This window comes from Mycobacterium sp. IDUB_28 (genome assembly GCF_055419285.1).
In genome coordinates this window covers 57,115-284,223 of record NZ_JBVAXK010000008.1, presented here as the reverse complement: position 1 = coordinate 284,223, position 227,109 = coordinate 57,115, and the positions used below count along the sequence as shown (strand labels likewise).

Here is a 227,109-nt window from a genome sequence, read left to right as displayed (position 1 = left end):
CACCGCCTCCATGGTCAATTCCCGTCCCGCAATGCCGGTGCGACGCCCGATTCGGGAAATACCGATGCCGGACAGGATCGCGTCTTTTTCGAAGTACTCCATCGGCACCGTCCGTCGCGCGCATCTGAGAAGGGATCCGGTAGAGCGTACTGTATTGCCCGTGACAACCGAGCCAACCACCTCCCCGCTGCTCGTCGAACACTGCGACGACTGCGCGCGCTGGGTGCATCCCGCGACCGGTAGCTGCCGGGATTGCGGAGCCGAGCTGACGGCGAAACCGGTCTCCGGACGAGGGACGGTGTTCACCTACACGGTCAACCATCACCCGTACAACCCGGAGATCCCGACGCCGTACGTCATCGCCCTGATCGAGCTCAGTGAGCAGCCCGGACTGCGTGTCGCCGCCAATATTGTCGACTGCGAACCAGATTCGGTGATCTGCGGAATGGCCGTGCAGGTCCAGCCGGCGAAGAGTTCCGGCGGCGCACCGCTGTTCGCCCCGGCCTGACCGGTATCCGCGCGGTGCGCCTCAGTTGATCAGCGGGTCACGGGGCATACCGAGGATTCGCTCGGCGATCTGGTTGCGGGTCACCTCTGAGGTGCCGCCGGCAATCGCCATGCCGCGGGCCCCCATCACCATCCGGCCCGCTAGCGCGCCGGCGCCGTCCAGCAGCACCGTCTCGGGTCCGGCCAGCGCCGTCGAGATGGCCGCGCCCTCGATCATGTGATCGGCCAGCTTGAGCTTGGTGACATTGCCTTCCGGCCCCGGGCCCGCGCCTTCCACGCTGCGCGCCGCGCGGCGCAGGTTCAGCAACCGCAGCGCATTCTCCTCGGCGAGGTAGCGGCCTACCCGAATAACGATGCCCGCCAACTCATTTGAGCGTTGTTGAGCCAGTTTGACCAGCTCGGGTGCCAGCGCCTCGTAGAACGAACCGCTGCCGCCGATGCTGACCCGTTCGTTGCCCAGCGTGGCCCGCGCGACCGTCCAACCCGAATTGGGTGCCCCCACCACGTCCTCGTCCGGCACGAACAGGTCATTGAAGAACACCTCGTTGAAGTCCGAACCCCCGGTGATCTGCCGCAGCGGGCGCACTTCCACCTCGGGGGCGTTCATGTCGACGATCACCGCGGTGATTCCGGCGTGCTTGGGCGCCTCCGGGTCGGTGCGCACGGTGGCCAGGCCGCGCGCGCAATAGTGCGCCCCACTCGTCCACACCTTCTGGCCGTTGATCTTCCAGCCACCGTCAACGCGGGTGGCCCGGGTCTTGACGGCCGCCGCGTCCGAACCGGCGTCGGGTTCGGAGAACAACTGGCACCAGATCTCGTCCTTGCGCAGCGCCTTCTCCACGAATCTTTCGATCTGCCAGTCGGTTCCATGCTGAATCAACGTCAGGATGACCCAGCCGGTGATGCCGTAGTCGGGACGCTTGATCCCCGCCTCGCGGAATTCCTCTTCGATGACCAACTGCGCCACCGCATCCGCGGCCCGGCCCCATGGCTTGGGCCAGTGCGGCATCACGTAACCCGTCGCGATCAGTTTGTCGCGCTGCGCTTTCTTGTCCAGCGCGGCGAGTTCGGCTGCGTCGGCGCGGATCTGGGTGCGCAGCTCCTCAGCCTCCGGCGGCAGATCGAGGCTGTTGTCCCGGGCGACACCGGCGGCCGTCAGATCGAAGACATCCTGCGCCGGCGCGTCCCCACCCAGGACCGCCGAGGACACCAGTGCGCGGCGTAGGTGCAGATGCGCGTCGTGCTCCCAGGTGAAGCCGATCCCACCGTGCACCTGGATGTTGAGTTCGGAGTTACGGGCGTAGGCGGGGAAGGCCAGCGCAGCAGCGACCGCGGCGACGAGCCGGAACTGCTGTTCGTCCTCACCCGCCGCCCGCGCGGCGTCCCACACCGCGGCCAGCGCCGACTCGGCAGCCACCAGCATGTTCGCGCAGTGGTGCTTCACGGCTTGGAAAGTCGCGATGGTACGGCCGAACTGCTTGCGCACCTTGGCGTATTCGACCGCGGACTCCACGCAGTCGGTCGCTCCGCCGACGGCCTCCGCGGCCAGCAACGTCCGGGCGCGGGCCAGAGCCGCCGCGCTGGCGCCCGGCAGGATGTCGTCGGCACTCACCTTGACGTTGTCCAGCCGAACCCGCCCGGAGCGCCGGGTCGGATCCAGGTTCTCGGGTACCTGCACCGACACCCCGTCGCGGTCGCGTTCCAGCACCAGCACGTCGTCACCGGCCGTGATCAGCAGCAGTTCGGCCAGCCCGGCACCCAGCACCACACCCGCCGCGCCGTCGGCAACGCCGTCGGAGACCTGCACGGCGCCACCGAACCCGATACCGGCGGTGACGGTGCCGTCGAGCAGTCCGGGTAACAGTCGTGACTGCTGCTCGTCGCTGCCGTCGTGGGCGATCACCGCCGAGGCGATCACGGTCGGCACAAACGGTCCGGGCGCCACCGCACGGCCGAGTTCCTCGACCACGACCACCAACTCGGGCAGGCCGTAGCCGGAGCCGCCCTGCTCCTCGTCGATGTGCAGACCGAGCCAACCCAGTTCGACGATGCCCTGCCAGAACCCGGGCCGTGCCTCCTCCGGCGAGTCCAGCAATGACCGCGCGGCGGCCCGCGCCTTCTGCGACGTCAGGAACGCGCGGGCTACCTCGGCGAGTTCGCGATGGTCGTCGGTCAGTGCGATACCCATGCGGGCCCTCCTCGCGGCACTGCAGGACCCGCACCGTCGCGGGCTCCTGGATCAGTTACAGAGACTACTCACCGCCGGTGACGCGACCGGTGGGTCACTACTTGGGCGCGAACCGCTGTCCGGCGTCCAGGCGCAGGCATTGCCCGTTGAGCATCGGGTTGTCCACGATGGCCGCAACCAGTTTCGCGTACTCCTCGGGCCGGCCTAGGCGCTTGGGGAAGGCCGCGTCCTTGGTCAGGGCAGTGGCGAACTCGTCCGGAATGCCCTTGGTGAGGCCGGTGGCGAACAGGCTCGGGGCGATGGCCAGCACCCGGATGCCGAGCGACCCCAGGTCACGCGCCATGGTCAGGCACATGCCCGCGATGCCCGCCTTGGCGGCGGTGTAGGCGACCTGCCCGATCTGACCCTCGAAGGCCGCGATGGACGCGGTGTTGATGATGACGCCGCGCTCGTCGTCCTCGGGCTCGTTCTTGCTCATGTGCGCGGCAGCCAACCGGCTGATGTTGAAGGTGCCGATCAGGTTGAGATCGATGACGGACTGGAAAGACTCGAGGTCGTGCGGGCCGGTCTTGGTCATGGTGCGCTTGGCGATACCGCCGCCGGCGGTGGTGACGGTGACGTGCAGCCCACCGAGGTCGTCGACGGCGGCCTGCAAGGTCTGCTCGGTGCCGGCGAAGTCGGTGACGTCGACGGGGTAGAACTTGCCGCCGATCGCCTCGGCGACCTCCTTGCCGTCCGAGTTCTCCCGGTCGAACACGGCCACCTGCGCGCCGCGTTCATGAAGCAGTTCGGCGCTGGCACGTCCCATCCCCGAAGCACCGCCGATGACGACGACCTTCTTCCCGCTGATCTCCATCCGGACCTCCGTTTGTTGGGTTGTCATATTCCCGTGAATTTGTAACGTTACCGAGGCACGCTAGCCGGTCTGTCCGGCGGGGTTGTCGGTGAGTCGTGTCAAGCTCAGCACTGTGCTCCTTCTCGAGTTGGCCAGCACGTCGATTGACGTCGGCGGCACATCCTCGCGGCTGACCAAGGTCGCCCACATCGCCGACCTGTTGCGGCGTGCCGCTCCGGACGCCGAGCTGGTCGCAACCGTCGTGTCGTGGCTTTCCGGGGTGCTGCGGCAACGGCAGATCGGCGTGGGCTGGGCCGCGCTCCGGTCGCCGCCGCCGGCGGCGTCGGACCCGGTGCTGACGGTCGGTCAGGTCGACACCGTCTTCACCGAGATCGGTGGCATTTCCGGTAAGGGCTCCCAGGCGCGCCGCGCGGCACTGCTGAACGGCCTGTTCACCGCGGCGACCGACACCGAGCAGACTTTTCTGCTGCGGCTGCTCGGCGGCGAGCTTCGCCAGGGCGCACTGGCCGGCATCATGGCCGACGCGGTGGCCAAAGCGGCCGGCCTGCCCCCTGCCGCGGTCCAGCGTGCGGCGATGCTGGGCGGGGATCTGCCGGCGGTCGCCGCCGCGGCGCTCAGTGGCGGGTCGTTGGACGCGTTCACGCTGCGGGTGGGCCGCCCGGTCGGCCCGATGCTGGCCCAAACCGCGGCGAGCATCCCCGAAGCACTCGAAAAGCACGGCGGCACAACAATATTCGAGGCCAAGCTGGACGGCGCCCGGGTTCAGATCCATCGCGCCGGCGAGCAGGTCACCGTCTATACCCGCAGCCTGGACGACGTCACCGCCCGGCTACCGGAGGTGGTGGAGGCCACCCTGGCGTTACCGGTGCACGATTTGATCGCCGACGGCGAGGCGATCGCACTGCGGCCGGACAACCGTCCGCACCGGTTCCAGGTCACCGCATCGCGGTTCGGCCGCTCGGTGGACGTCGCCGCCGCCCGCGCCAAGCAGCCGCTGTCGGTGTTCTTCTTCGACATCCTGCACCGAGACGGCACTGATCTGCTGGACGCGCCGACCAGCGAAAGGCTGGCGTCGCTGGACGGGTTGGTGCCGGCGTCCCAGCGCGTCGACCGCCTGCACACCTCCGACCCTGCGGCGGCGGCGGCGTTCCTGGAGGCGACGCTGGCCGCCGGTCACGAGGGGGTGATGGCCAAGGCCCCGGACGCGCGGTATCAGGCGGGCCGACGGGGCGCGGGTTGGGTGAAGGTCAAACCGGTGCACACCCTCGACCTGGTGGTGCTGGCCGTGGAATGGGGTTCGGGGCGGCGCCGCGGCAAGCTGTCCAACATCCACCTCGGTGCCCGCGATCCCGACACCGGCGGATTCGTCATGGTCGGCAAGACGTTCAAGGGCATGACCGACGTCATGCTGGACTGGCAGACCGCGCGGTTCAGCGAACTCGCCACCGGCGGCACCGACGGATACGTCGTGCACGTGCGGCCCGAGCAGGTCGTCGAGATCGCGCTGGACGGCGTACAGGGCTCGTCGCGGTATCCGGGCGGAGTCGCACTGCGGTTCGCGCGGGTGGTGCGCTACCGCGACGACAAGCGTCCAGCGGAAGCCGACACTATCGACGCCGTGCGCGCGATGTACTGACCCGCCAAGAGCGGGTTCGCCCTTGTAGGGTTCTGGCCGTGGCCGACCAGCAGATCAGCTACATCAACACCGAGCCCGACCTGCCGCCCGTCGCGATCCTCGACCAGTCTCCGATCACGCTGCGCCACAAGGTGTTCTTCGGCCTCATCGCCGTCGTCGGCGCCATCGCCTGGACCGTCATCGCGATCGTCCGGGCCGAGCGGGTGAACGCGGTGTGGGTGGTGGTCGCGGCGGTCTGCACCTACCTCATCGCCTACCGGTTCTATGCGCGGTTGATCGAAAGCAAGATCGTCCGTCCCCGCGATGATCACGCCACCCCGGCCGAGGTCTTCGACGACGGCAGCGACTATGTGCCGACCGACCGGCGCGTGGTATTCGGTCACCACTTCGCGGCGATCGCCGGCGCCGGCCCGCTCGTCGGCCCGGTGCTGGCCGCCCAGATGGGCTATCTGCCCAGCACCATCTGGATCGTCGTCGGTGCGGTGCTGGCCGGGTGCGTCCAGGACTACCTGGTGCTGTGGATCTCCACCCGACGCCGGGGCCGCTCGCTGGGCCAGATGGTCCGCGATGAATTGGGGGCGACCGCAGGTGCCGCCGCGTTGATCGGCATCCCGATCATCATCACGATCCTGATCGCGGTGCTGGCCCTGGTGGTGGTGCGGGCACTGGCCAAGAGCCCGTGGGGCGTCTTCTCCATCGCCATGACCATCCCCATCGCCCTGTTCATGGGCTGCTACCTGCGCTTCCTGCGGCCCGGGCGGGTCGCGGAGGTATCCGGGGTCGGCGCGGGGCTGCTGCTGTTCGCGGTGGTCTCCGGCAACTGGGTCGCCAACACCGCGTGGGGTGTCAGGTGGTGCACCCTGTCGCCGGTCACGTTGTGCTGGTTGCTCATCGGCTACGGCTTCGCAGCGTCGGTGCTGCCGGTGTGGTTGCTGCTGGCTCCGCGCGACTACTTGTCGACGTTCATGAAGATCGGCACCATCACGCTGCTCGCGGCCGGCATCTGCATCGCCCACCCGACGATCGCGGCACCAGCGGTCTCCCGCTTCGCCACCCAGACCAACGGTCCGGCGTTCGCCGGCTCCCTGTTCCCGTTCCTGTTCGTCACCGTCGCCTGTGGCGCGCTGTCCGGATTCCACGCCCTCATCTCCTCAGGCACCACGCCCAAGATGTTGGAGAAGGAAGGCCAGATGCGGTTGATCGGCTATGGCGGCATGATGACCGAGTCGTTTGTGGCAGTGATGGCGCTGCTCACCGCCGCGATCTTGGACCAGCACCTGTACTTCACCCTCAACGCGCCGTCGGCCCAGACCCATGACACCGCCGCCGGCGCCGCGCACTACGTCAACGGTCTCGGTCTGCCGGGCGGCCCGGCGACCGCCGCCCAGCTCGACCAGGCCGCCCGTAGCGTCGGGGAACAGACCATCGTGTCGCGCACCGGCGGTGCGCCGACGCTGGCCTTCGGCATGTCCGAGATGCTGCAGCGGGTCTTCGGCGGCACCGGTCTCAAAGCGTTCTGGTACCACTTCGCGATCATGTTCGAGGCGCTGTTCATCTTGACCACGGTGGATGCCGGCACCCGCGTCGCCCGGTTCATGATCTTTGATGCGCTCGGCAACATCGGCGGTCCGCTACGCGCGCTGCGCAACCCGAGCTGGCGGCCCGGCGGGTGGGTGTGCAGTGCGGTGGTGGTCGCCGCGTGGGGTGGCATCCTGCTGCTGGGCGTGACCGATCCGCTGGGCGGGATCAACACCCTCTTTCCGTTGTTCGGCATCGCCAACCAGCTGCTCGCAGCGATTGCGCTCACGCTCATCACCGTCATCGTCATCAAGGCGGGCAGAGTCAAGTGGGCGTGGATACCGGGCATACCGTTGCTGTGGGACCTGGCCGTGACCTTGAGCGCGTCATGGCAGAAGATCTTCTCCGGGGACCCCGCCGTCGGGTACTGGACGCAGCACGCCCAGTACACAGCCGCCAAGAAGGCCGGGAAGACCGCGTTCGGGTCGGCGACCGACGTCCATCAACTCGACGCCGTCGTCCGCAACACCTTGATCCAATGCACCCTGTCGGCCATCTTCGCGATGGTCGTCGTGGTGGTATTCGCTGCCGGAATCATCATGGCAGTCAAGGTGATTCGCGGTTCCGGGCGGCCTTCGAGCGAGGACGATCCGGTGTCGTCGAAGCGATTCGCGCCGGCGGGTCTGATTCCCACCGCCGCCGAGCGGGAGGTGCAAAGTCAGTGGGATGCCCTGCCCCGCAACGGCTAGGCGTGCCAGCTGGTCAGGTCTCGCATCGGAATCCCGTTACCGACGCAGTAATTCGTATAACGCTCGATGGAAGTCAGATGGTTTTCCTGCCAGAGGATCTTGTCGCCATCGAGGAAGAGCAGTTCGCCGATCATGTAGAAGAACACCTCGGTGTCCTCGAAGCTTTCGGGCGTGTGCGACGAGCCCGCGACTTCATAGAGGGTGTCACCCGCGCGAGATACCCAGTCGCTTTCCCGATAGCGCCACGCTCCGCTAACGGTGTGCGCTACAACAATTCCGGTGTGGTAGTGGGTTCCCCATTCCACGCCGGGCGGGAACTTCATCGAGACGATGACCTCGGCACACACCGCGGGCAGTCGGATCCTGCAGTGGCCGCCACTGGGGCTCCATGTCGGCAGAATGTAGCCCTGATGTGTTGCAGGCACAATCGCCCCTAGAATCGGGTCCGATGAGAGTCGGTATCGACTTCGGCACCACCCACACCGTCGCTGCGATCGTCGACCGTGGCAATTACCCGGTCGTCGCCTTCGACGGCGTCGATGCATGGCCGTCTCTGATCGCCGCCAACGCGGCCGGGGACCTGCGGTTCGGCCCGGACGCCGCCGCGGTCCGCCACGAACCCGGGTGGCAAATACTGCGCTCGGTGAAAAGACTGCTCAACGACGCCGGACCGCGTACCCAGGTCACCCTGGCCGGCCGCAGCTATGCGCTGGCCGATCTGCTCACCGGCTTCCTCGCACAGCTCAGGCACGACCTTTGTCACCGGTCCAATGCCGGCTTCGGCCCTGACGACCCCGTCGAGACCGCGATCAGCGTGCCGGCCAACGCCACCAGCGCACAGCGCTTCCTCACCCTGGATGCGTTCGCGGCGGCGGGATTTGACGTCGTCGCGTTGCTGAACGAACCGTCGGCCGCCGGCCTGGAGTACGCCCACCGATACCGCTCGACGATCACGGCCAAGCGTGAGTACGTCCTCATCTACGACCTCGGCGGCGGCACCTTCGACGCGTCGCTGCTGAAGATGGCGGGCCACGTCAACGAGGTCGTGGTCAGCGAAGGCATCCAACGGCTCGGCGGTGACGACTTCGACGAGGCGATCGCGCAACTGGTGTTGGCCGGCTGCGAGCTGCCGCCGCTGGACAGCGCCGGCTATGCGCTGCTGTTGGAGGAATGCGCCGCCCGCAAAGAGGCCGTCGGGCCGCAGACCCGGCGTTTCCTGGCGGATTTGACTTTCGACGGGATCGAGCGAGCCCCGTTCTCCTGCGGTATCGACGACGTCTATGCGGCGTGCGCGCCGCTGGTCGCCGAGACTGCCGACCTGCTGTCCCGCGTGCTGCGCGACCCGGCCGGCGACGGCCGGGACGTGCCATGGTCGGAAGTGGCCGGCATCTACGTGGTGGGCGGGGCAGGCAGCTTCCCACTCGTCGCGCGCATGCTGCGCAGCAATTTCGGCGACAAGCGCGTCAAACGGTCGCCGCACCCGTTCGCCGCAACCGCCATCGGTCTTGCGGTCTTCCTGGACATCAACTCCGGTTTTGTTCTCTCCGAACGCTTCTCGCGACATTTCGGGGTCTTCCGGGAGGCCAGGGCAGGCGCCGACGTCGTCTTCGATCCGATCGTGCCCAAGGATGTACCGTTGCCCGTCGACGGTCATACACCGCTGGTGGTCAGCCGGACCTACCGTGCGGCCCACAACATCGGACATTTCCGGTTCGTGGAGTGCAGCCGGCTGGTCGACGGCCGGCCCGACGGCGACGTCACACCCTACGACCCGGTGTTCTTCCCGTTCGACCCCGCACTGCACGACCGGGACAATCTCGGTCACCAGCCGATCGACCGGTGGAGCGAGGGACCCGACGTGGAGGAACGCTACGTTGTCGCGCCAGGTGGTGCGGTGGAAGTCACCGTGACGACGCAGCCGGCCGGCTTCCAACGCACCTTCCGGCTCACGCGGGCCGCTGCACGGTTGTGATAGTCGCGATCGCAACCGGGTAATTCGGGATCATGCCCGACATCGATCTGGACGACCTGTCCACTCCCGAGCACGGCTACACCGTCGACGACAGCGATGACGACGACCCGGTGCTGCTCGACCGCGACGGCAACCCGGTCGCCACCTGGCGGGAGCGATACCCCTACGACGAGCGCATGCCCCGCGACGAGTACGACCGGCTCAAGCGGCGATTGCAGATCGAGTTGCTCAAGCTGCAGAACCACAGCCGCCAGACCGGTGCCCGGCATCTGATTTTGTTCGAGGGCCGCGACGCCGCCGGCAAGGGTGGGACCATCCAGCGTTTCACCGAGCATCTCAACCCGCGCACCGCCCGAGTGGTCGCACTGGAGAAGCCGAGCGATCGGGAGAAGACCCAGTGGTATTTCCAGCGCTATGTGTCCCATCTCCCGGCCGCCGGCGACATCGTCTTATTCGACCGCTCCTGGTACAACCGCGCCGGCGTGGAGAAGGTGATGGGTTTTTGCACCGCCGAACAACATGCCCAATTCCTGGAACAGACACCGTCTTTCGAACGCCTGCTGGTCGACGACGGCATCAACCTGACCAAACTCTGGTTCTCGGTGTCGCCGGCTGAGCAACGCACCCGGTTCGCCATCCGGCTCGTGGACCCGGTCAAGCAGTGGAAGTTCTCCCCAATGGACGTGGAGGCCATTCACCGGTGGGAGGCCTACACCGCGGCCAAGGAGGAGATGTTCGCTGCCACTGACACCGACTTCGCCCCGTGGATCGTGGTCAAGAGCAACGACAAGAAGCGTGCCCGCATCAACGCGATGCGCCATCTGCTCGCCAAGTTCGACTACGCGGACAAAGACCACGAATTGGTCGGCGAGCCCGACCCGCTCATCGTCGGACGCGCGTTGGCGGACTAGCTCACAGAATATAGTTATCCATTTTGGGTAATATGATTCTCATGACGAAGCCAGCGATTGTCGACGTCGATTCCGACCTACCGGGGCATGTGCACGGCGCCGCGGACCCCCGTTTTTCCTGCGCGGTCCGCACCTTCGCCAAGCTGTTCAACGGCGATCCGCGATTCGGCGGCGGTTCCCTGTCGGTCTACGTCCACGGCGAACCGGTCGTCGACATCTGGACAGGCTGGTCAGACCGGGACGGCGAGATCCCGTGGACGGCCGATACCGGCGCCATGGTCTTCTCGGCCAGCAAGGGGGTCGCCGCGACGATCCTGCACCGCCTGGTCGACCGCGGCCAATTGGCCTACGACGAACCGGTCGCGCGGTACTGGCCCGAGTTCGGCGCCAACGGCAAGTCCGCGATCACCGTGCGCGACATGCTCGGGCACAAGACCGGGCTGTCCCACCTCAAGGGCGTGACCAAGGAGCAACTGCTCGACCACCGGTTGATGGAGGAACGACTCGCCGCCGCGCCCGTCGACCGCCACGCCGGCCGGGCGGCCTACCACGCGTTCACCTACGGTTGGCTCACCTCCGGACTGGCCCGCGCCATCACCGGCAAGGGCATGCGCGAGTTGTTCCGCACCGAGGTCGCCCAACCACTCGACACCGATGGCCTGCACTTGGGCCGTCCGCCGGCGGACGCGCCCACCACGGCCGCGCAAATCATGTTCCCGCAGACGACCCGGGCGAACCCGCTGTTCGACCGGCTCGCACCCTGGCTGTCGGAACTCCCGGTCGCCGGCGGTCTGGGCGCGATCTACGTCCCCGGCATCACCTCGTTGATCCAGGGCGACACTCCCCTGCTCGACGGTGAGATCCCGTCCGTCAACGCCGTGGTGACGGCGCGCGGTCTGGCGCGCATGTACGGAGCGCTGGCCAACGACGGCCATACCGGCCAAACACAGTTACTGTCAACGGAATTGGCGCGCGATCTGCTCGGCAAAACCAGTCTGCGACCAGACCTCAATCTGGTGGTGCCGATGTCGTTCCACCTCGGCTACCACGGCTCGCCGGTGCCCGGCTTGCTCCGCGGATTCGGGCACGCCGGCCTGGGCGGGACGATTGGCTGGGCCGACCCGGTGACCAAGAGTTCGTTCGCCTTCGTGCACAACCGGCTCATCACGCCGATCATGCTGGACCAGATCCTGTTCGTGCCGCTGATCCTGCCGATCCGACGCGCGGCCGCCGCCGCCCATGCCGACGGCTTCGAGGCGGTGCCGAACTTCGGAGCTTCGTACTCCTGACTCAGACCGCCTTGGTGGACCCGACGTAGGACAACACCACGTCAGACTCGTCGGTGATGCGGGTCAGGGTCGAGTACGAGCGGACAAAGGACTGCCCGACGCAGCCGTCGATCTTCATGTGGAACTCGTTGATCATGATCCACGGGTTCGGGCCTTTGAACTCTTTGCGGACCACCGGGACCACCACCACGAATCCGGGTTTGAGCCCGACACTGACCACGCTGTTGTACTGCGCGCCGAGGATCGGTAGCAGCTGGAACGGCTCCCCGGGCCCGAACGGCACCACCGCGCCGAGCGAAGGCGAGACACCGGCGCCGTTGGCCATGGTGACGCCGTTGGCCGTGCTCATGTCGATGCCGCAACCGATCTCGTACCCCACTTCGAGCACGCCGTGCGGAGGTTCGGGCCCGGTCAGCGAAGCCACGAACACTCCGCTGGACAGGTATTCGCGCGACGAGACCGCAGTCGTCAGCGGCGCCACCGGAACGTGCCGCTCGTCTTTGGCGCCGAGCGCCAGGATCCAGCCGTCGGGCGTCGTGATCCGGACAGGAACGCCCGGGGGTACGGCTCCGCCAGCGACCGCTCCTGCCGGTTCGGCGTCCGGCTGGGCAGCCGCCGAGGGTGTGGTCATGGACGTGACCAGACACACAGCGACGGCCGCGGCACGACGAACCACGGCGGACATCGGCATCACGCGCTTCACGGTATGCACGGCCTGGTTTGCCAAACGCTTTGCTGGCCGCCGCAATCAGAGTTGTTGTGAGTTTGTGGCCGGTTTGCGACGAAGACTCGGCAGGCTCGGATCGCACATCAGTTCGCGGGTACGCTTGATGCCGGCCCGTGATTCGCGTCACAAGCAGAGAGGGCGACCGATGAGCCTTCCTAAGTTCGCTTCGGCACTTGCCGCCGGTCTGATGACCGTTGCGGCCCTGGTCGGCGGAACCGGCGTAGCCGCAGCGGACCCCGAAGACACATCCCCACCGTTGATCGAGGATTTCCTGACCGTCATTCAACCGGGCATGGCGCAGGATTTCCGCTCGACGGACACGCCCAACAACTTCGGTGTGCCCGGCGCCAAAGACTGGACCGGCAGCGGGATGTTTTGCCAGAATCGGACCGCCAAGTGCCGAAAGATGGGCTTCTAGCATTGGCGTCGGCGAAATCGTCTGCTTGTCAAGATAATTGGTAGTTCCGGTCGGCTCGCTGGCGATCGTGACCGAAAGGAACCACTGGGTTGTCCACCTGGCTCATCACCGGCTGTTCGACCGGCCTCGGCCGCGCCCTGGCCGAGGCTGTCATCGCAGCCGGTCATAACGCAGTCGTCACCGCCCGCGATGTGTCCAGCGTGGAAAAGCTGGCCGAGGCCACGGCCGAACGGGTGCTCGCAGTCGCCCTGGACGTCACCGACCCCGAGCAGATCGCGTCGGCCTTCGAGCAGGCACAGGACCGTTTCGGCGGCGTGGACGTGCTGGTCAACAATGCCGGCTACGGTTACCGCGCGGCGATCGAGGAGGGTGAGGACGCGGACGTGCGCGCGTTGTTCGAGACGCACTTCTTCGGCACCGTCGCCATGATCAAGGCCGTGCTGCCCAGCATGCGGGAGCGCGGCTCCGGCGCCATCGTCAACATCTCCTCGATCGGCGTGCAACTGACCCCGGTCGGCTCCGGCTACTATTCGGCGGCCAAGGCTGCGGTGGAGGCGATGAGCGGGGCATTGCACGGCGAGCTTGCGCCCCTGGGCATTTCGGTCACCGTCGTCGAACCCGGCGCGTTCCGCACCGACTTCGCCGGCCGGTCCCTGAAGCAGACGTCCACCGTCATCGACGACTACGCCGACACCGCCGGTCGGCGCCGCAAAGAGAACGACACCATGCACGGCGCCCAGGTCGGTGACCCCGCGAAAGCCGGTGCGGCGATCATGGCCGCCGTCGAGGCCGACGAACCTCCGGCGTTTCTGCTGCTCGGCCAAGACGCGCTGTTTTCGTACCGCTTCATCGCCGAGCGCCGCGCCAAGGAGATTTCGGCCTGGGAGAAGACCACCACGAGCACCGACCTCGACGCCTGATTATCCTTGCGGGCGTTGAGCTTTCGCAGTTCGAATCGTGTCGACGGCATACCTGCCCGGACCCAGGAACACCAGCAGGAAGAAACCGAAGCAGAACAGTATCGCCGGGGTTCCGCCGTTGCCACCCGGTGCCTCACCGATCGGCCAGAGCGCATTCGGTTGGTGCATCCAGAAGTACGCGACGGCCATCGTGCCAGAAGCCAGGAATGCGGCGGCACGGGTGAACAGCCCCGCCGCGACCAACACCCCTGTCACCAGCTCGATCAGTCCGGCATACCAACCCGGCCAGTCGCCGACCCCGACGTGGTGCCCGGTGGCGACGGGCCAGCCGAACAGAATCATCGAACCGTGACCGGCGAAAAGCATGCCATAAACCAAGCGGAACAGGCTCAACACTGCCGGCGAATAGCCGACGAGGCGGTGCGTCAGATTCTCGGTCATGCCCCTACGTTACGGAGGTCGGACTTCGTGTAGGTCTGTAGATGTACAGCTGCCCGAGGAGACCAATGCTGGCCTATCTGTTCCTGTTCGTCGCGATCTTCGCCGAGGTCGGAGCGACGAGCCTGCTCAAGAGCACCGACGGGTTCACCCGATTGTGGCCCACCGCGGTGTGCCTGCTCGGTTATGCCGCGTCGTTTGCGTTGCTGTCGTTGTCGATCGCGCGGGGCATGCAGACCGACGTCGCCTACGCGCTGTGGTCGGCGGTCGGCACCGCCGCGATAGTGCTGATCGCGGTCATGTTTCTCGGTTCTCCGGTGTCGGCAGGCAAGGTGGTCGGCGTCGGCCTGATCATTGCCGGGGTGATCACCTTGAATTTCGCCGGTGCCCATTGACCCGCGCGACCGACGAACTGCGCTCAGAACAGGCCTATGTCGACGGCCTGTACGCACGGCTGGACGATGACCGCGCCCGCGCCCAGGCCAGGTACCGCGCGGCGTTGCGCGCAGAGACTGAAACACCGATGGACCGCGACGTGGAGGTGCGTGCGCTCGCCAAGCGGATCAAGCGCCTCGACGTCGCCGACGACGGCCTGTGCTTCGGCCGGTTGGACAGCGTCGCAGGCCACCTGACCTACATCGGCCGCATCGGGCTGCTCGACGAGTCCGACGAGTACGAACCGCTGCTGCTCGATTGGCGGGCGCCGGCGGCCAGGGCGTTCTACACAGCCACCGCGGCCCACCCCGAGGGCATGCGTCGGCGCCGCCAGTTTCACACCCGCGGCCGTCGGATCGTCGCCTTCACCGACGAAGTGCTCGGCCGCCCGGACCCGGCCGAATCCGGTGACGGACACCAAAGCTCAAGCGACACCGCGCTGCTGGCGGCGATCAATGCGCCGCGTGGCGACGGAATGCGCGACATCGTGGCGACCATCCAGGCCGAGCAGGACGAGATCATCCGCCTGGACCACGCCGGCGTCCTGGTCGTCGAAGGCGGTCCAGGCACCGGCAAGACGGTGGTCGCGCTGCACCGCGTCGCCTACCTGCTCTACACCCAGCGGGCGCGGATGGAACGCCACGGGGTGCTGGTGATTGGACCCAGCCCGGCCTTCCTCAACCACATCAGCCAGGTGCTGCCGTCGCTGGGCGAGTCGACGGTGGTGTTCATGACCACCGGCGATCTGGTGCCGGGGCTGTCCGTCACCGCTGAGGACGAACCGGAGGCGGCAGCCCTGAAGGGATCGCTGCAGATCCTGGACGTACTCACCGCGGCCATCGCCGACCGCCAACAGCTGCCGCAGGATCCGTTGTTGATCAAGTTGTCCGACGTGACGATGCGCATCGACGCCGAAACCGCGCAGTGGGCGCGAGAGGAGGCGCGCGCCACCAAGCTGCCACACAACGCTGCCCGCGCCGCATTCACCGACATCGTCACCTATGTGCTGACCGAGCGGGCGATCACCAAGATCGGGCGGGGCTGGCTGACCCGTTCGGACCGGGACGCGTGGGAGAAGCTGCGGGACGAACTGATCGAGGAGCTCGCCGACAACGACGCCTTCGCCGCTGCGCTCGACGAGCTCTGGCCGATCCTGACGCCGCAGGCACTGCTGTCCGCGCTCTTGGAGTCCCCCGAGAGACTGAGCGCGGCGGGTGCCGATCCGGCGCTGCTGCGCGCCGTCGGCGACGCGTGGACGGTGTCGGACGTGCCGCTGCTGGACGAACTCGTCGACCTGCTGGGCACCAACAAGGAAGCCGAAGAACTGGCCAGGCAGCAGGCCGAACGCGAGCAACGTGAGGAGGCCGCGTACGCCGCGGGCGTGCTGGATCTGATGGTCAGCCGCGAGGACCTGATGGACGACGAGGATCAGCTGCTGGCCCAGGATCTGCTCTACGGCGAGGACCTGGCCGAGCGGTTCGTCGAAGGCGACGCTCGTGAGCTGGCCGAGCGCGCCGCCGCCGACCGTACCTGGACCTACCGGCATGTGGTGGTCGACGAGGCCCAGGAGCTTTCTGAGATGGACTGGCGGGTGTTGATGCGGCGCTGCCCGGCACGGTCTTTCACCGTGGTCGGTGATCTGGCCCAGCGCCGGTCGGCGGCCGGTGCGAGGTCCTGGGAATCGGTGCTGGCGCCCTACGTTCCCGGCCGGTGGGTTTACCGGTCGCTGTCGGTGAACTACCGGACCCCGGCAGAGATCATGGCGGTGGCCGCCGGGTTGCTGGCCGAGTTCGCGCCCGATACCGCGCCACCGGAGTCGGTCCGGGCCAGCGGCGTACCGCCCTGGTCCAAGCAGCTCGATGCCCACGAATTGCCCGCTGCGATAGCGGAATTCGTTCGGGACGAGGCCGGCCGCGAGGGTACCAGTGTGGTGATCGGGCCGTCGGATGTGCCGGGCACGGTGCCGCCGTCGCAGACCAAGGGCCTGGAGTTCGACGCGGTCCTGGTCGTGGAGCCGCAACGGATCCTGGCCGAGAATCCACGCGGGGCGGCCGAGCTCTACGTCGCCCTGACCCGCGCCACGCAGCGCCTGGGCGTGCTGCACCAGGGTCCGTTGCCGCGGGCGTTGCGCGGCCTGGCCGTCGACGGCGCGTCGTAAGGACGTGGCGTGCCGTTCACGTTTTTGACGGCGATCGGGAAGGCAAAAGCGAGCCGGGTGTGCAAGCATCGCTGCCAGACCCACTTTCTGCTGCCGCCGGGTAAGTCGGTGCGACTGTCGAAGAATCTCGAGAGAGTAGGACTCACCATGACCGACCTCGACCGCACCACCAACGACGCCGGCGCGCGCTCGGAGCTGAACGAGCACTCGCGCACCGGAATGGGTGCGGCCGCCCTGCAACGGGCGATCACTGACCATCTGCGGTATTCGATCGGACGTCCGGCCGCCGCCCTGCGGCCCGAGCACTATTACCGCGCGCTCGCCCTGGCTGTGCGTGACCGCATGCAGGACCGCCGGGTGGCCTCCACGCAGGTCTCCCTGGATCTCGGTCGCAAGGTGACCTGCTATCTGTCCGCCGAGTTCCTGATGGGCCCGCAACTGGGCAACAATCTGTTGAACCTCGGTCTGGAGCGGGCGGCCAAGACCGCGCTGGCCGCGATGGGCCAGCGCCTCGACGAGGTTCTGGCGTGCGAGGAGGAACCGGGTCTGGGCAACGGCGGCCTGGGCCGGCTCGCCGCGTGCTACCTGGACTCGCTGGCCACCCTGGAACGCCCCGCCATCGGATACGGCATCCGCTACGAGTTCGGCATCTTCGACCAGGAGATCCACGACGGCTGGCAGGTCGAGCAGACCGACAATTGGCTGGACAGCGGAAACCCTTGGGAGATAGCCAAACCCGACGTCAACTATCTGGTCAAGTGGGGCGGTCACGTCGAGCACTACACCGACGACAACGACCGCGACCGCGCCCGGTGGGTGCCGGGCCTGATGCTCAAGGGCACCGCCTACGACACCCCCATCCAGGGCTACGGCGTCAACACCTGCAACGTACTGACCCTGTGGAGCGCGCGTGCGGTCAAGTCCTTTGCGTTGGAAGCGTTCAATACCGGCGACTACTACAAGGCCGTCGAGGACGAGGTCACCTCCGAGACGGTCACCAAGGTGCTCTACCCCAACGACGAGCCGGAGGCCGGCAAGCGGCTGCGCCTGCTGCAACAGCACTTCTTCGTCTCCTGTTCGCTGCAGCACGTGCTGCACATCATGGACGACCTGGCCGATGCGGGAGTCCGGGAGCTCCCCCAGCGGTTTGCCTTACAGCTCAACGACACTCATCCGTCCATCGGTGTCGCCGAATTGATGCGCCTGCTGATCGACGAACGTCAGCTGGACTGGGACGAGGCGTGGGACATCACCGTGGCGACCTTCGCCTACACCAACCACACGCTGCTGCCCGAGGCGCTGGAGACCTGGCCGCTGGAGATGTTCGGCCAATCACTGCCGCGGCACCTCGAGATCATCTACGAGATCAACAGCCGGTTCCTCGACGAGGTGCGTATCAAGTTCCTCGGCGACGCCGAGCGGGTACGGCGGATGTCGCTGATCGGTGAGGATGGCGCCAAGTTCGTCCGAATGGCGCATCTGGCCACCGTCGGCAGCCACGCCATCAACGGTGTCGCCGCGCTGCACTCGGAACTGCTGAAAGACAGTGTGCTCAAAGACTTCTACGAAATGTGGCCGGAAAGGTTCAGCAACAAGACCAACGGGGTGACGCCCCGACGCTTCCTGGCGCTGGCCAACCCCGGGTTGCGGGAGCTGTTGGACCGCACCATCGGCGAGGGCTGGCTCAAGGATCTCGACCAGCTGCGCGGGTTGGAGGAGTTCGTCGACAAGAGCGCGTTCCGCGAGCAGTGGCGGGACATCAAGCGCACCAACAAAGCTCGCTTGGCCTCGTTCATCCGCTCGGCGACCGGTGTCGAACTGAACCCGGAATGGATATTCGACATTCAGGTCAAGCGCATCCATGAATACAAGCGCCAGCATCTCAACGTCCTGCACATCATCGCGCTGTACTACCGGCTCAAGCAGAACCCCGGTCTCTCGATTCCGCCGCGGGCCTTCATCTTCGGCGGCAAGGCGGCGCCCGGTTATTTCATCGCCAAGCGGATCATCAAGTTGATCAACGCAGTGGCCGAGACCATCAACGCCGACCCGGAGGTCAACAAGTTCCTGAAGGTGGCGTTCATCCCGAACTTCAACGTGCAGAACGCGCACCTGATCTACCCGGCGGCCAATGTGTCCGAACAGATCTCGACTGCGGGCAAGGAGGCATCGGGTACCGGAAACATGAAGTTCATGATCAACGGCGCCCTGACCGTCGGCACCCTCGACGGCGCCAACGTCGAGATCCGCGAGGAGGCGGGCGCGGAGAACTTCTTCCTGTTCGGGATGACCGTGCAGGAGGTCGAGGCCCTCCAGGCCGCCGGGTATCGGCCGGCGGACTACATCGACAGCAACGAGGAGCTCGCGGCGGTCCTGAATCTGATTGACAGCGGGCTGTTTTCACACGGCGACCCGGAGGTGTTCCGGCCGTTGGTGGACAATCTGCGCTACCACGACCCGTTTCTGGTGTGTGCGGACTTCGCGTCCTATGTGGAATGCCAGCAACGGGTCAGCGAAGCGTGGGTGGACCGGGACGCGTGGACCAAGATGTCGATCCTGAACACCGCACGCAGCGGCAAGTTTTCGTCAGATCGCGCGATCGCAGAATACTGCGATGACATCTGGAAGGTCTGGCCGCTGACGGTGAAGATCTGACACCGGGCCGCAATTCGGGTGTCGGCTAACCAATCTCGCGTGTGACGAAGACGGACACATAACCGATCGGGATACCGGTCCGGCTCGCGATGCAGCGGCGGGCCGCCAATTCCACCGCCGCCCGATCCGCGGCACGGGCGACCCCGTCTACCTCGGGTATCCGGATCGACCAACCGTCCGCATCGCGGGCGATATCGATGTCGAAGCACTGGCCAACGGTTACGCATTTCACGCGAGGACTACGAACCCTGCGCACCGAATGTGCGCGCCGCAGAGTGGGCTGAAGAGGCATGGTGTGTTCCTGGGACGACGATGGGCCGCGCGCAAGAATAATGCCGATTGGCGGCAATACCTAATTGAACCGTATCGAGCCGGCCTATCGGGTCTGCGACTGCAGTTCGGCGATGCGGTCGGCCAGCGCCAGGATCCGCTCGGCGTTCCGCACGTGCAGGCTTTCGATCATGCGGCCATCGACGGTGATGACGCTCTCGCCGGCGGCCTGCGCCTGTTCGTAGGCCTGCACGATCTTCGTGGCGTCGGCGAGCTCGTCCTGCGACGGTCCGAATACGGCGTTGGCCGGATCCACCTGCGAGGGATGGATCAGGGTCTTGCCGTCGAATCCCATCTCGCGGCCCTGGCGCGCTTCGGCGCGGAATCCGGCCTCGTCCTTGATGGCGTTGAACACTCCGTCCAGCACGACCTTGCCGGCGGCGCGTGCCCCGAGCACGGCCAGCGCCAAAGCGGGCACGACGGGGGCGCGTCCGGGCACGTGCAGTCCGTGCAGCTCGTTCACCAGGTCGTTGGTGCCGACCACCAGCGCGGCCAGCCGGTCGCTGGCCGAGGCGACCTCGTCCATCCGCAGGAACGCCCGCGGCGTCTCGACCATCACCCACAACTGCAGCGACTCCGCGGCACCCAGCTCCTCCAACCGCGCCGTCAGCGCTTGAACCTGTTGGCCTGTCTCGACTTTCGGCACCAGCACGCCGTCGGCGGCCGAACCGGCTACGGCGGCCAGATCGTCGTCGTGCCAGTCGGTATCCAGGCCGTTGATACGCACCACGATCTCGCGGGGCGCATACTCCCCGCTTGCGACAGCTGCACACACCCTGCTGCGTGAGTCGGCCTTCGCATCGGGACCGACCGCGTCCTCGAGGTCGAAGATCAACACATCAGCCGCGAGCGATTTGCCCTTCTCCAGGGCACGGGCGTTGTTGCCCGGGAGGTAGAGGGCCGATCGGCGGGGGCGCAGCGTGGGCGCCATGAGTGTGTTCGCTTTCTGTCCGACAACAGTTCCGGGGGCATCAGTAGCCTAAAGCAGGCTGTCAGAGCAGATCCCGCGCACACGAGGAGCAGAGCATGCCGGTCGTCTTGGTCCATGGCAATCCGGAGACAACGGCGATCTGGGGGCCGCTGGTCGACGTCCTCGGGCGCAACGATGTGGTGTTGCTGTCCCCGCCCGGATTCGGTGCACCGCTGCCCGACGATTTCCCGGCGACGTACCTGACTTACCGCGACTGGCTGGCGGGTGAGCTGGAGAACATCGACGGGCCGATCGATCTGGTCGGTCACGACTGGGGTGGCGGCCACGTCGTGAACCTGGTGATGCACCGACCCGAGCTGGTACGCAGCTGGGCCAGCGACATCCTCGGCGTGTTCGACGCCGACTACGTCTGGCACGACATGGCCCAGGTGTGGCAGACACCCGGGCAGGGCGAGGAACTGGTCGACACCATGATGAGCGGAACCGTCAAGGAACGTGCCGCCCTGCTGGCCGGTCTCGGCATCACCCCTGACATCGCGACCGCGCTGGCCCAGGCGCAGGGGCCGGAGATGGGTCGGGCCATCCTGTTGCTCTACCGTTCGGCGGCGCAGCCGGCGACGGCCGAGGCGGGGCGGGCGCTGGAGCACGCGGCGGCGCGCCCGGGACTGTCGATACTGGCGACCGAAGACACCTACGTCGGCTCCCCCGACATCCGCCGGCGTGCCGCCGACCGGGCCGGTGCCCGCACGGAAGTTCTTGACGGCCTTGGTCATTGGTGGATGCTGCAGGATCCGGCGCGCGGGGCCGCCGTCCTCGAGAAGTTCTGGGACTCGCTGCAGTGAGCGGTGCGGCGCCGCAGTCACGCCGTGCCGGGCGACACCGCCCGCGCTGAGGCGACACCACCGGCGCGCGCCATCACGCCGTATTGCGGTAGCGGTCCGTCGGGCGCCCCGCCGTCGTCCATCGACGTGCCCCGGGTGCGGCCGAGGACTCGCCAGGTGCCGTCGTCGGCACGGCGGGCGACCTGGTATTCCACGTCGGCCGCGCTGTCCGCGGGCACCCACGAAACCCGCACGCTGCCGTCAGCGCCACGCTGTGCGTGTACCTGCCGCGGTGCGGGCAACGGGCCTGCCGTCGGCATCGGCGGCGGGACGGGCGAACGCGGCGGCACCAGGGAACGTCCAGTCCGGTCCCGACCGGCGGGCGGCGGATTGGTTCCGGCATCGGAGCGGACCGCCGCCGAGGCCCGCCCGGTGTGCAGCGCGACGACGGCGTAGACCGGGGTCCCCAGCCCCGCGGGAGCCCCGCCGTCGGTTATCGAGACGGCGCCCGTCCGGCCCACCGTGCGCCACGCGCCGTCGGGATCGAGCCGGGTGACTTTGTAGGTGACACCGGCATCGGGCGACCGGTCCCAGCTGATCGTCACGTCGCCGCCGGCCGCCCGGGTCGCCGCGACCCGGGCCGGTCCGGCCAACGGCAACGCGGCCAGGGCCGCTAACGCGCGCGGGTGCCCGGGACAGGCATCAAGCGCAGCCATCAACTGCGCCGCGCGGGAGGTCTGCGGGCCGGCGGCTGCGGCCTGGACGATCCGGTCCGCTTCGGCGACCGCGGCGCGTGCGGCGGCTAACGCCGGCTGGGCGTCGACCGCGCCGTTCGGGTCGGCCAGGTCGGCGGCGACGCGGGTCAGGTGCTCCAACTGGTCGGCCGCGTCGGCGTACCTGCGCGCCTGCAGCGCCGCCGAGGCCGCCCGCCAACGCTGCCGCGCATCGGCGAGCACCGATTCGATCTCGTCGGCCACCGCGGCGATCGACGGTTGTCGTTCCGGCAGCGCGTGCCGGCGGGCATCCTCGGCGAGCCGCTGCGCCGCCACCGGCCGGCCTTCCCGAAGCGCCTTGCGCGCCGCCCGCAACGGTGCCGACCAGTCCGGCTTGGCGGGCGGCGGCGGTACCGGCTCGTGGCGTGGGGGCGGCTGCGACGCAGGTACCGCGGTGTCGACGGGCGCACCGAATTCAGCTGCGAGAGCGACCAATACGCGTGACGCCCGGGCGGCATCCAGCCCCAGATCGACGGCTTCGGCTACCAGATGGGCGTGGTCGTCGACGGTCAGCCGATCCTCCACCAGCACGGCCGCCCGGACCCGGGGCCGCAGCTTGTCCGTCAAGTCGGTCGCCAGGCCGTCCAGGTATGCCTCGCGTAGCGCGGGGCCGGCCTCCAGCAGGTCGCCGACGTGTACGAGCAGCTCGTCGATGACGGTGCGCAGCCGGTCGGACGGCAGCTCACGGGCCCGGGCACGCCACGCAGCGGCCCGCGCCGCGACCTCGGCCTCGTCCGCGTCCGGATCGCAGCCCAGCAACGAAAACAGCGTCGCCGGCGGCGGGGACTCCCAGATCCGGCCGAGTTCTTCTAACAGTGCGCGGATCTGGCGACGGCGATGCTCCGGCACGAGCTCGCCGGCCGGCATCGCGGGCGCGCCGATCACCCGGTGCATCTGCAACCGGGCCGCGACCTCCGCCTCGGTCAGGCCGGAGTCGCGACCGACCTGCTCGAGCTGGGCCAGCTTCTCGTGCGGTATGCCACCGTGTCTGGCCGCGAGCGCGGCCAGCGCAGCGTCGAACAGTTCGTAGCGGGCGGCGTCGTGTCCGGCACGTTGTCGGCGGGCCTGTGCGACCAGTTCGGCGCGGGCGCGCGGATCGAGCAGCGCGGCGCTGTTGGCGTCGTGCGCGGCCAGCAGGGCGGCGACCAGCACCCGGTACTTCGGGTGGTCCCGCTGCCGCTGCCAGAACGCCCAGACCTCGGTAACCCGCTCGGAAACATCTGTCTCACTGAGGCTTTCGACGTCCTCGAGCGGAATGTCGTACAACTCGAAGGGATCAGAGTTCTGCGGGCCACCCCGGGCCTCGACTGCGGCGAGTACCCGCTTGCGGTACGCGTTCGGTTCGAACGGGTGCAGCCCGGCCGACATTCAGGACCCCGCCGTCATAGCGATCACCGGCCGGCGTCGCGCCGTCGGGAACGCTGGACCTGTTGCCGTTCGCGCTCCACCTCCGCGGCCGACATGGTCGCCCCGGTTTCTGCGGTCAGCACCAGCGGCATGTTGGCCTCGACGTGCCGGGCCGTCACTTGCAACACTCCGTCGAAGCCCATCGCAAAGGTGATGCGGACCTCGCTGCCTTCGCCGAATCCCGGTGGGATGCCCTCGATCATGCCTGCGATCAGCACTTTCGCGTCCTCCGGTCGGGACGACGCCACCTGGCCCTGCTGCTCGACGACGACGAGCCTGATGGCGTCCTGATCGTCGCGGACCGTGCCGAAGCTGCGGTGCACGCAGATGGGCAGTGGGTCGTTGCGGCGTACCAGCCAGGTCGCCTGCAACGACAGCGTCTGCTCCCCGAGCGAGAGGATGCCGAATCCGCGGGAGACCACGGTGTCGACCCGGATCAGCACCGCGCGGCGCACCTGGGCCAGCGGCAGGTCATACGCGTCGGCGACCCTGCTGCAGGCGTCGTTGAGATCGCTGGGGCGTGCGTCCTCCGGCAGTGCGCCCGGCGCCAGCCGGCCACGGGTGATCAGATCGTTGGCGACCATGCGTTCCATTTCGAGCTTCTCGCCGTAGAGCGCGGCTCCGCGGACGACGGAGAGTTCCGGATCGTTGAGCTCGGGGCGCATCCCGAAGTCGGTGTGCAGTGCGGTCGCGACGGCAGGCATGCGCGAGGAACCACCGACCAACAGGATGCGGTCAACGCTGTCTGCGCCGCGGCGACGGGCGGCGGCCAGACAGTCGCGGGTCAGGTCTAAGGTCCGGCGCAGCAGCGTCGAGGTCATCTCCTCCAGCTCGGTGCGGGTGATGTCGATGACCGCGCGGGCACCGTCGTGGGTGACGATCACCTGGGTGACGTCACGGTCGGAGAGTTCATGCTTGGCCCGCTCGGCCGCGATCACCAATTCCTGGGCGCCGGCGGAGTCGTCCAGCGGATCTTCGGCCTGCGGGTTGGCCGCGCAGAACCGCCGGGACAGATGCAGGGCCAGCCGCTCGTCCCAGTCGGCACCGCCGAGCTGGTGATCGCCCTCCACCGCCAGGACGGCGATCCGGCGGTCGGCGAGCTCGATGACCGTCGCGTCGAAGGTGCCCCCGCCCAGGTCGTACACCAGGACCGTTTCCCGGTGACCCTCCTTGACCATGCTGTGCTGGCCATCCAAGCGCCCGAAGCCGTAGGACAGCGCCGCGGCAATGGGCTCGGAGAGCACGCCGGCCACGTCGAGTCCGGCGTGGGTGCCGGCGAGCACGGTCGCGCGGCGTTCCTCGTCGCCGAAGTAGGCGGGCACGGTGATGACAGCCTTACGCACGGGCTCGCCGGTGGCGTATTCGGCGTCGGCGGTGAGGCTGCGCAGGATCAAGGCCGACACGGCCGGGGCCGACCACGCGTTGCCGTTCGCGACGAACCGCCACTCGGCATCGCCCATTCGGCGCTTGACCAGCGTGCACACCCGTTCCGGGTCGAGCCGCGCCTGCCGTCGCGCACCCTCGCCGACCAGGTATTCGTCGCGATTGGTGAACAGGACCACGGAGGGCGTGGTCAGATCGCCGGTGAAACCGCTGAGGACTTCCGGGGATCCGTCGCGACCCGTCCTGGCGATCGCCGAGTTCGTTGTCCCGAGGTCAATCCCATGGATGGTCACTCTGGTGAGCGTAGCGACGACCGTCGGGCGACTGAACGCCTTCCGTACTATCGATGCCCGTGGCCGAGGATGACCTACAGACCGCGATCGTCGAGCGCCTCGACGATCTGGCGCGCGCGCTGCGACGGCAATCCGCCGGCATCGACCGCCTCGCCGAGGATGCGCGCGCCCGCCAGGCCAAAGACGTTGCGGGGGCGGACATTTCGTTGTTGGTGGACTTATACGCGGTGCACTCCGATGCCACCGCCTGCGCCGCGACGTCGCGCAGCAACCGGGAGCGAGCCGGATTCGAGGCTCTGGCGGCGGCGTTGGAGCGCCTCATCGCGGGCCGCGGCGGCGAAATCGTGGTGCCGGCGCCGGGGACCGATTTCGACCCCGCGACCATGGACGCGGCGGAGGTCCGGCCCGCCCATTCGGCATCTGAGGACCGGCTGGTCGCCGCGCTCCTCACGCCGGGGCTGCGGGTGACGACGACCGGGCGCACCGTCCGGGCCGCCCGGGTCGCGGTGTACCGGCACCGGGCCTAGGTCGTTACTTCCGGCCCGGTGTCCAGTCCATGCCCCAGCCGTAGGTGCGGTCCAGCAACGACTGGCCGCCGCGGATGTAGCGCACTTCGCGGTTGATCGTGATCTCGCCGTTGGTGTTCGTCAGCATCGCGATGGCGCACATCCGGGAGCCTGGATCGTGCTCGTCGAGCCGGACCTCGATCTGCGGGCCGGTCTGCGGGAAGACGGTCACCACCGCATTGGCGGCGGCCCAGTTCGGGGTGCCTTCGTAGATGTAGGCGAAGATGAGGACCCGGCGGATGTGGTTCGCCCGCGAGAGGTCGATGAACAGGTCTTCCCCGCCCTGACTCGCCCCCGACCGATCGTCGCCGGAGAGCCAGATGATCTTTGGTCCACCGGACAGTGGGCTGACCTGAAACTGGTTGCCGAGCGCCTGCACGACGCCCTTGTCGCCATCGACGAACTCGAACAGGCAGCCCAGGTCGAGGTCGATGTCTCCGCCGGATGCGGCGAGCCGCTTGAAGAATCCGCCGCCGGTTTGCCGTTGGGTCCAGTTCAGGTTTGCCCGGATGACGCCCGAACCGCCACTCCCCTTGCTCAACGAGACTGTCGGCGCCTGTTTGGTGAGCGTCACCTTCGACAGACTGACCGGCGGGCCCTGCGGCGGCGCCGGCGGCTGCTGCTGGTACGGCTGCTGCTGGTAGGGCTGCGGCGGATACGGCGGCGCCGGCGGGTACGGCTGCTGCTGGTAGGGCGGCGGGGGCGGCTGATAGGGCGGTTGCTGCTGATATGGCGGAGGCGGCGGTGGTGGCGGGTACGCCGGAGGCGGGGGTGGTGGCTGATAGGGCGGCGCGGGAGGGGGCGGGGGCGGCTGAGCTGGCGGCGGTTGCGACTGCGCCGGTTGCTTGGGCGGCTTGTTGTAATTGATGGGCATGCCGATGACCCTCCTCTTCGACCTCACAGGACGCCGTGGGGGTGCCGGTGGCCGTCCCCCTCAACCGAGGCTACTTCGTAGCCGCCAGGTATTCGCCGGTCGGTTCCGTCCCAGCGCCCGGCATCACCGACGACGGGTGTCGGGCTGGCCCTGCTGTAGCCAATCGCATTGAACACCAGGCACTTTGAATGGCCCCAGAGATCACCGCACGAATTTTGGCCGGGGTCCGCTCGGCGGCCACCCGGTCCCCGATACCGTGACGACGTGGAAATCAATGGAGCGAGCGCGATCGTCACCGGTGGCGCGTCAGGAATCGGAGCGGCGACTGCGCGTCAGTTGGCCGCCAAGGGTGCCCGGGTCGTGGTTGCCGACCTGCAGGCGGACAAGGGCGAGGCTCTCGCCCACGAAATCGGTGGTGTCTTCGTCACCGTCGACGTCACAAACACTGACCAGATCATCGACGCGGTCAAGACCGCCGCGGACCTCGGTCCGCTGCGCGCTCTGGTCAACTCGGCGGGTATCGGATGGGCCCAGCGCACCATCGGCAAGGACGGCGAATTCTCCTCGGCGCACAACCTGGATGCGTACCGGAAGGTGATCGCCATCAACCTGGTCGGCACCTTCGACTGCATCCGGATCGCCGCGACCCAAATGAGCAAGAACGAACCGACCGAGACCAGGGAACGCGGTGCCATCGTCAACATGACCAGTGTCGCGGCGTTCGACGGTCAGATCGGTCAGGCCGCTTACAGCTCGTCCAAGGGCGGCGTGGTGGGTCTGACCCTGCCGGTCGCGCGCGACTTGTCGGCGGTCGGCGTCCGCGTCAATACCGTCGCCCCCGGCCTGATCGACACCCCGATCTACGGCGAGGGTGAAGCCTCGGAGGCATTCAAAGCCAAACTCGGCGAGTCGGTGCTGTTTCCGCACCGTCTCGGCAAACCCGACGAGTTGGCCTCGATGGTCGTCGAGTTAATCACCAATTCGTACATGAACGCCGAAGTCGTGCGGGTGGACGGCGGCATCCGGATGCCACCGAAGTAGCCGTTTGGCCGGTGCCCGCACAGTCTTGGCCTGCGGGCACCGGTACACGGTCGACGACGGCAGTCAGAGCGACGAATTCTTCTGCGTCAGAACGACATTCGGCGAAGCACCGAGCGCGAACGTCGCCACGGGGCGGTCGACTGGGCTGGATTCATATCTGACCCGGCGATTCCGTTGCCCGGGAGAGCCATAGCTGCGAGAAGCCGAACCGTCAACACGCGGCGCGGCCGTAGCCCGAACGTCCATCCGCGTTCGCGACCAAGAGCTGCGTGTGTTCCGGCCGGTCCGGGCGCACCTGCGGGTCAACGTCAGCAGCCGTTCGCGTACGGGAAGTTGGAAGTGAACGGGCACCCGTTCCACGCTTCCGGTGACTTTCGGCGCGCTCCAATGACGGCAAGACATGGTGCGCGCGAAGCAGTTTCGGCTCAATTCCGATCCGACGCGCCAGCGACGTTTCCCACGGAAGCCCACAGCTGTTTCTGCAACCCCACCGCTGCCCGGCCGTCAGAGAGTGCCGACGCGAGTCGAGCCCGGCCATCGCCGGGGACATCTACCCGGCGACTCGCCAAATTTTCACGCATGGTGATTTTAACGGTTAACGTCGGGTAAACTGCCCGTGAACTCCTGGCGCACCGCAGCGGCCGACGGGCAACCACAGGTCCCACCCCACAATCTGCCGGGGGCGTAGCAGAAACGGAGCCTCGTCATGTTCACCCGCCTCGCCGTCTCTGCCGGAACCGTGTTGACTTCGATGCTGGCGCTGAGCGGAGCGGCAATTCTGGGTGGCGGTGCAGCATCTGCCGACTCGAGCCAAGACGACCAGTTCCTGGCCCTGCTGAATCAAAAAGGTGTTTCCGCCCTGTCGGGCGTGCCGAGCCTGATCGCCACGGCGCACGAAATCTGCGGCAATCTTGACGCTGGGGTGTCGGCAAATGCCCTGGTGGACGCACTGGTAGACAACGCGAACAACGTCACTCCGGGTGCCGAGCGAGGCCGACTCGTGCGTACCGAAGGCCGGTTCCTTGCTGCGGCAGTAGAGGCCTACTGTCCCAACAATCTCGGCAGGATAGGTTCTGTCACTGCCGGCTGGAACAACGCGACGCACCGGGTGGTACTTGCTTCGCGGATCAAAGAGACCAACCCGGACAACCCGTCACCGCCGGTACCAGGTGGACCCGACATCCAGATCCTGACGCCGCCACAGGCGGCGGCTCCCCCTCCAGCACGCAAGGTGGCGCCCCCCGTCGTCGGTCCTCCGCCAGGGGGCGGCGGCGGAGGCGGCGGCACTGGTGGCGGTACCGGCGGAGCGGCCCCGCTACCGCCCGTCGAACCCGGCATCATCGCGCTCGCGCCGTAACAAAACTGCTCGCTCACCCGCAGCCGCGCCTGTGAGCTGCTATTTTGCCGGCGTGGATTAGCGACGCACACGACACGGCCTCGATTCGGTATCAGCTGGCAAACGCTACTTCTTTTCGCAGCAGTCAGATTGTTAACGTCGCGCGATGCAGGACACGTCGGTGAATTCATGCCTCCGACAATCACGTTCATTTTCCCGACGTGAAGTGATGCGCTATGCCGTTGCCATGTCTGTGTTGCCGGGGATCTGCACGGTCTCGGCGTATGGCGGCGTCCCTGAGGCCGCGGCGGCCGCCCCCAAATTAATCGACTTCGCCATGCACCAGATTCCGGCGGAGCACATTCGGGCAGCGGGCTATTCGGGCGTCATCAACTACGTCTCGCTGTCGCGCCCCGGGTCGTCCTTCGGCGCCAAGCCGATCACCCGGCCCTACGCCGAACAGCTGAAAGCTGCGGGGCTGATGATCGTCAGCAATTACCAGTACGGCAAGCCCGGCGGGACAGCGCCGTCGGATTTCAAGCGTGGGTTCGACGGTGGTGTCGCCGACGCTCGCACCGCCTGGAAGCTGCACACCGAGGCCGGCGGCGGCCAAAGTGCGCCCATCTTCTTCACTATCGACGAGGACATCAACCGCGACACCTGGAACACCGTGGCGCTGAAGTGGTTTCGCGGTATCAATTCGGTGCTGGGCGTGCAGCGCACCGGCGTCTACGGCGGCATTGACGTGTGCCAGTGGGCCGCTGCCGACGGGGTCATCGGCAACTCGCGCACGCCGGGCCACCGGTGGGCCTGGCAGACCAAGGCGTGGTCGGGCAGTCGAGTCGATCCTGCCGCGGTCCTCTACCAACGAGTGGTCAGCACGGCGTCGAATCCCGGCCCGACCGTCGGGGGGCAGGAAGTCGACGTCAACGACGTCCTCGCCCAGGATTGCGGGCAGTGGAGTCTGCATCCGTGAGCGCGGGGCAACGTCGTTCATCCCCACGGGTTGGAGTTGCGTCCGGCAGGATCTGAAATCCAGCACCGGGTGCCGGCGAGCACTGCCGCGTGCACCGCTCGCGCGATCCGGGCGCCGACCACAGAGCGGGGCCCACCGTATGCCTCCGCAGTTCCGTCCGTCGGGCAGTGCACGACGATCGCGTCCGAGGCGGTTCCGCTGGCCTGTACTTCAGCCTCGTACAACGCCTGCACTTTCGCCTCCGTCGCAGTAGTTACCGCGTTGACCAGAGCTGCCTCGGACAGCCGCTGCGGCACCTCGACCACAACGTTGATGGTGCCCACCCGGTACTCGTCGCCGGCGAGCAACGGTCGGTAATCGACGGTCTCGAACACGCCACCTTCGGCTGTTCTTACGCCGCAAGGCAATTCGCGGCGAAGGTGCCGGTCAGGTGCTGCTGCCCAGGTCGGGTGCGAGAGCCCGACTGTCGCGGTCGCAACCACGCCGGTGTCTTCGGCCAGCCGGTACCGGGAGACGTCGACGGCGGTGAGCAGCCCGCAACCGGTGCCGGCGAGCTGGAGCGCGGCACCGATCTCCGTCAGGTGACGATCCGGGTCGGTCCGGTCGTAATCGAACGGGACCGTCGCGTTGAGCACCCAGTTCCGGGCGGCGATGCCGCCGCCGAGCGGACCCGACGAAACGCACAGCCGAGGCTCGGCGAATTGCCACAGAAGTACCGGCAGCGAACGCGCCTGTTCCACGCGTGCGGTCAACCTGGGATGCATAGCTTCATCCTGGCCTAATATCCAGGCGTCGAAGCCAGGGTGCCCGCGAACCTCGTGCTACGCGCATGAGTACGAATCGATTAGGGATCCAGTCGCGCCGGTCGGCTTGAATCGCCCTGGTTCTGCCAACGCCGCCGCGGAAACCCTACGCCGTACCACCACCGGCAACCCGCCAACAACGACACTGACCGCTGCTCACAGGCGAGGAATTTCGGCGAGCACACCCGGGGACTTTCGATGAGCGCCGTCAGGTGCCCAACTCGGCACGCAAAACACGCACCATCCGCACCGCGGCGGCGTTCTCTTCCGGGTTATCCGACGCGACGTCGGCTTTCCAGGCACCTGTTCCTTTGACATGACTGCATCCTCGTTTCCAAGGTCTGGAGCCTCCGGGATTTCCAGGGCGATTCAATCCGAGCAGTTCGACTGTGCAGCGCCGTCAGAAGAACTAGATGGCAGCTATACCGCGACTGAACTTTGGGCGCCCGGTGGAAAAGAAGCCTGCACACTCTGCGCGGGCTGAGCAGCCCTCGCACTCCTCAACGTAGGCATTCTTCCAGTCCGAGATGGACTGCACCGCAAAAGGTCGGACACAAGGATCAAGAACACAGAGCGGCAGGTTATAGATTGAGACGTTCACTCCAGCTGTCTTCAACACATTGACGCCGGCCTTTAAGTGCTCCTGGTAATCGAGCGGGTCGATCCATAATTTGTCGTCGTTGGCGATCGCAAGGCCGGTTTGCTCCATACCCATCAAAGCGACGTGATCAACGAACGGCAGGTTCCGGGCGATCCAGGTGCACGTCTCGCGTAGGCGTGGCGTGGTGACAGCGTGGAGCACGATACGGATTTCGACTCTTTGGCCGCGGTCCTTGAGGCGCATCACACCAAGGACTGTCTCATCGAACGCGCCTTTCGCCTGAACCACATAATCGTGGATACTGTCGACGGCCGCATATATCGGTATACCTGCCGAAAGCTGCGGATGGTCAACTGCTGCCCAAGCATTCGTGACTTCGGGAGCAGCGAAGGCACGCCCATTGGTAAGTACGTGAACCGCCGTGTCCGGGAGCAGATCACGTGTCAGCGCGAGTAGGTCGATGAACCGGCGCCATTCCGTGAGCGGTTCGCCGCCGGTGAACGTGAATGCAGGCGTCGCCGGATCGACTAATGGAAGTGTCTCTGCGATCAGGTCGATCAACCAACCATCGTCGACTTTCTTCGGCGGTTGCGAGCACATTAAACAGTAGTTGTTGCAGCGTTCCGTCACGAGGAAGAAATTGTGTTTGGAGGACCGGCGGTAGAGCACCCAAACCCGACCAGACTGAGGCTGGATTGCCAGGACGTCGCCATCGCCCAGCTCGGCGAAGCCTGCCGGCAATCGGACATAGCTCAGCGACATGTTATCCGGACGCGCATCGCGGCCGACGGCGAGCTTGAAACCACGCGCCTGCGCCATATCCCAATCGCTGTTGCGGCCAATCAACGCGGCATCCTGCAAATCCGACGGAGAGTCGGCGGGGGATCGGAGTCGCCAAGACCGTCGCCTTCCATCCAAATCGGCGAGTTCGGCCGCCAGCGGACGTCCGGCGAGGACAAGCGGTCTCACGATGCCCACCTCCGGAGAATGGCGGCGTCCTCGGGGGAATGTTCCAACAGCTCGAATAGGTGCGTGATGACACCCTTCTGTCGCTCGCAGAACTCAGACAACGGCTTAATGCCCAATAAGTCGTTCTGGGTTGCGTGGTGATACACGGGATCTGCGCCGCAGTTGGGCTCAAAGACGCACGTCGAGCACTGCGGTGCCGTTTGCGTCAACGAATCCGCGACCGCCGAAACCAGTGTGTCGGACAGCACTAGGTCTCGGTAGCTGTGCTCGCGCACATTGCCGAGTTCGAAACTGCGGTCACCCATTTCCGCAAGCATTCTTGCCTCGTCGGATGCGAACACGGCACCGTCGTAGTTGTAGACGAGCGCCCCAAGTCCAAGCCCCGCCGGGCTTCTAAGATCGACATAACCGATTGGCTCATCACTTAGCATCCGGCGAAGTATCAGAGCTGAATAAAACTCGGGGAAGCGGCGGTCTGACTTGTTGATCTCGAGGATGTAGCGGAGACCACGTTTCCAGAACCGCAGCCACTCCTGGGCGCCGTAGCTGTGAAATTGCTTGGTCTTGATGGCGAACCCATAGGGAGAGAGTGGTCGAAGGAAAATGCCGTCAAGGCCCTGCCTGACGTACTCGTCTACGATCTCCTCGACACGATGCAGGCTCGCCTCCGTGGTGGTCATCAATGCACTGACTCTGTCCGGCCCGAGACGTTCCTTGATGCGAGTGATACCCGCTGCCGCGAGCTCATAGCTGTTTTGGCCGCGGCGCGGTCTGTTCTTGTTGTGCAGGTCGCGCGGGCCGTCTAACGATGTACTGAACAGAACATCGTGCTCCGCGCAGAAGTCGAGCACCTCGTCATCGAGCAAGGCCAGGTTCGTTGCGATCACGAACTGAAGCTGCTTCCCGAGGGGAGCCGCCCTCTCCTTCGCGTTCACGACAATCCATCGGATGAGTTCGAAGTTGAGTAACGGCTCGCCTCCTTGAAACTCAATCTTGATCTGCGGAGCCGGCGCGGAAAGGGCTACATCCAGCGCCCTAGAGGCGGTGGCTTGGTCCATGTCATAGCGGACGCGGTCCTTACTTTGGCGGGAGACTTGGCAATACGGACATGAGTGTTCGCACCGTAATGTAACGACAAACAGGTGGAGCGGGGTGGCCGCTCGCAAGAAACTCAGGCGACTACGCAAACGGAGGGCCAGGAGCTGCTGCTGTGCGCGTTGGTCGGTCGACCCGACGAAAAGCTTCTCGAATGCCCGCTCATAGAGGCCATCGCCGGGCAAGAGATCGAGCGAGCAAAGACGCTCCAGTTCGACTGCTGTCATCTCCGCCATGTCGCCGACCATGTTGCCGACTAAGAATTGATCCGCGCCAAGCCGTTCGAAGCGGATGGGCAGTAGTTGAAGCGCAGACGGGTCGGGAGAGAAGGTGTCTGCTGAAGCAAACCGGGCTATTGGGTCACGACTCCTCGGCCAGCGACCCAAATGCCAAGGCGACAATGACATCTCGGAGTCGGTCAGTCTGTCTGCGCACTTTCTCGCGAAGGTTTTCATCTGTGACGAGATCAAGGAATCGGGAGCGCAACTCGTCGCTTTGAAGTTGCGGCCGCGACGGTGAAAGTCGGCAAACGTATCGCCCGTCGGCCTCATCGATCTGGCAAGCCGCTTGTCCGATCAAGCGGTATGCGGCCTCCTGCAGCGGGCCAAGGGCCTGCAGCGAGACGCTGAACTCAATGACGATGTCGGACATCGATATGTAACTGATCGGTGGCACCGTCCCGCCCAGTATGGTGCAGAGAAGCGCCGGTAATCGCCGCAAATGCTAGAGATGTTGATGGAAGTAACTTCATTGGTCCTTCAATGTAGGTAGCCGTCGCAATAGTGTCCACCTCCATGCACAGCGGTCAAAGCTTGATTAGCAATGCTGACCGCCTCTGTCTCTGATAGGCCGTAGAGCCGTTCCAGTTCGCTTGCGATTTGATTCACGCCGAAGCCGGTGCTCGCCCGCGTGCATGCGAGGCGGGCTATGTCGGAGGGATTCGCGGGCGCCGACGAGGTTCTAGTCGTAGAGGGCGGCGTGTTGGTTGGCCCAGTAGGCGGGTCCGGTACACCTGGCACATATGGGGCACCGGGCACATATGGCGAACCAGGCACATACGGCGAACCTGGCACAGAAGGCGCGCCAGGCGCGCCGCCTGACACGTGCGACACATGCGACGAATGCGAAGAATGGGATACGTGAGACCCGTGCTGCGGGAATAGCATGCCATCGCTGGCCTGGTGCACGGTGAAGCTCATGAGCTCGGCGGCTGCAAGCAGCCCCTTATCTCGGACCGCTCGAATCCCGTCGTCCGACTTTTCCCTACGCATCTTGATATCGTCCGAGCCTGCCGCGTCCTTAATTGGCGGTGTGGCCCCCGCCGCGGCGAGCGCAGCAAGCGCCGAGGCCAGGCTCACGATCTTTGGACTGTCACGCATTTTCATCCACTGGGAAAAATCCTCGAATCATTCTTGCCTCAATGGGTCGCGTCGATCTATACCCCTACCGGAGCAAAGGTAATCCAACCAGTGGTTCTTGCGGTAAAAATTGGAGAGCGACGTCGGAAGACTCCCTCCGCTGGTACCCGCTCTATGCGGGCAGCAGCAAACGCCGCAAAGTCAGTCAAGATCATCAAAGTCGTTGTTAAGGCGATTGTTTGCGATGCGGAGTTCCGGAACCAGAAGAGGTCCGCGACAGGGCCCGTACCTACCAGATTGGCGGTCGATTCGATTCTGCGCGTCTCCCCAAGTCGACACCCCGGTCGAATGTTTAAGCGGTGCAGTATTCGCCATTAGAAGGGTCACCCCGGGCAGCGAAGAGTAGGTGCGTCGCCTTATGGCAAGGAAAACGGGGTGTCCGAAGGCGGAAACTCGAGCGTGCGACATAGCGGTCCCGGTTTCATCTTCCGGGCTGCAGTTCCGTCGATCAGTTTCAGCCCAGCGTCCAACAGCAGTCATCCGTCGATAGAATCGGCGCCCGGCGCTACGCACGTTTGGCCATGCAATTTGGAACAGATTCGGGAAACAAACCCCGCGAAACCACCCCGGATCAGCCGAACGCAGGGCAACTACCTAGGAATAAACCCGCTTGACCTGCACAAATCAGACTGCGCGAACACCCGAAAATCCCTGACCCGTAGCCCACAGCTCAGAGGTCGCGGGTTTGGCGCCCCCACTGTTTCAAGCGGTAAGCAATCAAAGCCGCTCGTAAAGCGCTGGGATCCTTTCAGCCTCAATACGGTTCGACTCGTACGCCAACTTGTTCAATTCTGGCGGGGATGCGACGCCTGCAGCGATGCTCCCCGTGGTGGTGATCGGTTTGGCTCGTCGATACACCTGTCGCCTTCGGGCTGACTCTAAGAGTGGCCTGTCGGCCGATCATCACCACAGCGTGGAGTGGCTGAAGAGAGGCTTGTTGAACCCAAAGTTGGTGTGCCCTCCTCGCAACCGAAATCCATTCGAGCGCAGGAACACATGCCATCAATCAAGAACACGTCCATGCCGTCGGTGATGATCGCGGTGGATCCGCACAAGCGTTCGTGGACCGCCGCAGCCGTTGACGCGAGGCTGCAGCCGCTGGCAACGGTCCGCGTCCCGGTCAGCCGCGACGGCTACCGAACACTGCGGCGCTTCGCCCGGCGCTGGCCGACACCGCGTGGGCGATCGAAGGCGCCAGCGGTCTTGGGGCGCCCCTGACCGTTCGACTGCGTCTAGACGGTATCGCCGTCATCGACGTCCCCGCCAAACTCGCGGCCAGAGTCAGACTTCTCTCCACAGGGCACGGTCGAAAAAGTGACGAGGCCGACGCCGTTTCGGTGGGCGTCGCCGCTCATACGTCGCACTCGCTCAATACCGCTGAAATCGACTCTTCAACAACGGCTTTACGCGCACTGGTCGAACATCGCGACGACCTGGTCAAGACCAGGACGCAAACCATCAACAGACTCCACATCGTTCTCACCCACCTGGTTCCCGGTGGCGCCAGCCGCGACTTGAACGCCGAGCTGGCCGCTGCGCTCCTGCGGACCGTGCGCCCCCGAGACACCGCCGGCAAGACACTTCGCGCACTGGCCGCCGATCTGATCTCAGAACTGCGGGGGCTCGACCGCAGAATCGACAAGGCCGCTCACGATATCAAGATCGCCATCGAGGCCTCTGGCACCACCCTGACTCAGCTCCACGGCATTGGCGCGCTCACCGCCGCCAAGATCGTGTCCCGAGTGGAATCAATTCGCCGCTTCAACTCGCCGGCGGCATTCGCCAGCTATACCGGCACCGCACCCACCGAAGTGTCTTCCGGAGACGTCGTCCGGCGCCGGCTTTCCCGCGCCGGCGATCGTCAAGTCAACTACTGCCTACACGAAATGGCCATCATATAAATTCGACGAGACACCGTGGGAAGGGCTTACTACCTGCGCAAAAGCGGCAGCGGCAAGAGTCACAGCGAAGCGATGCGCTGCCTCAAGAGACGGCTGTCCGACACCGTCTACCGACTATTGCTTAACGACGCCGAGACCGCCACTTGACACAGAGAGGCGCCACTCTGGTGGACGCAACCCCAGAGGGATGCCCCCCAGACTTGGCTCAATATCCAACCGGAGATACCTGTCGTAGGTGTCGAGTGTGTATTGCTCAATTCCAGTGAGGTGGGAGTTGTGGTGGCGGCACCATTCGGCAACGGTCATTGACGGTGTGCCGGAATCATCCGACCGTGCCATCTCGTACCGTGCATGAATGAGGCGCAGTGGATGCCGTGTGCCTTAATGGCTGTCTCGAAGGCTTCGAACTGGCGCTCATCGCGCAATGTGAGCGTCCGCTGACCGCCGTCGAGGCGGTAGAGCACCGCCGAGGAATTGCCGCCGTTGGGCCGTTTTCGGGAGCAGATCGAGGCCCAGAAGTCCTGCGGAGAACCTCCTCCGTTTGTCAAACCGATTGTCATACGGCTGATCAAACTATAATTGCAGGTCAGAGGGTGGAGCTAAGGGGACTCGAACCCCTGACCCCCACACTGCCAGTGTGGTGCGCTACCAGCTGCGCCATAGCCCCAAATGTCGTGCCAGTCGAAGCTACACCACCGGCAACCGTGGTTCAAAGTTGCTGGTCAGGCTGACCCACCACCCGACACCGCCTGCGCCAGCCCGGTCGAGGTATCCGCGGCCGGCCGCGTCTCCGGCCCCAGCAACCACCCGACAGCGGCGATCAGCAGCACGATTCCGCTGATCGCGAAGCTCCATGCGTAGCTCACGTGCCCGGCGACCCATCCCACGGTCGTGGCGCCGACGATGGCACCCAGATCCGACACCATCTGCACCATCGCCACCGGCGCGCCGGCACGTGCCTCACTTCCGAGGATGTCCGCGACCGCGGCCTGCATCGGTGACATGTAGATGCCCGTCGTCACTCCGCCTACGAACGCCGCGACCAGAAACCACAGCAACGACGTCGCAAAGCCCAGCCAGGCGGTCGCCACGCCGGTCGCCGCCAGCCCGATGATCAGCAACGTACGACGCCCTATCCGATCAGAGAGGTCGCCGACGGGCACGACGGGTAACGCATTGCCGACGGCAAATGTCGCCAGCGCCAGACCGATGACCCCGACGCTGCGGCCCATCACGTCGGTGACGAACAACGGGACGAGCGCGACCCGAAGCCCGAACGCCGACCAACCTGTCGCGAAGTTGGCGAGTAGCGACGTCCAGTACGCGCGGACGCGCAGCGCTTGGCGCATCGTCACGGTTGATCGCGTCGGGAGCCCGGGAGCCGTCAACTCCGAGTTCCGCAAGCTGTAGAACAACACCACGACGACAACCAGGAGTGCGGCTCCGTAGGCGAGGAACGGCGCGGCTAGTCCCCCACCGGCGGCCAGACCGCCCACCGCCGGGCCGCCGACCGCACCCACCATGAAGGATGTGGTGAACAACCCGGCGACGCGCCCGCGCGCATCGGGAGGACTGATGTGAATCAGCAAGCCGAGCGCCGAGACGAAGAACATCGTCGAGCCGACACCACTGAGGGCACGCAAAACCGTTAACTGCCAATAAGTTTGAGAAAACGGGCATGCCGCGGTGGTCACCGCCACGATCAGCACACCGGTGATATAGATGCGCCGCTCCCCCAACCGCTGGACCAGCGCACCGCTCATCGGGGCAAACAACATGCGGCTCAACGCGAAAACGGTGACCAGAAAGGTCACCGCATCGATGCTGACGCCGAATGTGCGCGCAAAGGAAGGCATCACCGGCGAGATGACCCCGTAGCCCAGCGCGACCACCACGTTCGCCCCGCTGAGAAGCCAGACTTCGCGCGGCAGCGGGGTAGTCCCGCGACCCCTCGGGCGCGCAAGTCGCAGGGTATTGGTCACCCAATGACTTTATTGACCACCTCGCGAGCCGTTTCCTGCACCTCCGCCAAATGCTCGGGCCCCAGGAACGACTCGGCATAGATTTTGTAGACGTCCTCGGTGCCCGAGGGCCGCGCAGCAAACCAGGCGTTCGCGGTGACCACCTTCAGCCCACCCAGCGGTGCACCGTTGCCCGGCGCGGCGGTCAGCTTGGCTTCGATCGGCTCCCCCGCCAGTTCGGTCGCCGACACCTCCTCGGAAGACAATCGCGACAGCCGGGCCTTCTGCTCCCGGTCGGCCGGCGCATCAACTCGCGCATAAAACGGCTCGCCGTACGAACCCACCAGCTCTCGGTACCGCTGCGACGGGGTCCGACCGGTTACCGCCAAGATCTCCGAGGCCAGCAACGCCAGAATGATGCCGTCCTTGTCGGTGGTCCACACCGTTCCGTCGCGCCGCAGGAACGACGCCCCCGCCGACTCCTCTCCACCGAAGCCGATGGTGCCGCCGATCAGCCCGTCGACGAACCACTTGAATCCGACCGGCACCTCCACCAGCGAACGCCCGATGCCCGCCACCACCCGGTCGATGATCGACGAACTCACCGCGGTCTTGCCGACCCCCACCTCGCCCGGCCACCCGGGCCGGTGCGTGAACAGGTAGTCGATCGCGACCGCCAGGTAATGGTTCGGATTCAGCAGCCCCTCGTCCGGGGTGACGATGCCGTGCCGGTCGGAGTCGGCATCGTTGCCGGTGGCGATCTGATAGTGGTCCCGATTGGCGATCAGCCCGGCCATCGCATCCGGTGAACTGCAGTCCATCCGGATCTTCCCGTCGTGATCCAGCGTCATGAACCGCCAGGTTGCGTCGACCAGCGGGTTGACCACGGTCAGGTCCAAATCGAAGCGCGATGCGATCTCGCCCCAGTAGTCCACGCTGGCCCCGCCGAGCGGGTCGGCGCCGATGCGCACCCCCGCTGCGCGCACCGCCTCGATGTCCACCACGTTCGGCAGATCTTCGACGTAGGCAGCCAGATAGTCGTGTCGCTGTGCCGAACCCAATGCACGCGCCAACGGCACCCGCCGCACCGCCGACAGCCCGTCACGCAGAATCTCGTTGGCGCGCTTGGCAATCACGCCAGTCGCGTCGCTATCGGCCGGGCCGCCATTGGGCGGGTTGTACTTGAAGCCACCGTCCGAGGGCGGGTTGTGCGACGGCGTCACCACGATCCCGTCAGCCAACCCGTCCTTGCGTCCGCGGTTGTAGGTCAAGATGGCGTGACTGATCGCCGGAGTCGGGGTGTAGCGGTCGCGGCTGTCTACGGCAGCCAGGACGTCGTTGCCGGCCAGCACCTCCAGCGCCGTGACCCAGGCGGGCTCCGAAAGGCCATGTGTGTCACGGCCGATGAACAACGGACCGGTCGTGCCCTGCCCGGCCCGATACTCCACGATGGCCTGGGTAGTCGCCAGGATGTGCGCCTCGTTGAACGCACCGTTCAATGCCGAGCCCCGATGGCCCGAGGTACCGAACACCACCTGTTGCGCCACATCGTCGGGATCGGGCTGCACCGAGTAATACGCCGTCACCAGATGCGGCAGATCGACGAGGTCATCGGGTTGCGCCGGTCGACCGGCTCGCGGGTGGGCCATGGTCACAATTCTGCCCATAGGCCACGGCACCGCCCTAAGCTGCTAGGCGCACAGTTGGCACACGAGAGGGAAACAACCGGTGGCACGCCACGACTATCGGGAGTTGGCAGCGATTTTCGCCGGCGGCGCGCTGGGCTCGCTGGCCCGCGCCGCCCTCGCCACCCTTGCCGTCCCCGACCCGGCGCGCTGGCCATGGCCGACGTTCGCGGTCAACATCGTCGGCGCTTTCCTGGTCGGTTACTTCACCACCCGACTGCTGGAACGGTTGCCGCTGTCCAGTTATCGCCGCCCGCTGCTCGGCACCGGATTGTGCGGCGGACTGACCACGTTCTCCACGATGCAGGTCGAGACGGTCCGGATGATCGAGCACGGACACTGGGCGCTGGCCGGCGCGTACACCGTCGTCAGCATCACGCTGGGACTGCTGGCGGTCTACCTGGCTACCGCCCTGGTGCGCCGGGTCCGGCTCCGATGACGACGGTCCTGCTCTGGCTCGCCGTCATGCTCATCGGCGGTGTCGGATCGGTCGCCCGCTTCCTGGTGGACCGTTCGGTCGCGCGCCGAACGCCCGGCCCGTTCCCCTACGGCACTTTGACGGTGAACCTGACCGGCGCGGCGTTGCTCGGCTTCCTGGGCGGTCTGGCGCTGTCCAAGGACGCCGCGCTGCTGGCCGGAACCGCCTTCGTCGGCGCCTACACCACGTTTTCCACCTGGATGCTCGAGACTCAGCGGCTCAGCGAGGAACGGCAGTTGCTCGCGTCGTTCGCCAACATCGCCGTCAGCGTGCTCCTCGGACTGGCCGCAGTCGTGCTCGGCCAGCAGATCGCGGGCCTGATATGAGCGAGCAGAGCCTGAAACTCACCGCGTATTTCGGCGAACGGCAGCGCGCTGTCGGCGCACCGCGCCGGTTCCTGGCCGACGCCATGTTGGATGTGTTCGGCTCTCGCGGCGTCGCCACCAGCGTGATGATGCGCGGCATCTCCGGCTTCGGCTCGAAAGGTGAACTGCGCAGCGATCGTTCGCTCAGCTTGTCCGAAGACCCGCCGGTAACGATCGCCGCCGTTGACGTTTCGTCCAAGATCGGTCCCCTGGTCGACGAGGTCGCTGCGATCACCGGCCGCGGGCTGGTGACGCTGGAACGTGCCCGCCTGGTCACCAAGGACAGCGGGCCCGACGCAGCCACCGACTTCGACAGCCGAACCGGGGATGCCGCGAAGCTGACCGTATACGTCGGCCGCCAGGTGCGGGTGGCCGGCCGACCGGCGCACCTCGCCGTTTGCGAACTCCTGCATCGGCAAGGATTCGCCGGTGCCACAGTGTTTCTCGGCGTCGACGGCACCGTGCACGGTGAGCGCGAGCGAGCCCGGTTCTTCGGGCGCAACGTCAACGTGCCGCAGATGATCATCGCGGTGGGGTTGCCGGCCCAGGTGTCCGCGGCGATGGCCGAACTGGCGCAACTGTTACCCAACCCGCTGCTGACCGTGGAACGGGTCCGGCTGTGCAAACGCGACGGCGAGATGTTCGCCCGCCCCCAGGAGTTGCCGCCGACCGACAACCAGGGGCGCACCCTGTGGCAGAAACTCATGGTCCACACCGGCGAGGCAACTCTGCACGACGGCCAACCGCTCCACCGCGCCATCGTGCACCGATTGTTGCAGTCCAAGTCCGCGCGTGGCGCCACGGTCCTGCGTGGCATCTGGGGCTTTCAGGGAAACCATAAGCCTCACGGAGACAAGATTTTTCAGCTTGTCCGCAGCGTGCCAGTGACCACTGTCATCGTGGACACACCCGAGGCGATCGCGCGCAGCTTCGACGTCGTCGACACGGTGACCACCCGGCACGGATTGGTCACGAGCGAGATGGTTCCCGCGGCAATGGCTCTGGACGGAACGCAGAACTGGACCGGAACACCATTGGCGGAGTACGACTACTGACCGATGCCGTTCAGCAGCGCATCCAGCAGTGCGTCCAACCGGGCCGGACTGGCTCCGTGGTTCAGTGCGTGCAGCAGCAACGTGCCGATCAGTGCGTCGGCGACGGCATCCAGATCCGCGTCGTCACGAATTTGCTTGTCGCGCATGCCTTGACGAAGCCGCGTCATCAGTCCTTCGTGTTGCGGCGCGCTCAACTGCTGATACAGCGCGACCCCGTCGGACGAGTTCGCGGCCGCGGCCGCGACCAGAGCTCGGATTAGCGCACCGTTGGGCGCCTCGGCCAGAAAGTTCGCGTGGTCGTTGAGCCAGGCACGCAGATCGGCTCGGATGTCACCGGTGTCGGGGACCGGAAACGAGCCTGACCCGCCATACGCCTCCAGGACCGCTTCGGCCACCAGCGGCGCTTTGGAGGGCCAGCGCCGGTAGACGGTCTTCTTCCCCACCCCGGCATGGGCGGCAACGCTTTCCATGGACAGTTCGGCGTAGCTGCCCGCCGCCAGCAGGTCACGTGCGGCGGTCAGGATCGCGCGGTCGAGTTGCCTGTCGCGTGGGCGGCCTGGTTGCGTTACCGTCATAAGGAAACGATACGTGTCGTATCTTCGCCAAGGCAACGGAAGGATCCGCTGTGACCGCATCGCTCTCGGTGCCCAAGACGTGGGACGACATCACTTCAGGGTGGATGTCGGCGGCGCTGGTCAGCCGGTTCCCCGGCGTCGTCGTGGAGTCGGTCACCGTTGCGGACCGCGACGACGGGACCAACCGGCGCGCGCGTCTGGCGCTGACCTACGCCGCCGGCGCCGGCCCGGCCACTGTGTTCGCCAAAGCCGCCGACCCCGCGCACAAAGAGATGATCCGCATGACCAGCGGCATGTTCCACGAGCCGCGGCTTTTCATCTGCGGCGTCGAATTACCACTCGAGCACCCCGAGGTCTATACCGCCTTGATCGACAAGGACGACTACGACTTCGTGATGATCATGGAGGATCTGAGTGCGCGCGGCGCCGATCCGCGGCACGCGACCCGGCCCATGTCGGTCGAGCAGGTCGCCTCCGGCGTACAAGGGTTGGCCCGGATGCACGGCAGATATTGGGGCCACCGGCTGGCCGCGTACCCCGCACTGGACTGGCTCGAGCCCTTTTTGCCCTGGGACGGAATGCAATACGCGCCGCTGCACGAAGCTCAGGCGCGCCTGGGCGACGACGCGCCCGCCGAGGTGCTGTCGCTCAACGCCGACCAGCTGATCGAATCCATCTGGAAGCCGTACATCCGCACCCTCACCACCACGCCGCAGACCTTGCTGCACGGCGACCCGCACATCGGCAACACTTATCTGCTGGCCGACGGGGAGGTGGGCTTCCTGGATTGGCAGGTCGCCCGCCACGGCAACTGGTCGCTGGACCTGGGCTATTTCCTGCAGGGTGCCCTGACCGTCGCGGATCGCCGCAACAGCGAACGTGAATTGCTGGAGATCTATCGCGGCGCACTCGGACTGCCCGCCGCCGAGTTGCCCAGCAGCGACGAGGTCTGGCTGCGCTACCGCGCTTCAGTGGCCCACGGGCTGGCCATCTGGTTGTGCACCGCCTCCGCCGGTGACCTGTGGCAACGACCGGACATCGCTATCGCACTGGCACAACGGTATTCAGCGGCCTATGCGGATCTGGACACCGCCGCCGCACTGCGTGAGATCAGTGGGTGATCAAGCCGTCACGGCGCGCCGAGGCCCAACTCGGCAACGGTCAGTAGTGGTAGGTGTCCGACGGTGCCGGTGAATGCCCCTGCTCGTCCTCGAACGTCGACGCCTCGATGCCATACGACCGGGCCAGGTCGAGAATCTTGGTCGCCCGCGCGATGCGGGGCAGATCCGACCCGTTGCGGATCTCTCCCCCGTCGCGTTCGAACTCAGCGAAAAACTCCTTCGCCCAACCGATTTCGTCCTGAGATGGCGACAATCCCTCGTTCACCACAGCACACTGATCCGGCGAGAGACAGATCTTGCCGGTCATGCCGAACTCGACCGACACGGCGCTGGCCTCGATCAGCTTGAGCGGGTTGGACCCGATGGTCGGGCCGTCGATGGCGCTGGGCAGGCCGGCCGCCTTGGCCGCAATGGTGAACCGGGACCGCGCATAAGCCAGCGTGGACGCGTCTTCGCCGAACCCGGTGTCGCGACGAAAGTCGCCGATGCCGAAGGCGAGCCGGAAAGTGCCCTTGGCCGCGGCGATCTCGGTGATGCGCTCCAGCCCTCGGGCTGTTTCTACCAGCGCCACGATCGGCACGTTGGGCAGCCGTTTCGCGGTCTCGGTGACGTGGTCCACCGATTCGACCATCGCCAGCATCACCCCGCCCACCGGGGTACCGGCCAACTGGGCCAAATCATCTGCCCACCAAGGGGTCCCGAAGCCGTTGATCCGAACCCAGTCATTGTTGTCGGCGGACAACCACCGCACCACGTTGTCGCGGGCGCTGACCTTGTCCTTGGGCGCGACCGCGTCCTCGATGTCGAAGACCACGATGTCGGCACGGGAGCGCGCCGCGGCTTCGAACCGATCAGCGTGTGTGCCGTTGACCAGCAACCAACTGCGTGCCAGCACCGGATCGATGCGTGAGCCGATGTCGGTGGGGTCCGTCGTGGTGTCGGTGTTGCCCTGTTCGTACACGTCCCCAACCGTAGCGACACCGCAATCCGGTCAGAGCTGGGCCCACACCGACTTCGTCTTCATGTACATGTCGATGCCCTCGCGGCCGAACTCGTGACCCCAGCCGGACTGCTTGTGACCACCGAAGGGCACATCGTGGTCGAACACCAGCTGGCAGTTCACCTGCACGCTGCCCGCCTGCAGCCGCTTGACGATCCGGTGTGCGCGCCCCAGGTTCTCCGTCCAGGCGGTGGCGGCCAGGCCGTAGGTGGTGTCGTTGGCCATGGCCACGGCCTCGTCTTCGTCGTCGAACGGCAGGATGCTGACCACCGGTCCGAAGATCTCTTGCTGGTACAGCCGCATCCCGGGGTCGACGTTGGTCAGCACCGTGGGATGCACGAAGTAGCCTTTGCGGTCCAGACGGTAACCCCCGGCCACCACGTCGACCCCGTCGTTCTTGCCTTCGTCGATGAAGCCCATCACCCGGGTCAGCTGCTTCTGGCTGATCAGCGGGCCGCTGACGCAGCCCTCCTCACTGGGGGCGCCGAGCTTGAACGTGTTGGCCATCATCGAGATGCCTTCCACGACCTGGTCGTACACGCCGCGTTGCGCGAAGATCCGTGACCCGCACACGCAACCCTGCCCGGAGTGCACGAAGATGCCCAGCGACGCCATCAGAATGGTCTTGCTCATGTCGGCGTCGTCGAAAATCAGCACGGGCGACTTTCCGCCGAGTTCGAGGGTCACCTTCTTGAGGTTGCCCGCCGACGCGCGGACGATCTCCTTGCCCACTTCGGTCGAACCGGTGAACGCCACCTTCTCGACGCCGGGGTGCGCGGTGATCGCCGCACCCGCGGTGTGCCCATATCCGGTCAGTAGGTTGACCACACCGTCGGGCACGCCGGCCTCGTGGATCAGCCGATCAAGTAGCAGCGCCGAGAGCGGGGTCTCCTCGGCGGGCTTGACCAGCATGCTGCAGCCGGCGGCCAGCGCGGGCGCCAGCTTCGCACACGCGTTGAAGATCGGACCGTTCCACGGGAAGATCAGCCCGACCACGCCGTAGGGCTCCTTGAGCGTGTAGGCGTGCATGTTGACGAAGGCGTCCGTCGCGATGCCATCGGTTTTGACGTCGTAGGCGACGCCGTTGATCTTGGAACACCAACCGGCGTAGTAGCGGAAGAATTCTGAACAGGTGGACATCTGTAGCTGCGCCTGCATCAGTGGCATGCCGGTGTTGAGCGAGTCGAGTTGCGCGAATTCCTCGGCATGCTCGTCGATCAGATCGGCGATGCGCCACATGACTTTTGCCCGTGCGCGTCCCGGCAACTGGGACCAGACCCCGGAGTCGAAAGCTGCCCGGGCCCGCTCGACGGCGTTGTTGACGGCTTCCTCGCCGCAGTCGGTGAATTCGGTGATCTGTTCTTCGGTCGCCGGATTGATGACCGGGATGACATCTCCGGTGCCGGGGCGTTCACGGATTTCGTCCAGTACCGCATGCAGGGTCATCGTCGATCCTCTTTCGTCATCGAATGCTGAGCACTTGCTTAGCACCGTCAGTGGCGTGGGGTCAAGGCGCCGCCCCGCGCGCCCCCGTTTCGACGGATTCAGTCGTCGAACAGTGCTTGGATAACGAGGTGCCCACCTCCGGCAAGCCGAGGCGCTGCCCGCCGGATCGGCTCGACGATCGGAGAACCCGCATGTCTGACCGCCCCGACATCGTCATCCTGATGACCGACGAGGAGCGCGCGGCGCCGCCCTACGAACCGGCCGAACTGCAGGAGTGGCGCGAGCGGATGCTGCCCGGTCGGCGCTGGTTCGACGACAACGGGGTCAGCTTCACCCGGCATTACACCGGTTCGCTGGCCTGCGTGCCGAGCCGCCCGACGATCTTTACCGGCCAGTATCCCGACCTACACGGCGTCACCCAGACCGACGGAATCGGCAAGCGCTTCGACGATTCGCGGCTGCGCTGGCTGCGCGTGGGCGAGGTGCCGACGCTGGGTAACTGGTTCCGCGCCGCCGGTTACGACACCCATTACGACGGCAAATGGCACATTTCGCATGCCGACCTCACCGATCCGGAGACGGGCGGATCGCTGGCGACCAACGATGACGACGGCGTCGTCGATCCGGTGGCGGTGCAGCGCTACCTGGACGCCGACCCGCTGGCCCCGTACGGCTTCTCGGGCTGGGTGGGTCCCGAACCGCACGGGGCGGGCAACGCCAACAGCGGCTACCGGCGCGACCCGTTGATCGCCGACCGCGTGGTGGCTTGGCTCGAAGATCGCTACGCGCGCCGCCGCGCCGGTGACATCGCCGCCCTGCGCCCGTTCCTGCTGGTGGCCAGCTTCGTCAACCCGCACGACATCGTGCTCTTCCCGGCCTGGGCGCGGCGCAGTCCAGTGCAGCCTGCTCCCTTGGATCCCCCGCATGTGCCGCCGGCACCCACCGCGCAGGAGGACCTGTCCACCAAACCGGCCGCACAGATCGCGTTCCGGGAGGCCTACTACTCCGGGTACGGGCCGGCGCCAGTGATCAGCCGCACCTACAAACGCAACTCGCAGCGCTACCGCGACCTCTACTACCGCCTGCACGCCGAGGTCGATGCGCCGCTCGACCGGGTGCGCCGGGCGGTCACCGACGGTGGCTCCGACAATGCTGTCCTGCTACGCACCTCCGATCACGGCGAACTGCTCGGTGCGCACGGCGGACTGCACCAGAAATGGTTCAACCTGTACGACGAGGCCACCCGGGTGCCGTTGGTGATCGCCCGAATCGGTCACCGCGGCACCGACGCGCGCACCATCGACACGCCGACCTCGCATGTCGACCTGGTCCCGACTCTGCTGGGCGCGGCGGGCATCGACATCGACACCGTCGCCGCAGCACTGGCCGAGTCCTTCTCCGAGGTGCACCCGCTGCCCGGTCGCGACCTGATGCCGATCGTCGACGGAGCCGCCGCCGACGAGACGCGGGCGGTGTATCTGATGACGCGCGACAACGTGCTCGAGGGTGATACCGGCGCTTCAGCATTGTCCCGCCAGTTGGGAAGAAACACGAATCCCCCTGCGCCCCTTCGGATCAGGATTCCAGCCCACGTTGCGTCCAATTTCGAAGGCCTGGTGGTACGCGTCGCTGCTGCCGACGGTGGCGCAGGACATCTCTGGAAGCTGGTGCGCACCTTCGACGATCCGGCCACCTGGACCGAGCCCGGGGTGCGACACCTGGCCGCCAACGGAGTGGGTGGGGAAACCTACCGTACGGACCCGATCGATGATCAGTGGGAGCTGTACGACCTGACTGCCGACCCGGTCGAGACGCAAAACCGTTGGGCTGACCCCGAACTGCTCGAACTACGTCGGCACCTGCGAATGCGACTCAAGCAGATCCGCGCGGAGTCGGTCCCCGAACGCAATCGGCCGTGGCCGTACGCCGACCGGCAACCGCCTGCGGACGGAACGCACGGAGTGCTACGCCGAACGCTCGGGCGGTTGCGCAAACCCGGGTGATCCTGGCACTCCCGTTCAGCAGGGGCGGCGGGTATCCTGTTGACGCGCAGCGTAAATGATCGAGCCTGCGGTATGGAACGGCGTGGAGTCACGGTGGGCGGGTCCGATAGGCAGGTCGGCGGCGCGCCGCAACATCATCTGCGCCAGGGTGCCGTTGGTGCAGTACGGGACGATCAGGACGTTGGCGAGCTGTTCCGCGCCATTCACGCTGATCACGTGCTGCTGCTTATGTTGCCAGCCTTGCCAATTCAAGTCGGGCGGTCGCTGCAGTGGCGGCCAGTTGACGGCGATGCCGGTGACTTCGCCAAGCCGCGCGCTCAGCGCTCCGACCAGCTCCGGCAACTCCGCGCCGATCCGATCGGTACGCGGCCACCACGCCCCGTCGATGTTCTGCCCGAGCTCCAGTGCCAGCGTCAGCCGGATCGGGGTGGCCTGGCGCCGCCCGAGCAACGACGACATCACTGAATCCACGGGGTCGGCGGACCAAACCCCGACCCGGGGCGATGCAGGAGATTTCGTAAGAGCGGTACCGGATTACACACCAGGGGTGTTCCTTCATTCAGCGTCGACGCCCGCGGGTGCGGAACGACGGAGGAATCACATTGCCGGTGTGCGTAGCCTGAGCTGACTACCGCTGACAACGAAACGGCTCGGTCCTGAGGCTACGCCACCGAGGCCGCTGCCGAACAGCTGGATTCAGTTCCGATCAGTGCCGATGCGGCGAATAAGGCAGATGTAGGCGAGTATGGAAAGCATGGCCATAGAAAACTGGTGGGATGCCCCCGAAATCCATCCTTCGGAGATCCGGGTGGGTGATGCCATCGGTACGGTGGACGCCGATCATCTCCGCTACATCGTCAAAATGATCAGCGGCCCGCAATCCGGGCGTCAGCGGTGGACGTTCTTCGGCCGCGACGCGCAGGGCCGGGATCACGCGAGCACGTTCAAAGAAGACGACATGGTTCGCAGGTTCGCCAAAGCGTCCTGAGTTGGCCGGACGCTAATGTAGGCCTACCGCCAAGGACCCACGGGTCCACCAATCGAGCTGGTGACGGCTCCCCGGTGCCGACAGGGGTTGTATGTCTAGGTTTTCGTTGCCCGAGGAAGCGCCGGGGGGTTTGTCGTCGCCGGTGACAGCGAAGGTCATGAAGTATGCGGCCAAGGCGCACGTCGCGATCTTCAAGCTCACCAACGGCCGCATCGGCAAGACCTGGCGGGTGGGCGCCGGCTTTCACAAACCGGTGCCGACCCTGCTGCTTGAGCACCGCGGTCGCAAGTCCGGGAAACTGTTCACCACGCCGCTGGTCTATCTGCAGGATGGCGATGATTTCGTCATCGTCGGCTCGCAGGGGGGCATGCCCAAGCACCCGCAGTGGTACCACAATTTGGTCGCCCACCCCGACACCCAGGTGCACGTGACGGGTCAGCGCAATGTCAAGGTGACGGCCCACGTCGCCACTCCGGAGCAGCGCGCGGAGTTGTGGCCCAAGCTGCTCGAGCTCTATGCCGACTTCGCGAAATATCAGACATGGACGGATCGGGAGATCCCGGTCGTCATCCTTTCGCCGCGTTAGCCGTCAGTCGGAACAGCGCGCGATCCAGCGTCGGCAGTATTTCGGTGATGGGGATCTCGCCGGCGGCGAAGCGCGCCACCAGGCCGTAGGCGAGGTTGGAGATGATCGGCGGCAGGTCGTCGATCAAGTCTGGATCAGCGCCGTCCAACGCGGCGGCAGTGGCGGGGATGACTGCGTCCAGACCCCGGCTCACCAACCGCTGGCCGCCCGGGGCGGAGCGGGCCCGGAAGTACGCCCGCAGCATGTCGGGGTGGCGTTCCCATGGCTCGAAAATCGTTCGAAATATTCGCATCAGGCGCTCGTAGACAGAGGCGTGCGGATCGGGAGCCTGACCGGCCAGGCCCGCGTACCGGTTCTCGTTCATCCAGTACTCAAGGGCGGCCAGGATCAGCGCGTCGCGGTTGGGAAACCGCTTGTAGATGGTCGCCAGTGACGTGCGTGCTCGTCTGGCGACCTCGCGCAGTTGCACCGCGTCGTAGCCGTCGGTCTCCAGGATGTCCACCACGATGTCGATGATGCGGTCCCGCCCGCGTTCCGGCCTGGGTTCGGCTTCGCCGGCCGTTCGTTCAACGCTGACCACATGCACCCTTGCTCTCGTGGAGTAACACGGTTACCGTACCAGGGTGTAACGCCGTTACTCAACGAGGAGATGCAGATGCCAGGTCGGGTTGCAGGCAAAGTCGCGTTCATCACGGGCGCGGCGCGGGGGCAGGGCCGAAGCCATGCCGCGCGGCTGGCTCAGGAGGGTGCGGACATCATCGCGGTCGACGTGTGCCAGCCCTTCGACAACTCTCCGGCGCCGGCGTCCACGGCGGACGACCTTGCCGAGACAGCCGACCTGGTCAAAGGCTTCAATCGCCGGATCGTTGCCGCCGAGGTCGATGTCCGTGATTACGACGCACTCAAGGCCGCCCTCGACAGCGGTGTCGAGCAACTAGGCCGGCTCGACATCGTCGTCGCCAATGCCGGCATCGGCACCATCGCCCCCAAGCTGCACCGTATGGACGAGAGCCTCTGGCAGCAGATGATCGACGTCAACCTCAGCGGCGTCTGGAAGTCAGTCAAAGCCGCGGTGCCACATCTGCTTTCATCTGGCGGCGGCTCGATCGTGCTTACCAGTTCAGTCGCCGGATTGAAGGCCTACACCCACACCGGGCACTACAACGCCGCCAAACACGGAGTGGTCGGGTTGATGCGGTCCTTTGCCGTCGAACTCGGCCCGCAGAACATCCGGGTGAACACGGTCCATCCCACCCATGTGAACACGCCACTGTTGATCAACGAGCAGACATTTCACTTGTTCCGGCCCGACTTGGATAATCCTGGCCCGGACGATCTGGCGCCGATCTGCCAGACCTTCCACACCCTGCCAATCCCCTGGGTCAACGCCGAGGACATCAGCAACGCCGTGCTGTTCCTGGCCTCCGACGAGGCGCGCTACATCACCGGCGTCACCCTTCCCATCGACGCGGGCAGCTGCCTCAAGTGACCATCACCGGCGAAACCGCTGTCTATTACGACCCGTACGACGTCAACATCACCGCCAACCCATACCCGATCTTCAGTCGCCTGCGTGACGAAGCACCGTTGTACTACAACGAGCGCTACAACTTCTGGGCCATCTCGCGGCACGCCGATGTCGAAGCGGCGCTGTCGGATTGGGAGACGTTCTCCAACAGCCGAAGTGACATCCTGGAACTGATCCAGTCCAAGTTCCCGATGCCGCCCGGCGTGATGATGTTCGAGGATCCGCCCAAGCACACCATGCTCCGTGGCGTGATGTCGCGGGTCTTCACCCCGCGGCGGATGGCGGCCATCGAAGACCAGATTCGCCGTTACTGCATCCGGTGCCTGGACCCGCTGGTGGGGTCCGACAGTTTCGACATCATCGCCGAATTGGCTTCGATGATGCCGATGCGGGTGATCGGCATGCTGCTGGGTATCCCCGAGGAAGAGCAGATCGGTGTGCGCGACGCCAACGACGCCAACCTGCGTACCAAAGCCGGCACGCCCATGAAAGTGGCCAACCCCGACGCCATCGCCGATGGCCGCATCTACGCGGACTATGTGGACTGGCGCGCCAAAAATCCCTCCGACGACTTGATGACCTCGTTGCTCAACGTCGAGTTCGAGGACGAAAACGGGGTCACCCGAAAGCTGACCCGCAAAGAGGTGTTGCATTACACCCAGGTGGTCGCCGGGGCGGGCAACGAGACCACAGGCCGGCTGATCGGCTGGCTGGCCAAGGTACTCGCTGAGCACCCCGACCAGCGTCGCGAAATCGCCCAGGACCGTTCCCTTTTGACACGCGCGGTCGACGAGACGTTGCGCTTCGAACCGACCGGCCCCCACGTCGGCCGGTACACGATCCGCGATTTCGAACTCTACGGAACTACGGTGCCGGCCGGCAGCGCGGTGCTGCTGCTATTCGGCGCTGCCAACCGAGACCCGTTGCGCTACAACGATCCTGACATTTTCAACATTCATCGCAACAACATCTCACATCTGACCTTCGGCAAAGGGGTGCACTACTGCCTGGGCGCGAACCTGGCCCGCCTGGAGGGCAGGGTCGCCCTTGACGAACTGCTCAACCGGTGGCCCGAGTGGGAGGTCGACTACGAAAGCCTCAAGCTCGCGCCGACCTCGACGGTGCGCGGCTGGGAACGGTTGCGCATCGTCATCGGATGACGGGATTCCCTGCCTGTCAGCACCACCGACAACCCGACCAACATGCGAAGCACGCAGACACATTCGGCACGATTCAAGGGAACCGATCGACCCGGATCGCCGCTAGTTCATGAGCGGCCACTGCACACCGACCGGCGCCGAGTTCAGTCGGCCGGCGCCTCGACGGCCGCTCGCCGACTCGGACGGGCCGCACCCCATAGCCCGACGCCGATGCCCACTGCCGCCCCACCGAGCCCGACGAGGCGTTGCGCGGGTTTGAGCTGATCGTGCACGCTCAGCCCGCCGATCAGATCGGCCGCGTCCGCACCGCCGGACGCCAGGAACCAACCGCGGGTGTTCTTGCCGCGCAACGCCGCAGCGGCAAGTAGACCACCGATCAGCGCGTCGCGATATCCCATGGATCGCAACAGCAGTTGCGCAGTTGCTGTTTGATCGTCGGGATCGCCCCACAGCTTGTTTGACTTGACCGGGTCGATGAGGAACGACATGCCCGACGCCAGTCGGATGCTGCCCGCAACAAGTGCGGCACGATCGATCGACATGAGCGGAGCTTAGTCTTCCCTCATACCAACGGAGAAGGGGTGCAGAATGACGTGGCAGATTGTGATGGTCGTCTTGTCATTGAGTATCGCGGCCGTCGCAGGATTGGGTTGGATTTTCACCCGCAAAGAACCTGCCCGACAACGCCGCCGGACCGTAGCGCTCGGCTCCCTGGCAGCTGCGGCGATGTTTTTCGTGTTGGGTTCGTTCACGATGGTCGGAACACGCCAGATCGCGATCATCACGACTTTCGGCCGTCCCAACGGGGTGAGTCTGAACAACGGATTTCACGGCAAGTGGCCCTGGCAGGTGGCCCACCAGATGGACGGCGCGGTACAGATCGACAAGTACGTCAAGCACGGTGACCACGACGAACGCATCCTGGTGCGACTGGGCAACCAATCCACCGCCCAGGCCGACGTCAGTATTCGCTGGCAAATCAAACAACACGCCGCGCCCGAACTCTTCCAGCAGTACAAGACGTTCGACAACGTGCGCATCAACCTGATCGAGCGCAATCTGTCGGTCGCCCTCAATGAAGTGTTCGCCGCGTTCAACCCACTGGACTCACAGAATCTCGATGTCTCGCCGCTGCCGAACCTGGCCAAGCGTGCCGCCGACATCATGCGCCAGGACGTGGGCGGCCAGGTCGACATCTTCGACGTTAATGTGCCCACCATCCAGTACGACCAGGGCACCGAGGACAAGATCAACCAGCTGAACCAGCAGCGGGCCCAGACCTCGATCGCGCAGGAGTCACAGCGCACTGCCGAAGCTCAGGCCAGAGCCAACGAAATCCTGTCCCGCTCGATCAGCAACGACCCCAATGTTGTTGTGCAGAACTGTATTACAGCTGCGATAAATAGGGGTATCAGTCCCCTCGGTTGTTGGCCGGGCACTTCCGCCATGCCGACCGTCTCGGTGCCACCCGGCCGGTAGCGAGGGCATAGGGTTGATACCCATGCAGAACCCGTTCGCAGACGCGCTGCGCGGCCGCTGGGTGGGCCGACGAGGGCGGCAGGCGTCCTCGGTCGACGTCGCTGAAGACTTCGAGGACGAAGAAACCAAAGCCACCGACGCCGCGCTCGACGCCGTCGAGCTGCCGTCGGCGGATCCCGCGCTGCTGCTGCAGAAGATGGAGAACCGGCTGGTCCGCAACCACTTGAACAACGACGTCATGAGCGTTGAGCAACTACGCAGACTGCGTTACATCCTCAACTTCGCCCGACTCGCCGACTTCGAACCCGGGGCGGCCGGCCCGGGTGGCAGCCGCGGGCGCGGAGACGTGTCGGTAGGTGCCGAGATCGGGCCTTGGCGGTCCAGGGTCGTCGACGCACTGTATGAACCGTTGCGCGAGGAGTCGGACCCGGTCAAAGCGCTGACAGCGGCTCGGGAGATGTTGCCCGCTCTCAGCGAGGATCAGGACGACCAGCGACGTGTGCTGATCGAACGTCACCGCAACGACTTCTCCGCCGTCGAACTCGACACCGAAGTCGGCTACAAGAAGCTCGTCACAGTCATGGGCGGTGGCGGGGGCGCCGGTTTCGTCTACATCGGCGGGATGCTGCGCCTGTTGGAGGCTGATCAGCTGCCCGACTACATGATCGGTTCGTCCTTCGGCTCGATCATCGGCAGCCTGGTGGCCCGCGAACTGCCGGTGCCGATCGAGGAATATGTCGCGTGGGCCAAGACGGTGTCCTACCGGGCGATCCTCGGCCCTGAGCGGATGCGCCGTCGCCACGGCATGGCTGGTTTGTTCGCGCTGCGATTCGACCAGTTCGCTCAGGCCCTGCTCAGCCGCGAGGACGGCGTACGCCTTCGCATGTCGGACCTGGCAATCCCTTTCGACATCGTGGTCGCGGGGGTACGCAGACAGCCATATTCCGCGCTGCCCTCCCGATTTCGGCGGCCCGAACTAGCGGCATTGCAGGGACGGTCAATCCCGTTCCGCCCCATCGGAATCGGGCCACTGGTGGCGGCTCGGATGTGGCAGGTTTCGGCATTCATCGACTTGCGGGTCGTCAAGCCGATCGTGATCAGCGGCGACGATCCCGCTCTTGACTTCGACGTGCTCGATGCGGCGTCGTTCTCCTCGGCGATCCCCGGTGTGCTGCATCATGAGTCGAGCGACCCGCGGATGCTGCCACTGCTGGACGAACTGTGCGCGGAACGGGAGGTCGCAGCGCTCGTCGACGGCGGTGCCGCGAGCAATGTGCCGGTCGAGTTGGCCTGGAAACGGATCCGCGACGGGAAGCTTGGCACCAGGAACGCCTGCTATCTGGCATTCGATTGCTTTCACCCGCAATGGGATTCGCGGCACCTGTGGATGGCCCCGATCCTGCAGGCGATCCAGCTGCAGATGCTACGCAATCTGCCCTACGCCGACCACCTGGTCCGCTTCGAGCCCACCCTGTCGCCGATCAACCTCGCGCCGTCCGCCGCGGCTATCGATCGCGCCTGCAAATGGGGACACAACAGCGTCGGCAAAGCCATTCCGGTCACCACGGCACTCCTGCAGCCGACCTGGTGGGACGGGGACGAACCCGCTGCCGCCGGTTCCAGAGATCGCGTGCGCGCGAAGTCGGTGGCATCGTCGATGAGTTCGGTGATGGCTGCCCTCCAGGCTCCCGGTGGACGGGTGGCACGGTGGCGTGACCGCTACCTGACCTGAGGCCGCGGACCCCGCGGTCTAACATGACCTCATGGTCGACCCGGTCGGGGGCGCTGACTACAACACCGGCGCGCATGCGGACTCGGCGAGTCTTGCATGGTCTAGCGGTACCGAAGTTCCAGACATCCAGAGCGCGCCGCCGGGTGGGGTCCCCGATGATGCACTCGCTGAACCCGCGATCGTGGAACAGTCATGGGGCACCGTATTGGGCAGATCGGTGGCGGTGCTGCTGATCTGCCTCGGAGTGGCGGCGGTGATCGTGGTCGTGGGTCTGGTGCTGCTCCGAGACCCCTCTCCCGACGCTGCCCCGGCGCGCACCACCGCCGCTCCGACGGCGCCGGCCACCACCACGGCCATCGTCTCTGATCCCGAACAGGACAGCCGCTACATCGCGGCCCTCAATGAGAAAGGCATCGTCTTCGCCAACCCCGATGTGGCCGTCTCGAACGGCAAGGCGGTGTGTCAGAGTTTTGCGGCCAGAATGTCGGTGGCAGAAGTGGTGGCAGAGTTCCGGGCAAGCAGTCCCGACTTCAGCGCACACGCCGAAGACATTGTCGCCGTTTCCGTTCGGGCCTACTGTCCGCAATACAGCAAACTCGTCGCGGGAATGTAGGAGCCGACATTGCCCGTTGAGAGGACAGGTGAGAGCCCGTTGCGGGTGGCAGTCATCTCCACCGGCGGCGTGGGCAGCATCGCAGTGCGGGTCATCGTCCGCACGCCAATCACCGTCGGCGGCCACCTGAACCTGCCGATCACCGCGCCGCGGCACGCGCTGGTCAGTCAGTAGCCGCCCGAAATGCGCTGACCAGTTCCGACAGCACCTCGCCCGCCTGAACCGGATCCGCGGGCAGCGATCCGGAAAAGCGGATGTCGGTGGCGCCGGCGGCCAGCAGCTCAGGCACCACCGCGACTGACGCCGGGACGTCGATCGCCCGATCCGCACCCCGCAGCAACGCCGCGGAACCTTGGACTTGGAGATCATCCGGATCGCCGCCGGCGTCGACGATCGCCTGCTTCATGGCCGGGATGGCGCCGTTGAGGTTGCCGATCGCCGGACCCCACGGGATCCAGCGCTTTCCGAATCTACTCAGCCGACGTGCGACCGCCGGATTCACCGTGCCACTGACCCAGATGGGTATTCCCCCCGCCTGCAGGGGTTTTGGCATCTGGTGGATACCGTCGAAGGACAATTCGGGCGCATCGTAAGTGGCGCGTTGCTGTGTCCACAACGTCTGACACACCTCCAGGGTATGGTCGAGCAACCGTCCGCGACGCTCGAAGCGAAGTCCGGCGGCTTCGTATTCCTCACGCTGCCAACCGATTCCGACACCGAGATCCACCCGTCCACCGGACAACACGTCGAGGGTGGCCAGTTGTTTGGCCAGCACCGCCGGACGTCGCAGAGCAGCCAGCAGCACTCCGGTGGAGAGCCGGATGCGGTAGGTGGTGGCCGCAACCGCGGTCAGGAAGATCAACGGCTCCAGCCAGTTGCCGTCCGGTCCCGTCGGCTGTCTGCCGCCGGTGGTGCCGCCGACCGCGGGGTCGCTATACGCGGCGAGATTCTCACCGAAGACGACGTGATCGGAGATCACCACGCGGTCAACGCCGAGGGCGTCCATGGCCTGCGCCGTACGCAGCGTTGCGGCCCAGTCCTCGTCAGGACGGTCGCTGAAGGTCCGCAGATACAGCGACAGTTTCGGACGTTGCGTCATAGACGTCGAGCCTACGACGAGAGCCTCAGTCAATCGCGACGAAGGTCGCCTATCCCGAACCGTACTGCGCCCGGATTTGCTTCTTGAGCACCTTGCCGTTGAGGTCCCGCGGTAAGGCCATCACGAGTTCGAGTCGCTCGGGACATTTGTAGCGACTCAATCCCTGCTCGTTGCAGTGGTCGCTGAGCATCCCCAGCGTGACATCACATCCAGGTTGCGGCACCACGACGGCGCAAACGCGTTCTCCCGTGCGAGAATCGGGCACTCCGATGACCGCGACATCGGCGACGGCGGGATGTGTGGCCAGCACGCCTTCAATCTCCAGCGCGGAGATGTTCTCCGCGTTTCGGATGATTGCGTCCTTGATCCGCCCGATGACGACCACGTTGCCGTCGGCGTCGACTTGCCCTTGGTCTCCCGTGCGAAACCAGCCGTCGCGGTCGAAGGCGTCCTGGTTCAACGTCTCATCGACGTATCCCAGGAAGCATTGCGGTCCTTTGAGACGCAGTTCACCGTCCACGCCGACACCGACCTCACGCTCGCGGTCGTCGACGACACGCACTGAGACCCCCGGGACTGGGCACCCCACCGTTCGGTCGAGCAGATCGGGCGCGGCATCCGTGGTTTGGGACGTCGCGACGGGAAACTCGGTCAAACCCCAAGAATTTGCAATGCCATTTACCGAAAACGTCTCTCGCACCTGCCTTCCCAATTCTGCAGTGATCGGTCCGCCGCCTCCTACACAGCCACGCAGGTCGGGATACAGCGGTTCGGCGCCATGTGCCCGCTGCGCGGCCGTGAAGGCGACGAAAAACGGTGTCGCGGTGCCCAACAGCGTCGGCCGGTGTGCCGCCAACGCGTGAGGTGTAATTGCAGGGTCGAACACGTCATACAGGATCAATCGCATGCCGGTGCGCAGGCTTGCCGCCAGCATGATGGCGCCGCCGATATGCGAGATCGGAAACGCGATCGGGTTGACGTCGTTGCTTGATGCGCCGACCATGGCGACCACTCCCGTAGCTCCCGCCATCACCGAACGGTCGCAATGGCGAACACCTTTCGGTGCGGCCGTCGTACCCGAGGAGTAATAGATCCACCGTGGATCGTCTCCGTTGGTCGGCGCTGCGCACAGCGCGGACAAATCTCCCACAGGCAGGCGAAGCCGATCGGTGATCGGCGCGTCGTGGTCGATCTCAATAATTGACAGCGGCCGTTCTGCCGCAAGTTTTTTCGCCTGTGCCCTATGGTCAAAACCACGCCAACGGCCGGGAACGACAAGCACATCGGTCGCGATTTGTCTGGTCACGAAGCGAAGTTCCCTTTCCCGCCAGATCGGCAGGATCGGATTCTGCACCACACCCAGGCGGGCGAGCGCAACCATTATGACAACCGCTTCCAACGTAGTCGGTAACTGCCACGACACCACGGCGTCTTCGCGGACCCCTGACGCGACCAATGCCGCCGCCGTACGCTGCGCTTCATTTCCGAGCTGTGCGCAGGTGAGGCTGCGACCATAACCATCAGCGAGCACAACACGATCGGGATGCGCGTTGGCAGCCGCCTCGACCAGACCCCAGTACGTCGCACCGGACAATTGCGTGCTCACGTGCTCCGACACGTCCGGAGACTTTTCTCGAGATTGTTCGAGTGCGCCACCATAATCCGCATTCTGGCAGAGCGGCCTGACGATCTGCTCAACCGCTTGCTCCGACCCCCTTCATCGCTGATCCGTCACTGAAACTCGCGCCGACGTTTTGTCCATGGCTCGGCGAGAGTCATTTCCTCCACATGAGACCGTGAACAGCCGCTGCTTGCGGAATCTCGTCGGCGGCAATCAATCCCGCTGGAGCGCGACAAACCCATTCGATGACATTCAACACCCGCGCCGCTGTCGAGATGCAACCGGCGACTGTCGTGTCGTACAACGGATGGGAGACATGGGTATTGATCTCTATCCGGGGTTCTCCCTCAACGACGACCCGGTGCACCCCAGGCTGGCCCGCCGGCGGGAACGGCCAATCCGGCGCGGCAGCGTCAGTGAGTCGGGTGATGTGTTCGATGGTAATCACCGGTTCGCCGTCCACCACACCTTCGACCGCGAACCGGACCGCAGCCATCCCGCCGGGCTCCACCTTGGTCATGATGCAGTCGATTGGTTCGGTTGTGTACCAGCGCTCATCCCGCTGCCGCACTTCCTCGAGAACTATCCCGAGCTGATCCGCCAAATTGTTCACCGCGCCACCGAACATGGACACGATTACCCCGGGCAGGAAGAGCATCGGCGGATCGTCATCCTGCTTCAGTCCGAAACCCATTGACGTACCGGTGAATTCGTAGTCGTCGTAATTCCCGTAGTCGAAGATTTCCTGGACGGTGATCGAGGAGACGCGGGTGCTGAGGCTGCAGGCCGCGTAGACCAGGGTGTCACCGGAGAACCCTGGATCGATACCGTTGACGTACAGCGATGAGTTGCCGGTTTCGCACGCGCTCTGCAGCGGATGTCGGAGCCAATCCTCAGCGTGGTGCGGCGTGGCCAGCCAGACCAACGAGGTGCCGACAACATTGGTGCCTGCCGCCAGGAATCGTGACATCTGGTCGATGGCCTCCATGGGCCGCGTCTCACCCAACGCGGTGTACACCACGCAGTCGGCCCCGAGCGCGATCAGAGCGTCAATGTCGTCGGTGGCGACCAGTCCGGTCGCTTCGTTCAACCCGCACAGCTCGGCGGCGTCTCTGCCGACCTTATCCGGACCCGAGGCATGGACTCCGACCAGTTCAAGATCTGGGCGTCCGATGATGGCCCGCAACGAATGTCGCCCTACGTTGCCGGTCGAGAACTGAATCACCCTGCGCACGACGGCCGCCTCAGTAGTCGGGGATGGGTAGCGGCGAATTGTTGGAATCGATTCCGCCGTCGACGTGGAATATCGCGTTGGTGGCATAACAGTCGGATGTGCTCAGGTAAACACACAGCCGACCCAGATCCTCGACGTTGCCAAGGCGGTGCAGAGGCGTCGCGTCCTGCATCTTCTCCAGCGAACCCGGCATCAGGTCGAGACTGCTTTGGAGCCCATCGGTGGCGAATGATCCGAGCGCGATGGCGTTGACCCGGACCTTGGGGGCCAGCTCCTGGGCCATCGCCCGGGTCAGCGCTTCGAGCGCCCCCTTGGCCGTGCAGTAGGCAGCCAGCGCGCGGATGCCGAAACGCGCTGAGCCTGAGGAGATATTGACGATCGAACCGCGACCGGCGTCGATCATGTGCTTGGCCACCAACTGACTCATGATGAACGTGGACGTGACGCACCAGTCGAAGGCGAGCCTGAAGTCGCCGTCGGTGATATCGAGAAACCTCGCGTAGGTGGCTCCCCCGACATTGTTGATCAAGATGTCAATGCGGCCGAAGCGCTCCATGGCCGTCGAGACCACGCGTTCACCATCGGGACGGCTCATCGCGTCGGCAACCACAGCCAGTCCCTGACCGCCTGCCTCCTCGATGCCGTTGATCGTTGCCAGGATGTCCGCTTCCGTCCGCGCGGTGCCGACCACCGTCGCACCGGCCTCGGCCAGCACCCGGGCGATGCCCTGACCCACACCTTTGCCAGCGCCTGTCACGATCGCGACCTGCCCTGCCAAATTGAACTGCTCCAAAGCCACCTGAGCTCCTCTGCCCCGACTTGACGCCGACATCATCTAACGACTGAAACTGACTTAAGTCAACGATCCGCTCCGGTGCAGGGTGCAGTGTCACTGGCCCGACCAGCGCCGCCGCGATACTGTTTGCAGTCGAATTCGGCGGAGGAAACATGACGGCAGGCAACAAGATCTCGGCTCGCGAGACCAAACGACTGCAGACCCGGGAGCGATTGCTGGGTGCTGCGGTTGCGGAGTTCAAGCGTTCCGGGATGGCCGAAGCTGACGTCGCCGCGATCGTGGCGGCCGCCGGAGTTGCACACGGCACATTCTTTTTCCACTTCCCCACTAAAGAACACGTGCTGCTCGAATTGGAACGCCGCGAAGAACAACGCATCGCGAGCCAGCTCGCCCGATTCCTGGTCACCGAACACGATCTTGCCGGTGCTCTCGGTGAGGCGGTTCGACTGGTCGCCGGCCTCGAACGCCGACTGGGCGATGGTCTGTTCAAAGACTTTCTCGCGCTGCATTTCTCACAGACCCGCCCACCGGTCGAGGACGGCAGAGATCATCCGGTGATCATGGCGGTGGCCGGCGAGATCGAGCGGGCGCAGCGGCACGGCAGTGTTGCCGCCGACGTCATCCCGATGAACAGCGCAGTGTTCTTCCTGCTCGGCTTGTACGCACTGCTCATCACGACCAACACCTGGCCCACCCGCGATGCCATGCTCGCCGATTACGTGGCCAGAACGATGCAGAGCATGGCGCCTCGCTGAGTCCAGGCGGTTGACCTCAGTCAGTTTCTGCGTTACAACAGGCGAGGTTGAGGGAGGCCACATTGAATCTGCCGACGCTGAACTTTCGCCGCTGGAGCAGCGCGCCGGCCCCCGGCGCCGGGGACGGATTGGCCTTCGACGAGCACATGGAGGAATCCCGACTCGCGCAGCGACAGGCCGATAAGTGGCTCATTTCGGGCTCGCTGTTGATCGGCACCGCCGCGCTCGGCGTCTTCGGCCTCCCACTGTTCCTGCGCGGAGTCTGGTTGCTGCGACGCGCGCAGCGGGCGGGGTTGTCGGTGCGGCCGATGCTCGTCACGCTGCTCGGCTATCTGGTCATCATTGATGCCGCCATCAACACCGTGGGCTGGGCGCTGGACATGGTGGGCAACCACACCCTGCTCGGGCGAGTGTTGCTGGTGGGCTGGGGCGATATGTTCGATGCTGGCTACTTCTGGCATTTCAACGAACTCTGGATCGGCGGCGCGGCAGGCCCCGGAGAGAAAGGCTGGGAAGTCGGCCTGATCTTCACCGTGTTCACCATGCGAATCGCCGCCGGCATCGGCTTCCTGCAGATGAAACGATGGGGACACCAGTGGATGGTGGTCACCTGCTGGATGGGTGCGGTTATCTGGATCGGCTACGTGTTCAACATGACCATGTACGCCGACGTGCGCTTCGGCGGTGTGATATTCCCGGTCGTCGGCTGGTGGCTTTACGACATCTTCTACATCACCCCGTTCCTCGCGATCCCCTACCTGCACACCGTCAACCGCGAGATCTTCTCGGACTAGCTCGATGACCGAGGTCATGCAACATCACGTTCGGCTCGATGCTGAATTACTCATGGATTCAGGTCAATTCATCATCGAAAACGCTGCCGAGCCGGAACAGCGCCGTTGACTTCAGTCAGTAAAGAGTCTACAACAGAACACACCATGACGGCACAGGTCAGAACCTCGGTGCGCGAAACGCAGCGACTGCAGACCCGGCAGCGCCTGCTCGGTGCGGCACTTGCCGAGTTTCAGCGCTGCGGAATGGCCGCTGCCGAGGTCGGCGTGATCACCAGTGCTGCCGGTGTCGCGCACGGCACCTTCTTCTTCTACTTCCCCACCAAAGAGCATGTCTTACTCGAATTGGAAAGCCGCGAAGAGGCGCGGCTCGCCGCTGAACTCACCCGGTTCCTCGGCACGTCGCCCGACCTGACCGCCGTGCTGACCGAGGCGGCACACCTGGTCGTCGACCTCGAACAACGTTTGGGCGGTCCACTTTTCCGGGACTTCCTGGGCATACACTTCTCGTCCACGCGACCCAAGCGCGACGAGGAATGGACCGATCACCCGGTGATCGTGTTGCTGGTCAAGCAGATTCAGCAGGCACGTGACCGCGGCGAGATACACGCCGCGGTCGATCCGTTCTACAGCGCGGTGTTCTTCCTGCTCGGCGTCTACGGCGCATTGAGCACCACGTCCGCCGGGACCCGTCGCGACACCATGCTGGCCGAGCTGGTCGCGACGGCAGTCCGAAGTCTCGAGCCTCGACAATAACCAGGGAGATTCGTATGGATATGGTTTGGGAGTTGCTGCGGTACGTCGCCGCCTGGGGCGGAACCGGATTGATCATCTGGTTCTGGTACTGGATGTTTTCCAACATCGGAACGTTCTGATCGCGTGGCCGGGACGGCCGATTCATCGGCAATGGCGATCGAGCGCAGTTGTGCACTGACGGCAGTGGCGCTCAGTGGACAGCGCCGCGACGGTGCCCGCCTACTCACAGGTGCCGGCCGCAGCTTCGGTTTGAGCCCCGCGTTGGACCTCGTGCACGTTCCCTACCCGGGCGTCGGCGACGACTGGACCCGCCGCACCCTGACGTGTGGTGTCGCGTTGCAATGCTCGCCGTCCAAAGAACGCCTCGCCCACTACCGGTTGTCCGACCTGTCGCCCCGCGAACACCGCGCCCTGGCTTTCGTCGAAGCAGGTGTCGCGATGGGCTGGATCGCTGCGCACTGGCCCGGACTGATGCCTGAGCTAAAAAGAGCGTTGTCCGACATTCCGATTCGCGATCCGGACCTGGATGCCGCGACCATGTTCGACCAAGCGATCGACATTGCGCGCGGTAGACAGCCGATCGTCGAGCACCCATTGCTCGGCATGCTGCCGCGCACCCAACTCAGCGCCCGCGGATTAGCCAGCGCAATCAAGCGACTCGGCAGGATGCCGTGGACCAGCACCCAACAGCGTCATCCGCGCCCATATTCGGTGCCGGTGGGCGGCGATGGTGGCGTTCGCAACCCCAACCTGCCACCGCCCAGCCGACCAGAGGATAACGACCTCGACACCAGTCCCGAACGCCGGCAAGGTATCCCGTATCCGGAGTGGAACGCCTGGACAAAGACCTTCCTGGCGAATCATGTTGCAGTGCTGGAGTTTCCCTCCCACCCGCAGGCCGGTCACCCGGCCCCGGTCGCAGAAAACCTTCGAAAGTGGTTCGAGGAGCACACGCATCGCGCGATGACCAACCGGCTCGAGGACGGATCCGATCTCGACGTCGAGCAATACGTGCGGCACTACATTGACATGTTGACCCAGACGGCAAGCGAACCAAGGATTTTCCGGGAACTGTTGCCGCACAGCCGCGACGTCGCCACCGCGCTGTTGCTCGACGGTAGTTCCTCACTGGGCGTGCACGGCGGCCGCATTTTCCGCTTGGAACTCGAATGCGCCGATGCGCTGTCCCGCGCGATGACACTCGCTCGTGAACGCCATGGCATTTTTGTGTTCACCGGAAACACCCGGCACCGCGTCGAAGTGCGCTGTCTCAAAGACTTTCAGGACGGCCACTTCATAGCGCCGGGCAAGCTCGGGCTGATGACCGGTGGTTACACCCGGCTCGGCGCGCCGATTCGACACTTGACCTCGCGGCTGTTGACCCAACCGGCTGAACGCCGTCTGCTCATCGTGATCGGCGACGGACTGATCTCTGACGAAGGATACGAAGGCCGTTACGCGTGGGCCGACGTGGCGCATGCGGTCGAGGAGGCCAACGACGCCGGCGTCTCGGTGTACTACGTGGGCGTCGGCCCAACGCGGGTCGATCCGCTACCCGAGGTGTTCGGATCCCGCCGGTCGCGACGGATCAAACGTGTCGAAGAACTGCCGCGAGTACTCGCGCACGTCCACCGAGAGCTTGTCTCCGCGTGACCGGCGCAGACCTGAGGGGAGAAATGACCACCGACACCTACATCGCCAGCGGCAACGAGGTGGAGTTGTTCGAACAGGCTTACCGCGAACACGTTCCGGTGATGCTGACCGGGCCCACCGGATGCGGCAAGACCCGCTTCGTCGAACACATGGGCGCTCTGCTCCGGCAACCTGTCGTCACCATCAGCTGCCATGACGACCTCACCAGTTCGGACCTGGTCGGCCGCTTCATGGTCACCGGTGGAGATGTGATCTGGAAAGACGGCCCGCTGACCAGAGCAGTCAAGGCCGGCGCCATCTGCTACCTCGACGAGGTGGTCGAGGCCCGACACGACTCACTGGCGATTCTGCACTCCCTGACCGATCACCGTCGCGCTCTCTATCTGGATCGCGCCGACGAAGTCGTCCGGGCGCCCGACTCGTTCATGCTGGTCTGCTCCTACAATCCCGCCTACCGCAGTTCGTTGAAAGAGTTGAAGCCGTCCTTCCGTCAGCGATTCGCGACCCTGCCGATGACATATCTGCCCGCCGTGCAGGAGGCCGAGGTGATTGTGGCGGAATCGGACGTAGAGATCGCGACGGCGCACCGACTTGTCTCCTGCGCCAACGCTATTCGCTCTGCGGACGCCGTATTCCACTTCGAGCCGCCCTCTACCCGGGTGTTGGTCACGGCCGCGAAGCTGATCGCGGCCGGAGCCACCGAGATCAGCGCGGCCGAAGCCTGCATACTCGCACCGCTCAGTACCGACGGTGCCATCAACGACGGTCTGCGCGAAGTCGCAGCAGCGACCTTGAACACCGAACCCTCAGGGACTTTCTAGGAAAGGCGGACGAAATGGTGGATCAACAAGAGCGCAAACGCAAGCGGGCACTCATCGTCTTTCAGATCTTCATCTACGGATACCTGCTGATCATGTTCAGCATTCAGCTGTACATGTCCTTCGCCCGTGGCTGGTGGGACCTGTGACCGCCGTCGTCTCTCCGGGCGACTCGGTCAACCTCTCTGAGCACGACGACGAATCACGGCAAGCCCAGCGCCGAGCCGACAAATGGATGATCGTCGGTGCCGGGTTGATGGGATGCTGGGCCCCGGGCCTGATCGGATTCCCCATCTTCATGCGTGGGGTGTGGCTGCAGCGTCAGGCTTTACGTGCCGGCCTGTCGGTTCGCCCCATGATCGTCACGCTGATCGGCTACCTGGTGCTGATCGACGGAATGCTGAACAGCCTGGGATGGGCACTGGACCTCGTCGCCAACCACACCCTGATCAACAGGGTGCTGATGATCGGCTGGGGCAACATGTTCGACGCCGGTTACTTCTGGCACTACAACGAATCCTGGGTGGGCGGCGCATCGGGGCCGGGTGAGAAAGCGTACGTAGCCGGTCTGATCCTGACCGTGTTCTCCATGCGGGTCGCCGCGGCTATCGGATTCCTGCAGATGAAACGGTGGGGCCATCAGTGGATGGTGGTCACATGCTGGATGGGCACCGTCATCTGGTGTGCCTACGTCTTCAACATGACCATGTACGCCGACGTGCGTTATGCCGGTGTGGTTTTCCCGGTGATCGGCTGGTGGCTCTACGACATTTTCTACATCACGCCGTTCCTCGCCATCCCCTACCTACACACCGTCAATCGCGAAATCTTCTCCGACTAGGGCATGAAGGAGCATCCCCATGACGACGAAATCGACTGTCACAGATGACAAAGAACCGGCCGAGGAACTGCCGCCGGGCACCACGCCCTACTACGCGCGCATGCACAAGTGGATCAAGCGGGCGGTGCTGGTGTGCCTGGTGGCCCTGGTGCTCGAGGGCGCATTCACGTTGCCGTTCATGGCCGTCTACTACGGGTATCCCACGCTGAGCCTCACTGAAATCTGCAGCGAGTTGCTCAAAGTCCGCTACTCCGACGACGCCCTGGAATGCAAATACCCCTACCCACCGTTGGGTCCGCCGGAAGGCGCCGAAGGCAAGGACACCGCCCGGGACGTCTGGGGTATCCAGCCCACGCCGAAGTACCACCGTCTGGGCTTTCGTGAACTGGTGCGCATCCATGATGAACGCATCGCGCGCCAGCACGCCGGCGCCAAGTGACCAGGAGGCTGCGCGTCGTCCAATGGACCACCGGCACTGTGGGCAGGAAGTCGGTCCACGCGATCGCCGAGAACTCGTTGTTGGAACTGGTGGGCTGCTACGCGTGGTCGCCGGACAAAGTCGGCCGTGATGTCGGCGGACTGTGCGGGATCGAACCACTGGGAGTGCAGGCCACCGACGACGTCGACGCGCTGCTCGGCCTCAAACCCGACTGCGTGGTCTACAACCCGATGTTCGCCGACGTGGACGAAGTGATCCGCATACTGCGGGCTGGAATCAACGTCGTCACCACGTCGGAATTCATTACCGGACACCAACTCGGCCCTGCCCGGGACCGCATCGTCGATGCCTGCATGCAAGGCGACTCAACCATTTTCGGCAGCGGCATCAATCCCGGGTTCATCCAACTCCTGGCGATCGTCACCGCCGGACTGTCCGACCGGGTGGATCGCATCTGCATCGTCGAATCGTTCGACACGACCATTTACAACTCTCCGGCCACCGAGATTCCGATGGGCTTCGGTCATCCGATTGATCAGCCGGACCTGCCTGCTCTCACCGAGAAAGGGTCGGGCATCTTCCGCGAGGCCCTGTTGCTGATCGCCGATGCCCTGGGAGTCGATCTCGACGAAATGAGATGCGACGTCGAATATGCCCAAACCACCGAGGATCTGCTGCTGCCCGGAGACTGGACGATCGAAAAAGGTTGCGTCGCAGGCATCAATCTGCGGTGGCGGGGCATCGCCGAAGGCCGCGAGGTAGTCGAGGCCCGCGCCGTGTGGACCAAAGGGCAATCCCTCGAACCGCGTTGGTCGACGAACTTCGGTTATACCGTAACGGTGGAAGGCCGGCCCACGATCAAGACCACACTGAGTTTTGAGCCGCCCCCGGATTTTCACGGGGAGTCGATCGACGACTACATCATGCTCGGTCTCACCATCACCGCCATGCCGCCCATCACCGCGATACCCGCCGTCGTCTGCGCACCGCCCGGCATCGCCACCTACACCGACCTGCCCCTGCTGTTACCGCGGGGAGTCCTGGCACGCAACGGAAGGACGCGCGCGCAATGACGGAGAAGTATCGCGTCATCCAATGGATGACCGGGGATGTCGGACAAGTCGGACTGCGGCACTTCGCCGACAATCCGGTCTTCGACCTGGTCGCCGTGTTGGTGCACACACCGGAGAAGGTCGGTAAGGATGCCGGGGACATCATCGGCATCGGACCGACGGGAATCGTCGCGACCGACGACGTCGAGTCCGTCATGGCGACCGAGGCGGACTGCGTGTTCTACACACCGATCATCATGGATGTCGACACCGTTTGCCGGCTGTTGCGATCGGGCAAGAACGTTGTCACCACGAGCGGATTCTTTCATCCGTCCAAGTACTTTCGGGAGGAAGCGAATAAGATCGAGGCCGCCTGCCGTGACGGTGGCACGAGCTTTCACGGCGGTGGCATCCACCCCGGCTACGCCGGAGACCTACTGCCGCTCACCCTCGCCCGCGTCGCCAGCAGGATCGACAAGATCGAAGTGTACGAGGTCGTCAACGTGCTCACCGACGCACCACTGGACCACATCGACTGGTTGGGTTTCGGTAAGCCCCAGGATGAATTTCTCTCCACCCCAACCATTCTGGGCATGGGTCTGCCGTTCTTCGCCCAATCGATGTACATGATCGCCGATGGGCTGGGCGTCGAAATAGACGACATCACCGCAGATCTGGCCGTCGCCACCGCCACCGAGGACATGCCGCACGAACTCGGCGCCATCGCCAGCGGAACGGTGGCCGCGCAGCATCACACCTGGACGGCACAGGTCGGCGGACAGCCGTTCATCGCTTTCCACGCCATCTACCTCACCAGCGGTCCGACCAGCATCGAGCCAGCCTGGGATTGGGGAAAAACCCGCTACCGCATCGTGATCGAGGGCGATCCAGCAAGTGTCCTGACCCTGGAAGGGCTCGAATCCCCGGACGGGACCACCTCACATCCGGGCTACAACTGGACTGCGATGGGCGCTATCAATGCCATTCCCGACGTCTGTGACGCCGCACCGGGCTGGCTCACTCACTACGATCTCGGTTTGATTCGGCCGCGGGGCCTGGTCCGCTGATGACCGACCCGCCACGGTTGCACCATGTCGTGTTCGCGGTGGCACGGGAGCGGCAAGATGCAGCGGGAAAGCTATTCACCGAACTTGGGTTCACTTTGAACGACATCGATCTGGAGCATCTGGGGCTTCGGGTCCTGCTGGACTGGGATCGGGGCATCGAACTGATCAGCCCCAGCCCCGAATCCGACGCCGAGGTTGCGACTTCGGTGAGTCAGTTCCTGGCCGATCATGGCTCTGACCGGCTGCCGAATCCGAGGTGTTCCGAAACCCCCTCGTGGCGGCCATTTCTCGGCATGAGCGGACCCGCGCGACTGCAACTCGAATTCGATCTACCGGACCGGTGATGGTGAAGATCGGCGTTCAGATTCACCCGCAGAACACGACCATGGCCGCGCTGCGTGCCGGTTGGCAAGGGGTCGACGACCTGGGCGTCGACAGCCTGTGGACCTGGGACCATTTCTTCCCTCCGCTGTACGGCTCGCCCGACGAACCGCACTTCGAGGGCTGGCAGATTCTGGCGGCCATGGCCGTCACCACAGCCAACGTTTCCCAGATCGGCATGTTGGTGACCGGATCCTGCTACCGCAACCCCGACCTGCTGGCACATATGGCCTGCACGCTCGACCATCTCTCCGGTGGGCGAGCGGTGCTGGGCATCGGCTCGGGATGGATGGAGCGCGACGAGACCGAATACGGCTACCCCGTCCGGACTCCAGCCGAGCGCCTCGACGTTCTTGCCGCGGCGCTGCCCCGCATTCGCAACCGCATCGGGCTGCTTCGGCCTGCTCCGATCGGTCGGCTGCCGCTGCTGATCGGCGGTAATGGTGAGCAGCGCACCTTGCGCCTGGTCGCTCAGTACGCCGACATGTGGAACGGTTACGGCGATCCGGCGACCATCCGACGAAAGAACCAGGTCATCGACCGGTGGTGTGGCGAAGTTGGCCGCGACCCGCACCAGATTGAGCGCACCGCGTGGATCGAGCGCGCGGAACCGGGTCTGATGCGATCCCTGGTCGAGGCTGGGGCCGATCACCTGATCCTCGGCCTTCGTGCCCCCTTCGACCTGCGTGAGGTGGAGCGGCTGGCCGGGGGTCGTCAGGCGTTTTAGCGTTCAACAGCTCGGGTATGCCGCCTTTAGCGGCGCACAGCCCCCCGCCCGCATTCGCAAACTCCACCCATGGAGGTGTATCGGCGTGGCCGAAATGATTGTTGAAACTCCGGAAGAAGTTGTTGCCTACCTCAAAGCGCAGCACGACCTGATCGAGGATATGTTCGACCAGGTGCTGCTCGCATCAGATCCTGAGGCGCGGGAGAAGCCGTTCATCCAGCTTCGCCAACTGCTCGCCGTGCACGAAACGGCCGAGGAGATGCTGGTGCATCCGCGGGCCCGCCGCGATCTGGAAGCCGGCGATGCAATGGTGGACGGGCTCCTGCAGGAAGAGCACGATGCGAAGGAACAGCTTTCCAAGATCGAAAGCCTGGACATCACCTCCGATGCGTTCATCGCTGAGCTCACGAAGCTGCGCGAGGCCGTGCTGGCACACGCTGAACATGAAGAGATCGAGGAGTTCGCGAAGTTGCAGCGCGACCTCGACACCGACGAGCTGAAACGGATGGGTACCGCCGTCAAGGTCGCCGAGGCTATCGCACCGACCCGGCCACACGCCGGCGTGGAATCAGCGAAATTGAATTTCGTCGTCGGACCGTTCGCGTCGATGTTGGACCGGGCACGGGATCTGATGCACCAGGCGACAAGTTAGGGGCGTACATGGGTTTGGCTACAGCACGCCATGGCCGAGACGGTTGACCCCGGTCCGTAGGCTGGATCAAGTGAGCGTTGCACCGGGCACGACCATCACACTTGGTAACCGCTTTCTCCGCGACCTGCCCGAGATGGCGGTCCCCTGGCGGGCTCAGGTTGCGGCCGAGCCTCGATTGCTCGTCTTCAACGAACCGCTGGCGGTCGAACTCGGTCTGGACGCTCAGTGGCTCCGTAGCTCCGACGGTCTGCGTTTCCTGGTGGGCAACCTGGTTCCAGACGGCGCCACCCCGGTCGCCCAGGCATATGCGGGACATCAATTCGGCGGCTATGTGCCGCGGCTGGGTGACGGCCGCGCGTTGTTGTTGGGCGAGATAGCCGACGCCGACGGGCGGTTGCGCGACATCCACCTGAAGGGATCCGGCCGCACTCCGTTCGCCCGGGGCGGTGACGGCTTGGCGGCGGTAGGGCCGATGTTGCGTGAATACGTGATCAGCGAGGCGATGCACGCGCTGGGGATATCCACCACCCGATCGCTGGCGGTGTTGGCGACCGGGACCGCCGTGACGCGCGAGACGCTGCTGCCCGGCGCCTTGTTGGTCCGGGTGGCAAGTAGCCACCTGCGCGTGGGCAGCTTCCAATACGCTTCTGCGACAGGAGATATCGGTCTGCTTCGCCGTCTGGCCGATCATGCCATTGCCCGTCACCATCCTGAAGCCGCCCACGCGGAACAGCCCTACCTCGCGTTGTTCGAGGGTGTGGTGGCGGCCCAGGCGTCGCTGGTGGCCCGGTGGATGCTGGTCGGCTTCATCCACGGCGTGATGAACACCGACAACATGACGATCTCGGGCGAGACCATCGACTACGGGCCATGTGCCTTCATGGAGGCCTACGATCCGGACACCGTGTTCAGTTCGATCGACGCCTGGGGACGCTATGCCTACGGCAACCAGCCGACCATCGCGGCGTGGAACCTCGCCCGCTTCGCCGAGACTCTGCTGCCATTGATCGCCGACGACGTCAACGACGCAATCCCGTTGATAGAGGAAGCTTTTGACGGGTTTCACCAATACCACAGCGCCTGGCTCGCGGGGTTGCGCGCCAAGCTGGGTCTGCCTGCCGGTGCCGAACCGACCGAGCCGCTCATCGATGAACTGCTGCCCATGTTGCAGGAGAGTCACGCGGACTTCACCTCTTTCTTCCGCAACCTCAGCGCTGCGGCGGCCGGCGACGCCGAACCGGCGCGTGGCATGTTCGTGGACCCGGCCCAGTTCGATGCCTGGGCGTCACGTTGGCGCCAGCAGGGGCCGGACGTCGACATGATGCAGCGCGTCAACCCGATCTACATCCCGCGCAATCACCTGGTCGAAGAAGCACTCACCGCGGCGACGGCGGGCGACCTCGAACCGTTGAACCGACTACTCGATGCCATCAGCTCCCCCTATACCGAACGACCGGGTCTGGAGCGCTATGCAGCCCCGGCCCCCACGGATTTCGGCGTCTACCGCACCTTCTGCGGCACCTGACTCTCCGCACCTTCAGGACTGGAGATCCAGTGCCGCCCCGATCAACGCCAAGTGGCTGAGACCTTGGGGAAGGTTTCCCAGGAAAGAGTTGTCGTCTGAGTCGATCATCTCGGCCAGCACGCCGACATCGTTGGTCAATTCGACCAATTGGTCCATCAATTCGCGCGCTTCGGTGTCGCGACCGACGTAGTGCAGTGCCGACACTGCCCAGAACGAACACGCGACGAATGCACCTTCCTGCTCGTCCCGGCGTGCCCCGCTGTAGCGGTACAGCAGCGGACCGCAACCCAGATCGCGTCGCAGTGCGTCGATGGTCGCCGTCATCCGCGGGCCTCGGTCATAACCGCTGCCGGCGTGCAACAAGATCGAAGCGTCCAGTTTGCCACTGCCCGGATACCATTCGTAGCTGTTCAACTCGTCGGACCAGCATTCGCGTTCTACCCAGGCCCGAATCCGTTCGGCCTCACCGGCCCAGCGATCGGGATCGCCGGGAATCTGTCCCAACTCGGCAAGCCCGACCGCGCACCGCAACGCGTGCCAACAACCCAGTTTGGAGGTGGTGTAGTGCTCGAGCTGTTCCAGCTCCCACATCCCGGCGTCGCGGGTGCGCCAGGCGTCGCAGGCCTGGTCGGCAAAGTCCGCCAGTAGGTGGCCGGTCGCGGTGTCCAGCGCGTGACCGGAGTCGACGTACAGGCGCACCGTGTCGAATAAGTCGGCGTAGATGCTCAACTGCAGCTGCCCGTGCGCGCGGTTGCCGGTCAACACCGGTCCGATCCCCCGCCACCCGGGTACCTCGTGGCTGATCACCGGTTCGACCTCCGAACCGTCCAGCCGGTAGCACACCCCGGTGCCGGCACCGTGCTGACGAACCGTGCGCAACAGCCAGCTGATCGCGGCGTGCGTTTCCTCCCGGATGCCGAGCCGGCGCAAGGCGCTCAGCGTGTAGGCGGCATCGCGGACCCACGCGTAGCGGTAGTCCCAGTTCTTACCGCCTGAAAGCCGTTCCGGCAGTGAGGTAGTCGCCGCGGCTGCCACGGCTCCGGTTGGACTGAAGATCAGCAGTTTCAGGAACAGCAGACTGCGGTGCACGGCTTCGCTCCACGCGCCGGCGCATTCGAACTCACCCGACCATTTGCGCCACTGCTCGACGGTGCGGTCCAATCCCCGATCGATATCGTCCACCGGCGACAACATCAGCGGCTCGCCATCGGTCGCTACCAGGCCGATGACCCGCCGGGACGACGGGTCCGCACTGAATGTGCCGGATACCGCCTGATCGGTCAGCTCCACGTTCATGCCCTCGGAGATGGACACCCCGAAGTTCAAGTCCTTGAGGCGCAACACAATTCCATGCGGAGTCTGTCTCGCCCACGGTGACGCGGTGTTGAAACAAGTGCCGGGTGCGACGCGCCAGCGCATCGGCACCTCGCCGTCCAGTCCCTCGATTCGACGCACCAACTCGGTCCACGGCAACCGTCCGTCGAGTCCGACGTTGAGTGCGTCGGTGACGCGAACCCGTCCGGAGTCGGTGACGAAAGTGGTTTCCAGCACATTGGTGTGCGGGACATATCGGCGCTGCGCGGTGAACGGTATTGCCGGTGCCAACTCCAGGCGCCCACCGTTGGCAGCATCGAGCACCGCCGCGAAGACGGGCACCGAATCCAGGTTCGGTATCGGAAACCAGTCGATGGCACCGTCTTCGGCGACCAACGCCACGGTCCGCCCGTCGCCCAGCGGCGCATAACTGCGCAGCGGCACGAAACCCTTGTCGCGGTATGGGGATTCGGTCGGCGTCGAAGTACGGGGATCGAGCTCCGGTGGCGGCACGCCATCGCGTTCCCCGATCCACCGCCGATAAACACCTGTGGGCTGGGCCCAGCCGCTGACTCTGCGCCTGGGGCGTAGATGTGCGAGTACGCCCCACCCCCACCGCAGAGTGACTAGGTGGCGCTTCAGCGGGTAACCGCCCCTCATGCCTACCATCGGATATTTCTTGTCCTGCGAACAATTCGGACCGGCAGAGCTGATCGACCAGGCCAAGCGGGCGGAAGCTGCCGGGTTCGACGCACTGTGGATTTCAGATCATTTCCACCCCTGGAATGACGAGCAGGGACAGAGCCCGTTCGTCTGGGGCGTCATCGGAGCCTTGTCGCAGGTGACGTCGCTGCCGGTCAGCACCGCGGTGACCTGTCCTACGATCCGCATCCACCCGGCCATCGTCGCCCAGGCCGCCGCGACGGCCGCGGTGCAACTGGACGGCCGCTTCGTCCTGGGTGTCGGCAGCGGGGAGGCCCTCAACGAGCATGTGCTGGGCGATCGCTGGCCGTCGGTCGGGCAGCGCCTGGAGATGCTCGAGGAGGCCATCGACGTCATCCGGTTGCTGCACAAGGGCGACGAGATCAGCCACCACGGCAAGCACTACGAGGTGCAGGAAGCTCGCATTTACACTCTCCCGGACAAGCCGGTGCCCATCTACGTCTCCGGGTTCGGTCCGCAGGCGGCCAAGTTCGCCGGCCGGGTAGGCGACGGGTACGTCCTGGCGATGCCTTCGGCGGAACTGGTTGACTCGTTCCGCAAGGCCGGGGGTGGAGACAAGCAGGTGCAAGCCGGGACCAAGGTCAGCTGGGACAAAGATGCCGACAACGCCCTGAAGACGGCCCACCGACTATGGGCCAACGAGGCGTTACCGGGTCAGGCTGCCCAAATCCTGCCGAGGCCCAGGGATTTCGCCGATCTCATGTCACTCGTACCGCCCGACCAGGTCGCGGAGAGCGTCGCCTGCGGGCCCGACCCCGACAAACACGCCCAGCAGGTCCGCGAGTACTTCGAGGCCGGGATCGACGAGGTCTACGTGCAACAGATCGGGCCGGACATGGCGGGCTTCTTCTCGGCGTGGGAGCGCGACGTCTTGCCCCAACTCCGGAAGTAAACGCCGCCGGGCTACCGGACCCGCCATTGCCAACGAGCAAGATGGTCGACATGACCGCCGTATACCGAGCGCCGATGCGCTCCCGCAGCGACGAGATCGACCCGCAAGCGACTCTCGAGCGGGCTCGCCGCTTGGGCGTGTGTGGCTTCGGTCAACAGGTGTGCGACTCCGGCGAGGGCGAACGTCTGGACCGCCGCGTCGCGCGGTTTGCCGAGGTGCCGGACGGTTCGTTCGTGTGGACCCGCGACACCGACGGCCTGTATTGGCTGGGAAGAATCCGCGGGGCATATTTCTTCGACGCCGACGACGGGGCCACCGAGGTCGATCTGGTGCATGTGCGGCCGTGCGACTGGTCAGCCGAACCCGTGTTGGAGCACGATGTGCCTACCGCGGTGGCGGAGACCTTCCGCCGTGGCGGGCGGAATTTTCAGCAGACCCACGATCCATCGGTAGGGATTGCGACACAGCGCATTTGGGACCGCGAAACCAATTGAGACGTTATCGGTCAGCATTCTTTGCGACCAAGACTTCGCCTTCGAGCCCGTCGGGGTCACGAAAGAAAAGACTGCGCACGGCACCGAAGTCGTTGACTGCACCATCACTGGCGCCGCGCTCGACAAGCCGCTGCCGGATCACCTCGAAACTTTCCGGCGTGGCCGCCTGCAAGCCGAAGTGGTCGAGCCGTCCGCGACCCCACATCGGCGTCTGCCGGTCTGGCTCCCGATTGCCCTCGATGGTGACCACATTGAGTTCGGTGTGCGGGCCGATGCGGATCATCGTCATGGTCTCATCGCCCTTTTCACCGTGCGGCTCGGTGGGCCCGACCTCCGCTTCGAACACGCCGGTGTAGAAATCGCGCAACCGGTCGATGTCGCCGGAGATCAGCGCGATGTGATTGATCCCGTCGAGTAACACCGGCCACCCCTTACGCTCTCGATTCCGAGCGCCGAACCCGGCGCAGCAGGTGCACCACGGCAACCACCAGCCCGCCCACCACCGCACCGATCACCGCCGAGGCTGCGGTATTGAACAACCAAGCCAGCACACCGCCCACCGAGTCGACCGCGTGATGTATGCCTTCCTCCGCGTGGTGCACCAGACTGTACGGGGTCTGCCAGCCGAGGTGACTGCTGTGCACCAACAGGATGTGGCCGCCCACCCAGAGCATCGCCGCAGTCCCGACGACGGAGAGTGCCGAGAGCAGTCTGGGCATCCCGGCGACCAGGCCGCGACCCAACGCCCTGCCCGCTCGGGACGACGTCGCAGCGAGCCGTAGGCCGACGTCGTCCATCTTCACGATGCCCGCGACGACCCCGTAGACGGCGACCGTAATGACGAAGGCGACGATGACCAGGATGATGAACCGCGGCAGGAATGCGAGTTCAGCCACTTCGTTGAGTGCGATCACCATGATCTCCGCCGACAGGATGAAGTCGGTCCGGATCGCACCGGCCACCATGTGAGCCTCGCTCTCCGGCAGCTCGGCTTCGCCGTGGTGACCGTGCAGACTGCTCCAAACCTTTTCGGCGCCTTCGAAACACAGGTACGTCGCACCGAGCATCAGGATCGGGCTGAGCAACCACGGCGCGAACTGACTGAGCAGCAGCGCACCGGGCAGGATGAACAACAGTTTGTTGCGCAGCGACCCCAGCGCGATGCGCTTGATGATCGGCAGTTCCCGCTCGGCCGAGATTCCCTCGACGTACTGGGGCGTCACCGCCGTGTCGTCGATGACGACTCCGGCGGCTTTTGCCGTCGCGCGTCCGGCGGCTCCGCTGATGTCGTCGAGCGATGCCGCGGTGAGCTTGGCGAACATGGCCACGTCATCCAGAAGGGCGAACAGACCTGCACTCATCGCGTCTGCTCCATGGCGCGCAAGAGTACTCGCGTGAACCTCGCGTGGCTCATCAGGCAGGTCGGCTGCCGATCTCCAGACCAGCCAGTTCCGAGGTCCCGTCGAAAATGGTCCGGCCCCACTCCCGGACGGTGAGGCGCAGGGTGCCGGCCAGGTACTCGTAGTCGGTGTCGATATTGCGGCGTTCGCCGGGCAGCGGCACCGGCAGCACGTGCGGGCCGTCGCCGACGCCACGGCCGTCCAGCTCGATGTGGAACCGCGGAGTCCGCGCCTCGATCTGCCAACGCAGGTCATTGCCGGTGTAGGATACCAGCGCCGGTGGGGTGATACGCAGCACCCGATTGCCAAGTCGCACAACGACTCCGGTGACATCTCGCTTGAACGGGCCCAACTCCAGCAGGCCACCGGAGAATGCCACGCACACGTCGGCGTCGCCGAAGTCGTGGGCCTGACCCCACCACCAGCGCAACGGGAATCCCGCTCCCCAGTTGCGTTCGCAGTACAGCGTGGCGTTGGTAAAGGTCCACTGCTCGTCGCCGCTTGTCACAGTTCCCGACGCTTTGCCGCCCAGCCGGTAGGGATGCCAATACTGGTTCAGGAACGGGACGGACGAGAACACCCCACCGCCGCCGAACGGCTTGGGCCAGCGGAATTCGTCGTCGAATTTCAAGTCGACTTCGCTGTCGCCGATGACCATCCGGAGCCGTTCGCGGCTCGCGTCGATCACATCCTCACCGCTCTCGGCCTTGACCGAGAACTCGGTCCGGTCGGCGCGCACCCCGTCGATCGCGGCCGAGCGCACCACCCCACCTGGGTGCAGCGCGATCGCCGCCGTCGACCATTCGCCTTCGGGATGCCGATTCTCGCTGCACAGCGCGACCACCACCCGGCCGGTGTCCGGCTCGGTGATCCGCCAGAACCAGCCCTCCATCTCAGTGCCGTGCGAGGGCAGCGGATCCCCGAAAGGCACGTCGGCACCGGTGCGTCGATAGAGCGATACGAACTGACGGCCGGTGTTCAAGACAGATTCGACGACGTCCATCCATGTTTCGTACCCACCGTCTACCGGGATGAACCGGCCCCCCTAGCCGGATTGCTCACACTCGCGCGGACTGGCCCAGATACGCGACGATGGCGTTGGTGAGCCCGCGGCGCGCTTCGTCGAGATCGGCGTAGCTGCCGAGCTGTCGTTCCGACGCAAGGCCCCGCATCGCGCCGGGGATCATGGTTGCAATCTCCCGCACCCGCTGCGCGTCGACCTGCAGATCGGCGAAGGCGTTTTGGCAGACGGCGTGCCAGCTCTGACCCCACGAGCGCAGTTCGGCTGCGGTGCGCGGATAGAGCCGATCAAGCTCGGCGGGTTCCCGCGGCAGCGCCGCACGCAGGTTCTCGATTGCCCGGGAGTCGGGTGCGGTCAGTCCGTCGTACAGCGTGTCGATGATCTCCGTTACCCGCGCCTGCAACGACGCTCCGGTGTCGGGGTTGGCGAACAGGTTGGCGCGGCGTTGCGCGGTGTGGTGCAGCACGGCGGCCCAGAACCCGTCCGCGTCGCCGAATTGATACTGCACGGTGCCCCAGGTCACGCCGATTTGTTTGGCGATGCGATTGGCCGAAACCGCTCCCGGATCGCCGGACGCCAGAGCGGTGACCGCGGCGTGCAACATGGCCTCGCGGGTGGCCAGGCCACGCTTGTTGGATCGGCGACCCGCACTGTCCGCCACCGCCACAAGGCGCATCCTAACCCGGGCCTCTTGGTTTCGTTGACTGCTTTATGAATCTTCCATAGAGTATTCGACCATCGGATCGAGAGGACCGCGAGCATGGCCAAGCCGCCATTGTCGATGAAACCAACCGGATGGTTTCAGGTTGCGTGGTCAGACGAGATCGGCGTCGGCGATGTCCACACGATGAAGTATTTCGGTCAGGAGCTGATCGCCTGGCGCGCCGACTCGGGCGGGCTCACCGTGATGAACGCCTACTGCGAACACCTCGGCGCTCATCTGGGTTACGGCGGGAAAGTCGTGGGCGAAGTGCTGCAGTGCCCTTTTCACGGTTGGCAGTGGAGCCACGAAGGCCGCAACGTCTGCATCCCGTATCAGGACCGCCCCAACCGGGGCCGTCGGATCCAGACATATCCCGTAGTCGAACGGAATGAGTCCGTCTACATCTGGCACGACATCGAAGGCCGCGCACCGTATTTCGATGCGCCCGACGTCTTCGCCAGCTTCGCCGACGGCAGCGATCCCGACGACTACTACCCGCAGCAACGGCTGTTCCGCCAAGACCTAGAACTGCATCCGCAATATGTGCTCGAGAACGGCGTCGACTTCGCGCACTTCAAGTTTGTGCACAACACACCCATCGTGCCGATCTTCACCCGGCACGACTTCGACGACCCGGTGTCCTACGTCGACTTCACCATCACCTTCGAAGGTGACGACCAGCAAAGCATCGACGACGTCAAGAGCGGCGTGGAAGCCATCAACGGCGGACTGGGCATCGCGGTCACCAAGAGTTGGGGAATGATCGACAACCGCACCATCTCGGCCGTCACGCCGGTCGACGAGCGCACCTCCGACGTCCGGTTCATGGTCTATATCGGACGGGTTCCCGGTCGTGAAGGTCTGGCGGCCGAACGTGCGGAGCGCAAAGCGCTCGGGTTCGGCGAGGAAGTCATCCGGCAATTCACCCAGGACGTGCACATCTGGGCGCACCAACGCTATTCCGATCCGCCGGCGCTGGCAACGGCGGAGTACGAGGGGTTCACCGCAATTCGCAAGTGGGCCACCCAGTTCTATCCCGATGGCCGGGGCGGCAGTGCCAGCGAGCTGGCCCGGTCGACCGCGCGGGCGAAACCCGATTCCCGAGAGGTGCGGCTGTGAGCATCAAAGTCTTTCAAGTGGCAACCGGCAATGTCGGAAGCGAGATGATCAAGCGCATCGCCACTCAGCCCGACCTGGAACTGGTTGGCGTGCACTGCTATTCCTCCGACAAGATCGGTAAGGACGTCGGCGAACTCGTCGGACTGCCGGCCAACGGCGTCACCGCGACCGGCAGCGTCGACGAGATCATCGCCGCCAAGCCCGACGTGCTGACCTTCCACGGTGTGTTCCCCGACGAGGACCTCTACGTCAAAGTTCTTGAAGCTGGGATCAATATCGTCACCACCGCCGACTGGATCACCGGCTGGCATCGCGACCGCAACCACCCGCACCCGTCCGGAAAGCCCGTCACCCAGTTGCTGGCCGAAGCCTGTGACAAAGGCGGCACGACGTTCTACGGCACCGGGATGAACCCAGGGGTCAACCAGATCCTGGGCGTGGTGTGTTCGGCCGACGTCGCGGAAATCGAGAACGTGACCACCATAGAATCCGTCGACGTGTCCTGCCACCACTCCAAGGACACCTGGATTGAGGTCGGTTATGGCCTGCCGGTGGATGATCCGTCGATTCCGTCGAAGTTGGAAAAGTACACCCGAGTGTTCGCCGACAGCGTGCTGATGATGGCCGACTGCTTCGACATCGAACTCGACGAGGTGAAGTTCAGCTACGAGCTCGGCGCCTGCACCAAGGACGTCGACCTCGGCTGGTACACGTTGCCGAAGGGTTCGCTGGGCGGCAACTACATCAAATATCAGGGCATGGTGGATGGCATCCCGAGGGTGGAGACGCACCTGGAGTGGCAGATGACCCCGCACACCGATCCCAGCTGGGACATCAAGGGCTGCTACATCACTCAGATCAAGGGTGACCCGTGCATCTATAACAAGCACATGATTTTCCCCAAGCCCGGCATCGACCTGTCCAACCCCGACAACTTCGCCTCCATCGGCATGACGGTCACCGGACTGCCGGCACTGAATTCCATCAAGTCGGTGGTCGCCGCTCCCCCGGGTCTTGTCACCAGCGCCGACCTGCCGCTTCGGGCATTCGCCGGCCGCTTCAAGATCTAGCGAAACACGTTGCGCTATCGCGTCGTCGGGTGGGGCACCGGCACTGTGGGCCGAGAAATACTCACTACCGTCCTCGATCACCGCGACGACATGGTGGTGGTGGGCGCCCGGGTGTATTCCGGGGATAAGGACGGCCTCGACATCGGCACGCTGCTGGGGCGTGACGCCATCGGAGTACACGCGACCACGTCCGTCGACGACATTCTTGCCCTCGACGCCGACTGCGTGCTCTACACGCCACGCAACGCCAGCCTGGACGAGGTGTGTGCCATCCTGTCGAGCGGTAAAAACGTTGCCACCACAGCGTTCTTGTTCCATCCCCGGCGTATCCCGTCAGCCGAGCGGGACCGCGTGGCCGCCGCCTGCCAGGCCGGCAACGCCTCGGTGCATGGCAGTGGATTGAATCCGGGCAACCTGTCCGGGGTGTTACCTCTGGCGTTGTCGGGCATGAGCCGCACCATCGACAAGATCACCCTGCAGGAGCGGGCCGATTGGTCGGTGTACGAGAGCACCTCGATCACGTTCGACAACATGGCTTTCGGTCAGCCGATCGAAAAGATCAGCCCCACTGCGACCGACTTTCTGGCCTTCAACAGCGGCCTGTTCGAAAACCAGGTCTGGTTTCTCGCCGACGAAATGGGAGCTGACATCGACGAGGTGGTGGCGGCGGTGGAAGCGGTCCCCGCGAAGGCCGACCACCAGATTTTCGAGCATGCGCTGCTCGCCGGATCCACTGCGGGCCAACGCTGGACGTGGTCGGGGCGCAGAGCCGGGAAGACACTCATCGAGATCGAGGCGCTGTGGACGGTGGGCGGTGAATACCCGGAACACTGGCCCAAACCCGAGCACGGTTGGACGTTGACGATTGAGGGCGATCCTTCCATGCGCGCCCATTTTTTCGCGCTGGCAAGTTTCACCCGCGCTGCCACTATGGCCGAACACGTCAGGTCGGCCAGTGTCGCTACCGCTATGCAGGTCCTCAACGCGGTGCCGGCGATATGCCAGGCACCCGCCGGCTTCGCAACCAGCGCGTCACTGCCATTGATCCGCAGCCACAACGGGTTTGGGCGCACTCGCTAGCCTGGCGACAGTGCACTCAGGGTGGCCCGGCCACCCGGGTCTTCGGCAGTCGACGGCACAATCGCGACGCAGTCGGCGCCGGCTTTCCGGTACGCGCGCACCCGCGTCCTGATCTGCTCGGCCGAGCCCAACGCACCCACTTCGGCCAGCAACTGCACTGGAATGGCAGCCGCCAGTTCGCGCCTGGTCGCGCCTGCTCGCGCCATTACGACGAGGTCGTTGAACCCGAGGTCACTGAACATTTCGCCGTAGCCCGGTGGGGCGAGATACACCGCCAGTTGGCCGGCGAGTTGAGCATGCGCGCCGGCACCGGGATCGAGGGCGACCGGCACCCATACCGTGAGGCGGGGCACGGAACGGTCACCCGCTGCGCGCTCGAGCGCAGCCCGAACCTGCGCGACGCGGGCGGGCGAGGCGAGGTTGAGCACCACCTCGTCGGCGTGCCGGGCCGCCAGCGCGACCATGCCCGAACCGAACACCCCCAACGCAATTCGCGCCTCAGGTATAGGATGGCGCAGCCGGAAGCCGTGGCTGCTGACGTGTCGTCCGCTGTAGTCGGCGCGGGCGCCGCCCAGTATCGGCCGCAGGCATTCGATGGTTTCGCGCATGACGGCCACATGGTAGGACCAGTCGCGGTTGTGCCAGCCGGCCACGATCGCCGGACTGGAGGCCCCCAGCGCGAGATCGATCCGGTTGCCGGTCAGTGCGGCGACCGTGCTCGCCCCCAACGCCAAGGTCACCGGACCGCGCACGCCGACGGCCAGCGGACCAATCTTGAGCGTTAAATCCGTTGCACGCAAACCGATTGCAGTGGCGAGCGCGAACGCGTCGTAGGTGGCCATCTCACCGATCCACAGCGCATCGAATCCGCTCTCCGACGCAACCTGCGCGATGTCCAGCGCCTCGGTATCGGGACGGTCGAGCCAGTACGGCAGGACGACTTCGATGTCGGTCACAGCATTGACACGTCGGCGGGCTGATCGAGCAGCAGGCGGCCGGGCAGTTCGCGCGATGCCTCGTTGACCTGGAAGTGCGCGGTGGCGGTGAACGCATCGCGGAACCGCCGCTGCAGTGGCGAGCTGTCAAAGATAGCGCTGCCGCCGGCCAGGTCGTACATGGCACGGACCACGTCCGCGGCGGTCCGGGCGGCGTGCGTGGCCGCCAGCCGTAGCCGGTTGCGCAGCGTCACCGACACCGGGTCGTGGTCCTGGCTGGCCTGCCAGGCCTCCTCGACCGTGACGTAGTACAGCGCGCGTGCCGCGCTGAGTGCGGACTCGGCAGCCGCCACCGCCGCCTGGGTCGCGGGCCGCTCGGCCAGGGTCCGGGTGGAGCCGAGTCGTGTTGTGTTACCGGCTATCTCGGCGAGGTCGTCAATGGCGGCACGCGCATTACCCAGTGCCGCAGCGCCGATGGACAACGCGAAGAAACCGAACACCGGGAAGCGGTACAGCGGCCGGTCGACGGTCGGGCCGTCGAACACCGAGAACACCCGGTCCACAGGTACGAAGACTTCGTCGGCGACGGTGTCGTGGCTGCCGGTGCCGCGGAGGCCCAGGGTATGCCAGGTATCAAGGACCGTCAGATCACTCTTGGGTAGTGCGACAACGGACGGCACGCGCCGCTCGTCGACGAAGCAGCCGGCAAACAGCATGTCGGCGTGGGTGATTCCGCTGCAGAACGGCCAACGTCCGGTCACCACGATTCCGCCGTCGACCGACTTCGCGGTGCCGCGCGGCGCCCACACCCCGGCGGCGATACCGCGGCCGTCCCCGAACATCTCCTCGCGGGCGCCCGCCGGCAGGTAGGCGACCAGTAGCGCGCTGGTGATCGCGATCGATACGCACCATCCCGTTGCCGCATCACCGCGCGCGATCAGCTCGGCGCACCGCAGCGCGGTCCCGGGATCGAGTTCCAGCGCGCCGACTTCGCGCGGCATGGTGGCGCGCAGCAACCCTAGGTCATTGAGCCGGGCGATGAGCTCGGGGGGAAGCCTGCGCTCGTTGTCGATGTCGGCCGACAGCTCCCGCGCGTACTGGGCGACCTTCTCGGCAAGGAGTTCGATGCTGTCGGCATCGCTGCCCGGTGTCATTGGCGGCTCCGGTGACTGTGAGGGTGCAACAAAAGTAACACCCGACGATTCATCGCCCGCCGTTCGAGTGCGGTCGCCTACTATCGGGACGCATGTAAGCCGCCGACCAGGTCGGCCAGGTCTTCCCTACTCGGCGAGTAGAACGGGAAGTAACAGCAGACATCGGAAGCCATTGCACCGAAACGATTTTCGATCTCAGCTGCGCATTCGTCGGGACTGCCGACGATACCGATGGTGCGCACCATCTCCTCGGTGATCAACGCCCGCATACCGGCATAGTCACCCGTCTTGGACATGGCGTTGAGAAGCGGTTGCAGCTCGGCCCAGCCCTCGACCTCCAGCACCGGGCGGTAATTGGGTGTGGAACCGTAGAACGCGATCAGGGTAGCGACGCCGTCGACAGCTGCCGCCAGCTGCGCCTCGGTACCACCGACAGCGACCATCGCCTGCGCGATCACCTGAAGATCGGCAACCGACCGCCCGGATTCCTGCAGTCCCTCAGCCAGCGCCGGCGCGGTCCGCTGCGCGAGGTGTCGCGCACTGTTGAACGGCATCACCAGCAGTCCGTCAGCCACTTCCGCCGCCTTGCGGGTCATCAGCGGTCCGAGCGCTCCCATCAGCACCGGCGGTGGACCGAAAGGGTTGGGCCCCGGATTGAAATTCGGCGGCATCAACGTGTGGGTGTAGAACTCACCCCGAAACTTCAACGGCGCCTGACCTTCCCACGCCGCGAAGATCGCCTTGATCGCGGCGACCTGCTCAGCCATCCGGCTCGCCGGCTTGCCCCACTGCGCTCCATACCGCTTCTCGATGTGCGCTTTGATCTGCGACCCGAGACCGAGCCGGAATCGCCCGCCGCTGTAGCACTGCAGATCCCAGGCTGAGTGCGCCAGATGCACCGCACTGCGCGGCCCGGCGATCGCCACATTGGTCATCAACTCCAGGTCGGCCTCCCCCGCCGCCACGACCAGCGGGAAGAACACGTCGTGGGGTCCCTCGAATGTGAAAAGGCCGTCGGCTCCCAGTTCACCGATCTCGCGCACGCTGTCACGCACCTTGTCCGGTGCGCCCTCTACCTGCAGATGTACCTTCACGCCAGCCACGATTCCCTTCTGATCGGGCCAACCCTACGACATGACGGTGCCGACGACGCGCGTACTCGGCTATGCACCAGGCGAATTCAGGGCGCAGGACACGAATTCGCGATTTGTATCGAGACCGGCCACAGCGCCGTCACCACCCCGAAGGCCCCGACGTCAGCACCGGCCGGCATCACCTTGGCCAGTCGCGTCTCAATCTGCTGAACCTGTTCTGCGTGCAGGAAGGCCCACACCAGGCCCACCGACAGATAAGGAATCGCCAACCACACAGCCGCTTCGATCAGCGCCGCGATGCTGACCCGGTGATCCAACAGCCGGCGCAACCGGTCCAGGCCCACCTCGACTCTGCCTATGCTGCCATGTGATTGCGTCATCGTGCGCTCAAATCAGCGGGCGGCCGCGCCGAACCCGATGGCGCACATCGAGGAGCAGCACGTGACTGCCGCCCTGCCGGATGAACGGCGGCAGGAACCGGTTGACGAAAGCCACCAGCAGGAACAACCTTTCGAAACGCCGTTGCCTGGTGTCACTCCACGAGACACCGAGAGCCTCCCGGAAAACCGGGGCGAGAAAGCCGGTGGTCAGGAACTTCAGCAGGCGGTGAAACGGCCACCGCAGCAGTGGATTGATCATCCGCAGATCAATCAGCTCGTGCAGATATCGGCCAACTGTGTCGCTGATTTCGACGTGCGCGCAGGCCTGGACCCAGTAATCGTCGAAGGCTGCCCGAGTCGGCGGCCACTGATCCTCGCGCACCTGCAACGTGGTGCCCAATGTCCACGCGGAGCGGTAGAACTGTTCTGCCTGTTCGGCATTCATCGGGCCGCGCAGCAACTGATAGGTGTCCTCCAACCCGACGAACAGGCAGGCGGCTACCCAGAGCTGCAGGTTGCGATCAAAAGCGTTGTAGCGGACCGGACTTTCCGGCGTGGACCGGACCTGCCGGTGCGCGCCGTCGACGGCCTCGCGGATCGCGGCGCGGTCCCGGTCGGACCCGAAGACCGCGACGGCCAGATACTGGAAGGTGGTGCGCGCGCGTTTCCACGGGTGCTTGAGCAGGTTGCCGGAATCCACCTTGGACTCCACCACGCCGTAGCCCACTCCCGGCCGCGACAACTGCATGATCACATTCGCCGCGCCTGCCGCGAACGACCAGAAGTCCATCGCTTCGCGGACATGGACTTGCCGATCGGTCCAGCGGGCCGTCTGCCGGGTGACCCGGATGCGAGTGTCCTCGAGGGCCAACACCGGAGGTTCCAACGACGGTTCGGGCGAAACTGTCATTAACCGAACCTCCCGCCCGATCCAATTGAAACCTGAGCTCAGCAGCCATTGTCAGGTTCTCACAACCGCGAGAAGTGAGCAACATCCGCTCGAACTATGGTTAACATGTTTGGTGACTACACACGCCGTCGCCGCCGGGAGCCACCCGATGCTCACAGCACTTCGTAACCTACTCGACTACAAGATGACCGTCGCCGAGCTGATCGGCCTCGCGGTCATCGTTGGCGTCCCCTACCTGTTGGTGGGCCTCGTCTGGTCGGTTACGCATACCTCGCATCTGCACCAGCTGCACGGCGCCGACGCGGTGGTGTCGTTTCTGGGTTCCATCGTGTCGTGGCCGGTGCTGCTGTTCTCCAACGTCTGCATGACCTGACGTCCGACGCCTGCGCTCTACTGCGGATGGCCGGCCAGGTACTCGGCCGCGGAGATCCGTTCGGATGCGGCGTACCCGACGGGCAACAGCACGTCACCCATCGTGGTCAGGTAGTAGACGTCCCACCGGTGGTAGGCGGCGAAGGCGGCGGGGTCGCCGCCGATCGCAGCGGCGTAGTCCTTGACGGCTCCGACGTAGTTGCTCGAATGGTTGTAGCTGTAGATGGCGCCGTCGGGATTGCCGGCGAAACCGTTGGCCGCAAGCATCCGGCCGGCCGCCATGATGCTGTCCCGCGGTGAGCGGATGTCGCCACCCTGGCCGTAGCTGGCGAACGTGGACGGCAGGAATTGCATGGGCCCCTGCGCACCCGCGGTGCTCACCCCGGAGATGCGGCCGAAGTCGGTCTCGACCATGTTGATCGCTGCCAGATAGTTCCAGCCGACGCCGCTGGCCGCCTCGGCCGCACGGTAGTAGCTGAGCAACTCGGCGGCGGGCGCCGGCGGGTCGATCCGCCAGGCGGGCAACGTCGGCTTCGCCTCGCCTGCGTTCAACGCCTGCAGGTGGTGCCGCGCGTCGACATTGCGGTTGTAGATTCCGCTGAGCTGCGCCGGAATGAGCGGTCGCACGACCGGCTCCCACTCGGGGTGGCGCCCGATGGCACGGTAAGCGGCCTGCTCACGCAACGCCGCGGCCTGCAGCACCGCCTCCGACGACGACGGGTCGCGCAGCGCTTGCTCGTCGGCGACCAGATCCCGAGCCAGTTGCGCCGGGTCAGCGGCCAGCGCCGGTTGCCCGAGCACCAGCGCCGGTGCCGCGTACTGCACCAGCCCGAGCGCGGCCATCATCACGAAAAGTGCTGCGCCGCAGCGCAACAAATGGAGCCGATACGGACTGTGGGCTATCACCATGTTCTCGACCTTCAGCGCTGATGCGGGAGTATTTCCGCCCTCCATCTTGTCCGCTGCGACGCAAATGGCCAAGCTTGCTCACGTCGCCGGGTCTACCAGGCCGGTTCGGGGTCCAGCGCCACCACGCGGTTGCCCTGCCACTGATAACGCACGGTGGTGATCGGTCCGGGGCATGCGGTGCATACGTTCCGGCCGTCTTTGTAGTCCAGGGTGACGGTGTCGTCGGTGGTCTTGGCGGCGTTCAAAGATGTGAAGGGATACGCCTTCGAGGTGGCGACACCGGCGAAAGCGCCTTTGTGGAATAGCAGAGCCAGGTCAGGCGAACTGCCGGTAGCACCCAGGACAGTGACGATCACCGTCGACAGCGTGGTGCACGGGTTGTAGTTGCTGCTCGGATCGAAGCTGTGCGTGTTGGTATCCCACCCGGAATTGTCCGGCAGGGCCGGCAGCGACTTGACCGCGGCTTGAATCTCCGGCGCTGCCAGGTTGACCCCGCACGCCGGGTCGGCGTGCGCGCGCACCGACAGTGGATTCAGCACGCTGAACGCGGCGATCAGCGCCGCCGGCACAATCATGCGTATCGACACATTGCCTCCCTGTTGGCGGCCTCCCCGTTGGCTGCACCCATGGTCGCGCGGCAGCATCTCAGGTGGTAGGACCGTGGCGACATTGTGTCGAAGAAGTGACCCTGCGGGTCCTGCCGATCAGTCTCAGTCTTCGGTCTCCACGACCAGCACTTCAGCTTTCGCGCGCTTGGAAACGGCTCGCGGCACCGAGCCCACGATCCGACCCACCAGCGAGTTGGTACCGACGTTGCCGACCACCAGCAGGTCAGCATTCGCGTCTTCGACGAGCTGCAGCAGCGCATCGACCGGTGCACCCTCCACGGCGCGTTCCTCGACCTTGGTGGCACCGGCCTCGCGCGCGCGGTCGGCAGCCTTGTGCAGCAGCTCGTAGACCGGCGCGTTACCTTCGGTGCGGTATTTCTCGTCGCGCGCCTGGTCAGGTGCCGTCCCGCCGTCGTCGCCGTCGTCCAGATACGCCGAAGCAACGATCAGGGTCGCCTCCGACTCTGCGGCGATCTTCGCAGCCCGATCCACCGCGCGCAGCGACGTATCAGACCCGTCGGTACCGACTACCACGACGTTGTAGTTGCTCATTGGAATCCTCCCGAAGGTGTGACCATTTACTAGCCCCTGACGGGACGAACCAAACAAGTTTGCTCGATCCGGTCGGCTAGGCGGTCCTGACGGGCAGCTGCGCCCACCCTCGCACGCTGGATGTCCGGGCCCGGCGGGCGTTGCCGTAGTCGACCTCCCAGTCAGTCCACCGCTTGAAGACCTCCTCGAAGGCGACGCGTCCCTCCAGACGCGCCAACGCCGAGCCGAGGCAGAAATGCAGCCCCTGGCCGAAACTGAGGTGGCCACCCTTGCGGTGGATGTCGTAGCGGTCAGGGTTGGCGAATTTTGCCTCGTCACGATTCGCCGACCCGTTGAGCAGCAGCATGTAGGAGCCCGCGGAGACGGTCTGCCCGTACAGCTCGACATCGGCAGCTACGTACCGCGCCTGCACCGGCGACGGCGGCTCGTAGCGCAGGGTCTCCTCCACCGCGGATCCGAGCAGCGAAGGATCGGCGACCAACTCGCGACGCTGATCCGGATGTTCGCCGAGCAGTTGGCCCATGAATCCGATGAGTCGCGCGGTGGTTTCGTTGCCCGCGCCTGCGATCATCGCGGTGTAGGCCAGGACTTCGGTGCGGTCCAGCCGGCGACGGGTCCCGTCCTGCTCTTCCACTTCGGCGTTGAGCAGCTCTGTCATCAAGTCGTCGGACGGATGCTTGGCGCGCCACTCGATGTAGTCGGCGAACAGCGCGATGGAGTCCTGGAACATGGTGGCGCTGATATCGCCCTGCTGCGCACCGACGGTGATGCTGTGGTCGTTGCAATCGCGGATGACCTGTTGCTCGCCTTCGGGGATGCCCAACAGGTACCCGATGGTGCGCATCGGCATGATCGCGCCCAGATCGACCACGAAGTCGAAGCCGTCGGCATCCCGCAGCGGATCCAGTGCGCGCGAACAGAATTCACGCACCAGATCTTCGACGGCCAGCATCCGGCGCGGGGTGAATACCCGCGACAGCAGCTTGCGGTGCAGGTCGTGCAGCGGCGGATCCTCGAACAGCAGGATCCCCGGCGGTACTTCGAGGCCGCTGAACAGGATGTCGGCAGTGGTGCCGCGGCCCGACCGGTAGGTCTGCCAATCGTGCAGTGCGGGCGCCACATCGGCGTAACGACTCAGCGCGTAGAAGTTGTATTTGTCGTTGAAATACAGTGGCGCTTCGGCACGCATCCGTTTCCACACCGAGTACGGATCGTCGTCGATGTCGTGATCGAACGGGTCGTAGTAGAGCTGCGCGGTCTGGACCATTGATGTTCCTATCGAGGCTGGTTCGGGACACCGGGGAACAGCTGCTCATTGGGCCCCGAGGTCACGTAGCCGCCCAGCATCGTGATCAGATGGGGCGCGAATACCGCGCCGTAGAGCAGGTTTCCGATCAGGATCACCGCGCCGATGGACAGGGCGGCGGACTTGACGCGGTTCTTGGTCCTCGACTCGGCCCACATTTCGATGACGTTGCGGCCGAAGGAATCGGTGCGCCCGAGCAGGTAGGCAAAGACCATCATCTGCACGCCCAGGGCGATGGAGTCATAGATCGGGTACTGGTGCTTGGTGCCTTCGAAAACAGCCAACCCGGGAATCACGTACGCGTAATAGAAGACACCGAGCCGGGCGCCGAGGAAAGCGTTGAAGACGAACGCCCAACAGAATCCGACGACGAAACCGGAGATCAGGAGGGTGAACGGTCTCCCCAGCCTGTTGGCCCAATCAAACCGGGCCACAAGCCTTTTCCCGAGCGCGGCGCCGAGCACGGCGGGCAGCACGAAGTAGCCTATGTAGCCCGCCGGTACCGACGAAGGGAGCCCACCCCACGTCATGTTCAGCGGCCACCACGACGGCATCCGCGGCAGGGCAGGCGGGAACTGCGCATACATCGCCCAGTCGTAGGGTGCCTCGATCCAGGAGAACGAGATCGCCGAGATGCACAGCAGCAGCAGCGGGTGCAGCCGACACTCCCGGACGCTCAGATACACACCCGCGGCGGTGAACGCGATGCCACTACCCCACCCGAAGATGACCGCGCCGGTGAGCAGCGGCGTCAGGCCGTCGTTCATTGGACAGGCTCGTCACGGTCGCCGCCACGCGCTTCGGGGTCGAAGTAATAGACCGCGCCGAAGATCAACACGATCAAGCCGAACAGGGTGCCGAGCATGATGACTGCGCCCACCGCCACGCCCCTTCCCGTAGACTTTTAATAGTGGACACTATTCTAAGCGATCGGTCAAGGGACTATCGTGAATAACCGTGTCCCCGCGACCTGCGCCCGAGAAGAAGCGGGCTGCGACGCAAGCCACCGTTGCGCCGCTGCGCCGACCCCGCGGCGAACCGCGCCGGTTACTGCTCGATGCCGCACGGGAGTTGTTCGCCCGGCAGGACTATCGGAGCACCACCACCCGGGAGATCGCCGAAGCCGCCGGAGTCAGCGAATATTTGCTCTTCCGCCACTTCGGCTCCAAAGCCGGCCTGTTCCGGGAAGCCCTCGTCGTACCCTTCACGACCTTCGTGCACGAATTCGGCCGGACGTGGCAATCGGTCGTCCCCGAGGAGACCGAAGAAGAGGATCTGGCAAGGCTTTTCGTCGGACAACTCTATGACGTGCTGGTGGAACACCGCGGCCTGCTGCTGACCCTGTTGGCTTCCGAAGGCTTCAGCGAGGACGAATTCGCCGGCACCGGGATGGCCGATATCCGGGCGGCACTCGCGGTACTGGGCCAGATCAGTGCGGAGGGAACCCGGCTACGCGGGTTCAAGTCCAGCCAGCCCAACCTGCCGGCGCACTCGACGGTGGCGATGATCGTCGGCATGGTCGCGCTGCGCTCCACCTACTTCGGCGACGAACAACCCTCGCGCGAGGTCATTGTCGACGAACTCGTCCAGGCGACCCTGCACGGTTTCCTGCACCGCACCTGACTACTGCGCGGGCTCCGCCGCCTCGCTGCACCGGGGCAACTCGTGCAGGGCTGCGGGTCCCGCCCCGTCCGTCTGCAGAATCCGTTGGTCGTCCGCGGTGGTGGCGACGCTGATCTGCAGTTCGTCGCCGGCGGCGTTGTCCGGTGTGACGAAAAGCTGCAGTTCGCCCGAATTTGCGTACAGGATCGCGTCGTCACTGGACAGTTTCCACGGCTGGCCGTCGGTCGGCCACCGGCCGCCGATGAGCCGGATTTCCTCGCGGTCGCTGTCCTCGTCGCTCGAGGTCGTGGTGACGCAGTCGACCCATAGCTTCGACGGCACCGGACGGAAGTAGACCGCAAGACGCTGCCGGTTCAAATTGGCGTCTATCGGGATCCCGATCGGCGGCAGCAACGTCCCCTCGGGACGGTCGTTGAGCGATTTCCTGACCTCGCGCGACCCCAATCCGGCACCGAACCAGTCGATCGTCAGCAACGTGCTGACGTAGTTCACGATCGCCAGGGTCAGCACACTGCCGGCGCTGGCGCCCACGCCGGCCCCCACCGCCCAAGTGACCGGCAGCGCAAGCAGACCGACCACAGCGGCAGCGCCGGCGGCCGTCGCGGTCTTACCGGCCAGCGTCAGGCTGAAGTCGGCGTCCACTTCCGGCTCCGGCGGGTTTTGCGTCGGACGCACCCCGACGGTCCGGGGTAGCCGATCGAATTGCTCGTTGACGTGCTTGACGATCGCTTCGTAGTCCTTCTCGTCGAGTTCTCCGGCGCGCTTCTTCTCGCCGGCCGCGCTCAGCGAGCGCTCCAGGCTTTCGACGGATTCGCGGTCCGCGTACCAGGTCTCGGTCTCATCGGGGTCGCGCGGGATGTCGTCGAGACCCATCTCGTAGGTGACTTTGAAATTGGCCTTGAAGTCGTAGAGCTTCGTGTCCGCGCTGACGGTGCCGTCGATGACCAGCCGGCCCTCCCCGGTTCGCGGCAAGATGTCTGCGGTGAGCCCGTCCAGGTTGCGATCTTCGCCGCCGATGTTGACCGTCTTCGGTCCCTCCAGCAGACACGGCACCTCGGCGACGAAGTCACTTTCCTCGAGGCCGAAGTTCTTCATCACGGTGTCTCGGACCTGTCGCAGGATGCTCCACCCGGTGACCGCCAATCCAGCTTTCTCACGCGGGTTTTCGGCCAGGATCGAGGCGGGCAGCTCCTCCCCGGACGGCAGCTCGCGCAGCGTCTGGAGCTGGATCACCAAGGACTCGTGGGTGATTGCGTCCGAACCGGAGCCGACCTCGAAACGCTGCACCACCACGTCGAGGTCCTTGAATGTGGTGTCGTCGTCGGACTCGGGGTCCACCTCGACCGGCGTCGGCATGATTTTGACGATGCCGTCTTCGCCCTCCTCGGCGAGTTTGGGACGGACCGCATCGGCGATCTGGGCAGCCAGCGAGTCGAGCACCCGGGTTCGTAGTTCCTCGTCGGATGTCATGGGGTGCTGCAGCCGCTCCATGTTCACCATGAGTTGTCCTGCGATGCTGTGGGTGATCCAGTGCGCCTCGGCGTAGTCGAGTTCCCAGCTGACCCGGGGGTCCTGCCCGGCGAACACCGTATGACCGTCGGAGCGGCGTTCCAGGTCCGATCCGTACAGCCGCCCGCTGTACTCGTCCGCCGGCGGGGAAGCCACCAGCACGGGTGCGTCCTGCACGGTCAGATTCAACGCGATGGTCTGTTTGCCGGGCTCGATTTCATAGGGCTCGAGCTGGTCGTGGATCGTCAGCCGGCCGAACAGCGGGATCTCGTTGTACGGGATTTCCCGCGACTCCCCTTTGCGGGGACCGTCCGGGATGGTGATCGTCACCGGCGGCAGCGGCACCAGCGGGATGCAGCTTACCGAGTCGATGACGATCTTCGAGTCGAAGATCGCCAGGTCGATTGCGAAGTGCCGCAATGGATCACGGAGATCTCCGTCGACCTCTTCCTGCCACGGGCGTTGCTGGGCGTCGTGGATGAACCAGACCCGATCCAGGGTCAGGTCCAGCGTCGCGGTCGCCGAATAGCCGGTACCGTCGACAGACTCGGTGTACTTGTCGCCGCCGACCATGTCAGCCGTCTGGTCCTGGACGCGTTCACGATGGATCTCGATGATCGTGTCGGGGCGATGCATGTCAACCTCCCGGTGCGGTTGCTGCGCGTCATTCTGAACGGAGTGCTCGCGCTTTCTGTACCCACAAAGAACCGTCTTGAGTCAGGCGCCGCCGGGATGCGGGCCGGCATCACGGCAACTTGATCACCGACACGTACATTTCCAGCACCGGCCGGAACAGGTCGACGTCGTCGAGCTGACTGCCTAACATCACCGAATCCGTGGTGGCCACCAACACGTGGGCGAACGTCAACGGCGGGATCAGCAGCGCTCCGCCGAGCCGGTCGATGCCCTCGACGATGAACTTGCTCAGCGCCTCGACGACCTCTGAGCGTTTGGCGGCCACCCGCTCGCGCGCTTCGGCATTGCGCAGGAGATACAGGGTGAACTCGTGGCCCAGCGCGGCATGTTCGGCGCCGCGGTCACGACTCAGTTGGCGCCATCGCTCGGCGATGTCGTCGAGTTCGTGTGCACCGATCTGGGTGGACGTCGACATGACGTCGGCGAAGTTGTCGAAATAGCGGCGCCAGTACCGGTCACTCACGGCGAGGAACAGGTCTTCCTTGGTGGCGAAATGCTTGTAGATCGCGCCCTTGGTGTAACCGGCAGCATAAGCGATGTCATCGAGAGTCGCTGCGGTGAAACCCTTTTCGGCGAACACTTCCTGCGCAGCATCCACCAGCAGAGCACGGGTGTGCTCGAGTCGTCGCTCTCGCGTCCACCGCTCCGCCATGCCGTGATTGTGCCACAGGATCTGAGATGCTCATTGTTCATTCAGATACCGATAGGTATATTGCCGATGGATCAGTAACCGAGGGGACCCAACGTGAGTGAATCGCTGAGGCAGCAGGATGTGCCTGCCGTCGCCGAGTCGGCCGGCAACGTGGCCGATTTCGGCGCCCAGGCTCAGGTGCAACGGGTGCAACTGTGGGCGGTCGCCGGCGGAGCGTTGCTCGTTCTGCAGGTCTACGTGTGGATCCGCTGGATCACAGGGCCCTACTTTGAGCGGGTCCCAGCGGGTCCGACGGACGTGCCGCTGTTCATGAAAGTGCCGCTGATAGCGAACGCGGTGATCCTCTGGCTGGCGCTGCCGTTCGCGCTGTGGTGGTTCATCGTGCGGCCGTGGCGACGGGAACGCCGCATCACCCTGGACGGCATGCTGCTGGTGTCCACCGGGCTGATGTTCTTCCAGGACCCGCTGCTCAACTACTTCAACACCTGGTGCACCTACAACAGCTGGCTGTTCAACCGGGGTTCGTGGTCCTCACACATACCGGGGTGGGTGTCACCTGACGAGCCGGGCCGTCAGGTCGCCGAACCGCTGTTGACGAACGCGCCGGGCTACGCCTATGGGGTTCTGCTGATCACCATCTTCGGCTGCTGGGTGATGCGCAGAATCAAAGCGCGATGGCCGAATCTCAGCAACCTCGGATTGATCGGCGTGACATACCTGTTCACGTTCGTTTTGGACTTCGTCATGGAGGGTTGCCTGCTGTTGCCCACCGGGCTGTTCACGTATCCCGGTGCTATTCGGGCTGTTTCGATCAATGCCGGCCATTACTACCAGTGGCCGGTCTACGAAGGACTGATGTGGGGCGGCGTGCAGGCGGGCCTGTGCTGTCTGCGCTACTTCACCGACGACCGTGGCCGCACCGTCGTGGAACGTGGAATCGACCAGGTACGAGGCGGATTCGTCAAACAACAGTTCACCCGCTTTCTGGCGATCTTCGCCGCGGTGAGCGCGTGTTTCTTCTTCCTCTACAACGTTCCCGCGCAGTGGATGGGTATGCACGCCGACCCCTGGCCACAGGACATGCTCAAGCGTTCGTACTTCGTCAGCGGAATCTGCGGCGACGGGACGACCCAGCCCTGTCCCGACCCCGCGCTACCGATGCCGCGCAAAGGTTCGGGATACATCGACACCGACGGCAAGCTGGTTCTCCCACCCGGCGTTCGAGTACCACAGACCGTCCCCTTCGAACGAGGGAAATGAGTTGCCGGACAGAGCTGATGTGACGATGGCAGGAGGCTCCCGCGATGAGTGATCTGATGAACCAGAACGCGCCGGTGACCACCGAACGGCTCGGCAGCGCCGCCGGACTCAGCGTGCCGGGACCGCGACCAACCAGACCGGTCCGGATCTGGGCAGCCGCCGGTGGCGCAATCCTGGCGTTCCAGCTGTTTGTCTGGATCAGCTGGATCAGCGGACCCAACTTCGAGCGGGTGCCCGCCGGGCCCAGTGATCCGCCGACGTTCATGAAAGTCATCCTCACGACCTGGACGGCCGTGATCGTCGTGGGTTGGCCGGTTGCCATCTGGCACTTCATCGTGCGGCCCTGGCGGCGAGAACGGCGGGTCACGCTGGACGGCATGCTGCTGGTCGCCTGCGGCCTGATCTTCTTTCAGGATCCGCTGTTGAACTACTTCAACACCTGGAGCACCTACAACACCTGGATGTGGAACCGCGGCTCGTGGGTGCAAAACGTTCCCGGCTGGCAGTCGTTCGGTGAACCGGGCCGGATGATGGCCGAGCCGCTGTTGATGAACGCGCCGGGTTACTCGTTCGTCCTGCTGTGCACGATTCTCGGTTGCTGGGTGATGCGCAAGGTCAAGTCGCGGTGGCCCAACATCAGCAACGTGGGTCTACTGGGCGTCGTTGCGGTGTGGGCGTTCTTCTTCGATTTCGTCATCGAAGGACTCTTTCTGATGCCAATGGGGCTCTTCACCTACCCCGGTGCGATCCGGTCCCTGTCGATCAACCCCGACACCTACTACCAGTGGCCGGTGTACGAAGGACTGATGTGGGGAGGTGTGCAGGCCGGGTTGTGCTGCCTGCGCTACTTCACCGACGACCGCGGTCGCACCTTCGTCGAACGGGGGCTCGATCGCATCCAAGGCGGAGTCTTCCGACAGCAATTCACCCGCTTCCTGGCGATCTTCGCCGCGTGCAGCGCATTCTTCTTCGTGTTCTACAACCTGCCCGCGCAATGGTTCGCCATGCACGCCGAACCGTGGCCCGACGACGTCCTGAAACGGTCCTACTTCCTGATGGGAGTGTGCGGAGACGGCACGGATCGGCCGTGCCCGGATCCGGCATTGCCGATGCCGCGCAAGGGATCCGGCTACATCAACACCGACGGCAAGCTTGTGTTGCCGCCCGGCGTAGGGCTGCCGAACACGGTGCCGGTGGAACGGGGAAAGTGACTCGATGACTAACGGGGTGCCTGTGGAAGTTCAATCCGGTTGCACCACACCGTTTTACCGAGCGGTAGGTGAGGAAGTCCAGGTCTTCCGGGCCGCCGCCCGACGCGGTCTGCCGGTGCTGCTGAAAGGGCCCACCGGGTGCGGCAAGACCCGGTTCGTCGAAGCCATGGCGCACGAGCTAGGCCGCAACCTGATCACCGTCGCCGGCCATGAAGACATGACATCCGCGGACCTGGTAGGTCGATTTTTACTCAAGGGCGGTGAAACCGTCTGGGTGGATGGGCCATTGACGCGGGCGGTGCGCGAAGGTGCCATCTGCTACCTGGACGAGGTGGTGGAAGCACGCCAGGACACCACGGTCGTGATCCATCCCCTGGCCGACCACCGTCGCGAATTACCGCTCGACCGGCTCGGCACCACGTTGCCGGCCGCTCCGGGTTTTCAGTTGGTGATCTCCTACAATCCCGGTTACCAGAGCGTCCTGAAGAACATCAAGGAGTCGACCCGGCAACGTTTCGTCGCCATCGAGTTGGACTTTCCGCCGCCCGACATCGAAACAGAGGTTGTCGCCTACGAATCCGGAATCGACCTCGCGACCGCGCGCACCTTGGTCCGGCTCGGCAACGCGATCAGGAACCTGGACGGCTCCCCGCTGGGCGAAGTTTCCTCCACCCGAATGCTGATCCTGGCCGGCGGCCTGATCGCCGAGGGGCTGAGCCTGCGCTGTGCCGTCGAGTCGGCGGTGGTTCGCGTGCTGTCCGACGACCGGGAAGTGGTCCGCGCCCTGGGTGAGCTCGTCGACGCGGTGCTGCCCGCGCCGTGACGGCGTCAGACGTGAGCCGGTTCGCGCTGCTGGCCACGTTCGTGGCGGGCAGGTCCGTCGACATTGCGGAGGCACCGGCCGGCACCGGACCCCACACCGACGGGCGGGTGGTGTTCGTGTCGCCCGGACACCCCGCTGCCGAACAACGGCGCGAAATGCTGTTGCAGAGTGCGCTACTGGGCGCAGGGAGTCTGCACCCGCGGCTGGTGAAGGGTCTGCGCGCCCGGCCCTCGACAGCACGCCGCTACCTGGCCCTGGAAGGCACCCGCGCACTCACCGAACTCGCGGACCGCGTTCCGCTGGCGGCCGAACTCTGCCGGGGCATCGACCCGCGCAGCACCGCAAGTGCCGATGAGTCGCTCGAAATAGCAAAGGGCCGTAGCAGAGTCACTGATCCGCCGTCGTGGTTCGGCGTCATCAAACCCGCGCGGTTACTCAGCGCGTCCCCCCGAACCGGTGGGCGGGCCACCGACATCCAACTGCAGCTGGCCGCCGAAGTCGACGAGTCCCCGGCGACCGACGATGACCAGGACGACGGGCCGCACCGCGAAAGCAAGATCCTCAAACTGTTCGACAATCCCCTCGTTGCGTCGCGGACGGTCTCGGACTACCTGCGCAAGCTGCTTGGCTCCTCGCGCGGCGGAGACGACGCCGACGCCGGTGCTGAAATGCAGGTCCGCGCGATCCGGCGGGCAGCGGTCGGAGCGGATGCCCGGCCGCTGCCCACCCGCATCCAGTTCACCGACGACGGCAATCCCGGCGCTGCGGTGGGCGTCGGCGGGGCGCTGCACCCGGAGTGGGATGTCCACCGCAAGCGCTACCGGCCGCAGTGGTGCCGGGTCATCGACTTCCCGCTGAGCGCCACGGGCGGGAACACCGTCGAAGCCGGCATCACCCGCGACGAGGTGTTGCGCCGACGGTTGGCTCGGGTCGGCCTCGGGCCCAGGGTATTTCGCGGTCGCCCCGACGGGGACGAGGTGGATATCGAGGCGCTCATCGACCTTTTCGTCGATCTGCGGTCCGGTCACTCACCACCGGAAAACGTGTACTGCGAGCGCCGCAAGCTGGCGCGCAACCTGGGCGTGCTCATCCTGGTCGACGCGTCCGGGTCGGGCACCGACACCGATCCGCAGGGGCTGGCCGTCCACGACCATCAGCGTCGGGCGGCCGCCACCTTGGCGGTCACTCTCGAAGAACTCGGCGACCGCGTCGCGGTCTACGGCTTCCGCTCGCAAGGCCGGCACTCCGTGCACCTGCCGATGATCAAAGGGTTCGGGCAGCGTTTCGGCGCCATCGGCAAGGCCCGCCTGGACCAACTGCGACCCCAGGGTTACACCCGGCTCGGGGCGGGGATCCGCGGCGCGGGCGAAATCCTCAAAGCCCAGGCCGGCACACCGAACAAATTGCTGCTGGTGTTGTCCGACGGCTATCCCTACGACCACGGCTACGAGGGCCGCTACGCCGAAGCCGACGCCGATAAAGCGCTCGAGGAACTCCGCGCCGACGGCGTTGCCTGCCTTTGCCTTTCGATCGGTTCGGGCGCCGCGACCATCGAGCTCGAACGTGTCTTCGGCTCCGCGGGCTTCGCCGGAGCGCCGACGCTGGCCGATCTGAGCGGCCGGATGGACGAACTGTTCCTGACTTCCCTGCGCGAACTGGCCGCGCCCAACCCCACTGCGAGGACACGACATTGAAGGTGCTGTTGACAGGGGCGATGGGCAACATCGGCTTCTGCACATTGCAGGTACTGCTCGACGAGGGTCACGACGTCGTCGCCTTCGACATCGACTCCCGCCGCGCCCGCAAGCTCGCAGCCGGTTTCACCGGACAAGCACGTTTCGTCTGGGGAGACATCACCGACGCGACGTCGCTCGACAGTGCGTTGCAGGGGGTGGATGCGGTGATCCACCTGGCGGCCATCCTTCCCCCGTACTCGGAACGCAACCCCGAACTCGCGCGCAGAGTCAACCTCGACGCCACCCGCACCCTGATCGACCGAATGACCGCCTCCCCCACTGCCAAACGGCTCGTCTTCGCCTCCTCCACCGGCATTTTCGGCGACATCCAGGATCGCGAACCACCGCTGCGGGTGGACACACCGGTCGCTCCGACCGACGAGTACGGACGCCATAAGGTGGCCTGCGAGACGGCGATCCGGGAGTCGGACCTGCAGTGGAGCATCCTGCGGCTTGCCGCGGTGACGCCGATCCACCTGCAGGCGCAGGACCCCAGCATCATGTTCGAGTTCAGCCCCGCCGCGCGGTTCGAATTTCTCCATCCCGCCGACGCCGGAATGGCATTCGCCCGCGCCGTCGCCGACGAAAGGACAGTCGGCAAGACTCTTTACATCGCCGGAGGTGCGACCTGCCGGATGACTTACTACGAGTTCACCAACACACTGATGAACGCGATCGGCATCGGGCCGCTGCCGCGCGACGCGTTCGTGCAACGCAGACCTGCTCGTTTCTTCGGCGATTGGGTGGACACCGAGGAGAGTCAACGGTTGCTGCAGTACCAGACACGAGGTCTCGATGACCAAATACGAGACATGAGAAAGGATTTCGGGCTGCTGGTGCCCGTACTGCGACTGGTGCGCCCGCTCGCGACGTGGTTCATCGCCCGTCGATCGGCCTACCTGTCAGCGAATCGGCGGCGGGCCGGCGCGGCCGTCATTCCCTGAGTCCTGCGATGAATCGCTGCACACTGCGGGTCAGCGAATGCGGGACGTGGTCGGGATCCATCAGATCGTTCTCCGCCAACGGGCTCGCTTCATCGGACACCGTCTGTTCGGTGAAGGGGCGCAACGTCTTGTCCTGCCCACGTAATTCTTCGACCGCTTTGAGTAGGGACTGCGACCCGGTGAGCGCGTCCTCGAACTCCGCGACGGACACGCCCAGGTGTTCGGCCACCAAATCGTTGCGCACAGCGGTGATCTGGTCGCGGAGGTGGTCGTGGTCCGGATTGTCGGCATCGGCTTCGATGGCCAGATCGCTTTCGCTGTCGAACCCCATCGACCGGTTGTTCAGATTCGACGAACCGATGCGCAGTAACCGGTCGTCGACCACCATGACCTTCGAGTGCACATAGATGGGCGCGCCGCCGTCGGTCACCGGCCAGTACACCCCCAGGCGGCCGTGTTCGTCGGCGGCCCACAACGATTGGATGAGGCGGTGCCGCGCACCGTCCATGGTGCCGCGCTCGAGAGCATTGTTGCCCCGCCGCGGCAGCACGATCACGATCTCCGGACCTTCTTCTTCTTTCAGCCGGTCGGCCAGAGCATCGACCAGCCGCCGCGCCGCCAGGTACTGGTTCTCCAGGTAGATGGTGTGCCGCGCTGCCGCAATAGCTTCGAGATTGAGCGCTTCAGCTTCCCGAACCTCGTCGCGCCGCTCCAATTCCGGCAAGGTGCGCACGATTCCGACGTCGACATTGCGCAGGGTCAGCTCCAGCTTGCTCGGCCAGCCGGTGTGTTTGGCCTCAATCGGCCGCAACGATTGATTGGTGGCGGTCTCCCACCGTTCGCGGGCCAGCTGCGCCAGGGCGCGCGCGGCGGCGCCGTCTACGGCGGCGGCAACTTCGTGCCGCGCGCCGTAACTACGCCCCACGGACCGCCGGCTACGGCTGTTGTGCCGATGCGCACGGGTGTCCCAGCGGTTGATGGTCAGATCGATGCCACCGCAGAACGCCACCACGTCGTCGACGACAACGATCTTCTGGTGGTGCACCGAGCCGGCCGGGTGGGCCCCGTCGACCGCGAAGTTCAATCGCTTACTGCTGATGCGATTCAGCAGCGACGTCGGGGTCACCCCGTACCACATGCCGTCAAAGGCCGGAAGCAACCGCAGATTGGACCGCAGCAGATACACCTCGAGCTCCGGCCGCTTCCACAGCAACCAGTACATGAACGCGCCCAGCTGGTTGGGTCCCGGCAAGGTTTTCGCGCCACGTTCGAACGTCATCCTCGCGTCCAGATCCCAGGCGATCACCATGATGCGGTGCCGGGCGCGCAACATCGCCGCCTTGACATGCTGGAAGTAGTCCGCGGCGTCGACGATGCAGGCAAACTGATCGGCGCGCTCCACCTGCCAGCACGTCTGGCCGGGCACCAGCAGTCGATCGTCGGGCACTGCACAATTCCTCAACGCAATTGACGGGTCAGCGGCATAACGCAGTATCCAGCATATTCAGCGACCAGGCCGGGAGTCGCCGGGCGGGGCAACGAATACATTGAGGACCATGAACGCGGAAGACCCCGTCAATCGCCGTCGGCTGCTGCTGCTCGCCGGCAGCGCCGGATTGGCAGCGACCGTGGGCGGTTGTTCGACCACGACCTCCGCGAGCCCCACCCCCAGCGAGCCCAGTCCCGCCGCACCCGCCGCCACGGCGCCGGTGACAGCAGCGCCGGCCGCACCCGCCCCGAAGGCCACCGCGGCGTTGTTGCTGTGCCGAGACGCCTGGGGCGCGCGGCCCGCGCGACCGGGTGGGCGCGCGCACACGCCGAACCGGCTGACCCTGCACCACGCGGCGGTAGCGCTGGGTGACAACAGCCACGCGCCGGGCCGTTTCCGCCAGGACCAGCGGTATCACCAGGACAGCCTGGGCTGGATCGACATCGCCTACCACCTCGGGATCGACGGCAAGGGCAACATCTACGAACTGCGCAACCCCGGCATCGTCGGTGACACCGCAACGGATTACGACACCACCGGACATTTCCTGATCATCTGCGAAGGCGACTTCGACCACGAGCCAGTGCCCGAGGCCCAATTGCACGGCACCGCACTTGCCTTCGCGTGGGCTGCCCAGCGATACGGCATCGCGACCACCACGCTGGCCGGACACCGCGACTTCGCTCAAACCTCCTGTCCCGGCGCGAATCTGTACGCCCATGTCTCCTCGGGTGACCTCAGACGCCGCATCGATTTCCTCTTGGGTACCGGCGGTGTCGACCTGCAGCCCTTCTGCGGGGCTGATGCGATCGCGAAGGTTGCTGCCATCGAGGCGGGCAACTGACCTGTCTCGAATTCGACGCGTAGCCTCATGCTGATATCGGGCGAAAGGTCGCAATGACAGCCAACACTCCGGGCAGAGTCGCCGGCAAGGTCGCGTTCATCACCGGCGCCGCGCGCGGCCAGGGCCGCGAACACGCGATCCGGCTGGCCGAGGAGGGCGCCGACATCATCGCGGTCGATGCCTGCGCGGACATCGACGGCGTCGCCTATCCCGGTGCGACCGACGCCGACCTTGCCGAGACCGCCGACCTGGTGCAGAAGTCGGGTCGGCGCATCGTCACTGCCAAGGCCGACGTGCGGGACCTGGACGGCCTTCGCGCCGCGCTCGAGCAGGGCGTGGCCACCTTGGGCGCGCTCGACATCGTGGTGGCGAACGCCGGTATCAGCGGCTCCCCGGCACCCGCCGCGCTGATCGAGCCCTCCGCATGGCAGACGATGATGGACATCAACCTGACCGGGGTGTGGCACACCGTCAAAGTGGCGCTGCCGCACATGACCAACGGTGGCGGTTCCATCATCCTGGTCAGTTCGATGCTGGGCATTCGCGGCGGCGGCTACATGGCCCACTACGCCTCGGCCAAGCACGCCGTAGTCGGTTTGATGAACTCGCTGGCCAATGAGCTTGCCCCGCAATGGATTCGAGTCAACTCAATTCATCCCGGGAACATCTTGACCCCGATGCTCGACAACGAGCAGTTCTGCCGGACGCTGCGTCCGGATCTGCCCGCCCCGACCGTGCACGATGCCGGCGAGGTCATCGGCCAGTTTCACCTGTTGCCCAAGCCACTGATCGAGGCACGCGCGGTCAGCAACGCGGTGCTGTTCCTGGCTTCCGACGAGGCGCAATACATCACCGGCGCAGCACTGCCTGTCGACGCCGGCGCGGTCGCGAAATTCTGACGGCTGACCCAGAGAGGAGCCGGGGGTGACCCAACCGCGACCGCTCTCCATCCCAGCCCTCCTCGCGCACAGTGTCGGGTTGTTCGGTCAGCAGACCTATGTGGTCACCCCGACCGAGCGGATCACCTATCGGGACGCCGAACAGCGCTCGGCGCGCATCGCAAAGCGACTGCTCGCCGCCGGTGTCGGGAAGGGCAGTCGGGTGGGCCTGTTCTTCCCCAACGGCGTGCAGTGGATTCTCTGGTGGCTGGCGGTGTCACGGATCGGCGCTCTGGCCGTACCGCTGAGCACCATGTATACGCCTGCAGAACTTGCAAAGGTGCTGCGGCTGGCCGACATTGGGCTGTTGGTCGCGCCCGGCACGGTGATCAAGACGAACGTCGCCGAGTTGTTCGAAGCGACTCTGCCGCAGCTAGCCGATCAGCGAGCCGACCGGCTGGCGCTGCCTGCCGTGCCCTATCTGCGGCGCATTGTGCTCACCGAGGAGACGGACCGCGCCTGGGCGACGTCCTGGGACGGGGATTGCGACGTCCCTGACGAACTGCTGGCCGCGGCGGAACGCGAAGTGACCGCTGCGGATCTGGCGATCATGGTGCACACGTCGGGATCCACCGCAGATCCCAAAGGCGTGCTGCACACCCACGGCACGGTGGTGCGGCAGACCTCGACATGGCCGAGTGCCATTCAGGCACTCACCGGGCCGGCATCGCCGCCGAAGATCCTGTGCGCCATGCCGTTCTTCTGGATCGGTGGCCTGCTCGCCGCGACCGGGGCACTGCACGAACCCGTCACGCTGCTGGTGCTGCCGCGCCTCGATGCCGGCACGGCACTGGATCTGATCGAACGGGAACGTGCCACCGGCATCGTCGGGTGGCCTGCCTTCACCCAACGCGTGCGCGAACATCCGACCTTCGCGACACGCGACCTGAGCAGCGCGCCGATGCTGCGGAACGGGCCGTTGGATCTGGCGATGATCAATGTGCCCGACGGATTCCCGGTGCACCGCACCATGTCCGAGACCGCGGGCGGCTTCGCCTTCACCGATATGACCATCGTCGACGAGCAGGGGGCGCCCGTTCCGGTCGGGACCACCGGCGAGCTCCTCGTCCGTGGTATCGGGGTGATGGCCGGTTACAACAAGAGGGAGCGGTGGGAGACGTTCGACGCGGACGGTTGGTATCACACCGGAGACCGCGTCTATCGCCGGGACAACGACCCGCGCCTGTTCTACGTCGGCCGGACCAGCGATCTCATCAAGACAGCGGGTGCCAACGTCTCCCCGCTCGAGGTAGAAGCCGTCATCGAGGAATTCGACGATGTCGCGCAGTGCATTGTCGTCGGCATCGACGATCCCGAGCGAGGTGAGGCGGTATGCGCAGTGATCGTTGCGGCGCGGGAGCCGATCGACGTGTCATCGGTGGCGGCTCGGGCACGCGATCAGTTGTCCGGCTATAAAGTCCCGACCCGCTGGGCGATTGCGAGAAGTGACGACATCCCCACGCTGCCCAGCGGCAAGCTCAACCGGAAAGCCTTGCGCACCATGCTGATCACCGGAGCGCTGGACTGTCGCCCCATTTCGACCGAGAGCCGCTGAGGTGTTCGACGCCGTCGACCACGTGATCGTCGCCGTGCGCGATCTGGACGCCGCCGCACAACGGTACGCCGCACTGTTCTCCCGCAACCCGTCGTGGCGCGGCGATCACCCGGGCTGGGGCACGGCCAATGTCCTGTTCCGCCTCGACAACATCTACCTGGAGTTGATCACTCCGGTTGGCGACGGCCCGCTCGGACACACGGTGGAGGCGCACTTGGCGCAACGCGGTGACGGACCGATCGGGCTGGCGTTCGCCACCTCCGACATCGACACCGCGCACGCGCAACTCGCCACGAACGGCCTTGCGCCGTACCCGGTTTCATTCGGCGTGGGTCGCGACACCGACAGCGGGTCGGTCCGGCGCTGGCGTAGCGCACTGCTGCCCGAAGCACGTACCCGCGGCGTGCTGGTGATCGCGATCGAGCACGAGTCGCCCGACCTGCTGCCCGAAGCGTCACCGATCGGCCCGCAGGATGCGATCGTCACCGGAATCGATCATGCGGTGGTACAGACCTGCGACGCGGACGCCGCGATCGCGCTCTACCGCGACGGTCTCGGCCTGCGGCTCGCGCTGGACCGCAGCTTTCCCGACTGGGGCATGCGACTGGTGTTCCTCCGTGTCGGCGGGGTCACCGTCGAGATCGCACAACCGCTGCGTGACGTGCGGCCGGCCGCCCGCACCGATCAGGTCTGGGGGTTGTCCTGGCGCGTCCAGAATGCCGATGCCGCCCGTGCGCGGCTCGCGGCGGTCGGGCTGGACGTGTCCGAGGTCCGGCCCGGACGCAAGCCCGGCACCCGCGTGATCAGCGTCAAAGACGGCACCTGCGGGGTGCCGACGCTGTTGATCGAGCCTGCTTGAATTAACGCGATCGCGGTTGTTGACTCGTCTTCGTGGTTTGTGATGCCGACGCGCACGACGGCGATTTCCATCCGCCCAGCGCCGAGCCGGACTGGGCCGAGAGCAGTTGCTTCACCGTGTCGGTGCCCGAACGTGACATCAACGGATTCGTCTACTTCTTCCACGACGTGCGCTGCGGCAGCTCGGGGGGTGGCCCGGCGCTGTGGGACCCGACCGGCGAGCTACCGCACGACTGCCTCTTCTATGACTGGCGATGGCGTCAACCACCAACCGGGTCAATCGATTTCGAGGATTTCACGCTGCCGAACAGCCTGCGTCACCAGGCCGTCGAACGCAGTCGGCGGTATCGGCTCGAATACGGGCTGCTCGGCCTCGAATTCGAGCTGGAGTGGACGGCGCTGATGCCGCCGCACCCACTCGGGCCGGTCGATGACACGGCCGGTCATTTCGACCATCCCGGTCGGATGACCGGCACGCTGACGCTGGACGGCGAACACTTCGACATCGACTGCTACTCGATACGCGACCGGACCTGGGGCCCGCACCGGTCCGGCGCGGCCCGGTCAGGCGACTACCTGTGGGCGGTCGCCTCGCCCGAGGATCACTGGCACGCGCTGACGATGGCCAGCCGCAAACCGGGTGTCGATAAGGTCGTCGGCGGATACCTGGTCGCCGACGGCCGCCCGGGTGAACTTGTGCAGGGCGAGCGACGCGTCGCCGCGCGGCGCGACGGCGCGCCAGCCCACGTGGTCGTGGAGGCGGTCGACGAGCACGGCCGAACACTGCACGCCGAGGGTCAGGTGCGGACGGCCCTGCGGTGGCTCGGCTGGCCGGGCCGATTGACCTATTGGACACTCACCGATTGGCGCTGGAACGGCATGCGGGGCTGGGGCGAGAACCAGGAGTTCCACGCCCGGGAGCAGGTGCGCCGCGCCGCGGTCGACGGGCGGCCCGGCGCCTAGACGACCCCCTACTCGACTGCGGTGGCCCGACAACCCGGTGACCGGGGCTTCACTTGTCGTCGTCCTCGCGCGCGGCCTCAGCCTTGGAACGGCCTTCACCGGCGGCCTGCCGATGTTCGCTGGCGGCGTCGCCGTGCAGGTCTCCCGAGCTGTTGGGCCGGGCCCGGTCTGCCCAGTCGTGGCCTTCGGCGATCTGCTCGTTGAGCTGGGCGGCGCGGTCGCCGGCATCTGCGCGGTCGCGCGCTGAATTTCGCATTCTGATCGCATAGCCGGGCTCGGTCGCCTGAAACCCGCCGCTGACACTATTCGTAGTGATCTTGATCTACCGTCGCCCGGGCCGCGATCCGTCACACCAGGCGTTGATGCGCGTTTAGTCTGGTCAAGGACACCACACCCGCCCGTCAGTAGGACCGCCCGATGCGCATCGACGACCAGCCCGACACCACGCTGGAGGACCTCAGGGGGGATCTGGCGCAGCGGCATCGGTGGACCCCGTCCGCCGGAAGTTCGGTCGACAACGCGATCGTCGAAGCCGACCTGGCCGCGCTGGCGCGGGACGGCTACGTCGTCTGGGAGAACCTGCTCAGCGCCGAGCAGTGCCGGCACATTCGTGAGGTGGTGCAGCCCTGGCTGGGACACACCGGACGCAATTCCTTCGAGGGGCGCCGCACGCAACGCATCTACAGCGTGCTGAGCAGGACCCGCGCCTGCGATCAGGTTGCCGACCATCCGCGGGTGCTGGCGGTCCTCGACCGTCTGCTAATGCCTAACTACCTGCTTTCGGCGTTGCAGGCCATCAACATCCAGCCTGGTGAGACCGCCCAGTTGGCCCACCATGACGACGGGTTCTACCCCATTCCACGACCGCGGGAACCGTTGGCCGCGGCGACCATCTGGGCCGTCGACGACTTCACCGCCGACAACGGCGCCACCGTCGTCTACCCCGGTAGTCACCGCTGGGGCAAACGCCGGCCGGGCCCGGACGACCCGGCGTTACCGGTCGTCATGCCCGCCGGCTCGTGCGTGTTCTTCGTCGGCACCCTGTGGCACGGCGGCGGCGCGAACACGACGACCAGCGAGCGGCTGGCCATCACCGCCCAGTATTGCGAGCCGTGGCTGCGACCCATGGAGGCCTACACCTTGTCGATATCCCGCGACATCGCTCGACAGGTTTCCGACGACATCCGCCGCATGCTCGGCTACAGCATCCACCCGCCGTTCGTCGGCGCGGTCGACGGCCTGCATCCGCTACGACTGCTGGACACCGAGCGACCTGACCATGGGACACCCGCCGGTTTGTAGGCTGTCGGGCATGCCGCTCAATCACGGCGACGTCTTCGCCGGCTACGTGATCCAGCGGCTGCTGGGCTCTGGCGGCATGGGCGAGGTCTACCTTGCCCAGCATCCTCGCCTGCCACGCCAAGACGCGCTGAAGGTCCTGTCCATGCCTGCGACGGCCGACGTCGAGTTCCGCGCGAGGTTCATTCGCGAAGCCGAGTTGGCCGCCACCCTGTGGCACCAGCACATCGTCAGCGTCCTCGATCGCGGTGAGTACGACGGTCGGCTCTGGATCTCGATGGAATACGTGGACGGCACCGACGCGGGGCGGTTGGTCCGGGAACGCTTCCCCGACGGCATGCCCGAACGAGACGTGGCCGACATCGTCGCAGCGGTGGCCGATGCGCTGGACTTCGGTCACGACCGTCGGCTGCTGCACCGCGACGTCAAGCCGGAGAACATCCTGGTGACCGACGGCCTGCGCCGTCGGGTACTGCTCACCGACTTCGGCATCGCCCGCAGAATCGACGACGTCAGCAACCTCACCGACGCGAACGTCACCATGGGGACCATCAGTTACGTGGCACCCGAGCAACTCCTGGGCAAGCCACTTGACGGCCGAGTCGATCAGTACGCGCTCGCCGCCACCACGTTTCACTTGCTGACCGGCGCGCCGCCCTTCGTCGACTCCAATCGCGCCGTGGTGATCAGCCACCATCTGAGCACGCCGCCGCCCCTGATCTCGCAGCGCCGGCCCGACCTCGCGCATCTCGATGCCGTGCTGACCCGGGCGCTGGCCAAAGAGCCCGGTGAGCGGTACCCGAACTGTGCCGAGTTCGCCCGCGCGCTGGCCCAACTGGGTCCCAGCCGCGGTGCCGCGCCTCCGGCGCCGCCGCCGGCTCCGAGCGAGGCCGGACGCCCGTCCACCCAACGTCTCGAGCGTGTCACTCTGCACGGAACGGCCCGCCAGGTGCAGCAGACCCCGGTCGGCGCCCACGACCAGGTCGGGATCCTGACCTTCCAACTGCTCACCACCGAGCCGCCCGGCAACCACCAGGGTCCCGTTCCGGTCGAGATACAGACCGATCTGGTAGCCGGTCAACTCATGGACGGCAACGCCGTGGAGGTCAGCGGCGCCTGGGACGGCGAGACTCTGGACGCCGATAAGGTCGTCAATCTCTCCACCGGTGTGGGCACCAAGCGGAACGCGCCCGCGGCCCGCGCCACATCGTCCGGCGGCAAGACGCGCAAAAGCGCGATGGTCTGGACCATCGCCGTCGCGGCCGTCGTTGGCGTCATCGCCTTGACCGCCGCTGCGGTGCTGTACTTCACCCAGGGCACCTCGACTCGACCGGGACCGATCGTCAAACCGGTGAGCGCCACCGTGTTCTCCCCCTACGGCGCCCCGGACAATCCGCAGGATGCCGGGTTGGCGATCGACGGCAACCCGGACACTGGCTGGTCCACGGTCACCTATCGGGACGCTGTCCCTTTCCCGAAGTTCCTCAAGGGGATGGGTTTGTTACTGCATCTGGCTGAGCCGACCACACTCAGCGCTGTGTCGCTGGACGTGCCCAGTACCGGCACCCAGATTCAGATCCGCTCGTCGCCCACCGACAAGCCGGCCAAACTCGAAGACACCGTCGAGCTGTCCCCGACGACGTCGTTACAGCCGGGGCGTAACCGCATCGCGGTGACCAAACAGACCAAGACCTCCAACGTGTTGGTGTGGATCTCCACGCTGGGCACCACCAACGGCGAGAGCCGGACACAACTGTCCGACATCACACTGCAGGCAGCCGGCTAGGGTCGGCCTACCTCACTTCGGTGTCGCGTTGCGTCCTGCTCGACCCGGCGGACTAGCCTGGCGCCGGTCGGCAGGTAACGCCATTCTCACGGCACCGCGGGTCGCAGGCCGGCGGCGGGTATTGCTGGCTGAGGGAAAGTGGTAATGTCATTACCGTAGCTCGGCACCACCAGCCGATACCGGTTGATGCACAAGACTTCCAGGAGACGACATGCCGTCACGCGATCTTTCCTACCCGGTGTTCGACGCGGACAACCACTTCTACGAACCCAAAGAAGCGCTGACCCAGTTCCTGCCGGATCATCGCAAAGGCGTGATCGACTACATCGATGTGCGCGGCCGCACCAAGATCATGGTGCGCAACGTGGTCAGCGATTACATCCCCAACCCGACGTTCGAGATCGTTGCCCGGCCGGGTGCCCAGGAGGAGTATTTCCGGCACGGCAGCGGCGGCAAGAGCTTCCGCGAGGTCATGGGCAAGCCGATGAAGGCCATCCCGGCCTTCCGCAATCCCGCGGCGCGCCTCGAGGTCCTCGACGGCCTCGGCCTGGACTACACCCTGATGTTCCCGACGCTGGCCTCCCTGGTCGAGGAACGCCTGAAGGACGACCCGGACCTGATCCTGGACATCATCCATGGACTCAACCAGTGGATGTATGAGACCTGGCAGTTCAACTACGAGGACCGTATCTTCTCCACGCCGGTCATCAACCTCGCCAATGTCGATCGCGCACTGGAGGAACTCGACTGGTGTCTGCAGCGGGGCGCCAAGACCGTGCTGGTCCGGCCCGCGCCGGTACCGGGATACCGCGGCACCCGCTCCCTCGGCCTGCCCGAGTTCGACCCGTTCTGGGATGCGTGCGTCAAAGCCGGGATCCCGGTGTCGATGCACGCCTCCGACAGCGGCTACGCCGAATACCTCAACGACTGGGAGCCCGGCGACGAGTACAAGCCGTTCAAGCCGACCGCGTTCCGGATGGTCGCGATGGGCAAGCGGCCCATCGAGGACACCATGGCCGCGCTGGTCTGCCACGGCGCGCTGACCCGCAATCCCGACCTTCGCGTGCTGTCGGTGGAGAACGGCGGGTCGTGGGTGCCCTACCTGTTCTACCAATTCAAGAACGTCTATTCGAAGATGCCGCAGGAGTTCCCTGAGGACCCGATCGAGGCGTTCAAGCGCTGCGTGTACGTCGCGCCGTTCTGGGAGGACAACTTCAAGCAGATGGCCGATCTGTGCGGCATCGATCGCGTCATCTTCGGCTCCGATTGGCCGCATCCGGAAGGCTTGTCCGACCCGATCAACCTCGTCGCCGACCTGGAAGAACAGGGGCTCGATGCTGAGGGTGTCCGAAAAGTTATGGGCGGCAACATGATCGACCTGTTCAAGGTGCCCAACGAGATCGTCCACCGCCCGGATGTGCCAGCACTCGTGCTGACCTGACCGAGCCGGTCCGATGCGGCGGGGTGCGCTGCTGGCCCAGGTGGTCGCGGCCGTTGTGCTGCTGGTGCAGTGCGCCCCTGCCGCGCCCCCGCCGTCGCCCACCGCGACACCGTCCTCGTCGGTGGCGGCTGCGCCGGCTTCGACCAGCTCACCGCCGACACCGCCCGCCCCGACCGCGCAGCCGGTGACCGCCGCGGAGCTGGGCAACACCTGGCAGCCGGGTTGTCCCGTCGGACCCGAGCAGCTGCGCCGGGTCGACATCGACTATGTCGGGTTCGACGGCCAGACCCACCGCGGCGTGCTCGTCGTGCACCAAGATCTGGTGCCGGATGTCATCGCGATCTTCGGGCGGCTGCAATTGCTGCGCTATCCGGTCGACAAGATGCAGACAGTGGACCACTACGCCGAGGCCGACGACGAATTGTCCATGGAGGACAACAACACGTCGGCGTTCAACTGCCGACGCATACCCGGCTCCGGTGAGTGGTCGCCGCACGCGTACGGCCGGGCGATCGACATCAATCCGCTGATCAACCCCTGCCTGTACGTCACCGGGTATTTCGAACCACGGAACGCCTCGGAATACCTCGACCGCAGCCGTACCGACCCTGGACTCATCCACGGGGGCGACCCCGCCGAGCAGGTCTTCACCGAACGCGGCTGGCAGTGGGGCGGCTACTGGCGCACCCCGGACTATCAGCACTTCGAGCGGATCTGAGCGTTACAGACCCAGTGCCCGGGCCGCTACCGTCCCCACCTCAGCGCGCAGATCCGACATGGGTGGACTGCCGCGGACATGGATCGAATTGGCCAGCAACACAACGTAACTGTTCGACACCGGGTCGATCCAGATGGATGTTCCGGTGAAGCCGGTGTGGCCGAAACTCCCGATGGGGAATACCATCCCGCGCGGCCCCGACAGCGGGGTGTCGATGTCCCAGCCGAAGCCGCGCAGGTTCTGGCCCGCGATCGCTGGATAGCGTGGAGCCAGCAGCGGATCCCGGGTGTTCGGTCGCTGTGCGATAGCTTCCCGGGTTGCGGCGTTGGCGGCGTCGAGTTGCCGCGCCGTATGTCCCGGCTGCTGCGGAGTCGTCATCAACTCCAAAGTGGTTTGGCTGAGCGGGAATTGGCTCGGGCGGCCAGCGAGGCGGTCCAAGAGAGCCTGGGCGAAGATGCCGACGTCGTGCGCCGTCGAGAACACGCCGGCATGCCCGGCCACTCCGCCCATCCGCCGCGACGTCGTGTCATGCACTGTGCCCCACAACAAATGATCGATGTCGGGATTCTTACCCGGATCACCTCTGCTCTCTTCGTCGCGCGCCGTCGGGGCGATGCGCGGCAAGAGATCGGTGCTCCAGGTCCCGGCAGCACAGCCGGCCGGCGCCCCACCCGGTGCCCAGCCGATGGCGGCACCTCTGATCACGTGTGGCCCACAGGCTTTGGCGACCGGCAGATACCGGGTGTCTGTCATACCGAGCGGCGCGAACACGTGCTCGGCGGCATAGACGTCTTCAGTTTCCCCGGTGACTTTCTCGATCAGCGCGCCGAGCAGGATGAAGTTGATATCGGAGTACCGGAAACCCTGCCCCGGTCCGGACTCCAGCGGCGTCGTCAGTGCGCGATGAATGCCTTCAGCTTTGTCGGTGCGTTCCAGTCCCCAAGGGTCCTTGAGTTCGACGTCGCCGGTCTCGCCCGAGGTGTGGGTGAGCAGCATGCGGACGGTGACTTGCGCCCGTCGCGGATCGTTGGTCGTGTTGAAGTCGGGCAGATACTGCTGCACGGGATCGTCGAACCGCACTTTGCCCTGCTCGTAGAGCTGCATGACGATGGTCGCCGTTGCCAGCGGCTTGGTCAGCGACGCCAGGTCAAAGATCGTGTCCTCGGTCATCGGTTCAGCGGGGGCGGGCAGTCCGTCCAGCCCGGGTTCGCTGGCCAGCTTGCGCGAGCCATACGCATGGCGGAAGGCGATGTCGCCGCCGTGACCGACGACGATGACCGCACCGGGCAGCTTTTCGGCCGCGATCGCATCGTTGATCAGTGTGGAAACCGGCGCGAACGCGGGCGGCGTGGGCGCCTCGGCGATCTTCGGAACCGTTGCGCGAGGCGAAGTTTGGGTGATGGTCGATGACGACGGTGGCGCGCTGGAACTGGACGTCGGTGCTGATTCACGATGCGAGCAGCCGACGAGGACGATCAGCGCCACCGCTGCGAGTGCCCCGGCTCTGCGCATCACGGCCGCCCGCTCAGCGCGGACCGCACGTGTCCCCGCGCGCGCTGCAACAGTCCGGCAGCGGCGACCGCGTCGACACCGGCGAGCAGCGCGACGATCGCGGTCTTGGCGTGACCGCCTGCGGCCGCGAGCGCGGCGGCGGCGGTCTGTTCGTCGACTCCGGCCGCATCCCGGACAATACGAACCGTGCGGCGCCGCAGCTTCGCGTTCGTGGCACGCACGTCGACCATCCTTGGGCCGTAGACCTTGCCGAGCGCGGTCATCACGCTCGTCGACAACGCGTTGAGCACCACCTTCTGCGAGGTACCGGCGGTCAACCGCGTGGATCCGGCCAGCACCTCAGGTCCGGTCAGCAACTCGATCATGAGGTCGGCAGCCGCTTCGCTGCCGCGGTTGTTGACGATGGCAACGGTCAGCGCACCCACCGCCCGCGCGTGTGCGAGCGCGCCGAGCACGTACGGGGTGCGACCGGACGCGGTAATCCCGACCAGCACGTCGGCCCCGGTCAGGTCGGCCAGATCCGCTGGGTCGAAGACATCTTCGGCGCCGTCGACCGCCTGGGTCAGCGCTGCCGGTCCGCCCGCGATGACACCGCGCACCAGGTCGGTGTTGAAGGTGGGTCCACATTCGGCCGCATCGAGCACACCGAGCCGACCCGGCGTACCGGCGCCGGCGTAGATCAACCGGCCGCCGCTCTCGAGTCGCGCCGCGATCGCCTCGGCCGCAGCGCTGATCTGCGGAAGTGCGTCCGCAATTGCCTGCTGCGCCTCGTGCTCGGCGGCGACGAGCAGCGCGACGACCTCGCTGACGGGCCGGGTATCAAGGTCGTGCGAGTCGGGCCGGACGCCTTCGGTGGCGAGCGTGTCGAGCTTGTTGGCGGCGACGGCGCTCGCCCGCAGCCGGATCACGTGCGGCTCGTGGATCGCGTTGAGTCGCAATGTCCCGTCGAGTGCGTCGCCGGCCGGCTGGACGAGATCGAGGTGCTTGGACAGCGCCGTCACACCGGCCAGTCCGCCGACCATCGCGACCGGGCCGGCGCCGACGGCCCGCGCCGCCGCGGCAAGGGCTGCGGCGGCCGCGTCGACTATCGCTGCTGCCACGGAATCCTGCTGCGCGGCAATAACATCGGGCGCAAACTCGGCCATCGCGGTAGCATCGTTGAGTTGCCCGGGCCAGGTGCGCGGGGGACCAAAGCGCTGGTGCGCAGCATCGAGCAAGGCGGTGGACGGACCGCGTCCGTCCAGACCTCGCAAGGCGGCACGCAACCCGGCGGCGCCGATCCACGCGCCACCGCCCTCGTCGCCCAGCCAAGGGCCCCAGCCGTCGGCGACCCGCAGTGCGCCGTCGGCGTCGATCGCGAGTGCAACGACGCCGGTGCCCGCGATCAGCACCACGCCAGGCTTGCCGTCCAGCGCGCCCGCGTGCGCGATCACGCTGTCGCTGGTCACCGTCACCCGCGCCGCGCCTATCGAAGTCAGCAGCACCGCAGCGAGTTGGCGGGCTTGGTCCGGTGCCGTCAGCGCCCCGGCAGCCCCGACGATCATGTCGTCGATGGGCTCGAACTGCCGCGCCACCGCCAGGATGGCCGCCTGCGCAGCCCGCACTCCCCCGGGCGACGCGAGGCCGGGCGCGCCCGGTCCCTGTGCTCTGCGGCCGGCTGCGGCGGCCCGACACGACGTTTTGCCGAGGTCGACGGACAGGATCACGCGGATCCTGCACTCAAGCTGCGATACCGAGTTCTCGGTTGATCTGCGACCAGTATTGCGGACCGTCCAGAGTGAGGATCAGCCAGTCGTGGATTTGGCCGTTAGCTAATACAAAGTTCATATTCGCGATCCCGGCGTCGGCCGCTAACTGCTTGAGCAGAATCGCATCCGGCGAGAGGATATCCAAATTGCCCGTATACACCGTCGTTGGCGGGAGACCGATGGGGTCGCCATACAACGGACTAACCCAGGGATCATCCAGCTGAAGACTACCTGCCCACTGTTTGCCGAATTGCTGCGCAAGCCCGACAGGTAACAGCGGATCCTGAACGAAAGCAATATTCGGGTTCGTCATCGACAGGTCCAACCACGGTGACAGCAACACCATCGACGACGGCAGGGTGGCATTGTCAATGACCATCTGTTGAACTGCAGCCAGAGCGAGATTGCCACCTGCGGAGTCACCGATCACGCTGACATTGGGCGTTCCGTGTAGCCCGGTTTGCGAGGCGATGAAGTCAGCCATCATAGGCACCACGACGCCGGCGGTACCCCCCTCCTGCAGCAACGGGTAGATGGGCACCTGAATAGTCGCACCGGTCGTATATGCCATTACCGAGTAGTGAATCCAGTGCAGAAATGACGGCGGGAAGATGAAGGCACCGCCGTGAATGGCGATCACCTGCTCACCGGTGGCATTCATCGGCGTGATGTGCACGACGCTCATCCCCTCCGGCGTCGAGGTGTACGACACCGTTTCTCCCAGCAGCAAATTCAAGAACGGCGGCGGAGAGTTGCCGATGAACCACGACAACGGTGGAATGTCGCTGGCCACCAACGCCAACAGCGGATTACCCGGCGCTGCCAGGTAGGTCTCCAGCCCCGACACGCTGAGCAGCGGTTTGAGCGGATACAGCAGCGCTTCTTCGAAACGGGTTATCAAGGACGGCGCGCCCGAGAAGCCGCCGGTCTGCGTTGCCGGGATGGGCGGCCCGGCCGGCGCGCCGAAGATGAAGATGAAGATTTCGTTGCCCACCCGGGCAAATCCGGTGGCGACCTCAGCGGGAAACTGCTCCACCAACTGGACGGCATCCAGCAACGCAGCGTTGGCCGCCTCACCGGCGGCATAGGCGCCGCCGGCACTGGTCAGCGCCCGGACGAATTCCTCGTGGAACGCCGCCGCTTGCGCGCTCAGCGCCTGATAACCCTGGCCGTGGGCAGAGAACAGCGCGGCGATCGCCGCCGATACCTCATCTTCGGCGGCGGCCAATACCCCCGTAGTGGCATCGGCCACGCCCTTGTTCACCGTCGAGACGGTTGCGCCAATTGACGCCGCGTCGCCGGCCGCTGTGAACATGACGTCGGGCAATAAAAAAACAGATGACACTGCGTCGCTCCCCACCGCCTCAGGGCAACGCGGGTTGCCCAGTCAATCGATCGCCGAGTAATCGGAGCTTATGCCCAAATGGTGCAAGCGCCTAGCGGCTTGCGGCAATTTGCGCGTACTTGACTTCGGAAAGGCGGCTTCCCCGGGAAAGCGACGAGTAAGCTGCATCGCCCCGGCTGAGGACAACGCCCTGGTCACCCTCATACCGCTGGGCGCACTGATCCTGTCGCCGTTCATCGTGGTCGCCCTACTCGGCACGTTGTCCACTCTGTTGGCCACCTACGGGGCCGGGACGTTCTTGAGTACTGCATTGGCATAGTGCCACAACGGTTTTGGACACGCAGGTGCGGACTCCCTGCGCATCAGGGGATCAGAATGTAACTCACGCCCGGGATTTCTCGCACGGTGCGCGAATCGAACGCGCCGAAACCCGCTGTGCGGAAGCCGTTCGCGGCGCTGGCACCGGGTCCGAAATTCATTTCAGTGATTGCCATTTCGCCGGCGTCGACGACATCGACCCAGGCGACGTGACCGACTCCCCCGACCAGTGCACTGCTGTAAACGGCGATTGAGCGGGGCTGCGCTTCGCTCACCACCGTCCAACCCGCCGCCCCAGCTTGGCTGGCCCAGATCTCCGCGTTGCCGGTGAGTGCTGCGACGTAGTAACCGGTGTGAGCGTGTATCAGTTCCTGGGCACCCCAGGTGCAGTAGCCCTCGTAGCCACCGAGCGGGTTGCGGTTGGTGGTAGCGCCTTTCGTCCGGATGGTCACCGTGTCGGCGTTGACCGCGGTAGGCAGCGAGGATCCCAGCATCAGGGCGCTGCTCACGGCGATGACCGCCGCGATTCGCTTGGCCTTCATACGCTTCCCCGCCCAGCCGAGGCACAACTCGTTACGTTGCTGTTATCGCTGGGCGGCCGCGATTCGTTTCACGGACGTCGTCAGGACGACTCGATCACCAGACGCGGACGCGGTCTTCCGGCTTGAGGTACAACGCGTCGCCCGGTTGGACATCGAACGCCGCATACCATTCGTCCATATTGCGGACGATCCCGTCGACCCGGAACTTGGCCGGGCTGTGGACATCTGAAAGCAACCGGTGGCGTTCGGTTTCGGGCCGGCAGACCTCCCGCCAGCTCGCCGCGAACGCGAGGAAGAACCGCTGATCACCGGTGAAGCCGTCGATGACCGGCGCCTCTTTTCCGCCGAGGGACAGTTTGTACGCGTCGTAGGCGATGCGCAGTCCGGCGAGGTCGGCGGTGTTCTCGCCGAGTGTCACCGCTCCGTTGATGTGGTTGCCCGGCAGCGGCTCGTATCCGTTGAACTGCGCGACGAGTTTGTTGGACTCGGCCGTATAACGGTCGGCATCGGCCGGGGTCCACCAGTCGCGCTGCATACCGGTGCCGTCGCTCTTGCGGCCCTGGTCGTCGAAGGCGTGGCTCATCTCGTGACCGATGGTGGCGCCGATGGCACCGTAATTGACGGCGGGATCGGCTGCCGGGTCGTAGTTCGGCGGCTGCAGGATCGCCGCGGGAAAGACGATGTCGTTGAGCCGCGGCGAGTAGTAGGCGTTATTGGTCTGCGGCGTCATGCTCCATTCGCCGCGATCGATCGGCTTGCCCAACTTGCTGCGGTCGTCGTTCCAGGACCAGACCGACAGTGCGTCGCCGTTGCCGACGAGGTTGTCCGCCGCAATCTTGACCGTCGCGTAGGACTTCCACTGGTCCGGGTAGCCGATCTTGGCGACCAGCGCTGCGAGTTTGGCCTGGGCTTCGCGCTTGGTTTCCGGCGCCATCCAGGTGGCCGCGTCGATGCGTTTGCCGTACGCCGTGCGCAGGTTTTCCACCAACGCCCGCGCCTTGTCTCGTGTCTGCTGGCTGAAATGCGCGTTGACATAGAGTTCGCCGACCGGGTCGCCGAGCCCCTTACTCACTCGGGAGACGCCGCGCTCGACCCGCGGTGCGCGGTCCTTGGCGCCGGACAGGGTTCGGCCGTAGAAGTCGAACAGCTCATCGGCGAATGGCGTCGAAAGGTCACCACCGTAAGCGTTGAGGACCTGGTAACGCAGGTAGGACTTCCACGAGTCCAGCGGCTCAGTCGCGAAAAGCCCTGCGGTCTTTCGTAATACGTCGGGCATACCGACCTGGAAGTCGGTCACCGCCGGCAGCTGCAGCGCGTCGAACAGATCATGCAGCGGCGCGCCCTGCCCGAGTTGCTCGACCTCAGCGCGCGGCATCATGTTGTTGGTCTTGACCACATCCCGCTCGTCCTCGCGCGGCACCTGCACCTCTGCCAGCTTGGTCTCGAGGGCGAGAAGTTGTTCGGCCTGCTGTTGGCCGTCGGTGTACCCGGCCAGGCCGAGCATCCGGGCGGCGTGGGCGACGAACTTATTGCGCAGGTCGACTGATTCGGCGTCGGTGTCCACGTAGTAGCTGCGTTCGCCGAGCGAAAGGCCGCCCTGCCAGATGATGGGCACATAGCGCGTGGGATTGTTGGGGTCGATCTCCACCGAGACCGGGAAGGGGTCACTGACCCGCGTCTTGCCGTTGAACGAGACGAGCACCGCGCCGAGGGCCGGCCGGTCGTTGACGGCTTCGATGGACGCCAGGAAAGGCCGCACCGGTTCGACGCCTTTGCGGTTCAGCAATGCCTCGTCCATATAGGACGCGAACAGGTCGCCGATCTGCTGCGAGATATCGCCGGCGGGTGCGTGTTTGGCGCCGGCGCCCTCGACAATCGCCCTCAGGTCCGCGTTGAGTTGATTCTGCACATCGAGATTGACGCCCGCGCACACCTTGTCGGCGGGAATCTTGGCGTTCTTCGCCCACGTACCCACGGCGTATGAGAAGAAGTCGTTGCCGGGCCGCACGGAACGGTCCATGTCGGACAGGTTGACGCCCCACGGGCCGACTTTGGGCTTGGCTTGCTGTTCGGTCGAATGGCTACACCCGACAAGCACCACGCCAACAGCCAATGACACTGCCACCGCACGAACGAATCCTCGCACTGCAGACCTCCAGTCGCCGGGCCAAAGGGCAGCTTAGCCGTGCGCGCGGGCCGGAGCCGATCCGGTCGTGCGTGGCAGGGCTACCGCGATCGGAGCGAGGCTGTTGCATCTACACGAAATCGAGCAGCCCACCAATGTTCGGCGCGCCCCGCATACCTTCCGTGAGACGATCGGCAGATGCTTTCCACACGGATTCTGCCGTGACCGTCGTTATCGCGCTCCGCTGCGCCGACGGCATTGTGATGGCCTCCGATTCGCAGATCACCGACGGTGGTCGCGGTCTGACCTATCCCGCACAGAAGCTGCATCCCTTGGGCAAACATGCAGCGTGGGGTGGCAGCGGCTCCCGCGCGGTGCTGTACGACCTCGAGCAGATCTTCAAATCCGAGGCCGAGTCGGTGGTGGAGGCAAGAGACATCGGCCATGCGCTGCAGGCCCGGGTACTGCCGGTACTCAAATATCACTACGAGAACTACATCGAGCATGTGCCGGCACAGCAGCCCGCAGGAACACCTGCCACGTACGTCCTCGCCGCGGGGTACGCCGGTGACGTCCCGTTCATCATCGACGTGGACCCCAACGGTCTGATCGGACACCACGAAGAGACCGGCTTCCAAGCCATCGGCAGTGGCGCGGCTATGGCGCAGCAGGCGCACGCCCTGCTGGCACACTTCCGCATGACCGAGCGCGACGTGGACCACGGGCTGGTTGCCGCGCTACGAGTGCTCGACGCGTTGGACGCTTCGTCGTCGAGCGTCGGGGGCCCAATGGATATGTGCCGCATCACCCCCGACGGTGCCGAGCATCTGAGCCCGGACGAGGTGAACAAGGTCCGTGCTCGGATCGAACGCTGGGTGGAACTCGAACGCAAAGCGCTCGATCAACTCTTCGACTGAGCGCGGGATCCGGCCGCGGATCCAATCATCGCTGCCACCAACGGTTGTGGGAGTCGACCAACCACCGGTTCAATTTGTCGTAGTCGCAGTGATCCGGCAGATCCGAGCTGTCCGTATGCGCGACGAGCTCGTTGCGCACGTTGTCAATCGTGTCGAGGACGGTCTGCTTGTCGACCTTGCCGATGCGCAAGTCATACAGCCAGCTGCGCGACGGTTCCGGCATCGGCAACGTGATGCGCCCGGTGGTGAGCAGCTCAAGGCCCTGAATGCCAAGTCGCACAGCGTGATAGGCGAATTTTGTGTCGAAGCCGAACACCTCGATGAGTTCGGGACGATTGGTGTGCTTGGACCGCAGCCCGAGCATCTGTTCTCGCTGAGCGTCGAGGTAGCCGACGAAACGACGGCCGCAGTCGCGCGACAGGAACAGCTCGGGGTGCTGACGCAGATCGCGCCCAGGTTCCTCGATCTTGACGATTTCGCTCTCCGGGGCGAACAGCAGGAGCAACACGGTGGGGTTGCCGGCCGCTGCGAGCCTCGCCCACTTGCGCAGGCTGTAGATGACCAGATCGAGGTCCCCGGCGCCGGATCGGACGCCTTCGGGCTGGGTGCGGTATTGGTACTGCTCGAACTGGCGCAGGCCGATGACGCACTCCGGCGGTTCGATGCAGATGCCCATTTCGTCGCGGTCGTCGGTACCCGCGATGGTGACACCGTGCAGCCCGGAGCCGACTTGAGTGCAGAGCACGGTGTTGGCTTCCGCGATGTCGCGGTGCCAGTTGGTTGCGTGGCGGTTCTTGTAGACGCCGTCAATCGTCATTGCACCCGCTCTAATCGTCGATTCTCGAATGGTGAATCTGCAGGGAATCGACCCTGACCCACTGTCGAGTTGAGATGCTAAACAGTGAATGGTCCTGCGCCAAACGATTTGAATTGGCGCGAGATTACCCGCAAATGCGCAGTCGCTGCTGACGGCAGCAGTTGGCGGGGATCAACGTCGATAGACCTGAGCGCGGTGCCAGCGACGACGGTGCTAGTCCCGCCGGCGCGAAGATCAGTGGAGCAGCCGAAAGCGAACCGGTCGCCTTAACATTCTGAGCCAAGCAACCAGGCCAAGGACTTGGTCCCAGACCTACCACCCGTCGGCAAGACCGCCGGTGACCATCTGCCAATGTGGTGGACATGACTGCAAAGAAGCCCGAGATCGATTACCCCGGCGGGGAGCCGCCCACCGACCTGGTCATCACCGACGTCGTCGAGGGCGACGGCGCGGAGGCTACCTTCGGTAACACGGTGGTCGTGCACTACGTCGGCGTCGCACACTCCACCGGCGAAGAGTTCGACGCTTCCTATAACCGCGGCGACCCGTTGACATTCCAACTCGGCGTCGGCCAGGTCATCCAGGGCTGGGACCAGGGCGTGCAGGGCATGAAGGTGGGCGGTCGCCGGCAACTGGTCATTCCCGCCCACCTCGCCTACGGCGAGCGTGGCGCCGGTGGCGTCATCAAGCCCGGCGAGTCGTTGATCTTCGTGGTCGACCTGCTCCAGGTCAGGTAGCCACGAGCAAGGCCAGTTAGCGTTGGACGGCGCCGGGGACAAGGTGGATTTTGACGGAGCTCTTCCACCGCCACCGGGCGCTGCTCAGTCGTCAATTGCAAGGTTGTTGCGCCAAGCATCCAAATCTGGCACGATCCGGCGACGGTGCGAGCGGGAGCGTGCTCCGCAGTCTGAGCGTGCCAGAACCGTTGCCACAGAAGCCCTCACAAAGACCCCGCGCCTGCGCCTACTAACCGTCCATCCCATTTAGGCGGAACGAATTTATGATTGACTACGATCCGCACAAATGGCTGAGCCACTTTTTCGATATCCGCGGCTCGCTGGTGCGGGAGATCATCGGTCGGGTCTCCCTATGCGTGGCTTGGTCGGCGGCGGTTGTTGCCTTTCATAATTATGTCTTTCCGGTCGGCATGCCGATCCAGCTGCACACCCTGATGGGCCTCGCCCTCGGTCTGCTGCTGGTGTTCCGTACCAGCTCTAGCTACGACCGTTTTTGGGAGGGACGCAGACTATGGGGAGGGATCGTCAACGAATCACGAAACCTGGTGCGAAGCACGACCGCATACGTTAAGGGCGATCCGGCGCTGGTCGCCCGTCTCACCCGATGGACAGCCGCCTTTCCCTGGGCGGTCATGCACCGCCTGCGCGGCACCGAAGGCCTCGGGCCGCACATCACCGAACTTCCACCTGCTGAGGCGCAGCAGGCGATCAACGCCCAACATCCCGCCCTCGCTGTCGCCGGCAACATGACTGATTGCCTCCGGGAGGCGGGCGAGCGCGACCTCATCTCTGACATCATGCTGACGACGCTGGACCAGAACATTCAGCTGCTAATCGACTACCTCGGCAGCTGCGAACGAATTCGCAAGACGCCGATGCCCTTCGCCTACGCCGTTCACCTACGCCGCGCGCTTGTGCTCTATTGCTTCACCCTCCCCTTCGCCATGGTCGAGACCTTCGGCTGGACGACCATTATCGACGTCCTGATCATTACTTATACATTCTTCGGCATCGAGGAAATCGGCGTCGAGATCGAAGACCCCTTCGGATATGATGCGAACGACCTCCCCCTCGAGGACATCTGCGAGACGATCCAAAAAGACATCTACGCCCTAGCGGGCATTGCGAGCTGACTCGCGATGCCCTGCCCGAGGGGCTTTAACGGCTTTCGTTGGCATGATCGGCCATGATCGGCCAGGGCGTTTTCGTCGCGCTCATCAATTCCATCGATAGCAGCGCTCCAAATCCTTCGGCTTGGTCGCGTTCCTTGAAGGACAGCGATGACTGCCGACCATCTATGAGGACGGCACCGCGAAGGTCGCGGTATGCGGGGCGTTCGAGAACAGACGCCCCCGGAATCGTTGACGAGCCGATCGCCATAGCTTGAAGCGGCTACAGAATTGCAAATTAAATCGGTGGAGCTGCCGGGAATCGAACCCGGGTCCTACGGCATTCCCTCAAGGCTTCTCCGTGCGCAGTCCGCTATGCCTCTGCTCGGATCTCCTGGTCACGCGAACTAGCCAGGATGACGATCCCAGTCGCTGTTGGTGTCCCGATGAGTCCCGCGACCGAACTCATCGGTGGATCCCTCTAGCTGATGCCGGGGTCCGGGTCGAGGGCGTTCCCGGTCCGACAGACTAGCTGTCGCTTAGGCAGCGAGAGCGTAGTCGCGCTGATGTGACTCGGCGCTTAATTGGTTGCAACGACGCTTACGGTGGTCTCTTGCCTGCACCGGCACGCTTCCCTTGATTCGATGCGCGAAGTCGAAACCGTTCAGCCCCTTGTCTTGTTAACTTCGAACATCCCTGCCGGGTCTCCGGCAGGACTCCCTATGGTACGCCGGTTAGAACTAGCGGCAACGCGATTTTGTTTCCGATCGGGTCACGAAGCACCTGGACGATGCGGCCCCCGACAAGCCGAGTACCCCCGATCATTGCTGGTCTCGGGGGTACTCGGAGTGCTGATAAGCAGGTCAGCTGATGCCGACGGCCTCTTTCGCGATTGCGGCAACGCGCGTCTGCGCGGCCGAGACCACGCCCTGACGGTTCTTGTGCGCCTCCTCGTAGGCCAAGACCACACGCACGTCACCGGCCTCGGTCAGATCCTTGATCGCCGTTACGGCATCGCCCACGTTGAGCTCGTCGTAGTTCTCGACGGGCAACTCACTCGCGTCCAGAACCCCCGCCGCGGCGCGTCCCGAATGCACGGCGTCCGCGGCTTCGTCGGCCCCCTCCGAGCGGGTCACCCGCTCGGCGGCCTTCAGTGCCGCGCTTTGCGAGGCGGACAGCGCTTTTGCGGCGATCTCGCCCGCGTTCCCGGTCCGCTTGACCAGGTCGTTCAGCGTCAGACCCCGGTTGCGCAGCGCGTCGACGGCCCGCTCCAGACCGCGAGCCGACCAGGAGACCGGCAGGTTGACCCACCGGACCGCCGCCCCCGCTGCCATCTGCGTCGGGGTGCGCCGCAGGGCCGCAGGCCCACCGAGCGCGTCTTCGGCCAGCACCGTCGTCAACCAGTCCACCGTCGCCGAGTGAGCGGTAATCAGCCGTTCCGCCAGTTCCTCGATGTCCTTGCGCTTCGCGGCGATCGCCAGCGCCTTGGTGTAGCGGGCGCGGTCCAGTAGCTGGTCCTCCAGGGCCAGGTCACCGAGCAGCGCTTCGTCGAACGGCTCAGCCTGTTCGGTCAGCGCCTTCACCAACGCGGTGGCGCGGCCCAGCAGGGGCGCGATGACGTCTGGGTAGCCGCCGAGATCCCGTACCGCGGACTCGAGGGCTTCGGCCCGCTTGCGCCCGTTCTCGGCGTTCTGGGCGAGTTCACGGCGCACCGCGTCCGTACGTGCTTGTGCCACGCGGGTTTCCGCGATCTGGATTTCGGTGTTGGTCAGGTCGAGCAGGGTACGCAGCTGCGCGAGCAGTCTGGTCAAATCTGGTGCAGTCATTTGAGATTCGCCTCCCAGCGATTGAATAGCCAAAGCTTCCTTGCAGTCGGCTACCCGGCGTGGCTGGGTTGACCACATCTATTCGACAGATGTGACCTATGTCGCATTGCCGGCCCGGCGCAGGCCATTCGCGAGGCGAATCGCGGTGTCAGATAACGAAATTCATTCGCTCAACGATGCGCTGCGCGACCTCAAGGTCGCCCCTGAACTCGATCTCCTGATCGCGCGACGGACACAACGGACGCCCACCGCCGAGCCGGGTGAATTGCAGCGCATCCAGCCGCAGCGTCGCCGTCGGCTCCGCACCACCGAAGTCGTCGACCACCTGCGCGCGGCCGTCGACGCTGACCCGAACCGAACGCGCCAGCGGGCCGGTCAGCTCGAACAACACCCGCGACCCCTCCGGCGCCTTGGCCAGTTTGCCGACCACGAACCCCATGCTCGCCGCCATCTCGTCGAGTGACAACCGTGCCGCGGGGCCGTCCAGTTGCGCGTCGGACGACGGCCGGTCCAACCCGATCCGGATGTCCTGCTCGTGCATCCAGCAGTCGAAGACCCGGATCCGCATGAACCGTCCGTAACTGTCCATGCCCGCCGGCGTGGGCAGCACCGCCTGCCAGTCGGCGTCGGACAGGTCGGCGAGCACGTTGCGCCGGGTGTTGGTCACCTCCCGGAATCGGCGGAGCACCTCGGCGCCGGATTCCTTGCTGAGACTGCGCACCCAGCACTCGTTCATCACGCCGATGTCGTTGCGCACATGATCGAGTGACTTGACGTCGATATCGGGCTCCGGCGGGCTGATGCCCTGCAGGAAGCACTCGGTGCCGATGATGTGCGACACCACCGCTTTGACGTCCCAGCCGGTCAGCGCGCTCGGGGTCTCCCACTGCGCCTCGGAGAGACCGTCGGCAAGCGCGTCGATGTCGTCCCACACGGCGAAAAGGCCCGCCAGCACTGTGGTTTTGTCGAGCACGGTCACGGGGCGGTCGGCCATCCTCGGATCCTAGACGTGCCGGAACCGCTCAGGCCATGCCTTTGGCCCGACGGCCCAACTCCCGGACCACTTCCCGCTGCGCGTCACGACGGGCCAGATCCTGACGCTTGTCGTGCGCCTGCTTGCCGCGGCCCAGCGCCAGTTCGACCTTGACTTTGCCTTCGTAGAAATACATCGACAGCGGCACCAGGGCGTAGTTGCCTTCCCTGATCTTGCCGATCAGCCCGTCGATTTCCCGACGGTGCAACAGCAGCTTGCGGTTGCGCCGCGGTGCGTGATTGGTCCAGCTGCCGTTCCGGTATTCGGGAATGTGTACGTTGCGCAACCAGATCTCGCCGTCGTCAACGGTGGCGAACGCATCGACCAATGAGGCATGCCCCTCGCGCAGACTCTTGACTTCGGTGCCCTGCAGCGCCACCCCGGCCTCGAACACTTCGAGGATTGAATAGTTGTGCCGGGCCTTGCGATTGCTGGCGATGATTTGTTTGCCGTCTGCGCGTCGCTTGGACTGGGGCTTGTTGGCCACGGCTACCGCCGGACGTAGAGCCGCAGCGTGGCATAGGCGGTCAAGCCGGCCATCGCCACGCCGACCAGGAACAACCACGGCGCGATGTAGAGGATGTCGGCGTAGTCGACCTTGGCGATCAAATGGGCTTCATAGAACTGGCTCAACGCCCCTTCCAGGAAGAAGGTCCGCACGCCGATCAGGCCGAGGATGGCGATCACCACGCCGATCGTGGCGGCCAGCATGGCCTCCACCAGGAACGGCAGTTGGGTGTACCAGCGGCTGGCTCCGACGAGTCGCATGATGCCGATCTCGGTGCGCCTGGTGAAGGCGGCGACCTGAACCATGTTGGCGATCAGCAGGATCGCCCCGACCGCCTGGACCAGTGCGACGGCGAACGCCGCCTTGCTCAGACCGTCCAGCACGGCGAACAGCCGGTCGATCAGCTGTTTCTGGTTGAGGGTGTCCCGCACGCCGGGCTGCCCCTCTATGGCGGCGACGAAGTCTCTGTGCTGCTCGGGGCTGTACAGCTTGACGATGAACGAGGCCGGGAAGGAGTCCTTGTCGGCGACATCCTTGAACTCCGGGAACCTGCGCATCGCGTCGTCGTAGGCGGTCTGCTGGTTGACGAAGCGCACCGACTTGACGTCCTGCCGGGTCTCGATCTTGTTCCGCAGCGCCTTGCACAGATCGCCGGTGCAGCTCGTGTCGTTGGCCGAGATGTCATTGGTCAAAAAAACCTGCGTCTCGACGCGATCGAGATAGATGGCCCGCGAATTGTCGGCCAGTCGCACCACCAGCAGTCCGCCGCCGAACAGCCCGATCGAGATGGCGGTGGTCAGGATCATCGCGATCGTCATGGTGACGTTGCGACGCAGGCCGGTCAGGACCTCGTTGAATAGGAATCCGAAGCGCACTTAGCGATCCATCCCGTAGACGCCGCGCTGTTCGTCACGAACCAGCCTGCCCAGTGACAACTCGACCACCCGCTGCCGCATCGCGTCGACGATGTGGTGGTCGTGTGTCGCCATCAACACCGTCGTCCCGTTGCGGTTGATCCGCTCCAACAGATCCATGATGTCCTTACTGGTGTCGGGGTCGAGGTTCCCGGTGGGCTCGTCGGCCAGCAGCACCAGCGGCTTATTGACGTACGCCCGCGCAATCGCCACCCGCTGCTGCTCGCCGCCGGACAACTCGTGCGGCAGCCGATTGGCCTTGCCCGACAGTCCGACCGTCTCGAGCACGTCGGGCACCACTTTGTTGATCGTGTCAGTGCGTCTGCCGATGACCTCCAGCGCAAAGGCGACGTTGTCGTACACGGTCTTCTGTTGCAGCAACCGGAAGTCCTGGAACACGCAGCCCATCACCTGACGCAGCTTCGGAACGTTACGGCCGCTGAGCTTGTTGACGTGGAACTTCGAGACCCGGATGTCCCCGGACGAGGGTGTCTCCGCCGCCAGCAGCAGCCGCATGAACGTCGACTTGCCCGACCCGGACGGACCGATGAGGAACACGAACTCACCCTTGTCGATCTGGACGTTGACGTCGTCCAAGGCTGGACGCGCGGACGATTTGTACTGCTTGGTGACATGTTCCAGGGTGATCATCACGGCACGCCAGTGTAGCGGGGTGTCTCGCCGGGCCGCGAGAATCAGCGAGCCGGCGCCGGCGGGACGGGTCCCGGTTGCTGCGGTGGCGCTGACGGAATCGGACTGGGCGTCGACGTCGGCGTGCAGAACGGCGGGATGCACGGCAACTGGATCAACGGCGTGGTCGTCGTCGTGGTCGTCGTCGGCGGCGGTGGCGGCGGCGTCGTCGTCGTGGTGGTGGTGGGTGTCGGCGTCAGCGTGCGCTGCGGCTGCTCCACCCTGGTGCGCGGCACCCAGGTGTAGTCGGGGTCCGGCACGTAACCCGGCGGGACCATTTGCGACGACGGGGCGGGGCTCGGCGCCTGCTCCTGCGGGCGGTACGTCTCGTAGGCCCACCAGATGGCCAGGAACGCCACCATCAAGACGATGGTCGACGTGCGGACACGACCACCGAACAGGTGACTCGGCGCCCGACGCTCCCCCGGTTCCCGCCGCTTGTTCAGCAGGTTCAGTTCGAGTTTCATCGGCGCGTCACCTGACCCGCGGACTTGTCCAGGTCGGTTCCCTCACCGGCCTCGGGATCGGCGACACCGCCGTCGTCGACGACGCCCACGGTGGCATCGGCCGCCGTCACGATGCCCGCCTTGGCCAGTGCCCGGATGACCAGCACCCGCAACTGGCGGCCGGCCTCGAACTGCTTGCCCGGCAGGGTGCGGGCCACCAGCCGCAGTGTGACGGTGCTGAGTTCGATGCTCTCGACACCCATCACCGTCGGCGCGTCCAGCAGCAGGTCGCCCAGCTGCGGGTTCTCGAGTGCCCGCTCGCACTCCTGATGCAGGACTTCGTTGACCCGGTTGAGGTCGGCGCTGGTCGAGACGGGGATGTCGACCACCGCGCGCGCCCAGTCCTTGGACAGGTTGATCGTCTTGACGATCGAACCGTTGGGAATGGTGAAAAGCTCCCCGTCCGAGGAGCGCAGCCGGGTGACCCGCAAGGTCACGTTCTCCACGGTGCCGCGGGCCTCGGCGGCGATCCCCGAGACCGTCAGCGACACCAGGTCACCGAACCCGTACTGCTTCTCGACAATGATGAAGAAGCCCGAGAGCAGGTCCTTGACCAGCTGCTGGGCCCCGAAGCCCAGCGCGGCGCCCACCACTGTCGCCGGCGCGATCAATCCGCCCACCGAGAACTGCAGCACGCTGCCGATCTGCACGATCACCACGATCGAGATCAGCACGATCGACACCCAGGAGATCACCGATGCGACCGCCTGGCGGTGTTTGGTTGCCTCCGAGCGGACCAGGGCGTCGCTTTCGGCGAAGCCCTCGTCGAGTTGGCTGGTCACCCGCTGGGCGACCCACTGCACCAACCGCGCGGCGAGTATGGCCGCGATCACCAGCATGGCGATCCGCAGGCCCCGGGTGATGATCCATTCGCCGATCTGACCGCGCCAGAAGTCGTGCCAGCGCTGCGCCGCATCGGCGAGCCTCAAAGAAATAGCCGTTGTATTAGTCGTCATCTTTTCTGTTACGCCAGCGGATCCCTGCTTCCAGGAACCCGTCGATGTCTCCGTCCAAGACAGCCGCAGGATTGCCCACTTCGAACTCGGTGCGCAGATCCTTGACCATCTGATATGGGTGCAGTACATAGGACCGCATCTGGTTTCCCCAGGAGCTGCCGCCGTCACCTTTCAGGGCGTCCAACTCCGCGCGTTCTTCGGAACGCTTGCGCTCCAACAACTTTGCCTGAAGCACTCGTAACGCCGAAACTTTGTTCTGCAGTTGCGACTTCTCGTTCTGGCAAGTGACGACGATACCGGTTGGGATGTGGGTGAGTCGAACCGCCGAGTCGGTGGTGTTGACCGATTGCCCGCCCGGCCCGCTGGACCGGTAGACGTCGACCCGCAGGTCGCCTTCGGGGATTTCGATGTGGTCGGTGGTCTCCACCACCGGGAGCACCTCCACCTCCGCGAAAGACGTCTGACGTCGACTTTGGTTGTCGAACGGACTGATGCGCACCAGACGGTGGGTGCCCTGTTCGACCGAGAGAGTGCCGTAGGCGAACGGTGCGTGCACGGCGAAGGTCGCGCTCTTGATCCCGGCCTCCTCGGCGTAGGACGTGTCGAACACCTCAACGCCGTATTTGTGCTGTTCAGCCCACCGGATGTACATCCGCATCAGCATCTCGGCCCAGTCGGCGGCGTCGACCCCGCCCGCTCCGGAGCGAATTGTGACCAAGGCCTCACGTTCGTCGTACTCGCCGGACAGCAAAGTACGCACTTCGGTGGCTTCGATGTCGGCGCGCAACGCCTTGAGCTCGGCGTCGGCTTCGGCGAGCGCGGAATCGCCCTCGGCTCCCTCTTCTTCGGTGGCCAGTTCGTACAGCACCGGCAGGTCGTCGAGGCGTTGCCGCAACTCTTCGATCCGGCGCAGCTCACCCTGGGTGTGCGACAGCTCACTGGTGACTTTCTGCGCGCGCGCCTGGTCGTCCCACAGATTAGGGTCGGACGCTTCCTTTTCGAGCTTTTCGATCCGGCTCTTCAGACCGTCCACATCGAGCACCCGTTCCACCGTGGTGAGGGTGGAGTCCAGAGCGGCGATTTCTGCTTGACGGTCAAGTTCCACAGGCGCCCACGTTACCGGCAGCACCGTCTAGCATCAGGAGACCATCAGTGCAACGCTCGACTGTGACGCCGGCCCTCGCGTGCAGTCGAGCACGAACAGAAGGCACGACATGCGTTCCCATCATGTTGCGATCGTCGGCTCCGGTCCGTCGGGTTTCTTTGCCGCCGCATCCCTGCTCAAGGCCGCCGACGCGTCCGACGACCTCACTGTCGCGGTCGACATGCTCGAGATGCTGCCCACCCCGTGGGGCCTGGTGCGGTCCGGCGTCGCCCCCGACCACCCCAAGATCAAATCGATCAGCAAACAGTTCGAGAAGATCGCCGGTGATCCGCGTTTCCGTTTTTTCGGCAACGTGGTGGTCGGCGAGCACGTGCACGCCAGTGAGCTCGCCGAGCAGTACGACGCGGTGATCTACGCCGTCGGCGCGCAGTCGGACAAACCGTTGAACATCCCCGGCGAGGATCTGCCCGGCAGCATCTCCGCCGTCGACTTCGTCGGCTGGTACAACGCCCACCCGCATTTCGAGGAGAAGACACCGAACCTGTCCGGCGCCCGGGCCGTCGTGATCGGCAACGGCAACGTTGCGATCGACGTCGCCCGCATCCTGGTCACCGACCCCGACGTGCTGGGACAGACCGACATCGCCGACCACGCGCTGGAATCGCTGCGACCGCGCGGTGTGGAAGAGGTGGTCGTCATCGGGCGCCGCGGTCCGCTCCAGACGGCGTTCACCACGCTGGAGTTGCGCGAGTTGGGTGAGCTCGACGGGGTCGACGTGATCGTGGACCCCGCCCAGTTCGCCGACATCACCGACGAGGCCGCCGAGGCCGCAGGCAAGACGACCAAGCAGAACATCAAAGTGCTGCGGGACTACGCGCAGCGGGAGCCGCGACCGGGCCACCGGCGAATTGTGTTCCGCTTCTTGACATCTCCGATCGAGATCAAGGGCGACGAACGCGTCGAGCGAATCGTCCTGGGCCGCAACGAATTGGTCACCGACGACAACGGCTGGGTGTCGGCCAAGGACACCGGCGAGCGCGAGGAACTGCCGGTGCAACTGGTGGTGCGCTCGGTCGGCTACCGCGGCAAGCCGACGCCCGGTTTGCCGTTCGACGAAAAGCGGGGCACCATCCCGCACAGCGACGGCCGGATCGACGGCAGCCGCAACGAGTACGTCGTCGGCTGGATCAAGCGCGGCCCCACCGGGGTGATCGGGACCAACAAGTCCGACTCCCAGGACACCGTCGACACGGTGCTGGCCGACCTGGCCGAAGCCAGGGCTGCCGAACGGCCCGAGGACCATGCCGCCAAGCTCGCCGACTGGTTGCTCGAACGCCAACCGAAAGTGGTCACCTCAGCCCACTGGGATCTCATCGACCAGTTCGAGCGGTCGGCGGGCGAACCGCACGGGCGTCCGCGGGTGAAACTGGCCAACCTCGCCAAACTGCTGCACATCGGGCACGGCTGATCGCTATCCCACCAGCACTCCGGGGTTGAGGATCCCCGCCGGGTCCAGCGTGTGCTTCACCGCACGTAGCGCCGCGGCGAACGGGCCGGGACGTTGCCGGTCGTACCACGGCCGGTGATCGCGACCGACCGCGTGGTGGTGGGTGATGGTGCCTCCGGTGGCGCTGATCGCCTCGGACACAGCGGCTTTCATCTCGTCCCACTGCGCGTCCAGCGATCCCCACCGGCCGCCCGCATAGATGCCGTAGTACGGCGCCGGTCCGTCAGGGTAGACGTGGGTGAACCGGCAGGTCACCACTCCGGTGCCGCAGACCCGGCTGATCGCGGCCCGGGCGGCGTCGGTGACCGCGGCATGCAGAGCGTCGAATCCATCCCAGGTGCAGGCGGTTTCGAAGGTTTCAGCGATGACGCCGCGGCGTGCCATGGCGTCGCGTTGATACGGCATCCGCAAGAACGCCGAACGCCAGGACTCCGAGGCGTCGGCCGTCTCGCTGGACTTGTCGCCGTCGGAGTCGCGGCTCCGGCGCGAAATCACCGTGCCGCCGTATTCGGCGGCGATCTCCAGCGCCCGGGTGAGCCACGGGTCGATCGGGTGATCCGCGGATTCGAAAGCCAGCACCAGAAGCCCGCCGCTGACCGACGTGCCCGCGTTGAGGAACGCTTCGGCGGGATCTAGTAGCCGACAGTTCGCCGGGAAGAGCCCGGCTTGCGCGACTGACCGGGTCGCAGCGACGGCGCCGGCCCAGTGGTCGAACGCGACCGACGCGGTGACCTGCCAGCGGCGCCGGTTCTGCAACCGCATCCAGGCTTCGGTGATGACGCCGAGGGTGCCCTCGGAGCCGATGAACAGCCGGTCCGGGGACGGGCCCGCCCCGGACCCCGGTAGCCGCCGCGATTCGCTGATCCCGGTGGGGGTGACCACCCGCACCGATTCGGTGAGGTCGTCGATGTGGGTGTACAGCGTGGCGAAATGCCCGCCGGCGCGGGTGGCCAGCCAGCCGCCGAGGCTGGAGAAGGCGAACGACTGCGGAAAGTGCCGCAGCGTCAGATCGTGGCGGCGGAGTTGGTCTTCGATCCACGGGCCGAGCGCGCCGGCCTGGATTCGGGCGGCGCGGCTGACGGCGTCGACCTCGACCACGGCGCTCATCGCGCTGATATCGAGGGTGACGGCGGGCCCCTCGAAGCGCGGCTCGACGCCTCCCACCACCGAGCTGCCTCCGCCGTAGGGTATGACCGAAATCCCTTCCCGCCCACACCAATCCAGTACGTCGATCACGTCCTGCTCGCGTCGCGGCCGCACGATCAGATCGGGGACATGATCGATGGTGCCCTGCAGGTTGCGCGCCACGTCCCGAAACGCCTTGCCGCGCGCGTGGCCCACCCGGTCGATGAGATGCGCCGAACACAGCGCGCTCAACGTCGCGGGCGGGGTGATTCGGGGCCCGGGCAGCCCGAGCGCGGCCGGATCCGGCGGACGGTGGTCCGTCAGATCCTGTCCGGGCAGCATGGCCGCCATCCGGGCCACCAGGTCCTTGGTCTCCTGATCGGTGAGGGCCTGCTCGAGTGTGCCCCACCCCCACCACGAACGCATGCCGGACTCGTCAGCGCTTGAGCATGACGAAGGCACCGCCGCCGACCAGCAGCGCCAGCGCCAACGCGATACCCCAGCCGGCACCGAGCAGGTACCAGACGACGGCCACCACGCCGATCAGCGGCGACACCGCGAACAGGACGATCCCCGGGTTCTGCCTGATCACGGCCAGCGCACTCTTGGCCCGAATCGGATCGATCTCCTTGCCTGCCATCCGTTCAGAATGCCAGGTGGGCACGACATTGCAAGCGGAGTCATTCAGGTTCGTCGGCTCCGACCGGCGACCGCCGCGGCGATCCGCGTCGGAATGCCTGAAAACTGTTGGTACCGCTGGTGATTATGACCAAGGTCCCTACCGGTCCGAAAGTGTCAGCCGTAACGTCGTCATGGTGGACCTCGAAGTCGTCAGAAACGCAGTCCAGCTGGCCTGCCGGGCGCCGTCGGTGCACAATAGCCAACCCTGGCGATGGGTCGTCGAGGACGGGGCGGTCCACCTCTTCGCCGATCGCAACCGGACGGTGCCGGCCGCCGACCCTTCGGGCCGCCAAGCCCTCCTCAGCTGCGGCAGCGCACTTGACCATTTCCGCGTCGCGATGACCGCTGCGGGTTGGCGCACCGGCGTCGCCCGCTTTCCGAACCCGAACGACCCTGCGCATGTGGCGACGATGCATTTCAGTCCGCTCGATCACGTCACCCCGGCGCAGCACACCCGGGCGGCGGCAATTCTGCACCGCCGCACCGATCGGCTGCCCTTCGACGCCCCCAGAAACTGGGCCGATTTCGAACCGGTACTGCGCAGCGTTCTCGCCGACGACGCCGTTGCGCTCGACGTCCTGGCCGACCAGGACCGCGACCGCCTGGTGCAGGCGTCGCGGCTCAGCGCGGCACTTCGTCGCGACGACACCACGTATCACGCCGAACTCGATTGGTGGACTTCACAATTCACGCTTGCGCAGGGAATGCCGGCAACCGCCCTGCCGTCCGAGACCGAGCGCCGACGGGTCGATGTCGCGCGGGAATTTCCGGTCCGGGACCACCGGGACCGGCGTCCGGAGATCGCCGCCGACTGGTCGACGATTCTGATTCTGTCGACACCGCAGGACACGAGAGCCGATGTGCTGCAGTGCGGCGAAGTACTCTCGACGGTGCTATTGGAGTGCACCATGACCGGAATGGCGACCTGCACCTTGACCCACCTGATCGAATCGTCCCAGAGTCGCGCCATCGTGCGTGAACTGATCGGGGGGCGCGGCGAGCCGCAACTGCTCATCCGCGTCGGGGTATCCCCCATGATGGAGCCCCGACCGGCACCGACACCGCGCCGTCCGCTGGCTGCCGTCCTGGAAATCCGCCACTCGTCACCCGAAAGGCTGAGCCGATGACCGACGAGCCATTCACCATCCTGTCCGAGAGCGAAAGCTGGGACCTGCTGGGCACCGCCTCGCTCGGTCGGCTGGTGACCAACTTTGCCGGCGAGCCGGAAATCTTCCCCGTCAACTACGTGGCGCAGGACCGCACCGTGCTGTTCCGGACTGCCGAAGGCACCAAACTGTTCTCTGCGGTCGCCAATCGCACCGTGCTCTTCGAGGCCGACGACCACAACGTCGTCGAGGGCTGGAGCGTGATCGTGCGCGGTCGCGCCCAACTGTTGAAGTCCGAGGCCGACATCGAAAAAGCCGACCGCGCCGGGCTGTATCCGTGGACGGCAACGAACAAGCCCAATTACGTGCGGGTGACCCCGAGCGACGTCACCGGCCGCCGGTTCGAGTTCGGCCCGGAGCCCGACCGCAACGAGACGGCGTCATAGCGGTTCGGGTCCGCGCCTTTCACACGACCAGTGACAGCGGCCCGCGGCTGGGAGGATTCCTGCGGCGCTTGCTGATTGCCACCAGACGCGCCACCGCGGCTTCGATGCCGCGGGCCAGTTGGTCGACGTCGGCCACCACGTCGTAGTCGGCAAGGATTCCGAAGAACAGGTGGTCGGCGTAACTGAGCATCGCCACGCCGGTCCGCAGGTCCATGGCCAGGGGCGGGACGGGGTAGAGCCCGACGACGTTCCTGCCCATGACCCGAAGCGGCCGGGACGGTCCCGGTACGTTCGTCGCCACTGTCACCACGCCTCGTTGCGGCAACCGCATCAGTAATCCGACCGTCCACGCGCTTAGCGCAAAGGGAATACGATTTGCCAAGGACACGAACAGGTTTCCCGCCTGCCGCTGGCCGCTGGCCTTGGCCCGGCCCAACCGGTCATGCACGGTCCGCAGCCGCTGCACCGGATTCTCTTCGTCCACCGGCAGATTCGGCAGCATCAACGACACCCGGTTGTCGGTCTTGTCGAACGCGTCGGCCGACCGAACCGAAACCGGTACCAGCGTGCGCAGCGAATCGCGCACCGGCTTCAGACCGCGTTCGATCATGAGGTTGCGGTAGCTTTCGGTAATCGCCGCCAGCGCAACATCATTGACAGTCACGTCGAACGTCCGGCAAATCAGGTCGATGTCGGCCATGGCCACCCGCGCCCCGCTGTACCGGCGCAGATCCGACAGCGGTCCGTTGAGCGACGACGCAGCCGGCCTCAACAAGCCTGCCGCGATCTCACTCGCGCCCTGCACGGCGCGGACGATCCCCGCGGTCAGCGCGGCCGAGGTGTTCAACAATCCACCGATCAGTGTTGTCCTCGGGGCGGAAGGCTTTTCCCTCGCGCGGACGGCGCTGTGGGCGAAACTGTGGCCGCCCACGCCGTCATCACACAACCCGCTCAGCAGGTGCGTGGCCGCAATGCCGTCGGCCATGCAATGGTGCAGCTTGGTCAGCATCGCCCAGCGCTCGTCGGCGAGTCCCTCGATGACCCAGACCTCCCACAGCGGCCGATCGCGGTCCAGCCGCCGCGCCATCACATCGGCGATCAACCGAAACAGCTCCCGGTCGCCACCGGGATGCGGTAGCGCGACGCGCCGTATGTGCCGCTCGATGTCGAAGTCAGGATCCACCACCCACTCAGGTGCGCCGAGATCCAGCGGATGCAACCGCAGCCGTTGCCCGAACCGCGGACAACCGCGGATGCGTTCGCTGAACGACGAAAGCAATGCGTCCTGCTCGGGGGCCGGGCCTTCGATGAGCGCGAGACCTCCGATGGCCAGGCTCACCCGAGAATCAGCGTCCTCGGCCTTCAGAAACCCGGCGTCCAAGCTGCTCAGGTGCTCCATGATTATTACTATCCGCCGGTGCAGGCCGGGTGCAGCAGGGCCAAAGGTCCCACACCGCCGGGGCTTCGTGCCCTGCCCTGGCAGCGGCCGGCGGACGATCCTAAAACGATGACCACAGTCATCGATAGGAAGGGCTCGGCACCCATGAACGCCCAGTTCCCCGATGCCGACACGCTGCGGACGGTCCTCACTCTGGCCACCCGCGCACCGTCGATTCACAACACCCAGCCGTGGCGCTGGCGGGTGCGTGCCGCACGTCTGGAGCTGTTCTCCGAGCCGGAGATGCAGCTGGAGAACACCGACCCGGACGGGCGCGATCTGATCATCAGTTGCGGTGTCGCGCTGCATCACTGCGTGGTCGCGTTGGCGTCGATGGGTTGGCACGCGAAGGTGAGTCGGTTCCCCGATCCCGACAACTCGCGTCACCTGGCCACCCTCGAGGTGGTGCCGCAGCCTCCCGACCAGCCTGACATCGCACTGGCGGCGGCCATTCCGCGGCGGCGAACCGATCGCCGTGCCTACAGTTCCTGGCCGGTACCTGGCGGCGACGTCGCGCAGATGGCCGCCCGGGCTGCGCGCAGCGGAGTCATGCTGCGCCAGATCGACGCGCTGGACCGAATGAAAGAGATTGTGGGCAAGGCGGTTTCGGACCATGCCGGTAACGACGCCTACATGCGCGAGCTGACCACGTGGAGTGGCCGGTACGGCGCGGTGGCCGGTGTTCCGGCCCGCAGCGCTCCGCCGTCGGACCCCAGCTCCCCGATTCCTGGCCGCCTGTTCGCCGGACCTGGGCTGGCGCAACCGTCGGGCATCTCCCCCGCTGACGACAGCAGCACCATCCTGGCGCTGGGCACCGAGAACGACGACCGGTTGGCGCAACTGCGCGCCGGGGAAGCCACCAGCATCGTGTTGCTCACCGCCACCGCGATGGGTCTGGCGTGCTGCCCGATCACCGAACCGCTGGAGATCGCGGCGACCCGCGACGCGATCCGCGCCGACGTGTTCGGCGCCCGCGGCTACCCGCAGATGCTGCTGCGCGTCGGCTGGGCCCCGATCAACGCCGACCCGCTGCCGGCGACGCCTCGGCGCCGGTTGGCGCGCGTCGTCGACTGGCCCGAATAGTTATTGGAGCAACGGTGCCGACCAGCGCAGCAACGTGCCGCCGGTGGGCAGGTTCTCGACGAGAAACTCACCACCCGACTCCTCGGCCCGACGCTGCAGATTGATCAGACCGCTGCCGGTGTAGTCACCCGGCATGCCGCGGCCGTTGTCGCTGACCTCGATGCACAGGTCGTCGTCGACGCGCACCCGCACTGTCAGGGTGGTGGCCTGCGAGTGGCGCGCGGCGTTGCTCACCGCTTCCCGGACCACCGCCTCGGCGTGCTCGGCCAATGCGCTGTCCACGACGGACAGCGGGCCGACATATTGCACAGAGGTACGCAATCCGGCTGCGGCGAATTGGCTGACGGCGGCGTCGATTCGCTGCCGCAACCGAGTGATGCCCTGCGAGGCGCCGTGTAGATCGAAGATGGTGGTCCGGATCTCCTGGATCACCGCCTGCAGATCGTCGACCGCCTCGGAGAGCCGTTGCCGCACTTCGGGTTCCATGGTCCGGGGCACGGTCCCCTGTAGGGACAGCCCGACCGCGAACAACCGCTGGATCACGTGGTCATGCAGGTCGCGCGCGATGCGGTCGCGGTCGGTCAGGATGTCGAGTTCGCGCATGCGGCGCTGCGAGGTGGCCAATTGCAGGGCCAGTGCGGCCTGATCGGCGAACGCGGCCATCATTTCGAGTTGGTCGTCGGTGAAGGATTGCGTTGCACCCTGACGCAACACCACGACGACGCCGGCGACGGTGTCGGCGGCGCGCAGCGGCAGCAGCAGCGCTGGTCCTGCGGCGAGCGGCCCCGCTGCGCCGTCCAGGTCCAGCCGGGCGATCTGTCGCGGCGTGCCGTTGACGAATACCTCGCCCAACGCGGTGCCCGCCACCGGAATGGTCTGTCCGGCAATGGTTTCGACCGTGCTACCGACCGTCTCGATCACCAGCAACTCCGAGACGTCGGCGGCCGTTGCGCTGCTGTCGAGCGGCACCGCGACCAGCGCGGCGTCGGCTGCAGTCAGGCTGATCGCCTCCTCGCCGACCAGCCGGAACACCGTGGCAGGTTCGGTGCCGGACAGCAACTCGGTGGCGATGTCGCGGGTCGCCGCGATCCACGACTGGCGCGCCTTGGCCTGTTGGTACAGCCGTGCGTTGGCGATGGCGATACCGGCGGCGGCGGCCAGCGCCTGCACCAGGACCTCGTCGTCTTCGCTGAACGGTTGTCCGTTCGTCTTGTCGGTCAGATACAGCGTTCCGAATGAGATGTCGCGCACCCGGACCGGTACCCCGAGGAACGTCCGCATCGGCGGGTGGTGCTCGGGGAATCCAACCGAGGCCGGATGTCGCGAAAGGTCGTCCAGCCGTAGCGCTTTGGGTTCGTCGATGAGTAGCCCGATGACACCGAGCCCCTCGGGCAGGTGGCCGATCCGCTTGACAGTTTCCGGATCGATGCCTTCGTGGACGAAGTTCAGGACCCGGTTGTCCCGATCGTGCACCTCGAGCGCGCCGTAGCGGGCGTCGACGAGATTGGTCGCCGAGCGCACGATCCTGCGCAACGTTTCGTTGAGCTCGAGACCCGAGGTGACCACCAACATCGCCTCGAGCAGACCGTCGAGCCGGTCGCGGCCCTCGACGATCTGCTCGACCCGGTCCTGCACCTCGACCAGCAGCTCGCGCAGCCGCAGCTGGGACAACGTCTGCCGGAACGGGTGCAGGCTCGGCTCGTCCTGGTTCATCGTCCGTCACCGGGTAACCGCGAGCGCTTCAATTCCGTTGCGAACACGGCGGCTTGGGTGCGCCGTTCCATGCCGAGCTTGGCCAGCAACCGGGAGACGTAGTTCTTCACCGTCTTCTCGGCGAGGAACATCCGGTCCGCGATCTGTCTGTTGGTCAGACCCTCGCTGAGCAGGCCCAGCAGCGTGCGTTCCTGGTCGGTGAGGCCCGACAACGGGTCAGGCTTCTCGGTGGCGTCCCGCAGTTTGGACATCAGGGCCGCGGCCGCTCGATTGTCGAGCAATGACCGGCCCGCACCCACCTCCTTGACGGCGTGGGCCAGCTCCATGCCTTTGATGTCTTTGACCACGTACCCGCTGGCGCCGGCCAGGATCGCATCCAGCATCGCCTCGTCAGAGGTGTAGGAGGTCAGGATCAGGCATCGCAATTCGGGCATGCGGGACAACAGATCTCGGCACAGTTCGATGCCGTTGCCGTCGGGCAACCGGACATCGAGGACCGCCACGTCGGGGTTGGCCGCCGGTATCCGTGACATCGCCTCGGCCACCGAGCCGGCTTCGCCGACGACGTCGAGTTCGGGGTCAGCGCCGAGCAAGTCGATGAGACCGCGCCGCACCACCTCGTGGTCGTCGACCAGGAAGACTCTTACCAACGCGCCCCTCCGAATTCGGTCCCTACAAGTTGCTGCACCGCACGGTCAGCACCGAGGATCCCGCGTTGTAGACACTGCACACCTGCGCGGTATGCGCGTCGGTGACGAACAGCTGCCCCGGTCCGGCGTAGTCGGCCAGGTAGCGGCAGGAATGGCCGGGCACCACCGCCGACTCGACCCGGACATCGGGATACAACCGCGTCCACCTGCTCAAGCGGCGGTCCAATTGTGCCTGCTGTAAACCGTTCTGATCAGTGGTGCGCTTCGCCTGCACCGAAACGGCACGCAACGGGACTTCCCGCAGCCGGGCCTCCCGGAACGCGTGTCGCAGCACCGAACCATTCTCCACCTCCACGACCACCCGGCTGATCTCGGGGGTTGTGCTGCCGTCGGGCCTGCGGTGGATCACTGCCACGGGGCACAGCGACGATCCCGCCAGGGCGCCCGCGACCGATCCCTGGCCGCTACGGGCATGGGCGAGGCCGATCGAGCCGACACAGATCAGCGCGGCCGACCTGGACTCCTGCATCAACTTGTTGAGCGGTTTACCCCATCGGATGTCGGTTTCGACGGTGACGTCGCTGCCGGTTGCTCTGATCGCCCGGAAGGCGTCGTACAGCGCGGCGCGCGCGGCCGCCCGGCACCTTTCGATCCCGGCGCTCTGCAACGCATCGATGACGTAGATCAGTCGCAGCGGAACATCACGCTCAATGGCTTCATCGGTGGCCCACACCGCCGCGTGCAACGCGGCCTTCGATCCGTCGATACCGACGACGATTGCAGGACCAGGCTCGCGGCCGCTCATCGTGGTCTCCTCCTTCGGTCTTTCCGGCTAATCCGAACGTTAGGAGCGGGCCGGATCGATTCCCAGAGGAGTTGGTCCCCGGATCCGGGCCATTAGTCCCTAGCCACCAGGTGAGCGCGCAAATACCATTGCCAGCGCCCGGCGATACAGCCCATCGCCCAGACAGGAGATCCTGCAAATGGCTGTTCAAGAGGTATCGTCCACGCCGAATCCCGCTCAGCCGTCCGCCCAGCCGCTAGTGGGTAAGGGCTGGGTCCAGGGGGTTGCCCTGGTGATGATCTTCGGTTTCCTGGTCATGGGCATCCTGGCCTACCGGACCTACACGGCGGCCATGCCGATGCCGGACAAGGTGGTCAGCGAAACCGGACAAACACTGTTCACCAGCGACGACATCACCAAGGGCCAAGAGCTCTTTCAGGCCCGCGGGCTGATGCAGTACGGGTCGGTGCTGGGTCACGGCGCCTATCTGGGACCCGACTACACCGCCGAATACCTGCGCATGGCGACCGACGACGTCGCCGACCAATTTCGCGCCGAAGGCGTCGCAGATCCGCGCCAACGAGTTGTCACCGAATTCCGCACCAACCGCTACAACCCCGACACCAAGACGCTGTCCTTCACCGCTCACCAGGCCGCGGCCTTCGACCACCTGCAAAATCATTACGCAGCCTATTTCGGTGAGAACTCCACCAAATACGGGTTGTTGCCGCACCTGATCACCGACAAGACGCAGATTCGTCAGTTGACGGCGTTCTTCGCCTGGACCGCTTGGGCAGCCGCGGCCGAACGGCCCGGGCACAAATACACCTACACCAACAACTGGCCGGCCGAGCAGCGCGTCGACAACGGTCCTACCGCGGCGGTCATCGTGTGGTCGGCGCTGTCGCTGATCGCGCTGCTGGGCGGTATCGGCATCATGTTCGCCGTCTACGGCCGCTGGAGCCAGAAGGTCGGTTGGCACGGCGCTGAGACCTCTACGCTGTCTTTCCGGCAACCCGGTGAGGTGGGCCTGACGCCGGCCCAACGAGCCACCATCTGGTTCTTCGCGGTCGTTTCGGTGCTCTTCTTGGCCCAGGCGCTGCTGGGTGCGGCGGCCGAGCACTACCGCGCCGACCTGTCGACGTTCTTCGGCTTTGATCTGGCCCGGATACTGCCCTACAACCTGGCCCGCACCTGGCATCTGCAGTTGGCCCTGTTCTGGACGGCGGCAGCGTTCCTGGCGGGCGGTATCTTCCTGGTGCCGTTCATCGCGCGTCGCGAGCCGAAACGTCAAGCGCTGCTTGCCTACATCCTGCTGGGCGCGGTCGCGCTGGTGGTGTTCGGCTCACTGACCTGCGAAGCCCTGTCCATTTACGGTGTCATCCCCGAAGGCGGGCTGTTCTCCCAGCAGTGGGAGTATCTCGACCTGCCGCGGTTGTGGCAGATCCTGCTCGTCGTCGGGTTGTTCGTGTGGATCGCGATCATCTGGCGCGGCATCCGCGCCCGACTCAAGGGTGAGTCGAAGATGAACATGCCGTGGCTGTTCTTCTTCTCCGGCTTGGCGATTCCGGCGTTCTACGCCGTCGGCCTGCTGGCCACCAGCGACACCCACTACACCGTCGCCGACTTCTGGCGGTTCTGGGTGGTGCACCTGTGGGTCGAAGACTTCCTGGAGTTGTTCACCACCGTGATGGTGGCGTACATGTTCGTGCTGCTGGGTGTGGTGCGGGAACGCATCGCGCTCGGGGTGATCTTCCTCGACGTCATCCTGTACTCGGCCGGCGGCGTCATCGGCACCATGCATCACCTGTATTTCTCCGGAACGCCAGTGGAACACATGGCACTTGGGGCGTTCTTCTCCGCCGCGGAGGTCATCCCGTTGACATTCCTCACCGTGGAGGCGTGGGCGTTCCTGCAACTCGGCGCACGCCAGCAATCCGGTGACGCCAACCCGTTCCCGCACCGCTGGGCGGTGATGTTCCTGGTGGCCGTGGGATTTTGGAACTTCTTGGGAGCCGGTATCTTCGGGTTCCTGATCAACCTGCCGGTGGTGTCCTACTACCAGATCGGCACGGCGCTGACGGCCAATCACGGTCACGCCGCGATGATGGGTGTCTACGGGATGCTCGCCGTCGGACTGGCGATGTTCGCGTTCCGCTATGTGATCCCGGCCGACAAGTGGCCGGAGAAGTTGGCCCGAATCTCGTTCTGGTGCATGAACATCGGACTCGCCTGGATGGTGTTCGTCACACTGCTGCCATTGGGCGTGATGCAGCTGTACCACTCCGTCAACGACGGCTACTTCGAGGCGCGCACCCTGGGTTACATCACCAAACCGGGCAACGCGGTACTCGAATGGCTGCGGATGCCCGGTGACATCATCCTGATTGGCGGTGGCATATTGCCGTTCGTCTGGATGGCCTTGCTGGCGCTGCGCAACTTCCGGTCCGGCACAACGGTGGACGAGCTGCCCGAACATGCGCTGTACACCGAGAACACCGCGGTGGAGCCGACAACGGCGAAGGACTGAGAGATGGCCGCGCCCGCGACGTCGGTATGGCTGATCGCCGGCTATTCGCTGCTGCTGCTGGCCATCGGGTGGTGTTTCGACCTGATGGCACGGCATGCCTCAGCACGCGCAGCGGCTTGGCGCAGCGGGCAATTCAGTTACCGGCCCGACCATGACGCCTGGGTGTGCCCGCGGGATCACTGGCTGTGGCCGACCTCGTTCGATCCCAAGCACCGGGTGATGCGCTACCGGGCACTGCCCTTCGTGTGCAACAGCTGCCCGGTCAAGTCCACCTGCACCACGTCGAACCACGGACGCGAGATCAGCCGTGAGGTCGATCCGTGGCCGCATTCGGAAGCCGGCCGTTTTCACCGCGGGATCGCTTGCAGCGTAGCGGCTTTCGGTATTGTGCTACCGCTGGCGATGATGGTCACCAACCACACGCCGGCTGATGTCCTGGTGTTGGCGGGCACCATCACGGTGATCACACTGCTCGGGCTGCCGCTTGCCCGGCACCTGTGGAACACCCCGGCCAACGCGCCGGACCACCTACCACACCGGACCGCGATCGAGGACCAGGTGGCTGCCGCGGTCGACCGCTACTCCACCCGCTGGGGAGGATGGGAAGGCAAGGAGAACAAGACATGACCGGTTTGGTGATCGGTGTGGTCGTCCTCGGGATCGTGTTGCTCGTCGGACTCGCCGTGGTCTCGCTGTCGGTGCTACGGGAGTACGAGCGCGGGGTGGTGTTCCGGATGGGTCACATCCGTCCGCTGTACCAGCCGGGACTGCGGTTCCTGATCCCGTTGGTGGACCGAATGGTTCGCGTCGACCAGCGCCTGGTGACGCTCACCATCCCGCCGCAGGAGGTGATCACCCGCGACAACGTGCCGGCCCGCGTCAACGCGGTGGTCATGTTCTCGGTCACCGAACCGCTGAAAGCGATTCTGGCCGTGGAGAACTACGCGATGGCCACCTCCCAGATCGCCCAGACCACCTTGCGTTCGCTGCTGGGCCGCGTCGACCTGGACACGCTGCTGGCTCACCGCGAGGACCTGAACAGCGACCTGCGCACCATCATCGAGAAGATGACCGAACCCTGGGGTGTGCAGGTGCGCGTAGTGGAGATCAAGGACGTCGAGATTCCCGAGTCGATGCAGCGGGCGATGGCCCGCGAGGCCGAGGCAGAGCGTGAGCGCCGCGCGAAGGTGATCAATGCCCGCGGCGAACTGCAGGCGTCCGAGGAGTTGCGCCAGGCCGCCGAGACGCTCTCGAAGAGTCCGGCGTCGCTGCAACTGCGTTATCTGCAAACACTTTTGGAGCTGGGTGCCGATCAGAACTCCACCGTGGTCTTCCCGCTGCCCGTCGACATCATCACGCCGTTCCTGCGCAACCCGGACGCGCTGCGCGGCGCGCTGGATGCCGTGAATCACCACGGTTGACGGGTCAATTCACGGCAGCGTTCACCAGTACCACCCGCCCACACACTGGGCAATGCTACGGCCGCAGCCACGGGCGGACCAGCGTCGATGCACTACTCGCCCGGCAGCTGCTCTGGTGGCGCGAAGTTCCAGTTATCCGGATTTTTGGGCGAATACACGACCGGAAACTGCTGTCCTATCGTCGGCCACTGATCGGCGTCGACGACCATTTGCCGGTAGACCGGATGCTCGTTGACGGTCGGCCCGTTCATGACGCCGGAGATGGTGACCAACTGCTCACCGGCTTCCTCTGACCGTGGGCTGACCCCGGTCACAAGCAGGGTGCCGCTGGCCAGTGCGCCGCGTGGCCCGGGCTTGATGAACCGGGGCACGATGAACATCGCCAGCACCGCCAGCAGCATGATCAACGCCAGGAATTGCCACATACCGCCATGGTAGGACTGCAGGAATGAGCGACGATCTGCAGTTCGCGCTGGATCTGGCCGACCGGGCCGATACGGTGACGCGCGCCCGGTTCGGTGCGCTCGACCTCCGCATCGACACCAAACCCGACCTGACCCCGGTGACCGACGCCGACCGCACCGTCGAAGCCGAGCTGCGTGAGGCAATTGCGGTCGGTCGTCGCGGCGACGACGTGCTCGGCGAGGAATTCGGCGGGACGGCCGCTTTCAGCGGACGACAGTGGATCATCGATCCGATCGACGGCACCAAGAATTTCGTGCGCGGAGTCCCCGTCTGGGCCAGCCTGATCGCGCTGTTGGTCGACGGTGTCCCGGTCGTCGGTGTGGTGAGCGCACCCGCATTGCAGCGGCGGTGGTGGGCGGCGAGCGGCGCCGGCGCATTCGCGTCGGCCAACGGGGCGGCCCCGCGCCGACTGTCGGTTTCGGCTGTCGCGGAACTGGATTCGGCGAGTCTGTCGTTCTCCAGCCTGTCCGGATGGGCGGATCGCGGCCTGCGTGAACACTTCATCGCGCTGACCGACACCGTCTGGCGGGTACGTGCCTACGGCGACTTTCTGTCGTACTGCCTGCTGGCGGAGGGGGCCGTCGACATCGCGGCCGAACCAGAGGTATCGGTGTGGGACCTGGCCGCGCTGGACATTGTGGTGCGCGAGGCCGGCGGCCGGTTCACCAGCCTGGACGGCACCGCGGGACCGCACGGCGGCAGCGCGGTCGCGACCAACGGCCTGCTGCATGACCGGGTGCTGAACAGCCTGCGCAGCCTGTGAACTAACTAACACGGGCCTATCTATCTTACTCTGGAGTAAGATACGGTTATTCGCAACGCCCCAACGACAGAGGCTGCTGACATGACCGACACAGTTTCGAAAAGCCGATCGCGCACCAAGAAGCGCGATGACCGCCAGATCGGGATGAAACCGCACAAACGCACCGGCGTCGACGTCGCCATCGCGCTGATCACGCCGATCGTCGGCCAGGAGTTCCTGGACAAATATCGGTTACGCGATCCGCTGAATCGGGCGCTGCGGTACGGCACCAAGCAGTTGTTCACCACCACTGCCGCCGCGGGTCGCCAGTTCAAGCGGGTGCAGAACCTGCGGGGTACACCGACCCGACTGAAAGCCAGCGGCAAGAACTACTTCGACCTGACACCGGACGACGACCAGAAAATGATCGTCGAGACCGTCGAGGAGTTCGCCGGCGAGATTCTGCGTCCGGCCGCCCACGACGCCGACGAGGCCGCGAGCTACCCGGCCGGTCTGATCGCCAAGGCTGCCGAGCTCGGGATCACCGCCATCAACATCCCTGAGGACTTCGACGGCATCGCCGAGCACCGCTCCTCGGTCACCAACGTGCTGGTCGCCGAGGCGCTGGCATACGGCGATATGGGACAGGCATTGCCGATCCTGGCGCCCGGCGGCGTCGCGGCCGCACTGACCCACTGGGGCAGCGCCGACCAGCAGTCGACCTACCTCGGCGAGTTCGCCGGTGAGAACGTGCCGCAGGCATGCGTGGCCATTGCCGAACCGCAGCCGCTGTTCGACCCGACCAGGCTGCGGACCACCGCGGTGCGCACCCCGTCCGGCTACCGCCTGGACGGCGTGAAGTCCCTGGTGCCGGCCGCCGCTGACGCCGAACTGTTCATCATCGGCGCCCAGCTCAACGGCAAGCCCGCATTGTTCATCGTCGAGTCGACCGCCAAAGGACTGACCGTCCAGGCCGACCCGAGCATGGGAATCCGCGCGGCGGCCCTGGGACAGGTCCACCTTTCCGGAGTGACCGTGCCACTGGACGCCCGACTGGGCGAGGACGACGCGGCCGACGCCGACTACTCCGAAGCGATCGCCCTTGCCCGGCTGGGCTGGGCCGCGCTGGCAGTCGGAACCTCCCACGCGGTGCTCGACTACGTCGTCCCCTACGTGAAGGAGCGCGAGGCCTTCGGCGAACCGATCGCGCGTCGGCAAGCCGTCGCGTTCATGTGCGCGAACATCGCCATCGAACTCGACGGACTGCGGTTGATCACCTGGCGCGGCGCATCGCGTGCCGAACAGGGCCTACCGTTCGCCCGGGAAGCGGCACTGGCCAAGCGATTCGCCTCCGACAAGGGCATGCAAATCGGCCTGGACGGCGTGCAGTTGCTCGGCGGCCACGGCTACACCAAGGAACACCCGGTCGAGCGCTGGTACCGCGATCTGCGGGCCATCGGCGTCGCCGAGGGCGTTGTGGTCATCTAACTTCTAGGCGAAAGACTCATCATGGCAATCAATCTGGAGCTACCGGGCAAGCTGCAAGCGGTGATCACCAAGACCCACCAGGGTGTCGCCGAGCTGGTGCGGCCCATCGCCCGCAAGTACGACCTGAAGGAACACGCCTATCCGGTCGAGCTCGACACGCTGATCAATCTGTTCGAGGGAGCATCGGACTCGTTCAGCTTTGCCGGGGCCGGCGAACTGCGCGGTGCCGACAGCAAAGAAGACAATCACAACGGCGCGAACATGGCCGCGCTGGTGCAGACCCTCGAGGCCAGCTGGGGCGACCTGGCGATGATGCTGTCCATCCCCTATCAGGGTCTGGGCAACGCGGCCATCTCCGCGGTCGCCACCGAGGAGCAACTGGAACGCTTCGGCAAGGTGTGGGCCGCCATGGCCATCACCGAGCCCGGATTCGGCTCGGACTCCGCGGCGGTGTCGACCACCGCGCGGCTCGACGGTGACGAATACGTCATCAACGGCGAGAAGATCTTCGTCACCGCAGGTTCGCGCGCCACCCACATCGTGGTGTGGGCCACGGTGGACAAGTCGGCCGGCCGGGCGGCAATCAAGTCCTTCGTCGTACCCCGCGAGCACCCCGGCGTCACTGTGGAGCGGCTCGAGCACAAGCTCGGCATCAAGGGTTCGGACACCGCGGTGATCCGCTTCGACAACGCCCGTATCCCCAGGGACAACATCCTGGGCAACCCGGAAATCGAAGTGGGCAAAGGCTTTTCCGGAGTGATGGAGACGTTCGACAACACGCGGCCGATCGTGGCGGCCATGGCTGTCGGCATCGGGCGCGCCGCGCTGGAGGAGATCCGCAAGATCCTCACCAACGCCGGGGTCGAGATCGACTACGATCGGCCCTCGCACGTGCAAAGTGCCGCCGCCGCCGAGTTTTTGCGGATGGAGTCTGACTGGGAAGCCAGCTACCTGCTGTCGCTGCGCGCCGCGTGGCAGGCCGACAACAGCATCCCCAATTCCAAAGAAGCGTCGATGAGCAAGGCCAAAGCCGGCCGAATGGCCACCGATGTCACCTTGAAGACTGTCGAATTAGCCGGCACCACCGGATATTCCGAGCAGACGCTGCTGGAGAAGTGGGGACGGGACTCCAAGATCCTGGACATCTTCGAAGGCACCCAACAGATTCAGCAATTGGTGGTCGCCCGCCGCCTGCTCGGGTTGTCCTCGGCCGAACTCAAGTAACCGCCGGCCCTCAGGCCAGTTCGGTGGGCGGGTCCACCTCGTCCGCCGCCGAGATGGCGTCGCGCTGCCACCACTGCACGTCGTGCCAGGCCCCGAGTTTCCACCCGACCCGGCGAAAGTGGCCGACCGGCTCGAAACCGAACGCTGCGTGCATTTCGTTGCTGGCCTCATTCGGCTGGGCGATGCAGGCGAACACCCGCCGGAACCCCCGCCCGGCAAGACGTTTCAGCAATTCGGTGTACAGCATGCGCCCACCGCCCGAAGCCTTGCGATCCGGTGAGAGATAGATGCTTGTCTCCACCGCCCAGCGGTAGGCCGAACGCGGGTGAAACCGGCTGGCGTAGGCGTAGCCGACAACCGTCCCGTCGTCCTCGAGGACCAGCCATTCGTGACCCACCTGGGCCGCTTCGATGCGGTCTGCCATGTCCTCGACGGTCGGCACTTCGGTCTCGAAGGTGATGGGGGTGTCCAGCACGTAGGGGCGGTATATCTCGACACAGGCCGCGGCATCGGCGGCGGTGGCGGTGCGGACCAGTTGCGGCACTAGCCGGCAATCGCGTCGAGTTGGATACGGACGTCGTCGTCGAGTTCGATGTCGGCGACCGCAAGATTCTCCTCCAGATGCTGCACCGACGAGGTGCCAGCGATCAACAGGACGTTGGGCGCCACACTCAGTGTCCACGCCAGCGCAACCTGTGCCGGAGTGTGCCCGTACTGCGCGGCCGCCCGGACCACCACCGCGTTGCCCAATACCGGGTTGTGCACCCCGGCGAAGGCCGATCCCAGCGGGAAGAACGGCACGAAAGCGATACCGCGCGAAGTGCATTCATCCACCAGCGGCATCGCGGCGCGATGGACGAGATTGAAACTGTTCTGCACACAGGCGATCTCGGTCATCTCCAGCGCGTGCAACAGTTGTGCGTGGGTGATCTCGCTGAGCCCGATACCGCCGATCAGGCCTTCGTCGCGGGCGGCGATGAGGACGGCCAGCTGGTCGTCGAAGAGTTGGTCCGGTTCGGTGCTCTCCATCACCCGCAGGTTGACCACCGCCAACTGCTCGACACCCAAGGTGCACAGATTGGCTTCCAGATCCCGGCGCAGATCGCCCGGATCGGACAACGGCAGCCAGGCGCCGGTGTCGTCGCGTCGGCCGCCGACCTTGCTCACCAGCGCCAGATCCTCCGGGTAAGGATGCAGCGCCTCCCGGATGAGTTCGTTGGCCACCTTCGGCCCGTAGTACTGGGCGGTATCGATGTGGTTCACCCCCAATTCGACCGCGCGCCGCAACACCGACAACGCAGCCGCTCGATCGCGCGGCGGCCCCAGCACGCCGGGCCCCGGCAGCTGCATGGCTCCGAAGCCGACCCGGGACACCGAGTGGCGACCGAGTGGAAATTGCTCCATCACGTGAGATTAGCGTTGAGCCGACAGTCTGATTGCGGCGCACCGGGACGGCGACCGCAGCGAGGAATGAGCATGGATCGAGCCACCAACGGCGGCAGCTTGCTGCGGCAGCCGCTGTTCTGGACAAGCCTGGCATTGCCGGTGGCCATCGCCGTAGGGATCGGGACCCAACGAGCACCGTCCGGGCCGCCGTGGTGGGTGCTGGTGGCGCAGCGCAGCAGTGGTGGCGTCGAACCCTGAAAGGCACCTGCTTCATGTACGGCGGCATCGGTGTGAGCGTGGCCGTCATATCCGGTTGCATCCGATTCCTCGCGAAGAAGGGTGAATTACGTTTGCGCTGGGGCCTTTTCGGTGCCTTCGTCTTCTTCTGGTCTTCGTGGTCGGTGGCGCGTTGAACTCCAGCCAAAACGAGATCACGGCCGGTCGAACCTCGAAGCCGACAGGTCTGGTGTTGATCGTCAAGAGTTTGCTCGGTCTCACCGACCGCGCCACGCCCCTGTACACATCCGCGGCCTGGATCGGCCTGCTGGCTATGTTTGGCTCTCTGGCCTACACGGTCAGTGGGCCCTCAGCCGGCAATCGCGACGAGCCAGGGCCGTAGATTGACAGAAGGTTCAACATCGGAGGTGGCATGCGCGCAGCACGGGTGACTCGGCTGGACGGTCCGGACGCTATCGAGGTGGCAGACGTCGACGAACCCACCGGCGAGGGCGTGGTGGTCGAGGTGCACGCCGCCGGGGTGGCATTCCCCGACGCGCTGCTCACCCGCGGCCTCTACCAGTACCGGCCCGATCCGCCCTTCGTGCTTGGCGCCGAGATCGCCGGGGTGGTCCGCTCGGCCCCTGACGGTGCCCACGTCAAGGCCGGCGACCGGGTGCTGGGCCTGACCATGCTGACCGGCGGAATGGCCGAGGTCGCGGTGTTGACACCAGACCGGGTGTTCAAGCTGCCCGAGAACCTCAGTTTCGAGGCCGGCGCCGGGGTGCTGTTCAACGACCTGACGGTGTATTTCTCGCTGGCCGTCCGCGGCCGCCTGGCCCAAGGCGAAACGGTACTGGTGCACGGCGCCGCCGGCGGCATCGGCACCTCCGCGCTGCGGCTGGCGCCGGCCATGGGTGCCTCGCGCGTCATCGCGGTGGTCAGCTCCGAGGAGAAAGGCCAGATCGCCACAGCGGCCGGCGCCACCGACGTGGTGTTGGCCGACGGGTTCAAGGACACGGTCAAGGAGCTGACCAACGGCCGCGGAGTCGACATCGTGGTGGACCCGGTCGGCGGCGACCGGTTCACCGATTCGCTGCGTTCCCTGGCACCGGCCGGGCGGCTGCTGGTGATCGGCTTCACCGGTGGCGAGATCCCGACTGTGAAGGTGAACCGGTTGCTACTCAACAACATTGACGTGGTCGGCGTGGGTTGGGGGGCCTGGGCCGGTAAGCACCCGGGTGCGCTCGAACAGCAGTGGGCTGCGCTGGAGGAGCTGTTCACGTCGGGCAAACTGGCCGCCCCGGAGCCGGATGTGTTCCCGTTGGCGGAGGCCGCGGCCGCGGTGGCGTCGCTGGAAAATCGCAGCGCCAAAGGCAAAGTCGTGCTCCGGGTGCGCTAGATCGCGCGTAGTCAGACCCCGGCCGGCGTGGTCAGCCAGCAGCCCAGGATCACACCTGCGACTACGACCGGCCAGGCTTCGAAAAGCACGCGCACCGGTAGCGGCGCGCGGCGCAATTCCATGAAATCCAGAATGACGTACCGCACTTTGACCGCCGCAATCACAAACGTTCCCAGGACGGCGGCGGTGGGGCTGAACAGATCCTTGGACAGTCCCCACGTCGTCAGGCAGGTCAACACCATCAGACCCAGCCAGACGTGGGTGACCCGCTCCCGCAACTCCGACATCATGCCGCTTTCATCAGATACAGCAACGGGAACAACACAATCCACAACAGATCGACGAGATGCCAGAAGGATGCCACCGATTCCGGGACCGCCCGGCGGCCGCTGCTGAAGGCACCTCGCCGCGACCTGAGCCACACATACGTCAGCAGGCTGGTACCGAGCAACACGTGGGCCAGGTGGATGCCGGTCAGGGTGAAGTACCACATGTAGAAGGGGTTGGTTCCCGGGGTGATGCCGTGGGCGAATTTCTGGGAGTACTCAACAGATTTGGACACCACGAACATCAGCCCGGTGACCACTCCCCCGAGCAGGTAGCGGGGCACCCGGTCGACGAGGTCACGCTTGAGGGCTTGGATGGCCAGCGCGACCAACCACGAACTCGTCAACAGGATCAGCGTGTCCACCCCACCCAGATCGATGTTCAGGGTGTGCCGGGACGCCTCGAACAACGCCGGCTTTTTGAGCCGATCCTGCATGAATGTCAGGAACAGGATCGCGAAGATCACCGAGTCGGCGCCGATGAAGACCCAGATGCCCTCCAGTCCTGGAAGGCGTCTGGGTTCTACCCGCTCGGCGGTTTCGACGCTCACGAACTAGGCGTGCGCAAGTTCGGCCGCAGCATCTTCGGCCTGTAGGCGCGGGATCGCTTTGATGATGAAGTAGGACACCGACGGGATCCAGAAGAACCAGGTGAAGAAGGCGATCCAGAAGCTGATCACGCCGTTGAAGGCCAGCGGACCGGTGGTGACGAACGGGATGGCGCTGACCGCGAAGAACGATGCGAAAGTGACCCAGCCCCACCAGCTGACCGCGCTGGGGACCAACTTCGTTTTCCGCTTGTCCCGCATGAAAACAATGCTGACAGCAGCGATTTGGAGAGACGTCACAAAATACGCCAGATCGAAGAGGAGCCAGCCCATCCAGTAGAGCAGGTGCATGGTCTCGGGCGGAAGATTGTCGACCTCGTGCGCGGCCGCCAGCCAGATCGCCAGCGTGACCGAGACGGGAGCGCAGGTGATGGTGCCGCCCATCATTTCGATCTTCGACAGGATCCCGCCGGGACCTTCGATGCGTTCCATCACTCGCGAGACCGCCACGCTGAACGACATGTAGAACGCGGTCATGGTGAGGCAGACGCTCAGTGCGATCAACAGCCGTGGTCGCAAGTCATGGAAATGCTGCTTGACCTCGGCTCCCGTTGCGCTGGCGGGGAATGGCGGCATGTTGTCGGCCACGATCCCCCACAGGCAGAAGACCGCGAACAGGAACACCGGACCGGTCCAGGCCAGGATCTTCCAGGTTCGGTAGTCCGTCGGGTACGGTTCCGGTACCCGCGCCGGGGTGTAGGGGGTGGGTTGAGTTTTTATCGCCATCGGTCTGCTCCTAGGACACGTTGTTGATGCGCATCGACACGATCCCGATCGATGCAGCTGCGGCACTTCGATCGTCACGCCGATGGGGTCGGGTTGGCTTCCCCCCAACGAGTCAAACTTTGTCTACCCCTTTGGGGACACCGGTCAGAGCAGCACCGCCGGGTCTGCCGCAGCCCTTGAATTTTTGGTCAGTCCATTTGTACTATCGAATCATTGTTGGTCACCGATGACGATGGGCGAATGATGCGGAACCGCGAAGGTTACGGCTCGCAGCGGATTGCACTGTGGTGCAACTGGATTTTCGTGGCGCTCACCGCGATCGGCTGGCTAGGCATCGCGCACTTCTACCAACCCGCGAGAGCCGACCTGGGGATGAACGCGACCAAGGTGTGGTTCAGCGAAACGCACCACTGGGGCACGATTATCGGCTGCAGCGTCTTCTACGTTGCCGCCGGAATCCTCACCCCCGGCTCCATCATGTTCGGCATCATGCTGGCCAAGATCGAGGGCCGGCGGCCGGTATGGTCGTTCACCACCGCGGTGTGCGGCGTCTTCATCTCGCTGATCGTCTTCCTCAATGCCTGCGCGTGGATCGTGTCGGCCTACCGCAGAGAGAGCGGATCCGACGTCATCCAGGCTTTCTACGACTGGGCCTGGTTCGCCTTCCTACTGGGCTGGATCTATCTGGCAATCGAGATGGCTGCGACCGGCGTGGTGGAGCTGATGGATCACCGCGATCAACCGATGGTTCCGCGCTGGTTCACCTGGCTGACCTTTGCCGGCGCGCTGACGTTGTTCTTCGCCGCCGGGCCGGCGTTCCTGAAGAGCGGACCGTTCGCCTACCACGGGTTGCTGGCGTTCTATGTCCCGGTTGCCGTCTGGGGCGGCTACCTCACCATCACGACATGGTTCATGTTGAAAGAGCTGGGCCGAGAAGCGGAGTCGGCTCGGGACGCGACTTCCGAAGTTGAAGGGCGAGAAGGTCATGCATTGGGAGCTGTCCGCAGAGCAACAACTGTTCGCGACGTCGCTACGGGAGTGGCTGGCCGACCGGGCTGACGCAGCCACGGTGCGCGGCTGGCTGGAGAACCGGGATCCGAGGTCCTTTGAGCACATCTTCAGCGAGGAGGGTTGGGCCGGGGTCGGTTTGAGCGAGGAACTCGGCGGTCAGGGCGGCGGCCTGTTGGAGCTGGCGCTCACCGCGCGCGAGCTCGGGCGCACGGCCGCACCGTCGGCCGGGTGGCTGCAGACCGCGCTCGTCGTCCCGACCCTGGCCTGCGAACCAGCCCTGGCCCGAGCTGCTACGGAGTCCGGTGAGGTGACCGCGCTGGCGGTGCGTGCCGATCGCATTCCGGCGGGGTTCGGGCCGGTGCGCGCCAGCGTAAACCGGTTGCACGGGCAGATTCCGTGTGTGCTCGCCGCGGCGCGGGCGCGGCACCTGTTGGTTCCGGTCACCGACGACACCGGCGCAACCCTGTGGCTGGTCGACGTCGCCGAGGCAGGGGTTGACATCCGCTCCCGCTCACTCCTGGACCGGTCACGGGAGGTTGCCGACATCGAACTCGACGACGTCACCGCACGCCGGCTCGACGTCGACGCCACCAGCGTTCTCAGCGAAATTTCCACCTGGGCAGGGGTTCTCGTCGCCGCCGACGCGCTCGGTGCGGCCGAGCGGATGCTCGGCCTGGCCGTGGAATATAGCAGACAGCGCCATCAGTTCGGACAACCGATCGGTTCGTTCCAGGCGGTCAAACACGCCGCCGCGCAGATGCTGGTCACCATCGAATCCTCGATGTCCATCGTGTACTACGCCGCTCAATCCGCCGAGGAACAGTTGCCCGATCGGGCCGTCCACGCGGCGGTGGCCAAGGCCCAGGTCACCAGCGGGGCAGCTGAGGTCGCGGACAGTGCCCTGACACTGCACGGCGCGGTGGGTTACACCTGGGAGCACGACCTGCAGCTGTTCTACAAGCGCGCCAAGCTGGACCGGACGCTGTTCGGCGCACCGGCTACCTGGAATGAACGCATAGCGGCGGCGCTGCCGTTACTGCCCGCCACCGCGTGACGCCGATGGCAGCGCACCGGTTTCTTTTTGGTCTGTCCATTAGTATGATTTGCACTCGAGCTGATAAATCTTTCGTAGGCATCGTCGAGCGGAGATCGGTGTGGACTTCCAACTGAGCGAGGATCAACAGACGATCCGAGAAGCCGTCGCCGAATTGGCCGCAAAATTCGACGACCACTACTGGCTGACGAAGGACCAGAACCACGAGTTTCCGTCCGAGTTCTACGACGCCTTCGCCAGCGGTGGTTGGCTGGGCATCACAACTCCCGAGGACTACGGCGGCCACGGCTTCGGCATAACCGAAGCCTCGATCCTGTTGGAGGAAGTCGCGGCCAGTGGCGCCGGGATGAACGGCGCAAGTTCCATGCACATGTCGATCTTCGGCATGCACCCGGTGATCGTGCACGGCTCCGAGGATCTCAAGGCGCGCAATCTGCCGCGCATTGTCACCGGCGATCTGCATGTCTGCTTCGGTGTCACCGAGCCCGGTGCGGGCCTGGACACCACCAAGATCAGTACTTTCGCCCGCCGCGAGGGCAACCGCTACGTGGTCAACGGTCGCAAGGTGTGGATCTCGAAAGCGCTGGAATCCGAAAAGATTCTGCTACTGACCCGGACCACGAAGTTCGACGAAGTCAAGCGCAAGACCGACGGTATGACGCTGTTCTTCACCGACCTGGACCGCGACAAAGTCGAGATCCGTCCGATCCCCAAGATGGGGCGGAACGCGGTGTCGTCCAATGAACTCTTCATCGACGGCCTCGAGATCCCGGTGGAGGACCGCGTCGGTGAGGAGGGCCACGGTTTCCGCTACATCCTGGACGGCCTGAACCCAGAGCGCTGCCTGATCGCCGCCGAAGCGCTCGGCATGGGGCGGGCCGCGCTACGCGCGGCCGTCCGCTACGGCAACGAGCGGGAAGTGTTCGGACGGCCGATCGGGATGAATCAGGGCCTGCAGTTCCCGCTCGCCGATTCGCTGGCCCGCCTGGACGCCGCCGAACTGATCCTGCGCAAAGCCACCTGGCTCTACGACAACGGCAAACCCTGTGCGCGCGAGGCGAATACCGCCAAGTATTTGTGTGCCGACGCCGCTTTCGACGCGGCGGATCGCGCGGTGCAAACCCATGGCGGTATGGGCTACTCGGAGGAATACCACGTCGCGCGTTACTTCCGCGAAGCCCGACTCACCCGCATCGCACCGATCAGCCAGGAGATGGTGCTCAACTACCTGGGCGAACACGTGCTGGGTCTGCCGAGGAGCTACTGATGAATGCCCCCAGAGACGTGTTCCGACTCGACGGCCGCTCGGCACTGGTGACCGGTGCCGGCAGCGGCGTCGGCGAGGCTATTGCCCGCGCCTTCTCGGCAGCCGGCGCAGCGGTGCTGGTGACCGATATCGACAAGGACGCCGCCGTAGCCACCGCGGAGTCGATCGTGGCCGCCGGGGGTGTCGCGCAGCCGTTCGTCCTGGACGTGCGCGACTCGGCCGCCGCTGCCGAAGCCGCCGGCGCCGCAGCAGAACTCGGTGGCGGCGCCCTGCACGTCCTAGTGAACAACGCCGGCGCCATCGCCCCGGCCATGTTCGGCGACCTCTCGGAGGAGAACTTCCGTCGCATCGTCGACATCCACCTGGTGGGTAGCTTCGTGTGCAGTCAAGCCGCCCTGCCGCACCTGCCGACCGACGGCACCGGCCGAATCATCAACGTCACTTCCGCGGCGGGCCTGACGGGGACCATCGGCCAAGCCAATTACGGTGCGGCGAAGGCCGGAATCGTCGGCCTGACCAAGTCCCTGGCCAAGGAGTTGGCGCGGCAGTCGATCACCGTCAACGCCGTCGCCCCACTGGCCGCAACGGCCATGACAGCCAACATCCGCGGCAACGAAAAGCTGGCAGCCAAAACTCTCGCGCGAATACCGTTGGGCCGCTGGGCGTTCCCCGACGAGATCGCACCCACGTTCGTCTTTTTGGCCTCCGACGCGGGCTCCTACATCACTGGCCAGGTGTTGCCGGTTGACGGCGGGACGGTGATCTGATGGGGCGCACCATCAACGGGCCGTTCGCATCGACCGGGCGTGCGGTGTACATCGCCGAAGCGGTGCGTACCCCGATTGGGAAGTCACACCCGGAGCGCGGCTGGTACCGCGACACCCATCCGAATGCAATGCTCGCCGCCTGCTACACCGAGCTGGTCACCCGCACCGGAATCGATTCCGCAACGGTAGAGGATCTGGTGATCGGCTGCACGGCACCGTTCGGCGAGCAGTCCCGCAACATCGCACGTAACGCCTGGTTGCAGGCCGGATATCCGCCCGAGGTGCCCGCCACCACGCTGGACCGGCGCTGCGGATCGGCGCAGACCGCACTGGCGATGGGTGCGGCCCTGGTGGCTTCCGGTACCCACGATGTGGTAATCGCCGGCGGCGTCGAACACATGGGCCGGGTCCCGATCGACTCACCCGCCAAGATCTCCGAGCTCTACGGCGACCCTTGGCCGGCCGAACTGCGGGACCGTTATGACTTTGTGCACCAGGGGGAAAGCGCCGAACTGATCGCGGATCGCTGGCAGCTGGGCCGCGCCGAAATGGACGAGTTCGCCGCACGCTCACACACGCTCGCCGCCAAAGCCATCGCCGACGGGCGGTTCCAGGGCGAAATGGTCCCGATGACACTTGACGGGCAGATCCGGTACTCCGATCAATGTGTCCGGCCGGACACCACGGTAGCGACCCTGGCCAACCTGAAACCGGTGTTCCGCAAGGAGAACGGCCGGATCACTGCGGGCTCGTCGTCACCGATCAGCGACGGTGCCGCCGCCGTGCTGCTGTGCTCGGACGCGGCCGTGCGCAGGTTCGGTCTACACCCGCGCGCCCGTCTCGTCGACCAGACCACCGTTGGGGTGGACCCGATCATCATGCTGACCGGCCCCATCCCGGCTACCCGGAAACTGTTGCAGCGCAATAATATCGATATCGACGACATCGACCTGTTCGAAGTCAACGAGGCGTTCTCGTCGGTGGTTCTGGCGTGGCAGCAGGAATTGCAACCGGACACCGACCGGGTCAACGTCAACGGCGGAGCTATCGCCCTCGGGCACGCGGTGGGCGCTACCGGCGCCCGGTTGACGGCGACGGTGGTCGCCGAACTCGAACGCCGCGACGCCGACCTCGCGCTGGTGACGATGTGCTGTGGTGGCGGATTGGGCACTGCGACGCTGTTGCAACGGGTCTCGGCATGAGCGAGTCCGCACCGTGATCGACTTCAGCAGTCACCTCAGCCGCGGCGACGGAGTCTGGTGGGGCCAGGCCGCGGCCGAACCCCGGCCGCTGGTCGACGCCCTGATTCTGCAGAACCCGCGGATCGGCCCGATTCAGGTCTTCACCGGGCTGAGCTGGAATGACCAACTCGCCATCACAATTCCGGGCCGCATGTCGATGTCCTCCTACGGTGGCCTCGGCGAACTTCGCGAGCTGAGCCGTTCCGGACGTCTCGATGTGGTGCCGTGCCACTACTCGGCACTGCCGCGCATGTTTGCCGAACGACTGCTGCCCTGCGATGTCGGTCTCGTCCAAGTCTCCCCGCCCGACGCGGACGGCACCTGTTCGTTGGGCATCGGCGTCGACTATGTCGCCGATGCCATACCGCACACCCCGGTGCTGATCGCCGAGATCAACCAGAGAATGCCCGAAACCCTTGGCGCTCCTCGTATTCCGCTCGAGCGCTTTGCGGCGTGGGTCACCACCGACCGGCCGCTGGCCGAGGATCCCACCCGTCCGCCCGGCGACACCGAACAACGCATCGCCAGCCATATCGCCGAACTGATCGACGACGGCGACACCGTGCAGTTGGGCGTCGGCTCGATGGGTAGCGCGGTACTCGACGCGCTGGCCGGACACGAGCATCTGGGAGTTCATACCGGCATGGTCACCGACGGGTTGCTGCGGCTGGTGGACAAGGGCGTGGTCACCGGCAGTCGCAAAGAGATCGATCCCGGCGTGATCGTGGCCGGTACCGCGCTGGGGTCGGCTGAGCTGTACACCCGGCTGCCCGAGATGCCCGTCTGCTTCCTGCCGATCAGTTACACCCATAGCCCGCGGATACTTTCGCAACTGCAATCACTGGTGTCCATCAACTTCGCCGTCGAGGTCGACCTCACCGGCCAGGTCGGTGCGGAGGTGAGTCGCGGCGTGTACGTCGGTGCGGTCGGTGGGCAGGTCGACTTCACCCGGGCGGCCTCGCTCACCGGAAAGCGGTCGATCATCGCCTTGCGTGCGACCTCCGGCGGCCAGTCGACAATCAAGCCGTTCCTCGACGGTGGGGTGGTGAGCACAGCACGTTCCGACGTCGACGTCGTCGTCACCGAATACGGTGTCGCACATCTGCGCGGCCGCAGTCTGCGGGAGCGCGCCCACCGACTCATACAGATCGCCGACCCCCGATTCCGCGATGAACTACTTGAAGGGAGCACGCTGTGAGCGCCTTGCCCAGGCAGGTCCACATCCGGGAAGTGGGCCCTCGCGACGGATTTCAGAACGAACCGGAAACTATCGCCACCAGCGACAAGATCGACCTGATCAATCGGCTCGCCCAGACCGGGCTGCGGCGCATCGAGGTGGCCAGCTTCGTCCGCCCCGACGTCATCCCGCAGCTGTCCGACGGAGTCGAAGTGCTGCGTGGCGTCACCGTCCCCGCCGACGTATCGCTGATGGTGTTGGTGCCCAACAGCAAAGGGCTCGACAACGCGCTGCGGGTGCGGGACACGTTCTCAGAGGTCGCGATCTTCGTCAGCGGATCGGAGACACACAACAAGAAGAATGTGAACCGGACGATCGCCGAGTCGATGGCTGACAACGAGATCATTGCCAAACGCATTGTCGCCGAGAATCTCAAGTGCGCCGCCGTGATCGCCACCTCCTACGGTTGCCCCTTCGAAGGCCGGGTGCCGATGAACCGGGTCCTCGACATCGCCGAACAATTCGCGGCGGCCGGTGCCACCGAAGTGGGGTTCGGCGACACCACCGGCATGGCCAACCCCGCCTACGTAGGTGAGTTCTTCACCGCGGCCATCGAACGACTGCCCGGCGTGGAGGTCACGGCGCACTTCCACAACACCCGCGGCCAGGGCCTGGCCAACGCCTTTGCCGCGCTGCAGGCCGGCTGCACCAGCTTCGAGTCCAGTTTCGGCGAACTCGGTGGTTGCCCCGTCCCTAGAGGATCCACCGGAAACATCGCTTCGGAGGATCTGGTCAGCATGTTCGAGGAGATGGGCGTCTCGACCGGCATCTCGCTGCCGAGTCTGATCGACGCTGCCCGAGCCGCCCAGAACGTACTCGGCCGCACCCTGACCAGCCACTCCATCATCGCTGGGCCGATCGACTGGTCTGCAGGTTCGGACAAACGTTTCTGCCACTAGCGTCACTACCAATCACCACAAGGAGAAATTGATGAGTAATCGGGTCGCGTTCGTCACGGGCGGTGCCCAAGGCATCGGTCAAGGAATCTCGGAAACGCTGGGAGCCAACGGATTCCGGGTGGCGATCGCCGACCTGAACCTGGAAGCCGCCGAAGCCACCGCGAAGCGGATCGCCGAAGCCGGCGGGGAAGCCATCGCAGTCCAGGTCGATGTGACCAACATCGAGTCGGTCCGCAGCGCGGTCAAGATGGTCGCTGCCGAACTGGGTGAGATCGAGGTCGTGGTGAACAACGCCGGCTGGGACGACTTCATGCCCTTCCTGAAGACCTCAGAAGAGTTCTGGGACAAGATCATCGACATCAACTTCAAAGGCGCACTACGGGTGCTGCACGCAGTGGTGCCGGGCATGGTCGAGCGTGGCTTCGGCCGGGTGATCAATATCGGCTCGGATGCCGGCCGGGTCGGCTCGTCACTGGAGGCGGTCTACTCCGGGGCCAAAGGTGGCATTATCGCGTTCACCAAGACACTGGCACGCGAAGTCGCCACCAAGGGCGTCACTGCGAACGTGGTCTGCCCGGGCCCCACCGACACCCCGGCACTGCGCAAGTTCGCCGACAGCTCCGGGCAGGATGCCGACAAGGTGATCGGCGGGATGACCCGCTCAGTGCCGATGAAGCGACTCGGCCAGCCCGCGGACGTCGCTGCCGCGGTGGCCTTCTTCGCTTCCGACGCCGCCGAGTACGTCACCGGTCAGACGCTCTCGGTCAGCGGCGGACTGACGATGGCCTGACCGGGCGGCTGATCCAGTTACGCAGCGCTCGAAGGAGATCCAATGGTACAACCCGCAACCCGCGACCCGGTCGCATTGAACCATGACGGTGCCGTCATCGAAGTGGTGCTCGACAAGCCGCCCGCCAACGCCCTGGGGCCGGCGATCATCGCCGGCCTGCACCAGGCGATGGACTACGTCGCCACCACCCAAGCCAAGGTACTGGTGGTGACGTCGGCGGTGGACGGATTCTTCGCGGCCGGCGCGGACATCAAGCACATGTCCAGCGTCGACGCCACGTCGTTCCGCGAATACGGGGATGCGCTGCGGGGCGCGGTCGAGCGACTGGCCGGCCTGCCGCTCGTATCGGTCGCCGCGATCGACGGCCTCGCACTGGGCGGTGGACTCGAGTTGGCGTTGGCCTGCACCATGCGGGTCGCCACGACGCGGGCCCGCCTGGGCCTGCCGGAGGTCAAGCTCGGCCTGATCCCCGGCGCCGGTGGCACTCAACGACTTCCACGCGTACTCGGGCGGGGTCGGGCGCTGGACCTCATGCTGACCGGCCGCCAGGTGGGTGCAGACGAGGCGCTGGCGATCGGCCTGATCGACCGACTGGCCGAGCCGGGTATCACCGCACCGGCCGCCGCGCGAGAGCTGGCCGCCGAACTGTCGGCGTTGTCCACCCCCGCCCAGCTGGCAGTGGTGCGCACCGTCGACGCCGCCTACGACCGCCCACTGGCCGAGGGTCTGCGCTTCGAGGTCGACCAGATCCAGGACCTGTTCGAACACGGCGAAGCGATCGAGGGCCTGGACGCGTTCCTCGCCAAGCGCTCGCCGCACTTCGCTTAAGCACCCCCGGGAGATACCTGTGAACAACCTGCACCGCAGTTACCAGACGCTGTGCGTCGAATCGCCGACAGACGGAGTGATCCAGGTGACCCTGAACCGTCCGGACCGCTACAACGCCATGACGGTGGCCATGTTCGACGAGCTGGAATCAGTGGCCCGCGCGATCGGCGACGATCGCTCGGCGCGGGTCGTGATCCTGACCGGCGCGGGCAAGGCATTCTGCGCCGGCTACGACCTCGACGAGGCCGAGGAACTGGCGTCCCTCTCGGCACTGGGCATGCTGGACCGGCAGGAACGCGCCGCCCGCGCCCTGGGCGCGGTGCGGGCCATCCCGATGCCGGTGATTGCCGCGGTCAACGGCGCGGCGGCCGGCGGCGGCATGTCGCTGACGCTGATGGCCGATATTCGGCTGGGATCACCGGCGGCGAAGTTCAACGCGGCGTTCGTGCGGATCGGCCTGTCGGCCGGCGACCTGGGCGCGTCGTGGCTGTTGCCGCGCTTGATCGGACCGGCCGCGGCCGCCGAAATCGGTTTCACCGGCCGCATTGTCGGGGCCGAGGAGGCCGAACGGCTGGGCCTGCTCAACCGGGTGACCGGCACGGACGACCTGCTCGAGCAGACCCTGGAGCTGGCCGGCCAGATCTGCGCCAACTCCCCCGGCGGCATTCGGCTGTCCAAACGGGCCCTGCAGGCCAATCTGGAAGTCGCATCCTTCGCCGCGGCGCTCGAACTGGAGAACCGCGGGCAGGCGCTGCTCACCCGCTGCGACGACATGAGTGAGGCACTGGACGCGTTCAAAACCAAACGCACACCGAATTTCTCCGGACGATGAGCATCAATCCTGTAGTGCCCCAATGGAATCGGGTGGCGCGACGACCACTGGACGATGTGCTTGACGAACTGCGCACCGCCCACACCCTCGCCTTCGACCAGCACCGGTCCGGCGTGGTGGTGATGAAGGTGAACCGCCCCGACCGCGGCAACTCGCAGACCATCGAGATGTTCGGTGAGATCGCCTGGGCCGCAGACGTGCTGCGGCATGCACAGCTGCGGGCACTGATCATCACCGGCGCCGGCGGCAAGACCTTCTGCACCGGATTCGACCTCGCCGAGGTCGACGTGCTGACCCGGATGTCGGTCGCGGACTTCACTGATCTGGTCGAGACGGCCGCCGCCGGATCCACCGGGCTGCGCGCCCTGCCCTACCCCGTCATCGCCGCGGTCAGCGGGCCGGCCGCCGGCGGCGGATTGTCGCTGGCGCTGGCCACCGATATCCGAATCGCGGACCGGACAGCAAGTTTCAGTGCCGGTTTCGTCCGGATCGGTCTGTCGATCGGCGAATTGGGCACCTCCTGGAATCTGGCCCGCATTGTCGGACCCGGTCGGGCCGCCGAGATCGCCTTCACCGGGCGCACCGTGCGAGCGGCCGAGGCACTGCGGATCGGTCTGGTCAACCAACTGTGCGACACCACCACTGCGCTCGACGCGGCGCTCGCGCTGGCCGAATCGATCGCCGCCAACTCCGATGACAGCGTCCGCTCCACCAAGAACTCGATGCTGCGCGCCTTCGAGAACAACTCCTTCCAGGCCGCACTGGAAACCGAGAACCGCGGCCAGGCGCTCGCCATACAGGTGCCGACCACCAACCGTGCACTCGCCGAGCTACCCGGTCAACTCAGCTGACTGCCAACATATCTCGGTGGCGCCGACATCATGGCACCCCCTGGGGAGGGTTCGGAAAACCTTCGATCGGGTGATGCGCCGGTTGCCGCCGATCCATAGGGTTGGCGGATGCCACCTCTAGACCACGGAAACGACCTCACCTGGCAGGCGATCCTGACCTCCGCGAGCTGGGTACTGACCGGGGTGTTGCTGTTGATCGCCCTCCGGCTCGGTGCCCGCGAACGTACGGCGGCACATGCCACGGGCCGGAAATCCGTGACTGCTTGGTGCACCGTCGCGACGGCCTCATTCGCGGCGTACGTGTCGGCGCCACCGGCGCAGGCCGCACCGGACCCCCAGGTGGAATACATGTACAACGTGACGGTGCGCCGGCATTACAACTGGCCCGCCGGCAACGACGCGCTCGGTTACGGCCACGGCATCTGTGATAAGGTCGCTGCCGGCAAGCCGTACCCGGCCGTCCTGGGTGAGGTGAAGAACGACGTCACCCCCAACGACGAGTTCGCCGCGAATTATCTGGTGTCCTATGCGGTTAACCTGTTGTGCCCCGACCAGATCTGGCAGTTGCGCAATTCCGCGGCAGGCTACCAACCGCCGCCGGCGGGGTAGCGCCCCGGTATCCGCCGGTTATTGCGCCGGCATCGCCGGCGGCGGGTACACGCCGCGCAGGATCCAGGGGAACCAGCTGATCGCGAACTCGACTTCATCGGAGGCGTCGTACTGCGGGCTGGGGTCGGTCGGTACGTTCGGCGGCAACACCACCACCGGGGCCGGCCCGGTCTGGGCGATCTGCGTGCTGGGGGGCGGCTTGCCGGACTGCCCGTAGACCGCCACCACCACGGTGCGATCCAGGCTGTTCTCCGACCAGACCCCGATTTGACCGTTACTGCAATCGGACATGATCGCCACGTAGCCGGGGTTGGAAACCCACTGGTTCATCAACTCGACGCTGCTGATCGCCATCGCCGGATTGATGGCCACGGTTTCGGTCACCCGGCCCGGGTATCCGGCGGCGCCCGCCCGGTCCTGTGGCGTGGAACCGTCGGAGCCGATGTCGCCGTCCAGGTTTCGATTGGCCATCATGTCCTGGGCATGCTGTTGGGCAGCCAGTTGCAGGGCCGGGCTCATGGTCACGTCATTGGTGCAACCAGCCTGATGCTGGACGGTGTAGACGTTGGCCACCACGCTGTCGTTGAGCCGCTTGTTGTCGGCATGTGCCACCGGTGCCCCCAGGACCGTGCCCGCGGCGGCGGCGAGCAATGCCGACGTGGCCAGTTGTCGATGTCGCATGTCAGACTCCCCTGCCTCAGACCGGATCGAACTTCGAGATCAGCCACCGGCCGTCGATCTTGTCGAGGGTGACCCGCACGCTGGACGCGGTGCTCGCGGGGGCGTCCTGGCCCACCACCACGTTCTGATTCACGAACAGCAGCACCACCGCGTGGTCGGGGGTCACCAACGTCGGCGCGGCGGCCGGCACGGTAGCCACCGCGGAAATCTGCTTCTGTTGCGCACCGGGGATCACCACGTCGCGGGTCAGCGTCGTGTACGCCTGCAGGAAGGCGCCGGTCAGTCGATTCCGCGCCGCCTCCAGGTCGGCCTGCACCGTGTTGGGCTTGTAGGACAGCAGTGCGATGGTGCCGTCGGCGGCGGCCCGCACCGCGTCGGTGTCGGTCGCCGCGGCGTTGCGGGTCGCGTTGTCCCGCCAGTCCAGCACGCCGACGACGCCGGTGAGCACCAGTGCCAGTGCGGGCAGCAGACCGTATGCGACAGTGCGCGACCAGTTCACCCGGCGCCACCGACTCGCGTGCTGCTCGAGGTCCGCGGCCTCAATGTCTTCGGCGTCGTCGATGTCTTCAGTCTCTGTGGTGTCTTCGGTGCCTTCGGCGCCTTCGGTGTCTTTGACGTCTTCGATTTCTTCGACGGTGTCGATGTCGACCACCGGCTCCGCATCGGTCTTTTTGTTGCGCCGCAACAGCATCGGTTTCATTGCACAAACCCCACGTTAGACACCTTGATATCGGTGCCGACTCGCTGCACGTTGATCCGCATTCGCCAGGCCCGCGGCACCGGGTCGGGTTCGCCGGCGTTGGACGTACGCACCGACACCAGCACCAGAGCCTGTGCGCCGTCCGGTGTTTCGGATTCCAGCGCGGCCTCGGTGACGGTCCCCACGGTGACCGCTTTGGCCTGCTGAAGTACCTCGACGAACGGTTGCGACCGTTTGGCGAAGTCATCGTGGAACTGGCCGGTCGCGCCATCCAGTATCCGGCGCACGTCGGCGTCGGCGTGCTGCCAGTTGATGGTGGTCAGGTTCAGCGCGCCCTGCTTGGCCACCTGCAGGTAGTGACTGCGCTGCGCCTGCGTCTGCTGCGATTGGTGCAGCCGCCAACCCCACCAACCGGCCAGCCCGGTGAGGGCGAGCACCACGCACAAGCCGAACAGTGTCGCCCGTCGCGGCGCGGACATGGGCCTGCGCAACCGAGACTTGGCGCTAGGCTCGGACCCGGCGTCCGCGGCAACCGCGTCGCCGTCATCGGCTGGCTCCTGGATCTCGGCGCGGTCGTCCAAATCGATTGTGGCAGAACTTGATACGGTCATGCATGACTCCTTTCTAGCCATGGGTGAGCCGGTGCCGTCAGGGCGTTGGCGGCAGCAGCATCGATTGCCATGTCTTGTCCCTTGGTGCGTTCCGGGCGAGGTCGGACTGCGGGTGCACCTGACCGTCCGGACCGAAGAAGGTGCCGGTGGCGGGGTCGTAGGGTGTTGCCGCAAGCGGCGGAAGTGCCGGCGGCGGCGCCCCGGCGACTCCGGGCGGGGGCGGCAGCTGCGGGATGCTCTGCCCCGACACCGTCGCGTTCGGGTCTCCCTTCCAGGCGTCACCGTCGTTGAGCGGGACGAATTGCTGGTTGCTCTCGCACAGCTTCACCGTCGGCGCACGTTTGCCGGGCACCGTCTCGCACGGAATGTTGCGCGCGCCGCGCACATTGAGCCACGAGTCCTGCGGCACCCGGCAGTACAGGTCGCCGGGCGGGCGTGTCGGGTAGTCCACGAGGGAGGCGTTGCGCTGCTGCTGAGCGGGCAGAAAGCCGGTGGCGCAGGGCGGCGGCAGGTTGAGGTTCAGGTTGAAGCTCAGATATTGACCGTGGTAGGGCTGCTTGCTGTTGAGGTTGCCGAGGATGCCGGCCTGTTCGGCCGCGATGGCTTCTGGAAAGACCACCAGCAATTGCTCGATGTCGTTCTGGTAGGTGAGCGCGACCTGCCCGACGCTGACCAGATTGGCGAGCAGGATCGGCAGGGTCGGCTGCACACGCTCGAAGAGGTTGCGCATCTCGGCGAACGCCGGGCCACCCCCGTCGATGGTGCCGGCCACGGCATCGTCGTTGGCCTGCAATTCCGATGTCACAGTGGCCAGGTGGGATGCCCAGCCGGCGATCGCAGCCGAGGTGTGGGTCTGAGAATCCAGCACCGGCTTGGACTGGTCGATCAGTGCGAGCAACGGGTCGAGGTTCTTTCGGGCGTCGATCGCCAGGTTCGTCGACCCGGCGACCAATCGGGACAGCTCCGGTCCGAGTCCGCCCACCGCCGTATACGACTCGTCGACAACGGTTTTCAGGTTGTCCCGGGGGATCGCCTGCAAGGCGCCGTTGGCCGCGCTGAGCAGCGCGTTGATGTTGGGCGGTACCGACGTGTCGGGCCGCCGGATCACATCGCCGTCCTTCAGCGGCGCCGAGGTGGCGTTGCGGGGAAGCAACTCCAGGTAGGACTCACCGACCGCGGATTGACTGTGCACTTCGGCTTTGAGGTCGGACGGGATACCGACACCGGAATTCAGCGACAGCTCCGCGACGACCCCGCCGTCGCGCAGGCGCACCGACTGCACCCGGCCCACCTCGGTACCGCGGTAGGTGACGTTGCCGCTGCTGTACAACCCACCCGATTCGGGTAACTCCACCAACACGGTGTAGTGGCCGATCCCGAACATCATGGCGGGCAGCTGGACGAAGTGCAGCGCCATCACCGCCATCGCGATCAGTGCGATCACGCTGAAGACGGCCAGTTGAATCTTGACCCGCCGGTGTAGATGCAGCATTACGGCCCCTGATCCCAGTGGTACGGAATGGCCAGTGGATTGCCGGGGGTACCCCGGTAGCCGGAAGTGCACGGGCTGGGGTACTGGCCGATGGTGCGGCCCCACTGCAGTTCCAGCTGGGTCAGATGACACTCCCACCGGGTACCGGTGAAGAGCCCCTGGTCGATTCGGCTCAACGTCAGGTCGATGATCCCCGTCAGGTTCGCATAATCACCGCGCAGGAAATTCTCGAATGTCTCGTTCGGGAACGGGAAGGTAGCCAGCAGGCTGAGGGCTCGCGTCATGCTGGGCCCGGCGTTGGCAAGCGACTCCAGCACGGGCCCAAGCTGTTTGAGCTCGTTGACCACGTTCGTCTTGGTCCGGTTGACCGCGTCTGCGGTCAGCGCGCTGAATTTGGACAGCTGATCGGCCGCCATGACCAGGTTGTCCCGTTCGCTGTTGAGTACGGCGAGCGCGTCGGGGATGGTGGCCAGGGCGCGATCCAGCACCGGTTGCTGCTCGGCGAACTTGCCGACCAGGCGGTTGAGGCTGTCGGTGGCTGCGATGATGTCGCCGGACTGGTTGTTGACGTTCGCGGTGAAGGCGTCCAACTGGCCGATCAGGCTGCGCAGATCCTGCTCGCGACCACGGAACGCCGTGCTGAATGCCTCGGTGATGTCCTGGATCTGACCGATTCCACCGCCGTTGAGCACCAGCGACACCGCCGCCAGCGTCTGCTCGGTGCTGGGGTATGCACCGCCGCGGGACAGCGGAATGAGCGATCCCTCCCGCAGCTTGCCCTGCGGTGCTTCACCTTTGGGCGGCGGTGCCAGCTCGATGTGGTAGGACCCGAGCAGGCTGGTGGTGCCGATCTTGGCGGTGACGTTGGCGGGCAGCGATACGTCGCCATTGAGCCGCATGGTCAGCAGCGCATGCCAACCCTGTCGCTCGATCTTCTCGACGTGGCCCACGGTCACGTCGGCGACCCGGACCCGGGAGTTGGCCTGAATGTTGTTGACGTCGGGCATTTGCGCCTGAATCGAGAACGAGTCCGGGCCGTCACCCTGTGTGCCCGGCAGGGACAGCGAATTCAGCCCATGCCAGCCACAACCCGAGGTCGCAGCCACCAGCGCGAGCAGTGCCAGACCGGTGAACCGGTGCCGCCAGGATCGCGTTCTCACGAACCACCTCCCGGTGGGAGCATCATGCCGGGCAGTCCGGCCGCGGGATTGGTGGGGGTCGGCGCCGGGCCGGGGTCGGCGGGGGCCGGCGGCACGAAGTCCGGTCGCATCCAATCCTCGCTGTAGGTCACCTCATTGGGCCGGGCCTGCGCTCCGACGAACAGGTTCTCCCCGATCGGCGGGAAGTTGTACTGGCGGTTCTTGAAAATGGGCGCCATGTACTGGGCGCAGAGCTTGGCGGCCTGATCCCCACCCAGCCGGGAAGCAGCCTCGATTGCCCCGCACAGGAACGCAATCGGGTTGGCCATATTACTGCCCGCCAGTGCACCGGTCAGCGCGCCGTTGGCGGGTTCGAAGATGTTGTTGAAATTCTGCAGCACCGTCGGACCGATGTGCAGCGTCTGCTTGAGGTCATCGAGACTGGCGACCACCGCCTGGCTGATCGAAGCCAGCTTGTCCGAGGTGGTGCCGACCGCCTCGCGATGATCGGCGACAAAACTGCGCAGGTCGCCCACCACCGAATTGAGGTCCTCGAAGGCTTTGCCGACTTTATTCGGGTCGTCGGTCAGCACCGAGGTGACCGAAGCCAGGTTGCGGTTGAGCGATTCGAGCAGGTCGGCGCTGTCGTGCAGTGCGGTCACCAGAGTGGACAGGTCTTTGAAGGTGGTGAAGATGTCGTTGCTGTGGTCACCGAGCGCCGAAACCGCCTGCGACAGTTTGATAATGGTGTCGCGAATGGTGGATCCCTGGCCGCGCAGGTTGTCGGCGGCGGTGTTGATCAGTGAACCCAGGGTGCTCACCCCGCCGGCCTGACTCGGCGCGAGCAGCTCGGTGAGGCGTTGCAATTGGGTGCGCAGGTCGTCCCATTCGACCGGGACCACGGTGCGGTCCTGCGGTATCTGGGCGCCGTCGGCCATGGTGGGCCCGCCGCTGTAGGGCGGGGTGAGCTGGATGGCCCGACCGGTGACCAGTTGCGGCGACAGGATCGCGGCCTTGGCGTCGGCGGGAACCTTATACTTGCGGTCAAACCAGAAGGTCACCTTGGCGCGCAACGGTTGTGGCTCGATCTTGACGATCTTGCCGACCGGGACGCCCCGGATCCGCACGTCGTCGCCGGCGAACAGGCCATTGCTGTTCTCGAAGTAGGCCACCACCTGGTTGCGTTCGGACCGGTCGGTCGCCCGCATCGCCACGACCACGCCCGCGACCAGAATCAGGGCGAGTACCGTGCCGAGCACGGACCGGGGGCGCCGGAGTCTGGTTGTCACGGTTCACCTCCCGGCGACTGCAGGGCCTGCGTTGGGACAGCGGCCGGGACCTGCGCGGGTGGGCCGGGTGGCGGTCCACCGGGCGGCGGCGCCGGCGGCTCGACCCGGACCGGGTAGCGAGGATCGCCGGGGTTGCCGGTGATCGCGTCGGGCAGGGTCATCCGCGGCGGGCCGCCCTGCCCGGTCCGTGGGTACGGCATCGGCAGTGGCGGGGTTCCCGGCTGACCGGTCTGCGGGTCGGTCAGCTGCGAAGGCAGCAGGGTGGCCGGGTCCAACCCCAGGTCGGAGAACGCCGCGCCGATGAACGGTTGAATGAACTGTCCCGGAAGCAGATTGACCACATATGCCTTGAAGAAGGGACCGGATGACACCGACTCCCCCAGCGACATCACATAGCTGTTGATCATGGGGATCGCCTGCTGGATTCGCTCTTTGCGGTTCTCGACAATGGCCAGCACCCCGTTGAGCTTGTCCAGCGCTGGACGCAACTGCTCCCGGTTTTCTGCGATGAAACCTTTCAGCTGCTGCGATACCGCCGACATGTTGGTCCAGATGTGGCCCAGCGCTGCGCTCTGCGTCCGCAGCTGAGCCAGCAGCGCGTTCGTGTCATGCACCAGGTTCACGATCTGGTCGGTGCGCTTGGCCAGCACTCCGGTGGCCTTGGCCGCATTACTGAGCAGGGTGCGCAGTTGCGCGTCGCGCCGGTCGAGTGTCTCGGCGAACCGCGCCACGCCCAGCAGAGCGTTGTGCAGATCCGGTGGGGTGTCGGCGAAGGTGTGCGCCAGCGTGCTCAACGACCCGGACAACTGCTCGGTGTTGAGCCCGCTGACGGTGTTCGCCAGGTCGCCGAGCGCCTCGGGCAGCTGGTAGGGCGAAATGGTGCGCTCGATGGGAATCGGGCCGGCGAGCGAACCACCGCCGCGCGGCAGGACGTCGATGATCTTGCTGCCCAGCAGGCCCTTGGTCTTGATGGCCGCCTCGGTGCGGTCCCCCAGCCGGATGTCCTTGCCCACCTTGAACCTGACCAGAACACCCGACGGCTCGAGATCGATGCTGGACACCTTGCCCACCGGATAGCCCGAAACCTCGACGGTGTTGCCGTCGCGCAGCCCACCTGCATCGGCGAAATAGGCGGACACGTCCCTGCCGTCGTTGAAGAAGGGCAGCTTCTGGTAGTTCAGCGCCGCCAGGACGACACCGGTAACCGCCACGAGGCCGACGGCGCCGATGATCAGCGGGTTGCGTTCGGAGAAGCTTTTCATTTCGGCGCACACCGTCCCGTGCTCTGGCCGGCCACCTTTACGTAAACCGGCTGTCCGCCTTTGCCGTTGACCTTGAGCACTACATCGCAGAAGTAGAAGGCGAAATAGTCGCCGTAGATGCCCTGGCGCACCAGAGCCTGATATTTGTCGGGCAGCGTGTTGAGCAAGTTGTCCAGGTAGTCGTGATCGGCCACCGCGATCGCGGCTGCCCGGTCGGTCTCGTGCACCACCTTGCGGAACGGTTCGCGGGCCTGCGCCATGAGGTCGGCCACCGAACCGGCGGCGGCGTTGGTGTAGGCCACCGCATTGGTGATGTCGTTCTTGCGTGCGGCCAGCCCGTGAATCAACTCCGCCAGTGAGCTGACCGCCTTATCCAACCGATCGCTCTGTCCGCCAAGCGAACCCAGCACCACGTGGAGGTTCGTGATCACCTGCCCGAAGAGCTCGTCACGGTCGGCGAGCGTATTGGTCACCGCGGCAGCCTGATTCAGGAACGAGCCGATGGTGGGCCCCTGACCCTGAAAGGCCTCGAGCAACTGTTCGCTCAGGGCATTGACCTGATCGGGGTTGAGCGCCCGGAACAGCGGGCGGAAGCCGCCGATCAACGCATCCAGATCCAGCGCCGGCTGGGTGCGGGCCACCGGAATCGTCTGGCCGGGGCGCAGCACCGCAACCCCGCCCGCACCCTCCTGCAACGCCAGGTAGCGATCCCCGAACAAGTTGTCGTACTGGATCGCCGCCCGGGTTCCCTCGGTGAGGGTGACCGACTTGTCGGCGGTGAACTCGACATGCACGGTCGCATCGGGGTTGACCGAGATGGCGTTGACCTTGCCGACCTCCACGCCCGCGATGCGGACCAGTTTGCCCTCGCGCAGGTTGGACACATTGGTGAACTCGGCATAGTAGGTGTTGCCCGCACCGAACCGCACCTCGCCGAATACCCCGACCAGCAACGTCGCGGCAAGTCCACACACGCCCAGGAAGATGGCGAGGCGTAACACGATGCCTCTGAGGTTCTCCCGCATTGTGTGTTCTCTCCTGGGCGGATGGGGGTGGGTTTGGATCAGTTGGGACCCGGTTGCGGCGGGCCCGGCTCGCTCGGTGGTGGCGGCGGGGGTGGCACCCCCGCCGGGGCGGGGTCGCTCGCCGGGGCGGCGGGTGGCACTCCCGGCCACAGCGGCACGCCACCTGGGCCGTACAGCGGCGCCCCGTACGGTGGTGCGCCCGGGTTCGGTCCGATCGCCGGCCCGGGAAGGCACTGGCGGATCGACGGCGGCTCGGGTGTCCCCCGGGTCACCGGAAGGTAGTTTGCCCAACACGGATGTCCCAGACCGGGATTGGGGCGGATGTCGAGGCCGTCGCCCCAGCCGGTGTTGGTGATCAACTGGCGCACCGGGAAGTTCTTCGACGCGTCCGGCAGCGACCCGCAGCCCGGTTTCCCGCCGGGTCCGCCCTTGGCCGCGACGCGCGGCAGGTTGTCGGGAAAGACGTAGGGATCGTTGCCCAGCAGCAGCGCGACATCCAGTTGCAGCGTGCGGCCGTCGCCACCCCAGGCCGCATAGCCTCCGTTGTCCAGATACCACTTGGTGCCCTGCAGGAAGCAGGTGTACTCCGGGCTGTACTTGAACAGCAGATTGGTAGTCGGTTCCAGGCCGTTGATCCCGTTGACCAGGTTGTCTCTACTGTTGCCGAGCAGATTGGTGCCGGCGCCCGAGAAGCCGATGATGTTGAGCAGCAACGCATCCAGCGACTTGGCATGGTCTACCACCGTCGAACTGGTGGTGCTGCCGGCGTTCAGGATCGCCACCAGGTTTCGGGCCGCGCGGTCGTAGGTGTCGTTGAAATTCTTGAAGGAACGCCAGTCCTGGCGCATGGTTTCGCTACGCGCGTTCAGGGCCTGCAGCACCTGGTTGAGGTCGGTAGTGGCCCGGCCCATCCGCGGGCCCTGGCCGCGCACGCCGTCGGCGACCGCAGACAGCACCGCGTTCAGCTTGACCGGATCGATCATCTTCAACAGATCGACGACATTCTGGAAAACTGTGTTGACTTCGGTGCTGACGTTTGTCGAGCGCAGCTCCGCACCCGAAGCCAACGGGGTCCGGCTCGGGCTGTCCGGATAGACGAGTTCGACGAATTTTGCGCCGAAAGCGGTGGTGGCACTGATCTTTGCCTGCACATTGGACGGGATGTAGCGGATCTGGTCGGGGTCGATCTCCAGCTTCAAGCTGGCGGCGTTCCGCGCGTCGCCGACGGCACCGACCCGTCCGACCTGCACACCCCGCATCTCGACCTTGGCACCTTCCTCCATGACCAGTCCCGCACGATCAGAAGTCAGGGTCACCGGCACATAGGACCGGAATGTGCCGGCGAACGCCGTCGTCGTGACGAACATGAAGACGCCGACAGCCGCCAGCAGGATCACTGTCCACCAGACCGAAGGGATGCGGTGCTCTCCCGCAGCATGTTTCATGTCGCTAACCCGCAAGATGGAAGTTGCCGGACTGGCCGTACACCGCCAGGGTGATCATCACGATCTCCACCGCCGCGACCACCATCGAGGTGCGCACCGCCCGGCCGACCGCCTCGCCGACGCCGGCCGGACCGCCGTGCGCGTTGAACCCGTAGTAGGTGTGCACGAGCATCATCACGACGGTGATCGCCACCACCTGGAAGAAGGACCAGATGATGTCGCGGGGGCTGAGGAAAGTGTTGAAATAGTGGTCGTACACACCGGATCCCTGCCCGTAGATCGCGGTGGTGCCGGCGCGAGATGCGAGAAATGCCATCATGATTGCCACGCAGTACAGCGGAATGACGACCACGACGCCGGCCACCACCCGAGTCGATGCCAGGTAGCTGACGCTGCGGATGCCGATCACCTCGAGCGCGTCGATCTCCTCGTTGATCCGCATCGCGCCGATCTGCGCGGTCGCGCCGGCACCGATGGTCGCCGACAGCGCGACCGACGCGGTTCCCGGCACGATCAGCCGCACATTGAAGTAGGCCGACGCGAAGCCGGTCAGGGCTTCGATACCCACCGAAGACAGCTGGTTGTAGCCCTGCACCGCCACCAGGGCGCCGGTGGTCATGGTCAGGAACCCGACGATCACCACGGTGCCGCCGATCATCGCCAGCGCCGCAGCGCCCAAACCCATTTGGGCGATCAGCCGGAGCAACTCACCGCGGTAGTTGACCACCGCGTCCGGAATGGACCCCAATGTCCCGGCGTAGAAATGCATCTGGGACCCGACCCGATTCCAGCCCAGCACGACGTTGCCGACCGCGCGCCGCAATCGGGGTGCCATTGCAGCCGGAACACTCACGGAGGCGGTCGTATGTGTCATTGCACTCATGTCACCGTGAACTGGATACCGACGGCGGTCACAATGACATTGATCGCGAACAGCACCATGAAGGTGAACACGACCGTCTCGTTGACCGCGTTGCCGACGCCGGCCGGGCCGCCACCCACCGAGATGCCCATGTAGCAGGCGATCAGCCCGGCGGCCATACCGAACAGCGCCGCCTTGACCAGCGAGACGATGACGTCGCCCAGACTGGTGAGCGTCGTCAGTCCGGTGACGAACGCTCCCGCCGAGACGTGCTGGACGTACACCGTGAAGAAGAAGGCACCGGACAGCCCCACCACAGTCACCGCCGACTCCAGCGCCAGCGCCACCGTGGTGGCCGCCAGCACGCGCGGAACCACCAGGGCTTGTAAGGGGTTGATTCCCATCACCCGCAGTGCGTCCAGTTCCTCGCGGATGGTGCGCGCGCCGAGGTCCGCACACATGGCGGTGGCGCCGGCGCCCGACACCACCAAAACGGTGACGATCGGCGCGATCTGGTTCACCGTGCCGACGGCCGCCCCGGTTCCGGAGAAGTCGCCGGCACCGATCTCGGTCAACAGGATATTGAAGATGAACGTCAGGATCACCGAGTAGGGCAGCGTCATCATCAACGCGGGCAACATCGATACGCGCGCCACGAACCAACTCTGGTTCAGATATTCATGCCAGGCGATCGGCGGCCTGAACATCAACACGAAGGCGTCCAGCGACATCGCGAAGAAACCGCCGACTGCCCGCAGCGGTTTGGTGGCGACGGCCGAGGTCAGCATCAATTCCCCCCCGAAACACAGGGGCGTGCACCGACCACACCGGCGACAGCAGTCGCCTGCGGTCGTGCAGAGAAAAGGGTGGCCGAGGGCATGTGGGAACGCTATCCAGCGCGCCGGTCCGCCGACTGCTCCATCAAGAGGGATAATCAGTACCCCAACAGGGGCACTTTCGCCGCCAGCACGGGAAACGGCGTCTTGTGTTTGCTGGGCACACGTCCAACTACCGGCAGCGACCGGCCGCCGCCCGTCCGGCCCGGCCGACCGGATCTGTGATCACAACGCCAGTTCCGCAACTGCACCGGGCGCCAGACACCTTCATCCTCCGACATCGCGATTACGTTGTGCGACAACCATATTGGTGGCGCTCGCTCCGGACTCCGGCGCACCGGGCGCGTCCGGAGGCCGGTGCCGGCGCCGCCCGCCATCGGCGGATGGCGCATGCCTGTCTCAATGGGGAGCCCGATGCTGCCAGACTTGTGTTGCGGCGCTACCGTGGCGCCGACGATCCGGAAGGGGACTGCGTGCCACCTCGCGAACAGCCGCCGGGTTCGTCTCGCGGCCCTTCTCGGGCGGAACGCGTCGCCGCAGACTTGGAACACGAGATTCTGCACGCCCGCCTGCCGGTAGGCGCCCATCTGGGCCGCCGCTCGGAGATCATGGACCGGTTCGGGATCAGCCCAACGGTGATGAACGAAACGTTGCGGATTCTGCGCGACCGCGACCTGGTCGCGGTCAAACCCGGCCCGGGCGGCGGGATCACCGTGGCCAGTGCGCCCCCGCAGGTGCGATTGGGCGCCCTGGACCTGTGGTTCCAGCCGTCCACACCGCACCCGTTGGACCTTTTCGAAGCGCGGTTGTATCTGGAGTTCGGCCTCACCAAGGCGGCGTTCGAACGGGCCACCAGTGCCGACATCACCGCGATGCGTGCGGCGATGGCGACGCTGCGGGCCAGCACCGACGCGCCGCGATTCTTCGACTCCGTCATCGCCTTTCATCGGGTGGTCGCTGCTGCAGCCCACATCCCTGTCCTGGAAGGCATGCACCAGTTGCTCGTCACCAGTATCAGGGCGATGCTGACCCGGGTGGTCTTCGTCGCCGGTTATGAACCGCTGTTGGCCAACAGCCTTGACGTCCATGACGACATCGTCGCGGCTATCGCCCTGCACGATCAGGCGTCGTTCGTCGACGCCATCAACCGGCATGATCAGGACCTGATCCGCGTGGATGATCCGGACCGGACACCGAACACACCGCAGCATCCCTGACCGACCGCGTCCCACGGCACTCCATCGCACCTTTCCGGTTGCCTCACGCAGCCTAAGGAATTGTGCAGCTATTTCTTGAATTATGGATGCATAATAGCCTAGCCTAGTCCCCGAGCAACCTGCCCCGACGACGTCGCGCGGAGCCATGATCGCCAACACCGACCCTCTCCCGGGCATCATCGACGTCCACACCCATGCCATCGACGCCGAGATGCCGGACTTCGGTGCTGCGTATCCGCAGGATTGCTGGCCGAGCCTGCAACGCACCGACGAGACCGGTGCCTGGTTGGCGTTCGGCGGCCGGCGATACCGCCGGATCGACCACCGGAGCTGGTCGACGACCGCACGCCTGGCCGACATGGATCGTTACGGTGTTGCAGTTCAGGTGCTTTCGCCCATTCCGGTGACCCTCTGCTATCGCGCGTGCGCGCACGGAGCGGCCGAACTGGCGGCGTTGCAGAACGACTTCTTCGCCCGGGTCACTTCCCGGCACCCGGATCGTTTCACCGCGCTGGGTGCTGTCGCCCTGCAGGACCCGGACCGGGCTGTCGATGAGTTGCGCCGGTGCATGCAGACCCGCGGCTTCCTCGGCGTCGAAATCGGGACCCGGGTTGCTGACGTCGAATTAGCCGACCCCAGCCTGGACCGGTTTTTCGGCGTGGCGGCGGAACTGGACGCGTTCATCCTCGTGCACCCCAGCGACCAGGATGTGCCGGCCCGGGTGCGCGAGCTCGGGTTGGGTTTCGGCGCCGGCATGCCGGTCGAGACGACGCTGGCGGCGGCAGCACTGTTGGCCGGTGGCGCGCTGGCTCGTCGGCCGGTCGCGCGCATCTGCCTGGCGCACGGCGGCGGTGCGCTGCCCGCCCTGATCGGCCGGCTGGACAAGGCTGCCGTCATGGCGGGCATCCCCGTCGACTCACCCGAGCTACCGAGCCGGTTGGTCCGCCGGCTGTGGTGCGACAGCCTGACCTATCGCGACACGGCCCTGCATGAGGCAGTCGATGTATTCGGTTCCGGCAACGTGGTTTTCGGTTCCGACTATCCCTTTGCCGCGATGCCCGAGCCGCTGGACGACGTGATCTCGACCCTGTCGGCCGACCTTCGGCACAAGATCTGCCGCAGCAACTTAGGAGCAGCATGACGCAGTTTCTGGGTCTGGGCCTGACCCACTACCCGCTGCTGGCCGGTACCGACGAGCACATGGCCGACCTGTTGCGTTGGACCCTGCAAGATCCCGACATCCCGGCCGAGGTCAAGGATCCCGCGGGCTGGCCGGCGTCGATGCGCGCCGAGTGGGGCACCGACGGCGGTCTCGTCGCCGCCGCGCACCATCGAAAGATATTGGTGGACAATCTTGCTCGTTGCCGGGCAGCGCTCGACGACTTCGCGCCCGACGTGGTCGTGGTGTGGGGTGACGATCAGTACGAGAACTTCCGCGAAGAAGTGATCCCGCCATTCTGCGTGCTCGCCTACGGTGACGTCGCCGTCAACCCCTTCGAGCTGATGACGCGCCGCGGCAGCCCGAACCCCTGGGGCCTGCCCGAGGACACCACGATCACCCTGCACGGGGCCGCCGACGAGGCGCGCCGGCTGGCGAACGATCTCATCGGGGCCGGCTTCGACATCGCCTACTCCTACCGCAAACGCCCCGAATCGCCTTTCCCGCATGCGATTGTGAACACCCAACTCTTCTTGGACTACCCCAACGCGGGAGCCTGTTTCGACTATCGGCTGCTCCCGATCACCGTCAATTGCTATGGCCAGCACGCGATCACCCGCCGGGGCGGCCTGGCCAGGTTCGCCGAGATCGCCGCGGAACAACTGGACCCGTCCGGCCCGACTCCGGCGCGTTGCTTCGAGTTGGGTCGTGCGGTGGCGAAAGCGCTGCGGGATTGCGAGCTACGGGTCGCGCTGGTGGCATCGTCGAGTTGGTCGCACGCGTTTCTGACCGACAAGACCTGGCACCTTACCCCCGACACGGCCGCCGATCACCGGCTCTATCGACTGTTCGCCGCGCGCGACTACGCCGCCTGGCGGGCCACTCCCAGCCGCGACATCGTGGACTCCGGTCAGCACGAGATGCTGAACTGGTTCTGTCTGACCGGTGCCGTCGAAGAACTGGGCCTGGAGCTGACCTGGTCAGAACTGATCACCACGGATGTCTTCAACTCCAACAAGTGTTTTGCCGTGTTCCAGGAAGGATGCCCCCGATGACGACGTCAGCCACCGCCGACCTCGACTCCCGCAACATCGACGCCGCCGGCGTCGCTACCACCTACCTGCAGGCCGGCTCCGGTCGCCCGATCCTGATGCTGCACGGGTCCGGGCCGGGAGCGTCCGCGCTGGCCAACTGGCAGCACAACATCGCGGCCCTGGCGCACCGGTTCCGGGTGCTGGCTCCCGACATCGTCGGCTTCGGCGGCACCGAGCGGCCCGACGACATTGTCTATTCGCTGCGCACCTGGACCGATCACGTGTGGTCCTTTCTCGACGCGCACGGCATCGTGCAGACCTCGATCGTCGGCAACTCGCTGGGCGGCCGCATCGCGCTGCAGATGGTGACCGACCGGCCGGATCGCGTCGAAAAGATGGTGCTGATGGGCGCCCCCGGGGTCGGTATGACACCCACCGCCGGACTGGCGGCGCTGCGTGCCTACCAACCGTCGCACCGGGCGATGCGCGACCTGCTGCGCAACTATTTCGCGGTCGACCCGACCATGATCACCGACGAACTCGTCGACAGCCGCTACCGGGCGAGTATCGCCGGCGGGGCCCACGAAGCCTATCGCGCAATGTTTTTCGATTCCCGGCACGCCGGATCACAACTCGGCATCACCGAAGCCGAGGCGCGTGCCATCGCCACTCCGACGCTGCTGGTGCACGGCCGGGAGGACAAGGTGGTGCCGATGGACGTCTCGGTGACCATGGTGGGTCTGCTACCCAATGCCGACCTGCGTGTGTTCAGCGCCTGCGGACACTGGACCCAGATCGAGCGGGCCGACGAGTTCACCGCACTGGTCGCCGACTACCTGAGCCGCCCATGAGCACCGAGGCGGAACCCGGACTCGCCCGGCCGACCACAGCGCTGTTGCCGATCGTCGAAGAGGACGCCGCAGCCGGCAGGTTCCGGGTGCACCGGTCGGCGATGACCGCACCCGACATCCATCGAGCCGAAGTGGACCGGATCTTCGCCACGTCCTGGCTCTACGTCGGACACGAATCGGAGATCCCCCATCCGGGCGACTTCGTTCGGCGACCGATCGGCGGACGACCGGTCTTCATGGTGCGCGGCGTCAAGTCCGGCAACGTCAACGTGTTTCACAACACCTGCACGCATCGCGGGGCCTTGGTGTGCCGGCAGGAATCCGGCAATTCCAAGGTATTCCAGTGCTTTTACCATGCGTGGACCTTCGACTCCGAGGGTCGGCTCAAGGGTGTGCCGGACCGCGACGCCTACGCCGACGGGTTGAATTTCGACGAGCTCGGCCTGCGCCGGGTGGCGCGGGTCGACTCCTACCGTGGGTTCGTGTTCGCGAGTTTCGACGCCGGCATCGTGGACCTGCCGACCTACCTGGCCGGGGCCAAGGACTACATCGATCTCGTCGTGGACGGTTGCGGCGGTTCGGCCGAGATCATCCGCGGTACCAACCAGTACAGCTTCGATGCCAACTGGAAGCTGTTGGTGGAGAACAGCGTTGACGGCTACCACGCCGAGTCCACACACGACACCTACTTCAAGTACCTGGTCTCCATCGGGACCGACCTGCGTGGCGGGGTCAGTGGTACGGCCATCGACCTCGGCAACGGTCACACCGTCATCGAGTACAGCTCACCGTGGGGACGCCCGGTGGCGAAGTGGGAACCGCTGTTCGGCGACCACGCCCGCACCGAAATCGACCGACTGCGTGCAGATCTGGTGGCCAAGCACGGTGAGTGGCGTGCGCACGCCATGTCCGAGGTGAACCGCAACATGCTGATCTATCCGAATCTGATCATCAACGACATCATGTCCGTGACGGTGCGCACCTTCTACCCGCCCACCGCGGATGCCGTCGACGTCACCGCCTGGGCACTGGGCCCGTCCGATGAATCCGAGGCGTTGCGCCGACGCCGGTTGGACAGCTTTCTGACGTTTCTCGGTCCGGGTGGTTTCGCCACCCCCGACGACCTGGAGGCGCTGGAATCCTGCCAACAGGGCTTCGCCAGCGGCGGCGTCGAATGGAACGACATTTCGCGCGGGATGGGACGTGATCCGATGGCCAACGACGAGGAACAGATGCGGGTGTTCTGGCGGCGTTGGCAACACCAGATGGGTGACGCCGCGGACCTGGCCGGTGTGCGGTGACAATGCGTCACCAGGTCGAGGAGTACCTGTACACCGAAGCCGCCCTGCTGGACAGCTGGGCGCTGGACGACTGGCTGTTGCTGTTCGACAAGGACGCCAAGTACGAGGTGCCGTGCAATGATGCCCGCGACGGCGACCCGGCGCACGACCTGATGCTCATCGACGACAACCTGGTGCGGTTGGCGGCCCGCGTCACGCGGCTGAATAGCCGGCGCGCCCACCGCGAGTACCCGCACTCCCGAACGAACCATCAGGTGTTCAATGTCCGGGTCGACGAAGGATCGGTCGGTGAACTGGCGGTGACCGCGTCGTTCACGGTGTGGCGGTTCCGGTCGGGCCGCACCAATTGCTATGTCGGCCAGTACCATTACCGGCTTGGTAACGGCGCGGATGGCCTGCGGATTCGCTGCAAACGCGCGGAACTGGACCTGACGGACCTGCGGTCGGTCGGCGACGTGGCGATCATCCTGTGAGCGGCGCACTGCACGGTCGGACGGCAATCGTCACCGGCGCCGCATCCGGTATCGGCCGGGGCATCGTTGCGCGCCTCATCGCTGACGGTGCAGGGGTTTTCGCAGCAACCCGCAACGCGGAGGAGCTCGAACTGCTCTGCGGCCAAACCGGTATCAGCGGCGGGCACTTCGGTGAGCTGCACCACCCCGGCGTGGCGGCCGAGTTGGTGGCAGCCGCGCTGGAAACCCTCGGTCATCTCGACATCCTGGTCAACAATGCCGGTGGCGGCGTGATTCGCCCGACCCTCGAACACACCGAGGAAACGCTGCGGGCCACCATCGACAACAACCTGTGGACCGCGATCCACTGCGTGCGAGCGGTGTTGCCGCACATGATTTCTCGCGGCTACGGCCGGATCGTCAACATCGGTGCCGACTCGGTGCGCACCGGGCTGATCGATCACGCCATGTACAACACCGCCAAAGGTGGCGTGCACGCCATGGTCACCGGCCTGGCCCGCGAATTCGGCACCGCCGGAATCACCGCCAACACCGTTGCGCCGTGTTATGTGCGCACCCCCGAACTCGCCGAGACCCTCGACTCCGGCACGGCGCCGGCGCGACTGCACCGTGTCGTCGAGCAGGGAACTGGGCTTGTCCCCCTCGGGCGACCCGGAGATCCGGCTGAGGTCGCCGCGGCAGTGGCGTTCCTGGCCGGTGACGACAGTCGCTTCGTCACCGGGCAGACCATCTATGTCAACGGCGGCGCCAGCATGGGCTGAGCACCGGACGGCACCCCCAAGGGGCGGCAGAAGACCTCCCATCGGTGTGACGAATCGGTACCGGTCGACGCGTTACCGTAGTTGCCCAGCCAACGATTGGACATTGCGCATGACCGCCACGACCACCGACCTCGCCGGCTACCCGGCCCGCTATTTCGCCGCGTGGAACCAGCGTGACCTGGACACCGCGCTGACCGCGATTGCCGAGACGGTGCACTGGGTGGACCCCTCCCTGCCCGAGCCGATCACCAATCACGAGCAGGCCGGCAACTTCTTCACCGCATCCTGGGCAGGCTTTCCCGACCTGACCTTCGAGGCGGTAGGTGCGCCGCTGGTCGATACCCCCAACCGCCGGGTCACCCAGGAGTGGCGGATGACCGGCACGCACACCGGCGCAGACTTCCCCCCGGGTGTGCCGGCGTCCGGCCGATCGTTCGATGTCCCGGGCATGGATGTCTGGGAGGTCGACGGCGACGGCCGCGCGGTGTCGGTGCACGCCTATTGGAACGTCGCCGCGCTGCTTGCCCAACTCGGCCTGAACTAACCACCGCCAGCGTCTGCGCGCGCCTTCAGCGCACCCGCAATTTCGTGTGCCCGGAGTCCGGACAGCAGCTGCCGGCCGCCGGCCGACAGTGACGCAACCGATTGGTCGCCACCCATATCCCTACCGGGATACCAAGAAGTCCACCATGGGGAAATGTCAGTAGCCCGCCCGGCGGCCTACGTTTGTGAGAGCAGTCACAGCGACCTGGAAGTGGTTGGGAAATGGGCTTTTTCAAAGATCTCGATGAGTTGGACACCTACATCGGCGGGGTATTCCGCGATGCCGGCGCACACCCCGAATCCGGTCCGAAGCTGCGCGCCGCCAACATCGTCATGCGAGTGATCTACACCGATCCCGACTGCGAGATGACCATGGTCTTCCGCGACGACTACCAGGTGATCCCCGGTCCCAACGACGTGAAGCCCGACGTCACCCTGCTGATGCGTGGCGACACCGCCGACCAGTTCTGGCGCGGCGAGTACAACCTGGCGATCGGGTTGGCCAAGGGGCACGTCAAGGCCAAGGGCCCGGTCAATAAGATCCTCAAGCTGGTGCCGCTGACCAAGCCGTTGTTCCCGATGTACCGGGAGAAGATCGCTCCCAAGGACGCGGCGACCCATGCCTGACACGATGCGCGCGGTGGTCCTGCGGGCACCACATCTCGTCGAGGTGGCAGAGGTTCCCGTACCCGAAATCGCCAGTCCCACCGACATTCTGCTGCGGGTGGAACGGACCGCCATCTGCGGTACCGACCTGCACCCGTACGAGGGTCGACTCGACGTCGAACCCGACATCGTGCTCGGACACGAATTCCTCGGCACGGTGGTCGATGCGGGCGTCGCGGTCAGCCAGTTCAGCACCGGCGACCGGGTGGTGGGTTCGTGTGTGGTGAGTTGCGGTTCGTGCTACCAGTGCCGACGGCACCAGCCCGGCAACTGTGCGGGCTCGCGGATATTCGGCCTCGGTCTGGCGCTCGGCGACCTGGCCGGCGGGCAGGCCGAGTACGTCGTGGTGCCCAACGCCGACCGGACGGCACGGTTGGTGCCCGGTGGTGGCGCAGTCAACGTCGACGACATCCTGTTCGCCGGCGACATCATGACCACCGGGTACGAAGCCGTCGCCCGCGCGCTACGGCCCGGCGACACCGTCGCGGTCGTCGGCGCCGGCCCGGTCGGGTTGTGCACTGCAATGGCCGCCCTGGCGCTCGGAGCCTTGCGGGTGGTCGTCATCGACAAGGTCGACACCCGCCTCAAGGAGGCGGAAAACCTTGGCGCCGGGGCGGTGAACGCCGCCCAGACCGATCCCGCCGATGCCGTGCTGGACATGACCGACTGGCGCGGAGCCGACCTGGTCATCGACGCCGTCGGCCACGAATCGGCTCTGCTGTCCGCGATTTCGCTGGTCCGTGCCGGCGGGACGCTGTCGATACCCGGCGTCTACACCGAGGACGCACTCACCATTCCATTCGGCGAGCTCTACCTCAAAGGGGTCACTGTCCAGATGGGCGTCTCGCACATCACCGAGTACATCGATGAAGTCATTGCCCTGACCGCGGCCGGCAAACTCAGCCCGAGCTCGATCATCTCGCACCGGATGCCCATGTCGCAGGCCGCGGAGGCCTACCGCATGTTCGAAGCCCGCGAGGCTACCAAGATCGTCCTGGACCCAAAGGCCTGATATGACGACGACTACTGAGATTCAACATCATTCGATGCGAATCGGCGGTCGCGACGTCGACACCCGACGCCGGATGACAATCACCGACCCGAGCACCGGGGCCGCGGTGGCCACCGTCGCGCGCGGCGACGCCAGCCACATCGATGTCGCGGTGGCAGCGGCCAAAACCACCTTCGATTCCGGCGTCTGGCGGCTCAAGACGCCACCGGAGCGGGCCGCCATCATGCGACGCATCGTGGCGGCAGCCAACGACGCCGCAGAAGAACTGGTGGAGTTGGAGCTGTCCGCCAACGGTGCGACAGTTCGACAGGCGACCGGTTTTCACATCGGTTATGCGCTGGCACATTTCGCCTATTTCGCAGATCTGGCCGAAGTTTATGCCTGGCAACGTCCGGCACCCATCGCCAACTTCCCCGCCCTGAGCCAGGCAGTGGTACACCGCGAACCGATCGGAGTGGTCGGCGCGATCGCGCCGTGGAACTTTCCGCTGCTGCTGACCCTGTGGAAGGTGGGTCCGGCGCTGGCCGCGGGCAACAGCGTGGTCGTCAAGCCCGACGAGCACACCCCGCTGTCGATCCTGGAGTTCGCCCGGATAGCCGAACGCAACGGCCTGCCTGCCGGGGTCCTCAACGTGGTACCCGGTGACGGGCCCGAGGCCGGCGCCAGGCTGGCCAGCCACCCCGACGTCGGCAAGATCGCGTTCACCGGATCGACTGCGATCGGGCGCGAAATCATGCGCCTGGCAGCGGGTTCGGTCAAAAACGTCACCCTGGAACTCGGCGGCAAGGGCCCCTCGATCGTGCTGGACGATGCCGACCTCGACATGGCCGTCGACGGCATCCTGTACGGCTGCTTCGTCTACTCCGGTCAGGTGTGCGAATCCGGCACTCGCGCACTGGTCCCCGCCCACCTGCACGACGAGTTCGTGGCCCGGTTGGTGCAGCGCGCCAAGACCATCGTCGTCGGCGAGACCCGGGACTGGGACACCGATATGGGCCCCGTCATCGACGCCAAGCAGCGGGACCGCATTCTGGCCTACGTCCGCGGCGCCACCGAGGAGGGCGCGACCGTCGCGCTGGGCGGAGAAGCGCTGCAGCGGGACGGATTCTGGGTGGCGCCGACCATCCTGACCGGGGTGCGCAACGACATGCGCATCGCCCGGGAGGAGGTCTTCGGCCCCGTCCTGGTGGTGATCCCCTACAGCGGTGACGACGACGCCGTCGCCATCGCCAACGACTCCGAATACGGCCTGGCGGCCAGCATCTGGAGCACCGACAACGCGCGGGCGCTTGCCATCGCCGAGCGGATCGAGTGCGGCAGCGTCTGGATCAACGACGCCCACCAGATCAACTGCCAACTGCCGTTCGGCGGCTACAAGCAGAGCGGCGTGGGCCGCGAACTCGGGCCGGACGCACTGGACGCCTACACCGAGGTCAAGACCGTCCATCTGGACCTGTCCGGTGGCCGCGCCGCCAAACCGTACGACATTCTGCTCAGCCACGCCGATTGACCCGGGAGCCGACCATGACCACCGCCGACAGCGAACTCTTCTGCGCAGACCTGTCTTTCGATGAGGACGACGACAGCGTCGATGTCCCGCCGTTCAACGACGCAGCTGCAACGCGCCCCTATGACCCGCTCAACGTTTCCAGCGACGCGTTCTGGGATCTTGACCTGCCCGAGCGCGACCCCGTATTCGCCGAGCTGCGGCACCAGCGGCCGGTGAGCTGGCAGCCGCCGATCGAGACGGCGGTTTCCCCCGATCCCGACGACCCCGGCTTCTGGGCGGTCGTCCGGCATCCCGACATCATCGAAGTGAGCCAGCACAACGACGTGTTCGTGTCCCGCTACGGAGTGATGTTCGACATGCTGCCGCCGGTGTTCCTGGAGATGGCGATGTCGTTCCTGGCGATGGACAATCCGCAACACCATAAGGTGCGCCGGTTGGTCAGCTCCGCGTTCACCCCTCGTCAGGTGCGCCGCATCGAGAACGACATCGCGTTGCGGGCGCGTTCGATCGTCCGCGCCGCGGTGAATAAGGCGCGCGACGGCGGGGATGTCGACTTCGTCGATGACATCTCCAAACATCTGCCGGTGCAGATGTTCGGGGACATGTTCGGTGTCCCTGAGGAATTGCGAACCACCGTCTCGCACGCCGCCGACGAGACCCAGGCGTGGGCGGATCCGGTGTTGCTGGCCGGACGCGACCCCGCGGAGGTTCAGGTCGAGGCCGCCCTGCGGATTCACGACGTCACCGAAGAACTGGTGGAACTGCGCCGCCGCCGGCCGGCCGACGACCTGTTGACCAACCTGGTGCGGGCCGAAGTCGACGGCGAAAAACTGTCGGACTTCGAAATCGGGGCCACCATGGTGTTGTGTTCGGTGGCGGCCACCGACACCACCCGGCACACCTCGAGCTTCGCTGCCAAGGCGCTCTGCGACTTTCCGGACCAGCGTGGTTGGTTGTGGGAGGACTTCGAGGGCCGGATCGGTTCAGCGGTCGAGGAATTCCTGCGCTGGGGCTCGGTGGTGCAGAACTTCCGGCGCACCTGTGTGAGCCCCTACCAGCTCGGTGGCCAGCAGATCCTGCCCGGCGACAAGGTGGTGTTGATGTACTCCTCGGGAAACCGCGACGAGACGGTCTTCGGTAACCCCAATACTCTCGACCTCAGCCGCAATCCCAACCCGCACATGGCGTTCGGTGGCGGCGGCATTCACTTCTGCCTGGGCAGCCAGCTCGCCAAAGCCATGCTGCGCTCGCTGCTGCGCGAATTGCACGCCCAGATGCCGGACTTCACCGTAGGCGAACCGGAGTTGGTGCGGACCAACTTCATCCGCGGTGTGATCAGCATGCCGCTGAACCCGGAGCCGGGACGATGAGCGGCTGCCGCATCCAGTTCGCCCCCGATCGCTGCGCGTCGATCGGAATGTGCGAGGCAATCGCGCCGGACATCTTCACCCTGGACGACGATGGCCGGCTTCAGTTGCTGCAGCAGGTTGTCGACGACACCCGCCGTGCCGAAGTCGAGGAAGCGGTCCGCACCTGCCCCACCCAGTCCCTGACCATCGTGGAATGACCGCCCGTCAGCGCTCGTCGGACTGGTAGAGCAGCGAGACCGCCTCCACCCGGTTCTCCGCGCCGAGCTTGCGCAGGATGTGCTTGACGTGTTGTTTGACCGTGCCCTCCGAAATGAACAGACGCGTTGCGATAGCGGGGTTGGTGCGCCCGAGCGCCATCTGCTCGAGGATCTCGATCTCGCGCGCCGTCAACACCTCGCGGACCGACCTGCTCGCCCGGACGGGCAGACAGGATGCGGCCGGGAGAGCGCGGTGTGCGCCGCCGCCGGCAGCCGCATCCAGGTCGAAATGATGGACAGTGTCGGCAGTTTCGCCGCACTCACTGGCCACCCCGTGCAGCGCCGATCCGATGGACTCCAGTCGTTGCACGGCGCGTGCCCGGCTGAACGCCAACTCCAGACCCCGCGCGTAGGAGGTCAGTATCTCGCAGTCGGCGACGTCGGTGTCGCGTCCCTGCCGATAACGGTCGGCGTGCAGCAGACCGACGACCCGGTTGCCTGCTATGACCGGGGCGGCGGCATAGGACGTCGAGCGCGACGCGTCCGCGATGGGCCGGTGCACCCGGGCCTCGTGCTGGACATCGGTGACGTTCATCGCCTCACGGCGGCGGGCGATCTCGGTCTCGAACAAGCCGGGCACCAGCGGCTGCGGCTGCTCCTGGCCGATCCGATTGATCTCCTGCGCCCACTCGGGGTCATCGGGCACGCAGACCGACTGCGATATCCACACGCCGTTCACGATGCGGGAGAAGATGGCCCGGTCGAAACCGAGTTCGGTGACCAGTCGCGGCGCCAGATCCATCAGGTCGGTAACGGTGCACGGTGCCGCCTCGAGCCGGGACAGCACCCCGGCGATCCGATGCGAAGCATCACACGCATGCAGCAACGACACATCGGTGCGAGCCAGTGTCCGCAGCGCCGCCAGCACCGCCCCGGCGGCCGGCTGATCGCACAGCGCGTCAGCGATCGCCGACCAGGCATCGTCGACGATGGCCCGGGCGTCGGCCGGCGGCGGCTGCCAGTGCGGATCGTCGTGGTCGGCGATCGATCGCAACCCGTCCAACACCACAGCCAGCCGCTCGTCCACCTCGCGGTGTGACGCCGGCGGCTCCCGCCCGGTGCTGTGATCCACCCCATAACTGTAGAGCAGCGCCGCAACCCCGCCGCCGGATTTGCCCTGGTACGAGTGGTTAACGCGTGACGAGGGGAAAGTGGGTGGTACCGGCCAAGGAGACGGCACTCGAGATCATCGGGCGGCCGCTGCGCGACCAGGTGCGCGTCTAGGCGATGTGGGGGTACGCGCTCTGCGGTGGCAACAGCACGGTGCAAGAACGATCCCAACAGTTCTTCGACAAGGTAGATCGCGGGCGGGCCGGAGCCACGGCAATTCTCTTCAACTCCGCTCGAGTTTCGCCCACCGCCGGCCGGCCCGCAGAAACGACGCGACCATTCCGGGATCGCCGAAGTACGGGTCACCGGTCCCCGTTTCGGCGCGCTGGCGCCCGTATTCGTAAAGCGCGGCGAGCTTGAATTGCGCCAGCGCCGAATACCATTCGATGTTGCGTGGCGCCACCCCGGTCCGCTGGCTGTATCGGGCGAGCAACTCGTCGCGGGCCGGATAACCGTCCTCCAGCACCGCCACGGCCATCGCCGCGGTCGGGGTCAGTTCCTCACCCGGTGCCGGGTAGGACGACACAAAGTAGCCCAGGTCGAACAGCGGATCGCCGATGGTGGCCAACTCCCAATCCAGCACCGCCGCAACCCGACCCGGCGCGGCGATCATCAGATTGCCGAGCCGAAAGTCGTTGTGCACGATCGCGGCCGCCGACTCCGGTGGGGTGTGCGCACCGAGCCAGTGCGCCAATCCCTGGAATGCTGCGGGCAGGTGACCGTCGGCCTCTTCGACAAGGGCGCAGACCCGGCGCAGGTGACGGGAGTTGAATCCCCCGGGTTTACCGAAGTCGCGCAGACCGATGCCGGCCCAGTCGACGGCGTGCAGATCCGCGAGAACGTCGACCACCGACTCGGCAATCCGGCGTCGAGCACGGGGGTTGTCCAGCGGCGGCGCTGTCTGCTCGGTAATCACTGCTGCGTCGACGAACTCAGTCACCACCAGCGGTACGTCGACAACTTCTCCGGGCTCTGCCACCGCAATCACGCGCGGCACCGGGACCGGCGTGTCGGCCAGCGCCGCCAACAGCCGAGCCTCCCGCACCACGTCGTGGGCGCCGGCTGGCAGCGGTGGCGGCGGCGGCCGTCTGACCACCACCGTGCGGTCACCGTCGGAGACCAGGTAGGTCAGGTTGGAGTGGCCGTCCCCGACCCGGCGGGCGCTGACCCGCTGACCCAGCTCGGCATGTTCGCACAGGAAGCCACCCAACCGGGTCAGCTCCGACGCCGACCACTGCCAGTTCACCGCCGGTTGCCCGATTCCACCAGGTAGTTCAAATAGGCACCTGTCCAATGGGTTTCAAACTGGCCCGCACCGGGCTCGCCGTCGATCCGGGCGCGGCAGGCGGCCTCGCGGATGACGGTCTGCATCGGATCGTGACTGGGTAACTCAACCACGCCGAATGCTTCGAGCTCGACAGCGGTACGACCGCCCTCGACGTCGATCACTGTGGCCTGCAGCCGCCGCTGACGCATCTGCGGGTCGTAGTCCGCCCGATGTTCGATGCTGCGGACCGCCACGGTGTCCCCACCACGGCTCACGTATCCGCCGAAACCCCACTCCCCCTTGGCAATCCAGATCCAGCCGTTGACCGCGACACCTGCATCGGTGTAGGCGACGAACCACTTCCAGTGCTGCGGGACACCCCAGTCACGCACGCCCCAGGAATGGTCCCGGTGTCCCGGATGGTCCAGCGCCACCTGGCGGCTCCCGACCTGTACGGAGCCCCGCACCCGGCCGGTCTGCTCCATCCGGTTCTCGGCGAACCAGCCCGGAATGCCGCCCGGATTAGACCAGTAGCTGAACGCCTGGTGCAGAGCGTGGAATTCGTATTCGATTGCTACCTCGTCGTGCTGGTAGCACAGTACGCAACTTCGCAACGGTTCGTGCTGCCGCACGGACAGGCCGCCGAACTCGAGGTGATCGAGGTCGGCATCATCAGCGACCCGCCCGGAGTTGAGCTGCAGCGCCAACGGCTCCCCGGCACTGCCCCAGACCACGACGTTGTAACCGGCACGGCCCCGGTCCGTCAGATACAGATACACCTGTACGCCGATCTCTTCCTCGGGCACGATGACTTCCCAGAACAGACTGTCGCGCATCCGTCCACCGGGGGCGGGGCGGTGCCGCAGGTCGTCGGCGGGGCGGAGTACCTGTGCGATGTGGCGCACCGTCATCGGACAACTCCCCTCGCGGCACTGAGACCCGGCACCTCCATCCTATAATGGTCAGACCATTCACTCAAGGACGAGGCGTGATGTTGACTTTTTCGGTCTGACCATTCTATCGTTTGCAGGTGTCGCAGGTCAGGCCCTCGCCCGACCATCTGACCTTCCGAGCCACCGACGGCAGGCAGCTGGCCGGCTATCGCTGGCAGGTTCGGTCCGGCCTGGAACTTCTCGGCAGCGTCGTGCTCGTCCACGGGATGGGCGAGCATCTGCGCGCCTACCGATTTCGACGGGCTGACCGGCGACGAGACCGTCGTCGACGCCTATCTCGCCGATCCCCATTGCGGGTTCGCCATCGACTCCGCTTCGTTCGCCGGCCGGCTCACCGACGCCGCGCAGCTGGCCCGGGTATCCCACACTGGACGTGACGACCAGGTGATCGCAGAGCTGTTGGCCTGGCTGACAAGGGTTGCCCAGCAGGACCACACGCAGGACAAGCAAGATGACACGGTAAGGGAGACACAATGAGTGCCCAACAGGCTGACCTGCCCGCCCCCAATGAACTCGGCGAATCGAGCGCGCTGATCGTCGGCGGTACCGCCGGGATCGGGCTCGCATCGGCACGGGCGCTGGCCGCGGCCGGAGTACCGCGAATTGTGGTGGTGGGTCGCAGCGCGGACCGCGGCGAACTCGCCGCGAAGTCCATCGCGCAGGTGGGGGTGGCCGTCGACTTCATCGCCGGCGACGCCAGAGATCCCGCCGTCGCGACTTCCGTTGCAGCACAAGCAGAAGACTTGTTGTCCGGCATAGATATCCTGATATGCACCACGGCTGCCGACGTGCGCCCGGAATTGTTCGTCAATATCGCGACCTCGGACATCAGTGGCATCCTGACCGACTTGGCCGTGCCGTCGATGCAGATGGCCAGCGCGGTGTTGCCGGGGATGCGCAGTCGCCGCCGCGGTGTGATCATCAACGTCGCTTCCGACGCCGCGAAGACGGCGACGCCCGGTGAAGCCGTCATCGGTGCCGCAAAGGCGGCCATCGTGATGTTCACCCGCACCCTGGCCATCGAGGAGAAGCGCTATGGCATCCGCGCCAATGCGCTGACCCCCTCGTTGGTGCACGGCACCGCCTCGACCGAACGCATCACCGCCGACGGGTTCAGCGGCAAGTTGTTCGCCCGCGCCGCCCAGCAGGCCGCGCTCGGGGTGCCTGACGCCGACGACATCGCCGCGCTGGCGGTCTTCCTGTGCAGCGCCGCGGCCGCCCGTCTCACCGGACAGGCGATCAGCGTCAACGGCGGTATCTCCGCCGCTTAGCTCGCGCGACCTAGAAATAGCGGGGGAACTGCGTCCAATCCGGAGGACGCTTGTCCAGGAACGCATCCCGGCCCTCGACCGCCTCGTCGGTCATGTAGGCCAGCCGGGTAGCTTCCCCGGCGAACAACTGCTGACCCACCAAACCGTCGTCGAGCAGGTTGCACGCGTACTTCAGCATTCGTTGCGCCTGCGGCGATTTGGCGTTGATCTGCGCCGCCCAGTCCAGCGCCACCGTTTCCAGCTCGGCGTGGTCGACGACCTCGTTCACCGCACCCATCCGGTGCATCTGCTCGGCGGTGTACGGCCGGAATGCGTTGCGTACCTCGGGCCGGTTGAACGCCACCCGCACCGTCGGCTGGCTGGCGTGGCGGTGGTAGGTGATGTCGGTCAGGTTGCCGAAGCCGGATACCGTGCGCCAGTGTGCCGCGTGAAAAGGGTTCTCGTTCAACGTTTTTGCGGATTACCCCACCCACCGGGGCGGGTGTCCTCCATGTAGAGTGCGATCGCTTCGGATCTGTTGATGGCACCGACCTTGCGCAGGATTCGCTTGACATGCGTCTTGACCGTTTCGACGGTGATCACCAGCTGGTCGGCGATGTCGGCGTTGGAAGCACCCGCCACCAGCAACTCGAAAACCTGCCGTTCGCGGTGCGATAACGACGCCGCAAGTCCAGAGTCGCTGGGAACCCGCGGAGCCGGACCGACCGGCGAATCGTGGTCCAAGTCGAAGGTGATCACCGAGTTGGCAATGCGATCGGCCTGCTCGGTCAGCAGCGCAGCCGCGCGCGCAATCGAGTTACATTGCTGCTGAACCTGTTCGGCGTTGAGGATTTTCTCGTGCAGCAGCGAGTATGCGGAGACGAACGCATCGAGCAGTTCGACATCGTCGGAGGATACGCTTTCCAGGCTGTCCCGACCCACGTGCAGCAGAGCGACCACTCGCGCTGCGGCGATGACCGGGGCGGCGATATAGCGTGCTGACCCGAGCAGCTCGGCGTAGACCGCGCTGGCCGGCATGCGCTGCTCATCGGTCGCCACGGTGTCGCGCAGCTGAATACACGCGCTCTCGACTTTGCAGTCCTGACGCGACACCACGGTGGGCCCACCGAAGCAGTGCTCGGATTCTTCGACGACGAAGGCGCCGTCTTCGACGTAGGACAACACCGCAGTGTCGAAACCGAATTCATCACACAGTTCCGAGCAGGCTTGGCGGCCGAGCGCATGCAGCGACCCGGCCTTCTTCATGCGCCGCACCCCCGCGGTAAGCGCCCGCACCACATGGACGCGACGGGAGTCGCGCAGTCGGCGTGCCTCGACCTGCGCCCGCAAGAATTCGGCGATCGACGGCTCAGCCGGCGTGGAATCCCCACGGGCCATCAGGAAGTCGACGGTGGTCGTCGACACCGCGATCGCTTCGTCCAGGTTTTGCGCATCGGAGAGGGCCGCGATGCCGAATTCTGCGCATACCCGCGCGTTCAGCTCGTTGAGTCGCTCCACCATCGCGCGCGCCTTCATCGGCCGGCCCTCAGGTCCGCGCTCGCCACGCCGGCGTAGGCCGCGACCGCAGCCGCCCGGCTGGTCGTGTTGAGCTTCTTAGCGATGTGCTTGAGGTGCGACTTCACGGTCCCCTCGGAAATGACCAAATAGCGCGCGATCTGGCTGTTGGTGGCGCCGGTGGCCACGTGCGACATGATCTCGTGCTCCCGCGCTGTCAACGGGACCGCAGCCGCCCGGTGGCAGGTCGGCGACAGCTGCTTCGCCACCCGCACCGGCGCCGGGTGCCGCCTGTCGGCGTTCGCCCACAAGTTCTCGACCTCGAGGCGCTGTTGCGCGGCTTTGTCTTCCAGCGCGGCGCTTTCATAGGCCACCGACAGACATTCGGCGAAGGCCTCCAACTGTTCGAGATGGTCCATCGTCACGATGCCGTGCGGCTCGGGGCGGTCCGCGTGCAGAATCCCGATTACCCTGCCCTGCACGATGATCGGGGCACCGATGTAGCCGAAACATCCGGATGCTTCCATGATCTCGCGGAACACCCGTTTGTCGTTCTGCGGAGTGGGCGCGAAAACACCGCACCGCTTGCGCACCAACTCGGTCTCCAGCGGAGCGTCGGCCAGTTGAATACGCCGAGTTGCCACGAAGTCCTGCAGCGACCGCGCATGGGGGTCGGCGTCCCTGTCTTCGATGTGCACATAGCGCGGCACCCAGAGCGAACCGCACACGGCAGAAACCATGGTCCGCGCGAAGGCCAGTTCCCGGCTCAGGACATCTCCTGCGACCCGGATCATGTCGCTCGGGGCCAGGCCGCGGAGCTGACTGAGGGCGTTGCGAATTTCTGACATCGACCTGACCCGCCGGGCAAGGTCCTCGTCAAGAAGATCGCACTGCAACTTCAGGATGGCGATCAATATCTGCGATGCGGCCGCGCGGTCCTCGGCGCTGCCGGTCGGCTGCGCGGTGAGGTCCTCCAGCCGTTGCCGCAGACTGGCCAGCTGGTGGCCCAAGGCGGCGGGCGTCAGGGTGGGGGGCGCCACGCCGAGGTATTCGGCGGCCGCAGCCACGGCTTCCTCTGCACGAGCGACCAACCACGGGTTCTCTGCAACTGCGACCATGGATGCTGTTGAGGCCATCACCACTCCCTCCCTGCGGGGCTGAGCCTTAATAGGTCATACCATTGAACCAAACTATAGCCCAGGTGTTAGCAAGCACACAATGACTGCGATCCGCGGCCTGGGTCACATTGCCAAGCCTGTGCCTCAATGGTCTAATGGTCAGGCCAAAGGAGGTGCTCTTGCATGCAGTGATCATGTCCGAGTACGGCGACGCCCGAGTGCTACAACCCGGCGAGTTCCCCAACCCGCCGCCCCGCCCCGGCTGGGTGCCGGTTGCGCTCCGCGCCAGCGCGCTGAACTGGCACGACGTGCTGGTTCGCCAAGGTCGTTATTCCTCCCCCCTGCCCCACGTCATCGGCGCCGACGGAGCCGGTGTGCGCATCGACACCGGTGAGCACGTCGTCGTGGTGCCGTCACTGCACTGGGGCGACCGGGCGGAGGCGCCGGGGCCCGATTTCGAGATCTTGGGCGATCACACCCCCGGCACCTACGCCGAGACGGTGTCGGTCCCGCTGGAGTGCGTGGCGGCCAAGCCCCCCCGACTGAGCTGGGTAGAAGCCGCCGCGCTGCCGCTGGTGGGAGTGACCACCTTCCGCGCGCTGTTCTCCCGCGGTCGGCTACGCGGCGGGGAGTCGATGCTGGTGATCGGTGCGGGTGGCGGAATCGCCACGATGGCCGTCGCACTCGCGGCAGCCGTCGGAGCCACCGTCACGGTGACGTCGTCCTCGGCCGACACCATCGAGCGGGCCGTGGCCTGCGGCGCCCGCGCTGGCGTGCTGCACCACGACCCGGCCTGGCCCGAGCACGCACGTGCGCTCTCGCCGGGCGGCGGTGGCTTCGACCTGATCCTGGACCCCGTCGGGCGCTGGAGCGAGTCCATCACCGCACTGCGTCCGGGGGGTCGCCTGGTGGTCCTGGGTGCCAACGCCGAGCAGACCGCGCACCTGGATATCCGCGGGTTCTACTTCGGTCAGTTCGATCTGCTCGGAACCACGATGGGCAGCCTGCGCGACTTCGCCGGACTGCTCGAAGTCATGGACCAGTACCAGGTGCGGCCGCCCGTGGTGGACCGCGTCTTCGCCCTCGACCAGGCCGCCGCAGCGCACGAGTATCTGGAGTGCGGACGCACCTTCGGCAAATGCGTGCTCACGCACGAATAGGAGGACCGCAGTGAACCACGCACCGGAGCTGGTCAGCTACCGACTCGAGGAGGCGGCGCCCGGAGGTTTTGCCGCCTACCTGACGCTCAATGATCCTTCACGACGAAATACGTTGTCGGACAACCTGCTCGACCAGTTGACCGCGTTACTTGGCCTGGCCGGGGAGGCGCCGGAGGTGCGGGTGATCGTGGTGGAGTCGTCACATCCGCGGGTGTTCTCCTCGGGCGGCAACCTCGATGCCTTCGCCGATTCTCGTGCGCCCATTGAGAAGTACCACGGCCTGGACCGCTTTCCGGCCCTGTTTCGCACCCTGACCGGTATCGGAAAGCCGGTGATCTGCGCGGCCGGCGGCGACGTGCTTGCCGGCGCCCTCGGCGTCGCCCTGGCCTGTGACCTCATCATCGCGAAGGAATCGGCCCGCCTCGGCTGCCCCGAGATCAACGTCGGCGCATTTCCTTTCATGATCTCGGCATTGATCTTCCGCGCCACCGGACGGCTGGTCGCCAACGAACTGATGATGACCGGCCGGCTCATCACGGCCACCGAAGCGGCGGCAGCGGGATTGGTGAACAAAGTCGTTCCCGACGCGGACTTCGACGACACGGTCCGGGCCTGGGTCGCCGGACTGGCCGCCAAATCCCCGCTGCTGCTGAGCATGGGGAAGCGGGCCCTGGCGGTGACCCGCGACCTTCCTCTGGAGCAGGCACTCGACTACCTCCAGGCCCAACTCGGGCTGGCTTTCACCACCCACGATCTCGGCGAAGGGGTCGCCGCGTTCAAGGAAAAGCGTTCTCCGCACTGGCAGAACGCCTGACCACGATCCGTTGACCTTTTTGGCCTGACCATTGTAATGTTCGAGACGATTAGGTTCGACTGAGAGATGCGTGCGATGAAACCGAGTCCATACACCGTCCGCTACAGCCCACGAGAAGTCGACGAGTTCTACCGTGCCGGCCACTGGACCACCGACACCCTGCATGACCTGCTGACCCGCCGGGTCGAGGAGACACCCGACAAGGTGTTCGCGACCGACGGAACTCGGTCCCTGACATTCCGCGAAATGTTCGACGCCGGTCAACAACTGGCCGTCGGACTGCACCGGCGCGGCCTGCGTGCCGGCGACCGCGTCGCGGTGCAGGTGCCCAACTGGGTGGAATTCATCCAGATCCTCACCGCCCTCTCGCGGTTGGGCGTCATCATGGTGCCGATCATGCCCATCTATCGGCGCAAAGACGTCAGCTACGTGCTGTCCAACGCCGGAGTGCGGGCCGTTTTCACTGCGGAGAGTTTCGGCACCTTCGACTACCTGAACATGTATCGCGAACTGCGGCAGGATCATCCGGACTTGATGATCAACGTGGTCAGACCCCAGCAAGCCGGCGGCCACAGCGACGCAGCCGACGTGTTCACTCTCGATCAGTTACAAGCCGAGACCACCGCAGCCGATGCGCAGGCCGAACTGGGTGACCCGCCCAGCGCTGACGACCCGTTCGTCATCGTCTACACGTCCGGCACGACATCACGCTCCAAGGGATGCGTCCATACCTTCAACACCTACTGCGCCGGTTCCCGTGCTCTCATCGAGCCGTTCGGTTACACGCGCGACGATGTCCAGTTCGGCCCATCCCCGGTGGCGCACACGACGGGACTGGTGACCAGCGTGTTCTTGCCGCTGCTGACCGGGGCGGCAACCCACCTGATGGCCAAGTGGGACCCGGTGCGGGGCATCGAAGAAATTCAACGCTTCGGTTGCACGGCGGCGGTCACCGCACCGACGTTCCTGCACACCTTGCTGTCCGAGTACGACGCAGACCGGCACGACCTGTCCTCGCTCCGCATGTGGACGTGTGCGGGCGCCCCCGTTGCCGCGGCACTCGTGGAGCGAACCGCGGGCATGCTGCCGGAGGTCAGAGTGCTCAGCCTGTACGGCCGCAGCGAAAACCTGGTCACCACAACGTGTTCGCTCACCGATGGGGTCGAGAAAGTCTTGTCCTCAGACGGTAGTGCGGTGCCCGGAGCACAGGTGCGCATCGTCGGCCCGGACAACCGGGAGGTGCCGCCGGGTGTCGAGGGCGACATCGCCTACCGGGGGCCGGCCCACATGATCGAGTATCTGGCCCAACCCGAAGAAACCGCGGCGCTGTTCACCGCCGACGGCTTTTCCAAGTCCGGCGACCTGGGCACGATGACTTCGGACGGATACGTGCGGGTGACCGGGCGGACCAAGGACATCATCATCCGCGGTGGAATGAACATCAGCGCCCGCGAAGTGGAAGACCATCTCGCCCATCACCCTTCGCTGGTGGCGGCGGCCGTGGTGGGGATGCCCGATGAACGACTCGGCGAGAAGGTGTGTTGCTACCTGGTGAGCGCGCCGGAACGGACCACGCCCACCGTTACCGATCTGCGGGAGTTCCTGCTCGCCCGGGGCCTGCCGATTCAGAAGACCCCGGAACGCGTCGTCGTGATCAACGCCCTGCCGATGACGGCGACCGGCAAGGTTCTCAAGCACGAATTGCGTAGAGACATCGAACAGCGCATCCAGGCCGAAACCACGCCGGACCGCGCCGTGTCGGGGACCGCCTGATGGAACTCAAAGACAGTCCCGCCGAGGCCGAGTTCCGCAACCGGGCCCGCCGGTGGCTGGCCGCAACGGTCCCCGATCTCGGCGGGCCCGAACCCGCCCGGCTGGAAGACAAGCTCGACTACTGGCGCGGCTGGCAGCGCCGGCTGCACGAGGCGGGCCTGGCAGGGCTTTCCTGGCCGAAGCAGTACGGCGGCGCGGGTGCCGACGTGAAACTGCGCGCAGTGTTCAACGAGGAACTCGACCGCGCCGGGGCTCCCGAGCGCCTCAACATCATCGGCGAGGACTTCGCGGGTCCGACGATCATCCAGTTCGGCACCCCCGCCCAGCAGGAACGCTATCTGCCTAAAATTCTTGCCGGCGAGGAAATCTGGTGTCAGTTGTTCTCCGAACCGGAAGCGGGTTCGGATCTGGCCTCGCTCCGCACGACCGCAACCAGGATGCCCGGCGGCTGGCAGATCAACGGGCAGAAGATCTGGACCAGTCGGGCCCAACTCGCCGCCCACGCGATCCTGCTCGCCCGCACCGGCGGCGGCCCCCGCCATCGTGGCATCACCTACTTCTTGCTCGACATGGCCAGCCCCGGCATCACGGTCCGGCCGCTGGCGCACATGCTTGGCGAGTCCGAATTCAACGAGGTCTTTCTCGACAACGTGTTCGTACCGGACGACTGCGTCGTCGGGGAAGTCGACGGTGGCTGGCAGGTGGCCATGGGCACGCTTGCCTTCGAACGCGTCGCCATCGCCACCGGACGGGTCAACACCACCGGGGCGGTCAACGACCTGATTGCCGAAATCGCCTGCCGGGTCAGCGATGACGGCTCGCCGCAGGGTGCGGATCCGCTCATCCGCCAACGTGTCGCAGATCTGTACGGACGAGCGTTGGTGCACTACCTCATTGGCCAGCGTGTTATCAGCGGCGCCGCCGGCGACGGCCCGCCCGGCCCCGTCACCTCGATCGGCAAGCTCTACTTCTGCCCGCTGGTGGAAGACATCGCCGACTTCGGACTTGAGCTCAACGAGATGGGCGGACAATACGAACTCGACGAAAAGCACCATCCGACAATCAACTCCGCTCATCGGTGGTTGCGGCTGGCCTATCAGGCGCGAGGGACCGCCATCGCCGGTGGGTCGACCTTCATCCAGCGCAACATCGTCGCCGAACGCATCCTCGGCATGCCCAGAAGCTAGCCTGCGACGGAGGGACACGCGGATGGACAAGGTGGTGGCCTCGACGGCGGCGGCGGTCGCAGACATTGCCGACGGCTCCTCGTTGGCAGTGGGGGGATTCGGCTTGTGCGGCATTCCGCACGAACTCATCGCGGCGCTGGTGGAACGCGGCGTGGCAGAACTGCACACCGTCTCCAACAATCTGGGCATCGACGGCGTCGGCCTGGGGTTGCTGTTGCAGCACAGGAGAATCCGGCGCACGATCAACTCCTACGTCGGGGAGAACAAGGAGTTCGCCCGCCAGTATCTGGCCGGGGAACTCGAACTCGAGCTGACACCTCAGGGCACGCTGGCCGAACGCCTGCGCGCCGGCGGGGCAGGAATCCCGGCCTTCTACACGCCCACCGGAGTCGGGACCCAGGTCGCCGACGGCGGCCTGGCCTGGCGGTACCACCCCGACGGCACTGTGGCTGTTGCCTCTCCGCCGAAGGAAACCCGCGAATTCAACGGCAGCACCTATGTTTTGGAGCACGCCATCCAGACCGATTTCGCGCTGGTGCACGCATGGAAGGGCGACCGCCACGGCAATCTCGTGTACCACGCCGCCGCGGCCAATTTCAACCCGGACTGTGCCGCAGCGGGCCGAATCACCATCGCCGAGGTCGAGGAATTGGTCGATCCGGGCGAGATCGAACCCAACCAGGTGCACACCCCCGGCATCTTTGTGGACCGGGTGGTGCACGTCGCACACGCGGCCAAACCGATCGAGAAGCAGACGGTGCGTCCATGACCGGATGGCACGTAGCCGGAAGGGACGCCAGATGAGTTGGAGCCGAGCCGAACTCGCGGCGCGGGTGGCCACCGAGTTTCGCGACGGGCAATACATCAACCTGGGTATCGGGCTGCCCACCCTCATCCCCGGACACCTGCCCGCCGACATCCACGTGGTCCTGCACTCCGAGAACGGCATCCTCGGTGTCGGGCCCTATCCGCGACCAGAAGACGTCGACGCCGACCTGATCAACGCCGGAAAGGAGACGGTCACCACGCTGCCCGGCGCGGCGTTCTTTGCGTCGTCGTCGTCCTTCGCGATCATCCGCGGCGGGCATCTCGACATCGCGGTGCTCGGCGCCATGCAGGTCTCGGTGAACGGCGACCTGGCGAATTGGACGATCCCCGGCAAGATGATCAAGGGTATGGGTGGGGCGATGGACCTCGTGCACGGGGTGGAGCAGGTCTTCGTGATGATGGAACACACGGCCAAAGACGGCAGCGCGAAGATCGTCGAGCGCTGCACGTTACCCCTGACCGGCAGGAGTTGCGTCAAGCGCATCTTCACCGATCTCGCCGTTATCGACGTCACCGCGGATGGTCTCTGCCTGATCGAAACGGCGCCAGGCGTCAGCATCGACGAGGTGGCCGCCAAAACCGAACCACCGCTGCTGGTTTCGGACCAAGCGCTCAGTCGGCTACCGTGATCGCGCTGCGCTCGTCCACGGCCAGCGCCGCCTTGGCGTAGCTGTGCACGTGGCGCCGCATGCGACGGCTGGCAGCGTCGGGATCGCCATTGCGGATGGCGGTAGTGATGGACTTGTGCGCCCGCACCGTGACGGACCGCACGTTGTCGTCGACGAATGACGCGTTCTCGGTGCCTGCGTAAATCGCCTGGGAGAGTGCCGTCATGAAGCCGATCAGCAGTTCGTTGTGACCAGCTTTGGCGACGCCGACGTGCCAGTCCAGGTTGGCTTGCAGGAAGGCCGACAGATCGGCGTTGGGGTCGGCGATATCGCTGTTGGCTTTGTCCAGGACGGCCAGGTCCTCGTCGGTTCGTTTGCGCGCGGCCAGTTCGGCGCAGAACGGCTCCAGCGCTTCCCGCGTCTCCATCAGGTCGGCAAGCTTGATCTGCTGACCTCTGATCAGCAAGCTGACCGAACTCGCCATCGACTTGGTGGTCGGACGCTGCACGATGGCGCCGCCGGACCGGCCGGTGCGCACCCGGACCAGGTTCTGCACCTCCAGGATGCGCAGTGCCTCGCGCACCGTGGCACGACTCATCTGGGTCTGTTTGACCAACTCGCGCTCGGCGGGGAGAGCAAATCCCTCCTGCAATTCGCCGCTGAGGATCCGTTCGCGCAACTCACGTGCCAGCACGTCGGAAGCCTTGGGGACATCGACCGGCTTGAGCAAGATTGCAGACCGCGTCGCAGCTGCATCTGAGTCGTCTGTGTCCATCGCTGCTCCGTGGGGGATCGGCTCGGGCGAAAAGGCTCAAAGGTTAGGCCTAATATAAGGTTAGCTCATTAATTTCTATCCCGGACATCGCCTGCCGCGATCGACGGCGAAGCGCCCTACACCGAGCGCGCGGACTTCGCGACAGCCGAAGCGGCCTGACTGCGTTCCCTGGCCCGAGCCCAGTCGGCATCGCCCATGGAGGTGAGGCCCGCGAAGGTATTGGGGCCGGCGAGTCGCTGGCCCCCGTCCATTGCGATCGTCTCGCCGGTCAGGTAGTCACATGCGTCGCTGAAGGCGAAGATGGTGAGGTTGGCCAATTCCTCGACCGTCCCGGCACGGCCCATCGGGATCTGATCGGGTTGCGTTGCGCCGACCGAACTCTCGTCCGTCGGGTTGAGCATCTCCCATGCATAATCGGTCGGGATGGGTCCCGGTGCGAGCGCATTGAGGCGAATTCCGTAGCGGCCCCACTCCACCGCCAGTGACATCGTCATCGCGTGCACGGCCGCTTTCGCCATCGCCGAGGGAACCACAAACGCCGAGCCGCTCCACACCCAGGTCGTCAGATTGGACAACACCGATCCGCGCAGGCCGTCGGCGATCCAGCGCTTGCCGACGGCCACGGTGGTGTTGAACGAACCGGTCATCACCGTCGAGGTGATCGCGTCGAACGCGCGCGGACTCAGGGTGGCCGTCGGCGCGATGAAATTCGCCGCCGCGTTGTTCAGCACTCCGGTCAGCGGACCGTGCCTGTCCCAGATCTGCTGCACGGCCGCGTCCACCAGGTCGTAGTCCCGGACGTTGACGGGCTGGAAATGCACGGAGCCGCGCTGGCCGATCGCGGCTGCGGCCTCCGCCAGGACCGATTCGCGGCGCCCCCACAGATGCACCTCGGCGCCGTGGGCGACCAGTGCCGCGGCCACTCCGCGGCCCAGTCCGGTACCCCCGCCGGTGATCAGGATGCGCTTGCCGGCCAACACCGTCGGATCGAAGATGCCGGTCATAGCCCGAGACTCTTGCCGATGATTTCGCGCTGAATCTCGTTTGCTCCGCCATAGATCGGGGGCGCCAGCGCCTTGCGTACTTGCGCCTCCATGCCGAACTCGACGGTGTAACCGTTGCCACCCATCAACTGAACGCCTTCCAGCGCGGCGCGCTTGGCGACCTCGGTGCACTTGAGTTTCGCTATCGACCCCTCGCGGGCGAGCTGATCCTCCTGGCCCGCGTCGATCTGGGCCGCCACCTGATAGACAAAGGCGCGGCAGCAGTCGATCTCGGCAGCCAGATCCGCCAGCCGATGCCGAACGGACTGGAAGGTGCCGATCGTGCGGCCGAACTGTTCCCGGGTGCGCACGTAGCCGATGGTGTCTTGCAGCGACCGCCGGGCCGCACCCAGCGACATGGCGGCGATGATCAGGCGTTCGACGTTCAGCCCACGCATCAACCGGTGCCAGGCGTCACCGATCCCGCCGACGACGTTGGCGACCGGAATGGCGACGTCGGTGAAGAACACGTCGTTGACGGTGTGCCCGTCCATGGTCTGGATCGCTTTGATGTCCAATCCCGGCGTCGACGTGGGCAGATACAGCAGCGTCAGGCCCTGGTGCTTGCCGGCGCCGGGGTCGGTGCGGGTGAGCACCAGCAGGTGGTCGGCCAGATGCGCCGCGGTGATCCACGTTTTCTGGCCATTGACGATGAACCTGTCCCCATCTCGTACCGCCCGCGTCCGCACACCCGCCAGATCCGACCCCGCACCTGGTTCGGACAGCGCGATGGCTTCGAAACGCCCCGCGCACAAGTTGCCGACCACCTCGCGCTTCTGGTCCTCGTTGCCATGACGCAGATACGTCTGCGCCGCGGTCAAGCCGGTTCCATAGGCGTGGATCGGCGCCTGGCCGCGGGCCGTCTCCTCCAGGAAGATGCACTCTTCGACCATGCCCGCGCCGCCGCCACCGTACTGCGCGGGAATGGAGACGCCCAGCCAGCCGAGTTCGGCGAACTTCTGCAGAACGGTGGCACTGTTGGACAGTCGTCCGCCGTCGGTCAGCTGGGCGCGCTGTTCGGGCGTGCCACAGGTGTCGGCGCAAAACCGCTCGATCGCGCGCGCGAAACCGAGCTGCTCCTCGGTGCACAATCTGGCCGACATGACGCTAATTGCCTCGGTAGGAGGCGAATTCGGGGCTGCGCTTCTCGTTGAAAGCGGTGATTCCCTCCTGCGCCTCGGGCGTCTCACCGAACATCTTCAACGTCGAGTACGCCATCTGACCGACCGAGGCGAACTGTTCGGTGTCGGTGTTGAACGACTGCTTGAGCACCTTCAGCGAGGTCGGCGAGAGCACCAGCATCTCGTCGGCCCAGGCACGCACCTCGGCTTTGAGTTGATCCGCGGGAACCACCTTGTTGACCAAACCCCATTCGGCGGCCTGCTGCGCCGAATACCGGCGGCACAGGAACCAGATCTCCCGCGCCCGCTTCTCGCCGACCACCCGGGCCAGATATCCGGTCCCGAAGCCGGCGTCGAATGAGCCGACCCGTGGGCCGTTCTGGCCGAAAAGGGCGGTGTCCGCCGCGATCGTCAAGTCGCACAACACATGGAGGACGTGGCCCCCACCGATCGCGAAACCGTTGACTGCCGCAATGACGGGCTTGGGCACGTCGCGGATGACCCGGTGCAGCGTGTCCACTTCGAACAAGCCGGTTTCCGACGGACCGTAGTCACCGGTTTCGGCGCGTTGCTTCTGGTCGCCACCGGTGCAGAATGCCTTCTCACCGGCCCCGGTCAAACAGATCACGCCGACTTCCGGACTCCCCCAGGCCAATTTGAAAGCCCGGATGAGTTCGTCGAGGGTGCGCGCGCGAAACGCGTTGTACCGCTCTGGCCGGTTGATGGTGATCCAGGCCAGACCATCCTCTACCTGATAGGTGATGTCGGTGAATTCGGGCATCGGTCGCCTCTCCTCGTTGAAAGTTCTACCAAGCTATTTGGTCATACCATATTACCAAAACTCGTCGTACGCGCGAAGCCACTGTCCCCGCTCCCACAGACTGCCGTGAACTCCCGTCTCCGCTCGGCTAATCGGGCAAGTGCCACCTGTAGGTCATGGAGTTCGGCGACCAGCGCTGCGCGGCCACGGGCCCCCGATTCGGGGTCATCCGGTGTGATCAGGCCGCGGTGCTTGGCCAACTTGAAGGCGGTGGTGAACATCTCCCCCGACACCGACTCTTCGGTGATGCGCCGCTGCAACGCCCATTGCCGGCCCAGCCGCAGACAACGTTTGAGGAGCTCACGCTCCTCGACCTCACCGCCGGCCCGCATCAACTCCTCGGCCAGCACCCGGTAGGCGTCGACGAACGGTCGCAGCACGAGATGTGCTACCAGCAGCTCGCTTTCATCCAGGCTTCGAAGTGCTTCGGCACGATCCAGCGGCGCGTCACGGTCATGACTGCGCCCGGTCATGATCGCGAACTCGTTCCACAGCTCGTCGGCGAACTCGGCCCGGCCGGCGAAGAAAAACTCGAACTTGAGCAGCTCGCGCACCGCCAGCGCCCGCTCCCAGCCGGTGCGCTTGGTCGACTCCGGTTCTCGCACGATGGCCAGCAGGGCCAGTTCGGCGATCGCCCGCATCAGCAGGACGTGAATCGCGCTGTTGCGGTAGACCGCGACGATCAGGTGCTGGTCCACCCCGATACCCCAGACCGGGGTCGGCCCGCCCGAGTAGCACGTCAGCACCGCCGAGCCGACCAGCGCGTGCAGCGTTCGGGACACGGTCGCGCGATCGGTGAGGTCGGCGCCGCCCGCGACCGGCCAACCGCGGGCCCGCAGATAGCCGGCCAGGGGCGCCACCGTTGCGCACACCTCCTCGAGGGTCAGCGCTCGGTCGGCACCCAGCATCGCCACGCAGACGGCCGCGGTGGCGGTCACCGGAGTTGCCAGATTCAGCCGGTGGCACACGTCCAGCGCGATCCGCTCGACCACCTGACGATCACCCAGACCCTCACTGCGTAGCGTCTCGATGCGCCCGTAGAGCGGGACCGGCGAGCCGAAGTTGATGTATATGCGCCCCAACTGATGTCGCAGACCGCGGGCGTAACTGATTAACCACCGCGCGTTCTCCGGCCTCTTGGGCAGGCCGCGTGCTTCGGCAGCCATCAGTCTGACCTCGTGTGGCGGCAACTGGTCGAAGATGATCGAGACGGGCACTGCCAGCGTCTGCTCGGACCGGGCCGCCGCGACCGCGTCGACCACATAACGCAGCAGCCCGTAGCGCGGCGGCCGCAGCTTGCCGGTACGCGTGCGCCCGCCTTCGATCGACCAGACCAGGTTGCGTCCGCGGGCAACCAGGTGAGCGACCACCGCGCGCAGTGCCAAGCGATAGACCGGCAGGTCGCCCGTGGCCCGCCGCACCGGGATGAACCCACTGCGCCGGGCCAGCGTGCCCAGCGGGAAGAAGTTGAGGTTGGCGCCGGCGAGGCCGAAGGTCGGCGAGATCCCTTGCCGGGCAAGGCTTGGCGGGAAGGAGAACTGGTCCAGATACGAACGATGCGAGATCAGGAAGATCAGCGCGTGGTCGCGGTCGAGCACCCGCATTCGCTCCAGATCGTCCTCGTCGACGACCACCTCGAAACCGCGCACCATCCAGGCCGACAACGCCTCCCAGGCCCGTACCACGTGCCGTTCGTGCCAGGCCGCCATCTCCTGGATGTACTCGGTGGCTTCCGCCGTGACATCGAATACGCCACGGCCCAGTTTGGTCGCCAATTGTGCCGCCGCAGTGCGAAAGTCGTCAGAGCCCAGCACCGCAGCCAACTCGTCCCGCAGTTGCGGGCGTAGGGCGACCAGCCGGCCGGTCACAGCGAACTCGCCCGCACACCCGCGGCGACGGCCGCAGACCAGCGCAGGCCGGCTTCGGTCCCGGGCCAGTCGTCGAGAGTGTCGACGTAGAGCTGGCGCATCCGCGGCACCCAGTCATCGAGATGCTGTCGGGTCCAGCCGGCCGTTGGAAGAGGCTCGTGCACCACCACCTCGATGGTGCCTTCCTGAGCCACTTTGGCGTTGCGCCACATGATTTCACCCGCGTTGCGGATCACCACAGGTACGATCGGCACCCCGGCGTCCCGGGCCAGATGGAAACCACCCTTCCTGAAGTCCCCGATTCGCGGACTCAGCGACCGGGTGCCCTCCGGTGACATGGCTATCGACACGCCGGTCCGGAGCTTGTCCAGCGCCGGCTGCAGGGCCGATATCGCTTTGGACGTGTTGGAGCGGTCGACGAACGCCACGTCGGCCAGCGTGAGCACCTGCCCCAGCACCGGTATCCGCCGCACCTCGTCCTTGGCGATGATGGTGAATCCCCGCCGGATCAACCGAGATACCACCAGTGCGTCAATGAGGGTGCTCTGATGGTTGATGAAGAACACGGCGGGCCGTCGTGCGGTGTGCTGTTCGCCGATGACCTCGATGTCGATGTTGCTGAGGTGACCGGCGACGCGACCGAACAACGACGTCGCCAGGTCCATCCCGCCGCGCCGGTCGAAGGTCAGCAGTCCCGCGACCAGACCGGCGCTCACGGCGGCGGCGAAGCCCCCGACCAACCCGGTGGTCCGGGCGACCGCCATGGGATGAAACTGGTTCTGCTTGTTGGTGAATCGCAGCACCGGCCAACCGCGCTCGGCAGCGTAGTTCGCCAGTTCGGGCGCTGGATTGACCGGATGCGGACATCCGACGGCCTGCAGCAGCGGGATCTCCTCTGCGCCATTGGCATATGCGTGACAGTTCTGCAACGAGATTCGGTGCTGGCGGGCGAACTCCCGCACCGCCGCGGCTTTGCCTTCCCCCCACGGGGGGCGCCCCACCACGGCGCCGGTGAGCACACCGTCTTCGGTTTCCAGCTCCGTGCACACCACATGGTCGATACCCAGCTCCCGAGCCATCGGCTGAACCTGCAGCCGGGTGGCCGAGGTCGCGATGACCACGGTGTGTCCCTGGTTCTGATGGGCACGCACCACCCGCCACGCCTCATGGAACAGCGAACCGGCAATCGACTGCGCGAAGAGCTGCTCGCCGAGCTCCATCAGATCGTCCTCGGTGCGACCTCTCCAACCCCGGATGCCCTGCAGCAAGAGCTCGTTGAACGATTCTTCGCTGAGCGGCCCACCGAGCGCAGTGCGCACGGTGCGGACGAACTCGTCGGGTCCGAGCTCGAGATTGCGAGCCCGGTGCGCGTACAACGCATTGGCGGAATACCCCTGGATCAGGGTGCCGTCGAAATCGAAGACCGCCGCCACACGACGTCCCCGCGGCCCGTCCTTGATGTGTTCGATGTGCTCGTCGACGGACATCTCCGACGGGGTCTTACGACTCATCACATATCCCTGCGTGCACAGCGCCGCGCGAGACGCATCGGCGCTGCTTCGCTCCGACGATGCCCACTATGGGCTGCCGAAGTAACGCCGGCCAAGCATTTTCGGGCGAGATCCCCCTGATGCGGGGTAGGAAACTGCCCGATGTGGTGACGCGACCGAGCGCGCCGGTCGGACACACTCACCAGACCGGGTTCGGTATGCCGCGGTATGCCGATCCCGTCTCACCAACCCGCGCCGTGCAGGGCGCCACAGCAACAACGGAGGGGCAGGTCGGATGAAGATCTCAGCCGCGGTGGTGCAGGAGGTAGGTGCACCCTTCACCGTCACCGAGGTCGAGCTGCAGGACCCGGCGCCGGACGAGGTGCTCGTCGAAATCGCGGGCGTGGGCGTCTGCCATACCGATATCGCGGTCAAAGAAGGCCACCTGCCGTTCCCGCTGCCCGGCATCCTGGGCCACGAGGGCAGCGGCACCGTGGTGTCGGTCGGCGGCGACGTCACGTCGGTGGCCGTCGGTGACCGGGTTGCGCTGAGTTTCAACAGTTGCAGCAACTGTGCCCATTGCGCGAAGGGCGAGCCGGCCTACTGCCACAACTTCCTCGAATACAACTTCGGCGGGCGGCGTCCGGACGGATCCTCCGGAGTGTCCGCGGCCGGGGCAGCGCTCTCGGCGAACTTCTTCGGACAGTCGTCCCTGGCTTCCCACGCACTGGCGCACCAGCGCAACGTCGTCAAGCTGCCGGCGGACGCACCGATCGAACTCGTCGGACCCCTGGGCTGCGGGATCCAGACGGGCGCCGGCGCGGTTTTCAACTCCCTCGACGTCCAGCCGGGCTCGACGGTGGTCGTCGCCGGGGCCGGCGCGGTCGGGCTGTCGGCCGTCATGGCTGCGGCCGTGCGCGACGCGGTCTCGATCATCGCGGTCGACCTGCACGAGAGCCGCAGGTCTTTGGCCACCGACTTCGGGGCCACCCACAGCATCGACCCGCAAGCGGGTCCGCTGGCTGAACAAATCCGTGAAATCGCCCCTGCGGGAGTCGATTACGCTATCGACACCACTGCCGTGACACCTGTCGTCGAACAACTGCTCGCGGCGCTGGGGATGCGTGGCGCGCTGGGCTTGATCGGCGTCCCCGCCGACCCGCAGGCCGTCTTCTCGGTCGGCCTGTTCCAGCCTCCGCTGCTGGGTCTGACCATCCGCGGCATCGTCGAAGGCGATTCCGACCCGCAGACATTCATCCCGTATCTGCTCGACCTGCACCGTCAGGGCCGCTTTCCGTTCGACAAGCTGGTCACCACAATGCCTTTGGCGCAGATCAACGAAGCGGTCGAAGCCCAGCTGCGCGGCGAGGTCCTCAAGGTCGTGCTGACGCCCTGAACACGTTGGCGATGACGAGAAGCCCGCGACGTAGAACCGCGACGGTGGCCGCCGCGGTGGTGACGGCCGGCGCGGCGGCGGCACTGGTCCGACGTGAGTCGCGTCGGCCCCGCGACCCCGTCTACGGCCTGGAACTGACCCCGAGTCACCGCACCGGAGTCGGCACTCCGCTGCTGTTGCTACACGGGATCGGCGCGATCTGGCGCGTCTGGTCGCCGGTGCTGCCCCATCTGGAAGCACACCACGACGTGATCATGCCGACGCTGGCCGGCCATGCGGGTGGGCGTTCCCTGACCGCCGGGACCGTCCCTTCGGTACAGATGCTGGTCGACGACCTCGAACAGGAACTCGACCGCCTGGGTCTGGCGAAGGTGCACATCGCGGGAAATTCACTCGGCGGCTGGATCGGTATCGAGCTGGCCCGCCGGGGACGGGCACTGTCGCTGGTGCTGTTCAGCCCCGCCGGCGCCTGGCGATCACCGCGCCGGCTGCGGGTGACCGCCTACGGCGTCCGGTTCGGACTCGTTGCGCTGGGCCGGTATTCGGAGCGCGCCGAAACGCTGGTGCAGCGACGGCTGCTGCGCTGGGCCATGCTGGCGGGCCAGGTCGCTCAGCCGGGACAGGTACCGCTGGAGACGCTGGTGACGTATCTGCAAGCCAGCGGCCAGGCGCCGATCGTCAGCCCACTGCTGCGGACCCTCCATCTCGACCCGGTGCGGCCGCTGCCCGCCGATCGGGACTATCCAGTCCGACTGGTGTGGGCGGAGCGCGATCTTGTGTTGCCCTACAGACACTTCGGCGCGCCGATGCTGGAACGCCTGCCCGGTGCGGAGCTGATCCGGCTGCGCGGGGTCGGGCACGTACCGATGTCTGACGACCCGGCTCGGGTGGCCGAGCTGATCCTGGACCTCACCCGGCAGGTGGACCGGGTGCCGGAGCAACAGCAAGGGCGCAGCAATGTCCGATAGCAGTCCAGAGGTGTTCGCCGCCTGGGGTGGGGGCCAGGATCTCAGTGCCTGGGAAGCGCTGATGTGGCGCACCGAGGGCGATCCCCGCACCCGCTCGACCGGCGTGCTGGTCGAGTTACTCGACACCGAACCGGACTGGGATCGGCTGGTGGCCGCCCACGACCGGCTCACCCGTCGCATCCCGCGGTTGCGGGAGCGGATCGTCGACCCGGTGTTGCCGCTGGTCGCTCCGGCCTGGTCGCCGGATCCTCATTTCGACCTCGCCTACCACCTGCAACAGGTCCAGTTGGCCGGCGACGGCTCGATGGCCGAGCTGCACCAGCTGGCCGCCCAATTCGCTGTCCGGCCAATCGATCCCACGCGCCCGCCGTGGGAGGCGCTGCTTGTCTGCGGCCTCGCCGGTGACCGGGCCGCCTACCTGTTCAAGCCACACCACAGTCTCAGCGACGGAATCGGGTTGCTGCAGTTGCTCGACCTCGCCCACTCCCGTGGCCGCGAACCCTCTCCCAGAGACGACCACCCGGCGCCCGACCCGAGGCCTGCCGAATCGCCGGAGAATTTGTTGCTGAATCGGCTGACCAGCACCGCCGTTCATGCCCCCACGGCGCTGCTCCGGGAGGCGACTGGCGCGGCCGGCCGGTTCGTCGGTGACCCCGTCGGGACCGCCACCGCCGCAATCAAATTCGCGCGGTCGTTCAGGCGCGTGCTCACCCCTCCCGATACCGCCCACTCCCCCGCACTGACTGGCGGCGGCTCGTCATACCGGCTGGACACCTTCGACGTCCCGCTGGCAGAACTCAAGGCGGCCGGGCGCGCAGCCGGCGGCTCGGTGAACGATGCATTCCTGGCCGGACTGCTTGGCGGGGTTCGCCGCTACCACGAAAAGCTCTCCGTTGCCGTCGATTCCATACCGGTGGCGATCCCGGTCAGCCTGCGCACCGACAACGATCCGATGGGCGCCAACAGGTTCGCTGGCGCTCGATTCGTCGCGCCCGTCGGAGAGCCCGACCCGGCGGTGCGCATCGCGGCCATCCACCGGTTCATCGCCGAAGCCCGGGCCGAACCCGCGCTCGGATTCCTCGACCTCGTCGCGCCCGTCTTGAGTCGGCTGCCGAAGATCGCGCTGACCCGCATCGCCGGCGGCATGACCGGCCTGTCCGACCTGCAGGCTTCGAACCTGGGCGTCATCACCCGGCCCCTGTACCTGGCCGGCGCCCGAGTCACACACATCTACCCGATGGGTCCACGGCCCGGAATTCCGGCGATGGTCGCGATGGTCACCTACCAGGAAACCTGCTGCATCGCAGTCAACTTCGATCCGGAATCCGTCACCGAGCCGATCGCCTTCACCAGCTCGCTGCGCGAGGGATTCGACGAGGTTCTCGCAATGGCCCGACACACCTGACGCAGACAGCCTGGCGTCGCACTGCAACTACCACGGAAGGGGTAGCACCATGAACTTCTCGGACGTCGTCGACCTCCTCGACAAGTCAGTCGGCGGTCCGGACTGCGACGTAGCGTCGCACGGTCCGTTCTGGCGGGACGTGACACGCGATCAGTTCGTCACGATGAAGGTGGGCGGGCGGCCGTTGGTCACGCTCGGCGACGGAGCTCATTCGAACCTGGTGTTGTCACTCAAGGGCACGGCCCCGTTCGGCTCGGACCTGGACGAACCGCCGGCCGGCGCGGTGACCCCGCGCATGCCCGCTTACCTCGACCCGATGTCGCCTGAGGAGATTGCCGATATCGAGGCGTGGATCGACCAGGGCTGCCCCGGCGAGTGACGGTTACCCCCAATGCGGGAGTGATGACCCCCCGTCATGGTGACGCACGAAGGACGCGTCCCCACAACACTTGAATCATCGGCACGTGACCAGCGGCGACAAGAAACACCAGGCAGCAAGAAGAGGACACCTTTGATGACCATCACCGAACAGACCGAATCAGCCGTCCTGCCCGACGAGATCGCGCGTCGACTGGTGCTGCCCGAGGGCCATGCGGACCTCGTCGCACTACATGATGCGTACAAGTGGCTACGCAACAACATGCCGGTCGCAAAGGCACTGGTCGAGGGCTACAACCCCATCTGGCTGGTCAGCAAGCATGCTGACATCCAAGAGGTCGACAGCCTGTCGGAGGTCTTCGTCGCGGGCGGCGGTACGGATAACCCCGGGACCCACAATCCGATCCTGCAGAACATCGCCGGCGACGAGTTCACCAAGCAGCTGCTCGGTGGCAGCCTGCGCATCCTCGACGCCCTTCCCTACATCGACCCGCCCGAGCACACCCATGCCAAGAACATGGCGTTCGGCTACTTCAAGCCGCCCTCGGTCCGGAAGATGGAAGACCGGATTCGCGAGCTCGCCAAGGAATCCATCGACCGGCTCAAAGAGGTTTCGGCTGGCGGGCAGATCGACCTGGTCGACGACTGGGCGCTGGGATATCCACTGCACGTGATCATGACGCTGGTCGGGGTGCCCCCGGAGGACGAGCCGCGGATGATGGCCCTGACCCAGGAGTTCTTCGGCACCGCCGATCCTGAGCACCAGCGTGAGGACGTCGAGGCGCTGTCGCCGGAGGCGATGGCCCAGCAGTTCTCCGCCACCATCCAGGACTTCTTCACATACTTCGATGCGCTGGCCGAAGACCGCCGGGCGAATCCGCGTGACGACCTGGCGACGGTGGTGGCCTGCGCCAAGCTGCCCAACGGGGAGTACTGGCCCAAATCCTTTGTCTACGGCTGGTATACCGCGATCTTCACCGCCGGCCACGACACCACGTCGGCGACCCTGGCCGGTACGCTGCAGCAACTGGCCCTGCACCCCGAGGTGCTCAGCCGGGTCAAGGCAGACCTCAGCCTGGTGCCCGACCTCATCAACGAGGGATTGCGGTATGTGGCTCCGGTCAAGCACTTCATGCGCCGCGCGGTCACAGACCACGTCCTGCACGGGCAGCTCATCAAAGCCGGTGACCGGGTGATGCCGCTGTTCCAGTCCGGCTGCCGCGACGAAGATGTTTTCGACAGTCCCGACGAGTTCAATATCGACAGAAGGCCCAACAATCACTTGAGTTTCGGCTTCGGCGCACACACCTGCGTAGGCCAGCACCTGGCCAAGCAGGAGCTGAAGGTGATGTTCGAGGAGCTGCTCCCCCGCCTGGAGTCGATCGAGGTGCTCGGTCCCGGCAGCGTGACACAGACCAACTTCGTCGGCGGTCTCAAGCATCTGCCCGCCCGGGTCAAGATCTCCTGAGAGGTTGGAACATTCGTGACCACCATCGAGTATCCGCAGCTCTACATCGGCGGCGACTGGACGGCACCCACCGGCAGCGATCGCATCGAAGTGCGGTGTGCGGCGAATGAAGACCGCATCGGTTCGGTCCCCCGCGCGAGCCGCGTGGACATCGACGCCGCCGTCGGGTCCGCACGGTCGGCCTTCGACGACCCCGACGGTTGGTCGACGTGGGAGCCCAAGGAGCGGGCCGAAGTGCTGGAACGCTTCGCAACCGAACTGGAAGCCCGCGGTGAGGAAACCGCGCGCCGGGTGTCGATGCAGAACGGGATGCCGATCTGGATAGCCCAGCAGTTCGAAGCAGGTTTTCCCGCGCTGCTGCTGCGCTATTACAGCGACCTGATGACCAGCGCGGCGGTGGAGGAGACACGCCCCGGCATGCTGGGCGGCACCACACTGGTCTCCAGACAGCCGGTAGGCGTAGTGGCTGCGATCGTGCCCTGGAATGTGCCGCAGGGGATTTCGTTCCTCAAGCTCGGCCCTGCCCTGGCGGCGGGATGCACGGTCGTGCTCAAACCCGCCGAGGAAACAGTGCTGGACGCGTTCCTCATGGCCGAGGCCGCCGCGGCCGCCGGCCTACCCGAGGGCGTCCTGAATATTGTTCCCGGCGGCCGGGATATCGGTGAGTATCTGGTCGAGCACCCCGGAATCGACAAGGTGTCCTTCACCGGATCCACCATTGCGGGCCGCTGGATCGCCGAGGCGTGCGGCAGGCTGCTGCGGCCGGTGACCCTGGAACTGGGCGGCAAGTCCGCCGCCATCATCCTTGACGACGCCGACCTGGCCGGTTGTCTCGAGCAGTTCTTCGCGGCCACCATGCTCAACAACGGACAGGTCTGCTACCTCAGCACCCGGGTGCTGGCGCCGCGCAACCGGTACAACGAGATCGTCGACACCATCACCGATCTGGTCCGGGCCCTCAAGATCGGTGATCCACTGGACCCCGAGACCAAGATCGGTCCGCTGGTGTCCGCGCGGCAGCGCGAACGCGTGGAGGGTTACATCGCCAAAGGGCAGAGCGAAGGCGCACGCATGACCACCGGCGGGTCGCGGCCCAAAGGATTCGACCGTGGCTGGTTCCTGGAACCGACCGTCTTCGCCGACCTGGACAACAATGCCACCGTCTCTCGCGAAGAGATCTTCGGGCCGGTGCTGTCGGTGATCCCGTACACCGATGAGCGCGAGGCGATTTCGATCGCCAACGACAGCGATTACGGCCTCGGCGGAACCGTGTGGTCGGCTGATGCCGATCGCGCCGTCAAGGTTGCGCGCCGGGTCCGCTCGGGCACCGTCGGGGTCAACCACTACCTCAACGATCCGGTCGCGCCGTTCGGCGGGATCAAGCAGAGCGGCATCGGTCGGGAACTCGGTCCGGAAGGGCTGCACCCCTTCCAGGTGTTCAAGACGGTCTATCTGCCGCCCCCGGCCGGGTGATGCGACCCGGATCGGAGTAATGAACCCTTGTCCGCCGCAGTGGTTTCCACGCACAACGCCAGCGTCCACGAATTCGCGACCGATCTGATCGTGCGGCGACGCTGCCCTGCCGCCGAGGGTGTGGCCGTACTCGACCTCGCCCATCCCGACCACGGCGATCTGCCGCGCTGGGAACCGGGCGCACATATCGACTTGATGCTGGACGGCATGACGCGCCAGTATTCGCTGTGCGGCGATCCGCGCGAGTCGGCCATGTGGCGGGTGGCGGTGCTGCTCGATCCCCACTCGCGGGGCGGATCGCGCTACGTGCACGACAACCTCCGCGAAGGCAGTTCCGTGCGCGTGCGTGGTCCGCGCAATCACTTCCCGCTGGTCGACGCCGGGCACTACCGGTTCATCGCCGGCGGAATCGGCATCACCCCGATCATGGCGATGATCGAGAGTGTCCAACGCTCCGGCGGCGATTGGACACTGCTCTACGGCGGGCGCACGCGAGCTTCGATGGCCTTCGCCGACGACCTGGTCGAGCGCTATCCCGACCGTGTCACGGTGTGGCCCCAGGACGAATGTGGATTGCTGGACCTGGAAACACTTTTCAAAGATCCTGAGGACGACACGCTGGTTTACTGCTGCGGGCCCGAGGCGTTGCTGTCGGCCGTGGAGCAACACAGTGCGCACTGGCCCCCGGGCATCCTGCACATCGAAAGGTTCGCTGCCAAGGCTCCGTCGGATCAGGCGACAACCTACGAGCAGTTCGAGGTGGTGTGCCAACGCTCGGGCGTCAGCTTCGAGGTGACGACCGATCAGTCGATCCTGGAAGTGCTCGAAGACGCGGGCATCCCGATTCTGGGCAGCTGTTATGAAGGTGTCTGCGGCACCTGTGAGGCAAGGGTGTTGGAGGGAACGCCCGACCATCGCGACTCAGTACTGTCGGACGCCGAGCGAAGTGCCGGCGAAGTGATGCTGTGCTGCGTGTCGCGCTCGCGCACCGAGAGGCTGGTGCTGGACCTTTGAGAGCCGTCAAGACCAATGTCCCGAAGAAGTGCTGGTATGTCGCGGCTACCAGCGCCGAAGTGACGCATTCCCCGCTGGGCCGACGGTTGCTGGGTCAAGAAGTCGTGCTCTGGCGTGGGTTCAGCGGCCAGGTGAGCGCATTCGTAAACCGTTGCGCGCACCGGGCATTCCCGCTATCCCACAGCCGCGTTGACGGCGACCGACTGATCTGCGGTTACCACGGGTGCACCTATGACACCGACGGCAGGTGTGTGCACATCCCGTCCCAGACTCAAGTCCCCACCGGGATGAGGGTGGGGGTTTTCCCGGTTCTCGAACGGCCACCGTTCGTGTGGATCTGGCTGGGACCGGCCGCCGCGGCGGCCAGCAGTCAACCGCCGAGCACACCGTGGATCAACGACCCGGCCTGGACGACCTTTGCCGATGCCTGGCGAATCACCGCCAACTACATGATGGTTCACGAGCACTACCTCGACTTCAGTTACGCCCCAATCCTGCATCGGCATGACATCCCCGAAGACATCGCGGCCATGCCGGCATTCAGCGCTGTCGAGGTCACGGAAACGACGGTGTCCTACACCCGGCATCTGCCCGAAGCCCGACTTACCGACTGGGAGGCCGACGGCACCGGACTCGATCGCGAGCCGCGCTACAAGCGCCGCGAGAGCGGCACTTTCGTGTCCCCGGCGATGCATCGGCAGTTCTGGGAGATCACCACCGCGGGCGGAGACCTGTACATCACCACCCGTACGCATGCGATCACCCCCGAGACCGAGGCGTCAACCCACGTGTTCATGCAGGGTTCGCGCAACTACGGTGCCGACAACGACAAAGTGACCGCGGGACTCCGGTCCTTCCTGGCCGTCGTCGCCGAACGCGACTCCGCGATCCTGGAGATGGCTGCCAGTCATTCCGGGTACGACCGCTGGCGCAGCGGCGTCGAATTCCAGGCCGATGCGGCGGTTTTGCGCGCCCGACGCATCGTCGGGGTCATGCTGGCCAAAGAGGCCGGGCAGGCGGCGCTGCGACCCGGACTGGCACCTAATACGCGCAGTGGTGCGCTGAGCCCAGGCCAATCCGCCGCTGCGCGAGGCTGACTCTGAAGGGACGCCGCCGGCGCTTGCCTTCCGCCAGAAACAAAAGTAACGTCACTTTCAGTTCTGGCCTACGACTTCGGGAGCCTCGCCATGGAATCCTTCGTCCACCTGCGCAAAGGGAAAACGCCGCGCCGGGTTCATGCCGACCTCGACGGCCTCAAGGACGACGAACTGGGTCGTGGCGGGTTCACCGGCCGCACTGCCAACATGTACCGCCGCAACGACCCCACCGCCTACCGCGCGATCGGCCCGCTGCGCCCCACCGACGTATTGGCCGATCAACTCAAACCGGACGACGCGACCGATGCGAACGGCGGCCCTCTGCTGATGTTCAGCAACGCCGACTGCCGGGTGCTGCTGAGTCGGCGCAGCGAGGCAATGCCGTTCTACGCCCGGCACGTCGACGGCGATCTGCTCTGCTTCGTGCACCAGGGCACCGGCCTGCTCGAAACTGAATTCGGGCCATTGACCTACCAGCCGGGTGACTGGGTGTACATCCCCAAAGCCTGCACCTGGCGCCAAATCCCGTCCAGCGAAACGATTCTGCTGATGATCGAGGCCACCGACGAATTCCGCGTCCCGCCACCGGGCGCCCTGGGCCGGCACTTCCCCTTCGACCCGTCCCAGGCGGTCATCCCCGACCCGGCACCCATCGACGACGACGGCCGCGACGAGTACCTGGTCCGCCTCATTCATGAGGGTGGGCCCACTACCCTTCATTACCAACACAATCCACTGGACGTCGAAGGCTGGCGCGGCGACAACTTCGCGTTCACCTTCAACATCGCCGACTACAACGTCGTCACCTCCGACAGCATGCACCTGCCGCCGACCGTGCACCTGTTCATGCAGGCGACCGGTGTCTACGTGATGAACTTCCTGCCCAAGCCCGCCGAAGGGGTGCCCGGCACCGAACGCACCCCCTGGTATCACCGCAACGTCGACTACGACGAGATCGCGTTCTTCCACGGCGGTTCGCTCTACGGCATTCCGATGCCACCGGGCCTGATCTCCCATGCCCCGCAGGGGGTTCACCACGGCGCGCCGGAGAAGGCCCGCGAGCGCGCCCGCCGCAAGTTCGACGACTACACCCGGGTGGACTGGCAGGTGATCGCCATCGACACCCGACGTCGGCTGACCCCTTCCCCGGAAATACTGGCCAACGACCTTGCCCAACACTGAGGACAACACTGACATGACGCAGACTGCAGTGAAACACGACTACGAGCGCATCCCCTATCTTGTTGCCTTTCAGAACAATTCGGGGGTTCGCGATGTCTACGGTGGGCTGGCCGACATCAACGTGCTGGAGAGCTACCTGCTGAAGCCGAAGGACAAGCCGAGCGACACCGTGCTGGTGTTCATGCACCCGATCGGCGGCGGCGCCTACCTGCCGATGATCAATGCGCTGGCCCGCGCCGGCCATCATGTCATCTACTGCAACAGCCGATTCCGCGGCACCGACTCCGCGCTGCAGATGGAGAAGGTGGTCGAAGACCTCGGCGAATGCATCAAGGACGCTAAGAACCGGCTGGGCTACCAGAAGGTGGTGCTGGCGGGCTGGAGCGGCGGCGGCTCGCTGTCGGTGTTCTACCAACAGCAGGCCCAGCACGCGACCATCACCGCCAGCCCCACCGGTGACGGCCCCGACCTGACCACGTTGGATCTGCCGGCCGCCGACGGGATCATGTTGCTGGCCGCACACATCAGCCGGCACGGCACCCTGACCGAGTGGCTGGACGCCTCCATTCTGGACGAGTCCGACCCCACCAAGCGCGATCCCGAGTTGGATCTCTACAACCCGGACAACCCGAACCAGCCGCCCTACACCGAGGAATTCCTGGCCCGCTACCGGCAGGCGCAGATTGACCGCAACCGCCGAATCACCGCGTGGGTCAAGAACAAACTGGCCGAGTTGCGTGCGAGCGGTCGGCCCGGCAGCGATGTTGCCGAATTCGGCTTCGTCGTGCACGGCACCATGGCCGATCCCCGCTGGCTGGACCCGACGGTCGACCCCAACGAACGCAAGCCCGGCACCTGCTACCTGGGCGATCCGCAGGTGGTGAACATGAGCCCGGTCGGCCTGGCCCGGTTCTGCACCCTGCGCGGCTGGTTGTCACAGTGGAGTTATGACGACGCTCGCGGCGACGGCGTGAAGTGCGGCAAGGACATCGCCATTCCCGCTCTGGTCATCGGCAACCTGGGTGACGACGCCTGCACGCCCAGCCACACCCGGCGGCTCTTCGAGGCTATCGGGCACCCGGATAAGGAGATGTACGAAATCCACGGCGCCACACACTATTACGCGGGTCCCGATCAGCGAGACAAGCTGCGGGAGGCGGTCGAAATCGTCACCGACTGGCTGACCCGGCACGGGTTCGCGCAGTGACTAACGGCGCGCTGGACGGCATCCGGGTGCTGGAACTCGGCACGCTGATCGCCGGACCGTTCGTCGGTCGCCTGCTGGGCGACATGGGCGCCGATGTCATCAAGGTGGAGCCACCCGGTGCGCCGGACCCACTGCGCACCTGGGGGCAGGCCGAGGTCGACGGGCATCGCGTCTTCTGGACGGTGCATGCGCGCAACAAGCGCGCGATCACCCTCGATCTGCGCAAGCCGGCCGGCCGGGAGCTGTTCCTGGATCTGGTCGCAAAGTCCGACCTGGTGGTGGAGAACTTTCGGCCCGGCACCCTGGAGAAGTGGAACCTGGGCTATGACGTGCTCAGCGAACGCAATTCGGGCATCATCCTGGTCCGGGTCTCCGGCTACGGGCAGACCGGACCCGACGCCCACAAAGCCGGCTATGCGTCGGTGGCCGAGGCCGCCAGCGGGCTGCGACACCTCAACGGTTTCCCCGGTGGCCCGCCACCACGCCTCGCGCTGTCGCTGGGCGACACCCTGGCCGGCATGTTCGGCGCCCAGGGCGCACTGGCCGCGCTCTACCGACGCAGCGTGACCGGGCAGGGTCAGGTCGTGGACGTCGCGCTCACCGAATCATGTTTGGCCGTCCAGGAATCCACCATCCCCGACTATGACGTCGGCGGCGTGGTGCGGGGCCCCTCGGGTACCCGGCTGGAAGGGATCGCGCCGTCGAACATCTATCGCAGCGCCGACGGCTCCTGGGTGGTGATCGCCGCCAACCAGGACACCGTCTTCGCCCGGTTGTGCACAGCGATGGACCGCCCCGAACTCGCGACCGACGACCGCTTCGCCGACCACGGTGCCCGCGGCCGCAACCAGGACGAACTCGACGAAATCATCGGCGCCTGGGCGGCCCAACGCCAACCCGGCGACATCATCGAAACCCTGTCCGCCGCAGGGGTTATCGCCGGGCCCATCAACACGGTCGCCGAGGTGGTCAACGACCCGCAGCTGCGCGCCCGCGGCATGCTGGTGCCGCATCACGACGAACGGGTGGGCCGCGACGTGCTCGGCCCGGGCATCGTGCCGGTGCTCTCCGAGTCCCCCGGTCGGGTGCGCAGTGCCGGTCCCGCCCGGCCCGGACAACACAACGACGACGTCTACGGCGGGCTGCTGGGCAAGAGCGCAGCACAGCTGGCAGCCCTGCGCAGGGAGGCGGTCTTATGACCTACGTCGCCATCCGGGAGGTGGCGTTGCGCGACGGCCTGCAGATCGAGGCGCCGATCCCGTTGTCGGCCAAGCTGGACCTGCTGAGCGCGGTGGCCGCGACCGGGGTACGCGAGGTGGAGGCCACGGCGTTCGTGTCGCCGACCAAGGTGCCGTCGATGGCCGATGCCGCCGAGCTGGCCGCCGAACTGCACAACTTCCCCGGTATCGAGTTCTCCGCGCTGGTGGCCAGCCCCAACGGCGCCAACCGCGCGATTGCCGCGGGCCTGCGGTCCATCGAGTACGTGGTGGCCGCCGACGACACCTTCAGCCAGAAGAACGTCGGTCGCACCAGCGCCGAGGCCACCGCCCAGATCGGTGAGATCGTCGCCATCGCACGCGACAGCGGCGTCACTGTCGAAGTCATCGTCGCCACCGCATGGGACTCCCCGTTCGAAGGCCCCACTCCCCCGCAGCGCGTCCTGGCCATCGCCGCCGCGGCGCGCGACAGGGGCGCGGACCGGTTCTGCATCGCCGACACCATCGGCACCGCCACCCCGGGCCGGGTGAGTTCGCTGATCGCCCAACTGCGTCCGGTGCTCGGCGAGCTGCCGTTAGGTGCGCACTTCCACAACACCCGCGGGTCCGGGTTGGCCAGTGCCTACGCCGCGGTCTGCGCCGGGGTTACCCGGCTGGACGCGTCGGCCGGGGGGCTGGGTGGCTGCCCGTTCGCCCCGGGTGCCACCGGCAATATCGCGACCGAAGATCTGGTGTACCTGCTCACCGACAGCGGTTTCGAGGTCGACGTGGATCTGCCGACCGCGATCGCCGCGGCGCGGGTCGCGCAAGAAGCTGTCGGCCACGACCTGCCGAGCGCGCTGCTGCGTGCGGGGGATCGGATCCGCGGCTGATGCCCGCCGAACTGCTCACCGCCAAGGGCCGCCAGACCCGCGAATCCATCGAGCTGGCCGCCCGGAAACTGTTCGCCGAACGCGGTTTTCACGGCACCACCCTGGCCGACATCACCTCGGCGGCGGGCAAGTCCCCGGCGGTGTTCTACCGGTACTTCAGCGACAAGGAGGATCTGCTGGCCGCGCTGGCGCAGTCCTTCCTGCACGACGTCGTCGAGCCGTCCGGGCTGAGCGTGCAGCTACCGGAGGCGCCCGGTGACGCGTTCTTCACCTCGGTGGTCACCGGTTACTGGAACATGTTCAAGCAGCACATCGGCATCATGATCGCGGTGGCTCAACTGGCCGCGACCCAGCAACGCTTCGCCGATGTGCAGAACCAGTTCCGGCGCTTCGGCATGGACATCGTGGCCGCTTCGGTGCGCCGAGCCCAGGAGCAGGGTTACGGCACCGAACTCAACCCCGAACACACCGCGGCGGCCATCGCGCTGCTCTTCGAGAACTTCACCACCGTCATCGTCGGCAAGTCGGACCTGGGCATTACTGTCAGCGATGAGGACGCCATTGCCATGCTGTCCCTGATCTGGAAAAAGACACTTTACGGCGCGTGACCTATTCCAAGGAGAGATCAACGTGGATTTCACCCTTCCCGAACACCTTCCCGGCGTGTTGGCCGAGATGGACGCCTTCATCGAGGCGGAGATCAAGCCGCTGGAACGCGAGCACATCCAGTACTTCGATCATCGTCGGGAGAATGCCCGTACCGACTGGGACAACGGCGGCATCCCGCGCCGGGAGTGGGAAGATCTGCTCGGGGAGATGCGTAAGCGGGCGGACAAAGCAGGCTGGTTGCGGTACGGGCTGCCCGCCCAGTTCGGTGGCCGCGACGGTTCCAATATCGACATGGCCGTTATCCGGGAACACTTGGCGCACAAGGGACTCGGGCTGCACAACGACCTGCAGGACGAGTCCTCGATCGTCGGTAATTTCCCACAGGTCATCATGATGGACCGGTTCGGCACCGACGCGCAGAAGAAGGAATGGACCGAGGCGCTGATCACCGGTGAACGCTCGATGGCGTTCGGACTCACCGAACCCGACCACGGATCGGATGCCACCTGGCTGGAGACCACCGCGGTCAAAGACGGTGACGGATGGATCATCAACGGCGCCAAGCGATTCAACACGGGCGTGCACCGGGCCACGCACGACCTGGTGTTCGCCCGCACGTCCGGCGAACCCGGCCAGGCCCGCGGCATTTCGGCGTTCCTGGTGCCGTGCGACTCGCCCGGCTTCACCATCCCGTACTACTGGTGGACCTTCAACATGCCCACCGATCACGCCGAAGTGGAACTCAAAGACGTCCGGGTTCCCGACGACGCGGTGCTGGGTGACGTGGACCGCGGCCTGGAAGTAGGCCAAACGTTTCTGCACGAGAACAGAATTCGGCAAGCGGCCAGCAGCCTGGGCGCCGCGCAGTACTGCATCGACCGGGCGGTGACCTACGCGGGCGAACGCATCGTGTTCGGCAAACCGCTGGCGGTGAACCAGGCCGTACAGTGGCCGCTGGTGGAACTGCAGACCGAGGCGCAGATGGTGCGGCTGCTGGTCTATTACGCCGCAACACAATTGGACCAGAACCATCACATGCAGGTCTCTGACAAGGTGTCGATGGCGAACTACCGGGCCAACCGGCTGGTCTGCGAGGCCGCCGACCGGGCCATGCAGGTGCTCGGCGGCATCGGCTACAGCCGGCACGAGCAGCTGGAACACATCTACCGACACCACCGGCGCTACCGGATCACCGAGGGCGCCGAGGAGATCCAGATCCGCCGAGTTGCCCAGCGGCTGTTCAAGTTCGGCAAAAAGTGACACTGGCTGAGGACCTGGGCACCCTGCTGACCGATGTCACGGGCAGCCGGGTGGGGATCGACAATTTGCGCCCGCTCACCGGCGGCGCCAGCCGCACCACCTGGGCATTCGACGCCGTCACCGACGCCGATCGCCGGGCGCTGATCCTGCGCACCGGCCCGCCCGACGACGTGCACGCCGGCATGGAGTTGGAGGCCCGCGTCCAGGCCGCCGCGGCGGCGGCCGGCGCGCCCGTCCCACATGTGCTGATCGCCGACGATTCGGTTGCGGCCCTGGGTAATCCGTTCCTGATCTGCGACGAGATCAAGGGCGAGACCATTGTTCGACGCATTCAGCGTCAGCTCACCGACGAGGAATCCCGCCGGCGGCTGCTGCGCCAGTGTGCGCAGGCCATCGCCGCGGTACACCGGGCCGACCCGGACATCCCCGGTCTGACCGGCGAGGACCCGATCGGTCAGTGGCGCGAACGGCTCGACGAGATGGGCGACACCACCGCCACCTTCGAATGGACGTTTCGCTGGCTCGAGGCCAACCGACCGTCCGCGCCGTGGCCCACCGTGCTGGTGCACGGAGATTTCCGGATGGGCAACCTCATCGTCGACGGGTCGGACCTGGCAGCGGTGCTGGACTGGGAATTGGTGCACACCGGCGCGCCGTATGAGGACCTGGCCTGGTTCTGTGTGCGCGCCTGGCGGTTCGGCGCACCGGCCGGACGCGGTGCCGGTGGTCTGGGCAGCATCGAGAGTTTCCTGCGCGCCTACGAGGAGGCTGGCGCGACCAGCGTCGACCGGGTGGCGTTTCACTGGTGGCTGGTGCTGGCCACGCTGCGCTGGGGCGTCATCTGCCGGTACCAGGCCGAGCGTCATCTGAGCGGGCAGACCCGCTCGGTCGAGCTGGCCACCATCGGCAGGCGGGTGTGCGAGAACGAATGGGACCTGCTGGACCTGC

At 65.7% G+C, this 227,109-nt stretch carries 224 protein-coding genes, 1 tRNA gene, 1 other RNA gene and 3 pseudogenes (2 of these 229 cut by a window edge); 128 read left to right on the top strand and 101 right to left on the bottom strand.

The features are described 5' to 3' along the window. On the bottom strand, positions 1–102 hold the 5' portion of the coding sequence (locus tag ACZYZ9_RS18770; RefSeq protein ID WP_463827756.1) for a thiolase family protein. 1,089 nt of this gene lie to the left of the window's left edge; 102 of the gene's 1,191 nt are visible here — the first part of the coding sequence; the start codon lies at positions 100–102; the stop codon falls past the left edge of the window. A 52-nt stretch (positions 103–154) separates the two neighbouring features. Here ACZYZ9_RS18770 and ACZYZ9_RS18765 point away from each other — a divergent pair, with 52 nt between their 5' ends. Next, positions 155–508 (top strand): Zn-ribbon domain-containing OB-fold protein, encoded by a 354-nt coding sequence (locus tag ACZYZ9_RS18765; protein WP_463827755.1) that lies wholly within the window; start codon positions 155–157, stop codon positions 506–508. Positions 509–529: 21 nt separating this feature from the next. Here the strand turns inward: ACZYZ9_RS18765 and ACZYZ9_RS18760 are convergent, their stop codons facing one another. Then, positions 530–2,695: an acyl-CoA dehydrogenase gene (locus ACZYZ9_RS18760; RefSeq protein WP_463827754.1), complete on the bottom strand. Its 2,166-nt coding sequence runs from the start codon at positions 2,693–2,695 to the stop codon at positions 530–532. Positions 2,696–2,792: 97 nt separating this feature from the next. Continuing rightward, a complete protein-coding gene (locus ACZYZ9_RS18755; RefSeq protein ID WP_463827753.1) occupies positions 2,793–3,551 on the bottom strand; it encodes an SDR family NAD(P)-dependent oxidoreductase in 759 nt (252 codons plus the stop codon). Between the two features lie 112 nt (positions 3,552–3,663). On the opposite strand from ACZYZ9_RS18755, the gene ACZYZ9_RS18750 reads away from it, so the two are divergent. Next, the gene (locus ACZYZ9_RS18750) at positions 3,664–5,187 is read left to right on the top strand and encodes an ATP-dependent DNA ligase (RefSeq protein WP_463827806.1); all 1,524 of its coding nucleotides are present in this window, start codon (positions 3,664–3,666) and stop codon (positions 5,185–5,187) included. A 74-nt stretch (positions 5,188–5,261) separates the two neighbouring features. Then, positions 5,262–7,465, top strand: a pseudogene (locus ACZYZ9_RS18745) (carbon starvation CstA family protein); the annotation flags it as partial. Here ACZYZ9_RS18745 and ACZYZ9_RS18740 read toward each other — a convergent pair. Then, positions 7,451–7,879: a 2,4'-dihydroxyacetophenone dioxygenase family protein gene (locus ACZYZ9_RS18740; protein WP_463827805.1), complete on the bottom strand. Its 429-nt coding sequence runs from the start codon at positions 7,877–7,879 to the stop codon at positions 7,451–7,453. The pseudogene ACZYZ9_RS18745 and the gene ACZYZ9_RS18740 overlap by 15 nt on opposite strands. A gap of 23 nt (positions 7,880–7,902) precedes the next feature. On the opposite strand from ACZYZ9_RS18740, the gene ACZYZ9_RS18735 reads away from it, so the two are divergent. From ACZYZ9_RS18735 to lipL, 3 genes are read left to right on the top strand one after another with little or no spacing between them, the layout of a single operon-like run. After that, positions 7,903–9,426 carry an Hsp70 family protein gene (locus tag ACZYZ9_RS18735; protein WP_463827752.1) on the top strand — a complete coding sequence of 508 codons (1,524 nt, stop codon included), beginning with the start codon at positions 7,903–7,905 and terminating at the stop codon, positions 9,424–9,426. A gap of 32 nt (positions 9,427–9,458) precedes the next feature. Further along, a complete protein-coding gene (gene ppk2 / locus ACZYZ9_RS18730) occupies positions 9,459–10,337 on the top strand; it encodes a polyphosphate kinase 2 (RefSeq protein WP_463827751.1) in 879 nt (292 codons plus the stop codon). A 41-nt stretch (positions 10,338–10,378) separates the two neighbouring features. Then, complete coding sequence (lipL, locus tag ACZYZ9_RS18725) at positions 10,379–11,626, top strand: esterase/beta-lactamase LipL (RefSeq protein ID WP_463827750.1); 1,248 nt, start codon at positions 10,379–10,381, stop codon at positions 11,624–11,626. A 1-nt stretch (position 11,627) separates the two neighbouring features. Here lipL and ACZYZ9_RS18720 read toward each other — a convergent pair whose 3' ends face one another. Further along, complete coding sequence (locus ACZYZ9_RS18720) at positions 11,628–12,317, bottom strand: MspA family porin (protein WP_463827804.1); 690 nt, start codon at positions 12,315–12,317, stop codon at positions 11,628–11,630. On the opposite strand from ACZYZ9_RS18720, the gene ACZYZ9_RS18715 reads away from it, so the two are divergent. Beyond that, on the top strand, positions 12,256–12,771 hold the full coding sequence (locus ACZYZ9_RS18715; protein ID WP_463827808.1) for a hypothetical protein: 516 nt from the start codon (positions 12,256–12,258) through the stop codon (positions 12,769–12,771). The genes ACZYZ9_RS18720 and ACZYZ9_RS18715 overlap by 62 nt on opposite strands. Before the next feature lie 89 nt (positions 12,772–12,860). Further along, positions 12,861–13,691: an oxidoreductase gene (locus ACZYZ9_RS18710; protein WP_463827749.1), complete on the top strand. Its 831-nt coding sequence runs from the start codon at positions 12,861–12,863 to the stop codon at positions 13,689–13,691. Here the strand turns inward: ACZYZ9_RS18710 and ACZYZ9_RS18705 are convergent, their stop codons facing one another. Further along, positions 13,692–14,132, bottom strand: coding sequence for a DoxX family protein (locus ACZYZ9_RS18705; protein WP_463827748.1), 441 nt, complete (start codon positions 14,130–14,132; stop codon positions 13,692–13,694). Positions 14,133–14,200: 68 nt separating this feature from the next. Between ACZYZ9_RS18705 and ACZYZ9_RS18700 the strand changes: the two genes are divergently transcribed. The 3 genes from ACZYZ9_RS18700 to ACZYZ9_RS18690 all read left to right on the top strand — a co-directional run bounded on the left by ACZYZ9_RS18700 (position 14,201) and on the right by ACZYZ9_RS18690 (position 19,377). Beyond that, positions 14,201–14,524, top strand: coding sequence for a DMT family transporter (locus ACZYZ9_RS18700; protein ID WP_463827803.1), 324 nt, complete (start codon positions 14,201–14,203; stop codon positions 14,522–14,524). Continuing rightward, on the top strand, positions 14,521–16,722 hold the full coding sequence (helR, locus tag ACZYZ9_RS18695; RefSeq protein WP_463827747.1) for an RNA polymerase recycling motor ATPase HelR: 2,202 nt from the start codon (positions 14,521–14,523) through the stop codon (positions 16,720–16,722). Before ACZYZ9_RS18700 ends, helR begins: the two co-directional genes overlap by 4 nt. 147 nt (positions 16,723–16,869) lie before the next feature. Then, positions 16,870–19,377, top strand: a complete 2,508-nt coding sequence (locus tag ACZYZ9_RS18690; protein ID WP_463827802.1) for a glycogen/starch/alpha-glucan phosphorylase — start codon at positions 16,870–16,872, stop codon at positions 19,375–19,377. A gap of 25 nt (positions 19,378–19,402) precedes the next feature. Here the strand turns inward: ACZYZ9_RS18690 and ACZYZ9_RS18685 are convergent, their stop codons facing one another. Next, positions 19,403–19,609, bottom strand: a complete 207-nt coding sequence (locus ACZYZ9_RS18685; protein WP_463827746.1) for a long chain fatty acid-CoA synthetase Faa4p — start codon at positions 19,607–19,609, stop codon at positions 19,403–19,405. Between the two features lie 144 nt (positions 19,610–19,753). Next, on the bottom strand, positions 19,754–20,638 hold the full coding sequence (locus ACZYZ9_RS18680) for an HpcH/HpaI aldolase/citrate lyase family protein (protein ID WP_463827745.1): 885 nt from the start codon (positions 20,636–20,638) through the stop codon (positions 19,754–19,756). A gap of 95 nt (positions 20,639–20,733) precedes the next feature. On the opposite strand from ACZYZ9_RS18680, the gene ACZYZ9_RS18675 reads away from it, so the two are divergent. Next, positions 20,734–21,480, top strand: coding sequence for an alpha/beta fold hydrolase (locus tag ACZYZ9_RS18675; RefSeq protein ID WP_463827744.1), 747 nt, complete (start codon positions 20,734–20,736; stop codon positions 21,478–21,480). A gap of 17 nt (positions 21,481–21,497) precedes the next feature. Here the strand turns inward: ACZYZ9_RS18675 and ACZYZ9_RS18670 are convergent, their stop codons facing one another. Together ACZYZ9_RS18670 and ACZYZ9_RS18665 are read right to left on the bottom strand one after the other, a co-directional pair. Continuing rightward, positions 21,498–23,600 carry an Ig-like domain repeat protein gene (locus ACZYZ9_RS18670; protein ID WP_463827743.1) on the bottom strand — a complete coding sequence of 701 codons (2,103 nt, stop codon included), beginning with the start codon at positions 23,598–23,600 and terminating at the stop codon, positions 21,498–21,500. Between the two features lie 23 nt (positions 23,601–23,623). Then, a complete protein-coding gene (locus tag ACZYZ9_RS18665) occupies positions 23,624–25,315 on the bottom strand; it encodes an Hsp70 family protein (RefSeq protein WP_463827742.1) in 1,692 nt (563 codons plus the stop codon). A gap of 59 nt (positions 25,316–25,374) precedes the next feature. Between ACZYZ9_RS18665 and ACZYZ9_RS18660 the strand changes: the two genes are divergently transcribed. Continuing rightward, positions 25,375–25,842 carry a nucleotide exchange factor GrpE gene (locus tag ACZYZ9_RS18660; RefSeq protein WP_463827741.1) on the top strand — a complete coding sequence of 156 codons (468 nt, stop codon included), beginning with the start codon at positions 25,375–25,377 and terminating at the stop codon, positions 25,840–25,842. 4 nt (positions 25,843–25,846) lie between these two features. On the opposite strand, the gene ACZYZ9_RS18655 is transcribed toward ACZYZ9_RS18660, so the two are convergent. Further along, on the bottom strand, positions 25,847–26,755 hold the full coding sequence (locus ACZYZ9_RS18655; protein ID WP_463827740.1) for a TerD family protein: 909 nt from the start codon (positions 26,753–26,755) through the stop codon (positions 25,847–25,849). 264 nt (positions 26,756–27,019) lie between these two features. Between ACZYZ9_RS18655 and ACZYZ9_RS18650 the strand changes: the two genes are divergently transcribed. From ACZYZ9_RS18650 to ACZYZ9_RS18640, 3 genes are all read left to right on the top strand, one after another. Further along, positions 27,020–27,796, top strand: a complete 777-nt coding sequence (locus tag ACZYZ9_RS18650) for an SDR family NAD(P)-dependent oxidoreductase (protein WP_463827739.1) — start codon at positions 27,020–27,022, stop codon at positions 27,794–27,796. Between the two features lie 706 nt (positions 27,797–28,502). After that, on the top strand, positions 28,503–29,153 hold the full coding sequence (locus ACZYZ9_RS18645; protein ID WP_463827738.1) for a DUF732 domain-containing protein: 651 nt from the start codon (positions 28,503–28,505) through the stop codon (positions 29,151–29,153). 145 nt (positions 29,154–29,298) lie between these two features. Continuing rightward, positions 29,299–30,108 (top strand): DUF1906 domain-containing protein, encoded by an 810-nt coding sequence (locus ACZYZ9_RS18640; protein WP_463827737.1) that lies wholly within the window; start codon positions 29,299–29,301, stop codon positions 30,106–30,108. Between the two features lie 17 nt (positions 30,109–30,125). Here ACZYZ9_RS18640 and ACZYZ9_RS18635 read toward each other — a convergent pair whose 3' ends face one another. From ACZYZ9_RS18635 to hxsA2, 5 genes are all read right to left on the bottom strand, one after another. Further along, positions 30,126–30,872, bottom strand: a complete 747-nt coding sequence (locus ACZYZ9_RS18635) for an adenosylcobinamide amidohydrolase (RefSeq protein WP_463827736.1) — start codon at positions 30,870–30,872, stop codon at positions 30,126–30,128. A 448-nt stretch (positions 30,873–31,320) separates the two neighbouring features. Further along, positions 31,321–32,490, bottom strand: a complete 1,170-nt coding sequence (gene hxsC / locus ACZYZ9_RS18630; protein ID WP_463827735.1) for a His-Xaa-Ser system radical SAM maturase HxsC — start codon at positions 32,488–32,490, stop codon at positions 31,321–31,323. Next, the gene (hxsB, locus tag ACZYZ9_RS18625; RefSeq protein WP_463827734.1) at positions 32,478–33,824 is read right to left on the bottom strand and encodes a His-Xaa-Ser system radical SAM maturase HxsB; all 1,347 of its coding nucleotides are present in this window, start codon (positions 33,822–33,824) and stop codon (positions 32,478–32,480) included. The genes hxsC and hxsB overlap by 13 nt, the downstream gene beginning before the upstream one ends. Positions 33,825–33,936: 112 nt before the next feature. Beyond that, positions 33,937–34,227 (bottom strand): hypothetical protein, encoded by a 291-nt coding sequence (locus tag ACZYZ9_RS18620; protein ID WP_463827733.1) that lies wholly within the window; start codon positions 34,225–34,227, stop codon positions 33,937–33,939. Positions 34,228–34,334: 107 nt separating this feature from the next. Then, complete coding sequence (gene hxsA2, locus ACZYZ9_RS18615; RefSeq protein ID WP_463827801.1) at positions 34,335–34,955, bottom strand: His-Xaa-Ser repeat protein HxsA2; 621 nt, start codon at positions 34,953–34,955, stop codon at positions 34,335–34,337. Between the two features lie 1,202 nt (positions 34,956–36,157). On the opposite strand from hxsA2, the gene ACZYZ9_RS18610 reads away from it, so the two are divergent. After that, the gene (locus ACZYZ9_RS18610) at positions 36,158–36,895 is read left to right on the top strand and encodes a transposase (protein WP_463827800.1); all 738 of its coding nucleotides are present in this window, start codon (positions 36,158–36,160) and stop codon (positions 36,893–36,895) included. Between the two features lie 302 nt (positions 36,896–37,197). Here the strand turns inward: ACZYZ9_RS18610 and ACZYZ9_RS18605 are convergent, their stop codons facing one another. The 4 genes from ACZYZ9_RS18605 to pgm form a co-directional block, all read right to left on the bottom strand. Next, the gene (locus tag ACZYZ9_RS18605; protein WP_463827732.1) at positions 37,198–37,455 is read right to left on the bottom strand and encodes a hypothetical protein; all 258 of its coding nucleotides are present in this window, start codon (positions 37,453–37,455) and stop codon (positions 37,198–37,200) included. 34 nt (positions 37,456–37,489) lie between these two features. Beyond that, positions 37,490–37,562, bottom strand: a tRNA-Ala gene (locus tag ACZYZ9_RS18600). A gap of 55 nt (positions 37,563–37,617) precedes the next feature. Further along, complete coding sequence (locus ACZYZ9_RS18595) at positions 37,618–38,787, bottom strand: MFS transporter (RefSeq protein ID WP_463827799.1); 1,170 nt, start codon at positions 38,785–38,787, stop codon at positions 37,618–37,620. 86 nt (positions 38,788–38,873) lie between these two features. After that, entirely contained in the window at positions 38,874–40,505 is a 1,632-nt protein-coding gene (gene pgm, locus ACZYZ9_RS18590) for a phosphoglucomutase (alpha-D-glucose-1,6-bisphosphate-dependent) (RefSeq protein ID WP_463827731.1), read from the bottom strand. A 79-nt stretch (positions 40,506–40,584) separates the two neighbouring features. Here pgm and crcB (ACZYZ9_RS18585) point away from each other — a divergent pair, with 79 nt between their 5' ends. The 3 genes from crcB (ACZYZ9_RS18585) to ACZYZ9_RS18575 are packed head-to-tail and all read left to right on the top strand — an operon-like array spanning position 40,585 to position 42,439. Further along, positions 40,585–40,980, top strand: coding sequence for a fluoride efflux transporter CrcB (gene crcB / locus ACZYZ9_RS18585; RefSeq protein WP_463827730.1), 396 nt, complete (start codon positions 40,585–40,587; stop codon positions 40,978–40,980). Beyond that, positions 40,977–41,345 carry a fluoride efflux transporter CrcB gene (crcB, locus tag ACZYZ9_RS18580; protein ID WP_463827729.1) on the top strand — a complete coding sequence of 123 codons (369 nt, stop codon included), beginning with the start codon at positions 40,977–40,979 and terminating at the stop codon, positions 41,343–41,345. Before crcB (ACZYZ9_RS18585) ends, crcB (ACZYZ9_RS18580) begins: the two co-directional genes overlap by 4 nt. Beyond that, positions 41,342–42,439 (top strand): DUF190 domain-containing protein, encoded by a 1,098-nt coding sequence (locus ACZYZ9_RS18575; RefSeq protein ID WP_463827728.1) that lies wholly within the window; start codon positions 41,342–41,344, stop codon positions 42,437–42,439. The genes crcB (ACZYZ9_RS18580) and ACZYZ9_RS18575 overlap by 4 nt, the downstream gene beginning before the upstream one ends. Here ACZYZ9_RS18575 and ACZYZ9_RS18570 read toward each other — a convergent pair. Continuing rightward, on the bottom strand, positions 42,433–43,014 hold the full coding sequence (locus tag ACZYZ9_RS18570; protein WP_463827727.1) for a TetR/AcrR family transcriptional regulator: 582 nt from the start codon (positions 43,012–43,014) through the stop codon (positions 42,433–42,435). The genes ACZYZ9_RS18575 and ACZYZ9_RS18570 overlap by 7 nt on opposite strands. Positions 43,015–43,118: 104 nt before the next feature. Between ACZYZ9_RS18570 and ACZYZ9_RS18565 the strand changes: the two genes are divergently transcribed. After that, on the top strand, positions 43,119–44,135 hold the full coding sequence (locus tag ACZYZ9_RS18565; RefSeq protein WP_463827798.1) for a phosphotransferase: 1,017 nt from the start codon (positions 43,119–43,121) through the stop codon (positions 44,133–44,135). Between the two features lie 40 nt (positions 44,136–44,175). On the opposite strand, the gene ACZYZ9_RS18560 is transcribed toward ACZYZ9_RS18565, so the two are convergent. Both ACZYZ9_RS18560 and ACZYZ9_RS18555 read right to left on the bottom strand, forming a co-directional pair. Next, entirely contained in the window at positions 44,176–45,096 is a 921-nt protein-coding gene (locus tag ACZYZ9_RS18560) for an HpcH/HpaI aldolase/citrate lyase family protein (RefSeq protein WP_463827726.1), read from the bottom strand. A 30-nt stretch (positions 45,097–45,126) separates the two neighbouring features. Beyond that, entirely contained in the window at positions 45,127–46,581 is a 1,455-nt protein-coding gene (locus ACZYZ9_RS18555; RefSeq protein WP_463827725.1) for an aldehyde dehydrogenase family protein, read from the bottom strand. Positions 46,582–46,772: 191 nt separating this feature from the next. On the opposite strand from ACZYZ9_RS18555, the gene ACZYZ9_RS18550 reads away from it, so the two are divergent. After that, complete coding sequence (locus ACZYZ9_RS18550) at positions 46,773–48,584, top strand: sulfatase-like hydrolase/transferase (protein WP_463827724.1); 1,812 nt, start codon at positions 46,773–46,775, stop codon at positions 48,582–48,584. Between the two features lie 15 nt (positions 48,585–48,599). Here ACZYZ9_RS18550 and ACZYZ9_RS18545 read toward each other — a convergent pair whose 3' ends face one another. Then, on the bottom strand, positions 48,600–49,043 hold the full coding sequence (locus ACZYZ9_RS18545; RefSeq protein WP_463827723.1) for a DUF5994 family protein: 444 nt from the start codon (positions 49,041–49,043) through the stop codon (positions 48,600–48,602). 295 nt (positions 49,044–49,338) lie between these two features. Between ACZYZ9_RS18545 and ACZYZ9_RS18540 the strand changes: the two genes are divergently transcribed. Together ACZYZ9_RS18540 and ACZYZ9_RS18535 are read left to right on the top strand one after the other, a co-directional pair. After that, positions 49,339–49,572, top strand: coding sequence for a hypothetical protein (locus ACZYZ9_RS18540; protein WP_463827722.1), 234 nt, complete (start codon positions 49,339–49,341; stop codon positions 49,570–49,572). 91 nt (positions 49,573–49,663) lie between these two features. Further along, positions 49,664–50,158 (top strand): nitroreductase family deazaflavin-dependent oxidoreductase, encoded by a 495-nt coding sequence (locus ACZYZ9_RS18535; protein WP_463827721.1) that lies wholly within the window; start codon positions 49,664–49,666, stop codon positions 50,156–50,158. Here the strand turns inward: ACZYZ9_RS18535 and ACZYZ9_RS18530 are convergent. After that, positions 50,139–50,738: a TetR/AcrR family transcriptional regulator gene (locus ACZYZ9_RS18530; protein WP_463827720.1), complete on the bottom strand. Its 600-nt coding sequence runs from the start codon at positions 50,736–50,738 to the stop codon at positions 50,139–50,141. The genes ACZYZ9_RS18535 and ACZYZ9_RS18530 overlap by 20 nt on opposite strands. 75 nt (positions 50,739–50,813) lie before the next feature. Here ACZYZ9_RS18530 and ACZYZ9_RS18525 point away from each other — a divergent pair, with 75 nt between their 5' ends. After that, positions 50,814–51,647 carry a mycofactocin-coupled SDR family oxidoreductase gene (locus ACZYZ9_RS18525; protein ID WP_463827719.1) on the top strand — a complete coding sequence of 278 codons (834 nt, stop codon included), beginning with the start codon at positions 50,814–50,816 and terminating at the stop codon, positions 51,645–51,647. Continuing rightward, positions 51,644–52,846 carry a cytochrome P450 gene (locus ACZYZ9_RS18520; protein WP_463827718.1) on the top strand — a complete coding sequence of 401 codons (1,203 nt, stop codon included), beginning with the start codon at positions 51,644–51,646 and terminating at the stop codon, positions 52,844–52,846. Before ACZYZ9_RS18525 ends, ACZYZ9_RS18520 begins: the two co-directional genes overlap by 4 nt. Before the next feature lie 143 nt (positions 52,847–52,989). Here the strand turns inward: ACZYZ9_RS18520 and ACZYZ9_RS18515 are convergent, their stop codons facing one another. Continuing rightward, positions 52,990–53,388 (bottom strand): DUF4267 domain-containing protein, encoded by a 399-nt coding sequence (locus ACZYZ9_RS18515; RefSeq protein ID WP_463827717.1) that lies wholly within the window; start codon positions 53,386–53,388, stop codon positions 52,990–52,992. Between the two features lie 46 nt (positions 53,389–53,434). On the opposite strand from ACZYZ9_RS18515, the gene ACZYZ9_RS18510 reads away from it, so the two are divergent. The 4 genes from ACZYZ9_RS18510 to ACZYZ9_RS18495 are packed head-to-tail and all read left to right on the top strand — an operon-like array spanning position 53,435 to position 56,844. Then, positions 53,435–54,325, top strand: a complete 891-nt coding sequence (locus ACZYZ9_RS18510) for an SPFH domain-containing protein (RefSeq protein WP_463827716.1) — start codon at positions 53,435–53,437, stop codon at positions 54,323–54,325. 22 nt (positions 54,326–54,347) lie between these two features. Further along, positions 54,348–56,057 carry a patatin-like phospholipase family protein gene (locus tag ACZYZ9_RS18505; RefSeq protein ID WP_463827715.1) on the top strand — a complete coding sequence of 570 codons (1,710 nt, stop codon included), beginning with the start codon at positions 54,348–54,350 and terminating at the stop codon, positions 56,055–56,057. A 31-nt stretch (positions 56,058–56,088) separates the two neighbouring features. Continuing rightward, on the top strand, positions 56,089–56,670 hold the full coding sequence (locus ACZYZ9_RS18500) for a DUF732 domain-containing protein (protein WP_463827714.1): 582 nt from the start codon (positions 56,089–56,091) through the stop codon (positions 56,668–56,670). Positions 56,671–56,679: 9 nt separating this feature from the next. Next, positions 56,680–56,844 carry a hypothetical protein gene (locus tag ACZYZ9_RS18495; RefSeq protein WP_463827713.1) on the top strand — a complete coding sequence of 55 codons (165 nt, stop codon included), beginning with the start codon at positions 56,680–56,682 and terminating at the stop codon, positions 56,842–56,844. Here ACZYZ9_RS18495 and ACZYZ9_RS18490 read toward each other — a convergent pair. From ACZYZ9_RS18490 to ACZYZ9_RS18475, 4 genes are all read right to left on the bottom strand, one after another. Continuing rightward, positions 56,834–57,769: a TIGR03619 family F420-dependent LLM class oxidoreductase gene (locus tag ACZYZ9_RS18490; protein WP_463827712.1), complete on the bottom strand. Its 936-nt coding sequence runs from the start codon at positions 57,767–57,769 to the stop codon at positions 56,834–56,836. The two genes, ACZYZ9_RS18495 and ACZYZ9_RS18490, sit on opposite strands and share 11 nt — an antisense overlap. A 49-nt stretch (positions 57,770–57,818) precedes the next feature. Further along, entirely contained in the window at positions 57,819–59,375 is a 1,557-nt protein-coding gene (locus ACZYZ9_RS18485) for a class I adenylate-forming enzyme family protein (RefSeq protein ID WP_463827797.1), read from the bottom strand. A 169-nt stretch (positions 59,376–59,544) separates the two neighbouring features. Next, positions 59,545–60,624, bottom strand: coding sequence for an NAD(P)H-dependent amine dehydrogenase family protein (locus tag ACZYZ9_RS18480; protein WP_463827711.1), 1,080 nt, complete (start codon positions 60,622–60,624; stop codon positions 59,545–59,547). A 10-nt stretch (positions 60,625–60,634) separates the two neighbouring features. Next, positions 60,635–61,423: an SDR family NAD(P)-dependent oxidoreductase gene (locus ACZYZ9_RS18475; protein WP_463827710.1), complete on the bottom strand. Its 789-nt coding sequence runs from the start codon at positions 61,421–61,423 to the stop codon at positions 60,635–60,637. 149 nt (positions 61,424–61,572) lie between these two features. Here ACZYZ9_RS18475 and ACZYZ9_RS18470 point away from each other — a divergent pair, with 149 nt between their 5' ends. From ACZYZ9_RS18470 to ACZYZ9_RS18405, 14 genes are all read left to right on the top strand, one after another. After that, entirely contained in the window at positions 61,573–62,175 is a 603-nt protein-coding gene (locus ACZYZ9_RS18470; protein WP_463827709.1) for a TetR family transcriptional regulator, read from the top strand. Positions 62,176–62,321: 146 nt separating this feature from the next. Further along, positions 62,322–62,969 carry a hypothetical protein gene (locus ACZYZ9_RS18465; protein ID WP_463827796.1) on the top strand — a complete coding sequence of 216 codons (648 nt, stop codon included), beginning with the start codon at positions 62,322–62,324 and terminating at the stop codon, positions 62,967–62,969. Between the two features lie 144 nt (positions 62,970–63,113). Further along, complete coding sequence (locus ACZYZ9_RS18460; RefSeq protein WP_463827708.1) at positions 63,114–63,722, top strand: TetR family transcriptional regulator; 609 nt, start codon at positions 63,114–63,116, stop codon at positions 63,720–63,722. 150 nt (positions 63,723–63,872) lie between these two features. After that, on the top strand, positions 63,873–65,375 hold the full coding sequence (locus ACZYZ9_RS18455; protein WP_463827707.1) for a nitric oxide reductase activation protein NorD: 1,503 nt from the start codon (positions 63,873–63,875) through the stop codon (positions 65,373–65,375). A gap of 23 nt (positions 65,376–65,398) precedes the next feature. After that, positions 65,399–66,196, top strand: a complete 798-nt coding sequence (locus ACZYZ9_RS18450) for an AAA family ATPase (protein ID WP_463827706.1) — start codon at positions 65,399–65,401, stop codon at positions 66,194–66,196. Between the two features lie 14 nt (positions 66,197–66,210). Beyond that, positions 66,211–66,342, top strand: a complete 132-nt coding sequence (locus ACZYZ9_RS18445) for a hypothetical protein (RefSeq protein WP_463827705.1) — start codon at positions 66,211–66,213, stop codon at positions 66,340–66,342. An 86-nt stretch (positions 66,343–66,428) separates the two neighbouring features. Continuing rightward, complete coding sequence (locus ACZYZ9_RS18440; protein ID WP_463827795.1) at positions 66,429–67,034, top strand: hypothetical protein; 606 nt, start codon at positions 66,429–66,431, stop codon at positions 67,032–67,034. 19 nt (positions 67,035–67,053) lie between these two features. Further along, complete coding sequence (locus tag ACZYZ9_RS18435) at positions 67,054–67,473, top strand: hypothetical protein (protein WP_463827704.1); 420 nt, start codon at positions 67,054–67,056, stop codon at positions 67,471–67,473. Further along, positions 67,470–68,546 carry an NAD(P)H-dependent amine dehydrogenase family protein gene (locus tag ACZYZ9_RS18430; protein WP_463827703.1) on the top strand — a complete coding sequence of 359 codons (1,077 nt, stop codon included), beginning with the start codon at positions 67,470–67,472 and terminating at the stop codon, positions 68,544–68,546. The genes ACZYZ9_RS18435 and ACZYZ9_RS18430 overlap by 4 nt, the downstream gene beginning before the upstream one ends. Continuing rightward, entirely contained in the window at positions 68,543–69,592 is a 1,050-nt protein-coding gene (locus tag ACZYZ9_RS18425) for an NAD(P)H-dependent amine dehydrogenase family protein (protein ID WP_463827702.1), read from the top strand. The genes ACZYZ9_RS18430 and ACZYZ9_RS18425 overlap by 4 nt, the downstream gene beginning before the upstream one ends. Then, positions 69,592–69,936 (top strand): hypothetical protein, encoded by a 345-nt coding sequence (locus ACZYZ9_RS18420; RefSeq protein WP_463827701.1) that lies wholly within the window; start codon positions 69,592–69,594, stop codon positions 69,934–69,936. Before ACZYZ9_RS18425 ends, ACZYZ9_RS18420 begins: the two co-directional genes overlap by 1 nt. Further along, the gene (locus ACZYZ9_RS18415) at positions 69,936–70,700 is read left to right on the top strand and encodes an LLM class F420-dependent oxidoreductase (RefSeq protein ID WP_463827700.1); all 765 of its coding nucleotides are present in this window, start codon (positions 69,936–69,938) and stop codon (positions 70,698–70,700) included. Before ACZYZ9_RS18420 ends, ACZYZ9_RS18415 begins: the two co-directional genes overlap by 1 nt. Before the next feature lie 85 nt (positions 70,701–70,785). Further along, positions 70,786–71,352, top strand: coding sequence for a hemerythrin domain-containing protein (locus ACZYZ9_RS18410; protein ID WP_463827699.1), 567 nt, complete (start codon positions 70,786–70,788; stop codon positions 71,350–71,352). Positions 71,353–71,422: 70 nt separating this feature from the next. After that, positions 71,423–72,877, top strand: coding sequence for a protein adenylyltransferase SelO (locus ACZYZ9_RS18405; protein WP_463827698.1), 1,455 nt, complete (start codon positions 71,423–71,425; stop codon positions 72,875–72,877). Positions 72,878–72,889: 12 nt separating this feature from the next. On the opposite strand, the gene ACZYZ9_RS18400 is transcribed toward ACZYZ9_RS18405, so the two are convergent. Then, entirely contained in the window at positions 72,890–74,704 is a 1,815-nt protein-coding gene (locus tag ACZYZ9_RS18400; protein ID WP_463827697.1) for a glycoside hydrolase family 15 protein, read from the bottom strand. A 145-nt stretch (positions 74,705–74,849) separates the two neighbouring features. On the opposite strand from ACZYZ9_RS18400, the gene ACZYZ9_RS18395 reads away from it, so the two are divergent. Continuing rightward, positions 74,850–75,806 carry a TIGR03557 family F420-dependent LLM class oxidoreductase gene (locus tag ACZYZ9_RS18395; protein ID WP_463827696.1) on the top strand — a complete coding sequence of 319 codons (957 nt, stop codon included), beginning with the start codon at positions 74,850–74,852 and terminating at the stop codon, positions 75,804–75,806. A 50-nt stretch (positions 75,807–75,856) separates the two neighbouring features. Then, positions 75,857–76,300, top strand: a complete 444-nt coding sequence (locus ACZYZ9_RS18390) for a GAF domain-containing protein (protein WP_463827695.1) — start codon at positions 75,857–75,859, stop codon at positions 76,298–76,300. A 4-nt stretch (positions 76,301–76,304) separates the two neighbouring features. On the opposite strand, the gene ACZYZ9_RS18385 is transcribed toward ACZYZ9_RS18390, so the two are convergent. From ACZYZ9_RS18385 to ACZYZ9_RS18370, 4 genes are read right to left on the bottom strand one after another with little or no spacing between them, the layout of a single operon-like run. Beyond that, positions 76,305–76,721 carry a VOC family protein gene (locus tag ACZYZ9_RS18385; protein WP_463827694.1) on the bottom strand — a complete coding sequence of 139 codons (417 nt, stop codon included), beginning with the start codon at positions 76,719–76,721 and terminating at the stop codon, positions 76,305–76,307. Between the two features lie 10 nt (positions 76,722–76,731). Next, positions 76,732–77,661, bottom strand: a complete 930-nt coding sequence (locus ACZYZ9_RS18380; RefSeq protein ID WP_463827693.1) for a DUF808 domain-containing protein — start codon at positions 77,659–77,661, stop codon at positions 76,732–76,734. A gap of 52 nt (positions 77,662–77,713) precedes the next feature. Next, on the bottom strand, positions 77,714–78,703 hold the full coding sequence (locus ACZYZ9_RS18375; RefSeq protein WP_463827692.1) for a tocopherol cyclase family protein: 990 nt from the start codon (positions 78,701–78,703) through the stop codon (positions 77,714–77,716). 55 nt (positions 78,704–78,758) lie between these two features. Beyond that, on the bottom strand, positions 78,759–79,325 hold the full coding sequence (locus ACZYZ9_RS18370) for a TetR/AcrR family transcriptional regulator (protein ID WP_463827794.1): 567 nt from the start codon (positions 79,323–79,325) through the stop codon (positions 78,759–78,761). Between the two features lie 156 nt (positions 79,326–79,481). Here ACZYZ9_RS18370 and ACZYZ9_RS18365 point away from each other — a divergent pair, with 156 nt between their 5' ends. From ACZYZ9_RS18365 to ACZYZ9_RS18355, 3 genes are read left to right on the top strand one after another with little or no spacing between them, the layout of a single operon-like run. Next, complete coding sequence (locus ACZYZ9_RS18365) at positions 79,482–80,543, top strand: Rieske 2Fe-2S domain-containing protein (RefSeq protein WP_463827691.1); 1,062 nt, start codon at positions 79,482–79,484, stop codon at positions 80,541–80,543. After that, positions 80,540–81,613, top strand: a complete 1,074-nt coding sequence (locus ACZYZ9_RS18360; RefSeq protein WP_463827690.1) for an NAD(P)H-dependent amine dehydrogenase family protein — start codon at positions 80,540–80,542, stop codon at positions 81,611–81,613. Before ACZYZ9_RS18365 ends, ACZYZ9_RS18360 begins: the two co-directional genes overlap by 4 nt. Before the next feature lie 57 nt (positions 81,614–81,670). Beyond that, entirely contained in the window at positions 81,671–82,693 is a 1,023-nt protein-coding gene (locus tag ACZYZ9_RS18355) for a dihydrodipicolinate reductase (RefSeq protein WP_463827793.1), read from the top strand. Here the strand turns inward: ACZYZ9_RS18355 and ACZYZ9_RS18350 are convergent. The 5 genes from ACZYZ9_RS18350 to ACZYZ9_RS18330 all read right to left on the bottom strand — a co-directional run bounded on the left by ACZYZ9_RS18350 (position 82,690) and on the right by ACZYZ9_RS18330 (position 87,166). Then, positions 82,690–83,649, bottom strand: a complete 960-nt coding sequence (locus ACZYZ9_RS18350) for an LLM class F420-dependent oxidoreductase (protein ID WP_463827689.1) — start codon at positions 83,647–83,649, stop codon at positions 82,690–82,692. The genes ACZYZ9_RS18355 and ACZYZ9_RS18350 overlap by 4 nt on opposite strands. Then, positions 83,646–84,782 carry an acyl-CoA dehydrogenase family protein gene (locus ACZYZ9_RS18345; protein ID WP_463827688.1) on the bottom strand — a complete coding sequence of 379 codons (1,137 nt, stop codon included), beginning with the start codon at positions 84,780–84,782 and terminating at the stop codon, positions 83,646–83,648. Before ACZYZ9_RS18345 ends, ACZYZ9_RS18350 begins: the two co-directional genes overlap by 4 nt. Before the next feature lie 80 nt (positions 84,783–84,862). Further along, entirely contained in the window at positions 84,863–85,876 is a 1,014-nt protein-coding gene (locus ACZYZ9_RS18340) for a TIGR03617 family F420-dependent LLM class oxidoreductase (protein ID WP_463827687.1), read from the bottom strand. A gap of 86 nt (positions 85,877–85,962) precedes the next feature. After that, a complete protein-coding gene (locus ACZYZ9_RS18335; protein WP_463827686.1) occupies positions 85,963–86,256 on the bottom strand; it encodes a hypothetical protein in 294 nt (97 codons plus the stop codon). Between the two features lie 7 nt (positions 86,257–86,263). Beyond that, entirely contained in the window at positions 86,264–87,166 is a 903-nt protein-coding gene (locus tag ACZYZ9_RS18330; protein WP_463827685.1) for an oxygenase MpaB family protein, read from the bottom strand. A 148-nt stretch (positions 87,167–87,314) separates the two neighbouring features. On the opposite strand from ACZYZ9_RS18330, the gene ACZYZ9_RS18325 reads away from it, so the two are divergent. After that, entirely contained in the window at positions 87,315–87,539 is a 225-nt protein-coding gene (locus tag ACZYZ9_RS18325) for a hypothetical protein (protein ID WP_463827684.1), read from the top strand. A gap of 17 nt (positions 87,540–87,556) precedes the next feature. Here the strand turns inward: ACZYZ9_RS18325 and ACZYZ9_RS18320 are convergent, their stop codons facing one another. The 5 genes from ACZYZ9_RS18320 to ACZYZ9_RS18300 all read right to left on the bottom strand — a co-directional run bounded on the left by ACZYZ9_RS18320 (position 87,557) and on the right by ACZYZ9_RS18300 (position 91,680). Continuing rightward, positions 87,557–88,384: a lytic transglycosylase domain-containing protein gene (locus tag ACZYZ9_RS18320; protein WP_463827792.1), complete on the bottom strand. Its 828-nt coding sequence runs from the start codon at positions 88,382–88,384 to the stop codon at positions 87,557–87,559. 155 nt (positions 88,385–88,539) lie between these two features. After that, positions 88,540–89,034 (bottom strand): LppP/LprE family lipoprotein, encoded by a 495-nt coding sequence (locus ACZYZ9_RS18315; protein ID WP_463827683.1) that lies wholly within the window; start codon positions 89,032–89,034, stop codon positions 88,540–88,542. 123 nt (positions 89,035–89,157) lie between these two features. Then, positions 89,158–89,607 carry a universal stress protein gene (locus tag ACZYZ9_RS18310; protein ID WP_463827682.1) on the bottom strand — a complete coding sequence of 150 codons (450 nt, stop codon included), beginning with the start codon at positions 89,605–89,607 and terminating at the stop codon, positions 89,158–89,160. 76 nt (positions 89,608–89,683) lie between these two features. Continuing rightward, entirely contained in the window at positions 89,684–90,874 is a 1,191-nt protein-coding gene (locus ACZYZ9_RS18305; RefSeq protein ID WP_463827681.1) for a cytochrome P450, read from the bottom strand. Positions 90,875–90,882: 8 nt separating this feature from the next. Then, the gene (locus ACZYZ9_RS18300; RefSeq protein WP_463827680.1) at positions 90,883–91,680 is read right to left on the bottom strand and encodes a spirocyclase AveC family protein; all 798 of its coding nucleotides are present in this window, start codon (positions 91,678–91,680) and stop codon (positions 90,883–90,885) included. A 190-nt stretch (positions 91,681–91,870) separates the two neighbouring features. On the opposite strand from ACZYZ9_RS18300, the gene ACZYZ9_RS18295 reads away from it, so the two are divergent. Beyond that, a complete protein-coding gene (locus ACZYZ9_RS18295; protein ID WP_463827679.1) occupies positions 91,871–92,536 on the top strand; it encodes a TetR/AcrR family transcriptional regulator in 666 nt (221 codons plus the stop codon). Here ACZYZ9_RS18295 and ACZYZ9_RS18290 read toward each other — a convergent pair whose 3' ends face one another. After that, on the bottom strand, positions 92,537–94,681 hold the full coding sequence (locus tag ACZYZ9_RS18290) for a hypothetical protein (RefSeq protein WP_463827678.1): 2,145 nt from the start codon (positions 94,679–94,681) through the stop codon (positions 92,537–92,539). It lies immediately after the preceding gene. A 109-nt stretch (positions 94,682–94,790) separates the two neighbouring features. Next, a complete protein-coding gene (locus tag ACZYZ9_RS18285) occupies positions 94,791–95,393 on the bottom strand; it encodes a TetR/AcrR family transcriptional regulator (RefSeq protein ID WP_463827677.1) in 603 nt (200 codons plus the stop codon). Between the two features lie 93 nt (positions 95,394–95,486). Here ACZYZ9_RS18285 and ACZYZ9_RS18280 point away from each other — a divergent pair, with 93 nt between their 5' ends. From ACZYZ9_RS18280 to ACZYZ9_RS18260, 5 genes are read left to right on the top strand one after another with little or no spacing between them, the layout of a single operon-like run. Further along, positions 95,487–96,653 carry a spirocyclase AveC family protein gene (locus ACZYZ9_RS18280; RefSeq protein WP_463827676.1) on the top strand — a complete coding sequence of 389 codons (1,167 nt, stop codon included), beginning with the start codon at positions 95,487–95,489 and terminating at the stop codon, positions 96,651–96,653. A 44-nt stretch (positions 96,654–96,697) separates the two neighbouring features. Then, positions 96,698–97,864, top strand: a complete 1,167-nt coding sequence (locus ACZYZ9_RS18275) for a spirocyclase AveC family protein (RefSeq protein ID WP_463827675.1) — start codon at positions 96,698–96,700, stop codon at positions 97,862–97,864. 4 nt (positions 97,865–97,868) lie between these two features. Continuing rightward, positions 97,869–98,687, top strand: coding sequence for an AAA family ATPase (locus ACZYZ9_RS18270; RefSeq protein WP_463827674.1), 819 nt, complete (start codon positions 97,869–97,871; stop codon positions 98,685–98,687). Between the two features lie 11 nt (positions 98,688–98,698). Then, positions 98,699–100,381 (top strand): nitric oxide reductase activation protein NorD, encoded by a 1,683-nt coding sequence (locus ACZYZ9_RS18265; protein ID WP_463827673.1) that lies wholly within the window; start codon positions 98,699–98,701, stop codon positions 100,379–100,381. A 2-nt stretch (positions 100,382–100,383) separates the two neighbouring features. Beyond that, a complete protein-coding gene (locus ACZYZ9_RS18260; protein ID WP_463827791.1) occupies positions 100,384–101,367 on the top strand; it encodes an NAD-dependent epimerase/dehydratase family protein in 984 nt (327 codons plus the stop codon). Here ACZYZ9_RS18260 and ACZYZ9_RS18255 read toward each other — a convergent pair. Further along, a complete protein-coding gene (locus tag ACZYZ9_RS18255; RefSeq protein WP_463827672.1) occupies positions 101,357–102,814 on the bottom strand; it encodes a phospholipase D-like domain-containing protein in 1,458 nt (485 codons plus the stop codon). The genes ACZYZ9_RS18260 and ACZYZ9_RS18255 overlap by 11 nt on opposite strands. A 109-nt stretch (positions 102,815–102,923) precedes the next feature. Here ACZYZ9_RS18255 and ACZYZ9_RS18250 point away from each other — a divergent pair, with 109 nt between their 5' ends. From ACZYZ9_RS18250 to ACZYZ9_RS18230, 5 genes are read left to right on the top strand one after another with little or no spacing between them, the layout of a single operon-like run. Continuing rightward, positions 102,924–103,700 carry an N-acetylmuramoyl-L-alanine amidase gene (locus tag ACZYZ9_RS18250; protein ID WP_463827671.1) on the top strand — a complete coding sequence of 259 codons (777 nt, stop codon included), beginning with the start codon at positions 102,924–102,926 and terminating at the stop codon, positions 103,698–103,700. A 53-nt stretch (positions 103,701–103,753) separates the two neighbouring features. Beyond that, complete coding sequence (locus ACZYZ9_RS18245; RefSeq protein WP_463827670.1) at positions 103,754–104,599, top strand: mycofactocin-coupled SDR family oxidoreductase; 846 nt, start codon at positions 103,754–103,756, stop codon at positions 104,597–104,599. Between the two features lie 25 nt (positions 104,600–104,624). Next, positions 104,625–106,193, top strand: coding sequence for a class I adenylate-forming enzyme family protein (locus ACZYZ9_RS18240; protein WP_463827669.1), 1,569 nt, complete (start codon positions 104,625–104,627; stop codon positions 106,191–106,193). A gap of 1 nt (position 106,194) precedes the next feature. Next, on the top strand, positions 106,195–107,052 hold the full coding sequence (locus ACZYZ9_RS18235; protein WP_463827668.1) for a VOC family protein: 858 nt from the start codon (positions 106,195–106,197) through the stop codon (positions 107,050–107,052). Between the two features lie 32 nt (positions 107,053–107,084). Further along, positions 107,085–108,014, top strand: a complete 930-nt coding sequence (locus tag ACZYZ9_RS18230) for a DUF7065 domain-containing protein (protein ID WP_463827667.1) — start codon at positions 107,085–107,087, stop codon at positions 108,012–108,014. Between the two features lie 49 nt (positions 108,015–108,063). Here ACZYZ9_RS18230 and ACZYZ9_RS18225 read toward each other — a convergent pair whose 3' ends face one another. Continuing rightward, positions 108,064–108,270: a hypothetical protein gene (locus ACZYZ9_RS18225; protein WP_463827666.1), complete on the bottom strand. Its 207-nt coding sequence runs from the start codon at positions 108,268–108,270 to the stop codon at positions 108,064–108,066. Positions 108,271–108,431: 161 nt separating this feature from the next. On the opposite strand from ACZYZ9_RS18225, the gene ACZYZ9_RS18220 reads away from it, so the two are divergent. The 4 genes from ACZYZ9_RS18220 to ACZYZ9_RS18205 all read left to right on the top strand — a co-directional run bounded on the left by ACZYZ9_RS18220 (position 108,432) and on the right by ACZYZ9_RS18205 (position 113,258). Further along, positions 108,432–109,316: a phytanoyl-CoA dioxygenase family protein gene (locus ACZYZ9_RS18220; protein WP_463827665.1), complete on the top strand. Its 885-nt coding sequence runs from the start codon at positions 108,432–108,434 to the stop codon at positions 109,314–109,316. A gap of 10 nt (positions 109,317–109,326) precedes the next feature. Next, a complete protein-coding gene (locus ACZYZ9_RS18215) occupies positions 109,327–111,099 on the top strand; it encodes a serine/threonine-protein kinase (RefSeq protein WP_463827664.1) in 1,773 nt (590 codons plus the stop codon). A gap of 211 nt (positions 111,100–111,310) precedes the next feature. Then, positions 111,311–112,540, top strand: coding sequence for an amidohydrolase family protein (locus tag ACZYZ9_RS18210; protein WP_463827663.1), 1,230 nt, complete (start codon positions 111,311–111,313; stop codon positions 112,538–112,540). Positions 112,541–112,553: 13 nt separating this feature from the next. Further along, the gene (locus tag ACZYZ9_RS18205; RefSeq protein ID WP_463827662.1) at positions 112,554–113,258 is read left to right on the top strand and encodes a M15 family metallopeptidase; all 705 of its coding nucleotides are present in this window, start codon (positions 112,554–112,556) and stop codon (positions 113,256–113,258) included. A 3-nt stretch (positions 113,259–113,261) separates the two neighbouring features. Here ACZYZ9_RS18205 and ACZYZ9_RS18200 read toward each other — a convergent pair whose 3' ends face one another. From ACZYZ9_RS18200 to lipY, 4 genes and pseudogenes are all read right to left on the bottom strand, one after another. Further along, complete coding sequence (locus ACZYZ9_RS18200; protein WP_463827661.1) at positions 113,262–114,770, bottom strand: serine hydrolase domain-containing protein; 1,509 nt, start codon at positions 114,768–114,770, stop codon at positions 113,262–113,264. Next, a complete protein-coding gene (murQ, locus tag ACZYZ9_RS18195; protein ID WP_463827790.1) occupies positions 114,770–115,675 on the bottom strand; it encodes an N-acetylmuramic acid 6-phosphate etherase in 906 nt (301 codons plus the stop codon). The genes ACZYZ9_RS18200 and murQ overlap by 1 nt, the downstream gene beginning before the upstream one ends. 66 nt (positions 115,676–115,741) lie before the next feature. Next, positions 115,742–116,374 (bottom strand): annotated as a pseudogene (locus ACZYZ9_RS18190) (BadF/BadG/BcrA/BcrD ATPase family protein); the annotation flags it as partial. A 115-nt stretch (positions 116,375–116,489) separates the two neighbouring features. Continuing rightward, positions 116,490–117,833, bottom strand: a complete 1,344-nt coding sequence (lipY, locus tag ACZYZ9_RS18185; protein WP_463827789.1) for a triacylglycerol lipase LipY — start codon at positions 117,831–117,833, stop codon at positions 116,490–116,492. A 139-nt stretch (positions 117,834–117,972) separates the two neighbouring features. Between lipY and ACZYZ9_RS18180 the strand changes: the two genes are divergently transcribed. After that, on the top strand, positions 117,973–118,182 hold the full coding sequence (locus tag ACZYZ9_RS18180; RefSeq protein ID WP_463827660.1) for a hypothetical protein: 210 nt from the start codon (positions 117,973–117,975) through the stop codon (positions 118,180–118,182). Positions 118,183–118,225: 43 nt separating this feature from the next. On the opposite strand, the gene ACZYZ9_RS18175 is transcribed toward ACZYZ9_RS18180, so the two are convergent. After that, on the bottom strand, positions 118,226–118,723 hold the full coding sequence (locus tag ACZYZ9_RS18175) for a CHAP domain-containing protein (RefSeq protein WP_463827659.1): 498 nt from the start codon (positions 118,721–118,723) through the stop codon (positions 118,226–118,228). 94 nt (positions 118,724–118,817) lie between these two features. Beyond that, positions 118,818–120,848, bottom strand: coding sequence for a M13 family metallopeptidase (locus ACZYZ9_RS18170; protein WP_463827658.1), 2,031 nt, complete (start codon positions 120,846–120,848; stop codon positions 118,818–118,820). 221 nt (positions 120,849–121,069) lie between these two features. On the opposite strand from ACZYZ9_RS18170, the gene ACZYZ9_RS18165 reads away from it, so the two are divergent. Further along, positions 121,070–121,765, top strand: a complete 696-nt coding sequence (locus ACZYZ9_RS18165; protein WP_463827657.1) for a proteasome protein — start codon at positions 121,070–121,072, stop codon at positions 121,763–121,765. A gap of 25 nt (positions 121,766–121,790) precedes the next feature. Here ACZYZ9_RS18165 and ACZYZ9_RS18160 read toward each other — a convergent pair whose 3' ends face one another. Further along, positions 121,791–122,582: a DNA polymerase beta superfamily protein gene (locus tag ACZYZ9_RS18160; RefSeq protein ID WP_463827656.1), complete on the bottom strand. Its 792-nt coding sequence runs from the start codon at positions 122,580–122,582 to the stop codon at positions 121,791–121,793. Positions 122,583–122,944: 362 nt separating this feature from the next. Between ACZYZ9_RS18160 and ACZYZ9_RS18155 the strand changes: the two genes are divergently transcribed. Together ACZYZ9_RS18155 and ACZYZ9_RS18150 are read left to right on the top strand one after the other, a co-directional pair. After that, positions 122,945–123,319 (top strand): FKBP-type peptidyl-prolyl cis-trans isomerase, encoded by a 375-nt coding sequence (locus ACZYZ9_RS18155; RefSeq protein ID WP_463827655.1) that lies wholly within the window; start codon positions 122,945–122,947, stop codon positions 123,317–123,319. A 263-nt stretch (positions 123,320–123,582) separates the two neighbouring features. Beyond that, the gene (locus ACZYZ9_RS18150; RefSeq protein ID WP_463827654.1) at positions 123,583–124,452 is read left to right on the top strand and encodes a bestrophin family protein; all 870 of its coding nucleotides are present in this window, start codon (positions 123,583–123,585) and stop codon (positions 124,450–124,452) included. Between the two features lie 25 nt (positions 124,453–124,477). Here the strand turns inward: ACZYZ9_RS18150 and ACZYZ9_RS18145 are convergent, their stop codons facing one another. The 10 genes from ACZYZ9_RS18145 to prfB all read right to left on the bottom strand — a co-directional run bounded on the left by ACZYZ9_RS18145 (position 124,478) and on the right by prfB (position 131,966). Continuing rightward, on the bottom strand, positions 124,478–124,699 hold the full coding sequence (locus ACZYZ9_RS18145; RefSeq protein ID WP_463827653.1) for a hypothetical protein: 222 nt from the start codon (positions 124,697–124,699) through the stop codon (positions 124,478–124,480). A gap of 33 nt (positions 124,700–124,732) precedes the next feature. Continuing rightward, positions 124,733–125,100: a transfer-messenger RNA gene (ssrA, locus tag ACZYZ9_RS18140) on the bottom strand. A 191-nt stretch (positions 125,101–125,291) separates the two neighbouring features. After that, positions 125,292–126,254: a ferritin-like domain-containing protein gene (locus ACZYZ9_RS18135; RefSeq protein ID WP_463827652.1), complete on the bottom strand. Its 963-nt coding sequence runs from the start codon at positions 126,252–126,254 to the stop codon at positions 125,292–125,294. 148 nt (positions 126,255–126,402) lie between these two features. Then, on the bottom strand, positions 126,403–127,248 hold the full coding sequence (locus ACZYZ9_RS18130; RefSeq protein ID WP_463827651.1) for a maleylpyruvate isomerase family mycothiol-dependent enzyme: 846 nt from the start codon (positions 127,246–127,248) through the stop codon (positions 126,403–126,405). A 28-nt stretch (positions 127,249–127,276) separates the two neighbouring features. Beyond that, complete coding sequence (gene smpB / locus ACZYZ9_RS18125) at positions 127,277–127,774, bottom strand: SsrA-binding protein SmpB (RefSeq protein ID WP_463827650.1); 498 nt, start codon at positions 127,772–127,774, stop codon at positions 127,277–127,279. 2 nt (positions 127,775–127,776) lie between these two features. After that, positions 127,777–128,670, bottom strand: a complete 894-nt coding sequence (gene ftsX, locus ACZYZ9_RS18120) for a permease-like cell division protein FtsX (RefSeq protein WP_463827649.1) — start codon at positions 128,668–128,670, stop codon at positions 127,777–127,779. After that, a complete protein-coding gene (gene ftsE, locus ACZYZ9_RS18115; protein ID WP_463827788.1) occupies positions 128,671–129,360 on the bottom strand; it encodes a cell division ATP-binding protein FtsE in 690 nt (229 codons plus the stop codon). Positions 129,361–129,404: 44 nt separating this feature from the next. Then, positions 129,405–129,866: a hypothetical protein gene (locus ACZYZ9_RS18110; RefSeq protein WP_463827648.1), complete on the bottom strand. Its 462-nt coding sequence runs from the start codon at positions 129,864–129,866 to the stop codon at positions 129,405–129,407. Continuing rightward, positions 129,863–130,861 (bottom strand): mechanosensitive ion channel family protein, encoded by a 999-nt coding sequence (locus tag ACZYZ9_RS18105; protein WP_463827647.1) that lies wholly within the window; start codon positions 130,859–130,861, stop codon positions 129,863–129,865. Before ACZYZ9_RS18105 ends, ACZYZ9_RS18110 begins: the two co-directional genes overlap by 4 nt. Continuing rightward, positions 130,851–131,966, bottom strand: a complete 1,116-nt coding sequence (gene prfB / locus ACZYZ9_RS18100) for a peptide chain release factor 2 (RefSeq protein ID WP_463827646.1) — start codon at positions 131,964–131,966, stop codon at positions 130,851–130,853. Before prfB ends, ACZYZ9_RS18105 begins: the two co-directional genes overlap by 11 nt. A gap of 109 nt (positions 131,967–132,075) precedes the next feature. Between prfB and ACZYZ9_RS18095 the strand changes: the two genes are divergently transcribed. Further along, complete coding sequence (locus ACZYZ9_RS18095; protein ID WP_463827645.1) at positions 132,076–133,434, top strand: FAD-dependent oxidoreductase; 1,359 nt, start codon at positions 132,076–132,078, stop codon at positions 133,432–133,434. Between the two features lie 3 nt (positions 133,435–133,437). Here ACZYZ9_RS18095 and ACZYZ9_RS18090 read toward each other — a convergent pair whose 3' ends face one another. Beyond that, the gene (locus ACZYZ9_RS18090; RefSeq protein ID WP_463827644.1) at positions 133,438–135,024 is read right to left on the bottom strand and encodes an FAD-binding oxidoreductase; all 1,587 of its coding nucleotides are present in this window, start codon (positions 135,022–135,024) and stop codon (positions 133,438–133,440) included. 10 nt (positions 135,025–135,034) lie between these two features. Next, a complete protein-coding gene (locus ACZYZ9_RS18085; protein ID WP_463827643.1) occupies positions 135,035–135,238 on the bottom strand; it encodes a hypothetical protein in 204 nt (67 codons plus the stop codon). A gap of 172 nt (positions 135,239–135,410) precedes the next feature. Between ACZYZ9_RS18085 and ACZYZ9_RS18080 the strand changes: the two genes are divergently transcribed. Further along, a complete protein-coding gene (locus tag ACZYZ9_RS18080) occupies positions 135,411–136,406 on the top strand; it encodes an Acg family FMN-binding oxidoreductase (protein ID WP_463827642.1) in 996 nt (331 codons plus the stop codon). After that, positions 136,403–136,831, top strand: coding sequence for a pyridoxamine 5'-phosphate oxidase family protein (locus ACZYZ9_RS18075; protein WP_463827641.1), 429 nt, complete (start codon positions 136,403–136,405; stop codon positions 136,829–136,831). The genes ACZYZ9_RS18080 and ACZYZ9_RS18075 overlap by 4 nt, the downstream gene beginning before the upstream one ends. A 19-nt stretch (positions 136,832–136,850) precedes the next feature. Here the strand turns inward: ACZYZ9_RS18075 and ACZYZ9_RS18070 are convergent, their stop codons facing one another. Next, entirely contained in the window at positions 136,851–138,230 is a 1,380-nt protein-coding gene (locus ACZYZ9_RS18070) for a WS/DGAT/MGAT family O-acyltransferase (RefSeq protein WP_463827640.1), read from the bottom strand. A 144-nt stretch (positions 138,231–138,374) separates the two neighbouring features. On the opposite strand from ACZYZ9_RS18070, the gene ACZYZ9_RS18065 reads away from it, so the two are divergent. Further along, entirely contained in the window at positions 138,375–139,352 is a 978-nt protein-coding gene (locus tag ACZYZ9_RS18065; RefSeq protein ID WP_463827787.1) for an Acg family FMN-binding oxidoreductase, read from the top strand. Here ACZYZ9_RS18065 and ACZYZ9_RS18060 read toward each other — a convergent pair whose 3' ends face one another. Genes ACZYZ9_RS18060 through ACZYZ9_RS18050 form a run of 3 tightly spaced genes read right to left on the bottom strand, consistent with a single transcriptional unit; the run spans position 139,353 to position 142,520 of the window. Further along, positions 139,353–141,065, bottom strand: a complete 1,713-nt coding sequence (locus ACZYZ9_RS18060) for a GAF domain-containing sensor histidine kinase (protein ID WP_463827639.1) — start codon at positions 141,063–141,065, stop codon at positions 139,353–139,355. After that, positions 141,062–141,715, bottom strand: a complete 654-nt coding sequence (dosR, locus tag ACZYZ9_RS18055; RefSeq protein WP_463827638.1) for a hypoxia response regulator transcription factor DosR/DevR — start codon at positions 141,713–141,715, stop codon at positions 141,062–141,064. The genes ACZYZ9_RS18060 and dosR overlap by 4 nt, the downstream gene beginning before the upstream one ends. 22 nt (positions 141,716–141,737) lie before the next feature. Then, positions 141,738–142,520, bottom strand: coding sequence for a universal stress protein (locus tag ACZYZ9_RS18050; protein WP_463827637.1), 783 nt, complete (start codon positions 142,518–142,520; stop codon positions 141,738–141,740). Between the two features lie 178 nt (positions 142,521–142,698). On the opposite strand from ACZYZ9_RS18050, the gene ACZYZ9_RS18045 reads away from it, so the two are divergent. Genes ACZYZ9_RS18045 through ACZYZ9_RS18035 form a run of 3 tightly spaced genes read left to right on the top strand, consistent with a single transcriptional unit; the run spans position 142,699 to position 146,450 of the window. Then, on the top strand, positions 142,699–145,029 hold the full coding sequence (locus ACZYZ9_RS18045; RefSeq protein WP_463827636.1) for a nitric-oxide reductase large subunit: 2,331 nt from the start codon (positions 142,699–142,701) through the stop codon (positions 145,027–145,029). Between the two features lie 3 nt (positions 145,030–145,032). After that, positions 145,033–145,656 carry a hypothetical protein gene (locus ACZYZ9_RS18040; RefSeq protein ID WP_463827635.1) on the top strand — a complete coding sequence of 208 codons (624 nt, stop codon included), beginning with the start codon at positions 145,033–145,035 and terminating at the stop codon, positions 145,654–145,656. After that, positions 145,653–146,450 carry a slipin family protein gene (locus tag ACZYZ9_RS18035; RefSeq protein ID WP_463827634.1) on the top strand — a complete coding sequence of 266 codons (798 nt, stop codon included), beginning with the start codon at positions 145,653–145,655 and terminating at the stop codon, positions 146,448–146,450. Before ACZYZ9_RS18040 ends, ACZYZ9_RS18035 begins: the two co-directional genes overlap by 4 nt. Before the next feature lie 92 nt (positions 146,451–146,542). On the opposite strand, the gene ACZYZ9_RS18030 is transcribed toward ACZYZ9_RS18035, so the two are convergent. Continuing rightward, a complete protein-coding gene (locus tag ACZYZ9_RS18030; RefSeq protein WP_463827633.1) occupies positions 146,543–146,875 on the bottom strand; it encodes a hypothetical protein in 333 nt (110 codons plus the stop codon). 23 nt (positions 146,876–146,898) lie between these two features. On the opposite strand from ACZYZ9_RS18030, the gene hisN reads away from it, so the two are divergent. The 3 genes from hisN (at position 146,899) to ACZYZ9_RS18015 (ending at position 150,369) form a co-directional block, all read left to right on the top strand. Continuing rightward, complete coding sequence (gene hisN / locus ACZYZ9_RS18025) at positions 146,899–147,678, top strand: histidinol-phosphatase (protein ID WP_463827632.1); 780 nt, start codon at positions 146,899–146,901, stop codon at positions 147,676–147,678. Between the two features lie 81 nt (positions 147,679–147,759). Then, positions 147,760–149,145, top strand: coding sequence for an acyl-CoA dehydrogenase family protein (locus tag ACZYZ9_RS18020; RefSeq protein WP_463827631.1), 1,386 nt, complete (start codon positions 147,760–147,762; stop codon positions 149,143–149,145). A 21-nt stretch (positions 149,146–149,166) separates the two neighbouring features. Then, a complete protein-coding gene (locus tag ACZYZ9_RS18015) occupies positions 149,167–150,369 on the top strand; it encodes an acyl-CoA dehydrogenase family protein (RefSeq protein ID WP_463827630.1) in 1,203 nt (400 codons plus the stop codon). Positions 150,370–150,379: 10 nt separating this feature from the next. Here ACZYZ9_RS18015 and ACZYZ9_RS18010 read toward each other — a convergent pair whose 3' ends face one another. Continuing rightward, positions 150,380–150,904, bottom strand: a complete 525-nt coding sequence (locus ACZYZ9_RS18010) for an N-acetyltransferase family protein (RefSeq protein WP_463827786.1) — start codon at positions 150,902–150,904, stop codon at positions 150,380–150,382. A gap of 8 nt (positions 150,905–150,912) precedes the next feature. Further along, the gene (locus ACZYZ9_RS18005; protein WP_463827629.1) at positions 150,913–151,773 is read right to left on the bottom strand and encodes an oxidoreductase; all 861 of its coding nucleotides are present in this window, start codon (positions 151,771–151,773) and stop codon (positions 150,913–150,915) included. A gap of 72 nt (positions 151,774–151,845) precedes the next feature. On the opposite strand from ACZYZ9_RS18005, the gene ACZYZ9_RS18000 reads away from it, so the two are divergent. Continuing rightward, positions 151,846–152,013 (top strand): hypothetical protein, encoded by a 168-nt coding sequence (locus tag ACZYZ9_RS18000; protein ID WP_463827628.1) that lies wholly within the window; start codon positions 151,846–151,848, stop codon positions 152,011–152,013. Positions 152,014–152,404: 391 nt separating this feature from the next. Beyond that, complete coding sequence (locus ACZYZ9_RS17995) at positions 152,405–153,373, top strand: NADPH:quinone oxidoreductase family protein (protein WP_463827627.1); 969 nt, start codon at positions 152,405–152,407, stop codon at positions 153,371–153,373. Between the two features lie 11 nt (positions 153,374–153,384). On the opposite strand, the gene ACZYZ9_RS17990 is transcribed toward ACZYZ9_RS17995, so the two are convergent. The 3 genes from ACZYZ9_RS17990 to ACZYZ9_RS17980 are packed head-to-tail and all read right to left on the bottom strand — an operon-like array spanning position 153,385 to position 155,033. Continuing rightward, positions 153,385–153,663, bottom strand: a complete 279-nt coding sequence (locus tag ACZYZ9_RS17990; protein ID WP_463827626.1) for a cytochrome C oxidase subunit IV family protein — start codon at positions 153,661–153,663, stop codon at positions 153,385–153,387. Continuing rightward, on the bottom strand, positions 153,660–154,250 hold the full coding sequence (locus ACZYZ9_RS17985) for a cytochrome c oxidase subunit 3 family protein (RefSeq protein ID WP_463827625.1): 591 nt from the start codon (positions 154,248–154,250) through the stop codon (positions 153,660–153,662). Before ACZYZ9_RS17985 ends, ACZYZ9_RS17990 begins: the two co-directional genes overlap by 4 nt. Positions 154,251–154,253: 3 nt before the next feature. Then, entirely contained in the window at positions 154,254–155,033 is a 780-nt protein-coding gene (locus tag ACZYZ9_RS17980; protein ID WP_463827624.1) for a hypothetical protein, read from the bottom strand. 240 nt (positions 155,034–155,273) lie between these two features. Between ACZYZ9_RS17980 and ACZYZ9_RS17975 the strand changes: the two genes are divergently transcribed. The 12 genes from ACZYZ9_RS17975 to ACZYZ9_RS17920 all read left to right on the top strand — a co-directional run bounded on the left by ACZYZ9_RS17975 (position 155,274) and on the right by ACZYZ9_RS17920 (position 166,419). Next, positions 155,274–156,092 carry a hypothetical protein gene (locus ACZYZ9_RS17975; RefSeq protein WP_463827623.1) on the top strand — a complete coding sequence of 273 codons (819 nt, stop codon included), beginning with the start codon at positions 155,274–155,276 and terminating at the stop codon, positions 156,090–156,092. Next, on the top strand, positions 156,019–157,098 hold the full coding sequence (locus ACZYZ9_RS17970; protein ID WP_463827622.1) for an acyl-CoA dehydrogenase family protein: 1,080 nt from the start codon (positions 156,019–156,021) through the stop codon (positions 157,096–157,098). Before ACZYZ9_RS17975 ends, ACZYZ9_RS17970 begins: the two co-directional genes overlap by 74 nt. 100 nt (positions 157,099–157,198) lie before the next feature. Further along, positions 157,199–158,365, top strand: coding sequence for an acyl-CoA dehydrogenase family protein (locus ACZYZ9_RS17965; protein ID WP_463827621.1), 1,167 nt, complete (start codon positions 157,199–157,201; stop codon positions 158,363–158,365). Further along, entirely contained in the window at positions 158,365–159,132 is a 768-nt protein-coding gene (locus ACZYZ9_RS17960; protein ID WP_463827620.1) for an SDR family NAD(P)-dependent oxidoreductase, read from the top strand. The genes ACZYZ9_RS17965 and ACZYZ9_RS17960 overlap by 1 nt, the downstream gene beginning before the upstream one ends. Then, positions 159,132–160,334 carry a thiolase family protein gene (locus tag ACZYZ9_RS17955; RefSeq protein WP_463827619.1) on the top strand — a complete coding sequence of 401 codons (1,203 nt, stop codon included), beginning with the start codon at positions 159,132–159,134 and terminating at the stop codon, positions 160,332–160,334. The genes ACZYZ9_RS17960 and ACZYZ9_RS17955 overlap by 1 nt, the downstream gene beginning before the upstream one ends. A 13-nt stretch (positions 160,335–160,347) precedes the next feature. Beyond that, positions 160,348–161,571, top strand: coding sequence for an acetyl-CoA hydrolase/transferase family protein (locus ACZYZ9_RS17950; RefSeq protein ID WP_463827618.1), 1,224 nt, complete (start codon positions 160,348–160,350; stop codon positions 161,569–161,571). Further along, on the top strand, positions 161,568–162,509 hold the full coding sequence (locus ACZYZ9_RS17945) for a hydroxymethylglutaryl-CoA lyase (RefSeq protein WP_463827617.1): 942 nt from the start codon (positions 161,568–161,570) through the stop codon (positions 162,507–162,509). The genes ACZYZ9_RS17950 and ACZYZ9_RS17945 overlap by 4 nt, the downstream gene beginning before the upstream one ends. A 31-nt stretch (positions 162,510–162,540) precedes the next feature. Continuing rightward, a complete protein-coding gene (locus tag ACZYZ9_RS17940; RefSeq protein ID WP_463827616.1) occupies positions 162,541–163,299 on the top strand; it encodes an SDR family NAD(P)-dependent oxidoreductase in 759 nt (252 codons plus the stop codon). A 42-nt stretch (positions 163,300–163,341) separates the two neighbouring features. After that, positions 163,342–164,127 carry an enoyl-CoA hydratase/isomerase family protein gene (locus tag ACZYZ9_RS17935; RefSeq protein ID WP_463827615.1) on the top strand — a complete coding sequence of 262 codons (786 nt, stop codon included), beginning with the start codon at positions 163,342–163,344 and terminating at the stop codon, positions 164,125–164,127. 19 nt (positions 164,128–164,146) lie between these two features. Beyond that, on the top strand, positions 164,147–164,959 hold the full coding sequence (locus tag ACZYZ9_RS17930; RefSeq protein WP_463827614.1) for an enoyl-CoA hydratase/isomerase family protein: 813 nt from the start codon (positions 164,147–164,149) through the stop codon (positions 164,957–164,959). Then, entirely contained in the window at positions 164,956–165,810 is an 855-nt protein-coding gene (locus tag ACZYZ9_RS17925) for an enoyl-CoA hydratase/isomerase family protein (protein ID WP_463827613.1), read from the top strand. Before ACZYZ9_RS17930 ends, ACZYZ9_RS17925 begins: the two co-directional genes overlap by 4 nt. Positions 165,811–165,918: 108 nt before the next feature. Next, the gene (locus tag ACZYZ9_RS17920) at positions 165,919–166,419 is read left to right on the top strand and encodes a DUF732 domain-containing protein (protein ID WP_463827612.1); all 501 of its coding nucleotides are present in this window, start codon (positions 165,919–165,921) and stop codon (positions 166,417–166,419) included. 18 nt (positions 166,420–166,437) lie between these two features. Here ACZYZ9_RS17920 and ACZYZ9_RS17915 read toward each other — a convergent pair whose 3' ends face one another. The 11 genes from ACZYZ9_RS17915 to ACZYZ9_RS17865 are packed head-to-tail and all read right to left on the bottom strand — an operon-like array spanning position 166,438 to position 177,713. Further along, entirely contained in the window at positions 166,438–167,100 is a 663-nt protein-coding gene (locus ACZYZ9_RS17915; protein WP_463827611.1) for a CAP domain-containing protein, read from the bottom strand. 16 nt (positions 167,101–167,116) lie between these two features. Next, a complete protein-coding gene (locus ACZYZ9_RS17910; protein ID WP_463827610.1) occupies positions 167,117–167,800 on the bottom strand; it encodes a hypothetical protein in 684 nt (227 codons plus the stop codon). Further along, a complete protein-coding gene (locus tag ACZYZ9_RS17905) occupies positions 167,797–168,411 on the bottom strand; it encodes a mammalian cell entry protein (protein WP_463827609.1) in 615 nt (204 codons plus the stop codon). The genes ACZYZ9_RS17910 and ACZYZ9_RS17905 overlap by 4 nt, the downstream gene beginning before the upstream one ends. A 37-nt stretch (positions 168,412–168,448) precedes the next feature. Next, positions 168,449–169,900 carry an MCE family protein gene (locus ACZYZ9_RS17900; protein WP_463827785.1) on the bottom strand — a complete coding sequence of 484 codons (1,452 nt, stop codon included), beginning with the start codon at positions 169,898–169,900 and terminating at the stop codon, positions 168,449–168,451. A gap of 2 nt (positions 169,901–169,902) precedes the next feature. Then, positions 169,903–171,027, bottom strand: a complete 1,125-nt coding sequence (locus tag ACZYZ9_RS17895; RefSeq protein WP_463827784.1) for a virulence factor Mce family protein — start codon at positions 171,025–171,027, stop codon at positions 169,903–169,905. A 32-nt stretch (positions 171,028–171,059) separates the two neighbouring features. Beyond that, a complete protein-coding gene (locus ACZYZ9_RS17890; protein WP_463827608.1) occupies positions 171,060–172,331 on the bottom strand; it encodes a virulence factor Mce family protein in 1,272 nt (423 codons plus the stop codon). Next, on the bottom strand, positions 172,328–173,593 hold the full coding sequence (locus ACZYZ9_RS17885; RefSeq protein WP_463827607.1) for an MCE family protein: 1,266 nt from the start codon (positions 173,591–173,593) through the stop codon (positions 172,328–172,330). The genes ACZYZ9_RS17890 and ACZYZ9_RS17885 overlap by 4 nt, the downstream gene beginning before the upstream one ends. Continuing rightward, on the bottom strand, positions 173,590–174,618 hold the full coding sequence (locus ACZYZ9_RS17880) for a virulence factor Mce family protein (RefSeq protein WP_463827606.1): 1,029 nt from the start codon (positions 174,616–174,618) through the stop codon (positions 173,590–173,592). Before ACZYZ9_RS17880 ends, ACZYZ9_RS17885 begins: the two co-directional genes overlap by 4 nt. Positions 174,619–174,656: 38 nt before the next feature. Next, positions 174,657–176,063, bottom strand: a complete 1,407-nt coding sequence (locus ACZYZ9_RS17875) for an MCE family protein (RefSeq protein ID WP_463827605.1) — start codon at positions 176,061–176,063, stop codon at positions 174,657–174,659. Between the two features lie 4 nt (positions 176,064–176,067). Further along, entirely contained in the window at positions 176,068–176,898 is an 831-nt protein-coding gene (locus ACZYZ9_RS17870) for an ABC transporter permease (protein WP_463827783.1), read from the bottom strand. A gap of 44 nt (positions 176,899–176,942) precedes the next feature. After that, complete coding sequence (locus ACZYZ9_RS17865; RefSeq protein WP_463827604.1) at positions 176,943–177,713, bottom strand: MlaE family ABC transporter permease; 771 nt, start codon at positions 177,711–177,713, stop codon at positions 176,943–176,945. A gap of 521 nt (positions 177,714–178,234) precedes the next feature. Between ACZYZ9_RS17865 and ACZYZ9_RS17860 the strand changes: the two genes are divergently transcribed. The 13 genes from ACZYZ9_RS17860 (at position 178,235) to ACZYZ9_RS17800 (ending at position 189,855) form a co-directional block, all read left to right on the top strand. Then, positions 178,235–178,978, top strand: coding sequence for a FadR/GntR family transcriptional regulator (locus tag ACZYZ9_RS17860; RefSeq protein ID WP_463827603.1), 744 nt, complete (start codon positions 178,235–178,237; stop codon positions 178,976–178,978). A gap of 145 nt (positions 178,979–179,123) precedes the next feature. Continuing rightward, positions 179,124–180,119, top strand: a complete 996-nt coding sequence (locus ACZYZ9_RS17855) for an amidohydrolase family protein (protein WP_463827602.1) — start codon at positions 179,124–179,126, stop codon at positions 180,117–180,119. Beyond that, positions 180,116–181,192 carry a DODA-type extradiol aromatic ring-opening family dioxygenase gene (locus ACZYZ9_RS17850; RefSeq protein WP_463827601.1) on the top strand — a complete coding sequence of 359 codons (1,077 nt, stop codon included), beginning with the start codon at positions 180,116–180,118 and terminating at the stop codon, positions 181,190–181,192. The genes ACZYZ9_RS17855 and ACZYZ9_RS17850 overlap by 4 nt, the downstream gene beginning before the upstream one ends. Next, positions 181,189–182,022 (top strand): alpha/beta fold hydrolase, encoded by an 834-nt coding sequence (locus ACZYZ9_RS17845; RefSeq protein ID WP_463827600.1) that lies wholly within the window; start codon positions 181,189–181,191, stop codon positions 182,020–182,022. Before ACZYZ9_RS17850 ends, ACZYZ9_RS17845 begins: the two co-directional genes overlap by 4 nt. Then, the gene (locus tag ACZYZ9_RS17840) at positions 182,019–183,323 is read left to right on the top strand and encodes an aromatic ring-hydroxylating oxygenase subunit alpha (RefSeq protein ID WP_463827599.1); all 1,305 of its coding nucleotides are present in this window, start codon (positions 182,019–182,021) and stop codon (positions 183,321–183,323) included. The genes ACZYZ9_RS17845 and ACZYZ9_RS17840 overlap by 4 nt, the downstream gene beginning before the upstream one ends. Before the next feature lie 2 nt (positions 183,324–183,325). Continuing rightward, positions 183,326–183,796: an aromatic-ring-hydroxylating dioxygenase subunit beta gene (locus ACZYZ9_RS17835; protein ID WP_463827782.1), complete on the top strand. Its 471-nt coding sequence runs from the start codon at positions 183,326–183,328 to the stop codon at positions 183,794–183,796. Next, positions 183,793–184,557 (top strand): SDR family NAD(P)-dependent oxidoreductase, encoded by a 765-nt coding sequence (locus ACZYZ9_RS17830; RefSeq protein ID WP_463827598.1) that lies wholly within the window; start codon positions 183,793–183,795, stop codon positions 184,555–184,557. The genes ACZYZ9_RS17835 and ACZYZ9_RS17830 overlap by 4 nt, the downstream gene beginning before the upstream one ends. Positions 184,558–184,666: 109 nt before the next feature. Further along, entirely contained in the window at positions 184,667–185,101 is a 435-nt protein-coding gene (locus ACZYZ9_RS17825) for an ester cyclase (protein WP_463827597.1), read from the top strand. A gap of 221 nt (positions 185,102–185,322) precedes the next feature. After that, positions 185,323–185,727: a hypothetical protein gene (locus ACZYZ9_RS17820; RefSeq protein ID WP_463827596.1), complete on the top strand. Its 405-nt coding sequence runs from the start codon at positions 185,323–185,325 to the stop codon at positions 185,725–185,727. Beyond that, the gene (locus ACZYZ9_RS17815; RefSeq protein ID WP_463827595.1) at positions 185,720–186,778 is read left to right on the top strand and encodes an alcohol dehydrogenase catalytic domain-containing protein; all 1,059 of its coding nucleotides are present in this window, start codon (positions 185,720–185,722) and stop codon (positions 186,776–186,778) included. Before ACZYZ9_RS17820 ends, ACZYZ9_RS17815 begins: the two co-directional genes overlap by 8 nt. Positions 186,779–186,812: 34 nt before the next feature. Then, complete coding sequence (locus ACZYZ9_RS17810; protein ID WP_463827594.1) at positions 186,813–188,288, top strand: aldehyde dehydrogenase family protein; 1,476 nt, start codon at positions 186,813–186,815, stop codon at positions 188,286–188,288. Positions 188,289–188,302: 14 nt separating this feature from the next. Then, complete coding sequence (locus ACZYZ9_RS17805) at positions 188,303–189,658, top strand: cytochrome P450 (protein WP_463827593.1); 1,356 nt, start codon at positions 188,303–188,305, stop codon at positions 189,656–189,658. After that, positions 189,655–189,855 carry a ferredoxin gene (locus ACZYZ9_RS17800; RefSeq protein WP_463827592.1) on the top strand — a complete coding sequence of 67 codons (201 nt, stop codon included), beginning with the start codon at positions 189,655–189,657 and terminating at the stop codon, positions 189,853–189,855. Before ACZYZ9_RS17805 ends, ACZYZ9_RS17800 begins: the two co-directional genes overlap by 4 nt. A 7-nt stretch (positions 189,856–189,862) precedes the next feature. Here ACZYZ9_RS17800 and ACZYZ9_RS17795 read toward each other — a convergent pair whose 3' ends face one another. The 3 genes from ACZYZ9_RS17795 to ACZYZ9_RS17785 form a co-directional block, all read right to left on the bottom strand. Further along, positions 189,863–190,987, bottom strand: coding sequence for a LuxR C-terminal-related transcriptional regulator (locus ACZYZ9_RS17795; RefSeq protein ID WP_463827591.1), 1,125 nt, complete (start codon positions 190,985–190,987; stop codon positions 189,863–189,865). A 261-nt stretch (positions 190,988–191,248) separates the two neighbouring features. Next, a complete protein-coding gene (locus ACZYZ9_RS17790; protein ID WP_463827590.1) occupies positions 191,249–192,271 on the bottom strand; it encodes a phosphotransferase family protein in 1,023 nt (340 codons plus the stop codon). After that, positions 192,268–193,203: a DUF7064 domain-containing protein gene (locus ACZYZ9_RS17785; RefSeq protein ID WP_463827589.1), complete on the bottom strand. Its 936-nt coding sequence runs from the start codon at positions 193,201–193,203 to the stop codon at positions 192,268–192,270. Before ACZYZ9_RS17785 ends, ACZYZ9_RS17790 begins: the two co-directional genes overlap by 4 nt. Before the next feature lie 515 nt (positions 193,204–193,718). Here ACZYZ9_RS17785 and ACZYZ9_RS17780 point away from each other — a divergent pair. Beyond that, positions 193,719–194,516, top strand: coding sequence for an SDR family NAD(P)-dependent oxidoreductase (locus tag ACZYZ9_RS17780; protein ID WP_463827588.1), 798 nt, complete (start codon positions 193,719–193,721; stop codon positions 194,514–194,516). Between the two features lie 10 nt (positions 194,517–194,526). On the opposite strand, the pseudogene ACZYZ9_RS17775 reads toward ACZYZ9_RS17780, so the two are convergent. From ACZYZ9_RS17775 to ACZYZ9_RS17765, 3 genes and pseudogenes are all read right to left on the bottom strand, one after another. Continuing rightward, positions 194,527–194,823: pseudogene (locus tag ACZYZ9_RS17775) on the bottom strand (enoyl-CoA hydratase-related protein); the annotation flags it as partial. Positions 194,824–194,960: 137 nt separating this feature from the next. Next, on the bottom strand, positions 194,961–196,016 hold the full coding sequence (locus tag ACZYZ9_RS17770; protein ID WP_463827587.1) for a helix-turn-helix transcriptional regulator: 1,056 nt from the start codon (positions 196,014–196,016) through the stop codon (positions 194,961–194,963). An 11-nt stretch (positions 196,017–196,027) separates the two neighbouring features. Then, the gene (locus tag ACZYZ9_RS17765) at positions 196,028–197,146 is read right to left on the bottom strand and encodes a LuxR C-terminal-related transcriptional regulator (protein WP_463827586.1); all 1,119 of its coding nucleotides are present in this window, start codon (positions 197,144–197,146) and stop codon (positions 196,028–196,030) included. Positions 197,147–197,307: 161 nt separating this feature from the next. Here ACZYZ9_RS17765 and ACZYZ9_RS17760 point away from each other — a divergent pair, with 161 nt between their 5' ends. The 6 genes from ACZYZ9_RS17760 to ACZYZ9_RS17735 all read left to right on the top strand — a co-directional run bounded on the left by ACZYZ9_RS17760 (position 197,308) and on the right by ACZYZ9_RS17735 (position 203,519). Continuing rightward, positions 197,308–198,288: a zinc-binding dehydrogenase gene (locus ACZYZ9_RS17760; RefSeq protein ID WP_463827585.1), complete on the top strand. Its 981-nt coding sequence runs from the start codon at positions 197,308–197,310 to the stop codon at positions 198,286–198,288. Positions 198,289–198,316: 28 nt separating this feature from the next. Beyond that, on the top strand, positions 198,317–199,102 hold the full coding sequence (locus ACZYZ9_RS17755; RefSeq protein ID WP_463827781.1) for an enoyl-CoA hydratase/isomerase family protein: 786 nt from the start codon (positions 198,317–198,319) through the stop codon (positions 199,100–199,102). Positions 199,103–199,177: 75 nt separating this feature from the next. Further along, positions 199,178–200,875: a class I adenylate-forming enzyme family protein gene (locus tag ACZYZ9_RS17750; protein ID WP_463827584.1), complete on the top strand. Its 1,698-nt coding sequence runs from the start codon at positions 199,178–199,180 to the stop codon at positions 200,873–200,875. Then, positions 200,875–202,062: an acyl-CoA dehydrogenase family protein gene (locus ACZYZ9_RS17745; protein ID WP_463827583.1), complete on the top strand. Its 1,188-nt coding sequence runs from the start codon at positions 200,875–200,877 to the stop codon at positions 202,060–202,062. Before ACZYZ9_RS17750 ends, ACZYZ9_RS17745 begins: the two co-directional genes overlap by 1 nt. A 22-nt stretch (positions 202,063–202,084) precedes the next feature. Beyond that, positions 202,085–202,831: a CoA transferase subunit A gene (locus tag ACZYZ9_RS17740; RefSeq protein WP_463827582.1), complete on the top strand. Its 747-nt coding sequence runs from the start codon at positions 202,085–202,087 to the stop codon at positions 202,829–202,831. 31 nt (positions 202,832–202,862) lie between these two features. Next, positions 202,863–203,519, top strand: coding sequence for a 3-oxoacid CoA-transferase subunit B (locus tag ACZYZ9_RS17735; RefSeq protein ID WP_463827581.1), 657 nt, complete (start codon positions 202,863–202,865; stop codon positions 203,517–203,519). Here ACZYZ9_RS17735 and ACZYZ9_RS17730 read toward each other — a convergent pair. The 6 genes from ACZYZ9_RS17730 to ACZYZ9_RS17705 all read right to left on the bottom strand — a co-directional run bounded on the left by ACZYZ9_RS17730 (position 203,503) and on the right by ACZYZ9_RS17705 (position 210,636). Continuing rightward, positions 203,503–204,273 carry a FadR/GntR family transcriptional regulator gene (locus tag ACZYZ9_RS17730; protein ID WP_463827580.1) on the bottom strand — a complete coding sequence of 257 codons (771 nt, stop codon included), beginning with the start codon at positions 204,271–204,273 and terminating at the stop codon, positions 203,503–203,505. The two genes, ACZYZ9_RS17735 and ACZYZ9_RS17730, sit on opposite strands and share 17 nt — an antisense overlap. A 116-nt stretch (positions 204,274–204,389) precedes the next feature. After that, the gene (locus tag ACZYZ9_RS17725; protein ID WP_463827579.1) at positions 204,390–205,277 is read right to left on the bottom strand and encodes an SDR family oxidoreductase; all 888 of its coding nucleotides are present in this window, start codon (positions 205,275–205,277) and stop codon (positions 204,390–204,392) included. After that, entirely contained in the window at positions 205,274–206,419 is a 1,146-nt protein-coding gene (locus ACZYZ9_RS17720) for an acyl-CoA dehydrogenase family protein (RefSeq protein ID WP_463827578.1), read from the bottom strand. The genes ACZYZ9_RS17725 and ACZYZ9_RS17720 overlap by 4 nt, the downstream gene beginning before the upstream one ends. Before the next feature lie 4 nt (positions 206,420–206,423). After that, complete coding sequence (locus ACZYZ9_RS17715) at positions 206,424–207,218, bottom strand: enoyl-CoA hydratase-related protein (RefSeq protein WP_463827577.1); 795 nt, start codon at positions 207,216–207,218, stop codon at positions 206,424–206,426. A 41-nt stretch (positions 207,219–207,259) separates the two neighbouring features. Then, a complete protein-coding gene (locus tag ACZYZ9_RS17710; protein WP_463827576.1) occupies positions 207,260–209,125 on the bottom strand; it encodes a 1-acyl-sn-glycerol-3-phosphate acyltransferase in 1,866 nt (621 codons plus the stop codon). After that, entirely contained in the window at positions 209,122–210,636 is a 1,515-nt protein-coding gene (locus ACZYZ9_RS17705) for an HAD-IB family hydrolase (protein WP_463827575.1), read from the bottom strand. Before ACZYZ9_RS17705 ends, ACZYZ9_RS17710 begins: the two co-directional genes overlap by 4 nt. Positions 210,637–210,910: 274 nt before the next feature. Between ACZYZ9_RS17705 and ACZYZ9_RS17700 the strand changes: the two genes are divergently transcribed. From ACZYZ9_RS17700 to ACZYZ9_RS17630, 15 genes are all read left to right on the top strand, one after another. Continuing rightward, positions 210,911–212,011, top strand: a complete 1,101-nt coding sequence (locus ACZYZ9_RS17700; protein ID WP_463827574.1) for an NAD(P)-dependent alcohol dehydrogenase — start codon at positions 210,911–210,913, stop codon at positions 212,009–212,011. 44 nt (positions 212,012–212,055) lie between these two features. Beyond that, positions 212,056–212,979: an alpha/beta fold hydrolase gene (locus ACZYZ9_RS17695; RefSeq protein ID WP_463827573.1), complete on the top strand. Its 924-nt coding sequence runs from the start codon at positions 212,056–212,058 to the stop codon at positions 212,977–212,979. Further along, positions 212,969–214,384, top strand: coding sequence for a wax ester/triacylglycerol synthase domain-containing protein (locus ACZYZ9_RS17690; RefSeq protein WP_463827572.1), 1,416 nt, complete (start codon positions 212,969–212,971; stop codon positions 214,382–214,384). Before ACZYZ9_RS17695 ends, ACZYZ9_RS17690 begins: the two co-directional genes overlap by 11 nt. A gap of 49 nt (positions 214,385–214,433) precedes the next feature. After that, positions 214,434–214,763 (top strand): hypothetical protein, encoded by a 330-nt coding sequence (locus ACZYZ9_RS17685; protein ID WP_463827571.1) that lies wholly within the window; start codon positions 214,434–214,436, stop codon positions 214,761–214,763. Positions 214,764–214,898: 135 nt separating this feature from the next. Beyond that, a complete protein-coding gene (locus ACZYZ9_RS17680; RefSeq protein WP_463827570.1) occupies positions 214,899–216,230 on the top strand; it encodes a cytochrome P450 in 1,332 nt (443 codons plus the stop codon). A gap of 15 nt (positions 216,231–216,245) precedes the next feature. After that, on the top strand, positions 216,246–217,703 hold the full coding sequence (locus ACZYZ9_RS17675) for an aldehyde dehydrogenase (RefSeq protein ID WP_463827569.1): 1,458 nt from the start codon (positions 216,246–216,248) through the stop codon (positions 217,701–217,703). A gap of 27 nt (positions 217,704–217,730) precedes the next feature. Next, a complete protein-coding gene (locus ACZYZ9_RS17670; protein ID WP_463827568.1) occupies positions 217,731–218,717 on the top strand; it encodes a PDR/VanB family oxidoreductase in 987 nt (328 codons plus the stop codon). Continuing rightward, the gene (locus tag ACZYZ9_RS17665) at positions 218,714–219,814 is read left to right on the top strand and encodes a Rieske 2Fe-2S domain-containing protein (protein WP_463827567.1); all 1,101 of its coding nucleotides are present in this window, start codon (positions 218,714–218,716) and stop codon (positions 219,812–219,814) included. Before ACZYZ9_RS17670 ends, ACZYZ9_RS17665 begins: the two co-directional genes overlap by 4 nt. 90 nt (positions 219,815–219,904) lie before the next feature. Further along, positions 219,905–220,996: a homogentisate 1,2-dioxygenase gene (locus tag ACZYZ9_RS17660; RefSeq protein ID WP_463827566.1), complete on the top strand. Its 1,092-nt coding sequence runs from the start codon at positions 219,905–219,907 to the stop codon at positions 220,994–220,996. 28 nt (positions 220,997–221,024) lie between these two features. After that, complete coding sequence (locus ACZYZ9_RS17655; RefSeq protein WP_463827780.1) at positions 221,025–222,203, top strand: alpha/beta hydrolase; 1,179 nt, start codon at positions 221,025–221,027, stop codon at positions 222,201–222,203. Continuing rightward, complete coding sequence (locus ACZYZ9_RS17650) at positions 222,200–223,402, top strand: CaiB/BaiF CoA transferase family protein (protein WP_463827565.1); 1,203 nt, start codon at positions 222,200–222,202, stop codon at positions 223,400–223,402. The genes ACZYZ9_RS17655 and ACZYZ9_RS17650 overlap by 4 nt, the downstream gene beginning before the upstream one ends. Continuing rightward, positions 223,399–224,292: a hydroxymethylglutaryl-CoA lyase gene (locus tag ACZYZ9_RS17645; protein WP_463827564.1), complete on the top strand. Its 894-nt coding sequence runs from the start codon at positions 223,399–223,401 to the stop codon at positions 224,290–224,292. Before ACZYZ9_RS17650 ends, ACZYZ9_RS17645 begins: the two co-directional genes overlap by 4 nt. Next, positions 224,292–224,900, top strand: coding sequence for a TetR/AcrR family transcriptional regulator (locus ACZYZ9_RS17640; RefSeq protein WP_463827563.1), 609 nt, complete (start codon positions 224,292–224,294; stop codon positions 224,898–224,900). Before ACZYZ9_RS17645 ends, ACZYZ9_RS17640 begins: the two co-directional genes overlap by 1 nt. Positions 224,901–224,922: 22 nt before the next feature. Then, entirely contained in the window at positions 224,923–226,161 is a 1,239-nt protein-coding gene (locus tag ACZYZ9_RS17635; RefSeq protein ID WP_463827562.1) for an acyl-CoA dehydrogenase family protein, read from the top strand. 14 nt (positions 226,162–226,175) lie between these two features. Next, on the top strand, positions 226,176–227,109 hold the 5' portion of the coding sequence (locus ACZYZ9_RS17630) for a phosphotransferase family protein (RefSeq protein ID WP_463827779.1). It continues 17 nt past the right edge of the window; 934 of the gene's 951 nt are visible here — the first part of the coding sequence; its start codon is at positions 226,176–226,178; its stop codon lies beyond the right edge, outside the window.

Coding starts and splice junctions, on each gene's coding strand:
- ACZYZ9_RS18760 (WP_463827754.1), bottom strand. CDS start 2,695: ATGGGTATCGCACTGACCGACGACCATCGCGAACTCGCCGAGGTAGCC.
- ACZYZ9_RS18755 (WP_463827753.1), bottom strand. CDS start 3,551: ATGGAGATCAGCGGGAAGAAGGTCGTCGTCATCGGCGGTGCTTCGGGG.
- ACZYZ9_RS18735 (WP_463827752.1), top strand. CDS start 7,903: ATGAGAGTCGGTATCGACTTCGGCACCACCCACACCGTCGCTGCGATC.
- ppk2 (WP_463827751.1), top strand. CDS start 9,459: ATGCCCGACATCGATCTGGACGACCTGTCCACTCCCGAGCACGGCTAC.
- lipL (WP_463827750.1), top strand. CDS start 10,379: ATGACGAAGCCAGCGATTGTCGACGTCGATTCCGACCTACCGGGGCAT.
- ACZYZ9_RS18715 (WP_463827808.1), top strand. CDS start 12,256: ATGGACGTGACCAGACACACAGCGACGGCCGCGGCACGACGAACCACG.
- ACZYZ9_RS18720 (WP_463827804.1), bottom strand. CDS start 12,317: ATGCCGATGTCCGCCGTGGTTCGTCGTGCCGCGGCCGTCGCTGTGTGT.
- ACZYZ9_RS18705 (WP_463827748.1), bottom strand. CDS start 14,132: ATGACCGAGAATCTGACGCACCGCCTCGTCGGCTATTCGCCGGCAGTG.
- ACZYZ9_RS18690 (WP_463827802.1), top strand. CDS start 16,870: ATGACCGACCTCGACCGCACCACCAACGACGCCGGCGCGCGCTCGGAG.
- ACZYZ9_RS18680 (WP_463827745.1), bottom strand. CDS start 20,638: ATGGCGCCCACGCTGCGCCCCCGCCGATCGGCCCTCTACCTCCCGGGC.
- ACZYZ9_RS18675 (WP_463827744.1), top strand. CDS start 20,734: ATGCCGGTCGTCTTGGTCCATGGCAATCCGGAGACAACGGCGATCTGG.
- ACZYZ9_RS18670 (WP_463827743.1), bottom strand. CDS start 23,600: ATGTCGGCCGGGCTGCACCCGTTCGAACCGAACGCGTACCGCAAGCGG.
- ACZYZ9_RS18655 (WP_463827740.1), bottom strand. CDS start 26,755: ATGCCCATCAATTACAACAAGCCGCCCAAGCAACCGGCGCAGTCGCAA.
- ACZYZ9_RS18645 (WP_463827738.1), top strand. CDS start 28,503: ATGTTCACCCGCCTCGCCGTCTCTGCCGGAACCGTGTTGACTTCGATG.
- ACZYZ9_RS18640 (WP_463827737.1), top strand. CDS start 29,299: ATGCAGGACACGTCGGTGAATTCATGCCTCCGACAATCACGTTCATTT.
- ACZYZ9_RS18635 (WP_463827736.1), bottom strand. CDS start 30,872: ATGCATCCCAGGTTGACCGCACGCGTGGAACAGGCGCGTTCGCTGCCG.
- hxsB (WP_463827734.1), bottom strand. CDS start 33,824: ATGGTCGGCGACATGGCGGAGATGACAGCAGTCGAACTGGAGCGTCTT.
- ACZYZ9_RS18620 (WP_463827733.1), bottom strand. CDS start 34,227: ATGTCCGACATCGTCATTGAGTTCAGCGTCTCGCTGCAGGCCCTTGGC.
- hxsA2 (WP_463827801.1), bottom strand. CDS start 34,955: ATGCGTGACAGTCCAAAGATCGTGAGCCTGGCCTCGGCGCTTGCTGCG.
- ACZYZ9_RS18605 (WP_463827732.1), bottom strand. CDS start 37,455: ATGACAATCGGTTTGACAAACGGAGGAGGTTCTCCGCAGGACTTCTGG.
- pgm (WP_463827731.1), bottom strand. CDS start 40,505: ATGGCCCACCCGCGAGCCGGTCGACCGGCGCAACCCGATGACCTCGTC.
- crcB (WP_463827729.1), top strand. CDS start 40,977: ATGACGACGGTCCTGCTCTGGCTCGCCGTCATGCTCATCGGCGGTGTC.
- ACZYZ9_RS18575 (WP_463827728.1), top strand. CDS start 41,342: ATGAGCGAGCAGAGCCTGAAACTCACCGCGTATTTCGGCGAACGGCAG.
- ACZYZ9_RS18570 (WP_463827727.1), bottom strand. CDS start 43,014: ATGACGGTAACGCAACCAGGCCGCCCACGCGACAGGCAACTCGACCGC.
- ACZYZ9_RS18565 (WP_463827798.1), top strand. CDS start 43,119: ATGTCGGCGGCGCTGGTCAGCCGGTTCCCCGGCGTCGTCGTGGAGTCG.
- ACZYZ9_RS18555 (WP_463827725.1), bottom strand. CDS start 46,581: ATGACCCTGCATGCGGTACTGGACGAAATCCGTGAACGCCCCGGCACC.
- ACZYZ9_RS18550 (WP_463827724.1), top strand. CDS start 46,773: ATGTCTGACCGCCCCGACATCGTCATCCTGATGACCGACGAGGAGCGC.
- ACZYZ9_RS18545 (WP_463827723.1), bottom strand. CDS start 49,043: ATGTCGTCGTTGCTCGGGCGGCGCCAGGCCACCCCGATCCGGCTGACG.
- ACZYZ9_RS18540 (WP_463827722.1), top strand. CDS start 49,339: ATGGCCATAGAAAACTGGTGGGATGCCCCCGAAATCCATCCTTCGGAG.
- ACZYZ9_RS18535 (WP_463827721.1), top strand. CDS start 49,664: ATGTCTAGGTTTTCGTTGCCCGAGGAAGCGCCGGGGGGTTTGTCGTCG.
- ACZYZ9_RS18525 (WP_463827719.1), top strand. CDS start 50,814: ATGCCAGGTCGGGTTGCAGGCAAAGTCGCGTTCATCACGGGCGCGGCG.
- ACZYZ9_RS18515 (WP_463827717.1), bottom strand. CDS start 53,388: ATGTCGATCGATCGTGCCGCACTTGTTGCGGGCAGCATCCGACTGGCG.
- ACZYZ9_RS18510 (WP_463827716.1), top strand. CDS start 53,435: ATGACGTGGCAGATTGTGATGGTCGTCTTGTCATTGAGTATCGCGGCC.
- ACZYZ9_RS18505 (WP_463827715.1), top strand. CDS start 54,348: ATGCAGAACCCGTTCGCAGACGCGCTGCGCGGCCGCTGGGTGGGCCGA.
- ACZYZ9_RS18500 (WP_463827714.1), top strand. CDS start 56,089: ATGGTCGACCCGGTCGGGGGCGCTGACTACAACACCGGCGCGCATGCG.
- ACZYZ9_RS18490 (WP_463827712.1), bottom strand. CDS start 57,769: ATGACGCAACGTCCGAAACTGTCGCTGTATCTGCGGACCTTCAGCGAC.
- ACZYZ9_RS18470 (WP_463827709.1), top strand. CDS start 61,573: ATGACGGCAGGCAACAAGATCTCGGCTCGCGAGACCAAACGACTGCAG.
- ACZYZ9_RS18465 (WP_463827796.1), top strand. CDS start 62,322: ATGGAGGAATCCCGACTCGCGCAGCGACAGGCCGATAAGTGGCTCATT.
- ACZYZ9_RS18460 (WP_463827708.1), top strand. CDS start 63,114: ATGACGGCACAGGTCAGAACCTCGGTGCGCGAAACGCAGCGACTGCAG.
- ACZYZ9_RS18455 (WP_463827707.1), top strand. CDS start 63,873: ATGGCGATCGAGCGCAGTTGTGCACTGACGGCAGTGGCGCTCAGTGGA.
- ACZYZ9_RS18450 (WP_463827706.1), top strand. CDS start 65,399: ATGACCACCGACACCTACATCGCCAGCGGCAACGAGGTGGAGTTGTTC.
- ACZYZ9_RS18445 (WP_463827705.1), top strand. CDS start 66,211: ATGGTGGATCAACAAGAGCGCAAACGCAAGCGGGCACTCATCGTCTTT.
- ACZYZ9_RS18440 (WP_463827795.1), top strand. CDS start 66,429: ATGATCGTCGGTGCCGGGTTGATGGGATGCTGGGCCCCGGGCCTGATC.
- ACZYZ9_RS18435 (WP_463827704.1), top strand. CDS start 67,054: ATGACGACGAAATCGACTGTCACAGATGACAAAGAACCGGCCGAGGAA.
- ACZYZ9_RS18425 (WP_463827702.1), top strand. CDS start 68,543: ATGACGGAGAAGTATCGCGTCATCCAATGGATGACCGGGGATGTCGGA.
- ACZYZ9_RS18420 (WP_463827701.1), top strand. CDS start 69,592: ATGACCGACCCGCCACGGTTGCACCATGTCGTGTTCGCGGTGGCACGG.
- ACZYZ9_RS18415 (WP_463827700.1), top strand. CDS start 69,936: ATGGTGAAGATCGGCGTTCAGATTCACCCGCAGAACACGACCATGGCC.
- ACZYZ9_RS18395 (WP_463827696.1), top strand. CDS start 74,850: ATGCCTACCATCGGATATTTCTTGTCCTGCGAACAATTCGGACCGGCA.
- ACZYZ9_RS18390 (WP_463827695.1), top strand. CDS start 75,857: ATGACCGCCGTATACCGAGCGCCGATGCGCTCCCGCAGCGACGAGATC.
- ACZYZ9_RS18380 (WP_463827693.1), bottom strand. CDS start 77,661: ATGAGTGCAGGTCTGTTCGCCCTTCTGGATGACGTGGCCATGTTCGCC.
- ACZYZ9_RS18375 (WP_463827692.1), bottom strand. CDS start 78,703: ATGGACGTCGTCGAATCTGTCTTGAACACCGGCCGTCAGTTCGTATCG.
- ACZYZ9_RS18370 (WP_463827794.1), bottom strand. CDS start 79,325: ATGTTGCACGCCGCGGTCACCGCTCTGGCGTCCGGCGATCCGGGAGCG.
- ACZYZ9_RS18365 (WP_463827691.1), top strand. CDS start 79,482: ATGGCCAAGCCGCCATTGTCGATGAAACCAACCGGATGGTTTCAGGTT.
- ACZYZ9_RS18345 (WP_463827688.1), bottom strand. CDS start 84,782: ATGACACCGGGCAGCGATGCCGACAGCATCGAACTCCTTGCCGAGAAG.
- ACZYZ9_RS18335 (WP_463827686.1), bottom strand. CDS start 86,256: ATGACGCAATCACATGGCAGCATAGGCAGAGTCGAGGTGGGCCTGGAC.
- ACZYZ9_RS18330 (WP_463827685.1), bottom strand. CDS start 87,166: ATGACAGTTTCGCCCGAACCGTCGTTGGAACCTCCGGTGTTGGCCCTC.
- ACZYZ9_RS18325 (WP_463827684.1), top strand. CDS start 87,315: ATGCTCACAGCACTTCGTAACCTACTCGACTACAAGATGACCGTCGCC.
- ACZYZ9_RS18320 (WP_463827792.1), bottom strand. CDS start 88,384: ATGATGGCCGCGCTCGGGCTGGTGCAGTACGCGGCACCGGCGCTGGTG.
- ACZYZ9_RS18310 (WP_463827682.1), bottom strand. CDS start 89,607: ATGAGCAACTACAACGTCGTGGTAGTCGGTACCGACGGGTCTGATACG.
- ACZYZ9_RS18305 (WP_463827681.1), bottom strand. CDS start 90,874: ATGGTCCAGACCGCGCAGCTCTACTACGACCCGTTCGATCACGACATC.
- ACZYZ9_RS18300 (WP_463827680.1), bottom strand. CDS start 91,680: ATGAACGACGGCCTGACGCCGCTGCTCACCGGCGCGGTCATCTTCGGG.
- ACZYZ9_RS18290 (WP_463827678.1), bottom strand. CDS start 94,681: ATGCATCGCCCCGACACGATCATCGAGATCCATCGTGAACGCGTCCAG.
- ACZYZ9_RS18285 (WP_463827677.1), bottom strand. CDS start 95,393: ATGGCGGAGCGGTGGACGCGAGAGCGACGACTCGAGCACACCCGTGCT.
- ACZYZ9_RS18275 (WP_463827675.1), top strand. CDS start 96,698: ATGAGTGATCTGATGAACCAGAACGCGCCGGTGACCACCGAACGGCTC.
- ACZYZ9_RS18270 (WP_463827674.1), top strand. CDS start 97,869: ATGACTAACGGGGTGCCTGTGGAAGTTCAATCCGGTTGCACCACACCG.
- ACZYZ9_RS18250 (WP_463827671.1), top strand. CDS start 102,924: ATGAACGCGGAAGACCCCGTCAATCGCCGTCGGCTGCTGCTGCTCGCC.
- ACZYZ9_RS18245 (WP_463827670.1), top strand. CDS start 103,754: ATGACAGCCAACACTCCGGGCAGAGTCGCCGGCAAGGTCGCGTTCATC.
- ACZYZ9_RS18225 (WP_463827666.1), bottom strand. CDS start 108,270: ATGCGAAATTCAGCGCGCGACCGCGCAGATGCCGGCGACCGCGCCGCC.
- ACZYZ9_RS18220 (WP_463827665.1), top strand. CDS start 108,432: ATGCGCATCGACGACCAGCCCGACACCACGCTGGAGGACCTCAGGGGG.
- ACZYZ9_RS18215 (WP_463827664.1), top strand. CDS start 109,327: ATGCCGCTCAATCACGGCGACGTCTTCGCCGGCTACGTGATCCAGCGG.
- ACZYZ9_RS18210 (WP_463827663.1), top strand. CDS start 111,311: ATGCCGTCACGCGATCTTTCCTACCCGGTGTTCGACGCGGACAACCAC.
- ACZYZ9_RS18205 (WP_463827662.1), top strand. CDS start 112,554: ATGCGGCGGGGTGCGCTGCTGGCCCAGGTGGTCGCGGCCGTTGTGCTG.
- ACZYZ9_RS18200 (WP_463827661.1), bottom strand. CDS start 114,770: ATGCGCAGAGCCGGGGCACTCGCAGCGGTGGCGCTGATCGTCCTCGTC.
- lipY (WP_463827789.1), bottom strand. CDS start 117,833: ATGTTCACAGCGGCCGGCGACGCGGCGTCAATTGGCGCAACCGTCTCG.
- ACZYZ9_RS18175 (WP_463827659.1), bottom strand. CDS start 118,723: ATGAAGGCCAAGCGAATCGCGGCGGTCATCGCCGTGAGCAGCGCCCTG.
- ACZYZ9_RS18160 (WP_463827656.1), bottom strand. CDS start 122,582: ATGACGATTGACGGCGTCTACAAGAACCGCCACGCAACCAACTGGCAC.
- ACZYZ9_RS18155 (WP_463827655.1), top strand. CDS start 122,945: ATGACTGCAAAGAAGCCCGAGATCGATTACCCCGGCGGGGAGCCGCCC.
- ACZYZ9_RS18150 (WP_463827654.1), top strand. CDS start 123,583: ATGATTGACTACGATCCGCACAAATGGCTGAGCCACTTTTTCGATATC.
- ACZYZ9_RS18145 (WP_463827653.1), bottom strand. CDS start 124,699: ATGGCGATCGGCTCGTCAACGATTCCGGGGGCGTCTGTTCTCGAACGC.
- ACZYZ9_RS18135 (WP_463827652.1), bottom strand. CDS start 126,254: ATGACTGCACCAGATTTGACCAGACTGCTCGCGCAGCTGCGTACCCTG.
- ACZYZ9_RS18130 (WP_463827651.1), bottom strand. CDS start 127,248: ATGGCCGACCGCCCCGTGACCGTGCTCGACAAAACCACAGTGCTGGCG.
- ftsE (WP_463827788.1), bottom strand. CDS start 129,360: ATGATCACCCTGGAACATGTCACCAAGCAGTACAAATCGTCCGCGCGT.
- ACZYZ9_RS18110 (WP_463827648.1), bottom strand. CDS start 129,866: ATGAAACTCGAACTGAACCTGCTGAACAAGCGGCGGGAACCGGGGGAG.
- ACZYZ9_RS18105 (WP_463827647.1), bottom strand. CDS start 130,861: ATGACGACTAATACAACGGCTATTTCTTTGAGGCTCGCCGATGCGGCG.
- ACZYZ9_RS18095 (WP_463827645.1), top strand. CDS start 132,076: ATGCGTTCCCATCATGTTGCGATCGTCGGCTCCGGTCCGTCGGGTTTC.
- ACZYZ9_RS18090 (WP_463827644.1), bottom strand. CDS start 135,024: ATGCGTTCGTGGTGGGGGTGGGGCACACTCGAGCAGGCCCTCACCGAT.
- ACZYZ9_RS18085 (WP_463827643.1), bottom strand. CDS start 135,238: ATGGCAGGCAAGGAGATCGATCCGATTCGGGCCAAGAGTGCGCTGGCC.
- ACZYZ9_RS18080 (WP_463827642.1), top strand. CDS start 135,411: ATGGTGGACCTCGAAGTCGTCAGAAACGCAGTCCAGCTGGCCTGCCGG.
- ACZYZ9_RS18075 (WP_463827641.1), top strand. CDS start 136,403: ATGACCGACGAGCCATTCACCATCCTGTCCGAGAGCGAAAGCTGGGAC.
- ACZYZ9_RS18070 (WP_463827640.1), bottom strand. CDS start 138,230: ATGGAGCACCTGAGCAGCTTGGACGCCGGGTTTCTGAAGGCCGAGGAC.
- ACZYZ9_RS18065 (WP_463827787.1), top strand. CDS start 138,375: ATGAACGCCCAGTTCCCCGATGCCGACACGCTGCGGACGGTCCTCACT.
- ACZYZ9_RS18060 (WP_463827639.1), bottom strand. CDS start 141,065: ATGAACCAGGACGAGCCGAGCCTGCACCCGTTCCGGCAGACGTTGTCC.
- ACZYZ9_RS18050 (WP_463827637.1), bottom strand. CDS start 142,520: ATGAGCGGCCGCGAGCCTGGTCCTGCAATCGTCGTCGGTATCGACGGA.
- ACZYZ9_RS18045 (WP_463827636.1), top strand. CDS start 142,699: ATGGCTGTTCAAGAGGTATCGTCCACGCCGAATCCCGCTCAGCCGTCC.
- ACZYZ9_RS18040 (WP_463827635.1), top strand. CDS start 145,033: ATGGCCGCGCCCGCGACGTCGGTATGGCTGATCGCCGGCTATTCGCTG.
- ACZYZ9_RS18035 (WP_463827634.1), top strand. CDS start 145,653: ATGACCGGTTTGGTGATCGGTGTGGTCGTCCTCGGGATCGTGTTGCTC.
- ACZYZ9_RS18030 (WP_463827633.1), bottom strand. CDS start 146,875: ATGTGGCAATTCCTGGCGTTGATCATGCTGCTGGCGGTGCTGGCGATG.
- hisN (WP_463827632.1), top strand. CDS start 146,899: ATGAGCGACGATCTGCAGTTCGCGCTGGATCTGGCCGACCGGGCCGAT.
- ACZYZ9_RS18020 (WP_463827631.1), top strand. CDS start 147,760: ATGACCGACACAGTTTCGAAAAGCCGATCGCGCACCAAGAAGCGCGAT.
- ACZYZ9_RS18015 (WP_463827630.1), top strand. CDS start 149,167: ATGGCAATCAATCTGGAGCTACCGGGCAAGCTGCAAGCGGTGATCACC.
- ACZYZ9_RS18005 (WP_463827629.1), bottom strand. CDS start 151,773: ATGGAGCAATTTCCACTCGGTCGCCACTCGGTGTCCCGGGTCGGCTTC.
- ACZYZ9_RS18000 (WP_463827628.1), top strand. CDS start 151,846: ATGGATCGAGCCACCAACGGCGGCAGCTTGCTGCGGCAGCCGCTGTTC.
- ACZYZ9_RS17995 (WP_463827627.1), top strand. CDS start 152,405: ATGCGCGCAGCACGGGTGACTCGGCTGGACGGTCCGGACGCTATCGAG.
- ACZYZ9_RS17990 (WP_463827626.1), bottom strand. CDS start 153,663: ATGATGTCGGAGTTGCGGGAGCGGGTCACCCACGTCTGGCTGGGTCTG.
- ACZYZ9_RS17980 (WP_463827624.1), bottom strand. CDS start 155,033: ATGGCGATAAAAACTCAACCCACCCCCTACACCCCGGCGCGGGTACCG.
- ACZYZ9_RS17975 (WP_463827623.1), top strand. CDS start 155,274: ATGATGCGGAACCGCGAAGGTTACGGCTCGCAGCGGATTGCACTGTGG.
- ACZYZ9_RS17970 (WP_463827622.1), top strand. CDS start 156,019: ATGCATTGGGAGCTGTCCGCAGAGCAACAACTGTTCGCGACGTCGCTA.
- ACZYZ9_RS17960 (WP_463827620.1), top strand. CDS start 158,365: ATGAATGCCCCCAGAGACGTGTTCCGACTCGACGGCCGCTCGGCACTG.
- ACZYZ9_RS17955 (WP_463827619.1), top strand. CDS start 159,132: ATGGGGCGCACCATCAACGGGCCGTTCGCATCGACCGGGCGTGCGGTG.
- ACZYZ9_RS17940 (WP_463827616.1), top strand. CDS start 162,541: ATGAGTAATCGGGTCGCGTTCGTCACGGGCGGTGCCCAAGGCATCGGT.
- ACZYZ9_RS17935 (WP_463827615.1), top strand. CDS start 163,342: ATGGTACAACCCGCAACCCGCGACCCGGTCGCATTGAACCATGACGGT.
- ACZYZ9_RS17925 (WP_463827613.1), top strand. CDS start 164,956: ATGAGCATCAATCCTGTAGTGCCCCAATGGAATCGGGTGGCGCGACGA.
- ACZYZ9_RS17920 (WP_463827612.1), top strand. CDS start 165,919: ATGCCACCTCTAGACCACGGAAACGACCTCACCTGGCAGGCGATCCTG.
- ACZYZ9_RS17915 (WP_463827611.1), bottom strand. CDS start 167,100: ATGCGACATCGACAACTGGCCACGTCGGCATTGCTCGCCGCCGCCGCG.
- ACZYZ9_RS17910 (WP_463827610.1), bottom strand. CDS start 167,800: ATGAAACCGATGCTGTTGCGGCGCAACAAAAAGACCGATGCGGAGCCG.
- ACZYZ9_RS17905 (WP_463827609.1), bottom strand. CDS start 168,411: ATGACCGTATCAAGTTCTGCCACAATCGATTTGGACGACCGCGCCGAG.
- ACZYZ9_RS17885 (WP_463827607.1), bottom strand. CDS start 173,593: ATGAAAAGCTTCTCCGAACGCAACCCGCTGATCATCGGCGCCGTCGGC.
- ACZYZ9_RS17880 (WP_463827606.1), bottom strand. CDS start 174,618: ATGCGGGAGAACCTCAGAGGCATCGTGTTACGCCTCGCCATCTTCCTG.
- ACZYZ9_RS17875 (WP_463827605.1), bottom strand. CDS start 176,063: ATGAAACATGCTGCGGGAGAGCACCGCATCCCTTCGGTCTGGTGGACA.
- ACZYZ9_RS17870 (WP_463827783.1), bottom strand. CDS start 176,898: ATGGCACCCCGATTGCGGCGCGCGGTCGGCAACGTCGTGCTGGGCTGG.
- ACZYZ9_RS17865 (WP_463827604.1), bottom strand. CDS start 177,713: ATGCTGACCTCGGCCGTCGCCACCAAACCGCTGCGGGCAGTCGGCGGT.
- ACZYZ9_RS17855 (WP_463827602.1), top strand. CDS start 179,124: ATGATCGCCAACACCGACCCTCTCCCGGGCATCATCGACGTCCACACC.
- ACZYZ9_RS17850 (WP_463827601.1), top strand. CDS start 180,116: ATGACGCAGTTTCTGGGTCTGGGCCTGACCCACTACCCGCTGCTGGCC.
- ACZYZ9_RS17845 (WP_463827600.1), top strand. CDS start 181,189: ATGACGACGTCAGCCACCGCCGACCTCGACTCCCGCAACATCGACGCC.
- ACZYZ9_RS17840 (WP_463827599.1), top strand. CDS start 182,019: ATGAGCACCGAGGCGGAACCCGGACTCGCCCGGCCGACCACAGCGCTG.
- ACZYZ9_RS17835 (WP_463827782.1), top strand. CDS start 183,326: ATGCGTCACCAGGTCGAGGAGTACCTGTACACCGAAGCCGCCCTGCTG.
- ACZYZ9_RS17825 (WP_463827597.1), top strand. CDS start 184,667: ATGACCGCCACGACCACCGACCTCGCCGGCTACCCGGCCCGCTATTTC.
- ACZYZ9_RS17820 (WP_463827596.1), top strand. CDS start 185,323: ATGGGCTTTTTCAAAGATCTCGATGAGTTGGACACCTACATCGGCGGG.
- ACZYZ9_RS17815 (WP_463827595.1), top strand. CDS start 185,720: ATGCCTGACACGATGCGCGCGGTGGTCCTGCGGGCACCACATCTCGTC.
- ACZYZ9_RS17810 (WP_463827594.1), top strand. CDS start 186,813: ATGCGAATCGGCGGTCGCGACGTCGACACCCGACGCCGGATGACAATC.
- ACZYZ9_RS17805 (WP_463827593.1), top strand. CDS start 188,303: ATGACCACCGCCGACAGCGAACTCTTCTGCGCAGACCTGTCTTTCGAT.
- ACZYZ9_RS17800 (WP_463827592.1), top strand. CDS start 189,655: ATGAGCGGCTGCCGCATCCAGTTCGCCCCCGATCGCTGCGCGTCGATC.
- ACZYZ9_RS17785 (WP_463827589.1), bottom strand. CDS start 193,203: ATGACGGTGCGCCACATCGCACAGGTACTCCGCCCCGCCGACGACCTG.
- ACZYZ9_RS17780 (WP_463827588.1), top strand. CDS start 193,719: ATGAGTGCCCAACAGGCTGACCTGCCCGCCCCCAATGAACTCGGCGAA.
- ACZYZ9_RS17770 (WP_463827587.1), bottom strand. CDS start 196,016: ATGGTGGAGCGACTCAACGAGCTGAACGCGCGGGTATGCGCAGAATTC.
- ACZYZ9_RS17765 (WP_463827586.1), bottom strand. CDS start 197,146: ATGGCCTCAACAGCATCCATGGTCGCAGTTGCAGAGAACCCGTGGTTG.
- ACZYZ9_RS17750 (WP_463827584.1), top strand. CDS start 199,178: ATGAAACCGAGTCCATACACCGTCCGCTACAGCCCACGAGAAGTCGAC.
- ACZYZ9_RS17745 (WP_463827583.1), top strand. CDS start 200,875: ATGGAACTCAAAGACAGTCCCGCCGAGGCCGAGTTCCGCAACCGGGCC.
- ACZYZ9_RS17740 (WP_463827582.1), top strand. CDS start 202,085: ATGGACAAGGTGGTGGCCTCGACGGCGGCGGCGGTCGCAGACATTGCC.
- ACZYZ9_RS17735 (WP_463827581.1), top strand. CDS start 202,863: ATGAGTTGGAGCCGAGCCGAACTCGCGGCGCGGGTGGCCACCGAGTTT.
- ACZYZ9_RS17730 (WP_463827580.1), bottom strand. CDS start 204,273: ATGGACACAGACGACTCAGATGCAGCTGCGACGCGGTCTGCAATCTTG.
- ACZYZ9_RS17725 (WP_463827579.1), bottom strand. CDS start 205,277: ATGACCGGCATCTTCGATCCGACGGTGTTGGCCGGCAAGCGCATCCTG.
- ACZYZ9_RS17720 (WP_463827578.1), bottom strand. CDS start 206,419: ATGTCGGCCAGATTGTGCACCGAGGAGCAGCTCGGTTTCGCGCGCGCG.
- ACZYZ9_RS17715 (WP_463827577.1), bottom strand. CDS start 207,218: ATGCCCGAATTCACCGACATCACCTATCAGGTAGAGGATGGTCTGGCC.
- ACZYZ9_RS17705 (WP_463827575.1), bottom strand. CDS start 210,636: ATGAGTCGTAAGACCCCGTCGGAGATGTCCGTCGACGAGCACATCGAA.
- ACZYZ9_RS17700 (WP_463827574.1), top strand. CDS start 210,911: ATGAAGATCTCAGCCGCGGTGGTGCAGGAGGTAGGTGCACCCTTCACC.
- ACZYZ9_RS17690 (WP_463827572.1), top strand. CDS start 212,969: ATGTCCGATAGCAGTCCAGAGGTGTTCGCCGCCTGGGGTGGGGGCCAG.
- ACZYZ9_RS17685 (WP_463827571.1), top strand. CDS start 214,434: ATGAACTTCTCGGACGTCGTCGACCTCCTCGACAAGTCAGTCGGCGGT.
- ACZYZ9_RS17680 (WP_463827570.1), top strand. CDS start 214,899: ATGACCATCACCGAACAGACCGAATCAGCCGTCCTGCCCGACGAGATC.
- ACZYZ9_RS17660 (WP_463827566.1), top strand. CDS start 219,905: ATGGAATCCTTCGTCCACCTGCGCAAAGGGAAAACGCCGCGCCGGGTT.
- ACZYZ9_RS17645 (WP_463827564.1), top strand. CDS start 223,399: ATGACCTACGTCGCCATCCGGGAGGTGGCGTTGCGCGACGGCCTGCAG.
- ACZYZ9_RS17640 (WP_463827563.1), top strand. CDS start 224,292: ATGCCCGCCGAACTGCTCACCGCCAAGGGCCGCCAGACCCGCGAATCC.